We start from the raw sequence: 215191 nt of genomic DNA, 5'->3' as shown, positions 1-215191 counted from the left end.
TTCGCCGAGGGGGGGTATTGCGGGCTGCGTTTTTGGTTCGACGGATACCGGCCCCTGCGTCAAAGCGAGGAAGAGGCTCGGGAATGGTGGTCGATGTTCCAGGCCCTGGCCCGGGCCACCCACCCGCCCGAGGCGGCGCTTTCGGCCTGGGGCATGGCGGCGGACCAGTGGCGTCGGATTGACTTTTTGAAGCTGGTGCCGACCGATTTCGGGGCGAGTGCATTGGTACGGGGCTACGAACGGGACGGCGCGGGCGTGGTGCTCCACCACTTCGCCCCCGAGGACGCCGAGCCCTCGAACCTCAAGGCCTGGGGTCTGGTTTTGGCTTACGACTTTCTGCAACGCCAGGGTAAATCTCCCCGCGCGCTGCTCTGGGCTTTCGGCAAGCCCCCCCTCGAGATCGGCGCCTGGCTTTCCGACTCCGTGGCATCGGTGCGCCGGGAGCTCTCGACCGCCCGCAGGCGGTTTCGCGCGACCCAGGTGGTTCCCAGGCCCGGCTGGCACTGCCGGAAATGCCCTTACCTGGATCTGTGCGGGGAGGGGGCTTCATGAAGGTCCGGATCGCCTCGGCGGGTACGGGCAAGACCACAGCCCTCGCCCATCGCTACCTCCACGCCCTCGAGGACCTTCCCCCGTACCGCCTGGTGGCGGTGACGTTTACCCGTACAGCGGCGGCGGACCTGCGCTCGCGAATTCTGGAGACGCTCATGCCCCAGCCAGAGCTCTGGGTCCAGGCGCTCTCGGCGCCGATCCTCACCATTCACGGGTTTTTCGCCGAGCTCTTGCGGCTGGCGGCGCCCCGGCTCGGCCTCTCGATCGACTTCCAGCAGGTGGACGCCTCGTTCGCCGAAGGGTGGTTCACCGAGGAGGCGCGTTCCCTGCTTTACCTCGAGGAACTGCCGGAAACCCCGTGGCTTTCGCGGCTCTTGGCGCTCTTTAAAAAGCGATCGCTGGCGCCATCGCTGGCGCCGCTGGGGCCCGAGTCGGCGCGGCTCCACGAGCTCTTTGAGCGGGCCCTCCGGGCGTACCATCGCCGGGTTCTGTCGACGACCCCGGGGCCATCCGACGTTGAGCGCCTCGCCTACCGCCTGCTGGTCCAGGCCGAGCGCGAGGCCGGCCTGCGCGATCGGCTCGTGGCCCGATTCAAGCGGGTTTTCATCGACGAATTCCAGGACACGAGCCCGCTCCAGGGTGAGGTGTTTTCCCGCCTCGAGGCCCTCGGCGTCGTCGTGGAAGTGGTCGGTGACCCCAAGCAATCGATCTACGCCTTCCGCAACGCCGACGTCGAGGTTTTTCGTCGGGCGCGGGCGCGGGGGGATGCCCTGCCACCGCTTCAGACCAGCTACCGCCACGCCCGATCGATCGTCGCTTTTCTGAACCGGCTGACCCGGGCGCTCGGCGAGGCGTCGCTCGGCTTCACCCTGGACGAGGCCGAGCCGGTGGAAAGCCATCGGGAAGCCGACGGTGAGGTCCGGCTCTGGACGGTGCGGGGCGAGGGGTCGCTCGACGACCTTCGTCGCTACGAGGCGGACCTGCTGGCGGCAGAGCTCAAAAAGGCCCGGTCAGAGGGCCTCGCCTGGCGCGAGATGGCGATCCTGGTCCGCAGTTATGCTTCGATCGGCTTCCTCGAGCGTGCGCTCTCGGCCTATGGTATTCCCTACGTTGTCTTCGGGGCGCGGGGTTTTTTCGAGCTTCCCGAAATCAAGGCGCTTTATTACGCCATCGTGGGGCCCTGGGATCCGAGCGACCGCTACGCGCTGGCGACGTTTTTGCAGGGACCTTTCGTGGGGCTTTCCCTTGAGGCCGCGGTTCGAATCGCCAGCGATTCGGATCCCGAGCGAGCGCTCGCCGAGTTCCCGAAAGCCGAGGCGCGTTTTTCCCAGCTGGCCCAGGCGGTCCGCACCCGAAAGCCGCTGGCTTATCTCGAGTGGCTGGTGAGGACGCGCTTTGACGGGGCCAATTACCTCGAGCGTCTTCCGCCGAAACACCGGGCCAACGTGGATGCCTTGTTGATGAAGATCGCCGAGGATCCGCCGGCCCGGATAGAGCTTTTGGTTCAGAAGCTCGACCGGTTCCGCCGGTTTACCGACGAGGGCGCGCTGGTCGAGGGGGGCGAAGACGCGATCCGGGTGCTGACCATTCACAAGGCCAAGGGGTTGGAGTGGCCCCTGGTGGCGGTCTTCGACCTCAACCGGGGCTCAAGGCCCGATACCGACGAGCTCCACGTTCGCCCCCACGCCGGCGAGTTTGCGCTCAAAGGGGAGCCGGCGTTCGATGAGATTCGCAAGGCGGTGAAGGCACGCGAGATCGACGAGGTCCACCGGCTCCTCTACGTGGCGCTTTCACGGGCGCGCGACCGGCTTTGGATGACCATGAGCCTGCCCGATCGCGCGTTCCGCCAAAAGGCGGGAAACCCGGCGTGGGTCCTTGCCGAGCGTTTGGGGATCGGGCGCTGGGAAGAAGTCGAGGTTCGGGAGGTCAGGGCGGGGTGGAAGCTGCCCGGGCTCAAGGAAACCCCGGAGCCGGAAAGCCCCGAAGGCAGGGAGGAGCTTTTGATGCCGATCCGTCCGGCGCCGTTTTTCCCGGTGGACTCCCCCACCGGTCTGAAGTCGAGGGATGCCGGAGCGTTTGACCTCGAGGACCCCCTGCCGAAGGCGGGGGCGGGGGAGGCGGCCCGGGCCATCGGGGTGCTCGTTCACCAGGCCATCGCCATGAACTGGCGACCTGACGATCCCCGGGACCGGGAGCGGCTTTTTTCCCAGGAAGTTTTCTTGCGGCTCGACCCCGGGGTGCGCCCCCGGGTGGCCTCGGAAACCGAGGCGCTCCTCCGCAAGTACCACGCGATGCTCGGCACCTCGCTGCCCGACCTTTCGGTCCGTGAGGTCGATCGGGCCGAAGTCGGGCTCGTCCTGCCATACCGGGGCGTGGTGTGGGAAGGGGTGATTGACCGGATCTACCGGGTGGGATCGCGCTGGTACCTCGACGACTACAAGACCGACCGGGTGGATGGTGCATCCGATGCGCTCCTCGGGCACGCCCGGGCGGCGGGCTACCTCTTCCAGCTGGCGCTTTACCGCAAGGCGGTGATGGAGGCCTGGTCGGTCGAACCCGAGGTGCGCCTGATCTATTTGCGGCCGGGGCGCGTGCTAATCCTCGATCCCGATCTGCTGACGCAGGCGCTCGAGCTCAGGCTCCGTGAGACCCTCGGCGGTTAGGACGTTGAGGGCGCGTTCGATGGCGAAGGTCCCTTCGACCTCCTTGCCGGCTTGGATGAGGAGATGGCCGAGGAGGTATTCGAGCCGGGCCCGGCGCCGGGGGTCGGCCTCGAGGACCACCCGGGCCCGGAGCGCCCCGATGACTTCGATTTCCTGCCCCCTTTTCAGGCGCTCGCGCAAGGCCTTGAGAAGGTCGGACCAGTCGTGGGCCTGGTTCACTGCGCTTCGGGTTCCACCTCGACCTCGACCTCGATCTCGGCGTTCAGCGTGGCGCTCACCGAGCAGAACTTCTCGTGGGAGAGCCGGGCCGCCCGCATGAGGGCTTTCTCCGTCACCCCGGGTCCGCTGGCGACGTGTCGGAGCCGGATATGGGTGTAGCGCTTGGGGTGGGTTTCGGCGCGGGTCCCTTCGACCTCGACACGGTAGCGCTTGAGCGGGGTCCTTCGCTTTTCCATAATCGCCACCACGTCGTAGGCGGTGCAGGCGGCGAGGGCGACGAGGAGGAGTTCCATCGGGCGCATCCCCGCCGGGGGCGTTTCCCCGTCGACGACCACCCGAACCTGGTTTTCGTTTTCGGCGAGGAATCGCTGTCCGCACAGGTGGTGGAGCACGATCTTCTTCTTCACCGCATCCTCCCCGCAATCAAAGCAGCGAGCGCACGTACCCGCCGTCCACGATGATCGTTTGGCCGGTGAGGTAGCTGGCGGCCTCCGACAGCAGGAAGACGGCGACGCTGGCCACCTCATCCGGCTCCCCGAGCCGCCCGGCCGGGATCTGGCCTTCCAGTTCGCGGTAGATTTCTTCCACAGGCACCCCGGCTTCCCTGGCCTTGTGGGCGAACAGCTGCTCGACCCGCTCGGTCCGGGTGTACCCCGGGCCGACGGCGTTCACCGTGATCCCGAATTTCGCGACCTCGCGGGAAAGGGTCTTGAGGTAACCGGTCACCCCGGCGCGGATGGCGTTGGAAAGGGCGAGGTTTTCGACCGGCTCCTTGACCGCGAGCGAGGTGATGAAAACGATGCGGCCGTAACCCCGGCGCTTCATCGCTGGGAGAAGCCCGTTCGTGAGCTCGACCATGGGGAGGAAGAGCTGCTTGAACGCGCCCTGCCAGGCTTCGGGTCCGAGGCCCTCGGCCTGTCCGGGCGGGGGACCGCCGGTGTTGGCCAAAAAGAGCTCGATCTCACCGAATGCCCTGGCGGCCTCGAGGACCTTCCCGGGGCCGTCTTCGCGGCTGAGGTCGGTGGCCAGGGCGGCGGCGTCGCCACCCAACTGCCGGATCTCCTCGACCAGGGACGAGAGCTTCTCGGCGTTCCTGGCCACGGCCAGGATACGGGCCCCTTCCCGCGCGAGCCCCAGCGCGATCGCCCGGCCGATGCCCTGCGAGGCGCCGGTGACCAGCGCCGTTTTTCCATGAATCCCGAGCTCCATGGCCCGATTATATGGGGCGGTCTGCCGGGAGGGGCCTCAGGTCCTTGACGTACCACTTGATGGCCGGGCCGCCATCTTTGAAGTAACGGTAGCCGAGGGTGGTAAAGAATTTCGTGGCCTGTGCGTTGTCGCCGTAGACCACGGCGTAGAGGCGGGTGATGCGCTCGCGCAGCTCTGACTCCAGGGCCGAAACGACGGCCTGGCCGATGCCCCGGCCGCGGTAAGGTTCGGCGACCAGGACCAGGCTGATCACCGCTTCACCGTTTTGAGGATGATCCAGCTTGTAGTCCAGGTATCCAACCGGCGTGGGGCCGGCGTAAATGAGCTCGATGCGCCGGCGGGGATCTTGCAGGGCGGCCTCGAGTTCGCGAACCACGTCGGCAGGTTCGGGAATTGGCGCACCAATGAGCTCGAAGTAGCCGGGGCTTTGCCGGTAGACGCGATAGACGGCTTCGATGTCGTTGTGCCTGACAGCCCGGCGTTCGAGCGGGATTTCGGCGAGTGTGGACATCGCTTCCATGCTACCCGAGTCCAAATGAGAAAGGCGCGGCCTCGGCCGCGCCATGGGTTTTCGCTGGGATTAACGCCCTGCGGATTCGACGACGGTCACGTTGACCGCTTGCGGACCCTTGCCCGCGCGGCCCTCCTCGACCTCGAATTCGACCACGTCCCCTTCGTTCAGGGTGCGGAAACCATCGGAGTTGATTGCGGTGTAGTGTACGAACACGTCGCTCTCACCATCACGCTCGATGAACCCATAGCCTTTTTCCGCGTTGAACCACTTCACTCGACCCTTCGGCATTGCTACTTCCTTTCCAACCGGGCACCTTGCCCGCTCCGGTACCAGGGGTTGGGATTGCGCTTGGCCCCCCGGATTTGCCCGGACATCTAAGCCTAGCACGAAGCGGGGGGATTTGTCTACTTTCGCTTGAGCACGCGCTTGACCTTGTCCCAAAACCCTTCCAGGCCCGCGGTTTCCCCGACTTCTTGAGCGTAGGCGAGGAGGTGTTCCCGCGCTTTGGGCGAGAGTTTTTTGGGGACGTCGATGTCGGTGATCACCAACAGGCTCCCCCGGGGGCCGCCGGTGGGGTCGGGGAGGCCGGCGCCCTCGAGCTCGAACACCTGGCCCGCGCCCGTGCCCGGGGGAATTTCGAGGACCACCGGGCCCTCAAGGCCCGGGATTTCCAGCTTGGCGCCGAGGGCGGCCTGGGCCAGGCCCAGCCGCAAGCGGTAGATGAGGTTCTTCCCCTCGCGCTCAAGCGAGGGGTGGGGTCTGAGGCGCACCCGCACGAAGAGATCGCCCGGTCCCGCCGGGCCGTCGTTGCCCATTCCCGGGACCCTCAGGTGCTGGTGCTCGTCGATGCCAGGGGGGAGGGTGACCTTGATCTTCGTCGCCTCTTCGGTGCGGCCCCGGCCCTGGCAACGCTCACAGCGTCGGGTGAGGATCCGGCCCGCGCCCTTGCAGTGGGGGCACGGTGTTTCCTGGATCATGGTGCCGAAGATGGTCTGCTGGTAGTGCTGGATGCGGCCGCGCCCGCCACAGGTGGGGCAGGTCTGAGTCGTGCCTCCCTGGCCGCCGCACTCGCTGCAGGTGACGAGCCGGGTGTAGCCGACCTCGACCTCGCCGCCGCTGGCGATGGTCTCGAGGTCTACCTCGACGCTGACCTCGAGGTTCTCCCCCCGGCTCTGGCGCCGGGTGCGGGTGCGGCCGAAGTGCATTCCGAAGATCTCCCCGAAGAGGTCGAAGAGGTCTTCGGGGTAGACCTCACGGAAACGCTCGGCCCCGGGGACGGCGCCCGTGCGATCGTACTGGGCGCGTTTTTCTGGGTCTGAGAGAACGCCGTAGGCTTCGTTGATCTCCTTGAAGCGCTCTTCGGCTTCCGGATCGCCGGGGTTGCGATCGGGATGGTATTTCTTGGCCAGGGCGCGGTAAGCCCGTTTGATTTCCTCCTGGCTCGCCTCCCGGGAAACGCCGAGAATGGCGTAGTAGTCCTTCATCACCAGTTCCACTATAGGGCGATGTCGCCGGTGAATCGAGCCTGGCGTAACCTGAGGGTGATGGCACGCCGTCCTCCTTTGGCGGAGCGCGTCCGCCCCACCCGGCTCGACGAGATCGTCGGGCAGCGCCACCTCCTCGGCCCCGGGGGCCCGATTCGCCGCATGGTGGAATCCGGGCGCCTGGCGTCGATGATCCTTTGGGGGCCGCCGGGGGTGGGCAAGACCACGCTGGCCCGGGTCCTGGCCCGGGAGGTCGATCTTCCCTTCGCCGCGCTCTCCGCGGTCACTGCGGGGGTGAGGGAGATCAAAGCCCTGGTGGAGCGGGCTGAGGCCGAGGGCGGTCTGCTCCTCTTTTTTGACGAGATTCACCGTTTGAACAAGGCCCAGCAGGACTACCTCCTGCCCCACGTGGAGACGGGCCGGTTTTTGCTCGTCGGCGCGACCACCGAGAATCCAAGCTTCGAGATCATTCCCGCCCTCCGTTCCCGGGCCCGGGTCTACGTGCTTCACCCATTGAGCGAGGACGAGGTCCTCGAGGTTCTGCGCCGGGCCCTGGCACACCCCGAGGGGTTGGCGGAAGTTGAGGTGGAAGAAGAGGCATTGCGGCTTTTGGCCCAGAGCGCGGCCGGGGATGCCCGCCGGGCGCTCTCGGCCCTCGAGCTCGCGGCGGATTTGGGTCAGGGGCGGGTTGACCGCTCGGTGGTTCGCGAGGCACTCGGGCGCGAGGCTATTGCCTTCGACAAGGGGGGCGAGGATTTTTACAACCTCATCAGCGCCTTGCACAAGGCGGTGCGCGGCTGCCACGTGGATGCCGCCCTTTACTATCTGGCCCGGCTCCTCGAGGGCGGCGCCGATCCCCTTTACGTGGCCCGGCGTTTGGTCCGCATCGCCAGCGAGGACGTGGGCCTCGCCGATCCCCTGGCTCTGCGCCTGGCGCTGGCGGCAAAGGAGGCCTACGACTTCCTCGGCTCACCGGAGGGGGAGCTCGCCCTGGCCGAGGCCGTGATCTACCTGGCGCTGGCCCCGAAGTCGAACCGCGTCGACGTTGCCTTCCAAAAGGCGCGTCAGGCGGTTCGTGCGCATCCGGCGGCCGAGGTACCGCTCCACCTGCGAAACGCGCCCACCGGTTTGATGCGTTCCCTCGGGTACGGGCGGGGCTACGCTTATATCCACGAGGATCCCGAAGGGAGCTTCGCCCAGAGCTACTGGCCAAAGGGCCTCGAGGCGTCGGCGTTCTACGAACCGAGCGAGGCGGGTTGGGAGGCCAAAGCGAAGTCGCGCTGGGAAGCGCTCAAAGCGCGGTTTCGGCGGGCCGGGGAGCGGGGTAAGGAGGGCAAGGAATAGCGCCTGGGGACATTTGTCCTTAACGTCTCTTTTCAAGATGTCATGCAGGGGGTACGAGGCAGATGAAAGAAGAAAAACCGATAGGTGCCCTTTTGCTGGTGGCTGTAGTAACGGTCACTATTATCGCCATGTGGGTCGGTGTGTTCTCGCTCTTTTTGTCTCGGGGGTAGGCGATGGACCAACATCTGATCGAGAAATACGAACGTTGGTGGATGATCTTCTCGGTGGCGATGATCGTCGTGTTCCTCGTCTTTATCGGCTACACGGTCTCGGGCTATGCCTTTTACGTCCCCGACTCCTCCAGTCGCGTCGACCCGGTCAAGGTGCAGGCCGGGGCCTTCCGCCCGCGGGTGGAAAAGGTCGCTCCGGGCAAGTACCAGGCCTTCGTGGTGGCGCGCGCGTTCTCGTTCAGCCCGGGCGAGATGCGCTTTAAGGTCGGCGACGAGGTCACCTTTTACGTGACCAGCGCCGACGTCCAGCACGGCTTTTACATCCAGGGCACCAACATCAACGTTCAGGTCATCCCCGGTGAGGTCGGCAAAGTGAAAACGGTCTTTAAGCGCCCCGGTGAATATCTCATTATCTGCAACGAGTACTGCGGCATTGGGCACCAAAACATGATCGGAAAGATCGTGGTGGAGGAGTGAGATGGCTACGGCATCCATGCGTCAAGACGCCTATGCACATGCTCCGGTGAAGAAGGTTTCACTGTATTTCATCGTCCTGAGCTTCTTGGCCCTGCTCGTCGGAACGCTCTTTGGGCCCTTCCAGGCCCTCAATTACGCCAACATCAACCTCTATCCCATCCTGGAGCGGCTTTTGCCCTTCGTAAAGTCCTATTACCAGGGCTTGACCCTGCACGGGGTTTTGAACGCGATCGTCTTCACCCAGCTCTTCGCCCAGGGCTCGCTGCTCTATTTGATGTCAAAAAACCTGGAGCTTCAGCCCCGGATGGGCGTGGCCTGGTTCGCCTGGTGGCTGGCGCTCATCGGGCTGGTGATGGCCGCGATTCCCCTTCTCACGAACGACGCCACCGTGCTCTACACCTTCTACCCGCCGCTCAAAGGCCATCCGCTCTTTTACATCGGCGCCTCGCTGATCATCGTCAGCTCGCTCTTTTCGATCTATCTGGCGGTGGAGATGTGGCTGCGGTGGAAGCGGGCCCACCCGGGCCAGCCCACCCCGCTGGTGGCGTACATGAGCCTCGTGACCTGGCTCATGTGGGGTCTGGCCGCCATCGGCCTGGTGGTGGAGGCGGTCTTCTTCCTCATCCCCTGGTCGCTCGGCTGGGTCAAGGGCGTTGACCCCCTGGTGGCCAGGACGCTCTTTTGGTGGACCGGTCACCCCATCGTTTACTTCTGGCTGCTGCCGGCCTATGTGGTGTGGTACGGCCTCATCCCCAAACAGGCGGGCGGCAAGCTGGTCTCCGACCCGCTGGCCCGGCTGGCCTTTTTGGCCTTTTTGGTCTTCAGCACCCCCGTCGGCTTCCACCACCAGTTCGCCGACCCCGGGATCTCGAAGCTCTGGAAGCTGGTGCACACCGTCTTGACCATGACGGTGGCTATTCCCAGCCTGATTACGGTCTTCACCGTCGGTGCCTCTCTCGAGTACGCCGGCCGCATGCGGGGCGGGAAGGGGCTTTTGGGCTGGATCCGAGCCCTGCCCTGGCACGATCCCTCGGTGACCGCGGCCCTGCTCGGCATGATCCTCTTCATCCCCGGCGGCGCCGGTGGCATCGTGAACGCCAGCTTCACCCTTGACTACGTGGTGCATAACACCACCTGGATCCCCGGACACTTCCACCTCCCGGTGGCGGGCGCGGTGACCCTCACCCACATGGGCCTGGCCTTCTGGTTGATCCCGCACCTGACCGGAAAGCCGTTAATCAGCCGCGGGCTTGCCCGGGCCTCGGTATGGCTGTGGTTTTTAGGGATGGCGGTGATGACCTTCGGGCTGCACGCCATGGGGCTTTTGGGGGTGCCTCGGCGGGCCTGGATTTCCAACATGTCGCCCAACCTCCAGGGCATCTACAGCGACGCCTCGGTGTACATGGTCTTTAACGCCGTGGGCGGGGTCATCCTCTTTATCGCCGCGGTGCTCTTCTTCTACGTTCTCTTTGCCACCTTGCTTCAGCGGCGCCGTCTGCCGCTCGAAGAGCGCCCCGAGGTCCCCTTCGCCGAGGCCATCTCCGGTCCCGAGCACAGCCGGGGCGTGTTGGTGATGGACCGGCTCGGGTTTTGGACCCTGGTGGGGTTCGTGCTCATCCTCGCGGTCTACATGCCGACTTTGATCCGCCTGCTCTCGCAGATGATCCTGGCCCCCGGCTACCGCCTCTGGTAGCGATTTCCAGCTTGACGCCCCTTTCCCCGGAAGGTAGGATGCCTCTTTGAGGGGGAAGGGGCGTCAAGCGCCTTCCTGCCTGACGGAGGAAGAGATGCCGATCACCACTGAGGAAAAACAACGCATCATCGAAGAATTTGCTCGCTTTCCGGGAGACACGGGTTCGGTTGAGGTTCAGGTGGCGCTCTTGACGGAGCGGATCAACCGCCTCTCCGACCACCTTAAGGTCCACAAACACGACTTCCACTCCCACCGCGGCCTTTTGAAGCTGGTGGGCCAGCGTAAGCGTTTGCTTCGCTACCTCGAGCGCGAGGACGAAGGGCGTTACCGGGCCTTGATTGAGAAGTTGGGCCTGAGGAAGTAAGCTGTCATTGACGAAGCAATCGAGGGGCGGGACCGGGGCGCCGGTCCCGCTTTCCCACATGACATGAAAGGTGAGAGCATGAAAGAACAAACCCCCAATACGCCTCAGGCAAAGGTCTACGAAGTCGAGGTCGGCGGGCGAACGTTACGGATCGAGACGGGCAAGTACGCGCGCCAGGCCTCCGGGTCGGTTCTGGTCCGGTACGGCGACACCGTGATCCTGGCCACGGCGGGCATGAGCAAGGAGCCGATCGAGGCCGGGTTTTTGCCCTTGACGGTCGAGTTTGAGGAACGCCACTACGCGGTGGGCAAGATCCCCGGATCCTTTATGCGCCGGGAAGGGCGACCGGGCGAGAAGGCGATCCTCTCCGCCAGGATGACCGACCGGCCGATTCGCCCCCTGTTCCCCAAGGGCTTCCGGCACGAAGTCCAGGTGATCATGACCGTCATGAGCGCGGACCAGCAAAATCCGCCCGATGTGCTCGGCCCGACGGCGGCGAGCGCGGCGCTCATGCTCTCGGAGATTCCCTGGGATGGCCCGATCGCCGCGGTGCGGGTGGGGCGCATCGGCGGCGAATTCGTCCTCAACCCGACGCTACAGCAGGCTGAGGAGAGCGACCTCGATCTGGTGGTCGCGGGGAGCAAGGAGGCCATCATCATGGTCGAGGCTGGGGCCAAGGAGGTCCCGGAGGACGTGCTCGTCGAGGCGCTCGCCTTCGCGCATCGCGAGATGCAGCCCATCATCGCTTTGCAGGAGCGCATGCGGGCGGAGTTGGGAAAGCCCAAGTTCCCCTGGACCCCGCCCGAAACGCTGGACGAGGCCACCTTCGCCGCTTTCTACCGGCGCGCCGTTGAGAAGGGCCTGACCAAGGTTTTGACCGTTGCCAGCAAGCACGAGCGGAGCGAGGCCCTGGATTCTTTCTCGGCTGAACTGATCGCCGAGTTCGTCCCCGAGGACTCGGAAGACGCCGAGAGCCGGCGGAAGCTCTTTGAAGAGGCCTTCGGCGAGGTGGTGAAGCGCGAGCTGAGGCGACTGATCCTCGAGGAGAACCGCCGCGCCGATGGCCGGCGGCCCGACCAGATCCGCGACATCTGGATCGAGGTCGACGTGCTTCCCCGGGCCCATGGCTCGGCCATCTTCACCCGCGGCGAGACCCAGGTGCTTGGCACCGTGACCCTGGGGACCGGTCGCGATGAGCAGATCATCGACGACCTGGGCATCGACGACAGCGAGAACTTCCTCGTCCACTACAACTTTCCTCCGTTTTCCACCGGCGAGGTGAAGCGCCTTCGGGGGGTGTCGCGGCGGGAGGTGGGGCACGGCAATCTGGCCAAGCGGGCCCTGCGGCCGGTGCTCCCCAGCGAGTCCGACTTCCCCTACACCATCCGGATCGTCGGCGACGTGCTGGAGTCGAACGGCTCCTCCTCCATGGCCACCACCTGTGCCGGTTGCCTGGCGCTCATGGATGCCGGCGTGCCCATCAAGAAGACCGTGGCCGGGATCGCGATGGGGCTCGTGAAGGAAGGGGATCGCCACGTTATTCTCACCGATATCCTCGGCCTTGAAGACGCCCTTGGCGACATGGATTTTAAGGTGACGGGCACCCGCGATGGCGTCACCGCGTTGCAGATGGACATCAAGGTCGGGGGCATCACCTCCGCGATCATGCGCGAGGCCCTCGAGGCCGCTCGCAAAGCGCGCCTGGCCATCATCGACAAGATGGAGTCGGTCCTTGCGGGTCCGCGTCCGAGCCTTAAGGACCACGCGCCGCGCATTTTGAGCCTCAAGGTCCCGGTGGACAAGATCGGCGCGGTCATCGGCCCCGGCGGCAAGAACGTACGCAGCCTGGAGGAGCTCGGGGTCGAGGTCGACATCGAGCCCGACGGGACGGTTCGCATCTACTCGGCCGACGCCAAGGCCGCCGAGGCGGCCCGGAAGCGGGTCGAGGACCTGACCCGCGAGGCTAAGGTCGGCGATGTTTTTGAGGGGGTGGTGACCCGCGTGGTGCCTTTCGGGGCTTTCGTGGCGCTCTTCCCCGGGACCGAGGGGTTGTTGCATATCAGCCAGATCGCTGAAGGGCGCGTGGAGCGGGTCGAAGACCACCTCAAGGTCGGCGACAAGGTGCGGGTGAAGGTTTCCGAGATCGATGCCATGGGGCGCATCAACCTGATTCGCCCCGAGCTCGAGGGCAAGATCCCACCGCCACGACGGGGCGGTTCCTCCGGCGGAGGGTCGCGCCGGGGCGGCCAGCGTAGGAGGGCGTAGCCATGGCCGGTGAGGCGAAGAAAACCCGAACCCGGCGGCCCCGGCGCCGGACGTCCCGCAAGGCTCAGGGGCCGGGGTACGTGGAGATCATTCCCCTGGGCGGCATGGGGGAGATCGGTAAGAACATCACCGTCTTCCGCTACGAGGACGAGATTTTGGTCGTCGACGGGGGGCTGGCCTTTCCTTCGGAGGAGATGCTCGGCGTCGACCTCCTGATCCCCCGGATCGACTACCTCATCCAGCACAAGTCGTTGATCAAGGGCTGGGTGCTCACCCACGGCCACGAGGACCACATCGGCGGCCTGCCCTTCCTCTTTCCCCAGCTGCCCAAGGTGCCGGTGTACGGGGCCAAGCTCACCCTGGGCCTGTTACGGGGCAAGCTGGAAGAGTTCGGGCTCGCTCCCGGGTCCTTTGACCTCCACGAGGTCGGGACCGACGACCGGATCCAGATCGGCCAGCACTTTACCGTGGACCTCTTCCGCATGACCCACTCCATCCCCGACAACTCGGGGCTGGTGATTCACACCCCCATCGGGCGCATCGTGCACACCGGGGACTTCAAGCTCGACCCCACCCCGATCGACGGCAAGACCAGTCACTTGGCCAAGGTGGCCGAGGCGGGGAAGGAAGGCGTCTTGCTCCTCATCGCCGACTCCACCAACGCCGAGCGTCCCGGCCTGACCCCGAGCGAGGCCGAGGTGGCCGAGGCTCTCGATATGGCCATCGGTCGGGCCCGGGGTCGGGTGTTCGTGACCACCTTCGCCTCCCACATTCACCGGGTGCAGTCGGTGATCCGCATCGCCGAGAAGTACGGCCGCAAGGTAGCGGTGGATGGGCGGAGCATGGTGAAGTTTGCCCGCATCGCCTCCGAGCTCGGCTACCTCGAACTCAAAGACCGGCTCTACAGCATCGACGAGCTGGTGGATCTGCCTGACGAGGAGGTGCTCATCCTGGCCACCGGGAGCCAGGGGCAGCCCATGGCGGTCCTCTCGCGCCTGGCCTTTGGCGGGCACGCCAAGCTCGGCATCAAGCCTGGCGACACGGTGATCCTCTCCTCGAGCCCGATTCCGGGGAACGAGTCGGCGGTCAACCGGGTGATCAACCGCCTCTACGAGCTCGGGGCCTTCGTGCTCTACCCGCCGGCCTACCGGGTGCACGCCTCGGGGCACGCCTCGAGGGAAGAGCTGAAGCTCATCCTGAACCTGACCCAACCCAAGTTCTTCATCCCCTGGCACGGGGAGATGCGTCACCAGACCAACTTCGCCTGGCTGGCACAGAACATGCCGAGGCCGCCGGAAAAGATCCTGATTCCGAAGAACGGGGACGTTTTGCGGCTGACGCCGGACTCGCTCTCGCGGGTCGGCGAGGTGACGGCGGGGGCCTACTACGTGGACGGCCTGGGGGTGGGCGACATCACCGACGAGATCCTCGAGGAACGCCAGCGCATGGCTGCGGACGGCATCGTGATCATCACCGCCGTGGCCGGTCAGGATCCGGTGGTCGAGGTGGTCAGCCGCGGGTTCATCGAGGCCGGGCAGCGCCTGCTCGGCGAGATCCGCCGCATGTCGGAGTCGGCGGTCATCCAGGGCGTGAAGCGGAAAAAGAGCCTCGAGGCCATCCGCGACGACATCTACTACCCGGTGAAGAAGTTCATCAAGAAGGCGACCGGTCGGGATCCGGTCCTCCTGCCAGTCGTGATCGAGGGGTAGCGGGTGGCGGTGCTCTTTTCCGCCACCCTCCCCGTGTTCTTCATCGCCCTGCTCGGCTACCTGGCCCAGCGCCTGTTAAGGCCCGATGTTCCCGGACTCGTTCGCCTGGTGCTCTACTTCTTCGTCCCCTTCCTGGTGCTGGAGCAGATCACCAGGGCCGCGAGCGGGGGCGCCTGGATCGGTCGCTTCGCGCTGGCCTATGCCCTCACTTACCTGAGCCTTTTCCTCGTTGCCAGCGCCCTGGGGTGGGTGCTGGGCCTGGCGCAGCCCTTGCGCAAGACCCTGGTGGCCTCGGCGGTGTTTCCCAACTCGGGCAACATGGGGCTCAGCGTGGCGCTCTTCGCCCTGGGGCAGGCGGGGCTTGAGCGGGCGGTGGTCTACTTCCTGCTCTCGACGGTGGTGCTCTTTGGTTTCGGCCCCGCGCTCTTTCGGGGCGGGGGCGTGCTTCGCGGGCTGGGGCTTGCCCTGAGGCTCCCCTTTGTGTGGGCCCTCTTCTTTGGGTTTGGCCTCATCGCCTTCGGGCTCTCCCTTCCGGTGTTCCTCGAGCGGGCCGTGGGGCTGCTCGGCAGCGCCGCCATCCCGCTGCTTTTGATGACGCTCGGCATGCAGATCGCCCAGACCTCGCTCCGTTTTGGAGGTTTTGAGCTCGTAGCCAGCGCGCTGCGCCTTTTGCTGGCGCCGGTCATCGCCTTCCTCGTGGGTTCGCTGGTCGGCCTTCGGGGGCTTGAACTCGCGGTGCTGACCATGATCTCGGGGATGCCGGTGGCGGTGAACAGCTACATGCTGGCGGTCGAGTTCGGGGGAGACGGACCGAGGGCCGCCCGCACCGTCGCGGTCTCCACCTTATTGAGTTTTTTCACGGTTCCGGGGGTGATCTGGGTTCTGGGACGGCAGGGGTTCCTAGGTTGACGACCGTGACCGGCTCGCCGGCCCAGAGCAGGACCAGCCGGTGGTACGCCCCCTGACGGTAGGGGAGGGTTGCGGTGAGCACCGTGGGCTTCTCGACGAAAAACGAGCGTTCGCTGAGGCGGTCGGTGTCCCGGTACCAGCGAAGCTCGAGGTAGCCCGCCCGGGGCACCTGGTGCACGGTGATCACCGCCTTCACCTCGTTCCCGGCTGCCTCGAGCCGCGCCGAGACCAGAATCTGCTCGGGCGGCGGGGCCGCCGCCGGCACGATCGGCCAGAAGGTGTAACGGCAGCCCGCGAGAAAAACCAGGAGGAGGAGAGGCCATCTCATGAGACGTATGCGAATTGTACCCTTCACTGGCCGTAGCCGGCGCTGACCACGGCCACGAGCGCCAGCGCCGCCGTTTCGGCGCGGAGGATGCGGCGGCCCAGGGTGACGGGGGTAAAGCCCCGGCCCACCAGGTGCTCGACTTCTTCATCGGAAAAGCCACCCTCGGGACCGACGGCGAGGGCCACCGGCTGTTTCGGGTCGTACACTTCGCTGACCCGGGTGGCTGTGCGCGGGTGAGCCACGAGGCCCTGGCTGACCTGAGGGATGGCCTTAAGGGCCATGGGTCCGCTGACCTCGGGCAGATGGTTCCGCCCCGATTGTTTTGCCGCTTCCACAGTGATGCGGCGCAGCCGCGCGAGCTTTCCCGGACTGATCGTTTTCGGGACCGAGTGCCGGGTGGCGATCAGAACGAAGCGGTGGACACCGAGCTCCGTCCCGGCCCGGATCACCTCGGCGAGCTTGTCGCCCTTGAGGAGCGCCAGGTAGAGCGTCAGTGGCTGGTCGGTTTCCCGCTCGACGGCGAGGCGCTCTTTCAGGCGCAGCACGACCGTCGTCGGCCCGACTTCGACGACCGTGGTCCGGGCTTCGTGGCCCTGCCCGTCGAACACCGTTACCTCATCCCCGGGGCCGGCCCTGAGGACGCGTATCAGGTGGCGGGCCTCGCGACCGCTGAGCCGGATGGTCTCGGCGATCTCGCTGACGTAGGCGCGGTGGCGTCTCATCGGCGTTCTGCCAACAGCAGGGTCCACTCGCCGCGCTCCCGACGCCCGAGGACCCCGAGCCCTGCCGCCTCCAGCGCCCGTTCGACCAGGGTCCGGCGTTCGTTCAGGATGCCGGTGGCGATGAGGCGGCCGCCCACGGCCAGGTGCCCGGCGTAGGCGGGGGCGAACTCGGCGTGGAGTTCGGCGTAGAGGTTGGCGACGATGAGGTCGAAGGGGCCCTCGAGGTCCCCCAGGCTTCCCTGCCGGATTTCCACCGCCACCCGGTTGGCCCGTGCGTTCTTTTGCGCCGCCTCGACCGCGACCGGGTCGATGTCCACGGCCACGACCCGGGCTTCCAGCATGGCGGCGGCGATCGCCAGCACCCCCGATCCGGTGCCGAGGTCGAGGACCCGCCAGCCGGGACGGACCGCTTCGACCAAGGCCTCGAGCGCGAGCTGGGTGGTTTCGTGGTGGCCGGTGCCGAAGGCCATGCCCGGTTCGATCACGATGTCCCGCTCGCCGGCTTCGTGCCAGGGGGCTCGGATGGTGAAGGGTCCGGCGCGGACGGGTTTGAGGTCACGTTTCCATGCCGAAAGCCAGTCTTCGTCGGGCAACCAGGCCCACTCGCCCTCGAGGTCGAGCGCCACCTTTTCCGGAAAGTAGGCCCAGACCTCGCCTTCCCTTTCTTCCAGACCCCGAGCCCCGCGCTCGAAGAGGCGGGGGAGGATCGGATCGAGTTCGGCAAAACTACCCTTGATCTGAAAAACCCACATCGTCGATTCTACGGCCAAAGGGGCGGAAAGTCGTCAAAGAGCCGCGCCGCGCGCGGGAGTTTCTCCTCCAGCGCCGAGGCGAAGGCGCGTTCGGCCTTGGTTTTGAACCAGTGAAGGTCGTGGAGGTAGGTGAGGGGGATCCAAAACGAAAGCCGGCGCCACACGCCCCCGGGGTCGGGGTAGCGCCGGACGAGGATGCGGAGGGTATCGATGGCCTTCGCTTCCCCCAGCAGGTCGAGGCTGCCGGTTTTCAAGATGGCCAGGTCCCGCGCCGGATCGTCGCCGGTGGCCCTGGCCCAGTCGACCACGAAGACCCGGCCGTCCGCGCTCAAAAGGAGGTTTCCGGCCCAGAGGTCGGTGTGGGCGAAGCGGTGTGGCGTGCCGACGACCACGCCGACCCTCGAGCGCAGGCCCTCGAGGATCCGGCGGGCTTCCCCGATGCTGGCCAGGGAGCGTTCGAACTCTGCTATGCGCCGAAGAAGCGGCGCGGCTTCGACCCGCCCCGGTTCCGGGAGCCGGTGCAGGCGGAGCAGGAACCCGCCGAGGCTGGCCAGGGCCCGCGCGTCGAAGCGGGCTTTTGAAAACGGGGTTCCGGGGAAGTACCTGAGCGTGAGGACGCCGTGTCCGCTTGACAGGGTCACGACCTCGAGCACGCGCTCACCGAGCCCCGCCCGGGCCATGTTCTTGGCTTCCAGGTGGGCCAGCGCCGCTTCACCGGGCGGGTAGACCTTGAACACCCTGTCGCCGCCGCGGTAGACGCGGGCCTGGAGGCCGTTGCCGAGGGGTTCCAGCCGAACCCCGTAACGTGAGCCGAGCGCCTTGTAGACCGTCTCGACCACCTGGGCGCTCATGCGCCTAGGGTAGCATGGCGGGGGATGCGGGTGCTCCTTCGTGACGAAGCGACGACGATCAGCGACGGGGTGCGGGTGGCTTCGTTTGACCTCGAGGGCCGCTGGATGACCTACTTCGACGGCAGGGCCCTCTACAAGCGGGCGCTGGCGGGCGAGGTCCATTTCCGGGGTCGGGCCGGTGGTCGCCGCATCCGCCGACGGCTCGCCCGCCCAGAGGCGCTCGAGGTGCACGGCGCGGTCCTGGCCTTCGCCGCCGAGGCGCAAAAGGGGGCCGGGGCTGAGGCCGGCTCGCGTCTGGCCCAGATCCTCTCCTGGAGTCCGGAATCGCTCGACGCCGAACGCGAGCGGTTTTTGCGGATCTACGCCCCGATCAGCATCCTCCCGCCCGACCGCTACCTTTCGGTGGTGTTGCAGGCGACGCTGGGGTGCACCTGGAACCGCTGTACTTTTTGCTCCTTTTATTCCGGCCGCCCGTTTCAGGCCAGAGACGCCGAAGATTTCAGAGCCCACGCCCTGGCGGTCCGCGGGTTTTTGGGCCGGGCCCTGGCTCTGCGAAGGGGGGTCTTTCTGGCCGACGGCAACGCGCTCGCGCTCAGCCTCTCCCGGCTGATCGGGCTTTTTGACGTGGTGACGGAGGTGTTTCCCGGCCAGCCCGTCTACAGTTTCATCGATCTCTACACCGGCGAGCGCCACGAGGTGACGTTCTGGCAGGCGCTCAGCCAAAGGGGTCTGGCGGCGGTCTACGTGGGCATGGAGACCGGGCACGATCCCCTGCTCGCCTGGCTCAACAAGCCCGGCAGTGCTTCTGAGCTTGTCGACTTCGTATCGATGTTGAAGGCGGTCGGCCTCGGCGTGGGGCTGATCGTGATGGTCGGGGTCGGTGGGCGGGCTTTCCAGAGCGCCCACCGAAAGGACACGCTTTCCGTCCTCTCGCGCATGCCGCTGACCCGCGAGGACGTCATCTTTCTCTCGCCGTTCGTCGAAGACCCGGCCTCGGTGTATGCCCGGCGTCGCGCGGAGGAGGGGATCGAACCGATCGCGGGGGACGCCCTGGAGGCCGAGCTCGCCTGGTTCGCCAAGGCCGTGCGGGCGATGGGGCTCCGCGCCGCGCGTTACGACATCCGAGAGTTCCTCTACTAAGGCCCTGCCGGGGCAAATGCGGCGGCGGGGACCCCAGGGGCGTGAACGGCCATCATGCTCCCCCCTGACATGCCCTATCGATCGTGGGCTCGTTCAGCCCCAACAGACTGACCGGTCGTTCAGGTAAACTGGGAAGGTATGGAAGCGGAAAAAGCCTACCAGTGGTTGGTGGAGCGCGGCAAGGAGGTCGCCTATCTGGGCGCGGCCGCCAGTCTTTTGGGCTGGGACCAGCGCACCTACATCCCGGCGAAGGGTCACCCGCACCGGGCCCGGCAGTTCGCGGTGATCTCCCGCCTTTTGCACCAGCTCACCACCGATCCCAGGATCGGGGAGATGCTCTCGGTGGTCGAGGATTCTTCCCTCATGGACCAGGCCGACGTCGCGGCCAACGTCAGGAACTGGCGGCGCGACTACGAGCGCCGGATTCGCGTTCCCGAGCGTCTGGCGGTCGAGTTGGCCCAGGCCGAGAGCGAAGGCGAGAGTGCCTGGGCCGAGCTGCGGGAGAAAGAGGACTGGGCGGGGTTCGTTCCTTACCTGGAAAAGATCCTCTCGCTCAAGAAGGAATACGCCGAGGCGGTGGGGTACGAGGCCGAGGCTTACGATGCGCTGCTTGAGGACTATGAGCCGGGCGAACGCGCCGAGCGTTTGGAGGCTCTTTTCGCCGAGCTCCGGCCGGCGTTGGTCGAGCTCTTGCAGAAGATCCAGGGGGCGCCCCGCCAGCCCGATACCGGCATCGTCCACCGCGACTTCCCGGTTGAGGCGCAAAAGGCCTTGATCCTCGAGGTCCTGCCCCAGCTCGGCTACGATCTCGAGGCCGGGCGGCTTGATCCCACGGTGCACCCCTTCGCCACCCGCATCACGCCGGGCGATGTGCGCATCACCACCCGCTATTACGACGACTACTTCAACGCCGCCTTTTTTGGCTCGGTGCACGAAGCCGGGCACGCCATGTACGAGCAGGGGTTGCCCGAGACCCACTGGGGCACGCCTTTGGGCGAGGCGGTGAGCCTCGGTGTGCACGAGAGCCAATCCCGGATGTGGGAGAACATGGTGGGGCGCAGCCGGGGGTTCTGGGAATACTTTTTCCCCAAGGCCCAGGCCCACTTCCCGGTCCTGGCCGACGTGGGGCTCGACGACTTCGTCTTCGCGATCAACGAAGTTCGCCCCAGCCTGATCCGGGTCGAGGCCGACGAGGTGACCTACAATCTGCACATCCTCCTCCGTTTTGAGATCGAGCTGGCGCTCTTTAGGGGCGAGATCGGGATCCGCGACCTGCCCGAGATCTGGAACCAGAAGATGGAGGCCTACCTCGGCATCCGACCGACCGCTTACAAGGATGGGGTCATGCAGGACGTCCATTGGAGCGGGGGGCTCTTTGGCTATTTCCCCACCTACACCCTGGGCAACGTCTACGCGGCACAGCTTTTCGCCAAGGCCGAGGCCGAGCTGGGAGCCCTCGAGCCCAGCTTCGCCCGCGGTGAGTTCGCGCCGCTCCTCAGCTGGCTCCGGGATCACGTGCACGCCCACGGTCGCCGTTACACGCCGCGGGAGCTCATCGCCCGGGCTACGGGAGAGGAACCCAAGGCGACCTACCTGCTTTCGTATCTGGAAAAGAAGTTCTCGGGGCTCTACGGCTTTTGAGGAGAAAGGTCGGTGCCGGTGCCCTCCCTGCGGGGAGGGCGCTTACTTTCGCCTGCCGCCCGAGATGATGAGGAGCAGCGCACCGATCACCACTGCGGCGTCGGCCAGATTGAACACCGGCCAAAGCCCGGGGCCGATGTCGAGGTAGTCGATCACGTAGCCGCGTCCGATGCGGTCGATGGCGTTGCCCAGGGCCCCGGCGGCGAGCAAGCTGAGCGCGACCAAGGCCAGCGTCGAGAGCCGGCTTTTGGAGGTGGCGGCGAGGTAGGCCAGGATGAACACGCCGACGACCAGGCTGATCCAGCCCAGGGGGGTCGTTTGGCCGAAGAAGAGCCCGAACGCGGCACCGGTGTTTTTCACGTAGGTGAGGTAAAGCCCGGGAAGGAAAGGGTCGGGGATCGGGTCGAGGGTGCGCTGGGCCCAGAGCTTGAAGATCTGATCCAGCACGATAACCAGCGGTACGATGACGACCGGCACGAACGAAGTCTAGCATAAAGGTCGGCCCTGAGGTATACTCTTAGCTTGAGCCGCGCCCTCGGGGCGCCACCGGAAGGAGCCGAAGATGTCGAGGATTTGTGAAGTGAGCGGAAAGCGTCCCGTCGTCGCCAACCGTATCACCCGGCGCGGTAAGGCCAAGCGGGAAGGCGGCGTAGGTAAGAAGACCACCGGCATCTCTAAGCGCCGGCAACTGCCGAACCTGCGCAAGGTGCGGCTGAAGATCGCCGGCAAGACCGTGACCTTGAAGGTGGCCATGAGCCATCTCGACAAGGTCTACGAGGCCATCTCTCGGATGCAGGGGATGAAGCTTGAGGGCCTCTCCGAGCGGGAAATTAAGGCCCGGCTCTTAAAGCTCATTCGCTAGGTCAAAATCCCTGGGCAAAAAGGGCGCCACAGAGCGCCCCTTTTGCATTTGGTGCCGGTGTGTCAGAGCGTCCAGTGGGGCCTGCCTATTCGGGGCGCACCTTTTCTCCGGGGATGAAGATCGGCTTAGGATCGGGCTCAAAGCGCCGGTCTTCGGGCAGGAGGTGCTTTTTCTTCGCCCACTTAAACGCGTGGTCCCAGGTTTTGCAAAACGCGCAGACCGCGCCGGTCGTGGGGTAGCCGCAGCGCTCGCACTCGGCCAGCGCGACCTCCTCGGCGGCAAAGCCCTGCTTGAGGATCGGCTGAATTCGCTTCAGGTACTGCTCGAGGAAGCTCTGTTTGGTGCCCGGCATGGCGTGCTCGAGTTTGTTGAGGGCTTCTTTGTAGAGCAGGCTTTTCGCGCCTTCGGCAAAGGGGCACTCCTCGTGTTGGTAGGGAAGGCGGCGAAGGAGGGTATAGGCGAGAATCTCCCGCTCGGTGAGGAGGTAGAAGGGCTTGATCCGCCGCGCGAGCCCCTCTTTTTGGGGGAGAACAGGCCCCTGGCGCACCAGGGCCTCGGCCTGCCAGTGCAGGGTGTTGCCGAGGAGGACGCTCGCCTCGTCGTCGAGGTTGTGGCCGGTGGCGATGACGTCAAAGCCCTCCTCCACCGCCACCCGGTTCATGACGTAGCGTTTGGAGAGCCCGCACACCGAACAGGTCTGGCGGCGGGTGAGCTCGGAGAGCTCGGGGATGGCCAGGCCGTAACTTTCTTTCAGGTCCACGACGATCAGGGGAAGGTTTTTTAGCTTCGCGAAGTCGGTGCTGGCTTGAAGCGCCCTTTGCGAGTAAGCGTCGATGCCGAGCTGGATGTGCAGTCCGGTGGTCTCGTAGCCGAGCCGGGTCAGGACCTCCCAAAGCGCGATGGAGTCCTTGCCTCCCGAGACCGCGACCAAAACCCGGTCGCCGGGGGTAAGCATCCGGTGCCGGCGAATGGCCCGCTGCACCTGGTGCTCGAACCAGGTCAGGTAGTGGTCGGCGCAAAAGGCCCGGCCGTGCCGGCGGACCTCGACCGCGGCCTTTTCGCCGCACTGCGCGCACTTCACCGCGCGCCCCCCGAGACGGCCGAGATCACCTCGATGGTCTCGTCGTCGCTCACCGTATCGTCGAGGGTCAAAAGCTCGCTGCCCCGGGCCACGATCACCCCTTCCGGGTTGACGTCGAGGGCCTCGAGCACCTCCTTGAGCTTGCGGTCGCCCCTGACCTCGATCTCCCTGCGTTCGGGCGTACGCAAAATCACCTTCATCCCAATCACCCTAGCACGCGGAGGATCTGGCCTTTGGGGGCCAGGCTACGCGGCGGCGTCGGGCTTTGCGGTTTTGAGTTGACCGCGTCCGGGGATGGGCGTTAGACTGAGCCGACCTTTAAACCGGTCCAGCGAGGCCGGAAAGGGGGTTAAAAAAATGGTTAAAGCACGGCCCAAAGGTCAAAGGTGTGCGCCCGGACGGGCGGCGTTTTTTTATGGGGGGCGCGTATGCGATTCAAAGCGCGCGTGATGGAACCGCCCGACATCGACCGGGCGCTCAAACGCCTGGCCCACGAGGTCCTCGAGGCCACCAAAGGCGGCCGCGACCTCGCCTTCGTCGGTATCCATACCCGGGGCATCCCGCTCGCGAAACGGCTCGCATCCCTGGTCGAACGCTTTGAGGGGTGGACGCCCGGTATCGGCGAGCTCGATATCACCCTCTACCGGGACGACCTCAGTGAGGTGAAGCGGGCGCCGGTGGTGCGCTCCACGCGCGTGCCCTTCGATGTTCGGGGCAAGCGCGTGGTCTTGGTGGACGACGTCATCTTCACCGGCCGGACGGTGCGGGCGGCCCTCGACGCCCTGGCCGATCTGGGCCGGCCCTCCCGGGTCTACCTCGCGGTTTTGGTGGACCGGGGTCACCGGGAGTTGCCCATCAGTCCGGATTTCGTTGGCAAAAACCTGCCGACCTCCAAGCGCGAGGTGGTCAAGGTCAAGCTGCAGGAGGTCGACGGCGAAGACGCGGTCGAGCTTTGGGAGCGAGTGTCATGAGGGCCGAGGGTCAAAGGCTTTCCCACCTTTTGGATTTTTCCGGTTGGGACGAAGCTGGGGTTCGCCGGATTTTTGAGACCGCCGATGCCATGGCTGAGGTGCTCAAACGGCCGATCAAGAAGGTTCCCACGCTGCAAGGGCGCACGGTCGCGACCGTGTTTTTTGAGCCCTCGACCCGAACCCGCACCTCCTTTGAGCTCGCCGCCAGGCGGCTTTCGGCCGATGTGGTCTCGTTTAGTCCCGGGACCTCGAGCCTCAAAAAGGGCGAATCCTACAAGGACACCCTGCTGACGCTTGCCGCCTACGGCGTCGATCTCTTCGTCATCCGCGCCGATGCGGCGGGGGTGCCGGTCCAGGCGACGCGATGGGTGCGGGCCTCGGTGGTGAACGCCGGGGACGGTCGCCGGGCTCACCCCACCCAGGCCCTGCTCGATGCCTACACCCTCGAGCAGACGATCGGGCCCTTGCGGGGAAAGAAAATCGCCATCGTCGGTGACATCCTTCACTCCCGGGTGGCCCGCTCGGATGCCGAGCTCTTTTCGCTCTTGGGGGCGGAGGTCTGGCTCTCGGGTCCGCCGAGCCTGCTTCCGAAGACGCCCTTCTTTGGCGCCCGCATGACCTCTGACCTCAAGGAGGCGCTGGCAGAGGCGGACGCGGTGATCGCGCTCCGAATCCAAAAGGAGCGCATGGAGGGCGGGCTTTTGCCCTCGGAAGAGGAATACCGGGCTTCCTACCAGATCAACGCGGCCACCCTGGCCCTGGCCAAGCCCACAGCGCCGCTGTTGCACCCGGGGCCGATGAATCGGGACCTCGAGGTCGACGGTCGGCTCGCCGACGGACCGAGGAGCCTCGTTCTCCGTCAGGTGGAGAATGGCCTCGCGATCCGGATGGCGGTTTTGTACCACTGCCTGGTGGGGGGTGGTGAGGCGTGAGACTCTTGATCAAGAACGCCCGGCTGGTGGACGATCGGGGTGAGCTCGGCCGGGGCGATGTGCTCATCGAAGGGGGACGAATCGTTTCCCTCGAGGGCGGCGAGGCCGAGCGCGTGGTTGACGCCGAGGACCGCTTGCTCCTCCCCGCCTTTTTCGACCTGCACACCCACCTCCGGGTCCCGGGTCAGGAGGTCAAAGAAGACCTCACTTCCGGGCTCAAGGCCGCGGCGGCGGGGGGGTTCGCCGAGGTGGTGGCCATGCCCAACACCGACCCGGTGATCGATCGCCCGGAGGTGATCCGGGCGCTCTTAGGCCAGGCCGGGCAGGTGGATGGGGCCCGGCTTTCGGTGGCCGCTGCGCTCAGCGCCGGCCAGGCGGGGCGGCGGCTCGCCGAACTCGGCCGTCTGAAGGAAGCCGGGGCGGTCCTCTTTACCGACGACGGGCACACCAACGAGGATGCCCGGCTGCTGGCCGTGGGGCTCCGTTACGCGGCGGCGCTCGGCGTTCCCGTCGCCGTGCACGCCGAGGACGCCACCTTACGGGCGGACGGCGTCGTTCACGAGGGCAAGGTCTCCGAGGCGCTGGGGCTCCCGGGGAACCCGGCCGAGGCCGAATCGGCACGCATCGCCCGCGATCTCGAGATTCAACGTCTTGGCCAGGGCCACCTCCACATCCAACACCTCTCCACCTACACCGGGGCGAGGTTCGTCCGCCAGGCCAAGGCCAGGGGGCAACGGGTGACGGCCGAGGTCACGCCGCACCACCTGACCCTCACCGACGAAGCGCTGTATGGCCTTGACCCCATTTTCAAGGTCGCGCCCCCCCTCCGGGAACGAGCCGACGTCGAGGCGTTGATCGCCGCCCTGGAGGACGGGACGGTGGACGTGGTGGCCACCGATCACGCGCCGCACACGCTGGCCGAAAAGGAAGCCGATTTCCTCCGGGCACCCTTTGGCATACCGAACCTCGAGGTCGCCTTCGCGCTCCTCTTCACCGAGCTGGTGGAAAAACGGGGGTTTCCCCTCGGGCGGCTGGTCGAGGCCATGGCCAGCGCCCCCCGGCGGTTGCTCGGACGCGAGGCGGTGCGGCTCGAGGTAGGCGCCAGGGCGGATCTGGTGCTCGTGGACCCCAAGCGCGTCCGGCCGGTGAACGCCGAGGACTTCATCTCCAAGGCCAAATACAGCCCCTGGGCGGGCTGGGAGCTCGTGGGCTGGCCGGTGCTGACCTTGGTCGACGGGAGGGTGGCCTATGCAGCCCTGGGATGACCACCGCCTGGTGCTGATCGAGCGTGAGGTCAGGGGGGATCGCGGCGTGCTGGTGTTCGATGCGCCCACGATCGCCCCCCTGCTCTGGCCGGGACAGTTCATCAACCTCGAGGTCCCGGGTTTGCTGCTTCGCCGCCCCATGGCCCCGGCGGTGCTCAGCGGCCGTTTGCTGATCTTCGTGCGGGGGAGGGGCGAGGGGACGCGGCACCTGCTCGAGCTCCCGCCTGGCACGGTGCAGAGGGCGCTGGCGCCCCTGGGAAACGGCTTTCCCCTTCCCGAAGGCCGGGCGGTCTTGGTGAGCGGTGGGACCGGCGCCGGGCCCCTTTTGCACCTGGCGCGGTTTTTGGTCAAACGCGGTCACGAGGTGGTCTTGCTCCACGGGGCCAAGGACCAAAGCGAGGCCTTTTTCGCCCCCTACCTCCGGGCCAGCGGGGCAGAGGTTCGGTTCTTTTCGGAAGACGGGAGCTGGGGCGAGCGCGGCTACCCCACCGATGCCCTGCCCTTTGTGCTGCGTCCGGGGGATACGCTGTTTGCGGTCGGGCCCGAGGCCATGATGCAAAAGGCGGCGGGCGTTGCCCGGACCATGGCCCTGCCCGCCTATGTGAGCCTTGAAGCCCACATGGCGTGCGGGGTCGGGAGCTGTCTTTCCTGCGCGGTCCCGACCGCCAAGGGCCAGCGCCACGTCTGCACAGACGGGCCGGTGTTCCCTGCCGAGGAGGTGCGCTTCCACCTTGAACCCGCTTGAAGTCGAGTTCCTCGGGGTGCGTTTTCCAAACCCCATCGTCACCGCGAGCGGCACCTTCAACTACGGTCGCGAGTATGCCCACCTCTACCCGCTTTCCCGCCTCGGGGCCATAACCACCAAGGGAACCTCGCCCCGGCCCATCGCCGGGGCGCCTCCGCCCCGCATCACCGAAACCCCTGGGGGGATGCTCAACGCGATTGGCCTTGAGAACAAGGGGGTCGAGGCTTACCTCCAGGATGAACTCCCCTGGCTGAAAGCGCTCGGGGCCCGGGTCATCGTGAACGTCTTCGGCGAGCGTCCTCGGGATTTTGCGTATGTGGCGGCAAAGGTCAGCCCCTACGCCGACCTTATCGAGCTCAACCTTTCCTGCCCCAACGTGCACGGCGGCGGCCTGCCCTACGCCCACGACCCCAAGGCCGCTGCCGAGGTGGTGCGGGCGGTCAAGGGGGCGACCGATCGCCCGGTCGTTGCCAAGCTCTCGCCGGAGGGGCCGACGCTTGAAGTCGCCGAGGCCCTGGAGGGGGCGGGGGTGGACGGGTTTTCGCTGATCAACACCCTGCGGGGCATGCGCATCGATCTGGAAACCAAGCGGCCCGTCCTCGGTCACCGCACCGGGGGGCTTTCGGGCCCGGCGATCCGCCCGCTCGCGGTTCGGCTGATCTACGAGCTCTACCAAAGTACCGACCGGCCGATCATCGGGATGGGCGGGGTCCGCACGGTGGAGGATGCCCTCGAGCTCGCCCTCGCCGGGGCCCGCTTGGTCGCGGTGGGCACCGCCACCTTCGCCGATCCCTACGCCCCCGTCAAGCTGATCGAAGGCCTTGAGCGTTTCTTCGCGGATCGCGAGGATACCTGGCTCGACTGGGTGGGCGGGGCCCACGCGGGGTAGCGGGATCGCCTCGCTCTGCTTTGGCGTGGAAAGCGCCCCGGCTTTGGGCCGGGGCGCTTTTGGAGTTTGGCCTACCACCAGAAGAGGTCGAAGCGATCCAGGTTCATTACCTTGGTCCAGGCCCTGACGAAGTCGTGGACGAACTTTTCCCGGCTGTCGTCCTGGGCGTAGAACTCGGCCTGGGCCCTGAGCTCGCTGTTGGCGCCGAACACGAGGTCGACCCGGGTTGCCTGCCAGCGGATCTCGCCGGTTTCACGGTCCAACCCCACGAAGTGCCGCCCCTCTTCGTCCGCTGGTTGCCACTCGGTGCCCATGTCGAGGAGGTTGACGAAGAAGTCGTTGGTGAGTGCGCCGACGCGGTCGGTGAATACGCCGTAAGGGCTGCCCCCGAAATTCGCCCCCAGGACGCGAAGGCCTCCGATGAGGACGGTCATTTCGGGCACGGTGAGGGAAAGGAGCTGGGCCCGGTCGATCAGGGCGAGCTCGGCGGGAAACTGGCATTCGGGTTTGAGGTAGTTGCGGAAACCATCGGCGACCGGCTCGAGGTAGGAAAAGGATTCGATGTCGGTCTGTTCCTGGCTGGCGTCCACCCGGCCGGGGGCGAAGGGGACCTCGATCTCGTGGCCCGCCTTCTTCGCCGCCGCTTCCACTGCGGCCGTCCCCCCGAGCACGATCAGGTCGGCGAGAGAGACCTTCTTCCCGTTGCCCTGCGTCGCGTTGAACTCGCTTTGGATGCCTTCGAGGACCCCGAGCACCCGTTCAAGCAGCGCCGGCTGGTTCACTTCCCAGTTCTTCTGGGGCAAAAGGCGGATCCGGGCCCCGTTCGCCCCGCCCCGCTTGTCCGAGGCGCGGAAGGTCGAAGCCGAGGACCAGGCGACGTAGACGAGCTCGGGAATCGCGAGGCCCGAGGCGAGGATCTTCGCCTTGAGCTCGCGCACGTCGGCTTCGTCGATGAGCTCATGATCGCGCGGGGGCAGGGGGTCTTGCCAGATCAGATCCTCGTCCGGCACCTCTGGCCCCAGGTAGCGCGATTTCGGGCCCATGTCGCGGTGGGTGAGCTTGAACCAGGCCCGGGCGAAGGCATCGGCGAATTCATCCGGGTTTTCCAAAAAGCGCCGGGCGATCCGCGCGTAGATCGGGTCGTAGCGGAGCGCGAGGTCGGTGGTGAGCATGATGGGCTTGGTTTTTTTGCCGGGAACGTGAGCGTCCTCGACCAGGTCCTCGGGGTCGGGGTTGACCGGTTCCCACTGCCAGGCGCCGCCCGGGCTTTTGGTCAGGTTCCAGTCGTACTTGAAGAGGAGCCGCAAAAAGCTCATGTCCCACTGGGTGGGGTTGGGGGTCCAGGCGCCCTCGAGGCCGCTGGTAATGGTGTCCGGGCCCTTGCCGCTTCCGAAGCTGTTTTTCCAGCCGAGCCCCTGTTCCTCGAGCGGCGCGGCCTCGGGCTCGGGGCCGAGGTGGTCGGGGCTGGCGGCGCCGTGGGCTTTGCCGAAGGTGTGACCGCCCGCGATGAGAGCCACCGTTTCCTCGTCGTTCATGCCCATGCGCCGGAAGCTCTCGCGAATGTGCTTGGCCGACTCGAGGGCGTTGGGCTCGCCGCCGGGTCCTTCGGGGTTGACGTAGATCAGGCCCATATGGTCGGCGGCCAGCGGTTTTTCGAGCTCGCCCCCCGGGTGGCGCTCGTCGCCGAGCCATTCGGACTCGGGGCCCCAGTTGATGTCCTCTTCGGGGGCCCAGATGTCGACCCGACCGGCTCCGAAGCCAAACGTCTTCAATCCCATGGACTCCAGCGCCACGTTCCCGGCCAGGATCATGAGGTCGGCCCAGGAGATCTTGTTGCCGTACTTCTTCTTGATCGGCCAGAGCAGCCGCCGGGCGCGGTCGAGGTTGACGTTGTCGGGCCAGCTGTTGATTGGGGCGAAGCGTTGGTTTCCGGTCGCGCCTCCGCCTCGACCATCAAAGACCCGGTAGGTCCCTGCCGAGTGCCAGGCCATGCGGATGAAGAGGGGCCCGTAGTGACCCCAATCGGCCGGCCACCAGGGCTGGGAAGAGGTCATGAGCGCCTTGAGGTCCGCCTTAAGCGCCTGGTAATCGAGCTCGGCGAAGGCCTTTTTGTAGTCGAAGTCGGGAGCGTGGGGTCGGAGTTCGCTCGGGTTTTGGTAGAGGATCTTCAGGTTCAGCTTGTTCGGCCACCAGTCACGCAGTTTGTTGCCCTCGAGGACGGTGTGCTTGAGGGCGTCCTCGGAGTACGGGCACTTCCCTTCCGCCATACTTACCTCCAAAACATATCCATTATGGATATGTATCCCTAGCATAGGGGGCCCGGGCGGGAAGGGAAAGGGTCCGGATTACATTTTCCCGGGCCGGAGGCGGAGGAGCAGGCCGGTGCCGAGGAGAGCGGCAGCGACCGAGGCCAGGAGTACGCCTACCTTGGCCTCATCGAGAAGGGTGGGGTCGAAGGCCAGACCGGCGATGAAAAGGGCCATGGTGAAGCCGATCCCCGCCACCATGCCCACGCCCAGGATGGCCGACCAGCCCACCCCCGAGGGCAGCTGGGCCAGCCCGGCGCGGACGGCGAGGTAGGAAAAGGCCAGGATGCCGAGCGGTTTGCCGATCACCAGGCCCAGGAAGGCACCCAGGGCCACCGGGCCGAAGGCCATGCCGGAGAGGGCCACCCCGGCGTTCATGAAGGCGAAGATGGGAAGGATCGCGTAGGCGACCCAGGGGTGGAGCCGGTGCTCGAGCCGGTGGAGGGGCGATTGGGCCTCGGCGGCGGCGGATTCCAGGCTTTCGAGCTCGGCCTCGAGCGCTTCAGGATCGCTCGAGGCAGCTGCCCGGATCCGGTTTTGAAAGGCCGGCAGCGGCATACCGCGACCGAGGGGAATGGCGAGGGCCAGCAAAACGCCGGCCACGGTGGCGTGGACGCCGGATTGGAGCACGAAGTACCAAAGGACGAGGCCGAGCACCAGGTAGGGGAGGAGGTTTTTGACCCCCAGACGGCCGATCCCGAGCAGCACGGCGTAAACGGCCAGGGCCGCGGCCAGGGCAGTGAGGTTCAGCTTGGCGGTGTAAAAAAGGGCGATCACCAGGACCGCCCCCAGGTCGTCCACGATGGCCAGGGCGGTGAGGAAGACTTTAAGGCCGAGGGGCACCCGCCGGCCGAGCAACGCCAGCACCCCCAGGGCGAAGGCGATGTCGGTGGCCATCGGCACGCCCCAACCGGCGGCACCCGGGCCACCGGCGTTGAGGACGACGTAGATCAGGGCCGGGGTGATCATGCCGCCGAGGGCCGCGGCGATGGCGAGGGCGGCCCGGCGGGGTTCTTTGAGTTCACCGGAGAGCAGCTCGCGCTTGAGTTCCAGCCCCACCAGCAGGAAGAAGATGGCCATCAAAAAGTCGTTGACGAAATGCAAAAGGTCTTTTTCCAGCCGCCAGCTGCCGATCTGGAGCGAGAGGGGGACTTCGCGGAGCGCGAAATAGGCGCTGGCAAAGGGCGAGTTGCTCAAGGCAAAGGCCAAAAGGGCGGCCAGAAAGAGGAGGACACCACCCTTGGCCTCGCTCTCAAGGAACTGGTCGAGGAGCACTCGAGGCCGGATCATGGCTCAGGCGGAACGGGCGAGACGGGCCTGGCAGGCGGGGCAGATGCCGGTGAACTCCACCTTGCGTCCTTTGATCTTCCAGCCCGCGAGGTCGCTTTTGTCTTCGGGAAAGACCGCCTCGGGAACCACGGCCTCAAGCGGCCCCTTCGCCTTGACGTCCACCATCCGTCCGCAGACCTCGCAAAAGAGGTGGTGGTGGGGTTCGGTGACCGCGTCGTAGCGATTGACACCGTCCGGCCCCACGAAGCGGCGGATCACCCCGGCCTCGCTGAGCTTGGCCAGGTTCTGGTAGAGCGTGGCGATGCTGATCGGCGTGCCCTCGGCTCTCAGGGCGTCGTACATGGCCTCGGGGGTAAAGTGTTCCCGTCGGGCCGATAGGAGCGCCAGGATGCGGCAACGCGCCCGGGTGGGCCGGAGCCCGTGGGCGACGAGGCGCTCGCGGATTCGATCATCGTTGCAAGACATATCCGTTTTCATTATGTCTCAGCTGGCCGGGGAGATTGGGGTGGGGGATGCAATTGGACCCCGGTCAAACCAGCCCGGCTTTGAAGTATCCCCAGCCCTGAAACGCCGCCCGCCCCAGGTTGATCACCAGCATGCCGGACCAGATGCCCAAAAGTCCCCAGCCGAGGGTGGGGCTCAGGATGAAGACGAGGGCGCCCAGGCTGGAGGCCAAAAGCATCGAGATCGCGAGGAAGCGGAAGCGCTCGTCGGCCATGAAGATCCCGTCCCAAACGAAGACCAGCGCGTTGAGGGGTGTGCTGAGGTAGACCAGGGGCCACACCGCCGCCACCGCGGCGAGCACCTCGGCGTCGGGGGTGAAGATCCGGGGAAGCAGCCCCCGGAGCAGATAGAGGAACACCGCCAGGATCACGCCTGAGACCAGTCCCCAGCCCAGGATGCGGTCGGCGGCCTGGCGCGCGGCTTCACGGTCTTGCCCCCGGAGCTTGGCCACCAGCGCCTGGGCGGCGATGGCCAGAGCGTCGAGGATCATGGCCAAGAAGAGCCAGATCTGCCACACCACCTGGTGGGCGGCGACCGCGGTGACGCTGACCCGGGCGGCCATGGCCGCGGCCAGGGTGATGGCCCCCACCAGGCTGAAGGTGCGGACGAACATCTCGCCCCCAACCTTGAGGTAGGGGATGAGCGAGCGAAGCTCGGGGAAAGGCCCAAAGGCGCCTTGCCTTCTCAGGTTGAGAAAAAACCAGAGCGCCCCGGCGCTTTGGGCAATGACGCTCGCGATCGCTGCCCCTTTGAGGCCGAAACCGAGCCAAAAGATGAAGAGCGGGTCGAGCACGGCGTTTGCCAGGTTGGTCCAGAAGGCGACCCAAAAGGGGGTGCGCGTGTCCTGCAAACCGCGGTAGATGCCCTGGGCGGCGGTCATGACCAGGATGGCGAGCCCGGAGAGCGCCCGTAGGCGGAGGTAGCCGAGGGCGGGGGCGTACACCTCGCCGCTCGCTCCCATGAGCCGCACCAAGACCGGGGCCAGGGCCTCGAGGGCCAGGGTGGCCAGCGTTCCCAGGATGAGGGCGAGCCACAGCGACTCCGAGGTACGGGCGCGGAGCGCACTGCGGTCGTTCCTGCCGAGGGCATAGGCGACGCGGGGGGTGGTGGCGTAGGCCAAGAAGTTAAAGACCACGAAGAAAAGCCCGAGCAGCGCGGTGGTGATGCCCAGCGCTGCCAGCTCGGTCGAGCCGAGGCGGCCAACGAAGGCGGTATCCACCATCGAGACCAGGGGTTCAACGGCCAGCGCTCCCAGGGCGGGAATGGCCAACCGGAAGATCTCCCGGTCCAGGGCGCCGAGCCTCATCTCTCCCCATCTCCCAGGGCTGAGATGCGGCGCACTTCAGCGATTTCCGGCGCCCGGACGAGGGATTCTTGCAGGCGGCTCAGCAGGCGGGCCCGTCGTTGTGCCTTGCCAAAGAGGAGGTCGAGCAGCGAGGGCGGCTTGGTGAACGCGCGGTAGCGCTCGGTCTCGCCCTCCACCTGCCCCAGGCCGAGGAGTAGGGTTTTCCCCTCGAAGCGGACGGCGAACTCGACACCCCAGTCCCAACGGCGCTGCCCGAGGACCCGGATGCCTCCGCGTTCGAGGGCCTCGATGACGATGGCGACGGTTTGATCTTCTGGGGCTTTGCTGGTGAATTCAAGCGCAGGAATCATCAGCCTTTCTCCAGGTGTACGGGTTGGATCCAGAAACCCGGGAATCGTTCCCGGAGCCGATCGGCCAGGCCGGTCTCGGTTTGGGGAACGATGAAGGTGGGACCGGAGCCGGAGAGCAGCGGACAGAGACCCTGGGCCTCGAGGGCCCGCCGGACGCGAAGGAGCTCGGGTTTCAGGCGGAAGGCGGCCTTTTCCAGGTCGTTGCGCCAGGGCGGGCAGCGCCCCTGGGCGAGGGCCTCGAGAATGGCCGCGACCGGAAGCGGCGGGCCGTGGTCGTCGGGAACGAGCGCCGCGTAGACGGCCCGGGTTTCCAGGGCGAAGGGTGGTTTGAGCAGCACGAACCGGCCCTCGATTGGGGTCAGGCCCCTGGTGCGCTCACCGACGCCCTCGGCCTCGGCCAGACCCCCCTCGAGCAGGAAGGGGACGTCGGCGCCGAGGCCGAGGGCCAGCGTCCGGAGGTCAACCGGGGCGGGGTAGATGCGGCGGAGGCCCCTGAGAACGGCGGCGGCGTCGGCGGAGCCGCCGCCGAGCCCCGCGGCCACCGGGATGCGTTTTTCGAGCTCGATGGCGACGCCGCCCGGCCAGCCGGCGGCCTCGAGATAGCGCTCGGCCGCTCGCCAGGCCAGGTTGGCGGCGCCGTTTGGCACCCGGGCCCCCTTGACGGTGAGCTGGATCCCCCGCGGCCTGGCCCTGAGACAGAGCGCGTCGGCGAGGTTCACGGTGGCGAAGACGGTGTGAAGTTCGTGATAGCCGTCGGGGCGGCGGCGACGCACCGCCAGACCGAGGTTGATTTTGGCCAGGGCCTTTTCGCGCGCCTCCATGCTAGCTAAGAGCATAATCGGAGATAACATGGAAAAGTCGTTCGTTCCCCTTGTCTACCGAGCTCCCTCGGAAGAGGCGTTGCTTGAACGGGCGCGCGGGTTTTACCGGCAGATCCGGACCCGTCGCTCGGTGCGGCAGTTCAGCGACCGGCCCGTGCCTCGCGAGGTGATCGAGCTGGCGATCCAGAGCGCGGCCCGGGCGCCGAGCGGGGCCAACCAGCAGCCCTGGCATTTCGTCGCGGTGTCGGATCCGGCGACAAAGCGGGCCATCCGCCTCCGCGCCGAGGCGGTGGAGCGCGAGTTCTACGCCAGGCGAGCGCCAAAGGCCTGGAAGGGTGCCCTCAAACCGCTTGGCACCGGACCCTCGAAGCCCTTTCTGGAGGAAGCGCCCTGGTTGATCGCGGTCTTCGCCCAAACCTACGGCTTCGATGCCGGGGGGCGGCGCGTGAAGCACTACTTCGTGACCGAGTCGGTGGGGCTTGCCACCGGGTTTCTCATCGCCGCGCTTCACTTCGCCGGGCTGGCGACGCTGACCTACACCCCCAGCCCGATGGGGTTTTTGCGCGATCTCCTCGGCCGACCGGAAAACGAGCGCCCCTTCATGCTGGTGGTGACCGGCTATCCGTCGCCCGAAGCCCGGGTGCCGGTGATTGGCAAAAAACCGCTCGAGGCGGTGGCCACCTTCGTCGAGCCCGGCGACTGAGCGATCGCCCCGGCCGCTCTACATCATCTAGGAAGACCGCTTGAGGAGGGCTTCCACCAGCGCCAGGTCTTCGGGGTAGGTCACCTTGAGCATCCGCCGGTCGCCGGGGACCAGGGTCACGGGATAGCCCAGCCGGCGGACCAGCGTGGCCTCGTCGGTGCCCAAAAAGCCGTCGCGGCGGGCCTTTTGGTGGGCCTCGAGCAGCAGGTTGCGAAAGAACCCCTGCGGGGTCTGCACCAGGCGATAGCGCTCCCGGGGCAGCTGCTCGCCGTAGGTGCCGTTTTGATCCCGGATCAGGGTGTCGGGAACCGGGATCACCGGAACGGCGGCGCCGGTGTGCTTTGCGGCTTCGAAGACCGACTGCACCACCCGCGCCACCACGTAGGGCCGGGCGGCGTCGTGGACCAGGACGATATCGCCCTGGGCCACCTCGAGCAGGCGGGCCACGCTGTCCTGGCGGTGCTCGCCGCCCTCGAGGACGTGGGCTTTAAGCCCCTTGGGCGGACGGTGACCGGGGGGGAGGGCGACGAGGATCTCGTCGGCGAAGGCGAAGGCTTCCACCGCCCAGGCCAGGAGGGGTTTGCCCGCGGCTTCGACGAACGCCTTGGGACCAAGGCCAAGACGCTGACCGGCGCCCGCGGCTGGGATGAGGACGGAAACGCTCGGCGTCGTCATCCTAGAGCAGCCCCAGATTCCGCGCGTTGGCCAGGGCCTCGATCCGGCTCCCGGCCTCGAGCTTTTGGTAGAGGCGCTTGATGTGGTCGCGAACGGTCTCCGGGCTGAGCGAGAGCTCCTTTGCGATCTGCTTGGCGGAAAGCCCCTGGGCCAGGTGTGAAAGGACCTGGCGTTCGCGGGTGGTGAGCTCGGGGACCTCCGGTGGGGTGAAGCTCTTGAGTCGACCGCTCGCCAGCCCTCGCAGGGTCTGGGCGACCTCGAGGGGACTCGCTTCCTTCGAGAGGTAGGCGTTGGCACCGGATCGCGCCGCGGCGACCTGCAGCGCCGGCTCGGTAAAGGTGGTCAGCATCACGATAAAACCCTTGTAACCGGCCTCCCGGAGCCGCTCGGCCGCCTCAAGCCCGTCCATGACCGGCATCTTGACGTCGAGCAGCGCGGCCTCGGGGTTCTTTTTCAGGGTGAGGGCCACGGCCTCCTCGCCGTTTTCGGCCTCGGCCACCACCTGAAACCCCTCGCGCTCGAGCATGGCCCGAAGGCCAACGCGAAAAAGGGGATGGTCATCGGCGATGAGTATGCGCACCGTTCCTCCTCACCAGATGGTTTCCATGGTCTCGTAGACGGTTTTCGGGTCGTAGTTGACCTCGAGCCTCAATCGGGCGCCTCCGTTGCCGGTGGCGGTGAGCCGGCCATGGTGGATCTCGGCGATGCGGCGGGCGATGTAGAGGCCGAGCCCGGCGCTTCCCGAGCGTACCTCGTAGCGCCTTTGGCTGCGGAAGGGCCGGGCCAGCTCCTCCAGTGGCGCCGGCAGGCCGGGGCCGTCGTCAGCCACCTCGATCCAGCCGTCGCCGACGTGAATGGTGATGCTTTTGCGCGCGTGCCGGATGGCGTTGTCGAGCAGATTGTCGATGGCGCGTTCGATCATATCCCGGTCGATCTTGGCAAAGCCATGCCCCTGCACCCGGATGGCGACCCCGCGGTCGCTGGCCTGGGGCAGGTGGCGCAGGCGGAGGCGCTCGGCCAGTTCGCGAAGGTTTTCAACCCGGGCTTTGGGGCGGACGTTTTCGATCCGGCTCGCGGTGAGCAGGTTTTCGAGCAGGCGGTAGACGCGCTCGAGCTCGCCCTCGAGCTGTCGCAGCAGCATCAAGCGGTTTTCCCGGCCGATGTCGTGGGCCTCGCGCAGGTACTGGGTGGCGCGGCCGGCGGCCAGGATGGGCGTTTTCAGGTCGTGGGCCAGCATGGCGTAAAAGGCCTCGCGTTCTTCGGCGGCCTGGCGCAGGTGCTCGAGGACCTCCTCGAAGCGCCGGCGCACGGTGGCGACCTCGAGCGGCTCGGCCCGGTCGGCCGGGGGGAGGTAGAGGTCGCCGATCGAGCGCCGGCTCACCCGGAGGTAACGCATATCGCGTTCCAGCCGCTCAAGCGGCAGGAGAATGCGGCGGGCCACCCAGTAGCCGATGCCCGCCGAGACGAAAAGTGCCACCGACATCCAGCCCAAAACCGGCCACCCCAGCTTGCCCCACACCTCGGGGGCGATGTAGCCCACCGCAAACAGAACGGTGAGCGAGGGCAGGAAGGCCAGGGCGCCGATGGTGATGGCCAGCGACAGCCTGAGGCTGCCGCTGGCCTCAAGCGCTGACTTCTTCTTTCTCCTGGGCGTGGGAGATGACCCGTTCACTTTCCATATCAAAGGTGTGGAGGCGTTCGCGGTGGACCAGCAGCTCGACCACCTGCCCCGGCTGGACCGGAACGTAACCGTCGAGCCGGGCGGTGATCAGCGTGCCGTTGCTGTTGACGTGAATTTCGGTGTCCGCGCCCAGGGGTTCCACCACCTCGACCTCACCCTTGATGGCGTTTTCGTCCTCCTCGACCTGGGCGTGACCTTTGAGTTCCAGGTGCTCGGGGCGGATGCCGAGCCAGACCTGCTTGCCGATGTAGCCACCTTCCCGGAGCTCCTTGGCCATTTTGTCGTTGGTGCGGATCTTCATGGCCTCGCTGACGAGGTAGACCTTGCCCCCCTCGTCGGCGACGCTGGCGGTGAGGAAGTTCATCGCCGGGCTGCCGATGAAGCCGGCGACGAACTTGTTGACGGGGAACGCGTAGAGGTGCATGGGCGAGTCAACCTGCTGGATTTCGCCGTCCTTCATGACCACGATCCGCTCGCCCATGGTCATGGCCTCGACTTGGTCGTGGGTGACGTAGATGGTGGTCACGCCCAGCCGGCGGTGGAGTTTCGAAATCTCGGCCCGCATCTCGACGCGGAGCTTGGCATCGAGGTTGGAGAGGGGCTCGTCCATAAGGAAAACATGGGGTTCGCGGACGATGGCGCGCCCCAGGGCCACCCGCTGCCGCTGCCCGCCGGAGAGCTCGCGGGGCTTGCGTTTCAGGAGGTGTTCGATCTTGAGGATCTTCGCCGCTTCCTTAACCCGGCGTTCGATTTCCTGGCGAGGGACTTTCCGCAGGCGCAAACCAAAGGCCATGTTGTCGTAGACGCTCATGTGGGGGTAAAGGGCGTAGTTCTGGAAGACCATGGCGATGTCGCGGTCTTTGGGCGGGACGTCGTTGACCAGGCGATCGCCGATGTAGACGTTGCCTTCGCTAACTTCCTCAAGACCGGCGATCATTCTGAGGGTGGTGGTCTTGCCGCACCCCGAAGGGCCGACGAAGACCACGAACTCGCCGTCCTCGGTGTCGAGGGTGAAGTCCTTGACCGCGACCACTTTTCCAAAGCGTTTCCAAACGTTTTCCAACCTGACTTTGGCCATGTCGTTCGCCTCCTTTTGGCTTCCCGCGCTTTGGGCCTGGTGCCCATCGGGGAAGGTGGGTGGGGACTCTCGTCTCCAACAATTTAACACGTGACCGGAGCGGGGCGCACTTTTTGGCTTCGTGACACAATACGGGGCGTGGGTTACCTCTACATTGCCATGGCGGCGGCGCTGTGGGCCCTGATTGGGCCGGTCGCCCGCGCGCTCTTTGCCACGGGAATGACCCCGGTCGAAGTCGCTTTTTTTCGCGCCCTGATCGGGGGTGGTTTTTTTCTTTTTCATGCCACGGCGAGGCAGCGGCTTTTTCTGCCGCGCACGGTGATTTTGCCGGTGGTGGCCTTTGGCGCGGTCGGGGTGGCGTTTTTCTACCTGAGCTACCAGCTGGCGGTGGAATACGGTGGGGCGGCTCTGGCTTCGGTATTGCTCTACACCGCCCCGGCCTGGGTGGCGGTCCTCGGGGCGCTCATTCTTAAAGAGCCGATGCACCGCCCGAAGGTCATAGCCGTCGGCCTCACCGTTTCCGGGGTGATGGTGCTGGTTCTTGGTTCAGGCGGCGAGATCGAGCTCGGCCTGCGCGGGGTGCTTTGGGGCATGGCTTCCGGCCTTGGTTACGCCCTTTACTACATCTTTGGCAAGCTGTATTTCGCCCGCCATCCGGCGGAGGCCATTTATGCCCTGGCCCTTCTGGTCGGCGCCGCTTTGCTCTTGCCTTTCGTTCGGATGTGGCCCGGTGAGCCACTTCAGTGGGCCTGGCTCGCCGTGATCGGATTCGCCTCGACCTACCTCGCCTATGCCTTCTACGCCCGGGGGCTGGCCCGGCTCGAGGCCACCCGGGCCAGCGTCGTGGCCACCCTCGAGCCGGTTCTGGCGTCGCTCTTTGCGTACCTGTGGTGGGGCGAGCAATTCACCTGGCTCGGTTACGTTGGCGCCGCCATGGTGCTGGGCGCGGTGCTTTTGGTGGTGGTGAGCGAGGCCAAATGACCGCGACCGACGTGCCGTGGCTCGGGGTGCTTAACCCACCAGGTAGGTACGCCAGGGCTCGGGGGGTTCGGGGACCTCGAGGAGGATCGCCTCGTGATAGCGGGGGACGCGGGGTGGCCTCAGAAGCCGCATCCCCGCCTCTTCCGGGGTTCGATTCCCCTTTTTCGCGTTGCAGCGGAGGCAGGCGGCGACCAGGTTGTCCCAGCTCGTCCGGCCGCCCCGGCTCTTGGGGATGACGTGGTCGAGGGTGAGCTCGACGTTGCTCCTGCCGCAATACTGGCAGGTGTAGCGGTCGCGGCGCAGGACGTTTTTTCGGGAAAGCGAAAGCCGCCCCTGGGGGCGGCGGACGAAGCGCTTGAGCCGGACGATGCTCGGCACCGGGTACGGCGCCGATGGGGTGTGGAGGGTCAGCGGGGAGGTGACCACCGTCTCAGCGCGGCCGCTGATGACCAGCGCCACGCCCCTGCGAATGCTGGTCAGGCCGAGGGGTTCGTAGCCCTGGTTGAGCACGAGCACAAAAGGCGCGCTTAGGTTCACCTTGGCCCTTACTATACCGTGGCGGGTCTTGCGATTTTCAAGGCTCGTGGTAGCATCCCAGGCAAGATGGCGCTGATCGTCCAGAAGTACGGCGGGACCAGTGTGGCCGACCTCGACAAGATCAAAAAGGTCGCGCTTCGGGTGCAGCACTACCGGGAGCAGGGCTTCGGTGTCATCGTGGTGGTGAGTGCCATGGGCAGCACCACCGACGAGCTCGTGGCCCTGGCCCGGCGCGTCCACCCGCGCCCGACGCCGAGGGAACTCGATATGCTCATGGCCACCGGCGAGCAGCATTCGGCCGCCCTGCTCGCTCTGCAGCTCTCGGCCCTGGGGATCCCGGCGCAGAGCTTCGTCCAGCACCAGATCGGGATCGTGACCGACGGCCGCTACACCAACGCCCGCATCGTCGAGGTCCGGCCCGAGCGCATCCTCAAGGTGGTGCGCGAGGGGAAGGTCGCCGTGGTCGGCGGGTTCATGGGGACGACGCCGGAGGGCGAGCTGACCACGCTGGGCCGGGGCGGGTCGGACACCACCGCCGTGGCCATCGCGGCGGCCGTCGGGGCCCACGAGGCCGAGATCTTCACCGACACCGAAGGGGTCTACACCACCGACCCCCACCTGATCCCAGAGGCGCAAAAGCTTCCGGCGATCGGATACGATCAGATGATCGAGCTCGCCGCCCTGGGCGCCAAGGTGCTCCACCCCCGGGCGGTGTGGTACGCCAAGCGATACAAGGTGCGCTTGCACGTTCGCAGCAGCTTCAGTTACAACCCGGGCACGATCGTTGGGGAGGCAAAGGATATGAAACTCACAAGGCCGGTGACAGGCGTGGCGCTGGATCTGGAACAGGCGGAGATCGGTCTGGTGGGCATTCCCGACCGTCCCGGCGTGGCGGCACGGGTGTTCAATGCCCTGGGGAAGGCCGGGATCAGCGTCGACATGATCATCCAAGGGGTGCCGAGGCACGAAGCCAGCCGGACCCAGATGGCGTTCACCGTCCACAGGGACTACGTGGAGGATGCTCTGGACGTAATCCGGCCGGTCCTCGAGACGCTGGGTGGCGAGGTGGTGGTCAAGCGAGACATCGCCAAGCTCTCCATCGTCGGGGTCGCACTCGCGAGCACCCCGGGGATTCCCTCGAGGATGTTCGAGGCCGTGGCCAGCGTGGGCGCGAACATCCACATGATCGCCACCAGCGAGGTGCGCATCAGCGTGATCATCGACGCCGATCGGGCCGAGGAAGCGCTTCGTGCGGTCCACAGCGCCTTTGAGCTGGATAAGCCGCTTCCGGCTGGAGGTGCGGCGTGAAGAAGGTGGTCTACAGCTGGGAGGATATCCTCGATCACGCGCGGATTTTGCTCGGGAAACTCGCTGGCAGGAACTACGATGCGCTGTTGGCGATTACCCGCGGGGGGATGATTCCCGGCGCGCTGCTCGCCGAGGCCCTGGGAATTCGGAACGTGCTCACGGCCGCGGTGATGCTCTACGACGACACGGTCCGCGCTCACGACGAGCCCCACTTCCTCCAGTTCCCGGTCGACGCCCTGGTCCTCGATAAGAAGGTTCTGGTGGTCGACGATGTCTGGGATTCGGGCCGAACCGCGGTGGCGGTTCGCGAGCGCGTCAAGCAGGCGGGCGGCGAGCCTGAGGTGGCGGTGTTGCATTTTAAGCCGACCAACAATGCGTTTCCCGGTGACGGGCCCGACCATTACGCCCTTCAAACCTCGGACTGGATCGTCTACCCCTGGGATCCCGAGAGCTGGGTGGGGGTGTGAGGCCGGGCCGGGGCTTCGTTTTTGACAAATTCCCTGGCCTTCGCTAATATAGCCAGTGCGGCTGGGGCCGTGGCGCAGCTGGGAGCGCGCCTCAATGGCATTGAGGAGGTCGTGGGTTCAAGTCCCACCGGCTCCACCAAGAAACCCCCGGGGATGCCCCCGGGGGTTCCCTTTTCGCCTTGGGGCCTAGCGGGGACCACGGAAGGTCGCCGCCGACTTGGGCCTGGTCCAAAGGACCTCGAGCATCAGCGCGACGAAGGTAAAGATGGCGAGGAGCTCCAGCCCGGAAAAAAGCCCCCACACATATCCCGGCCAGTCAAGACCCCAGCCGAGCGCCATCCCCAAAAGGCCAGCGTTGGCCACGGCGACCTGTGCCAGGGCCACGCCGGGCCGCCGGAAGGGGACGCCGCGAAAGCGGGGCAGGGCGTGGTAGGCGACCCCGTAGACCATCATGCTGAGAAAGCCGAGGAGCTGCATGTGGGCGTGGGCGGTGCGCCAGGCGTGGGGGATGAGGTCGAGGCCCATCAGCAGGCCGAGCACGCTGGCCAGCGCGAACCAGATGAGCGAGGCCGAAAGGGCGAGTCGGCTGGCGAGGATCATGGTCTGGGCGTGATGATGCCGAGCACCAAAAAGCGCTCGCCGGTCGCCTTGGCTCCGTGCGGTTTTCCCGGCTCGCAGGCCAGGAGTTCGCCGGGGCCGACCTTTCGCCGCTCATTCCCGGCCCAGAGCTCGCCCTCGCCCTCCAGGCATAGCAGAAAAACCCGGGGTTCGCCGCTCCCGGAGACTTCCTGGCCCTGGCTCAGGCTGAAGAGAACCAGCCGCGCCTCGGGGTGATCGGCGATGAGCTGGACGTGGCGCCGCGGGCCGTAGCTGGCCAGATCGAGGAGGTTCATCTCGCCTCCTTAAGGGCCTCGAGGGCGGCGACGACCTCTTCCAGGGAAACGCCGGCCTCCTGGGCGGCCTTGGCCAGTGGCTCGCTGCCACCGCAGCAGGTGTCGATGCCGAGCTGGGCCAGAACCGTCATGGCCTCGGGGTTTTGCGCGATGATCTCGTTCACCGTGATCTTGGGATCGATGGCCTCCATGGTCCCGGATTGTACCCCTGCGTTTACCCGTGAGCCATGACTTGCGTCAAGCCCTTGAGGCCAGGCGACCCGCTGCAGGGCCTCGGCCTTGGGGATCTGGCCCCGCGCCAGGCAACCGACGAGGAACGCGCTCATGCGCTCGAGGGCGTCCCGGACCTCTCGCCAGACGGCGAGGCTTTTCCCGGTCGGGTCGGGGAAGCTGACGTGGCGGCGGTGGGTTCCCGCCGGTAGGGTGGGGCAGGCGGTGGCCGCCTGGTCGCACACGGTGATGACCAGGTCGAAGTTTTCCCAATGGGTGAAGGCCTCGAGCGTTTTCGAGCGGTGGCCGCCGAGGTTAATGCCCCGTTCGCCCATGACCCGGATGGCCTCGGGCTTGACGTGAGTTTTTTGGATTCCGGCCGAGCCGACCTCGATCTTGAGCCCGGCCAGCCGGGCGTAATGTCGCACCCACCCCTCGGCCATCTGGCTCCGGGCCGAGTTGTGGGTGCAGAGGATCAGGATCCGTCGCACCTTCACCCGGCCATGATTGCCGAGGGGTGTCAGGGGAGGGTCATTGGCAGGGGGCGACTTCCGCCAGTTCGTATTCGCCCTTGTTGTCGGTGTCGGTGACCAGATCCTTGGGTTTGCCGCCGCTGAGCTCGGCCGCGCGCCGGCCCAGGGTATTGAGCGCCAGGCGGTGGAAACCGGTGAAGGCGATCTCGACCTTCCCTTCGTGGAAGAGGTAGGTGGCGGGGACGAAGCGTCCCCCGAAGGCCTTGAGGGCCTGGCATCCGTTTTGCACGATGGGGAAGTTTTCCAGGTAGTCCTGGGTGTAGATTTTGGTTTCCTCGGGCGTGGCGGTGGAGATCAGCCATACCGGGACGTTGGGGGCGATCTGGGGCAACCGCCTCAGGTAGCCGACCACGTGCCGGCTCGCGAACACCACCGGGTGAAAAAAGACGATGACCACCGGCGTTTTGTGTTCGCCGAGGTTCAGGGTTTCGCCGTTTTCAGCCTGCAGCGTGATCGCGGGGGCAGGCGCACCTTTTTCCAAGACGTCCATGGATCCTCCTAGCGTATCCGTGCCCGGTAAGCGCCGAGCGCGGTCATGCCGAGCCGTTCGAAAAACCCTGGTTCGAGGGGGAGGTCGGTATCGGTGAGGACTTCAAAGTCTCCGGCGCCAACGCTCCGGGCCAGCGCCGCGGCTTGCTCGAGCAGCATGAGCGCAGCCGCCTCGGTGTTGTGGGTGGGTGAAAGCAGCAGCCGGTCGACCCGGGCCGTGGGCAGGTCGTCGAAGAGGCCCTGGCGGATCCAGACCGTCACCGCCCCGACCAGGTCGTCGCCGTCCTCGAGGACCAGCAGAGCGTTGCCCTCCGAGGCCAGGAAATAAAGCAGGTGACGCGCGAACTGGGCGGACTCTTCGGCGTCCAGTCCCTTGCCGAGCACCGATTCGAGAAGCGCTTCGAGTTTTTTGGCGTCGTGGATTTCCCCCGCGCGTACCCGCATCCCGGCGGCGATTATACCTTGACCCAGAGCCCGCGTGACTTGGGTATACACTGGCCTCGATGCGACTCGTGTTGCTCTCCGGGCTTTCCGGGGCCGGGAAGACCACGGCGCGGTTTGCCCTCGAGGACGCCGGGTTTTTCACCGTCGATAACCTCCCGCCGCCGATCTGGGCTTTATTGCTCGAGCATTTGCAAGGCCAGGCCATCGAGCGGGCGGCGGTGGTCTTCGATGTTCGCGGCGCCGCCTGGATCTCGGAGCTTCCGGCCCAGCTTGAGACTCTGCGCGAGGCGGGCCACCGGGTCGAGGTGGTGTTCCTCGAGGCCCGCCCCGAGGTTTTGCTCCGGCGGTATAACCTCACACGACGGCTTCACCCGCTCGGAACCGGTTCTCTGATGAGCGAGCTCGCCAGGGAGCGCCGGGTTCTGGCGCCGCTCCGGGAAATTGCGGATTTTGTCCTCGACACCTCCGAGACCGCGCCCAGGGCGCTCAAATCCCGCCTGCTCGATCTCCTGGGCGAGGCACGTGGCTTTTTGCTGCGGCTGGTTTCGTTCGGCTTCAAGTGGGGGCCGCCCCAGGATGCGGATTTGGTCCTCGACGCCCGGGGATTCCCCAATCCCTACTACGAACCCGAGCTGCGGGAAAAGCCCGGGACCCTGCCCGAGGTTCAGGCCTACGTCTTCGCGCCGGGAACCGACGATCGCTACCAGGCCATGCTGCGCCTGGTGGGCCTCAGCGCCGAGGCCGCTCAGCGCGAGGGGCGGGGGGGCTACACCGTGGCCGTGGGGTGTACCGGCGGCTACCACCGAAGCGCGGCCCTCGTTCTCCGGTTGGCCGAGGACCTCGCGAGCCGCTACGAGGTGGAGGTGATGCACCGTGACCTGGGGAAAAACTAGCCTCCGCTGGCTCTTTCCCGGGATGCGGGTCAAGCGCTTTGCCGCCCTGGCGGCTTTGGGGCTGGTGCTGTTGCTCGTCGGGGTCGGGGTGTGGTTTTCCGGGCGCGGGGTGGCCCCGATCCACGATCTGGCAAGGCTTTTTGAAGCCTACGGGGCTTCGCCGTCGGTGGCCGGTGGGGTCATCTTCGTGGCCGGGCTCTTGCTGCTTTTGGGCGGTATCCGGGCCATGAATCGCAGCGTTCTCTCGGCGATCACCGACCCCGACCGGGTGGCCGAGCTGGTGTATCAGCGGCGGCGCCTCGAGGCCGGGCCGAGGATCGTGGCGCTCGGGGGTGGCACCGGGCTTTCCCGGGTGCTCTCAGGCCTCAGGCGCCATACCGCCCACACCACGGCGGTGGTGGCGGCGACCGACGATGGGGGTTCGACCGGCCGCTTGCGGATGGATTTTGGGCTGCCTGCCGTCGGCGATCTCGTCGATTGTATGGCAGCGCTGGCCGAGGCCGAGCGCATGCCCGAGTTGATGCAGTACCGTTTCCAAAAAGGGAGCGGGCTCAAGGGCCACACCTTTGGCAACCTCTTCCTGGTGGCCCTGCACGAGTTGACGGGCGATTTCGCGGAAGCGACCCGGCAGGCGAACCGGATCCTGAACCTCATGGGTTCGGTGTGGCCGAGCACGCCCGATGCCGCGACGCTGGTCGCCGATCTCTCGGGGGGGCGGGTGGTCTGGGGTGAGTGCGCCCTCCGCGCCTCGGCGGGCCGCATCGATCGGGTGCGGCTCGATCCCGCCGAGGTCTCGGTGATGCCCGAGGTCGCTGAAGCCATCCGTTCAGCCGATCTTCTTGTGCTCGGGCCCGGCAGTCTTTACACCAGCGTCATCGCCAGCTTTCTTCCCCCCGCGGTCCAGGCGGCGATTCGTGAAAGCCCGGTTCCTCTGGTCTACGTGGCCAACATCATGACCGAGCCCGGGGAGACCGACGGCTACGATGCCTTTGATCACCTGACTGCGGTCGAGCGTCACCTGGGGCGGAGGCCCGACGTGGTTTTGGTACACACCGAGCCCATCCCCGAGCCGGTCCGGGCCAGGTATGCGGCGGAGGGCCGCTTCCCGGTTGCCTTCGATCCCGGCCCGTTTCAGGCCAAGGGCGTGCGGGTCATCACCGGGGATTTTCGAGAGGCGGGGCCACTGGCCCAGCACGACCCTGAAAAGGTGGTCGGGGCCCTGGTAGGATTGCTCAAGTGATCGCGCTCGCACTCGCCGCCGCTCTGCTCGTGTCCGACCCCTCGGGCGATGTTCCGCCGCCGGGGTACGCCTTTCCCCGGGTCGAGGTCGCGCAGCAGCCCGGCGCCGTGGACCTGCTGGGGTTTTTCGCCCGGGACGAGGGCGGCAAACTGGTGCTGGGCTTCCGGCTCGCGCAAACCCCTAACCCCGCTGGCGCTCCCCTCGGATTTTCGCTCGCCGTCCTCGCCGCCTACGTGGACGACCGTCCGGGTGGGGTCGAGGTCTTGCCCGGTGCTGGTTTCCGCACCCCTGAGGGCGAGGGGGTGGACGAGGTGATCCTTGTGACCGGCTGGGGGGCGGAGCTGCGAACGCCCGATGGGAAGAGCGTCGCCGCCCTAAAGGCCCGCCGCGAGGGAGAGTGGATCGTCGTCCGCACGCCGCTTGAAGCGAAACGGGCCCGTTACTTCGTGGTCAGCGGGCTCTACGATCCCTTTGCCCCCTGGGGCTTCCGCAAGGCGACGCCCCAGGGGGGGATCTGGTCGCCCCGCGGGGTCACCGATGGCCCCAGCGCCCTCGATGCCATAACGCTCCAGGGGGCGGAGGCCTTTACCAGTGGGGTTTTGGACCCGGCGAGGCCGCCGCCCTGGCTCACGCCCAAACGGGTGCTGACGCTGGCCCTGGCGATCGTGGGCGGGGCGTTGTTGGCCTTTGGGGTGTGGGAGGGCTGGCGCTATGCGGGCCGGGGCTTTGAAATGGATCTTTAGGGTTTTCGGGCTCTTCCTCCTCCTGGCCTCGCCGGGCTGGGCGGCGGTGCCGGCGAGCTGGCTGGGCCTCACCGTCCGCCAGACCGGCGAGGCCATCACCTTCGCCGGTCGTGGGGTACGGCTCACCTTCATTCCGGGGTTTGGCTGGGCGCCCCCGCTCCCGGCCAGCCTGCCCCCGCCAAAGGGTGGGGCCCTGGCCCTCGAGCCCTCACTTCTCCGGGCCGCCGGTCTTTGGGACCCCTCGGTGCCGGTGGTGCGGTTGCGGCTTGGCCGTTACCCGGAGAAGTGGCGGGTGGTCTTCGACCTGCCGGCGCCGGTTGCACTTCCGACCGTGGCCCGGCGGGATGGCCCTTTCGAGCTCGAACTGCCGTTTTACGTTGAGAACCCCATTCGGGATCCCAGACTGCGTTTCGTTTACGGACCTTTGGGGACCCGTCTGATCTACAGTCCGCCCCCGGGGCGCGTCGCCTTCCTCTATGCCTTTGGCCTTGGCGATCCTCCAAGGTATGTGGTCGACCTCTACGCCCGTGAGCCCGAGCGGCGTGAGGTCGTGCGCCCGGGGTTTGTGTACTGGGAGCGTTACGCCTACGTGCCCTACCCCCTCAAGCTCTACGGGCTGAGTGCGGCGCCCGGCGCCTACGAGCTCCGGGCGGTCGGCGTGGCGGGGAAGCGGCAGGATCTTTCCGCCCTGGCCAGCGGGGCGGTTGGCCTCATCAACGGGGGGTATTTCGATCCGGCGACGGGAACGCCCATCGGTCTTTGGGTCTCCGATGGGGTGACCATCGCTTATCCCTACGGGCGGGCGACCCTGGTGAGCGATGGTTACGGCGTCGACGCCGTGTTTCCCAGGGTAAGAGCCTGGGTGCGTTTCGGTGGCCGCCAGGTGGCGGTGGGGATGAACGCCACCCCGGCCCGGCTGACGGCCTACACCGTCCCCGGGGTGATCGGGCGTCGTGGCGAGGCGCTCCTGGTGGTTCGCGGTGGGCGGGTGGTGGCCCGGCGGAAGGCCCCGTACCGGCTTGCCGCCGGCTACTGGGCGCTGGCTTACCCCGAGGGCGAGGCGCCTTATGCCCACCTCCCGCTGGGAACGGCGATTCACTTGCGCGTCCGGCTCGACCCGCCGGTGCGCTGGGCCCTCGAGGCCGGTCCGTTGCTGGTCCAGGGCGGGCGGTACGCCTATACGCCGTCCAGGGAGCGTTTTGAGCCGGGTTCCCCCGTGATCCAGAAGGTTACCTACCAGGCGGCGGTGGCCTGGACCCGGGAAGGGGCGGTGTGGTTCGTGGTCAGCGAGAAGACCACGCCTGGTGTGCTGGCCCGGGCTCTGGCTCGGCTCGGCGCCTGGGGCGCGCTGCGCATGGATTCCGGGGGCTCGGCCCAGCTTTGGGTCGATGGAACGTTGAGATTCCCTGACCGTGCCCGTGCCGTGGTCAACGGCTGGGCGCTCTACCCTCGCTTGACCTCGCCCGCCCCTGGCCCATAGGGTTGGGGTGAGGTGAAAACGTGGAAGTGTTGCGGTATGTGGACGAGGGAGGGAAGCCTGTTGCCGAGCTTGCACTCTCCGAAGACGAGCTCGTTCAGGGGTACCGGGCGCTTTTGCGCGCCCGGCGTTTCGACGAACGCGCGCTGACCCTGCAGCGCCAGGGCCGGCTCGGCGTGTATCCCCCCTACCGGGGTCAGGAGGCGGCGCAGGTGGGCATGGCGCTGGCTTTAAGGGATGGAGACTGGATGGTGCCGACCTACCGTGAAACCGGCGCCGCGATCACCTTCGGCTTGCCCCTGGTCACCACCCTCCTCTTTTGGCGTGCCTACCCCCAGGGCTGGCGTTTCCCGGAAGAGCTTCGGATCCTTCCCTTTTACATCGCCATCGCCACTCAGATTCCTCAGGCAGCAGGGCTCGCCGCGGCCGGGCGGTATCACGGCGAGGACTGGGTGGTGGCCACCTTCATCGGGGACGGCGGCACCTCCGAGGGCGATTTTCACGAGGGGCTCAACATGGCCTCGGTCATGGGGGCGCCGATGGTCCTCATGGTGCAAAACAACGGCTGGGCCATCAGCGTGCCCACTCGGCGCCAGATGAACGTTCCCTACGTTGCCCTGCGGGCAGAAGGCTATGGCATTCCCGCCAGGGTGGTTGACGGGAACGATCTCGTCGCTGTGTGGGCCGTGGCCAGGGAAGCGGTCGCCACCGCCCGAAAGGCGCGCACCCCTTTCCTCATCGAGGCGCGGACCTACCGCCTCGGGCCCCACACCACCTCCGACGATCCCCGTCGCTATCGTGATGAGGCAGAGGTGCGCGAGCACGAGGCGGCCGAGCCGGTCAGGCGATTGCGGTCGCTGCTGGAAAACCTCGGGCTTTGGGATCAGGCGCGGGAGGACGCTTACCTCCAGGAAGTTGACGCCGAGATCGACGCCGCGGTGGCCGAGGCGGATTCGGTAACCGAACCCGCCCCGGAGACCATCGTCGAGGAGGTGTTCGCCGTGATGCCGCCCGAGCTCCGCCGCGCCTGGAATGCGCTCCGGGAGGGTCGCCATGCCTGAGCTCAATCTGGTCGAGGCGCTTCGCGACGCCCTCGACGTCGCCCTGGCTCACGACGATCGGATGCTGCTCTTCGGTGAGGACGTGGGGGCCATGGGCGGCGTCTTCCGGGTGACCGAGGGACTCCAGGAAAAACACGGTGAGTCGCGCGTTTTCGACGCCCCGATCTCGGAGTCGGGCATCGTGGGGTTCGCCATCGGTCTCGCGCTTTCTGGATTGCATCCGGTGGCCGAGATTCAGTTCGCCGGTTTCATCTACCCGGCGCTGGATCAGATCCTCTCTCACCTCGGGCGCTACCGGCACCGCACTCGAGGCCGCTTCACGCTGCCGCTCGTGATCCGGGCCCCCTTTGGCGGCGGGATTCCTTCCCCCGAGCAGCACACCGACAGCCCGGAGGCGATCCTGGTGCACGCGCCCGGCATCAAGGTGGTGGTGCCCTCAAGCCCCGAACGCGCCAAGGGGTTGTTGCTCGCTGCCATTGAAGATCCCGATCCGGTGGTTTTCCTCGAGCCGATCAAGCTCTACCGGTCGCTGCGCGAAGCGGTGCCGGAGGGCTATTACACCCACCCCCTCGGGCGGGCCCGGGTGGTGCGCGAAGGGAAGGAAGCCTCGGTTTTCGCCTACGGGGGCATGGTCCCGGTGGCGCTTTCCGCCGCGGAGCAGCTGGCCAAAGAAGGGGTGGCCCTCGAGGTCATCGATCTCGAGACCCTCTACCCCCTCGATACCGAGGCCATTCTGAACTCGGTGGCCAAAACCGGCCGCGCGCTCGTGCTCTACGAGGCGCCGAAGACCGGCGGCGTGGGAGCGGAGGTTGCGGCGCGGATCGCCGAGGAAGCGGTGGAATACCTCGAGGCCCCGGTGCTGCGTCTGGCAGGATTCGATGCCCCGAGCCCCCCTTATTACCGCCTCGAGCCCCACTACCGGCCTACGCCGGAGCGGGTCGCCAGTGCCGTTCGTCATTTGCTCGCCTACTGAGTGCCCTGCCGTGGCTTTGGCCACGGCAGGGCCCGAAAACGGGCGCCGATCTCGCATCGGCATCCAAAAGCTGGCGAAGCCCTGAGACAAAGCTCGCTGGTGGCCTATTGGCGGGTTAGGGTAGGGGCATGCGAGCCTTTCGTGTGATGGTGGTGGTGGTTCCCCAGTCGGGCAAGCCATGGCAAAGCCCCGGCTCCCACCACTACTTCCAGCTGCTTTCGGTCGTGGCCGAGCCCGAGCGTTTGCGGGAGGTCGTCGAGGCTTACGTGACCGACGGTCAGGTTTTTTGGGACGAGTCCGAGGTCGAGGAGGTGGGGCCAGCGGAGGGCGAAGCCCGGGTGGAGCCGGTTTCGGCCAAGGTGTTCACCAACGAGTGGTAGCTCGGGCAGTGAGGCGCGAGCGGGCACCGCGCGCACTTGGGTTTGCGCGCGGTGCAGACGTAACGCCCGTGGAGGACCAGGGCGTGGTGGACGAAAATCCAGCGTTCCTTGGGGAAAAGCGTCTCCAGATCCCGACCGATCTTGGGGGGTGATGTGGCCTCGCTGAGGCAGAGCCGCCGCGCCACCCGGCTTACGTGGGTGTCGACCGCGATCCCCGGTATCCCGAACGCAGCCCCGGCCACCACCGTGGCCGTCTTCCAACCTACGCCCGGGAGCTTTTGCAGCTCGCGGGGGTCCGGGGGCACCTCGCCTCCGTAGGTCTCGACGAGCGCCTGGGCCAGGGCGACCAGATTCCTGGCCTTGGTGCGGAAAAGCCCCAGGGTCTTGATGACCTCCTCCACCGCCTGGGGTCGAGCGTTGGCCAAGGCCTCGGGCGTGGGCCAGCGACGGAAGAGCTCGGGTGTCACCCGGTTGACGCCCTTGTCGGTGGACTGGGCCGAGAGTACGGTGGCCACCAGGAGCTGGAACGGGTTTTCGTGGTAAAGCTCGGTTTTGGCGTCCTGGTAGGTGGCGACAAGGGCAGCCAGGATATGCCTGGCGCGCCGGCGCCTCGCCTGGCGGCTTTCTTGGGGACAGGGGGCCGCGGCGGGCATGGCTTTAAGTGCCCCGCCGCGGCCCTTGCCAGGGCGGGGGCCCGGAAAAACGTGAACGGCCGCCATGCGTTCTTGAGAAGTTCATGGGCGTTCGCTTAGTAGGCGCGGGCAAAGACCACCCGTTTGCCGTAGGCCGCCGGCTTCCCGCAGCGGACACAGCTTCCGCTTTCCTCCGGGGCGTCGAAGGGGATGACCCGGGTAGTGGCCTTGGTCTCTTCCTGGATCGCCTTTTCGCAGCCCACGTCCCCGCAGTGGAACGCGAGAGCAAAGCCCTCGGCCACGGCTTTCTTGAAGCTTTCGTAGTCATCGACGACGCGCGTGCGCTGGTCGCGGAAGAGGCGGGCGCGCTCGAAGAGGGCTTGGTGGAAGTCCTCGAGCTTTTGCGGGATCTGGGCCGCGAGTTCGCCGAGGGGCAGGGGTTCCTTGCCACCCAGACGGCTGGCCAGAACCGCGGTCTTGGCCGCCACGTCCCGGGGGCCGAGCTCGATGCGGAAGGGAACGCCTTTGAGCTCCCAGTCGTTGAACTTGAAGCCCGGGGTGTACTGGTCGCGGTCATCGACGTGGACGCGAACGCCCTGGGCCTTGAGCTCGGCCTGGAGCGTTGCGGCGGCCTCGAGGACCTCCTGGCGAGTCTCCGACTTATAAATGGGGACGATGACCACTTGGATCGGCGCGAGTTTGGGGGGGAAGATGAGACCCCGGTCGTCGCCGTGGGTCATGATGATGCCGCCGATGATGCGCCAGGAAAGGCCCCAGGAGGTGGTCCAGACGTACTTCTCCTCGAGGTCCTTGTCCTGGAAGGTGATGTCGAAGGCCTTCGCGAAGTTCTGGCCCAAGAAGTGTGAAGTGCCCGACTGGAGGGCCCGGCCGTCCCGCATCATCGCTTCCATGGTGGTGGTGTAGACCGCCCCGGCGAACTTTTCCTTTTCGGTCTTGAGCCCGGCGATCACCGGCAGCGCGGCGTACTCGGTGGCGAACTTCACGTAGACGCCGAGCATGCGCCGGGTCTCTTCCTCGGCCTCTTCCTTGGTGGCGTGGGCGGTGTGGCCTTCCTGCCAGAGGAACTCGCTGGTGCGGAGGAAGGGACGGGTGCGCATCTCCCAGCGCACCACGTTGTTCCACTGGTTGAGCAACTGGGGAAGGTCGCGCCAGGAGCGGATCCAGCGAGACCACATGTACCCGATGATGGTCTCCGAGGTGGGGCGGACGGCGAGCGGCTCTTCGAGCTCTTCGCCCCCGGCGTGGGTGACCACCGCCAGTTCGGGAGAAAAGCCCTCCACGTGCTGGGCTTCCTTTTGCAAAAACCCCATGGGGATGAAGAGGGGAAAGTAGGCGTTTTGGTGGCCGGTGGCCTTGAACATCTCGTCGAGTGTGGCCCGGATGTTTTCCCAAAGCGCGTAGCCGTAAGGCCGGACCACGATGGTGCCCCGGACCGGGCCGTAGTCGGCGAGCTCCGCCATCTGGATGACGTCGAGGTACCAGGCTGAGAAATCCTGGGATTGGGGGGTTGGACCCTTCGCCTTCGCCATAGCCTACCCGTTATACCAAAGCTGCAAAGACCCCGCCGCAAAGAGGCCGCGAGTGCCCGCTTAGCGACGGGGGAGGAGCAGGACGTAACCCACTGTGGTGAGCAGGGCGCCGAGCGCCGCCAGCGGGAAAATGGCGCTCACGCCGGTGAGGCCGATGACCATGCCGGCGAGCGGCGGCCCGAGCAGGCCCCCGGCGTCCCAGCTGGCGGTGAAGAGGCTGAAGGCCGATCCCCGGAGGCGAAAGGGGACGGCCTTGGTGACCACCACGATGTTGGCGGGGAGGTAAAACCCGGCGCCGAGGCCCATGAGGGTGCCGCCGGCGAACGCTGCCAGCGGCAGGGGGAACGCCCAGAGCAGGAAGAACCCCAGCGTGGCCACCACGAAGCCAAAGAGCGCCACCCGCGCCGGGTCCTTTTTGTCGGCGAGCATTCCCGCGGGCAGCCGGGCCAGCACCGAGACCAGGCTGTAGTAGCCGAGGAAGCCGCCGACCCAGCTCGCGGGGTAGCCGTTGCGGAGGAGGAAGAGGGGGTAGAAGGCTTGCAGGATAGAGAAAACTGCGGCGAACCCGGCGTTGGCCCAGGTCGAGGCCCTGAGCGGTGCCAGGGCGAAGACCTCGACGAAGCCCTCCCACCAACGTCTGGGCTTGGGGTCGATGAGGGTCTCCGGCGTTTTGGCCATGGGGATGAGCCAGGGGAGCTGCACCAGGAACACGAGGAGGAAGACCGCTTTGGGCCCGCCCAGGTCAAGCAGCGTTCCCCCGAGCGCGGTCCCCAGCATGACCCCGAGGCCGATCAGGAGGTTCCGGGTGCCCATGACCCGGCCAACCACCTCTTCCTCGGCGAGGTCGGAGGTGAGGGCCAGGGTGCTGGGGGCAAAGAGCGCGATGCCCACCCCCTGCAGGAACCGTCCGATCAGCACGGCGGCGAGGGGGCCCAGGTAAAAAAGGCCGGCCGCGGCGCTGGCCACAAGGCCGAGGAGGGCCGGTTGGCGGCGGCTCCAGGCGTCGGTGGCCCAGCCGCCGAACGGGCGGAGCAAAAGCCCCGCCAGCGGCATGAGCGAAACCGCCCACCCGATCCAGGCGGGCTTGAGTCCGAGGGATTCGAGGTAGAGCGGGAGCGAAGGGATGGTTAGGCCGTAGGCGAGGAAGAAAAAGAAGGTGACGAGGTGAAGAAAGGCCACCGGGCTCACGCCGATGAGTCTACTGCATTTTCTGACCCGCGGGTCAGTTTCCCGGGCCTTCTCAGCGCTCGCGTCGCCTTGCTAGGCTTGGGGTATGTACAAGACAATTCTTTTGGCTTACGACGGATCGGAGCACGCCCGGAAGGCCGCCCGCTTGGCCGGCGACGAAGCCCGCGCCCACGGCGCCACCGTGGTGGTGGTCTACGCCTATGACGCGGTTCCCGAGTGGCTCGGCGAGCCTTTGTTCGAAGAGGCGCTCTCCCGCCGCCTCGTCCACGCCGAGTCCGTCGTGGACGAGGCCCGGGCTTTGGTCGGCGAGGTGGCGTCGCTGGAGATCGAGGTCCTCGAGGGCCCGCCGGCGGAGACCATCTTGCGGGTGGCCGAGGTGCGACAGGCCGACCTCATCGTGATGGGCACCCGGGGGCTCAGCGGCCTGGCGGGCATGTTGCTCGGCAGCCAGAGCCAGAAGGTGGTGGCGCTTTCCAAGTGCCCGGTGTTGCTGGTCAAGTGAAGGCGGTTTCGGTCGTGGCCCAGGTGCCGCGCCAGCCCCTTTGCACCGCGAGGACGCTGCCGTCGTCGAACTCGACCACCAGCCGCCGGCCCTCGAGGCGAAAGGCCAGGATCGCCCGTCCGGCGGCTTCGACCTCGGGGGTGCCCCGGGCCTTGGCCCAGTGCGCGTGACCGTCGGCGCGAAAGTGGATCACGCCCTCGAGCAGGACCAGCTGGGCTTCGGTCCGAGCCCGGTTGATTCTCAGGGTCCTTAGCCGCTTTTTGATCCTGGTCGCGTGGGTCATCGAAACTTCAGGCGAACGGTTTCCTCGTCCGGCGATCCGTAGCGGAAGCGACCGAAGTAGAGGAGCGGCCGGACGCGCTCAGGCAGGGGAATGCCTTCTTCGTTGAAGGCGGCCCCGTCTTCCCACACGGCGCGCACCCGCCCGATGAAAAGGTCGTGGTCGCCGGTCTTGACCCGGCCGGCGGGCTCGAGTTCGTAGGCGGCGAAGGCGTTTTTGAGGATCGGCACCTCGAGCGCCTTCCCCCAGAGGACCTCGAGGTCAAAGGCTTTGACCTTGTTGAGGTCCCGCCCGCTGGTGCTGCCGAGGCGGGCCGCCAGCTCGGCGTGCTCGAAGGAGAGAAACGAAACGCTCCAGGGGGCCTCGTTTTCCAGCAGCCGGTAGGTGTGGCGCTTGGGACTGATGGCGACGCCGAAGAGCGGGGGGTCAAAGGAGAGCCCGGTGTTCCAGACTGCGGGCATGAAGTTGGCCCCGTGGCTGGGATCTTTCGCTCCCACGATGGCCACCACGCCGGGGTAGAAGTGGAAAAATCGGTCCAGGGCTCGCTCGATCACCGAGACCCGCATCATGCTTTGTCCTCCTGCCAGGGTTCGATCTCGTGCGATTTGGCCCGGACGAGGCTGCCCGAGGTGGTCCTGATCTCGACCTCCAGGCTGAGCGGGTGGAGCTTGGCGACCTTGCCGCACACGCCGGACTTGGTGCAGACCCGGGCGTTCTTTTTGGGGAGCTGCTCGAGGAGTTCCTTGTAGATCGGGTGCTCGTATGCGATGCAGCAAAGGAGCCGGCCACAGGGCCCGGAGATTTTTTCCGGTGAGAGAGGGAGTTGTTGGTCCCGGGCCATGCGGATGGTGGTCGGGCCGAAATCCTGCATCCAGGTGCTGCAGCAGGTCTCCATGCCGCAGGCCCCGATCGCCCCCAGCTCCGCCACTTCATCGCGTGCGCCGAGGGCGACGAGCTCGATCCGCGCACCCGATTCCCGGGCCAGGCGCTTGAGTTCAGCGCCGAGCCGCACCTTTCGTTCGGCGTGGTAGCGGACGAAGAGGACCGCCCCGTCGAGGGTGTACTCGACGCCCACGATCTTGACCCCCGGGTATTTGCTCCGAAACAGGCTTTTGATCCGCCAGCGAAGCGCCTCTGCCCGTTGCTTGAGCGTGGCGTGGCGGGAAAGGTCTTCGGGCGTGGCCAGGCGTAGGATTTCCATCTCCGCCTGCCCGTTTTGGGGCTTGCCTCGGACCACGGCCAGCCTCGGGCCTTCCCGGGTAACCACCACCACCTGTGCGTTGGGTGCGGGGGGCTGGCCGCGGAAGGTGGCCAGGTGGTGCTTGGGTTTGGCTTCAAAGCGTACGGGTACGCACGTTTCCATAGATCCTCCTCAGTTTCAGGACCAGGTAGGCGGCGAGAAGATCGGTGTGAACGTAAGCGCGCCGGGCTCGCTCGATCTCGCGCAACAGGCTGAGGGCGGCAAGTCGCTCGCGTGCTTCGAGGCGGGCAAAGGCCCGTTCGAGGAAGGGGCGTGGCGAGGGTTCCCGGAGGAACTGGTTGAATAGGGCCTTGGCCAGCTCGAGGGCCCGGGGTCCCTCGTCAAGGTGCAGCAAAAGGCCATCCACCAGCTTGACCACGTCGCGCACCTCGGCCGGGTGCTCGAGCGCCCAGAGGAGCCGGCCGGGGGCGCCTTGGGCAAAGGCGAGCATGTCGGGATCGTCGCTCAGGGTCTTCAGGCGTTCGAGGGGGAGCGGTGCCAGGCGGATCTCGAAGCAGCGGGAAGCGAGCGTTTTGAGGACGGCATCTTTGCTCGGGGCGATGAGCACCAGGTGGGCATACGCGGGCGGTTCTTCAAGCAGCTTGAGCAGGGCGTTGGCTGCGGCCTCGGTCATCTGGTGGGCGCCGTCGATGACCGCCACCTTGCGCCGGAACTGGGGCGCGGACTCGATCCATTCGAGCAGGCTTTGCGCTTCGGCTCCCGAGCGGGGAACGATCTGGTCGATGTGGATCTGGGGGTTTTGGGCGGTCTCGCCCGAACGGCTGGTGGTTTTAGGGGCGAGTTCGAGGTGATCGGGGTGCGGGGATTGGCGGCAGCTCGCGCACTGGCCGCACGGGGGAAAGCCCTGTTCACAGTTGAGGCCGTAGGCGAACCAGGCGGCCAGATGCCGGCGCCCCACGCCCTCAGGCCCGCTGAGCAGAAGGCTCTGGGGCCGCGACTGGGCGAGGAGGTCTCGAGCGTTCTCGTGACCTATGACCTCGATCATCGTCCCACCTTGAGTCGCTCGTAGAGCTGCAGGGGAAACCCGGCATCGGCCAGGCGCCGCCGCACGGCCTCCAGGTCGTAAGCAACCCGGTAGGCCTCGATACGGGCACTCGCCTCATCCCAGATCGCGTAGGCGGCAAGCGGAAGGCCATCCCGGGGCTGCCCCACCGAGCCCGGGTTGACGAGGATCCGGCCCCGGGGCGGTAGGGCGAGCACGGTTTTCTCCTTGGTGAACGGACGGTAGCGAATCCAGGGGCCGTTCGGCCCTTCCAGGGCCAAAAACGCGCCGGCCAGATGGGTGTGGCCGTGGAAGATCCAGGTTTTGGCGGTGCAGGTGAAGGCCTGACGGGCGACCTCGAGCTCGTCGATGTAGGTCATGGGGTCGCAAGGGCTGCCGTGGACCATGTGGTGGCGCTCGCCTTCGTGGTGCCAGGGCAGGCGGAGCAAGTAGTCGGTGTTTTCCGGGCGCATGTGTGCCCGCTGCCAGTTGAGAATGTCGAAGATGTAGCCCGAGGACGTCTGCCACTCTGGGGCCAGCATCCAGGCATCGTGATTGCCGAGGACCCCCTGGGCGTTGAGTTTTCGCAAAGCGCCGACCACCGCGTCGCCGTCGGGGTAGTACCCCACGGCGTCGCCGAGGAAGAAAACGCGATCGAACCCCTGTTTCGAGGCGTGCGACATCACGGCCTTGAAGGCGGGGAGGTTGCCGTGGATATCGGAGAGCAGGAGGGTCCGCACGATGTGAGGATATCAGAACAGGCCGAGCAACTTTAGTGCAGGGAGTACCAATAGACCGCCCAGCGCCCGGGCGAAGGCTCGTTGGGAGAGGGTGCTGGCCAGGGCGTTGCCAAGGCCCAGCCCCAGGAGGACGCCGGGGAGGGTGAAGAAAGCCAGTTTGACCTGCTCGAGGCGCAAAAGTCCGGTGGCGGCGTAAGAGAGCGTCCAGGCCAGGGTTCCCAGGGCGAAGACCGCAGTGAACAGCGCCCGGGCCTCGTTTTTTGGATAACGCAGGGGAACGTAAATTAAAAAGGGCAGAGCACCGGCCCCGACCATGCCGACCAGAAAGCCACCGCCAAAGCTCGCGAGCCCGAGCCGGAGGGTTTCCCCGAGGGTCTCTTCCGGCGGAGCGGACGGTTCGCTGGGCCGGAAGAAGATCCAAAGGGCGAAGCCGAGGAGGACGAGCCCCAACGCTTTTTTCAGCAGCGTTTCCGGAAGCGCGATCAGGGCGTGGGTGCCGAGGGCGATGCCGAGGGCATACGCCAGCGCCGCTGGCAGATCGCGTCGCACGTTGAGGTGGCGGCGAACCAGGTAGAGCATGGGGAGGTTGGCCAGAAAGAGGAGGAAGGCGGTGTAGGGGACGACGGTCTTGAGAGGGCTGACCAGGCTCAGGGTGGGGACGATGAAGAGCGCGGGGCCGAATCCGGCCAGGCCTTTGACCACGAAGGCAAAGAGGGCCACGGCGTTGGCGAGGACGGTCATGCCAAAGCCATCCTAAGGCGTAAGCTGAGGCGAGATGGCAACGATCCCCCTGGCCCGGCTCCTTTACGCCCTGCTGCTGGCCTTGATCGTGGCCTACCTCTATGCCGTCTGGAGCGAGGACTCGAAAACCCCTTGGATTGCCTTAGGCAGGATGCTCGCCCAGCTCCTGCTCGTGGGCTACGCTCTGGCTTACGTGTTCCTCACCCGCCATCCCCTGGTGGTGTTCGCCGTGCTCACCGCCATGGCAATGGTCGCGGGATGGATCGCCCTTCGCACCGTGCTCGAGCGGCGGCGGCGGCTTTTCCCCTACGCCCTCGCCGGCGTCTTGGGCGGGGGCGGGTTGGCGCTTTTGGTGGCGACCGAGCTCGTCCTTCGACCCCACCCCTGGTACGCGCCCTCGGTGCTCATTCCTCTGGGAGGGATGGCCTTTTCGAATGCGATGAACGCCGTGAGCCTGGCGGCCGAGCGCTACTTCGCCGAGCGCGCCTTGGGCCTCGACTTCGCTCGGGCCAGGGCCAGGGCCTACCGGGCGGGGCTGATCCCGGCGACCAACGCTCTCTATGCCGTGGGGCTGGTCTCAATTCCTGGGTTGATGACGGGGCAGATCCTGGCCGGTGTTGATCCCTTGGTGGCGGCGCGGTATCAGATCCTGGTCATGTTGATGGTCTTCGCCGCCGCCGGATTGTCGGCGGCGGCGTTTCTGGTGGGACTGAGGCGCCTCGAGGCCCGGGAAACGACCCAGCGGTGAGGCGAGAACCGCCCCCTTCGGAGTCTCAGTTCGATTCGCGGCGCATTTCGGCTTCCAGCCGCGCGACGTGCTCGCCGATGAGCTCGAAGCCCGAGAGCCAAAACCCGGGGTCCTCGATGTCGAAGCCTTCCTTTTGCAGGAGCTCGGCGGGGTTTTGGGACCCCCCGGCGGCCAGGATGCGTTTCAGCTTGGGAACGAACGCCTGGCCCTCGGTCTGGTAGCGCCGGTAGAGCGAAAGCACCAGCAGCTGGCCGAAGGCGTAGGCATAGACGTAGAAGGGCGTGTGGTAGAAGTGGGGCACCATCAGCCACTCGTATTGGAAGTGCTCGGGGACCTCGACCGCGTCACCGAACTGGTCCTTGAGCGTTTTGAGGTAGGCCGAGTGGACCGCCTCGAGGGGCGCGCCGCCGGTGAGCAGGTCGTGGGCCTCGATCTCGAAGCGAGCGAAGTAGGCCTGGCGGAGGATGGTGCCGTAGAAGCCATCGAGCTGGTGAAAGAGGATGCTCTTTCGCAGCCTGGGATCCTGCTCGGTCGCCAGCAGCCGGTCGACGAGCAGCATTTCGCCGAAGGTTGAGGCCGACTCCGCCAGGGGGAGGGGGGGGTGGAAGGTGAAGACCGGATGGGAGGCCGCGAGCAGGCTGTGGACCGAGTGCCCGAGTTCGTGGGCCAGCGTGGCCACGTCACGGGCTTGGCCCTGGAAGTTGAGGAGCACGTAGGGGGTCATACCGGGCACGGGGCCGTAGGAAAAGGCGCCCGAGCGTTTCCCGTCGCGGGGGAAGACATCGATGTGCCGGGCCTCGATGACCTGGCGCATCAGCGCTTCGAACTCGGGGTCGAACTGCCTGAAAGCCTCGCTGACCAGCGCCACCGCTTCGTCGAAGGTGTACTGGCGCTCGTTTTCCCCGACCGGGGCGTAGAGGTCGTAGCGGGAAAGCCGCTTCATGCCGAGCGCCCGGGCCTTGAGGCGGAAATAGGCCTGGAAGGTTTGGCTCCCCTCTTCCGTGGCTTTCAGCAAAGCCTCGACCACGGCATCGGGAAGATCGTTCATCTTGTTCCTGGCCGAGATCGGGGTTGGGAAGCCCCGGAGTTTGACGTATTCGTTCTTCCAGTCCTCGGCCACCAACCGGTAGAGCTCCCCAAGGATCATCGCCTCTTCGCGGTAGCGCTCGAGCATGGCGTCGTAGGCGGCCTTGCGGACGGCGGGGTTTTGATGGCGGGTGTAGCGTGAGAGCTCACTCTTTTTGGCCTCGACGCGCGTGCCCTCGGCTTCGAAAGCGAAGGTGTAGCGGTCGTTAATCGTTTCGTAGATCTTGCCCTGAGCCCGGGCCACCGTGTTCTTGAGGGTGATGGCCCGCTCGGCCTCCTCGCCGAGGGTGAAAGGGCGCCACGAGCGCATTTCCGAGAGCCAGTAGGCATAGCGGGGCCCCGCGGCCTCGATCAAGGCCTTGGCCTTGGCGTCCTCGAGGTGCTTCCACCACACCTCGAAAAAGAGGGTCTTGGCCGAGAGTTCGCCGAGCTGGCTTTGGGCGTGGGCGAAGCGGGCCTGGGCCGCTTCGGAGCGGCTGTCGGCATAGAACTCGAGCGCGGCGTAGGCGACGAGCCTGTGGGCCAGGAGGGAGAGTTCTTCAAACTCCCGGAGCAGCTCCATGAAGCCGTCGCGATCGAGGTCGTTCAGCTTTTCCCGCCAGCGTCCGAAGTGCTCGGCTTTCGCCGTTAGGGCTTTGAGCTCGGTTTCGTACGCGGCCACGTCTGGGAAGAGGTCGGTGAGGTCCCAGCGCCATGATTGAACGTCGTTTGCCATGCGTCCAATATACGGGGTGGGCGAGGTTATACCTCTTGGGGGTATAAAAGAGGTATGAGCGAGCGTCTTGTGATCATCGGTGGCGTGGCTGCGGGAATGAGCGCCGCGGCCAAGGCAAAGAGGAGCCGTCCTGATCTCGAGGTCATCGCCTTTGAAAAAACGCATTACGTGTCTTACGGGGCCTGCGGGTTGCCCTATTTCATCGCGGGCGAGATCGAGCGGGTCGAGGATCTGGTCGCCCGGACCCCCGAACAGTTCAAAAAGCAGGGCATTGCCGCGCTCACCCGCCACGAAGTGGTCGGTGTGGACTACGAAAATCGCGAAGTTTTGGTGCGCGACCTCGAGGGGGGAGAAACGCGAAAGGAGCGCTTTGACTACCTGGTGATCAGCACCGGCGCCAGCCCGGTGCGGCTGGCCCTTCCCGGTGCCGATCTGCCGGGGGTTTTTACCCTGCGCACGCCGGAGGACGGGCTTGCGATTCGCGAGTGGTTGAATCGCGCCCGTCGAGCGGTGGTTGTTGGCGGTGGGTACGTGGGCCTCGAGATGGCCGAGGCCTTCCGCAAGCGGGGCCTTGCGGTGACCGTGGTTGAGGCCAGGGACCGGGTCATGCCCCAGCTCGATCCGGAGATCAGCGAGATCGTCGGCGAGGCGTTGGTTCGGAGCGGGGTCGAGGTCGTTACCGGGGCTCGGGTTGAGGGATTCACCGGTGAGGGCGCGCTCGGCGCGGTGGTGACCAGCCAGGGGACGATCGACGCCGATCTGGCCCTGGTTTCGGTCGGCATCCGGCCGAACGTGGCGTTGGCGGAGCAAATGGGCGTCCGGCTCGGCCCCACCGGTGCCATCGCCGTCGACGAGAAGCTTCGCACCAACCTCCCCGGCGTTTGGGCGGCCGGGGACGTGGCCGAGAGCGTGCACCTGGTGACCGGCGAGCCTTACTGGCTGCCCCTTGGCGATGTGGCGAATAAGCACGGCCGCACCGCGGGCGCGGTGATCGCCGGTGAGGACGTGACGTTCAAGGGGGTGGTGGGCAGCGCGATCAGCAAGGTCTTCGATCTCGCGGTTGCGGTGACCGGCCTCACCGAGGAAAGGGCGCGTCAGGCGGGTTTTGACGTTCGATCGGTGATGATCAAGTCCCGAGACCGGGCGCACTACATGCCCGGTGGCCATCCGCTTTTCGTCAAGCTCGTTTACGAGGGGAATTCGGGCCGGTTGCTCGGGGCCCAGATCGTGGGCGGGGGCAGCGACGCGCTGCGGGTCGATGTGGTGGCAACGCTCATCCACCAGGGGGCGACGGTTGAGGATCTGCGCCGGCTCGACCTGGCCTACGCCCCGCCCTTCAGCCCGGTGTGGGACCCGCTCTTGATCGCCGCCAACCAGGCCAAATAGGCCGCCTGTATGAACGTTTGTTAAGAGGCCCCTAAGCCGCCCCGGGCCCGGCCTTCTTAGGCTGGCCTCGAGGTGATGGCAATGAAAAGCAGACGGTGGTTGGTTGGGGTTTTGGGTGTCCTCGGTGTGGTCGTGCTCTCGGCCTGCAGCTCGCTGGCCACGCCCGAGGCGGACAGCAGCGACGCCCAGGCGGTGGTGGCCGATGAGCTGGCGCTGGATGGGGCGCTTTTAGAGGATTTGGCGGCGGGGACGCTGAGCGCTGGCGCTCAGGGAGTGGATACCCAGGCCCTCCTTCCCGGCTTTCCCCGTCCGGTGGCCCGCTTGCTCCGGCATTGGCGGATTAGGCTCGCGAGCTTGGACTTTGGAACTGGCACCGGGCAGTGCCAGGCGGAGATCAAATCGGGTACGGACGCTGATGGTGACGGGATCGTCAGCGGATTCTCGATGACCTTTACCAATTGTTCCGCTACGACTGATGATGGCCACACCGCCACGTTTGCCGGAACGCTCACCTACAGTGACACCAATGATAATGACAGCAACGTCAAGGGCCGGACCATGACCTTCACCAACTTCCAGGCCACCATCAGCGGCACCAACGCCCGTGGCGAGGCCTTCAGCCGCAGCCGGACCTGGGACGGCAGCGTGACCGTGGACGAGGGCGCTGGGGGAGCCGTGACCATTACCAAGAACATGACCGTGAACATCACGGTGTCCCGCGACGGCCAGGTGGTGCACGAGACCGCGACCACCATCGATCGCACCACCACCTACACGCCCGACGACCCGGCCAGCCCCCGAGACGCGGGTACGCTCGAGGTCACCGGCACCGTCGACATGACCCGCGACGGGACCAATTTCGTGTTCAACGTGGCCACCGACCCGGGCGACCCCTTGCACTGGTCGAAGAGCTGCGCCCAGCAGCAGGACTACTTCCCCGGTTTCGACAGCGGTACGGTGGTCTACACCTACACCACGAACGGCCAGGTGACCAAGACCATCACCGTCACCTACCAGGGTTGCGGCCAGGCCAACATCAACGTGAGTTTCTAAGGGGAAAGCTTTCCAAAGCCCGGCCCGCGTGGGCCGGGCTTTACCCGTAGATGCGCAAGACCCTTTGGATGCCCGAGAGGTAGGCGGGGCCGAAGAAATGGACGTGAACCAGGAGGAAATAGAGCTGGTAATAGGGCAGGGCGTCACGCACTTCGTCGGGAACGGGGTAGATCGCTTCGTAATGGTCCCAAAAGGTCGGCGGGAAGCCGCCAAAGAGGCGCATCATCGCCAGATCGACGCCCCGTTCCCCGACCCAGACCGAGGGATCGATGAGGGCCGGTCCTTGCTGGCTCATCAGCAGGTTGCCGTGCCAGAGGTCGCCGTGAATCAGGGTCGGGCCTTCGGCCGGGGGCGTGTAGCGGGCGAGGAGGCGTTCGACGTCCTTTCCGGTGGGCCCGAGCTGGTTCCAGGTGGCCTCGAGCAGGGGGGCAAGGCGAAAGTTTACGAAGAACTCGTCCCACGCCCCGTGCTCGCCCTGGGAAAGCGGGAAGGTGCCCAGATACACCGGTTTGGACCACCCGTAACGTTCTCTTCGGGTTTTGTGAAGGCGGGCCAGCATTTTTGCAAGCCCCGGCCAGTCCGCCTTGCCGGGTGGCAGGTAGGTGAGGACGAGCCCCGCCTCGCCGGCCCAGAGGACGTCCGGGGTGAGGATACCCGCCTCACGAAGGGCCTGGAGGCCTTCGGCTTCCGCCGGGAACATGCCGGGTGGGGGCGCGGGATGGGTCTTGATCACGTAGGGACCGGCGCGCCAAAGACGCGCCACATCGCCGCCCCCCATCGGTTCGGGGGGTGGAGCGTTTATGCCCGCGGCCTTAAGGAGCCTTTCCGGCCTCATCGTCTCCCGGCCAAAGCCGTTCCAGCCACTTTTCCACCAGGTCGGCGATCTCCAGATACGTTTGTTCGAACAGCCAAAGGTCGCCTTCCCAGGGGTCGTTGATCTCTCCCTGACCCCAGGGTTCGGTGATCAGGTGCACCTTGTCCCGAAAAGGGCCCGCCAGGCGCACCAGGTCGCGCTCGATCTCACGGTCGGCGGCCAGGATGAGGTCGTAGTGCTGAAAATCTTCCGGTGTGATCTGGCGTGCTCGGTGTTCAAAATAGGCGCCGTGCCTTTTGAGCACGGTCTCGGTTCGCGGGTCCATGGGTTCGCCGACGTGCCAGGGGCCGGTCCCGGCCGAGTCCACCTCGAAGGCGTTCTGAAGGCCACGTTCTTTGATGAGCTTCCGGAAGATTCCTTCCGCCATCGGGCTGCGACAGATGTTGCCGAGGCATACAAAGAGCACTCGGGTTCGCTCCATGGCTGTCAGTCTACGCCGAACGCCTTTTCGAAGGCGGTCTGGAGCCCGGCCTCGGCAGCGCCGAGGAAGGCCTGGTAGCGCTCGACGAAGTTTTCCCCTTCTTCGGTGAGGCGGGTGGCGCCGCCGCCCTCGCCGCCGCTTTTGCTTTCGACCAGGCGAAAGCCAAGCGCTGCTTCGACCTCCCGGATGCGGGCCCAGGCCGCGCGGTAGGAAAATCCGGCTTTGGCGGAGGCGGCCTTGAGGCTCCCCGTTTCCTTGATCGCGAGCAAAAGCCTGAGTGTCCGCGGGCCCATGAGGTAGGTTCCGTCTTCGCTTTCCAGCCAGAACTTTGCGCGCGGGCGCATGCTTTATTTTCGCATAATGGAGGCATGGACATCCTGCCCTATCTCAAAGAGATCAGCAAAAAAACACCCTCGAAGATCCTCCTCGTCGTGCTCGACGGCGTCGGAGGTTTGCCGCGTGAGCCCGGTGGTCCTACCGAACTCGCCGCGGCCAGCACCCCGAACCTGGACCGGCTGGCCCAAGAGAGCGCCCTTGGTCTGTATACGCCGGTCTTTCCGGGCCTCGCACCGGGGTCGGGGCCCGGCCATCTGGCGCTTTTCGGGTACGACCCTCTGAAATACCAGGTGGGCCGGGGCGTCCTCTCGGCGCTCGGCCTCGGTATTCCGCTCGGACCCCAAGACGTCGCCGCTCGGGGCAACTTCGCCACCTTCGACCCGGAGGGAAGGGTACTGGACCGCCGGGCCGGGCGTCCGAGTACCGAGGAGAACCGTCGGGTGGTGGCGAGGCTCCGCGAGGCGATTCGCGAGATCGACGGGGTCGAGGTCGAGATCCACACCGAGAGCGAGCATCGTTTCGTCGTCGTGCTCCGCGGAGAGGGTCTGGGGGATGCGGTCTCCGACACCGATCCCCAGGTTACCGGAGTGCCGGCCAAAGAGGCCGAGGCGATCAGCGGTGACGAGCCCTCGAGGCGGACCGCCGCCATCCTCAACGCGTTCGTGCGCCAGGCTCGGCAGATCCTCGCCGATGAGCCGGTCATCAACGGCGTGCTTTTGCGTGGCATCTCGAAGCGGCCCAACTTTCCCGCCCTGGGTGAGGTCGCCTCGGTCACCCCGGCCGCGATCGCCAGCTACCCCATGTACCGTGGCGTGGCGGAGCTCGTCGGCATGCGCGCCCTTGACCTCGATGTTTCGGAGGATGACCCCGACCGGCCCAGGGCCAAGCTCGAGGCGATCCGGTCCAACTGGCAGGCCTTCGACTTCTTCTACCTCCACTTCAAAAAGACCGATTCCAAGGGCGAGGACGGTGACTTCGAGGGTAAGGTGGCGCGCATCGAGATGTTCGACCGCCTCTTGCCCGAGCTCCTCGATCTCGGCCCCGACGTGGTGGCCATTACCGGGGATCACTCGACGCCGGCGGTACTCAAGGCCCACTCGTGGCACCCGGTCCCCCTGCTCATCTTCGGCCCCCATCTCCGCAACGACGCGGCCCGTCGCTTCACCGAGGATGAGGCGCAAAAGGGCGTTTTAGGCCAGCTCCGGGGCACCGAGCTCCTGCCCTTGCTGCTCGCGCATGCCGGCAAGCTGCAAAAATTCGGTGCCTAAGTGGGCACCACGGGCTTTTTCAGCGTCTGCAGTCGTTTGCCGGGAGCCCCGCCGTGGCGAAAGCCACGGCGGGGGTCGTTTAGATGCCGAGTGATGACTTCTTGCGGGCCCTTTTTCGCCGGCCGCCCCGGGGCGTTTCCTGGGTCCAGAGGTCGAGGACCAGATGGATCCACTGCGAGAGCAGATAGCCGAGGGTGAAAAGGCTGGCCTCGAGGGGATGCTCGAGGATGAGCGTCCGGAGATCAAACCTGGCCAGGAGACCAGCGCTCGCGGCCAGGATCGCCAAGTAGGCGATGCGACTCAAAGGCCCCAAAACCCAGGAATGGGAGAGGCCTCGATGTTTGAAGATCATTCCGTAGGGCCACCACAGCACCTTGAGCGGCCCCCACCATTTGAGCGGTCTCGGCTCCTGGCGCTCCGCGAGGTCGAGGTCGGGGGTGATCAAATAGGTACCGAGTGCGAATCCAGCCAAATAGCTCCAAACCCCCTGGGCAGGAAGGGCGAGGGCGCCCCCCAGCCAGGCGGCGGCCTGGGCGACGAGGAATCCGGTGTTGATGGTTTCGTGCACCTTACCCGAGGGCATGGCCCTCCTACGTTAAAACGAAAGTCATTCCAAGAAAAGGCACCTGGGGAACCGTCCTGTTCAGTTACCCCGGTATCCTACCTCATGTTTACGATATCTTTACGGTGAGGGCCGAAAGTAATGGTCGGAGGTGATGGTGGTGATGTGGGGTTGTCCCTGGTGTGGATGGGGTTACGGAATGGGAGGTTGGGGACTCTTGTTCGGAATTTTGTGGTTCGTCCTGATCGCCTGGCTGGTCTACGCCGTGGTCCGCGCCATGACCCGAGGTGATGGCGGGGGCGGTGGCGGAGGCCGGGGCGGCAGCGATCGCGCCCTCGAGGTCCTGCGCGAGCGTTATGCCCGGGGCGAGATCGATAAAGAGACTTACGAGCGCATGAAGCGCGATTTGGAGTCTTGAGTTTCCCCCGGCACCCCCCTCGGGGGGCGCCGGGGCATTTTGCAAAGGGGGCGAAATGGCGAAAGTCCTGGTCGTTGACGACGATCCCGCGATCCGCGAGATTCTCCGGGCCTACTTGAGTCGGGAGGGCTACGAGCTCCTCGAGGCCGACGACGGTGAAGCGGCGCTCGAACTCGCGCCCCAGGCCGACCTGGTGGTCCTGGACTTGATGCTGCCAAAGCTCGACGGCTGGGCGGTGGCCGAGCGCTTGCGCGAGCTGCGCCCCGAGCTTCCGGTGCTGATGCTGACCGCCCGAGGCGAGGAAGAGGAGCGGGTTCGGGGCCTCGAGCTCGGCGCCGATGACTACGTGACCAAGCCGTTTTCGCCCCGAGAACTCGTGGCCCGGGTGAAGGCCCTTTTGCGACGGGTCGGTCTCAAGGAAGAACTGCGCTACGGCGAGCTGGTGATTCGGCCCCACACGCGGGAGGTCTTTTTGCACGGTGAACCCCTGCACCTCTCGCGCCTTGAGTTCGACCTCCTCCTCTTGCTCGCCCGTCACCCGGGCATGGTCTTTTCCCGGGACCGGCTGCTTGAGCGGGTGTGGGGGGAGGATTTCTTCGGCGTCGATCGAGTGGTGGACGTCCACGTGGCCGCGCTCAGGAAAAAGCTCGGCGACGATCCTGAGCATCCGCGCTATATCGAAACCGTCCGGGGCGTCGGGTATCGTTTTAAAGAGACCTGATGCGACTCTTCGTCAAACTCCTTTTGAGCTACCTGCTGGTGGTGGTCCTGGCCGAGCTGGCGCTCGCCTTTTTGGTGGAGGTCTTCGCGCCGGAGTTTTTTCGCGGGCACGTGGCCCACATGCTCGGGGCATCGGCGATGATGGGCATGGGGCCGATGGCCGAGGCGTTGAGGAAGGACTTGGAGTGGGCGCTTAGGAGTACGCTCAACTCGGCGTTTTTGGCATCGCTCCCCGTGGCCACGCTGGTCGCCGGAGGCATCGCGTTCTTCGTCAGCCGCAAGCTGACCCAGACCGCGGTGATGCTGGCCACGGCCAGTCGAAAGGTGGCGGAGGGGGACTACAGCGTCCGGCTGCCGGTGCTCGGCAACGACGAGCTCTCAGAACTCGCCCTCCACTTCAACCGCTTGGCCGAGGCGCTGGAGAAGATCGAACGGACCCGGGTAGAGCTCATCGGGAACGTGGCCCACGAGTTGCGCACGCCGCTCGCGGCCCTGCAAGGGTATGCCGAGGCGATGGCCGACGGGGTGATGCCGGCGGATGCGGCGGCGCGGGCGATCACCCGGGAGGTGCAGGCCATGCGCCGGTTGGTCGAGGACCTCTCCATGGTTTCCCGGGTCGAGGCGGGGGCGGTGCCGATGGAGCTCCGGGCTTACGAGGCCGACGCTTTGCTTCGCGCGGCCTACGAACGCTTCCTGCCCGCCTTCGAGGCCAAGGGGGTCGAACTCGACCTCCAGATGCCCGAAAAGCCGCTACCGCCGGTTCGGGCCGACCCCGAGCGGGTGGGGCAGGTGCTCGCCAATTTGATCCGGAATGCCCTGCGTCACACCCCTGCTGGGGGGCGGGTCATCCTTTCGCTCGGCGCCGACGAAGCCGGGGCCCGCTTTTGCGTTTCCGACACCGGCCCCGGCATCCCCCGCGAGTTCCAGGAGCGCGTTTTTGAGCGCTTTTTTCGCCTCGACCCCGCGCGCAGCCGGGCCCAGGGAGGCACCGGCGTGGGCTTGACCGTTGCCAAAGGACTGGTCGAGGCGATGGGGGGTCGGATCTGGCTCACTTCCGAAGTGGGAAAGGGCACCACCTTTTGTTTCACGCTGCCCTTTGCCGAGGGCGAGTCCGGTTTTTACAGGGGCTTTACAGGGTGGGGTTAGCTTTTAGGTATGCGACGGTTCTCATGGATCGTTCTCGGTGTTTTGGCGGTTGGCGCGGGCCTTTGGCTCGGGCTCGGCGGGTTCGGACGTGATCAGGGAGGCGAGCTCGAGGGCCTTTCCCCGAAAGAGGCACTGGCGCTCGCCAACCAGTGGGCCGAAGAGGCGAAGGGGGTCCAGAGCTACCTCACCGCGAAGGAGATAGTGTTCGTCTTCTCGGATAAGAAAACGAAGCGCGTGCCTTTGCCGAAGGATGAGATGGCCCTCGCCGTCGCGCCCTACGTTCGCTACACCCACCCATGCGAAGTGCATTTCATGTCCAGCTGCCGGGGCGAGCTCGCGGAACAAACCTTTGCCGTGAAGGTGATCGACGAAAACGGCAATGTATTCTGGGAAGGAAAGGTCAAGACAATGGCGAATGGATTTTTTGAACTGTGGTTGCCGAGGGGGAAGAATTACCGCCTCGAGGTCAAGCAGGGCGATTACATAGGAACGGTCCCCATTACCACCGAGGGGAACGCGCCGACCTGCATTACCAACCTGAGACTTGAAAAGCGGGGGAACGATGCCTGAGGAACAGAGTGAACGTAAGGGTATGAGCGGCGGGAAGCTCTCCCGCCGCGCGGTGATCGGCGCGGCGGCGGCATTGGCCGGCGCCGGTTTTTGGGGACGGGGCGCCCGGGCCCAGGGTCTGGGCACGCTTTCCGGGGTGGTCAAAAGCCAGGCGGGATTGCTCTCGGTTGAGCTCGACGCCAGCCTCCGCCCGGTCACGGTCGCGGGACAGAGGGTTGAGCTCTTCGCTTACGGAGGGCGGGTCCCCGGGCCCCGGCTGGAGCTCAAAGCCGGGGACACACTCCGGTTGAGGTTCGTAAACCGTCTGAAGGAACCGACGAACCTCCATTTCCACGGCCTGCACGTGTCGCCGAGCGGTAACGCCGACAACATCTTCCTCGAGGTCCCTCCCGGGGAAATCCAGGATTACGAGTTCGAGATTCCGGCCGATCACCCGGCGGGAACCTTCTGGTATCACCCGCACCTCCACGGTCTGGTGGCCAAGCAGGTGTTCCTCGGGCTTTCGGGCCTTTTGATCGTGCGGGGGGCGCTCGACGAGATTCCTGAAATCGCCGCCGCCAGCGAGGCCTTCGCGGTGCTGAAGGACTTTGCGATTCAGGGCGGTCGGGTCCCGCCGCCCGCGCCCATGGACACGGTCCAGGGTCGGGAAGGTCCGGTGGTGACGGTGAACGGCAAGGCGAAGGAGCGCTTCGTGGTGCCCCGGGGTGGCCTCCTGCGTCTGCGATTGCTCAACGCCTCGAGCAGCCGGTTTTATCACCTCCGTTTGGAAAACCACCCCCTTTACCTCATCGCCACCGACGGGGGGGCGCTCTCGGAGCCGGTGGAGCTCGACACCCTCCTCCTGGCCCCGGGCGAGCGGGCCGAGGTCCTCATACGCGGCGACCGCAATCCCGGGAGCTATCGTCTGCTCGATCTGGGCTATGACCGGGGTGTCGCCGGTATGGGGGCGTTCGGCAGTGCCCGTGGCACGGGAACGCGGGTTTTGGCCGAGGTGGTCTACGGGGAAGCACGGCGGCCGGCTCTGCCACTCCCCGAGCGCCTTTTGCCCGTCGTACCCCTGGAAAACCCGGTCCGCACCCGCCGCTTCGTGCTCGGCCACGGCATGCAGATGGGACGGGGGATGGTGTTCATGATCAACGGCCGGATCTTTAACCCCCGGCGCGTGGACACCAGTGTCAGGCTGGGTGAGGTCGAGGAGTGGGAGATCGTCAACGCCGGGGTCATGGACCATCCCTTCCACCTGCACACCAATCCCTTCCAGATCGTCAGCCGAAACGGGTATCCGGAGAAGGTGCGGGCCTGGAAGGATGTGGTCCTGGTGCGGCGCGGTGAGCGGGTGCGCATCCGGGTCGCCTTCAAGGACTTCCCGGGGAAGACCGTTTACCACTGCCACATCCTTGACCATGAAGATCTGGGCATGATGGGCATCATCGAGTTCGGTGAGGGAGGCGTGTAATGGCGCGCCGCGGCATCAGCCCCAGGCAGCGCCCGAAGCCGAAAGGGCGGGGGGCGGTGCTCTGGGGCGTTTTACTTTTGGCCGCGGCCGGGATTGTAGGCTACGTTTTGCTCCAGCCCAAGACCGACGATTTCGACGCCCTGGTCGCCGAGGGGCAGAGCGCCTTGGCCCAGGTGGTGAAAGAGCCGGATCTGGGGAGCCGGCACCTGCCGCCGGGAAAGGAGATCCGCTACGCGACCCCAACCCCCACCTCCGGAACCCACAGTCCCTTTGACGTGAATCCGGGGTTTTACACCAAACCCCAACCCGCCGTCCGTCTGGTGCACAGCCTCGAGCACGGCGAGGTCGTGATCTATTACGATCAGCCTGGTAAGGCGGCGCTCGCTTACCTCCGGCGTTGGGGGGCTGAATTCCAGGAGCCATTCCAGGGCGTGATCGTCGTTCCCTTGCCGGGGCTGGGACCGAAAGTCGTGCTTACTGCCTGGCGAAGGCGGCTCGACCTCGACCCCTTCGACCCCGCAGCGGCGGCGGCGTTCATCGATCGCTACCGGGGTCGGGGTCCGGAACGGCAGGTGAGGTGAGGCGATGGCGGCAGGGGGGAGAGGCAGGCCAACTGGCCTGCCTCTCGATGTTTGCACGCGATCTAGGGCCGTGCTATCCTATCCATAGCCCACCCCCCCCGGGGGGGGTTAAAAGGGGAAGCAGGACATTCGGCTGCCGCCTTGAACGAAATGATCTGTATGTGTGTCGTAGAGTGATGATAGGGGTAGTGAGGAGGCAGTGGAAGCGCGTTCCTGCGAGAACGTTTTTCGATAGGTGCGTGTTTCGGAGGTGATCGCAGGTGGATGAGAAGGAAAAGGGTATGAATCACGGTTCGCACAAGCACGACCATCAATCCCACGCTCACGAAAGTCACGGGGCTCACGACCACAAAGGGCATGACCATGGCGGCGCCGGGGCCCACGACAGCCACGGCGGCCACGGTGGCGGGGCCCACCACGACCACGGCGGAGCCGGAGGTCACGAGGGCCACGACAAACACGCGGGGCACGACCCCAAAGATTTCCTGCGCCGTTTCTGGCTCAGCGCGATCCTGACCCTGCCGATTCTCTATTTCTCCTCCCAGATGCAGGAATGGCTGGGCTACACCGCCTACTCGGCGCCATGGACCCCCTGGGTGGGGCCGGTTTTGGGGACGTTCCTTTACTTCTACGGCGGGAGCCCCTTCCTCAAGGGCGCGATCGCCGAGTTCCGCCACCGGCAGCCGGGGATGATGAGCCTGATCGCGCTGGCGATCAGCGTGGCCTACATTTACAGCCTGCTGGTGTCCCTCGGCTTCCCGGGCAAGCCCTTCTACTGGGAGCTCTCGACGCTGATCGACATCATGCTCCTCGGGCACTGGGTGGAGATGACGAGCGTGCAGCAGGCCAGCCGGGCCCTCGAGGCCCTGGCCGAGCTGGTGCCCACCAAGGCCCACCGGGTCGAGGACGGCGAGGTCCGCGACGTGTCGGTGGAGGAGCTCCGCGAGGGCGATCTGATCATGGTCCTCCCCGGCGAGCAGATCCCGGTGGACGGCGTGGTCGTCGAGGGAACGAGCAGCGTCAACGAGGCCTTCCTGACCGGTGAGTCGAAGCCGGTGACCAAGGCCGAGGGCGACGAGGTGGTGGCCGGCGCCATCAACAACGAGGGCGTGCTCAAGGTGCGGGTTTTGCGGACCGGTGAAGCCACCACCCTCTCCCAGATCGTGCGCCTGGTGCGCGAGGCCCAGAGCGCCCGCAGTCGCTTCCAGGCGCTCGCCGACCGGGCGGCGTCCTGGCTCTTCTACATCGCGCTGGTGGTCGGCACGGTGGCCTTCGTGACCTGGATTCTGCTTGGGGAGAACTTCAACTTCGCGCTCGCCATCGCCGTGACCACCCTGGTCATCGCCTGCCCCCACGCCCTCGGCCTGGCGATTCCCCTGGTGACCTCGAACGCCACCGCGATGGCCGCCCAAAACGGGATCCTGGTGAAGAACAGGGAGGCCTTCGAGCGGGCCTGGAACGTCAAGGCGGTGGCCTTCGACAAGACCGGCACCCTGACCGAGGGGCGCTTCGCGGTGCGTCGCGTGGCCGGGCAGGGGCTCTCGGAGGAAGCGCTGTTGCGCCTGACCGCGGCGCTTGAGGCGACCAGCAGTCACCCGCTGGCCGAGGCCATCGTCGAGGCGGCCAAGGAGCGGGGCCTCGAGCTGCCGCAGGTGGCCGACGCCCAGGCGGTCCCGGGGCAGGGGATCGTGGGCAATGTCGACGGGCAGAAGGTCTACGTCGGCCGGCCCGAGTGGCTGCGCGAGTTCTCGCTGGACCTCGGCGAGCTCAAGAAGGTGCTCGATGAGGCCGAATCCCGTGGTGAGAGCGCGATCGTGACCTTCACCGAGTCGAAGGTCCTGGGCGTGCTTTCGCTCGCCGACCAGGTCCGCGAGAGCGCCCGCGAGGCGGTCCGCCAGCTCCAGGCGATGGGCGTGGAGCCGGTGATGGTCACCGGCGACGCCGAGGCCGTGGCCAAGACCGTGGCCTCCGACCTGGGGATCAAACGCTACTTCGCCCGGGTCTTGCCTCAGGATAAGGCTCGCATCGTTCGCGAGCTGAAGCAGCAGTTCGCCGGCCAGGGCCGGGTCGCCTTCGTCGGGGACGGTATCAACGACGCGCCGGCGCTGGTCGAGGCCGATCTCGGCATCGCCATTGGCGCCGGCACCAACGTGGCCATCGAATCGGCCGATCTGGTGCTGGTACAAAATGACCCCCTTGACGTAGTCCGTGGCCTGCGGCTTGCCAAAGCCACCTACGGGAAGATGGTGCAAAACCTCGCCTGGGCGACCGGCTACAACGTGGTGGCGATACCCCTGGCGGCGGGCGTGGCCATGCCCTGGGGCATTCTCCTTTCCCCGGCGATTGCGGCGGTCTTTATGAGCCTCTCCACGATCATCGTGGCCGTGAACGCGATGCTGCTCCGGCGGGTCCGCCTCGCCTGAGCCCGGGTACCTCGGAGGGGTACCTTAACACGGCCTTAACAAAAGCCCCTTGTAATACCCCTAGGAGGTTGGAGATGGAAAAGACAATTCGCAAGATCCAGATTCAAGGAAACATCGAGGCCGTCGAGGCGCGGTTGACCGAGCTGTTGAAGAACGAAGGCTTCGGGATCCTGAGCCGCAACGCCTTCCACGAAGTGCTCAAGGAGAAGATCGGCGTCGAGATCGAGCCCTACATCCGGCTTGGCGTGTGCAATCCCGGCTTCGCCCACCAGGCTCTCGAGATCAACCGGGCGGTGGGCATCCTGCTTCCCTGCGCGGTCTACCTGAGGCAGGTCGGGGACGCGGTGGAGGTTGGCTTTTTGCGTCCGGAACCGGCCTTCGGCCTCGTTTCGGAAGAGGTGCCTGAGGCGCTGGCCACGATCGGACGCGAGGTTGAGGCGCGCCTTGAACGGGTGCTGCAGGCGATCGAGGTGCCGGCATGATGGGATTCGGTTTCGGCGGGCTGTGGATGCTCCTGCTCTTCTTCCTGGGCCTCTTTTTGCTCTTCGCGCTCTTGCGCGGGCCCGAGCGGGCCCCGGCCCAGGCCGGGGGAGAGCGTCCCAAGGACGTACTCCGGGAGCGCTACGCCCGCGGCGAGCTGAGCCGCGAGGCCTACCTGCAGCAACTTAAGGATCTGGAGGGTTAGCCATGGGATGCGGATCGAGCCGTAGCCGAAGGCACCACACGCGCATCATCGACCTGGTCGAGATCCGGGAAGAAGCGCCGGCGCGCCGGGCGGAACCGGATCCCCTCGAGGAGCTGGCCACGCTCTACGCCAAGGGAAGGATCGACCGCGATACCTTCCTGCGCTATCGCGAGCTCGGCGAGGATGGCCGCTTGAGTATGGAGGACATCCGTGCCCTCCGCGAGGGCAAGCTGCCCGCGACCACCTCCGGGGATCCCGGGCTCGAGGCCGAGCTCAAGGCCCTTTCCGAGGAGATCATCGGGGTGCGGAACCGCGTTTCCGCCCTGCGTGAGGAGCGGGCCCGGCTTCTGGCCGAGCTCGAGCGGGCGTCCTCACGGGCCGAGGGTGCGTTGGAGGATTCGGGCCTTGAGGCCCACGACCTCTTCAAGGACAAGGTGGCCAAGGAGGAGCGCCTGCGGCGGTTGGAAACCGAGATTGCGCGACTGGGCGCTTCGCTCGAAAAACTCGAGGCGCTCTTTCAGGAGCTCGAGGCCGAGCGCCTCGAGGCCAAGGTGGACGCCTGGGCCGAGCGGGTGGCCCGGCTGAAAGGGGGAATGCGATGAACCTGTTCGATCGTGTGGGTCGGCTGATCCGCGCCAATTTAAACGACCTTCTGCGCCGTGCCGAGGATCCGGAGAAGGTCTTGCGCCAGGCGCTTTTGGACATGAAGGCGGCCTATCGTTCGGCCAAGAGCGAGGTGGCCTCGGCGATCGCCGAATTGCGGCAGCTCGAGCGCGAGGAGCAGGCTTACCTGGAGATGGCCGAGTCATGGCGTAACCGGGCCAAGGACGCGCTCAAAGCCGGGCGAGAGGACCTGGCCCGCGAGGCGCTCAAAGAAGCCAAGCAGGCCGAAGCCCTCGCCCGTGGTTTCGCCGATCAGATCGGCCAGCAGCGCGAGGCCGTCGAGCGGCTGAAGGTTCGCCTCAAGGCCCTCGAGGCCAAGATCTCCGAGGCCGAGGGTAAGATGAAGACCCTTGTCGCCAAAAAGAAGAGCGTGCAGGCGGCGGAGGCCGTCCGCCGGCTCGATGCGCACCTCGAAGCCGACAGCGCCCTCGAGGCCTTCCGCGAGATGGAATCCCGGATCAACGCCATGGAGGACCGTCACCAGGCGCTGGTTGAGCTCGACGAGGCGGCCGATCTGGAAAAGGCCTTTGAGGAGCTCCAGGGGGATGACCTTGAGGCCGAGCTCGACGCCCTGAAAAAGGAGCTGGGGCAGGCATGAAGCGGGGCTGGACCTACTTCTTCTTGATCGCCGCGGTGGGGGTTTTGGCTGTGTGGGCCCTGGCCGGGCGCTCCTCGAGCAAGGCGAGCGCGAGCTTGCCGGAGGTTCCCGCCGGGAGCTACGCCGATATCTCGGTCGAGACGCTGAGCGCCCTGCTCAAGGCCGAGGATCGGCCCTTCGTCTTGATCAACGTCCACATTCCCTACGCCGGCGAGATCCCCGGCACCGACCTCAAGATTCCCTATAACCAGATCGCCGCTTTCCAAGACAAGCTGCCCCAGGATAAGAACGCGCCGATCGTGGTCTATTGCCGCAGCGGGGCCATGAGCGAGTACGCGGCGCGAACCCTGGTCGAGCTCGGTTACACCCGGGTGTACAACGTCTCCGGGGGCATGAACGCCTGGCAGCGCGCGGGCTACCCGTTGAGCTTCTCAGGCCGCTAAGGCGCCAAGACGACCTTCTCCCAAAGCGGGCCGCGCCCGGGTGAGCATCACCCGGGCGCAGGCGCGTGGGGTCAGCCGTTTCCGATCTGCTCTGGGGCGAGCAGGATGGCCTCGACCAGGTCGCCGGCCGACACCTGGGTGTTCGGCGGAACCACCACCAGCGCGTTCCCGATGGCCATGGACCTGAGCACCCCCGAGGACTGGCTGCCCGTGCTGCGGGCACGAAACCCCCCGGGGGATTCGGGGTCATAGCTCAAAATCGCCCGGCGGAAGGCCACCTTGTGCCCCGCGCCCTTAAAGCGTTCCTCGGCCAGAGCCCTGACCTTTCGGTAGGGGGGGTCGGTGCGGCCGAGCATCTTGTAGAGTGCCGGCCGCCCGAAGAGGAAGAAGGTGACCATGGCGCTCACCGGGTTTCCGGGTAGGCCGAGGAGCGGGAGGCGTTGCCAATGGGCGAAGAGGAGCGGACCCCCGGGGCGCAGTCGCACCTTCCAGAAGTGGATTTCCCCCTCGCGCTCGAGGAGCTTGCGTACCAGGTCGTATTCGCCCATGCTCACCCCGCCCGAGGTGAGCAGCAGGTCGAGCCTGCCGGCGGCACCGATGCGTTTTTTGAGGTCCTCGAGGCGGTCGTCGACCCGCCCGAGCAAAACGGGTTCGCCACCGGCTTCCGCGACCATGGCCGCCAGGGCGTAGCTGTTGGAGTTGTAGACGCCTCCGGGGGGCAGCGGCTCACCTGGCTCCGCCACCTCGTCTCCGGTCGAGAGAATGCCCACCCTCGGTTTCCGGACCACCGGGAGCCGGGCATGCCCCATCCCCGCGGCGAGGCCGACCCGTCCGGGGGAGAGCACGGTTCCTTTTTTGAGCAGCACTTCGCCCTTTTTGTAGTCGTCGCCCTTGGGCCGAATGTCTTTCGGCGAGGCGGGGGCAAAGAGCACGACCTGGTCGCCCTCGCGCCGGGTGTCCTCCACCGCCACCACGGCATCGGCGCCTGGGGGAAGCGGGGCGCCGGTGTAGATCGCCACCGCCTGGCCGGGCCCGACCCGGCCCTCGAAAGGGCGTCCGGCCGGGGCTTCGCCGATCACCTTGAGCCGGACCGGGGACTCTGGGCTGGCCCCCAGCGTATCCGCCGCCCGGGCGGCGTAGCCGTCTACCGCGGTGTTGTCGACGTCGGGGTGGTCGACGAGCGCCGCCAGGTCTTTGGCCAGGGTTCGGCCCAGCGCGGCCTCGAGGGCCACATCTTCGATCTCTTGAATTTCAAAAACGCGCTCGGTGATCGCATTGAGTGCTTCCTCGACGGTGAGGTCGGTCCGCATAGCGCTTAGTTTAATCCCCCGCTTTTGAGGCGGTGCGGGCGTAGAGGAACCCGTCGCCGAAGCTGCCAAGGTTGGGGAAGTAGAAATAGCGCTCTAAGCGGCCCTCCCGCACGAATCCCGTCTTTTCCAGAACCCGCTGTGAGCGGTGGTTGTCGACGTGGGCGGTGGCCATGACCCGGACCCCGCCCAGCGCCAGGAGCGTTTCGGTGAGGGTGGCGACGGCCTCGGGCATGAACCCCTTTCCCCAAACCTCGCGACTGAGCGCGTAGCCGATCTCGAGGCCGAGGCGCCCGGCGTGGACCGAGATGCTGCCGATCGGTATCCCCCGGTATTCGATGAGGTAGGTCAGATCCCGGCAGTGGGCGACAAGGCCCTGGCTTTGGGCCCAGGCCTTGATCCAGCGGCGGAGGACCGCCAGGCTGTCGTCGGTGCTGCGGTGCGGTCGAAAACCCAGGAAGCGGGTCACCTCGGGGTCCGAGGCCCAGGAAAAGAGGGCGTTTGCGTCATGGAGCTGTGGCGTTCGAATGCGCAGACGTGAGGTCTCAAACGCCGGCGGTAGCCTGATCATCCCGCGCCCACCTCCTGAGGGCAAAATTGACGGCAGCCAGGGCGGCCAGGCCGGAAAGCCCCGTAAAGCCCACCAGCAGGCTCGAGGCATGGACGAACAAGAGCGGAAGCAAGCCGCTGAGCGCGGTGACGCTCCCCTGGAAAAGCGCCGGGACGATGACCGCACCGCCTTGCAACCGCAGCCAGAGCAGGCTCGGGGTGAGGAGCACCGAGAAGGCGACGGCCAGGGCGATCGAGGCCCACACCGGGGTCTCTGGGTTGGGGGTGAGCAGGATCAGCGGCGCATACCACAGGCCCCAGGCCAGGCCGATCCGAAGCGAAGCCGGCCAGAAGCCGAGTCCCCGGTAGGCCGCCCACAGGTAGCCGCGCCAAAAGAGTTCCCCACCCAGGGCGAAGACGAGGTTGGCGGTGGCGGCGGCGATGAGGCTTTGGGTGATGAAGAGCGCGACGAGCGAAAGGGCGCTGGCGTCGGCCACGGTGGGCGGCAGCTTGGCCCGAAGCTCGGTGAGTCCGGAAAACTCGGCGAGCGGAAGCGAGAGAACGACGGTCGCGGCCAGGAGCACGAGCGGGCTGAACCAGGCGATGAGCCACCAGAGGTTGGGCCGTCCCAAGACGGGGATGGAAAGGCCGGCCCGCCGGGCGGCGATGACCGCCACCAGCCCCGGGAGCCAGGCGTAGCCGACGAAGAATAGGGGGATTTGCAGCACAGAACCCCCGCTGGCGAACCAGATTATCAGGAACCAGCCGCTCAGGATCACGACGGCGGCCAGACGGTCGCCGCTTTGGGGCGTGGGCCTCTGGTCGTTCATCGCATCAGCATACCGTGGGGCCAGATAAAATGAGGCGTGCGCCTGGGCTTGCTGGTACTTTTGATCGTGCTCACGGCTTGCGGATCCCAGCTGCCGGAGAGCCCCGGTGAGCCCTTACGCTTTGCGGTCGATCGTCTGCCCGACGCCTATGTCGGCGAGCCTTACCAGGGGTCGCTGGTCGCGGCCGGCGGCGTGCGGCCTTACACCTATGAACTCAAGGGCGAACTGCCCCCGGGCTTGCACTTTGAGGGCGGTCGCCTCATCGGGGTCCCGAAGAAGAAAGGGCGTTTCCGTTTCGCGGTGACCTTGCGCGATGCCGCGCTCAACGTTCGCGAGGCGAGCTACGAGCTTTTGGTCGGCGACCCCCCGCCGCCCCGGTTGCGGATGCTCCTCCCCGAAAGCCCGACCAGCGCCCCGTTCATCTGGGTGGTGCGTGAGGAGGGTCGGCGTGCGCTTGGGTTCCAGGCCCGCTTTTCCCTCAAGGGCCTTCGCCCCGAGCTGAAAACACTCCAGATCAGCAACAAGGCGGTGGCCGTCGTTCGGTGGGTGGAAAAGGACGAGGCGCTCGATATTGATCTGGCCTGGCTTGCCCCGGTCTCGGACCAGGAGGTGCTGCGCCTGACCCTGGTGCCCTCGCGCGAGCTGCGGCCCAGGGTGGTCTACAGTGCGCGTTTTTACGATCCCTCGGGTGAGCTGTTTCTGGCCTCGAGGTCCGTCAACCTCAAGCGGGAAGGCAAAGGGCGCTATCGCTACCCGGATTTGCTGGCCCTGGCCCGCGAGTGGAAGAAGAAGGCCACCAAGGCAGCCCCGCTCAGCCACGATTTGAACGGCGACGGAATCGTCGACGAGAAAGACCTCCAGCGTCTTCGTGAAGATTACGCCTGGTCGAGTGCCCCGAATGCTGCGGGGGATGGATCGAGCCAGGCGCGTTGATCAAAACACCGGAACGCCGCGGAACAGCTCGATCGTACCCCGCTCGAGCGCTGACTTATCGAAATCGACGAGCGCCATCACCTGGGGCGGACAGCTTTCGACGCAGGCGTTGCAGCCGGTGCAGCGTGTCAACTCCAGCTCGAGAACCGTCTCTTCGTTTTCCTGCCGGCGGTGAATGGCCCCCGTGGGACACACGTTGGTGCAGACGGGGCACAGCGTGCAGTCTTCATCGACGGTCACCCCTGGCCAGCGCACTGAATCGCTTCGCCGGGCGGCGAGTGACCTGAGGCGGAGCTCGTCGGACAGGCTCTCGTCGTCGCCGGGGAGGAGTTCGGGGGGCGGTTCGGGTAAGGCCTCCGCGACCACCCGGCGCGCCGTTCCCAGCCAGCTGGTAAAGATCTCCCGGCGGCCGAGGGGCGGACCGGGCAGGGGATCGGTGGTGACGGTGACCTCGAGGCCCGGGAAATACCGCCGCGCTTCCTCGATCATTCGCTCTAGGTGGGGAATGACCGTCTCGCCCCCGATGGGGCAGGTGGGGCAGTCCCCGCGGGCCAGCGTGAGCCGGCCCAAGCGGCTGCCCGATTCGGCGAGGACCCCCGGGGTGAGGCGTCCGAGGCAGAGGGTCTCCTCGCCGTGACCTTCGGCCCGGCTGCACTTGATCTGCCCTCGGCCCTTGGTGAGGGCTTCCTGCAGCGGCCCGAGGGGGTAGCCGAGGGCCGTGCCCGGACAGACCCCCACGCAGATCCCGCAGCCGGTGCAGTCGGTTTCCTCGATCCGGACCGTGAAGTGGTTGAGGTCGATGGCCTGGTGGGGGCAGGCGTCGGCACAGGCCGAGCACCCGCCTACGGTGTAGCGCTCAAGCAGGCAGCGTTCGGCGACGAAACTCGGGGTCGGATCGGTGAGCTTGAGGAAGACCTCGAGGAAGTTGTCGAAAAGCCCCATCCCTCACAGCATAACCCAGGCTTGTATAAGTGAGTGCTTACTTATACAATGGACGGTGGGAGGGGAGAGCGATGAAAAACCGGCTGGAGTGGGCGAACTTGGTGTTGGGCGCGTGGTTGTTCCTGTCGCCGTGGATCCTGGGGTTTTCCGGCACCTCAGCGGCGGCATGGAGCGCCTGGGTTTTGGGCGCGCTGGTGGTCATCCTTTCCGGGCTCTCGATCTCCGACCAGCAGCGCTGGGAGGACTGGGGGAACGCAGCCGTCGGGGTCATCGGTTTCCTGGCCCCCTGGCTGTTCGGTTTCCTCGGAACTTCGGTCGCGGCGTGGAACTTCTGGATTATTTCGCTGGCAGTGGTTATCATCGCCATCTGGGCGGCGACGTCTCCTGCGACGCCCAAGGCGACGTCGTGAAGGCATTTGGCCTTTCGGCGGGGGCGGGCGTTGCCCGCCCCCGCGGGTTATGGCTGGGAGGGCGATGACCACCGCATTGGGACCTCAAAAACGGCGCCGGAAGGGCAGCGAGCGCAGGGAAGAGATTTTAAATGCCGCGCTCGAGGTGTGCCTCGAGGAAGGCGTTGCGGCGCTTCGCACCGAGAAGATCGCCCGGCGGGTGGGGCTGAGCTCGGGCGGGATCTTCCGTCATTTCTCCAGCAAAAAGGTCATTCTCTCGGCGCTCGCCGAGCGTCTTTGCGCCCGCCTCGAGGCCACGCTGCCCTCCTTCCCGGCCGAGGCGGATCCCCTCTCGTGGTTGCATCAGTTCGTCGAGGCCAGGAGCCGCGCCCTCCTAGAGGACGCGGGGCTCGGATTGCTCTTTTCCCGGGAGTTCGAAAAAGCCCTGCCCGAAGAGGCCAAAAGGGCGCTCCGCGCCCAGTTTTCCAAGAGCTGGGAAGCCCTTTTGGGCGCGGTGCGCGCGGCGCAATCGCAAGGAAGCGCCCGTCAGGATCTCCAGGCCGAGGAGCTGGCGATGGCCCTCACCGCTTTGGTGCAGTGCGTGCTGTGGCCCGCGCTCACGCGGGACTACAACCACGATCCGGAAAAGGTCTGGCGGGCCGCCTTTGACCTACTCACTCGCCCCTGTCCCGAGGAAGGCTGAGATCTCTTCGAGAAAGCGTTCGAAGGCGGGGAAGTCGAGCTGCTGCTGGTTATCCGAAAGCGCCACCAGCGGGTTGGGGTGGACCTCGACGTGGACCGCGTCGGCCCCGGCGGCGAGCGCGGCCTTGGCCAGCGGGGCCAGGAGGTCGGTGCGCCCGGCAGCGTGGGTCACATCGACCACCACCGGCAGGTGCGTTTCCTGCTTGGCGAGCACCGCTCCCGAAAGATCGAGGGTGTTCCTCGTCCACCGTTCGTAGGTGCGGATGCCGCGTTCGACCAGGACGACCTGGTCGTTCCCCTGGCTCAAAATGTACTCGGCGGCGTAGAACCATTCCTCGATGGTGGCGCTCATGCCCCGCTTGAGGAAGACCGGCTTTTTGGCCTGGCCCACTTCCTTTAAAAGGGCGAAGTTTTGCATGTTGCGGGCGCCGATCTGGAGAATGTCGGCGTAGGTGGCCACCGTTTCCACGTCGCGCGTGTCCATGACCTCGGTCACGAAGGCCATGCCGTACTTATCGGCCACTTCCCGGCCGATCTCGAGGCCCGCCTTGCCGAGTCCCTGGAAGGCGTAGGGGCTGGTGCGCGGCTTGTAAGCGCCTCCGCGGAGCACCTTGACCCCCTTGCTGGCGAGGAACGCCGCCGCTTCCTCCATCTGCGCCGGCGATTCGATGGCGCAGGGTCCGGCGACGACGAGCTTCTCGCCGCCGCCGAACACCGCCGGGCCGGCGCGAACCATCGTGGGTTCGGGGTGGCTTCGGCGCGAGTAAAGGAAGGTCTTTTGGTCCTCGGCTTCCTCCAGGGCCAGGCTGGCTTTGAAGATTTCTTTGAAGAGCTTCTTGATCGTTTCCGCGGGGAAGGGCCCCGGGTTTTCCCGGGTCAGGGCGTCGAGCATCTCGGATTCCCGGAGTGGGTCGTAGTGGGGGAGTCCGAGGGCGGTTTGGATCCGGCCGATTTCGGCCGCGATGCGCCCCCGTTCCGAGAGGAGGGCCAGAAGTTCCCGGTTAATGCGGTCGATCTCGCGCCTCAGTTCTTTAATCCGCGTTTCCACGACGCTCCTCCGAGCGCTTACGCGTGCGCTCGCCGACGCCGGCCACCACCACCGACAGCCAGTAGAGTGCCAGCAAGGGAATGCTGACCAGCGAGAGGTTGATCACGTCAACCGTTGGGGTGATGATTGCCGCCAGCGTGATCACCGCCACCACGGCGATGCGCCAGTTCCTGGCCAAAAAGCCGGCCGAGAGAATGCCCAGGCGTGAGAGGAAGTACGAAAGGACGGGCATCTCGAAGAGGATGCCCATAACTGTCATGTAGGTCAGGATCTGTCCGATGTAGCGCCCGATCGAGATCTGGGGCGTGACCACGTTGCCCAAAAAGCCCAGCAGGAAGGGAACGGCGAAGGGCAGCAGGACGTAGTAGGCAAAGGCGGCGCCCACGGCGAAAGAGAACCCGGCGGCGACGATGAAGGGAGCGGCGAGGCGACGTTCGTGGGGGTAGAGCCCGGGGGCGACGAAGGCCCAGAGCTGGTAGATGATGAAGGGCAAGGCCAGCACCAGACCGCCAAAAGCGGCCACCCGGAGCGCGGTGATGAACGGCTCGGTGATGTCGAGGACGATGAGGTTGACCGGGGTACCGTTTTGAGCCGCGGCGCGGTCGAGCGGCACCTTGAGCCAAGCCAGGAGGGGAACGCGGTACACATAGGCCACGCCCGCAGCGACCACCCAGGCCAGAAGTGCCCTCAGGATGCGGGCCCGCAGTTCCTCCAAATGTTCGACCAGAGGGGCTTCTTTGAGCCCCCCACTTGATGGATTTTCGGCCATCGCCTAGCTCTCTTTGGCCCCGACCTGAATGTCTTCTTGGGCTTTTGGCTTCGCCTTTGGCTGGGCGGGCTCATCATTCATGGCCGATTCCAGCTCTTCCTTGATCTCGGAAGCGCCCTTTTTGAATTCGCGGATCGACTGTCCCAGGCTTCTCCCGAGCTCAGGGAGCTTCTTCGGACCAAAGAGCAGGAGCGCGATTACCAGGATGACGAGAATTTCCGGCATGCCAAGGTTCATCCCCAAACCTCCCTGTCCCCTAGGATACTCCTTTCCGCTTTCGCCACACCCAGCCCTCGATGATGCGTTGCTGGCCCCGACCGATGGCCAGGGCGCCTTCGGGAACGTCCTTGGTGATGGCGCTGCCGCCGGCTACGAAGGCGTGATCGCCGATGTTGACGGGAGCGATGAGAACCGAGTTCGAGCCGACGAAGGCCTGCTGGCCGATGCGCGTCGGGTGCTTCTTCTTACCGTCGTAGTTGGCGGTGATGACCCCGGCCCCGATGTTTGAACCGGCTCCCACGGTGGCGTCGCCCAGGTAGGCCAGGTGGCCGGCCTTGGTTCCCGGGCCGAGCACGCTGTTTTTGACCTCCACGAAGTTGCCGACGAAGGCGCCTTCCTCAAGCACCGCCCCCGGGCGCAAACGGGCCAAGGGACCGACGACGGCCCCGGCCTCGAGGCGGGCGCCCTCGAGGACCGAATGCGGTCGGACCTCGGCCCCGGCGCCGACCACGCTGTTTTCGACCACGCTGTAAGCGCCGATGCGCGCGCCTTCGGCGATCTTGGTCGTGCCTTTGAGCATGACCCCCGGCTCGAGGACCACGTCGGCGGCGAGCTCGACCTCGGGTTCGAGGTAGATGGTCTCCGGCAGAATCATGCGCACCCCGCGCTCCATCCAGCCGGCGCGCAGGCGGTCGAGCAGGACGCGTTCGACCTCGGCCAGCTGGGCGCGGGTGTTCACCCCGATGAGCTCCTCTTGGTCCTCGGCCATGAGCGCGCCGACGGGGAGGCCGGCCTCGAGGTAGCGCGCCACCAGGTCGGTGAGGTAATACTCCCCGGCCCGGTTATCGTTCTTGACCTTGGCCAAGAGATCCCACACCCTGGCGTCGAAAGCGTAGACGCCGGTGTTCACTTCGGTGATCGCCCGTTCCTCGGGCGAGGCATCCTTTTCCTCGACGATTCTGGCCACCCGGCCATCGGCACCTCGGACGATGCGCCCGTAGCCATAAGGATCGTCCTTCTTCATGGTGAGGACGATCATGCCCCGGCCTTGGGCCCCAAGCGCTTCTTTGAGGCGGTGGAGGGTGCGCTTGGAAATGAGCGGCGTATCACCGCTGGTCACCAGCAGGGCGCCGGTGAAGTTTTGGAGGGCAGGTTTGGCCGCAGCAAGCGCGTGCGCCGTGCCCAGAGGCTCTTTTTGGTGGGCAAAGCGTACGCCCTGGTCCGCCAGGGCTTCCATGACCCGTTCGGCGCCGTGCCCCACGACCACCACCGTCTCCCTGGCGCCGCTTTGGCGCGCAGCCTCCACGGGGTAGCGGAGCATCGGACGCCCCAGGAGCGGGTGCAAAACCTTCGGCACCTTCGACCGCATTCGGGTTCCAAGACCGGCCGCCAGAATGACCACGCTATGTTCCATGCCTTTGCTCCCCCATACGCCGAAGCATGTACCAAGCCACTAGGATAAGCGGAATCGAGACCAGCTGGGTGGCGGTGAATAGACCGATGCCCAGTTGATCGTTTTGATAGACCGGCCACCAAAGGGGGTTCAGCCGGAAGGGCTCTTCGATCAGCGAGCGGAGCAGGCTGTAGGCCAAAACGAAGTTCCAAAAGGCATAGCCCGGCGTGCCTCGTTTGAGCCAGCGCCACACCAGGACCAAAAGGATAAGCCCCACCAGCGCCCCGTAGATCTGGGTGAGGTGCACGGGGCCGCGGACGATTTCGCCGGCGCAATAGCCCCAAGCCAAATCGCCGGTCGATGTGCAGATGCCGGGGAAGCCCACCGCCCAGTCCGGCCAGGTGAAGCCGAGGGGGAGGGTGGTCAGGCGACCCACGGTGTCCGATCCGTTCATGAGGTTGCCGATCCGCCCGGCGATAATCCCCAGCGCGACCCCGGGGAGTGCCGCGTCGAGGTAGTCGTAGACCGGTGCGCCGTGGCGTTTGGCGAAGAAGTAAAACACGGCGATGCCGCCGAGAATGCCGCCGTGAAAGCTGAGCCCGCCCTGCCAGATGTAGAGCGCGCGCACGGGATCGCCGGCGAAGTCCTGCCAGCTCGTGAGCACGTACACCACGCGAGCGCCCACGACCCCGGCGATGACCGCCCAAAACGCTGCCTGGGAAAAGAGTTCCACGTCGTGGCCCCGGGCTTTGACGATGCGTTCGGCGATGGTGTAACCGATGAAGATAGCGGCGGTGATCAAAAGGCCGTACCAGCGGATCGTCAGGGGGCCGATTTCGATAAAGATAGGGTCCATAGATCCTCCGTAAGCTCTCTTTGGGCAACGTCCCCAGCATACCGGGAACGCCGTCGGGTCTGTCGTCCGTTAGGGTAGGCGGCACCGGGGTGAGAATGCAAAGAAGCGCCCCCGGTGCCCCGACGGCACCCGACCCTGACCGCTTAGGGCTGCTCCCTTCCGGGCCTGACCCGGTTCACGGCGGGTCGCCGCGTCGGACCGGGGGCAGCGACAGTGTAGCAAAAAGCTTGGGCTTTTCCTAGACTCAAAGACGTGTCCGCCCTGGAGGCTATTGAGCTTGGCAAGCGCTACGGTCGGCGATGGGTCTTACAGCAGGTGAGTTTCAGCGTCCAGCCGGGTGAGGTCTACGCCCTCGCCGGCCCCAACGGGTCGGGGAAGACCACGGTGATCCGCCTGGTCACCGGTTTGGCCTTCCCTTCCGCCGGCGAAGTGCGCCTCATGGGTCAAAAGGTGCACGAGGGGGGCTGGGCCCTTCGGCGGCACCTCGGGGCGGTGGTCGAGGCGCCAGCAGCCTTTTATCCCCAGCTCACGGGCCGGGAAAACCTCGAGCGCCTGGCCTGGATGGCAGGCTTAAGAAGGGCGGCCTCGAGGATCCGGGAGGTTTTGGCCCAGCTCGAGCTCATGGCGGTCGCCGATCAGAGGGTCGCCACCTACTCGCTGGGGCAGCGGCAACGCCTGGGGTTGGCCGCGGCCATTCTCGCCCGGCCCGAGGTGTTGGTGCTCGACGAGCCAACCAGCGGCCTGGACCCGGTCGGGATCGGGAAGGTGCACCAGATCCTCGCCGAGGAGGCCTCGAGGGGGGCCGCGGTGCTCATCTCCACGCATCATCTGCGCGAGGTCAGCGCCTACGTCCACAAGGTAGGCATCCTCGGCGGCGGCCGGCTGGTCGACGAGGTCAGCGTGGCCGCTGAGAAAACGCGCCACCGCATCCGGGTGGACGACCCGCCCCGGGCGACGGCCCTTTTGCGAACCCTGCCCTCCCTCCAGAACGTTCGTTTGCGTGGCGAGTGGGTCATCGTGGAGGGCGCCGTCGAGGGGGCGGTTGACGCGCTCGTTGCCGGGGGCTTCAAGGTTTTCGAGGTAACGCGCGATTACTTCGATCTCTACGAATACTATCGGGAGCGGGTGGCGCATGGCTAGGTTGTTTTTGTGGGAGATTGAGAAACTCCGGCACCTGCGCTCGGTCAGGCTCGGGTTGCTCGCCGCGGTGGTGTTGCCCCTCATCTGGTCGGTCGCGCCCGGTCTCAAGGCGGTCTACGGACTGCAGCTGGTCTCGGGATGGCAGGTCCCGGCGCTGGCGTTGCTGGCGGGAATGGAGTTTTTGTACCCCTTCCTGGTCGCCATGGCGGCTTCCGAGGTGCTCGGGAGCGAAGTGAGCATGGGCACGCTCAAGGCGTTGCTCTTGCGACCGATGTCCAGAACACGAATCGTGCTGGCAAAGCTCCTCGCGGTGCTGTTCATTCCCTTTCTCTTCCTCGGCGCCAGCCTGGGTGCCGGGATCGTGGCCGGGCTTCCCCATGGTTTCGGTGGATTTTTCGGGGGAACCGGCCTTGGGGAGGGTGGGTTTGCCGGCATGGGGTATCTTGGGGCCGGCGAGGCGCTGGGTGAGATTCTTCGCGCCTATGCCCTGGCCGCGCTGACCCTGCTCCCGATCGCCGTGCTCGCGCTCCTCTACGCGGTGGTCTTCCTCTCCACGACCGCGAGCGCCCTGGCCACCCTGGCCACCGTGTTGCTGATGCGCCTGTTGGTGGTTTTCCCGGCGATCACGCCGCTGTTGCTGACCCGTTACCTCGATCTCTACCTGCGGCCGGAGGCAGCGGGGCCGGGCTTATTGCTGCTGGTGATCTATACGCTGGGTTTTGCGGTCCTGGCGGTGTTGCTCTTTGAGCACAAGGATGTGTGAGGAGGTTGTTCATGGGCAAACTGACCCACTTCGAAGACGGCGAGCCGCGGATGGTCGATGTCACCCAGAAAGTGCCCACAGTTCGGGTGGCCCGGGCCGAGGCGGTGGTCAGCCTCCCCGAACCGGCCTGGCGCGCCCTCGAGGAGGGGGGCGTGGGGAAGGGGGATCCTCTGATGGTGGCGCAGATCGCCGGGATCGCCGCTGCAAAGCGCACGAGCGACCTCATTCCCCTGTGCCACCCCCTCCCGATCGGCCGGGTCAAGGTCGACGTGGCGCTCGTGGCCGAGACCCGTCAGGTGCGGATCACCACCGAGGTCAAGACCAAGGCCGAAACCGGCGTTGAGATGGAGGCCCTCACCGCGGCCAGCGTGGCGGCGCTCGCGGTCTACGACATGTTGAAGGCGGCGGCGAAGGGGATCGAGATCGGCCCGATCCGTCTTTTGTACAAAGAGGGCGGCAAATCGGGAACCTGGGTCGCGGATGAGGCTGGCTCTTGAAGCTGGGCCTCACTAAAATGGAGCGCATGGGTATCCGCGGGGTGCTGTTTGATTGGGGCGGTGTCTTTACCGTCGGGACCTTTGACGGTCGGGTCATCCGCAATTTGGCGCGGCGCTTTGCCCTGCCCGAGGATCGGGTGTCGCGAGCCTACTTCGAGCACGTGGAGCGCCTGGAGCTCGGGGAGTGGACGCTGCGGCGGTTTTGGGACGTCCTGTCGCAGGCGCTGGGGGTTGAAGCCCCCTACGCCACCTTCCAGCGGCTCTTTTTGGGCAGCGTGGCGCCCAGGCCCGAAATGTACGAACTGCTCGCCGCCATGCCCGAGGGCGTCGCCGTCGGTCTTCTCTCCAACAACTATCCGGTGATCTCGCGGTTTCTGCGGGCCGAGGAGTATTTCGATCGCTTCGATGCTGCGGTGTTTTCGAACGAAGAAGGCCTCAAAAAACCTCAACCCGAGGCCTTTCAGCTGGCGCTCGAACGCCTGGGGCTGCCGGCACCTGAGGTGCTCTTCGTTGACGACAACGAGGTCAATACCGAGGCGGCCCGGGCCCTCGGGTTTAAGGTCCACCGCTTCACCGACCCCCCGCGTTTCCTAAAGGCCCTCAAGGCCGAAGGCATCCGTCTCCCCGCCGCGCCTGCGCGGCCCTAAATCCGGCTCGGTATGCGCGCCGTTCGCTTGCTGCAAGGCTATCTCTGGCACCCCCGGACCCTCGAGGTCGACCCCGGCTCGTGGTTCCCGGCCCAGGTCGAGCTCGAGGGTGAGACGGTGCACCTGGCAACCGACCCAATCCGCCCTCCCTTTGCTTTCTTCGATGACGGCACCCCGACCGAGAGCCAACGCTTTTACCAGCTGACCGCCCTGGTGGTGAGCGCGTCGCCGGACGATGCGTTGGTGCGGCTGGCGGAGCGGATGGCGGCCTGGCTGAAGGTCCGGCTCGAGGCGACGCCGGAAGGCGTGGGCTGGTTGATCTTCGGAGACCTGAGGGCGCTCTGATCCTATACCCCCAACAGCGTGACTGAAGTCTTTGGGAGGACGGGCCGCCTCCCGGCTCACGTGTTCCGATGCCGAAGGGGCGATCGCTCTATGATTGGGCTAAGCCGGGACATTTCTCGTTGTGAAAGGATCTACATTAAAAACGGGTATTGGGTATGGCAAAGGAGGTTTCGAGATGGCGGTAAAGGTACTGGTACTGGGCGGAGGTTCAGGCGGCTTGGTGGCGGCCAATAAGGTCAAGGGCTTGCTGGGCCGGGAGGTCGAGGTTACGCTCATCGACCGCTCGGACTACCACTACTTCCTTCCCGGCCTGCCCTGGGTCGCGTTCGGGATGCGGGAAGTGGACGATATCCGTCGCCCGCTGGCCAACGTGGAAAAGCGCGGCATCCGTTACGTCAAGGCCGAGGTGGAGGCGATCGAGCCCGAGGCGAACCGGGTTGTCACCGATCAGGGAACGTTCGGCTACGACTACCTCGTGGTCTCCCTGGGGGCTGAACCCCAGCCCCAGCCGACGGCCGACGCGGTCGCGCCCTGGTCGCCGGATGGCGCCATGGCGCTGAGGGAACGCATGAAGGCCTTCCCCGGTGGGCGGGTGGTCATCGGCGTGTCGAGCCCCTACTACCCTTGTCCACCCGCGCCATACGAGGTGGCGGGCATGGCCGAGTTCGCCCTCAAGGTCAAGGGCGTGCGCGACCGCTCGAGCGTGGACGTGTTCCACATGAACCCGGCGCCGCTCGCGGGCATGGGGCCGGTGATCTCCGAGCGGGTGATGCGGATCCTCGAGGAGAAGGGCATTGGATTCCACGGCGGCTTTGAGCTGGCCGAAGCAGGCAGTGGCGAGGTCCGGGCGAAGGACGGGCGGACGCTGGCCTACGACCTCCTCATCCTGGTCCCGCCGTTCGCCCCCAACCGCGTGGTCCGGAGCTCGCCTTTGGCCGGTGAAAACGGTTTCCCCCCGGTAGATCGCCGCACGTTCCGTCACGTCAAGTACACCAACGTCTTCGTGATCGGCGACACGGTGAACCCTTCGCTGATGTTGCCCCCGGCAGGGGTCGTCGCCCACTTCCAGGCCGAGTACATCGCCGGCGTGATCACCTCCGACCTCAAAGGGGCTTACATCGGCCAGCCCTTCGACCCGGTGGCGATGTGCATTATGGACTTCGGCGACAACGCGCTTTTGCCCCAGTGCAGCTTCGAAAAGGTACTCGAGGGCACCGGGATGCCATCGTGTGGCGTGATGGCGGTTGGGCGCTGGGTCCGGGTGACCAAGATGCTCTTCGAGAGCTATTGGTTCGCCACCTTGATCGGTTAGGAGGAGAGGATGCCAACGGTTGAAGAACGCCTCGAGCGAATCGAAAAGATCCTGGAGGGGTCTGGACTGGGACTGCTCGGGGAGATGGAGCTTGGGGCCACGCTCTCGGAAAACCTCGGCATGATCATGGAGCCGGGCAACCTGCGCCTCATTTCGGTGCTCGCCCGTTTCCTCGAGCAGGCCGAGGCGCTTGAGAAGCTCGCGGACACGCTGGAAAAGCTCAACAAGAGCGGGGCGTTGGAGATCCTGGGGAGCCTCTCCGAGTCGCTTGCGGAAAACCTCGGCATGCTCGCCGATCCCAAGGTGTTGCGCCTGCTTTCCCATGCCGGCAACGCGCTCGACTTCCTCAGCCGGATCGATCCCACCGCCGCCGGGATGATGCTCGACCTCGGCGTCGACGCCGCGCGAGAGGTGTTCACCCCGGAAAAGCTCAAAAACCCCCCCAAGGTGACGGTCATCGGTCTGCTCAGGGCCCTTTCGGACCCCGAGATCGAAAAGGGGCTCGGACTCTTGCTCGAGCTGTTGCGCGTGGTTTCCCGAACCTTCGACAAGGCCAAGGCCAAGGAGGCCGAGCTCCAGACGATGATGGAAAAGATGATGAAGAAGGGCAAAAGCTGAGCCCGGGCTTTGCATAAGCGCCACCGGAGGCAAAACAAAGCGCCAAAGGCCCCGCGCGGGGCCTTTGGCGTAGACTGAGGGTGAAGGACTTTTTATGGACCAGGGAGCGGTAATCACCGAGAGCGATCGACGGCGGCAGCGATCCCGGCGATATGAGTGGTTGGCCGCGGTGTTTTCGGGCCCGCTCGGCATGGCGCTCGCCGGGCACCCGGAACTCGGAACCCGCTACCCCAGCGTCTACGCCACCTGCCCGGGGCATCCCGATCTCACCTGTCGCGACGTGGGCGGGGTGCCCCGGGTGTGCCTGGTGCGTCGCTTTGAGAACCTGGCGGAGAGCGCCCGCAAGGGCGGCCTCAAACGGCGCCGGACCGAGGCCCAGCGTGTGCGCGAGCTCCTGCTCTGCCTCGATGCCCTCGAGACCGGCTGGTCGGCCCAGTTCAAGCCCGTGCTGGCAATCACCCGCCAGGCTTTGAAAGACGACCTCCGTTACCTGAACCGCTTTTCACCCGCCCAGGACACCGCCCCCAGCGAGGGGTGAGTCCCTGCCGTCGCTTTTGGCTTCGGCCGGGGTTTAACCGCCGAGCTCGAGGGGAAGATATAGCCGTCCCAAGAGGAACATCGAGCTCACCGCGGCGGCGGTGAAGACGATCATGGCCACGAGACCCAAGGTCAGGGTGAGATCGAACCCCTCGCCCTCGGTGGTGAGCGTTTTGGGATTAAAAAGGCGGTAGAAGATGAACGAGACGATGGCCGCGCCGAGCGTAAAACCCGCCAGCAAGAGGATCCAAGTCATGGCTCTCCCTCCCTCAAAAGCCCGAAAGCAAAAAGCCACGCCTTCAGGCTCGCTTCTAGATTAACCCGCCCGAGACCGTAAGGCGTGGCCCCGGCCTCGAGGGCGGAGGCGCCCTGGTGCGGTGAGGGGGCACCGTTCATGAGCGGTGCCTGGCTCGGCAGGGGGCTTTTCCAGGGGGCGTAGGCCCGGACCTCGAGGTAGTGGACCCCGGTCGGCGTTTTCCTGACGAGCGTCCTGGCCGGTTTGGGATCGTCGAAGGCGACCCGGGAAACTTCTCCCTCGGCCTCGACTTCCTTGAATCCCTGGAAGCTGGTCCCGATGCCCGAGCCTTCGGCGACGATCAGGACCCGTTTGGGCTGGAGGCGCTCGACCGCGCGCCCGAGCGGCCAGGCATCGCCGGGGGAGACGTCGATGCCGACGATGACCCGCCCCCGAAAGCGCAGCGACCCCAGGGCGCCGAGCGCCTGGGGGGCGTCGGCCCAGGGGACCCAGAGCAGGATGGTTTCGCCACCGTACCCCCCTTCCAGGTGGGCGAGGAGGGTCCCGTAGGGGTCGATCTCCGCCCGCATCAAGGGGTCGAAGGCCTCGAGTTCTTCGATCAAGGCGTTGAGGGGCAAGACGTCCATGGCTCTTAGCTTAAGGAGCCTCTGCGGCCCGAGGCGAGCGGTCGGCGAAGACCACCGCCCGGCCCCGGCTGAGCCCGAGGCGGAGCGGGCCCAGGGCAACGTTGCGCAGGGTGCGGGTGCTGCCCAGCCCGAGCGAGAGTGAACTCGCCTCCCAGCGGGCGCCCGCGATGGTGAGCCCCTCGAGGTCGGTCATGGGAACGATGCTGAAGGGGGTGTCCGCTTCCAGGGCCAGCTCGCGCCCCGGCGGGACCAGGGGCCAGGCCCAGCGCAGACCGTCGGTCACCGAGGCGCTCACCCCGGCCTCGGCGAGCTTGAGCGAGAGGGTGAGGTGGGCCAGGGTGTGGTCCAGCTCGCCCCCCAAACCCCCCAGGAGCAAGAGTTCGTTCGCCCCGCAAGCGAGCGCCGCCTGGGTCGCAAGCTCGGCGTCGGTCGCGTCCTTGGCCCGGGGGTAGGTCCGGCGGGGAACGCCGGAGAAGTCGGCGAGGTCTTGCGGCGTGCTGGAGTCAAAGTCGCCAACCCAGAGTCCGACGTCGAGGCCGAGGGTTTTGGCGTGCCGGATCCCGCCGTCGGCGGCGATGACCCAGCGCGCCCCCTCGACCGCGTTTCGCGCCGCGGGGGTGGCAAAGAGCGGTCCGGCGAGAAGGATGACGGCCTTCATGGTTCTAAGGGTACGGCGCGCTCGAGATCGATCCGTAAGCCCAGGCTTTTGCCTTCTTCGGGGAGGGGATCGAGGGGTCCTTCCCAGTAAAGGCGCACCCCGCGCACGTTGAGCCAGAGTCCGATGCGCGGGCCGAGGAAGAGCGCCTCCAGGACCTCCGCCTTTTCCGACCCGCCGAGGGCAATGGCGGTGGGCGGGAGCAGCCAGTGGCGCTCCCTGAGCCCGAGGCGACGCGCCTCATCCGGCGCGAGCACGTTCTTGTGGCCCAAGAAGCGCGCGCACCAGACGTTGCTGGGTTTTTGGAAGACCTGGCCTGGCGTGCCGAGCTGGACGATGCGGCCGTTTCTCATGATCGCAACCCGATCGGCCAGGACGAAGGCCTCGGACTGGTCGTGGGTCACGTAGAGCGCCGTGGTTTGCTCTTCTTTCAAGATCCGTTTGAGCGTTAGGAGCAGGTGTTCACGAAGTCGGAGGTCGAGCGCCCCCAGCGGCTCATCCAGCAGGAGGATCGGCGGCCTTGGGGCCAGCGCCCGGGCCAGGGCCACCCGTTGTTGCTCCCCGCCCGAGAGCTGGGCAGGCTTTTTATTGCGGTGAGCGGTGAGACCGGTTTTTTCAAGCAGCGCCGTGACCCGGGCCTCGATCTCAGCCCTGGCCCAGTGCCGCTCGACCAGGCCGAAGGCCACGTTGTCGTACACCGAGAGGTGAGGAAAGAGGGCGTAGTCCTGGAAGAGGAAGCCGATGCCGCGCCGTTCGCTGGGCAGCCGGGTGACGTCGCGTTCGCCGATCCAGACCCGTCCCGCGTCCGGAGCGGCGAGCCCGGCGATCACTCGGAGCACCGTGGTCTTACCGCTTCCCGAGGGCCCGAGCAGGGCCAGGGTCTCGCCTGAATTCACCTCGAGGTCGATGGAAAGCTCGAAGCCGGCGTTTGCCACTCGAATGCGTTCAAGACGAAGCATGACCCACCACGCTGCTTTAGTCTGACACGGCGCGCCTCGGCAGGCACCCACGGGCGTTTGGACAGCCCGGCATAAGCCCCATGGAGCCTGGAGGGCCCGAGCGTTTTTTCAGGTGACTGCGCTCCTTCTGGCTCTTGCGAGGTACTTAGCCGAGTTTCCCCTCGCGCCCGACCAGGGCGAAAAGGAACACCGAAAGCCCCATGAGGATCACCGAGAGTGCCAGCGCTTCGCCGAAGTTGGCCATGCCCGGTTTCCCCAATCGGTCGTAGATGGCCACCGTGAGCGTGGCCCACTCCGGCCGGACCAGAATCATGGTGGCGCCGAACTCGCCGATGGCGCTGGCCAGCGCCAGGGCCATGCCCCCGGCCAGCGCCGGGCGGATGAGGGGCAGTTCGACGCGCCAAAAGCGCCGCCAGGCGCCGGCGCCGAGGGTGGCGGCCGCCTCGAGGAACTCGGGTTTCAGGCCCCGGAGTGCGGGAATGAGCGTCCGCCCGAGAAGGGGGTAGGCGAGGGTGGCATAGGCCAGCACCAGGATCCAGGCGCTGGCCCGGAGGTGGGGGTAGGCCAGGAGGTAGCCGATCCCCAGGCTTACCGGGCTGACGAGAAGGGGGAAGAAGCCCAGCAGGTCGAGCCCGGGGCTCTTTCGGGCCACGCCGAGGGCGTAGAGGAGCCCGACCGGCAGGGTGAGGGCCAAAGAAGCCAGGCCGAAACGCAGGGTGTTGCCGGTGGCCTCGAGGAGTCCGGGGGAGAAGTAGCTGCTCTGGGGCCTGAGCAGGCGGAGGTAGTTGTCGAGTCCCAGGCCTTCTGGCCCGTAAAAGCTCCTTGCGATCAGGGCCAAGAGGGGGGAGAAGAGGACCAGCATACCGCCCCACACCAGCGCGGCGAGGAGCCAGGCGGCCCGGGGCGGAAGCGTGCGCACGGGGGGCTCGCCGAGGCTCGGGGCCAGTTTCGACTGGGCACGGAGATAGGCGAAGCTCACCAAGGCGAGCACCGCACTTTGCCAGACCACCAGGGCGCTGGCGCGGGGGAAGTCGAGCTCGTAGGCGAGGCGCCGGTACACCTCGACTTCGAGGGTTGCGTACCTGTAGCCCCCGAGCAAAAGGGGAACCCCGAAGCTGGCGAAGGTATAGACGAAGGTGAGACCGCCGCTCGCCCAGAGGCCGCTTTTGAGGAGGGGAAGCGTGACCCGAAAAAAGGCGCGAAGGGGGCTTGCCCCGAGGGTTCGCGCCGCGGCCTCGAGGGCCTCGCCCTGGCGGGCCAGCAGGCCGTGGAGGATCCTGGTGGCGAGGCCGAGGTTATAAAAGACCGCGGCCCAAAGCAGCACGAAGACCGTTCCCGAGAGATCCCTGCCAACGATCCCCCGAGGTCCGAGCAGGGTGAGGAATCCGGTGGCGACCACGATGGTCGGCATCACGAAGGGAACGCCGGCGACCGCGAGAAAGGCCTCCCGCCCGGGAAAGCGGTAGCGAAGGCTGTAAGCGAGGGGCACCCCGAGCAGGATCACCAGGGCGCTGGCCGCGAGCCCGTACTCCAGGCTCCAAAGGAGGCGTTCCCACAAGTATCGGTCGGAAAAGACCGAGAGCGCCTCGGGGGACACCCCGCGCGCGAGGACCTTGGCCAGGGGGTAGACCACGGCGATGGCGAGAAAAAGGTAGACCGGCAGGGCGTAGGCGCTGCCGGTCGTCCATCCGCGCTTGGTCATGGTTGGGTTCGCGCCTCTTCCGGGCTGAGGCCCTGGAGCACCACCTTGGTCCACTCGCGAATCCAGCGGCTGCGCTTTTCGCGGATGGTGTCGGGGTCCAGTTTCGCGGGATACGCTGGGATTTGGGCGTACTTAAACACCGGAGGCAGCGCGGCGTCCCGACGGGCCGGGTAGACCCACATGTTGAGCGGAATGTCCTCCTGGACCTTTTTCGAAAGCAGCCAGTCGACGAATTTCTGGGCGGCCTTCAGGTTTTTGGTGCCTTTGAGGATGCCGACGAATTCGACCTGGAAGAAGGCGGTCTTGGGGATGTCGAGGTTGCCGGTGGGGGGCGTTTGGTACTTGCCCTCCGAGAAGTAGACCTCGGCCGCGGGGCTGGTGGTGTAGCTCACCACCAGGGAACGGTCGCCCCCGTAACGGGTGAAGTCGGAGAAATAGGCCTCGCTCCATCCCTTGGCCACCTTCACGCCGCCATCGCGGAGCTTGGCCCAGAAATCCAGGTAGCCCGGATCGCCGAAGTTGGCCACGGTGGTGAGCAGGAAGGCGAGGCCGGGAGAGCTGGTGGCGGGGTTTTCGACCACCAGGCGCTTGGCCCACTCGGGCTTGGTCAGCTCCTCGAGGGTCTTGGGGAGGGCGCTGCCCTGGAGGGCTTCTTTGTCGTAGTTGATGGTGACGTAGCCGTAGTCCACCGGGATAACCCGGAGTTTGGGGTCGAGGATGAGTTCGGAACGAAGCATTCTCACCTGCGGCGAGGCGTAGGCGATGAAGAGGTCTTCCTCGAGGGCCCGGGAAAGGAAGGTGTTGTCAACCCCGTAGAGCACGTCGGCGATGGGCGCGTCCTTGGTGAGGATGGCTTTGTTTAAGGTTTCTCCGGCATCGCCCCCCTTGATGAAGCGGAGCTTGATGCCGCTTTCCTTTTCGAAGGCCTGGATGAGCGATTTGGAGAGCGCGAAGCTGTTGTGGGTGAGGACCCGGAGCTCCTGCGCGTAGGCGAGTCCGAGGACCAAGAGCAAAATGGTGGACAGTTTCTTCCACATAAAAACCCCTCCTTGCGTCACCAGGAGGGGAAGGTGGGCTTTGGGCCGTCACCTTCCCTACGCCGGCATTACCCGGATCAGGTTCCAAGGGTAGGCGTCCGCCTTCTCAGCTCCCCGCAGGGAGCACCCCCGGTGACGCCTCCATTCTACCCTTTGGCCGAGGACGGTTCGTGAGGGGCGTCGCCAAGCGGGGTTGGCTCGATCTGGACCGTGACGTGCTCGATGCCGTGGGATCGGGCCACCTCGCGCGCGCTCTCGATGAGCTCGGGATACTGGCGGCACGGCAGCTGGCTGACGAGGTGCACGGTCAGGATGGGGTAGCGGTCGCTGAGGGCCCACACGTGCAGATCGTGGACCGCCTCGACGCCGGGGATCGACAGGAGTTCGGACCGCAGTTTCGCCGTGTCGACGCCCTTCGGCGCCCGCTCGAGGAGAATCTCCAGCGCCTCGCGGAGCAAGGTAATCGTGCGCGGCAGGATCCAAGCCCCGATCCCAAAGGCCACCAGCGCGTCGGCGTACACCCAGCCGGTGAGGGCGATGATCGTGGCCGCGGCGAGTACGCCGATCGATCCGAGTGCGTCGGCGAAGACCTCGAGGTAGGCCCCCCGGAAGTTGAGGTTGTTCGTGGCCTCCGATTGAAGGATCCAAAGCCCCACCAGGTTCACGAGCAGACCCAGCGTGCCCACGACGAACAGGGCTTCGGGGGCAATCGCTTCCGGTTGAAAGAGCCGCCGCACGCCATCGATGGCGATGTAGGCCAAAAGCCCGAGCAGCAGCAGGGCGTTGGCGAAGCCGCCCAGGATTTCGTAGCGGGCGTGGCCGTAGGTCGCGCTCTCGTCCGCCGGGCGCTGGGCCAGTTTCGACGCCACCCAGGCCGTGAACAGCCCCACGACGTCACGGAGCATGTGGCCGGCGTCGGCCAGGAGGGCGAGACTGCCGGTGTAGAGGCCGATGGTGAACTCGACGGTCATGAAGCCGCCGGTCAGGACCAGAACCCAAAGCAGCTTTCGACGGGCGAGCGAGCCATGATCGTGCATCGCTTTTCAGGTTAATCGATGCCATCCACCAACACCCCAGGGGGTATAAGCTCGACTCGGGAGTCGATCCTTTATTGAAGCTTTACCAAGACCCCCCAATCTGGATGCTGGAGGTGATGGTGAATGCGTAAGTCCAACGCGATACTGCTCGGTTTGCTCGGCGTAGCGGCTCTTGGGTTCGTGCTCGCACAGGGGATGTTCGGGGCTCCGCCCGATCGGGGCTATGGCTACGGTTATGGGTACGGTGGATACGGGTATGGGATGATGGGCGGTTACGATGGCTGGTACGGCGGCATGATGGGCCCGGGGATGATGGGTGCCGGCATGATGGGTGGCGGCATGATGGGGGGCGTTTACCTCCCCGACGCGCGACCCATTGACCAGGCCGAGGCTGTGCGCCGCATCCAGGACTTCGTGGCTCGGGTGACGCCGGGGGCGAAGGTCAAGGACGTCATGGCCTTCAGCCAGAACTATTACGCCCAGATCGTCGACGACAAGGGTCGGGGGCTCGGCGAGGTGATCGTGGACCGTTACACCGGCGTGGTCTACCCCGAGCCCGGGCCCAACATGATGTGGAATGGCGCTTCGCGTTACTTCCGCACCAACCCGCGCTATGACCTCGAGGCGGCGAAGGATCTCGCCAAGCGCTTCCTCGCCGGCTACCTGCCGGGCGCGGAGATCCTCGAGGCCCAGGCCTTCGACGGTTACTACACCTTCGACTTCGGTCGGGGCAAGATCGAAGGCATGCTCTCGGTGAACGCCTACAGCGGCGAGGTCTGGGTACACACCTGGCACGGCGTCTTCCTCGGCGAGTGAGTCCTTCCCCTCCCAAAGGCGAGCCCCCTGGCATGGCCAGGGGGCGTGTTTGGGCAACAAGGGGTCCGGTCGCTTGCCAATCGAAATGCCCGGTGGTCTCTGCGACCACCGGGCTTCCTGGTGGAGCCGAGGGGACTTGAACCCCTGACCTCCTGAGTGCGATTCAGGCGCTCTCCCAGCTGAGCTACGGCCCCACGCGCCCGCGATTATGCTAGCGCCAATTCGTCCGTTTGTCCAGCGTTCCAGGAGTGGGCCGCCCCCTTATCCGGGCGGGGCCACGGTCGTGAGGATGTGCTCCAGGAGGATGACCCCCAGGGCGGAAACCACGGCTGTGAACGCGGTGGCTTTGGGTTCGGCTCCCGAGAAGATGGCATAGAGCCCGAGCAAGGCCAAAACAGCCACCAGGCCGCAGCCCAGGCGCACGATGTTGGTTTTGAGGCCGGGCGCGGTGGATTGGGCCAGGGTCACCACTTGTGGGCCCGGCGGGTTTGGGTTCAGGCCAGCGGTGTTCAAAAACCAAAGGCCAGAGCCGGCAAAGATCAACACCAAACTGAGAAGCCATGTCGCCCAGATTCTTTCCCAGGTATCGCCCGGCATAGGTCTCCCTTCTGCACCCGGCTCAAATTGGATATCCAATGCCTATTCTAGGCCGCACCTGGGGCGCGGGGAGGTGACGGGTGCCCCGGGGGAGGGCATAGGCTGGCCCTGGCCGTGATATTGTAGGTTGCGCACACACCGGCAGGCACTAGATATAGTAGACTAAGCAGCGAGCACAACTATATGTTGTGCCTAAGCTGACGCCCGTCAGCAAGAGGAGGCTGAGAGGCATGCGCGACACCCCATTCGACGAACACGCCCAGGCCATCGCCAAACGTCAGTACATGCAGCCAGGTGATGGCGACATCTACGGAATGTTCCACCGCGTGGCGGCGTGGGTGGCCACGCCAGAACGTGAGGACGAGCGCGAGCGTTGGACCCGCGCCTTTGAAGCGCTGATGCGTTCGAAGCGTTTTTGTCCGGGCGGGCGTGTGCTGGCGGGGGCGGCGACGCCGCACGGCAACGTGCTCAACTGTTTCGTCCAAGGCGCGACCGATCACCCTCCGGAGAGCCTGGAAGGCATCATGGAGGTCGCCAAGAAGCTGGCTTTGGTGACCAAAGTGGGCGGGGGAAACGGGGTCAACCTCGACCCGCACCGCTCGGCATCGGAAGACAAGCGCTGGGGGATGGTCCGCGGGTTTGCCTACATGCGGGCCGATCATCGCGATGTCGAGGACTTCATCAAGGGGCTCATGCGCCCGAGCAGTAACCCCGACGGCGAGAAGATGCCGCACGCCGTGCGCAACTGGACGCGGGTGATCTACGGGCAGGTCTCCCCCGAGCTCGCGGCCATGGCCCGGGAATATGGGGTCCGGACCGTGCGGGAACGCCCGGAAGCGGTGATCGAGATCGACGACGACATGGGGAGCATCATGGACGTGGCAGCGGAGGCCGCGCGCCTGGCGTTGCGCGGTGAGGAGCCCCATGTGGACTTTTCTCGGCTCCGGCACGAGGGGGCGCCCGTGAAAAGCTCGGGCGGCACCGCCAGCGGCCCCACCAGCTACCTGGTCGAGATCTACGACAACTTCCTCGAGTGGGCGAACCGGGGCGGGCCCGAGGCCGGGCCGGTGGCGACGCTGCGCTACGTTTACGCGCCGGTGCTACGGGTGGTTCGCCAGGGGGGGACGCGCCGGGGTGCGGGGATGGCCACGCTGGACGTTGGGCACCCCGACCTCTTCGATTTCCTGACCGCCAAAGACCTCGACCGCGAGGCGGCCGAGGGCGACATCTCGACCTTCAACATTTCGGTATTGGTCAGCAACGCCTTTGTGAAGGTCCTTGAGGAGGACGGGCTGTGGCCGATCGAGCCCCGCGAGGTGCCGGGGAAGTACTACCCGGTCCGCCTCGAGGGCCCCTACCAAGGCCGGGTGCCCGAGCTTGGCGAGCGCGAGGACGGGGCCAGGCCGATTCCCGTGTATGAGGGTGGCGTTCCCGCCCGCTGGATCTGGCACGAGATCGCCTGGCATGCCTGGGCAACCGGTGAGCCCGGCCTCATCTTCATCGACCGGGTCAACGAGAAGTCGGCGCTCAAAGGGCTGGGTCAGCGCTGGCAGATTCGGGCCACCAACCCTTGCGGTGAGATTCCCCTCACCGTTGGCGAGCCCTGCGACCTCGGGGCCATGAACCTGGCCGCCTACGTGGACGAGGAAGGGCGTTTCGATATGGCCAGCTTCCGGCGGGACGTCCACACCGCGGTGCGGTTTTTGGACAACGTCCTCGAGGTCAACAGGTTCGCCCTCGAGGATAACCGCCAGGCATCCCAGCGCTTGCGCCGGCTCGGCCTTGGGGTCATGGGCCTTGCCGACGCCCTCATCAAGATGGGGCTGGCCTACGATACCCAGGCGGCTCGCGACCGGGTGTACGAGATCATGAGCGCGATGCGGGAGGAGGCGGTGAAGGCCTCGGAGGCTCTGGCCGAGGAGCGGGGCGTCTTCCCCCTCTACCAGGAACACGAGCCGTATTTTCAAAAGCTCGGGGTCCGGCCCCGGCGCAACGTCGCGCTGCTGACCGTGGCGCCCACCGGGACCACCAGCATGTTGATGGGGGTTTCTTCGGGCATCGAGCCGGTGTTCGCGCCTTTTGTGTGGCGGCGGATCGGTGGGGAGTACAAAGCCCTTATCCACCCGCTGTTCAAAGAGCTCCTCGAAAAGCACCCGCCTCACCCCGACTTGAGCGACGGGGAGGGGGGATGGGACTGGGACAAGGTGACCGAGGCCATCCAGGAAAATCACGGCTCGGTACAGGGGCTCTTTTTCGTTCCCGAAGAACTGCAGAAGGTCTTCAAATGCGCCCACGACGTTCACCCGCTCGACCACGTGCGTATGCAGGGCGTGGTGCAGCGCGCGTTTGATGAGGCCGACTACGCCGGCAACTCGCTTTCCAAGACCATCAACCTCCCGCGCGAGGCGAGCGTTGAGGACGTGGAAGCGGCTTACACCGAGGCCTGGCGGACCGGGTGCAAAGGGATCACCGTGTACCGCGACGGCAGCCGCGAACACCAGGTGATCAGCACCAGCAAGAAGGACGAGGGCAAAGAAGCCGACGTAGCGAAGACGAGCGGTGGCGTTCCCACCCGGGCGTTTGGCAAACCCGTTTTCGAGCGGACGGGTCGGCTTTTCGGTTTTACCGACATGGTCAAGCTCACGGCCTCCGATGGGACGCGCTATTCCTATTTGGTGACGGTCAATATGGAGGGGTCGCATCCCATCGAGGTCATTCTGACCACCGGCAAGGCCGGCGACGAGCAGAACGCCGACGCCGAGGCGCTCGGCCGGGTGGTCTCAATCGCCCTGCAGTACGGGGTTCCACCCGAGGCCATCATCCATACCTTGCGGGGCATCAACGGCGGGCTCTACGGGAGCTATTACAAGAAGTTCGTGGCCTCGAAAGGCGATCTCATCGCTTTGGCCCTCGAGCAGAGCCTCAAGATCATGAACGGCGACCGCCATCCCCTGAAGCAGGCGGTGGCCAGGGTCGTTCAAAAGCCCCTCAAGGTCGAGGTGGGCGTGGTTCAGGATCAGGTTCACCACGGGCGTGCCTGCCCCGAGTGCGGGGGGCCGGTCAAGGTCGAGGATGGCTGCCTCACCTGCGAGGTCTGCGGTTGGAGCAAGTGCGGGTAAAGCTTCCACCGCGGTCAAAGCGGTGATTCAGCGAAGGGCCGGGCGCGCGCCCGGCCCTTCGCTTAACATAGTCCCATGCCGCGTTCGGGGATTCCAAGTGACGAGGCGCGACTGGTTCCGCCTAACTTCATCACCGAGATCATCGACGAGGACCTTAAAAGCGGGAGGTACGACCTCATCGTCACCCGTTTTCCACCCGAGCCCAATGGGTATCCCCACATCGGGCATGCCATTGCCAGCTTCATCGATTTCGGCATCGCCGCCGACTACCAGGGGCGCTGCCACCTTCGCCTGGACGACACCAACCCGTTGACCGAGCGGGCCCAGTACGTGGAAGCGATCGTCAGCGATATGCGCTGGTTAGGTTGGGATTGGGGCACGCACCTCTATTACGCCTCCGATCACTTCGACCGGCTCTATGAGATGGCCGAGGCGTTGATCAAGATGGGGAAGGCCTACGTGGACTCGCTTCCCGAGGAAAAGATCCGCGAATACAGGGGGACGCCCGACCGCCCGGGCATCCCCAGCCCCTACCGCGACCGCAGCGTGGAGGAGAACCTCGACCTCTTCCGGCGGATGAGGGACGGGGAATTCGAGGAGGGGGCCCACGTCCTCAGGGCCAAGATCGACATGGCCTCACCCAACATGAAGCTCCGGGACCCCATCCTCTACCGCATCATTCACGCCGAACACTACCGCACCGGTGCGAAGTGGTGCATCTACCCCATGTACGACTTTGCCCACCCCCTTTCCGACTACATCGAGGGCGTGACCCACTCGCTTTGTTCGTCGGAGTTCATCGAGAACCGAGCCGTCTACGACTGGCTGGTCGAAACTCTGGCCGGTTGCTGCGGTTTGCCCGAGTGGCCCCGCCCCAAGCAGATCGAGTTCGGCCGCCGCAGTCTTGAGTACACCGTGGTCTCCAAGCGCAAGCTGGCGAAGCTCGTCGAGGGCGGGTTGGTTTCGGGCTGGGACGATCCCCGCATGCCCACCCTTTCCGGGTTGCGGCGGCGCGGCGTTCGCCCCCAGGCCATCCGGCGTTTCGTCCAGAAGGTGGGCATCAGCCGCACTGACCGGACCGTCGACATCGCGCTCCTGGAGTGGGCGATCCGCGACGACCTGAACGCGGTGGCACCCCGGGTTATGGCCGTGCTCGAGCCGCTTAAACTCGTTCTGACCAACGTCGAAGGCGAGGAGTGGATCGAGGCACCTTACTTTCCCCCGGATGTGGGGAAGGAAGGTTCGCGGAGGATCCCCCTGACCCGGGAGATCTACGTTGAACGGGGCGATTTTGCCCTCGAGCCGCCCAAGGGGTGGAAGCGTTTGGCCCTGGGCTGGGCCACCCGGCTCCGCCACGCCTACGTGGTGGTGGTGGACGAGGCGGTGCGGGATGATCGCGGCGAGGTCGTCGCCCTGAAAGGCCGCGTGCTCAAAGACACGCTCGGGAAAAACCCCGCGGGGATCAAGGTGCGGGGGGCCATTCACTGGGTGAGCGCGCGTTATGGCTTGCCGGCCGAGTTTCGCCTCGTGGACCGCCTCTTCCGGGTGCCCCATCCCGACGAGCTGCCCGACTTCCTCGCCGCCTACAACCCCGAATCCCTCGAGGTCAAACAGGGCTTTATTGAACCGAGCGTGAAGGACGATCCACCCGACACCCGCTATCAGTTTGAGCGCCTGGGGTATTTCTGGCGGGATCCGGTGGACTCGACCGACGCCCGGCTGGTCTTTAACCGTATCGTGACCCTCAAGGATACCTGGGCCCGGCGCGAAAGGGCAGAAAGGCCCAGGAAAACCACGGTCAAAAAAGCGGGTCCGGAGGCGAAGCACCCGCCCGAACTCACCCCGGAGGCACGGGTTCGATTCGAGCGCTACCTGGCCCAGGGGGTCGGCGAGCAGGAGGCGCTGATCCTGGCCCGGGAGACGGAATTGGGCCGGTACCTCGAGGCCGTCTTTGACCTTCCGCGAAAGACCGTCGCTCCCTGGGTGGTCCACGAGATCGGCCCCTTCTTGCGCCGGGGCGAAAACCGGGTCCGGCCGGAGGATCTGGCGGAGATTCTGCGCTTGCTGGCCGAGGGCCAAGTGAGCGCCCGTATCGTGAAAGAGGCCTTGCAAAAGGCCCAGGAAAGCGGCCGGAAGCCGGCGGCCATCGTCGCCGAAGAGGGGCTGACCGTGATCACCGACGAGGCGACGCTTTCGCCCCTGGTGGATGATGTGCTGCGTGCTTTTCCCGAAAAGGTGGCCGCTTACAAAGCGGGCAAGACCGGATTGCTCGGATTCTTCGTGGGCCAGGTGATGCAAAGGACGAAGGGGCGGGCGGATCCCCAAAAGGTCCAGTCGCTCATCAAGGCGCGCCTGGAGGGATAGACTTTTCCGCCAACTCGAGGTCGAGCTCGGGCAGCTGGGCGATGCTTTCGATGACGTGGTCGGGGCGGGGTTCGGCCGTTGAGAGCGCCTCGGGGGTGGTGACGCCGCTGAGCGTGAGAATGCCCAGCATCCCCGCCTTTTTGGCCAGGGCGATGTCGGTGGCGAGCCGGTCGCCGACCATGGCGGTTTCGTCGGCGGTGAGACCGAGGCGCTCCAGCGCGACCTGTGCGGTGTGGATCGAAGGCTTCCCGACCACGGCTTCGACGCGCTTGCCCGTGGTGGCCTCGAGGGCCGCGATCACCGCGGCGGCATCGGGGATTTCGCCCCCTTCCACCGGGCAGGTGGGGTCGGGGTTGGTTGCGACGAAGTGGGCACCGCGGCGGATCGCCTGGAAAGCGATGTTGAGCTTTTCATAATTGAAGGTCCGGTCGAAGGCGGCGATCACGTACTCGATCGCCTCCGGGTCGTTGCAGGGGTAGAGCCCCGCCTCGCAAAGTTCCCGAATAAGTGGTGGTTCACCGATGGCGAAGACCTTGGCGCCAGGGGCGCGTTTTGCCAGGTAGCGCGCCATGACGTAGGAAGAGTGGATGATGTCGGATGCCTGCGCCTCGATCCCCAGCCGCTCGAGCTTTTCCGCGTAGGCGGCGCGTGACGCCAGGGGTTTATTGGAGAGAAAAACCAAACGCCTTCCCCGCATGCGCAGCTGAGCGAGCGCTTCCCTCGCCCCGGGAATCAGCCGGTCGCCCAGGTAAACGGTGCCATCGAGATCGATCAGATAGCCGCGTATGCCCATAACCACCTACTTCTCCGATTGCATGGCGATGCCCTGGGCAAAACTCTTGCGAAGCGCGAGCAGGACGACGAGCGGCGGCAGCATGGCGATCACGGTACCGGCCATGATCACGTTCCACTCTGGGGCAATCTGCTCGCTGGCGATGAGCATCTTGAGGCCGATCTGAACCACGCGCATCTCCTTGGTGGTGGTGACGATGAGCGGCCAGAGGTACTGACTCCACATGAAAACAAACTCGATGACGAAGAGCGCGGCGATGTTGGTGCGGGAGATCGGCACCAGGATCTGCCAAAAATAGCGCATCGGCGTGGCCCCGTCCACGCGAGCGGCGTCGCTGAGTTCGCGAGGGACGGTGAGGAAGAACTGCCGGAAGAGGAGGATGCCGGTGGTGCTGGCGAAAAAGGGCACCGTCAGCGCCCAGTAGGTGTTGATCCAGCGGAAGTCCGCCATCAGCTCGTAGGTGGGCAGGATTCGCACCGGCAGGGGCAGCATCTGGGTGATCATGCTCATGCCAAAGAGCAACCCCCTGCCCCGGAAGCGAAAGTGGGTGTAGGCAAAGGCGGCGAGGAGCGAGAGGATGATCTTGACCACCGAGACCACGAGGGAAATGAACACGCTGTTGAAAAAGAGCCGTCCGAAGCTGGCCCTGACCCAGGCCTCACGCACGTTTTCCAGGAACTGGGTCCCGGGTACGAGGCGCGGCGGATACTGGTAGGCTTCCCGAAAGCTGAGGGTGCTGGTCACGATGGCGTAGAAAACCGGGAAGGCCAGCACCGCCACCAGCAGGATGAGGGCGGCGTGGGTCAGCATGGTGAGGGTGCGTTTCCGTGTCACGCTGCCTCCTTAGCGGGCGTAGGCCGCCTTCTTGGTCGCCGCTCGGAGCTGGAGGGTGGCGGCCACGGCGATGACCACGAAGATGATGACCGACTGGGCATCGGCTCTTCCCGACTGGAGGTGGATGAAGGCGTCGCGGTAGAGGTTATAGACCAGCAGGTTGGTGGCGTCACCCGGCCCGCCCTGGGTCATGATGTCGATGAGCCCGAAGACCTGGAAAAACGCGTAGAGCATGTTCATGAAGAGCAGAAAGGTGGTGGTCGGGCTCAAAAGGGGGAAGGTGATGTGGCGGAAGGTCAGCCACGGTCCGGCCCCGTCAACCCGCGCCGCGTCGAGCAATTCTTCGGGGATGTTCTGCAATCCTGCCAGGAAAAAGACGATGTTGTAGCCGAGCATCTTCCAGGTCGCGGCGGCGGAGACCACGAGAAGGGCTAAGGTACCGTTTGTCATCCAGTTGAGGGTGTAGCCGGGTATGATCCGGCCTACGAGGTAGGGCACGAGCCCGGTGGCGGGGGCAAAGAGCAGCGCCCAGATGGTTCCGGCAACGGCAGGGGAGAGCGCGTAGGTCCAGATCAGTGCGATCTGGTAAAACCCCACCCCCTGGATTTTCTGGTTGAGGAGGAGGGCGATGGCCAACGACGCGCCCAGTCCGACCACGACCACGAAGGCGGAAAAGTAGAGGGTGACGACCACGCTTTTCATGTAGTCGCTGGATTGAAAGAGCTCGAGGTAGTTGCGCAGGCCCACGTAGATGGTCTTGGTTCCAAAGGGAGAGGTGACAAAAAACGAACCCCATACGCTTTGGGCGAAGGGGACGATGAGAAAGACCACGATCACTGCCACCGAGGGCAGGATGAGGAGGTAGGGCAAAAGCGGATGACCCGGGAATCGCTCGTCCTGCATGACGTTCCTTTCTTTGCCTGGCGCCGCTCGCGGCGCCAGGCAAAGGGGCTAGTGGAGCTCGTTGTACTGCTTGAGTAGCTGATTGGCCTTCTGGGCGGCTTCGTCGAGGGCGGCTTTGGGTGAGAGGACGCCCGAGACCGCTTTCTCGATGGCGGCCCGTTCGATTTCGCGGATTTGCACGAAGGGGCCGAGGCGGACCCCGGTGGCGGCTGGGGTGTCGCGGCGGCCGGAGAGGATTTGCAAGAAGGCGGTGAGGTAGTTTTGATCCTTGCTGAACCACCCTTCGTTGAGGAGCTCCTGGACCGCGGCGTTGATCGTGGGGAAATAACCGGTGCCCTTATGCCATTTGACGGCGATCTCCTTTTTGGCCAGGAACTTGAGGAAGGCCCAGACCGCGGCGAGCTCCTCTTTGCTCTGCCCCTTGGTCACCCAAAGACTGCCGCCGCCGATGACCGAGTTGCCTCGAGGATACCCCTCGAATCGCGGCAGGAAGGTGGTGCCGACTTCGAAACTCGCGCCCTTTTCGATGCCGGCGAGCGACGACGTCGACTGGATCAGCATCGCGATCTGCCCCGAGACGAAGGCGGTGTTGGCCGAGTATTCGGGGCCGCCGTAGAGGAAGACCTTTTCCCTCGCCAGGCGGGCCCAGGTCTCGAGGACCATCTGGCCGAAGGGGCCGTTGAAGAGCACCTTTTCCGCCCGGCCATTGCGGCCGTTTTCGTGGTCGGCGAAGAGCTGGTTATGGTAGGCGAACATCTGCTCGAAGATCCACCCCGGCCAGCCGAAGGAAAGCGCGTGGTCGACCACCCCACTCTCGACCAGCTTCTTGCCGTATTCCTCGACTTCTTTCCAGGTGGTGGGTGGTTTTTCCGGGTCGAGCCCCGCCTTTTTGAAGAGGTCTTTGTTGTAGTAGAGCATCGCGGTCGAGGAGTTGAAGGGCATTGACCAGAGCTTTCCGTTGGTTGAGTAGTAGTTGGTAATGGGGATCACGTACTGGGCCCAGTCCCAGGTTTCCCCCAGCATGCCTGGAATTTCGTAGACGGGGATGATCGCCCCGCTGTCGAGCATGGTCTGGGTCCCGACCTCGTAGACCTGGACCAGGTTGGGGGCGTTGCCGGTGCGAAAGGCGGCGACGTATTTGGTGAGGGTCTCGGCGTACTTGCCGGTGTAGAGGGCGTTGAGTTGGATATTGGGGTGGGTGGCGTTGAACTCATCGACGATGGCCTCGACGACTTTGAGGCGGGACCCCGACATGGCATGCCACCAGGTAATCTCGACTTTTTGGGCCAGCGCCAGACCGAATCCGAGGCTCAGGCTGGCGAGCGCGAGCGCGAACGCGCGCGAGGGTCGTTGCATCACTTGCTCCTTTCCTCAAATGAGGCGAGTTCCTGAGTCCTTTCTGGCCGACCGTGTTTTTTCGCTCTCACCCCCCTACGATCTCCAGCTCGATCTCGAGCTCGTTCAGGGCGCGTTTCAGCGGCGGCGGCGGGGCGCGGTCGGTGATGATCCGCTCAACATCCTCAAGGCCCGCCAGCCGGCCGTGGGTGACGACCCCGAACTTGCTATGGTCGGCGAGGACGATCGTCGACTGGGCGCGGTGAACGACCTCGGCCATGATCTCGGCCTCTTCGAGCGAGGGCAGGGTGAACCCGTGCTCGAGCGAGATCCCGTTCACCCCGATCAGGGCCAGGTCGAAATAGATGCCCTCGAGGGCCCGACGGGCCAGTCCGCCCACCATTCCGAGGGAGACGCTCCGCAGGTAACCGCCCACAACGTACACCTCGACGCCGTCTTTCTCCAGCAGCGCTCCCGCGTGGTTGATCGCGTTGGTAAAGACCCGTAGTCGGCGCGGCCCCAGGGCGCGAATGAGCTGCATGGTGGTGGTGCCGTTGCCGATGAACACCACCATGCCGTCCTCGAGATGGCGGGCGGCGGCACGGCCGATTCGTGCTTTTTCTGCGCTGTGACGCGCCTCTTTATCTTTGTACGATGGCTCGTTGGCGAGCGGCATATTCGTGACCGCGCCCCCGTGGGTGCGCACCAGGGCGCCGGCAGCGCTCAGCGCGTTGAGATCGTTGCGGATTGTCATCGAGGATACCCCGAAGAGCTCCGAGAGTTCCGAGGTCTTCACCTGTCCGGCTTCCCGCAGCCGTTCGAGAATCATCCGCCGCCGCTGTGCCGTGAGCGGCACTTTGTGCTTCTTTTCTTTCATGTTGCTCGCTTTCGATTTCTTGCATTCTAAACCCCCGGTGACCTTATGTGCAAGGGTATGGATGTTTGCTCGGAGACCCCAGAGGCTTGTTGTGCCTTGAATGGGCCTTTGTTAGGATGGTTCCGCTTGGAGGTAGGGTGGCCAAGGGCACGTTGTTCGTCATGACTGGGGCTTCTGGGGTTGGCAAGGGTACGCTACGCGAGCGTTTGATGGAGCGCGTCAAGCTCTATTACTCCATCTCCATGACCACCCGACCGCCCCGATCCGGTGAACGCCACGGGGTCGATTACTGGTTCGTCGATCGATCGACGTTCCTCGACATGCGCGCCAAGGGTGCGTTCTTGGAGAGCGCGGAGTACGTGGGGAATTACTACGGGACCCCTCGGGCACCGGTTGAGCGGCACCTGGCGCAAGGCGAGGACGTGTTGCTCGAGATCGAGGTTGAGGGAGCGAAGCAGGTCAAGGCCATGGCCCCCAAGCTGGGGATTCCCGCGGTGTTCATTTTCATCATCCCCCCTTCCTTGAGCGAACTGCGCCGAAGGTTGATCGTTCGCAGCAAGGCCTTGAACGAGGAAAAGCTCCGGGAGATCGAGCGCCGATTGGCGCGTGCCGAGCGGGAGATTACGACCGCCCTCGAGGTCGGCTTCGACTATGTGGTGGTCAACGACGTCCTCGAGGAGGCGGTGGAACGGCTGGTTGAAATCATTCGTGCCGAGCGGCTCCGACCCTGGCGAATGGAAAACGCGCTTGAAAAAGCCGCCGAGCGAAGCCCCGAACTGGAGGCCGAGCTGGCGGAGATGGAAAGGTGGATGATCCAAGATGGCGGAAGCGGGCATTGATCAATTGCTGGGCCTGGTTGATTCGAAGTACCGGCTCACGGTCGTGGTGGCGAAAAGGGCACGGCAGCTTTTGCAATACAGCTTTAAGAACACCGTGCTCGAGCCGAAGGCATGGCCGAAGATGCGCACCTACGAGGGCGAGGTCCCCGATCCCAACCCCGTGACCTGGGCGCTTAAAGAGCTGGCGACCGGCGAGCTCACCATTGGCGAGAACCTGGTGCCGGAGGATAAGCTCAGCCGGCTCCTCGATCAGCTCTATCCCGAGGTCACAGAGGAGGGGTAACCTTGGCTCATCGGGTCCTGGTGGCGGTCGGGGGCGGCGCCGCGGCGATGAAGTCGCCGTTCGTCGTCCGCCGTTTGCTGGAGGCGGGCTACGCGGTCAGGGTGCTCGCCAGCCCCAGGGCCCTGGCTTTTACCACCGAGGCGGCGCTGGCCCTGGCCAGCGGGAACGAGGTGGCGACCGAGACCCGCTGGTTTGAACCCCACGGCCGGGCGTTGCACCTCGATCTCGCCGCCTGGGCCGACTTGGTCCTGGTCGCTCCGGCGACGGCGGCGGCTCTGGCGCGCGCCGCCACTGGACTGGCCGAGGATTTGCTCACCGCGACCATCGTGGGCGGTGCCCGACGGGTGCTCTGGGCCCCGGCGATGAACCCCGAGATGTGGCACCACCCCACCACCCAGGCCAACGTCCGCAAGTTGGAGGCGATGGGCCATGGCTTTGCCGGCCCCGTCCACGGGGCCATGGCGTCGGTGGGCGAGGCGGAGGGCCTTGGGCGGATGGTCGAGCCCGAGGACCTCGTGGCCCACGTGCGCCGGGCGCTGGCGCCGAAGGACCTCGAGGGCCTGCGCGTCCTCGTCACCGCTGGGCCGACACGCGAACACCTCGACCCGGTGCGTTTTCTTTCCAACCCCTCCTCGGGAAAGATGGGGTTCGCGTTGGCGGAGGCGGCCCGGGATCGGGGGGCGAAGGTGGTTTTGGTGAGCGGGCCCACGGCCCTTCCGGCGCCTTTCGATGTGAACCTGGTGCGGGTGGAGAGCGCGCTCCAGATGCGCCAGGCCGTGCTGGACCACTTCGAACAGAGCGACGCGGTGATCATGGCGGCGGCGGTGGCCGACTGGCGTCCGGCCGAGAAACTTCCGGAGAAAGAGGCCAAGTCGGGGCGTGAAAAGACCCTTCACCTGGTGGCGAACCCGGATATCCTCGCCGAGCTCGGAGCTCGCAAAGGGGGCCGGGTGCTGGTCGGCTTCGCCATGGAAACCGGCCAAGGGTTGGACCGTGCCTTTGCCAAGGTGAGGCGGAAGAACCTCGACTTCATCTGCCTCAATCACCCGACCCGGCCCGAGACCGCCTTCGGCGCCGATACCAACCGGATCGTCGTCGTCTACCCCGATGGCCGCACCGAGTCGCTGGGGCTGGCATCGAAGCGAGAACTCGCGGACCGGATCCTCGACCGGGTTCGCGGATCTATACAGCAGCACGTATAATCTTCGGAAAGAAAGCCTGTCAGGCTTACGTCGAACTGTCGTGAGGAGGTATGTCTGATGCCCAATAAAGAAATGCGTCACAAGAAGATTCAGGAGATCGTTGCCCGAGAAGAGATATCGACCCAGGCTGAACTCGTGGAGCGGTTGCGCCAGGAGGGGTTCAACGTGACCCAGGCGACGGTGAGCCGGGACATCAGCGAGCTGCGCCTGGTCCGGGTGCCGCTCGGCAAAGGGAAGCATAAATACGCGCTGGCGCCGATCGAGCTCGAGGAGGACGTCGAGGCCGAGCTCCGGCGTCAGTTCAAGGAATTCGTCCAGGACATTGATCGAGGCGAGAACATCATCGTGGTTCGGACCTCGACCGGTCACGCGGCCGGGATCGCGCTCTTGATCGACAAACTCAAAAACGACGACATCGTGGGCACGCTCGCTGGCGACGACACCATCTTGGTCGTGGCCCGGGGGGCGTCCGAGGCCCGGAGCCTCCTCAGCTACTTCGAGGGACTCCTCGTTTAGCGCTCTGGGTGATAGGGAGGCGGTTCTGGACACTCTAACCCTGGCGGTCAAGGCCTTCATGACCCTCCTCGTGGTCATGGACCCCGTCGGACTGGCTCCGGTCTTCGTGGCCCTGGCCGGGGACCGGCCGGAACGGGAGCAGGCCCGCATCGCGGTGAAGGCGGTTGGCATCGGCGCCTTGCTCCTGGTCTTCTTCGGCCTTTTCGGTGAGTCGCTCCTGCGCTACCTGGGGATTAGCCTGGGGGCGTTCCGGATCGCGGGCGGGCTGTTGCTCTTTAAGATCGCCGTGGAGATGGTCTTCGCGAGCCGAATCCGCGAGACACCGGAGGAGGAGGAAGAGGCCCGGCAACGCGAGGACATCAGCGTTTTTCCCCTTGCGATCCCCCTCCTGGTTGGCCCGGGGGCGATGGCCAGCATTTTGATTCTCATCGGCGAGGGGCGTCACGTTGCCGCCGGCCTCTGGGTGGTTGTGGCGGCGGCCTTCGTGGTGCTGATCCTCGCCTACGTGGCGCTCATCTTCGCCAGCCGGATCAGCCGGCTTTTGGGGCACACCGGCGTGAACGTGATCACCCGGGTGATGGGCGTGCTGCTGGCCGCGCTCGCGGTCCAGTTCGTGATCGACGGGACGTTGAGCGCCCTGGCGGGCCGTTTGTAGGCGGGACCTGGGGAACGCGGCCGCCGACGGAGGAGAAGCTTCGCGTTCGTTTTCGAAAGCGGCGGGCCCTGCCATGGCAGGGCCCGCCTGAGGGTTCCCGATGAACGCCGCTTACATCTCGCCGAACATCATGGCCCGCTTGACCTCACCGATGAGCTGGGTGACGGGAATTTCCCTGGGGCAGGCTTCGGTGCAGTTGTAGGCGGTGCGGCAGCGCCAAACCCCGCCGGTCGAACCCAAGGTGGCGAAGCGTTCCGCGGCGCCCTGGTCGCGGGAGTCGAAGATGAAGCGGTGGGCCTGGACCACCGCCGCCGGGCCGATGTAGGTGCCGTTGACCCAAAAGACCGGGCAGCTGGTGGTGCAGGCGGCACAGAGGATACACTTGGTGCCCTCGTCGAAACGCATCCGCTCCTCGGGGCTTTGCAAGCGTTCGCGCTCGGGAGGCGGCTCGTCGTTGATGAGCCAGGGCTTGACCGCGCGGTAGGCGGCAAAGAAGGGCCGCATGTCAACGATGAGGTCTTTTTCGACCGGGAGTCCGCGGATGGGCTCGACGGTGATGGTGTCGGTGCCCAGATCCTGGACCAGGGTCTTACAGGCCAGGCGGTTGCGCCCGTTGATCAACATGGCGTCGGAGCCGCAGATGCCGTGGCCGCAACTCTTCCGGAACGCCAGGGTGCCGTCGGTCTCCCACTTCACCTTGTGCAGGAGGTCGAGCACGCGGTCCATGGGCTCGACCTCGAGGCGATAGCTTTCCCAGTGGGGACGGCTGTCCTTCTCGGGATTGTAGCGGAGAATCTTCAGCGTGACCTGCATGCCCCCTCCTCAGTAGGTTCTCGGCTTGGGCTGGAACTTGGTGATCGTCACCGGCTTGTAGCGGAACTCCACCTCGCCCTTGCCTCGCTTGTAGATCAGGGTGTGCTTGAGCCAGTTCTCGTCGTCGCGTTCGGGGTAGTCCTCCCGGGCATGGGCCCCACGCGACTCTTTTCGGTTCTTGGCCGCGTGGACCACGGCTTCGGCGTCGTCAAGGAGGAATCCGAGCTCGATGGCGTCGATGAGGTCGGCGTTGTAGCGATCGCCCTTGTCCTGCACCACCACCCGCTCGTAGCGATCCATCAATTCCTTCAGGATGCCGATCTGTTTTTCCAGGAGTTCCTCGGTCCGGAACACCGAGGCGTTTTCCATCATGGTTTCCTGGAGATCGCGGCGGATGGCAGCCGCGGGTTCGCCCTTGGCGTTGGCCTTGAGGCGGCTGATGAGCTCCCGGGCGGCTTCGGTGGCGTTCGGCGGCAGGTCGACGAAGGTTTCACGCTGGGCGAAGCGAGCGGCGGCGATGCCGGCCCGGCGGCCGAAGACCACGAGCTCGCCAAGGGAGTTGGTGCCGAGGCGGTTCGCTCCGTGGAGGCTGACGCAGGCCGATTCGCCGGCGGCGAAGAGCCCCGGGATCGGGGTGTTGTTCTCGTCCTTGATGACCTCGCCGTTAATGGTGGTGGGGATGCCGCCCATGGCGTAGTGGGCGGTGGGCACGACGGGAATCGGCTCCTTGACCGGGTCCACCCCCAGGTAGGTCCGCGAGAACTCGGCGATATCGGGGAGCTTTTTCTCGATGATCTCGGGGTCGAGGTGGGTGAGGTCGAGGCAGATGTAGTCCTTGTTGGGGCCGCAGCCACGCCCCTCGCGGATCTCCAGGTACATGGCCCGGCTCACCATATCGCGGGGCGCCAGGTCCTTGATCGTGGGGGCGTAGCGCTCCATGAAGCGCTCCCCGTTGGCGTTCCTGAGAATGCCACCCTCCCCGCGGGCGCCCTCGGTGACCAAAATCCCCAGCCGGTAGAGGCCGGTGGGGTGGAACTGGTAGAACTCCATGTCCTCGAGGGGGATCCACCCCTTGCGGTAGAGGATGGCCTGCATGTCGCCGGTCAGGGTGAAGGCGTTCGAGGTGACTTTGAACATCCGGCCAAAGCCGCCGCTGGCGATCACGATCGACTTGGCCTGGAAGGTGTGGATCTCGCCGGTGGCAAACTCCAGCGCCACCACCCCGATGGCCCGACCGTCCTCGGTGAAGATGACGTCGAGGACGTGGAATTCGTTGTAGAAGGTAATGCCGTGTTTAACCGACTGCTGATAGAGGGTTTGCAGGATCATGTGCCCGGTGCGGTCCGCGGCGTGGGCGGCGCGGTGCACCGGCGCCTTGCCGTACTCACGGGTGTGGCCGCCGAACCTCCGCTGGGCGATCTTGCCGCTGGGCAGACGGTCGAAGGGGAGGCCCATGTGCTCGAGATCGATCACCGCCTCGATGACTTCACGGGCGAAGACTTCGGCCACGTCCTGGTCGGTCAGGTAGTCACCGCCCTTGACGGTGTCGAACATGTGCCATTCCCAGTGGTCTTCCTCGACGTTGCCGAGCGCGGCGCCGATCCCCCCTTGGGCCGCGCCGGTGTGGGATCGGGTGGGGTAAAGCTTGGAGATCACGCCCACGTTCGCGCCTCTGCGCGCGGCATAGAGCGCCGCCGTGAGTCCCGAGCCGCCAGCACCGATGACCAGTACGTCGTGTTGATGCGCCATGCCTGACCTCCTAGCGAGGAAGCTGGTAGTCCCAGCCCCACAGCGAAATCGTTCCCAACACCACCAGGAAAAAGACCAGGGTGTAAAGGATCGTCTTGGTCCAGATGCGGAGTCGTGCTGAGGCTACGTGGTCGTCGATCACGTAGCGGAGTCCGTTGGTTCCGTGGAGGAACGCGAGGAAGAGCAACAGCCAGTTATAGAACTTCCAGGTCACCGACGAGAGGTTTTGAGCCACGACGTCATAGGTCAGATCGCGATGGAAGTTGAAGGCCACGGCCCGGAAGTACAGGTGCCCGAGGACGAGAAAAACGAGGAGAACCCCCGAAACCCGCATGAACACCCACCAGGCGAGTTCGAGGTTGTTGCTTGAGAGTCGCTTGGCTTCTTCGAAACGGCGCGCGCGCAGGGCCATCACTCACCTCCTCCAAAGACGTGGCTCAGCATGGTATAGAACAGGGGTGCCCCGAGGAGCACATAGAGCGTCCAGACGGCGTACCAGAGCTGACGCTGGCTGCGCACACCCCAGCTCGTAAAGTCCATGAGGATAATCCGCAGCCCGTTCAAAGCGTGATAGAGCACCAGCGCGGCCACGATCACCAGGCCGACACCGAAAAACGGGTTTTCCTCAAAGGCGAGCAGGGCGTTGAACCATTTGGGTCCGAACATCGCGCTGGAGATCTCGGTGACGTGCAAGAGCAAGAAGAGCAGAATGGCGATCCCCGAGATCCTGTGTAGATAAAAAGCCCACTGACCTTCTCTCCCGCGGTACATATCCCCTCCTTTTACCGGACCCAGTTTATACCCGAGGTCCCGGCGTTGTCCCGGGAGGTAGCGTACTGTTTTGAGGCCTGGAGCGGCAGCCCGAGCTCCTGCGCCGTCTTGGAATGACCCGCCGGGTCATTTATACCCCTGGGGGGCATAGCCGATCGGGCGTCGGCCCTCGCGGGAGAAATTTTGACTGGTGGAGGCCCAAAACTCCCTCTTGATTAAAACCTCTGAGAATGTCGAATCCGAAGGGGTTTCCTGGCCCCTGCCCTCTTCTTTGCTATTCAGATTTGGACAGAAGCGGGCCCCAATCTTGACATCGAAACCCCACCCCCCCATAATGCCCTAGAGAAGCGGGGGGTACCCGCCTTGGCGAAAGGAGGTAGGGAGTTGGAAATCTTCGGTTTTGGACCCCACCTGATGATCGACGGCTACCAGGCCAACCCCCAAAAGCTGGCGGATAAGGAACTGATTCACAAGATTCTCGACGAGCTTCCGGAAGAAATGGGTATGACCAAGGTCCTTCCGCCGGCGGTTTTTGATTACCGTGGCAGCCGTCCTGAGGACGTTGGTCTGACCGGGGTGGTGATCATCGCCGAATCGCATATCGCGATCCACACCTTTCCCGAGCGGCGCTTCATCAGCGTTGACATCTTCTCCTGCAAGGACTTCGACATTAAAAAGGCGGTGGACCGGCTGGCGGAAGCCTTTGAAATCGGCCGTTACGAAACCTACCTCATCAACCGAGGTAAGGAGTACCCCAAGGATCCCGAAGAAGCCAGGATGATCATCGAGGGCGAGCGCGAATACCTCGAGGCCCGCATCGCCTGAAGCAAACGCGAAAAACGGCGGGGCCCCCTGCGGCGCCCCGCCGTCGCTTGCTCAGCGCGACAGCGCGGCTTGCAGCGCCCGGGCCCGATCTTCCAGTTCGGCGAGCTTGGCCCGTAGGCGTTGGGAGCGTTCCGCCTCGGCCTGGGCCTTTGCGCAGGCGGGGCTGTAGATCCCTTGGAAGCGTTCGCTGGCTTCCCGGATCGCAGATTCCAGTGCTTGCTCCAGGGCCTCGGTCACGCTCTGCTCGAGGTCGGCGAGGCGGGCTTTGAATTTTTGGAAAGCCGCCTCGCGCCGCCGCGGCAACACCGAGAGCCCCAAAATGGCTGCCGCCACCCCTGCGGTGAGGCCGGTGATGTCGGCGGCCAGCCCGTGGAGGGCGAGGGCGATGGTGGCGCCGAGGCCCACGGCACCGACTTCGGCGAGCGCTGTGGCCCTGAGCGCCGCCTCGACCTGCGATTGCACCCGCGCCGACTCGGCCTCGGGCGAGAAAGCGTCCAAGGCGTCTTTGAGCGTGGCCTCGAGGTCCAAAAGGTCTTCTTCCGCCTTGGGCGAGGTCCCCTGCAGGAGATCGAGCGCGGCGGCCAGGAGGTCGCGCTCCCGGCGGGCGATCCAGGTCTGGCTCTCGGCAAAAGCGGTGCCGAGCGTGCGTTCGAGATCGCCGAGGACATCGCGCTCGAAGCTCTTTTGCACCTTGGTGGCGTTGAGGAGGTCGAAGATGCGCCCGAGGCGGACGGTCTCGCGAAACCACCGCTCACCTCGAGCCTCCACTTCGCGGAAGGCTTGGGAAAGCTCGGCGATCTTCCCCCTGATGTCCTCGCGGGTCTGCCGCTCGTGGCGTTCCAGGAGCGCCTTGAGGGCCTGGCAGCGCTTCAGGGCCTCCTGGACCTCTTCCGCCTGGGATGTGAGGTCGGCCCGGGCCGCATCGAGCAGCTTGATGAGCACCCCCAGGGGGGATCCGAGTTTGATCCTCGCCGCCTCGTGCCGGAGCACGTGCTGGATGTGGGCCTCGAGGTCGGCGAGGCCCTGGCCGGTCTTCGCGCTGACCAGGAAGACGGGGGGACGGTGGTCGAGGGTCCTTTCCGCCTGCGTCTCGACGAAGCGGTGGACCTCCTCCTGCTCGGTCTCATTCAAAAGGTCGGCCTTATTCACCACCAACACGACCTTCTTTCCCCACGAACGGATGAGCTTGAGGAAGTTGCGCTCGCTGTCGGTGTAGGGGCGGTCGGCGCTGGTAACGAAGAGGATGAGGTCGGCCCGGGGGAGGAAACGTTCGGTGAGGATCTGGTGCCGCTCGATGACGGCGTTGGTCCCCGGGGTATCGACCAGCCGGAGCATCTTGAGCAGGGGATGGGGGTGCGTGACGACGGCGAGGTCGGGTTCGGGTGAGGTGGATTCGCTGGGCCCGTAAGCGAGGAGCAGGATGCGATCGGTGGTCGGGGTGACCCCTTCCTTAAGGATATCCTCCCCCAAAAGGGCGTTCAGCAGGCTGGATTTTCCCGAGTTGAACTCGCCCGCGGCCACGATTAGAAAAGGGCCCTCGAGGTCGAGGAGGGCCTGGCGAATCGGGCCGGCATCGCTCCCGAGTCCGGCCAGGACCTCGAGGGCTTCGGCCAGCAAGCCGCGTACGGCGTCGGCTTGGGACTTGAGTGCAGGGTCAAACTCCACGGCCATAGCCTAACCGAAGGGGACGTCCCCCGACGGCCGCGCCCCCGCCAAGGGGCGGGGGCGGCGGGAACATGCCCCGTTAGTCCTGCGCCGGTCTTGCGGCCCGGATCGCGTCCAGCGCTTCCGGGTTCTCCAGCGCCGAGGTGTCGCCGGTGTCCTCGCCCAGGTAGGCGGCTTTGATCAATCGCCGCATAACCTTGGCGTTCCGGGTCTTCGGGAGATCGGGGACGAAGACCACCTTCTCCGGCTTCAGCGGTTTCCCCAGCACATCGGCCACGCGGGCCCGAATTTCCTGGGCCAGGGTGTCGCTCGGCTCAAACCCCGGGTTGAGGACGGCGAAGACGACCACGGCCTCGCCTTTGACCGGGTGGGGCACGCCGATGGCTCCGGCTTCCTTCACCGCCGGGTGCTCGACCGCCGCCGACTCAACCTCGGCCGGCCCAACGCGCTTGCCGGCGATTTTCAGCGTGTCGTCGGACCGCCCGAGGATGAACCAGTGACCCTCGTCGTCGACGAGCGCCCAGTCGCCGTGGACCCAAACGCCCTCGAAGCGGTGCCAATAGGTTTTTTGGTAGCGGTCTGGGTCCTTCCAAAAACCCTTGGTCATGCCCGGCCAGGGGGCGAGGACCGCCAGCTCGCCGACCCGATTCGTGACCGGCTGGCCTTCTTCGTCCAAGACAGCGGCGTGGATGCCGGGAACGGCGGTATTGAAGCCGGTGGGCTTGATGGGGCGGAAGACAGTGCACCCGAGCAGCCCGCCCGAGACCTCGGTACCGCCGGAATAGTTGATGATCGGCTTTTGTCTACCACCGACGTTTTCGAAAAACCAAAGGTAGGGCTCGGGGTTCCACGGTTCGCCCGTGGAACCCATGATGCGCAGGCTCCCAAGGTCGTGGCGCTCGATGGGTTCGGTCCCGAAGGGCATCAGGGCCCGGACCAGGGTGGGGGAGATGCCGAGGTGGGTGATGCCATGACGCTCGATCAGGGCCCACAGGCGGTCGGGGCCCGGGTAGTCGGGGGCGCCCTCGTAGAGGAAAACGGTGGCGCCCAGGATGAGGCTGCCGAAGATGGCCCAGGGCCCCATCATCCAGCCGATGTCGGTGAACCAGAACATGACCTCACCGCGCCTGAGGTCGAAGAGGTGGGCCATGTCCTGGGCCGCCTTGAGCGGGAAGCCCGCGTGGTAATGGACGGTGCCCTTTGGTCGGCCGGTGGTCCCCGAGGTGTAGATGAGCATGAAGGGATCCATGCTCTCCATGGCCTCGGTCGGCGCCTGGGCGGGCTGGGACCCGACCGCCTCGTGCCACCACACGTCCCGGCCGCTCTCGAAGGGCACCTCCATCCCCAGCCGCTGGACGACCAGGATCTTCGGAGTGCCGGCGATACGGGCCGCCTGATCAGCGATCGGTTTCATGGCCACAACCCGGCCGCGGCGGAAGAAACCGTCGGCGGTGATGAGCAGCTTGGCCCCGGCATCGGCGAGGCGGGTGGCCGCGGCTTCCGGGCCGTAGCCGGAGAAGATCGGCACCAGGATGGCCCCGATCCTGGCCAGCGCGAGCGCCGCTACCGCGGTTTCAGGGATCATGGGCAGAAAGAGCCCGACCCGATCCCCTTTCGTGATCCCGAGGCTTAAAAGGCCGTTGGCCGCCTGGGCCACCTGCTGTTCGAGCTCCCGGTAGGTGAGCCGGGAAATGCGGCCATCCTCGCCTTCCCAGACCACCGCGAGCTGCTGGGCCAGAGGGCCCCGCGCGTGCTGGGTGACGGCGATGTGGGAAAGGTTGAGCTTGCCGCCGACGAACCAGCTCGGCCACGCCGGTCCCCGGCTCATATCGACGAAGGCCTGGTAGGGCTCGAACCACTCGATGCCGAGCTCGGAGAGCGTTTCTGCCCAGAATCGGTCGGGCTGTTCGATGGAGAGCCGGTAGAGCGCGTCGTAGTCGCCCACTCCGAGTCTTCGCATCAGGGCTTCGAGATGACTGCCTCGGGTGTAGGCCTCGCTGGGATACCAAACGGGTTCCATGATGGGCTCCTTGCAACTTCCGGTTGGACGCGCTGACTTATAGATGAACCGACTCGCCGGGTTTCAGCGCGACGCCGTCAAACCCCAGCGCCGAGGCCCTGGCGACGAAGGCATCCCCGTCTTGGCGGATCGGGGGGAAGGTGTTGTAGTGGATGGGGACCACTCTTTGGGGCTTGATGAGTTCGAGCGCTTTAAGCGCGTCTTCCGGGCCCATGGTGAAGGTGTCGCCGATGGGGAGCAAGGCCAGGTCGATGCCGGCTTCGCCGATCAGCGCCATGTCGGAAAAGAGCGCGGTGTCACCGGCATGGTAGATCTTTTTGCCGTCGAGTTCGATGACCACGCCCATCGGCATGCCACCGTAGCTGCCGTCGGGGAACGAACTGGAGTGCCAGGCGGGGTAGAACTTGAGCCAGCCGCCGTCAAAGTCGTAACGTCCGCCGATGTTCATGGCCCACGAGTTCGCCCCTTCCTGGCTCGCGCGACTGGCGATTTCAAAGGTCGAGACCACGAGCGCACCGGTGCGCTTCGCAATTGGCACCGTGTCACCCCAGTGATCGCCGTGGGCGTGGGTGACGACGATGAGATCGGCGGAGACCTCATCCGCGCTCGCCGCCGCCAGCGGGTTTCCGCTCAGGAACGGATCGATGAGGATCGTGGTCTTTCCACCAGTGATCAGCGTGGTCGCGTGCCCGAGGAAACGTACTTCTACCATGACCTCCACCTCCAGATGCGTCCTGCGGCTTTACTTTATCAAAGCGCAACCTCCCCCTTTTCAGCCATGGCGGCCAGGGCGCGCCTCAGCGTTCGCTGCATCGCGGCCTCGGCCATGCGGCGGAAGGCCTGCCCGCCCCATTTCTCGCCTTGGGGGAGTTCGAGGTGGAGGGTGAGCTTGACCTGGTAGATGACGCCGTCGGGCCGGGCCCGACCTGTCCCCGCGAGTTCGGCCCAGAAGCTTTCCTCCAGGGGCAGCGCGAGGAGCTTCGTCTCCTCCCCCAGGACGAGACGGCTGGCGAAGGGAAAGCAGATCCGCCCGAAGATGGCGGCGTGCCCGCAAAGCTTCCCTTTGAGGATCTGGCCGTCGCGACGAAGGGCTTCCAGGCCGGGGAGGTGGGCGAAGGTTGCCTCGGGGGTGGCGAGGAGTTTCTGAGCTTCATCGAGGTCCGAGGCGCCGATCTTGAATTGAAGCGTTTCCTCGATACGCATGGCGTTCCTTTACGATCAGTCGACCCATTCCACGCGGATTTTTCCCGCCTTGGAAAGGGTTTCGATTTCGCGGTCGGTCAACGCGAGGAGCCTCGGCATCTGGGCGAACTTGGTGACCTTCGAGGCAAATCCCACCCGCACGACGAGCACCTCCTCGCGCTCGTCCTTGCCGATGCGCCACACCAGGTGCTGGCCGAGCTCGATGAGGCGGCTTAAGGTCTCTTCCTCCATCGCCTTCATGTTAAGGCCTCGAGGGCTGCGAACTTAAGGTAGTGGGTTTCGGGCACGTTGAGGAGAACGGGGTGGTCCCAACTCTGCGATCGTTTGGCGAGGAGCTGGAAGCTTCGGCCCACGTCGGCGGCGGCTTCCCTGAGCATCGCTTCGAAGTGGGCTTCGCTGAGATGGTGGCTGCAGGAGGCGCTCAAGAGCAGCCCGCCGGGCCGGAGGAGCTTCATGGCCCGCAGATTGATCTCCTTGTAGGCGCGGAAGGCCTTCGGAAGGTCATGTTTTTTCCGGGCGAACGAAGGGGGATCGAGCACGATCAGGTCGAAGCGTTCGCGCGCCTTTTCAAGGCTTCTCAGGAGGTCAAAGGCGTTGGCCTCCAGAAAGCGGATATTCGAGATCCCGCTTTGGCGGGCGTTCTCTTTGGCTTGATCGAGGGCGCGCCTCGAGCTGTCGACGGCGATGACCTCGTCGGCGTGCTGGCTGATGTGCAGGGCGAAGAGGCCGTGATACGAGAAGACATCGAGGGCGCGCTGGGGTTTTTTCCGGGCCGCGAGGCTTTCGGCGTAGAGACGGTTGTCTCGCTGGTCGAGGAAGGCCCCGGTCTTTTGCCCTTCGTAGGGGAGCGAGGCGTATTGGACCGCCCCTTCGTGTAGCCAGATTTTTTCCGGGACCGACCCCGCGGCGACGCGTACGTAGGTGGGGAGGCCTTCGAGGATGCGACCCCGGGCGTCGTTCCGCAAAAGGATACCTTTGGGTGAGAGTCGCTCGTTGAGGGCCTGCACCAGGTCAGGGATGAGGGCCTCCAGCGCCAGCGCGTTCACCTGCATCACCACGTAGTCGCCGTAGAGGTCGACGACGAGCCCGGGCAGCTGGTCGCCCTCGGCGTGGACCAGGCGGACGCCGCTGTCCCGATGCGCCTTAAGGGGCTCGCGCCTTTGGATGGCGGCCTCGAGGTTTTCCAGCAGGCGCGCTTTGGCCTCGCCGGCTTTTCGGCTGAAAGCGCGCAAGGTGAGTTCCGAGTTGGGGTTGTAGAGGCCATGGGCGAGGAAGCGACCCCGGTGGGTTATGGCAACGAGGCCCGCTTTTTGGGGGCCTCGAATCACGTCGCTTCGGTAGATCCAGGGATGTCCGGAAAAAAGCCGCGCGGCGCCACGTTTGCTGACTTCCACCGTCACGGCCTCAGTCTACGGGAGGACACGGGCGAAAGCCCCTACGCCGGGCGCGGCGCTGTTGTAAAGTGGCCAATTGGGCAGCGGTCTCATGTGTGGGGGCGACCAATGACCAAGACCGGCGCGCTCGGCGCGTTGACACTTCGCGTTCGCTGCCGGTATTATGCCCGGGGCGCGTCGCAGACGCGCGTTTTTCGAGTGAGTGAGGAGCCCTGTGGGGGTTTTTGAGGAAGGAGAGCCTATGCATGGCCTAGGACTTATCAAGAGCCTTGCCGAGCGGGAGCGCGAGCTCGCGCAGAAGCTCGAGGAGGCTCGCCGTACGGCACAGGCCAAGGTGAAGCAAGCCGAGGAGGAGGCGGCCAAGCTGGTCGCGAGCCGGGAGGCTGAGGCGGAGAAGCTCCTGGTTCAGGCGCGCGCAGAGTTGGAGAAGGAGGTGGAGCGGATTCAACTCGAGGCCGAGGCCCGCGCCGACACGGAGGCGAAGAAGATCCGTGAGCGGGCGGAGGCGAAGCTTGCCGACGCGGTGGCCGTCGCCCTCGAGGAGGTCCTGCCGTGATCGCGACCATGGAGAAGCTCGTTGTGGCCGGGCCGAAGCGTCTGGCGAAAGAGCTTCTCGCCGAGCTGCAGCGGGCCGGGGTGGTCCACCTCGACACGTTGCGCATTGGGGAACTCGCGTCGTACGCGCTCTCCGACGAGGAAAAAGCGCTCCTGCGCGGCTGGGACAAGGTGGTCGTGGGCGCTGAGCAGACGCTGCGGCTTTTGGGGCTTTCACCCAAGCCCACCAAGCCGGCGAGTGGCAGCCTCGACGAGGTGGCTTCGCAGCTCGAGCCCATCGAGCAAAAGGCGAGCGTTCTCGTGGCCGAGCGCGATCGTCTGCGCGAAGAGTTGCAGTTGCTCCGACTCTACCACCGCCCCGTGGAGGTGCTCGCGGACCTCGTGCAGGGGCTCGATGAGAGCCGGTGGCTGCGGGTTATCCCTTTGGTGGCTGAGAAGGAGGAAGAGCTCCAAGAGCTCGAGGCCCAGCTTACTGAGGCGCTTCCCGAACGTTACGTCCTGGTCTGGCAGGCGGTGGACCGTTTGTTCGTCGCCGCCGTCGTCGTGCTGGCCAGCGATGCCGACGTTGCCCTGAGCGCGCTGGGGCGGCTGGGCTTGGCCGAGCTCAAGCTCACCGGGGCGTATGCCGGGCTGAGCCTCCGTCAGGCCAAGCTCAAGATGAGCGAACGTGCCCGCGTGGTGCCCAGCGAGCTCGAGTCGATCGAGGAGACCCTGGTAAAGCTGGGGCGGGAATCCGGCGAGCGACTCCGGGGGATCTGGACGCGGGCCAAAGACGAGCTGGCACGACTGAGAGCGCTTTCTGAGCTGGCGAGCGGCCGCTTCTCGTTCGGGCTCTTCGGCTGGGTGCCGGTGAAGGCTAAGCCCAAGGTCGAAGAGGCGCTCGATCGCTTGCGCGAGCGGGTGGTGTACGCCTTCGAGCCGGTGGATGAGCATCACGAGGCGGACCGGGTTCCGGTGACGCTGGACAATCCGCCGGTGGTGCGCCCCTTCGAACTGCTGGTTTCGTTCCTCAATACCCCGAAATACGGGACCTGGGACCCCACCTGGGTCGTCTTCGCGTTCTTCCCGCTCTGGTTCGGGATGATCGTCGGCGACGTGGGCTATGCCATGCTTTTTTGGCTGCTCGCGCGCTTTTTCGACGGTTACGCCAAGCGCAAGGAACCGTTGGTCATCGATCTCTTCGACATGACCCTCTCGCCGACCATCTTGGCCGACGTGGTCAAGATCATGAAGCCCATGGTCTTTTGGACCATCGTCTTCGGCCTGGCCTACGGCGAATTCTTCGGAAACTTCCTCGAACACCTCGGGGTCTTCTATATCCCGGGCGAGGGCGAGGCCGGGCTCTTTAAGATCCTCATCCCGAGGACGTTGGTCGCCACTGCCAGCATGCTGATCATCGTCAGCGTGACGTTTGGATTGCTGCTGGTGGTCTACGGGCTTGGCATCAAGGCCTGGCTGGGGTACAAGCACCGTCACATGCGGCATTTCTGGGAGGCCATCGGCTACATTGGCGGTCTGGTGGGCCTGACGGTGCTCGCCGTGGTCTACTTCACCGGCGCCAACGTGTTCTTGCTCAATGCCCTGATGTGGGCAGGCTTTGGGATCTTCCTCCTGGCGGCGGTTGTGTCCAGGATGCCGCTCATGCTGGCGGAGCTTCCCACGCAGGGCGGCCACATCCTGAGCTACATCCGTATTTACGCGGTGGGGGTGACGGGGGCGATCCTCGCCAACCTCTCCACCGACCTTGGTTTTGCTATCGCCGATAAGCTCGGGCTCATCGGCATACTCTTGGGGCTCGTCGTGGGCCTGGCCGTACACGGGCTGGTGCTCGCGTTAACCACCATCGGGCACATGCTCCAGCCAATCCGTTTGATTTGGGTGGAGTTCTTCACCAAGTTCGGCTTCTACGACGAGTCGGGACGGCCTTACCGGCCATTTGGATCGGTCCGCAACGACGCGGGTGCGTGATGAGGAGGTTGTTGAGATGAAAAAGATCGGTACGCTGTTGGCGGTTTTCGTTCTAGGGGCACTGGCTTTTGCGGCTGAGAATGCTGGGGGTAGCGGTACCGGGAGCGGTCTGGTCGCGATCGGCGTGGGCTTGGCCATCGGTCTTTCCGCGCTGGGTACGGGGTTTGCGCAGTCGAGGATCGGCGCCGCTGCCGTGGGGGCCGTGGCTGAGAAGCCCTCGATGTTCGGTACCGCGATCATCTTCCTGCTGCTGCCCGAGACCCTGGTCATCTTCGGTTTCTTGTTCGCGTTCTTGCTCCTAGGCCGGATGTAATCGGGGCGCCGCCACCGGCGGCACTCGAGAGGAGTGTATGGTGTCTAAGCTGGAGAACATCCTCCAGGAAGAGGTCCTCCGCGAGATCAACAAGATCCTCGCGGAGGCCGACCAAAAGGTTGAGGCGATTCGGAAAGGGGCCGAGGAGCGTGCCGAACGTATCGTCGCGCAGGCCAAACGCCGGGCCGCCGCCGAGCGCCAGGCCGAGCTGGCCAGGGCCGAGAGCGCAGCCGAGCTTCGGGTGGCGACCGCGCGGATGCAGGCTAAGGGTGAGATGATCGAGCGCGTTCGCGTGGAGGTGGAGCGCGCGCTCTTGGACATGCCCAAAAAGCCCGAATACCCAGAGGTTTTGCGGCGGTTGGCCGAGGAAGCCCTGGCCGCGCTTCCGGGCGCCAAGACGGTCGCTCTCTCGCCCGACGACCTGCCCCACCTCGAGGCCTGGGCTTCGGAAAAGGGCGTCACGCTCAAGCCCGAAGAGGCGGTTCGCCTTGGTGTTCGGGTGTATTCCGAAAAGGGAACCAGCTACGTCGAAAACACGCTCCCTGGCCGACTGGAGCGGACCTGGGATACCCTTTCCTCGCGGGTGTCTGAGATCCTTTGGGGGTAGCGGTGGCCGACGACTTTGGCTACCTCAATGCGCGGATCCGAGCGCGACGCGGTGAGTTCCTCCCCGAATCCTTTTTCAAGGAGGGCCTCCGGGTCGATTTCTCGGACTTCCTGCGCCTTTTGGCCGAGAGCCCGTACGGGGCGCACCTCGCCGGGGAAAATCTCCCCGACGTTGACCGTGCGGTCGCCGGCCATTTCGCCGAGCGGGTCGCCGACCTGCGGACCCTGGCTTCGGGTGAGGCCCGGGAGGCCATGACCCTTCTTTTCATGCGGGCCGACCTGGCCAACATTAAATCGATCCTCAGGGCCAAGGCCACCGGCCGCAGCTCCGAGGAGGTCCAAGCCCAGCTGGTTGGCGGGAGCCTGCCTGAAAGCCTGCTCCAGCCCCTGATCGAGGCCCCGGATGCGGCGGCGATGGCCCAGGTCCTGGTTCTGCCCGGGCATCCGGTGGCCAAGGCGTTGAGGGAGGCGGCGCGAACGAGCTCGGATGCGATCGAGGTGGAAATGCTGCTCGATCGCCTCTTCCTCGCGGATCTGGTCCGGCGGGCGCGGGCCTTTGAGGGCGCGTTCGCCGCTTACTTCCAAACCGAGCTCGAGGTCACCAACCTGGCCACCGCCTTCAAGCTCGCGAGCCTCGGCGAGGCCGATTCGCCCGAGCGCTATTTCATTCCCGGCGGGCAGTACGTCACGGCCACGCTCTTTGGCCGGATCGCTGCCGGCGAGGTCGAGGCCGTCGATGAACTGGGCTCGACGCCGCTCGCCGCGCTCGCCGGGGCGCGGGCGCTGAGCGACCTGGAGCGTGCGGCGCGCTGCCTTCTCTTGGAAAGGGCGGGGCGCGGCGCGCTCGATGTCATGGGGCCGGGCCTGGCCCTTGAGTACGTGCGGCGAAAGGAGTGGGAGGGTGCCCGGATTCGCCTTCTCGCCCGCCGGGCCTACTACGCGCTTCCCGCCGAGCCTTTTGAGAAGGAGGTGACCTGCGCGTGAAGATCGCGGTGCTCACGGACTCGGAGAGCGCTTCGGGCTTTCGCTTGGCCGGGCTTGAGGTCTATGTGGCCAACGGGCGCGAGGAGGCGGAGACACTCCTTAAGCAACTGGTCGCCGACGATTCGCTGGCACTGCTCGCGGTCGACGAGGGCTTGATCCCGGATCCCGCCGTGCACGTGGCGCGTGAGATGCGCGGGCGCGATCTGCCCGTCGTACTGCCCTTTCCATCGCTCGCCTTTGCTTTCGGGGAAGAGGGCGAGGACGTGAAGGGCTACATGCGGCGTTTGGTGAAGTCGACCATCGGGTACGAGGTCAAGCTCTAGGATGGGAGGAACGATGCTGGAAGGTGTGATTCAAAAAATCGCCGGTCCGGCGGTGATCGCGGGGGGCATGCACGGGGCCCGCATGTTCGACATCGTCAAGGTGGGCAAGGAAGGGCTCCTCGGTGAGATCATCCGCCTCGATGGGGACACGGCGTTCGTTCAGGTTTACGAGGATACCTCCGGCTTGCAGGTTGGCGAGCCGGTGGTGAGCATGGGGATTCCACTCTCGGTCGAGCTCGGACCCGGCATGCTCAACTCGATCTACGACGGTATTCAGCGCCCCCTGGACAAGATCCAGGGCATGGCCGGGGAGTTCATCGCCCGCGGGATCTTCGTTCCGGCGCTTGACCGGGAGAAAAAGTGGGCCTGGACGCCAACGGTGAAGCCCGGGGACGAGATCAGCGGCGGCGACGTGATCGGTACCGTGCCCGAGTTCCAGTTCACCCACAAGATCCTGGTGCCGCCGGGCGTTGAGGGGCGCGTCAAAGAGGTGAAACCCGAGGGCGAGTACACCGTTGAGGAAACGGTGGTGGTCCTCGAGGACGGCACCGAGCTCAAGATGTACCACACCTGGCCGGTGCGTAAGGCGAGGCCGGTGAAGCAGGTTCTGGATCCGGACGAGCCCTTCCTTACCGGCATGCGGATTTTGGACGTGCTCTTCCCCCTGGCCATGGGGGGCACGGCGGCGATCCCGGGACCGTTCGGGTCGGGCAAGACCGTGACCCAGCAATCGCTGGCCAAGTGGTCGAACGCCGACATCGTGGTCTACGTGGGGTGCGGCGAGCGGGGGAACGAGATGACCGACGTGCTGGTCGAGTTCCCCGAGCTCGAGGACCCCAAGACCGGCGGCCCCCTGATGCACCGGACCATCCTCATCGCCAACACCTCCAACATGCCGGTGGCGGCGCGCGAGGCCAGCATCTACGTGGGGGTGACCATCGCCGAGTACTTCCGCGACCAGGGCTACGCGGTGGCGTTGATGGCCGACTCCACCTCGCGTTGGGCCGAGGCGCTGCGTGAAATCAGCTCCCGCCTTGAGGAAATGCCCGCCGAAGAGGGGTACCCGCCGTACCTCGCCGCCCGCCTCGCCGCCTTCTACGAACGCGCCGGACGCGCCATTAGCCTTTCTGGCGAGCAGGGCGCGGTGAGCATCGTCGGCGCGGTGAGCCCCCCGGGTGGCGACATGTCGGAGCCGGTCACCCAGTCCACGCTGCGGATCGTGGGCGCGTTCTGGCGTCTCGACGCCTCGCTCGCGTACCGCCGTCACTTCCCGGCCATCAATTGGAACGGCTCCTACTCGCTCTTTGCCGGCGCTCTCGATCGCTGGTACCGCACCCAGGTGGCCGAGGACTACCCGGAAAAGCGGAGCGCCATCTCTGAGCTGCTGCAAAAGGAAGCCAGCTTACAAGAGGTGGTGCAGCTCGTCGGCCCCGATGCGCTCCAGGATGCCGAGCGTCTGGTGATCGAAGTGGGCCGCCTCATCCGCGAAGGCTTCTTGCAGCAGAACGCCTTCGACGAGGTCGACGCCTACTGCTCTTTGAAGAAGGCCTACGGCATGATGCGCATGATCCTGGAGCTCTACAAGGCGGCTGGCGCGGCCATCGAGGCCGGCGTGCCGGTTGAAGAGGTCATCGCCCACCCGGTCATGGAAAAGATTTCCCGGGCGCGCTACGTTCCCGAAGGCGAGTTCGAGGGGTATCTGGAGAGCGTCCTCGAGGAGATCGCCACCGCCTTCAAGCAGCCGGCATAAGGAGGGAAAATGGACCTTCTCAAAAAGGAATACACCTCGGTCACGTACATCTCCGGCCCCTTGCTCTTCGTGCAGAACGCCCGTGACCTGGCGTACGGGGCCATCGTCGAGATCGTCGACGGCGAGGGCAACCGGCGCGGGGGCCAGGTCATCGAAGTGAGCGAGGAGTTCGCGGTGATTCAGGTGTTCGAGGAGACCACGGGTCTCGACCTGGCCACCAGCCGCGTGAGCCTGGTCGAGGACGTGGCCCGCCTCGGGGTTTCAAAGGATATGCTCGGGCGCCGCTTCAACGGCATCGGCAAGCCCATCGACGGGCTCCCGCCGGTGACGCCGGAAAAGCGCCTGCCCATCATTGGTCAACCGATCAACCCCGTGGCCCGGCGCAAGCCCGAGGAGTTCATCCAGACCGGCATCTCGGCCATCGACGTGATGAACACCCTGGTGCGCGGACAGAAGCTGCCCATCTTCACCGGCTCCGGTCTGCCCGCCAACGAGCTCGCGGCCCAGGTGGCCCGGCAGGCCACGGTGCCGGGTGAGGACGTGCAGTTCGCGGTGGTCTTCGCCGCCATGGGTATTACCCAGCGCGAGCTCTCGTTCTTCGTCAGTGAGTTCGAGCGCACCGGGGCGCTTTCGCGCAGCGTCATCTTCCTCAACAAGGCCGACGACCCGACCATCGAGCGAATCCTGACCCCGCGTATGGCGCTCACCGTGGCCGAGTACCTGGCCTTCGAGCATGGCTACCACGTGCTGGTCATCCTCACCGACATGACCAACTACTGCGAGGCGTTGCGCGAGATCTCGGCCGCACGCGAGGAGGTGCCGGGGCGCCGGGGGTACCCGGGCTACATGTACACCGACCTGGCCACGATCTACGAACGCGCCGGGGTGGTGGTTGGCAAGGAGGGTTCGGTGACCCAGTTCCCCATCCTCACCATGCCCGACGACGACCGGACCCACCCCATCCCCGACCTCACCGGCTACATCACCGAGGGTCAGATCCAGCTCTCGCGTGAGCTGCACCGTAAGGGCATCTACCCACCGATCGACCCGCTTCCTTCGCTCTCCCGGTTGATGAACAACGGTATCGGTGAGGGCAAGACCCGGGAGGACCACAAACAGGTCGCCGACCAGCTCTACGCCGCCTACGCCAATGGCGTCGACATCCGTCAGCTGGTGGCCATCATCGGTGAGGATGCCTTGACCGAGACCGACCGGCGTTACCTTGAGTTCGCCGACGCCTTCGAGAAGTACTTCCTCAACCAGGGCGACGCCAACCGCAGCATCGACGAGTCGTTGAACCTGGCCTGGGCCTTGCTCTCGATCCTGCCCCAGTCGGCGCTCAGCCGTATTTCCAAGAACCTCATCGAGAAGTACTACGGAAAGTTCAGCCTCGAGGAGTTCGCGGTTGCCGCCGGCGAGGCCTAAGGGTCGGCACGCTGAGGAGGGGAGCGTCTAACCATGGAACAGATCAGCCCCACCCGGATGACCCTGCTCCAAAAGCGGAATCAGAAAAAGCTGGCGGAGAAGGGTGCCGACCTCCTGAAGAAAAAGCGCGATGCGCTGATCGCCGAGTTCTTCCAGCTCGTGGGCGACACCTTGAAGGCGCGCGAGCGGCTCTCTGAGGCGGCCAAGGAGGCCTACTTCTCGCTGTTTTTGGCCAAGGCCTTCGATGGCCCGGGTGAGGTCGAGGCACTGTCCCTCGGCGTGCCCGTGGTTCGCGATGTCGAGGCCGCGGTCGAGAACGTTTGGGGGACCAAGGTCCCCAAATTCCAGGTCGGCTGGCCGGAAAAGGTGGCAGCCAGCCCCATCGGGACCGGCGGGCAGACGCTTGCCGCTCAGCGCGCGTTCCGCGACTTCGCCGAGGCCCTGGTCGACGTCGCCAACACCGAGACCCGCCTGCGACGGATCGGCGAGGAGATCAAAAAGACCACGCGCCGGGTGAACGCGCTCGAGCAGGTGGTCATTCCCCGCCTCGACGACCAGGTGCGTTATATCCGTCAGGTCCTCGAGCAGCGGGAGCGGGAGGACAACTTCCGCCTCAAAAAGATCAAGAGCAAGATGGAGAGCAAGGAACGGGGCTGACTCCGTCGCGTTTGGCTGGTGGGGGGCTGGCGATGCCGGACCCCCCACCGGCTTTAAAGCCAGCTTCCAAGCCAGCGGAGCCAGTTGGACCCGAGGACGCCCGCGGCGTGTTCTTCGGGCAAGAGGGCGCTGAGTTTCCGCAGGTCGAGCGGGCTTTCGATCCCCTCGGGGGTGGCGTCGGCGCCGAATCCCCCGTCGAAGTCCGATCCAATGCCCACCGATCCCCAGCCCAGCTGCTCGGCGATGAAGTGGGCGTGGCGGACGACGCGTGCGAGTGAAGGGCGGGGTTTTTCCGGCGTCCAGGTGGACTCGAGGAAACGGTTATAGAGGACCACGCCGACGACGCCTTGGCGTCCTTTGAGGGCGCGGAGCTCGGCGTCGCTCAGGAAGCGGTTGGCTGGTACGGGGGATTCCGGCGACCAGGCCAGGGCCCGGGGGTTGGCGTGACTGACCGCCACCGGGCCGGGGAAATGTTCGAGGGCTTCGAAAAAGGCGGCTTCCGAGAGGTGGGAAAGATCGAGGGCCACGCCCTCGCTGGCCATGGCGGCGAGGAGATCCCGGCCGAGAGGCAAGAGCCCTTCCTCGCCGCCGGTCCCCCCGGCGTAGCGGGTGGTTCGCCAGGCGAGGCCGACGATGCGGACCCCGCGGCGCTTCCACTCCGGGAGCTCATCGGGGGACCCGATGGGTTCGGCGCCTTCCATGAGCAAGACCAGCCCCGGGGTTTTGTCGCGGGACCAGGCCTCGAGGTGGGCCCGGAGCATGGCAGCGTTTTCGATGATGCGGACATGGCCGGCAGCCTCCCAGCGGCGGTAACGTTCGATCTGGGCCAGGGCAGCCTGCTTGGCTTCCTCGTGGCCCGGGTAGCGCTCGGGATCCACGAAGATGGTGGCGAAGGCCACCGCCACACCGGCATCCCGGAGCGCCGGGAGGGTCACGGTGGGCCGGTAGGGGCCCTGGACCCGCTGGCGGAGGGTCTCAAGGGGAAGGGTCAAATCCCAGCCGTGCGCCAGGGCGCCGTAGGCCAGGTCGAGGTGGGCATCGACGATGGGGTCAAGCGCCGGCAAAGTGCACCTCCTCGACCGCGACGAGCGGGACGCCGATGCCAAATCCCATCTTGCTCAACCAGAGCTGGTCGCCAATGGCGGAGATGTTCTGGAGAAGGTCCAGGAAGTTGCCGGCGAGCACGAAGTTTTCCACTGGCGTGGGTTCACCGTCTTTGACCAGCAGCCCGAGGCCCTGCACCGCGAAGTCTCCGGTGATGGGGTTGGCCCCCGCGTGCACGCCCATGAGCTCGGTAACCACGACCCCGGACTCGATCGCCACCCCCTGCCCCGGGACGATGACGAGGTTGAAGGGCATCACGCCCACCACGCTCTTATACGAACGGCGTCCGTTGGCCGTGTTTTCGTGGCCGAGTTTTCGGGCCGTCTTGCTGTTGTGCAGGAACGACCGCAGCACGCCGGCTTCGACGAGGGTGGTTTTCTCGGCGGGAACGCCCTCGTCGTCGAAGGGCGCGTTGTCGAGGCCCTGGGGGTGGGCCGGGTCGTCGAGGAGGGTCAAAAGGGGCGAGGCGATGCGCTGGCCGAGCTTGTTTTTGAGGGGGCTCTTGCCCTCGAGGACCGCTTTTGCGCTCCACATTGACCAGAAAAAGCTCAGCAGTTGCGCCAGGGCGCGTGGCTCGAGGTAGGCGCGGTAGGTTCCCGTGGGCAAGGGTTTGGCGCCGAGCAGGCGCCCGGTTTTTTCCAGGAAGCTTTGCGCCGTGCTCGCCGGGTCCAGGGCGAACGCGTCCTGGGCGAAGACGACCTCGATCCCTTGCTTGAGGCTTTCGCCGTCTCGCATCACCGCGCTGACGCCGAGGCTGGCGGTCCCGCTTCGGTAGTCGCCCCTGGCTCCGGCTGAGGAGACCAGACGGTGCTCCACCTCCGCCTCGCTGTAACTGGCCCCGCCAACGCGATCGACCCGCGGGTCCTTCCGTATGCCGTCCTCGAGCGCCAGGGCCAGGGCCCGCTTTTCCTCGACCGGAGCCGAGAGGCCTTCGCCGAGCAGGTCGTGGGATCCGAGCGGCCGGCCCCGGGGCAGCGAGCCCGAGTCGTCCCTGGCCAGCCGGGCGTTCTCGATGGCTTCGTCGAGGACCCACTCGAGGGCGGCTTCGTCGAGGGCCTCGGTGTAGGCGTAGCCCACCCGCCCCGCGACCACAACCCGGACGCCAAGACCCCCCTGGAGCGAGATGGTGGCCTCCTCGATCTGGTGTTGTCGGGCCTTAAAGGCGAGCGTTTTGCGCCGCTCGGCGAGGATCTCGATCTCGACCCCGAGCGACTTGGCCTTTTCCTGGAGGTACGTTTGAGCGGCTTCAAAGGTCATCCCTGGCCTCCGACCACGATCTCTTCGACCAGCACGTGGGGCTGCCCGACCTCGACCGGGACCATACCCGAGAGAGAACCGCACATCCCGGGGGCGTTTTCCCAGTCGTTGGCCACCGCCACCACGCGACGGATCGTCTCCGGTCCTTTGCCAACCAGCATCGCGTTCCTCACCGGCGCCTCGATTCGACCGTTTTTGATCAGGTACCCTTCCCGGACCGAGAAGTTGTACTCGCCGGAGCCGGGCTTGACCTGCCCACCCCCCATGGCTTTGGCGTAGAGCCCGTAGTCGACCTGGCGGATCAGCGCTTCGGGCGGTTCGTCCCCCGGGGCGATGAAGGTGTTGCGCATGCGGCTGGTGGGGGCGAAGGTGTAATCCTGGCGTCTGGCCGAGCCGGTGCGGCGGTACCCGGTGACGCGCTCGCCCCAGCGGTCCACCATGTAGCTCTTCAGCACGCCTCGCTCGATGAGGACGGTGCGCTCGGTGGGGTGACCTTCGTCGTCGTACTCAGAAGATCCCCAGCCGTGGGGGAGGGTGCCGTCGTCGATGTAGGTGACCACGGGACTGGCGATGACCTCGCCGAGCTTGTCGGCCAGCACGCTCGTTTTACGGGCCACCGAAGTGGTTTCCAGCAGATGCCCGAGGGCCTCGTGGAAGATGACCCCGCCGAACCGATTGCCGATGACCACCGGCATCGGTCCGCTGGGGGCTGGCCGGGCTTTGAGAAGGGTGAGGGCTTGTTCGGCCGCCTCCCGCCCGGCTTGGCTCGGTGGGTAGAGGTCGAAGAGTTCGAGCCCCACGCTCTTCCCGGGGGCAGAGACCCCGCTTTGCACCTCGTCGCCATCCTGGGCGATGGCGAGCACGAAATAGCGAGACCGGACCCGCGCATCGTTCACCCAAAGCCCCTCGCTGTTTGCGATCCAGACCTCTTGCGTTGACTCGGCCCAGCGTGTTTCCACGCTCCGGATGGCCGGATCGATCCTGGCCGCCGCGTCGGCCTCGAGCAGGCGCTCGATGCGTTGTCGTTTGTCCTGGGTCTCGAGGGGGCGCTGGGGTCGGTGTACGCCCTGGGAGCGCGTTTTTCTGAAGTCGAGTCCGCCGGCCCCTTCCGCGTCGACCTTTCCCTTTTCCCCTTTGAGCCGGGCCAGGGTCTCGGTGACCTCGAGCAGGCTGGTTTCCTCGAGGTCGTTGGTGTAGGCGTAGACGACCTGGGTTCCGAAAAAGAGCCGGACCCCGGCACCGAGGTCGAGCCCGCTGCTCGCTTCCTTGAGGTCCCCGTTCAAGAGCCGGAGGTTACGTTTTCTGACCCGCTCCACGTAGATCTCGGCGAAGTCGGCGCCGAGGGCGCGGGCACGTTGAAGGACTTTCGCTGCGACGTCTTCTTTGAGCATCGTCCGATTATACCGGTGCCGACGGCCGTTTATGGCGCAGGGGTGCTCGATTTTCTCCCAAGCTTCACCAGCGCCGCCTCGAGGGCGAGCCTGGGATCGCTTCCGGTTTTGGCCCGAAGCTCGGCGGTGAGCAGGGCGGCGAGCGCTTCTTCGAGTGCTTCGGGCGGCGTGCGGCGGAGGCTTTTCACGAGCTTTCGAGCAGAAAAAGGCGCGACGCCGAGGGCGCGCGCCGCCTCTTCCACGGAGAGTCTCGGGTTTTCCTCGTGCAAGAGAGCGAGCTCGGTGAGTTTGGCGTAGTGCCAGGCCAGCGCCCCCAGGATGCGTAAGGGGTTTTCGCCCTGCCGCATGAGCTCGTCGGCCAGCGCCAGGGCCTCGCCGAGCTCACCACGTTCGAGCTTTTCCATCAGGTCAAAGGCGCTCGATGCTGGCGGTGCACCGAGGAGGGCCTTGACCCGTTCCGGCGTCAGGGGGCCCTCGAGGAGGGCGAGCTTTTCCACCTCCCGGACCAGGCCCTCGGTGTCGGCGTTGCTTTCCGCGAGGAGGTGGGCCAGGGCGGCTGGGGCTTTGATGCCATGGGCCTTGAAGAGGTTTTGAACGAAGATCACCCGTTCGCGGAAGCGCGGGGTGGGGAACTGGCGGACTTCGGCGCGGCGTTTGTACCAGCGGGTGCGCCCTGACGTCGGCTTGGGGTCGTAGATTAAAACGTTCCGATCCTCGGGGACGGCCTCGAGGTAGGCCTTGGCCCTTTGCCAGTCTTCGTCGCTCAAGGCCGAAAAATCGAGGATGCCCTGGGATGTCTCGAAGAGCCCGGGCGAAAGCAGTCCCCGGAGGTTTTCCTCGCTGGGGGGCAGCAGGCGTGGAGGCAGGTTTTGGAAACGGGCCTCCTTGCTCGCCTCGATTCGGGCCAGATAGGGATCCCCGGAGAACACCAGCAGCATACCTACAGACTAAGCGAGCCGCCACGGGCTTTTCGACACGGCTTTTGGGCCGGGGCGTGGTAGGGTGGTCTATGCCAAACCACGCCTTTAGGGTGCCCATCGGTCATTTCCTGGCCGAGGTGACGGATTCGGGCGTGGATTTTCTTTCGGTGAACGACGTTTTCCGCGACTGGATGGAAACGGAGCGCCTTTCGGCTTCTCCCCTTGAAACCTTGCTCCTTGAAGCGCTGGGGGCGGGGTGGCAGGCGTCGCTAGAAACGTCTTTTGGCTGGAGGGGCCGGGCGTACACGCTCACCGCGTTCGTGATCGACCGCGACCCGTTGCGCGTCTTTGGCGTGGTGATGGCAGTACCCGTCGCCGGTGCCGAGGCGTGGGCGTTTCCCGCGGGGTTGGGCCCCGGCCCGGGGTACGGCGACTTTTGGAGCCGGGCCTTCGACCGGGGCCGGGCCTACCGTCAACTCCTCGAGTTTGGCGATTCGATCGAAACCGAAACCAGCCCCGAACGGGTGATCACGGCGACCCTCGAGTTCCTGCTCACGGTGACTCGCATGGATGCCGCGGTTTTCACCCGCCTCGAGGACGGACACCTCACCCCGGTGCTCTCCGCCGGGCGGCTAACCGAGGCCATGCTCGAGGCCTACGACCGCAACCACCCGGCGCTGGGGGAGGGGGCGGTGGGACTGGCCGCGGCGCGCGGGAAGCCGCTGGGCCTTTTCGACTACCCGGGGTGGCCCGCGGCGCTGCCGGCGTTCGTGTCGCTGGGGATCGTCCAGGTCGCCGCAGTGCCCCTCCGCTTGCAGGGTGTGACCTACGGGGTGCTCGAACTCGTCTCCCGGCGGAGGGGGCGCCTGACTCCCCGCTCTTTGGAGGTCTTCGGAATCGCTTCGCGTCGGCTGGAAAAGGTCCTCGAGCGGCTTTCTTCTCTTGCCGAGCTGAACCGGACCCGAGAGTCCATGCTCAGGGCGTTCGGAAGCTTTTTGGTCTACCGCGACCTGGAAACCCAGGGCCACTCGGAGCGGGTGGTGGCCATGGTTGAAGCCCTGGGACGGTGTTTTGGTTTTCGCGGCGATCGCCTCCAGGCCTTGCGCTGGGGGGCCTACCTGCACGACATCGGCAAGCTGGCGGTGGGCGATGCCATCTTGCTCAAGCCCGGCGCCTTGGAGGATGGGGAGCGAACGGTGATGCGGGATCACCCGACGCTGGCGGCGAATATGCTCCGCTCGCTCGATTTTCTCCCCGAGATTGCGATCAACGTGGTCCGGTTGCATCACGAGCGCTGGGACGGCGGGGGCTATCCGGAAGGACTCGCCGGGCGGGCCATTCCCCTCGAGGCCCGCCTTTTCGCCGTGGTCGACGTGTTTGATGCCCTGGTGAGCGACCGGCCGTACAAGGCGGCCTGGCCGCTTGAGCGTGCGATCCGTGAACTTCAGCGCGAGTCCGGCCGCGCGCTGGATCCCGAGGCGGTGCGCGTCTTTTTAGATTCGCTGGAACGTCCGCCGCTTGGGAGGTTTGTCCGGGACGCCAGGTGAGCGCGGGCGGACTCGATGCACGATTGGCGATCGTTCGCGTTTTCCTGGGCACCTGCGGTGGCGAACTTAGACCAGAGCGTTGTGGCCGGTGAGCGTCCGCCCCAGGATCAGGGTGTGGATATCGTGGGTGCCCTCGTAGGTGTAGACCGTTTCCAGGTTGAGCATGTGGCGGATGGCATGGTATTCGAGGGTGATGCCGCTCGCGCCGAGGATGTCGCGGGCCATGCGCGCAGCCTGGAGCGCTGCGTAGGTGTTGTCGCGTTTGGCTAAAGACACCTGGGCATGGTGCAGCTGGCCGGCGTCCTTCAGGCGGCCAAGCCGCCAGGCGAGCAGGAGGCCTTTGGTGTGCTCGGCCACCATCCAGACCAGTTTTTCCTGGACCAGCTGGCGCGCGGCCAGGGGTTTGCCAAAGGTGGTGCGGCTTTCGGCGAAGGTCCGGGCTTCCTCGTAGACGGCTTCAAGGGCCCCGAGCACCCCCCAGGCGATGCCGTAACGGGCCTGGGTGAGGCAGGCGAGGGGGGCTTTGAGCCCCTTGGCCTTGGGCAGCATGAGCTCGGCGGGAACTCGGACGTCCTCGAGGACCAGCTCGCTGGTCACGCTCGCCCGGAGGCTCATCTTGTGCTTCACTTCAGGGGCAGAAAATCCCGGCGTGTCCGTGGGCACGATGAACCCCCGCACCTCGCCGTCCTCGTCCTTGGCCCACACGATGGCAATGTCGGCGATGGTACCGTTGGTGATCCACATCTTGGTGCCATTCAGGATGTAGTGGTCGCCCTTCTTGACCGCGCGGGTCTTCATGTTGCCCGAGGGGTCCGAGCCCCCGTCCGGCTCGGTCAGTCCGAAGGCGCCGATCATGTTTCCTGCCGCCAGTTCCGGCAGGAAGCGCTTTTTTTGCTCTTCTGAGCCGTAGGCGAAGATCGGGTACATGACCAGCGCCCCCTGGACGCTGGCAAAGCTCCTGAGGCCGGAGTCGATGCGTTCGAGTTCGTACATGATCAGACCGTAGGCCACGTTGGAGACGCCGGCCGCGCCGTAGTCCTCCGGGAGGTTGGCGCCCAAAAACCCCATGGCGCCGAAGGCTTTGACCAAGTGCTGGGGGAAGGTCCCCGCTTCCCACCATTCTCGGATGTGGGGAAGGGCCTCGGCCTCGAGGAAACGCCTGGCGGCGGCCTGAATCTGCCGCTCCTCCTCGGTCAGGAGCTCGCTGAGGTGGTAAAAATCCAGCATGCTCCCAGCATAAGCGCTGTGTTACGGATTTTCATCCAAGGGCTTTGACAAAGTTGCATTCGACACCCTACGATGGAGCCTGAGGCACAGAGGGAGGTGTGTGGATTATGAAGAGACGGTCGTATGCCTTCATCGCCTTTATGCTCCTGCTCGGGCTTTCGATGGCGCAGGTGAACCGCATCTCGATCGCCACCGGGGGTACGGGCGGTGTTTATTACCCCCTCGGCGGCGGCATGGCCGAGGTGTGGAGCAAGTACGTCCCTGGGGTGGAAGCCAGCGCCGAGGTCACCGGCGCTTCGGTGGAGAACGTCCGGCTCGTGGTCTCCGGCGAGGCTCAGGTGGCGCTCGGAACCAGCGGGGTCGTGGTCCAGGCTTTTGAGGGGTCGGGGAAGTTCAAGGGCCGGCCGCAGCCGATCCTCGCCATCGGGGCCATGTACCCGAACGCTTGGCAGTTCGTGACCGTGGCCGAGACCGGCATCCGCCGCATCGCCGACATCCGGGGCAAGCGGGTCTCCACCGGCTCGCCGGGCTCGGGCACCGCGGTGATGACCCGGGCCATTCTCAAGACGCTTGGCTACGAACCGGGCAAGGCCTTCAAGGAGTTCCGGCTCTCGTTCGCCGAGCAGGTCTCGGCGCTCAAAGACGGCACCATCGACGTGGGCGCCTGGTCGGTGGGGCTCGGGCCGGGCTCCCTGATTGATCTCGCCACCACCCGGAAGATGGTCCTGGTCTGCATGACGCCCGAGGAACAGAAGAAGGTTTCCGCGGCCCACGCCTACTACAAGCCCTTCACCATTCCCGCCGGCACCTATAACGGCCAGACCGAGGACTGCCTGACGGTGGGCACGCCAAACGTCCTCTTTGTGAAGGCGGACGCCGATCCCGAACTCGTCTACCAGCTGACGAAAGCCCTCTTCGAGCACACCGAGGACCTGGCGAAGATTCATCCGGCGGCCAAGACCATCAGCCCCGATTACGTGCTCCAGGCGACGCTCATCCCCTTGCATCCGGGGGCGATTCGCTACTTCGAGGAAGCGGGCTACCAGATTCCGGACAGTCTGCGCCCCAAGAAGTGAGCGCCCGATGGCTCGAGGTTGGTTTGGCTTTGGGCAAACTCGCCGGCCGGCAGTGATCGTTCGATAAGTCACGATGCGGTGGCCCGTTCTCATCCTCGTGCTTTTGGGAACGGGCCTCCTTCTCTGGCCGCGCGAGGGGGTTTCGGTCCGGGTCGACGGGCGCCCGGTGCTTTGGTTTCCGGCGGGCGAAGGCCAGCGTTTCGAGCTGAGCTGGCGCCATTCGGTCTCCGGGATCGTGGTTCGCGACGTGTTCGCGGTTGAAGACGGGGGCATTGACCTCGAGGAGACCCACAACCCCTGGTTCGCCGCCGGGCTGGGGGAGGTCGAGGGGCGCGGGCGCATCGTCGCCGAAGCCAACCATGCCGTGGCCATCGTCGATATTCACGAGCCGGCGGACGATTTGAAGCTGCGGATTGGCCGTCCGGAGATTCACCACACCCTTTGGGTTCGGGGGCGGGGCTATGATCTCTCGGCCTGTTTTCCCCACCGTCGCCTGACCTGGTCGCTCGAGGCCCGCCCCTGGCTTCTCACCCTTTTCCCCGCGAAGGATCCGTGCCTATGAAGCGATCGGCCGTGATTTCCACCCTCACCGCTGCCCTGGCGCTGGGGCTGGTGGCCTTTCAGGTGTATACGGCGGGCTATGCCCCGATGACCGCGATCTTTCAGCGGTCGATTCACCTCGGCTTCGTCCTCGCCATCCTTTTCCTGACCGTGCCCGTTTCCAAGCGGGCCTCGCCGGGCCTTCGCTGGCTCGTCGATGGCCTTTTGCTCCTCGCCACCTTCGCCTTCGTCGCCTACATCTACACCCAGTACGACCAGATCATGGATCGCTTTGGCTGGTGGGAGCCGAGCGACGTGTGGATGGGCGTGGTGACCACGTTGCTGGTGCTCGAGGCCACGCGCCGCACCATCGGCTGGCCGATGACCATCATCGCCGCCTTTTTCATCGCCTACGCGTTTTTGGGGCCGTACATGCCGGGCGTTTTCGCCCATAAGGGCTACGGGCTTGAGCGTCTCGCCACCCAGCTCTACCTCACCACCGAGGGGATCTTCGGGCTTCCGCTGGGGGTGGCCTCGACCTTCGTGTTCATCTTCATCCTCTTTGGGGCATTGCTCGAGGCCACCGGCGCCGGCAAGTTTTTCATCGATCTGGCCTATGCCCTCGCTGGGCGCAGCCGGGGTGGCCCGGCCAAGGCCAGCGTGGTGAGCTCGGCGTTTATGGGCAGCCTCTCCGGCTCGGCCATCGCCAACGTGGTGACCACCGGCGCCTTCACCATTCCCCTGATGCGGCGCCTCGGCTACCGGCCGGAAGAGGCGGCGGGCGTTGAAGCGGCGGCCAGCACCGGGGGCCAGATCATGCCCCCCATCATGGGCGCCGGGGCGTTCCTGATCGCCGAGTACACCGGAGTGCCCTACCTCGAGATCGTCAAGCTCTCGATCATCCCCGCCATCCTGTACTTCCTCACCGTTTACCTCTTCGTCGACGGCATCGCGGCCAAGCGGGGCATGAAGGGCCTGCCCCGGGACCAGCTCCCGCGCCTCGGTACGGTGCTCCTTGAGGGGTGGCACTATTTGCTCCCGCTGGCGATTCTGGTCTATTACCTGGTCAAGGGCGTCTCGGCGATGAAGGTGGGGTTCATCGGCGTGCTTTCCGTGGTCATCGCCGCGAACCTGCGGGCCAAGCCGGGCCCCTTTTGGCCCCGGGCCCTCCACTACGCCTACCACCTCCTGATGCTCGGCTTCCTCCTCTACGTGGGCGTGCAAAGCCGGCAGGGAATCAGCTTGATTCAGTTTTACGCCCTGATCGGTGGCATTTTCGTGAGCACGCTCTCGCCCTATTCACCGCTCGGGCTTTCGGCGCTGATCGAGGCGCTCATTCACGGCGCCAAATCGGCGCTGCCGGTCTCGGTGGCCACGGCGGCCGCCGGCATCGTGGTGGGGGTGGTCGGGCTCACCGGGGTGGGGCTCAAGTTCTCCGGACTCGTCATCTCGGCTTCGGGAGGCTACATCTTCCTGGCCCTGGTTCTGGTCGCTCTGGCCAGCCTGGTGCTGGGCATGGGGTTACCCGTCACCGCCTCCTACATCGTCCTGGTCATCCTTGCTGGTCCCGCGCTCCAGGACCTGGGCATTCCCCTGATCGTGGCGCACCTGGTCGTGTTTTGGCTCAGTCAGGACTCCAACGTCACCCCTCCGGTGGCGCTCGCTGCCTACGCAGCCTCGGGGATGGCCGGGGCCGATCCCATGAAGACCGGCTTCATGGCCTGGAAGTTCGCCAAGGGACTGTATTTGATCCCCTTGCTGATGGTCTACCGCAGCGGGGTGATGCTCGAGGGCGGCGCGGCTTTGGTGGGCAAGGATGTGGTGCTCTCGCTGCTCGCGCTGGCGGCCTTCGTGGGGGCTTTGGAGGGCTTTTTGGTCGTTCCCCTCAAGGCCTGGGCAAGGCTCGGCCTCGCGCTGGGCGGGGTGCTGATCTTCTTCCCCTCGTTGGGCCTCGAGGCCATCGGTGCTCTGCTCGTCATCCTGCTCGTGCTCCAGGGGTTGCGGGGGCAAAAAGGCACTGGCTGACCGGTCGGTCATTCGTGTAGACTCGGGGTCGTGGCTTGGGAGCTGCTCAAAGACCCGGCGTACCGCCGTTACTGGATTTTCCTCTTCCTGAGCCAGCTTGGCACCTGGATGCAGGCTACGGCGCTCGGCTGGGTGGTCCTGGAGCTCACCGGCCAGGCCGAGCGGTTGGGGCTCGTACTGGCCTTGCTGTTCGCCCCCTCGCTGCTCTTTACCATGCCTGCGGGCGCGCTGGCCGACCGGCTGCCCCGGGCCCGGCTGCTTCTGGTCTTCCAGGGGGGAATGGCGATCCTGGCCCTTTGGATGGGCGTATTGATCGCCCAAGGCGCGGCCGGGTTCGGTCACCTGGTGGTGTTTGCTCTTTTGTACGGCACCATGGGGGCCTTCGAGGTTCCTACGCGCCAGGCGTTCAACGTCGAGCTGGCGGGAAAGTCGCGAATTGCCGGCGCCATTGGCCTGAACTCGTTCTCCTTCAACGTCTCCCGCCTGGCGGCGCCCGCGGTCGCGGGCTTGATCATCGCCAAGTGGGGCACCGCGGTGGCGTTTCTCATCAATGGCCTTTCGTTCTTTCCCATGCTGCTCTTCTTGGTACGCTACCCCTCGCAGCCGCCGACGGTGCAAAAGGAAAGCTTTCTCTTCGCGCTTCGCCAAGGTCTCGCCTACGTTAAGCGGACGCCGGTGATGCGCTGGACGCTCCTGCTGGTGTTTTTGGTGGCGACCTTCGCCATGAACTTCCAAGCCCTCATCCCCGCCTATGCTCGCATGGTCCTGGGCCTCGGCGCCGAGGGGTACGGCCTGCTGATGAGTGCGATGGGGGTGGGCGCCCTTTTCGGCGCCCTGCTCACGGTGATTTCCTCCCGGGTTCGGCCCCGGTGGATTCTTTTCGGCTCCTTCGTCCTTGCCATCGCCCAGATTCTCCTGGCTTTGCCGGTGGGGACGCTTGGGGCCGCGATCCTCTTCGCCTTTTCCGGCTTCGCCATGGTGGTTACGTTGATCAGCGCCAACTCGACGGTCCAGGCGCTGGTTCCCGATCTGCTCCGTGGGCGGGTGGTCGCGCTTTACTCGCTGGTTCTGATGGGGTCGGGGCCGCCCGGGATGTACCTTACCGGCCTTGCCTTTGATGCCTTTGGCCGTTACGCCACCCTGGCGATGGGTCTGGTCGCGCTGCTGGCGGCGCTGGGGCACGCGCTCTTGCCCTGGCCTAAACGGGTGACCCCGGTGTGAAGTGCCAGTCCGTGGGGCGCGTTCCAAGGCCGAGCCGCCAGGCGACGGCTTCCGCGATGCGCTGTCCCGCCCGGCCGTCGCCATAGGGGTTCGGCGTCTTTGCGAGTTTGTTTTTCAGAGCCGGGTCTTTGAGCAGTGCGCTCGAGACGCGAGCGACGCGGACGGGGTCGGTGCCGGCCAGGTGGAGGAACCCGAGAGCCAGCCCTTCCGGGCGCTCGGTGACCTCGCGCACCACGACCACCGGTACCCCGAGGGCAGCGCCTTCCTCCTGGATGCCACCGGAGTCGGTGATGATGAGGTCGCTCCTGGCCAGGAGCGCCGCCATCGAGCCGTAGCCCAGTGGTTCGGTCAGAACGAAGTTCTCGATCTTTTCGAGCACCGGCGTGATCGCCTCCCGGACCAGGGGATTTTTGTGGAGTGGGAAGACGAAGGTGTGCCCGGAGAATTCCCCGGCCAGCGCCGCGAGCCCCTCGGCCAGCGCCCGGAGGTGGGGCCAGTTTTCGCGGCGGTGGAGGGTGACCGTCACGTATGGGCCCGGGGGCAGGGAAGGGGGAAGCGTTCCATGCTCGGCGGCGAAGCGGATGGCGTCGATTCCGGTTTGCCCGGTGACCACGATACGTTCCGGCGTTTTTCCTTCCCTGAGCAGGTTGGCCTTTGCCGCTTCGGTTGGAGCCAGGTCGAGGTCGCTGAGGGTCGCGGTGAGCCGCCGGTTGGCTTCCTCGGGGAAGGGCTGGTCGAGGTCGTGGCTGCGAAGCCCGGCTTCCACGTGCCCGAAGGGGAGGCCTTCCAAAAAGGCTGTCCAGGCCAGGGCAAAGGTGCTCAAGGTATCGCCGTGGACCAGCAAATAATCGGGCTCAAGGCGTCGCAGGGCCTTGGCGGCTGCGGGGATGATCCTTCCCGCCAGAAGGGGGAGGTCGGGGAGGTCGGTCATGACCTCGAGGTCATCCGCCGCCTGCAGCCCGAAAAAGGCCATGGCCTGGTCGAGCTGCTCACGGTGCTGGCCGGTGAGGAGAATCGTTGGTGAAAGATGGGGGTGTTGGCACATGGCGAGGTAGACCGGGGCCATTTTGATCGCCTCGGGTCGGGTACCGAAGGCCAGCACGATGCGTTTCTTCTCCCGATTCACCTTTTTTCCCCCAACTTCCGCCGCCACAGTACGAAGCCGAGCGCCAGCACGCTCGCGAGTAGCGTGGCCGCGATCGCCGCCGACGGGATTTTTTGCAGCCAAAGGGCCAGCAGGCTGGCCGCCAGGGTAACACTCCAAAGAACGATGACCACCGCCAGATTCGAAAGGCCGTGATCGAGGAGCCAGTGGTGAATGTGGTCGCGGCCGGGGGTGGCGAGGGGGTTTTGCCCCCGCCGCACCCTGCGGATCACGACCCAGGTGGTGTCGGCGATGGGGACGAGGAGGAAGAGGGCGACCGGCACCAGGGCGAAGGCGGTGGTGATCTTGACGTTGCCCATGATGCTCGCTGCCGCGAGCGTGTAGCCGAAGAAATAGGCCCCGGCGTCGCCCATGATGATCTTCGAGGGCGGGAGGTTGTGGCGCAAAAAGCCGAGCGCGGCCCCCGCCAGGCCGGCGAGGATCAGCGTTGCCGCTGCCCGGGACTCGAACTGGGCGCTCGCGGCCAAAAGCCCCATCGCGGCGATGAACGCGACCCCGCCCGCGAGCCCATCCACGCCGTCGATCAGGTTCATGGCGTTGGTGATGCCCACCACCCAAAAAAGGGTCAGCAAAAGCGAGAGCACGGGGTCGATGGGGTAGCTGAACGCGGCCTCGATGCGTACCCCGGCGGCGTAGAGAACGAGGGCGGCGACCGTTTGGGCCACGAGCCGGAACCGCGGGGTGAGTTCGAACTGGTCATCGATGAAGCCGACCAAGACCAGGAGCGAACCGCCCAGGAGGATGCTGAGGATCTTCACCAGGACGTCGTCGAGCAGGGTGGGCCGGAGCAAAAAGGCGGCGATGAGGGCCAGCACCACCCCGGCATACACCGCAAGACCCCCGGCGTTGGGGAGCGGTCCCTGATGGCGGCGCCGGCCGCCGGGGGCATCGGCCCAACCGGCTTTGAGGGCAAACCTGCGGACGGTCGGCGTGAAGCGCCAGGTCACCGTGGCCGCGATGAGAAAGGTCAGGACCACGCTGCGCCACCCCCAGCCCTGGGGGTCGGCGATGCCGATTGCGTGCAGTAACTCGGCCAGGGCCTGGGGCATGGCACGGTCACTTGGTTCCGTAAATGCGGTCGCCGGCGTCACCCAGACCGGGGACGATGTAACCCTTTTCGTTCAGCCGTTCGTCGATGGCGCCCACCACGATCTCGACGTCGGGATGGGCCTTTTGCACGCGTTCGATGCCCTCAGGGGCGGCGATGATGTTCATGAGTTTGATCTGGCCCGCGCCGTGCGCTTTGAGGATTTCGATGGCCTTGACCGCCGAACCGCCGGTGGCCAGCATCGGGTCGGTGAGGAAGGTTCTCCGGAAGCCGATGTCTTCGGGGAGCTTGGCGTAGTACTCCACCGGGTTCAGGCTCTTCGGATCGCGGTAAAGGCCGATGTGCCCCACCTTGGCCGCCGGGATCAGGCGCAAAATGCCATCGACCATGACCAACCCGGCCCGGAGGATCGCGACCAGCGCGAGCTTCTTGCCCGCCAGGATCCGGACCCGGGCCGGGGAGACGGGGGTTTCGACGGTGACCTCCTGGAGTTCGAGATCGCGGGTGGCCTCGTAGGCCATGAGCATGCTGACCTCGGCCATGAGTTCTCGGAAATCCTTGCTCCCCGTGCGCTTGTCCCGCAGCAGGGCGAGCTTGTGCTGGACCAGCGGGTGATCGACCACGGTGACAGACTCGCTCATCGCCCTTGAGGCTATCACGTCGGAGCCAGACGGCGCGCCATCCGTATAGTGATGGCATGTTCCGGGTGGCGAGTTGGAACGTCAACGGCATACGGGCGGCCGAAAGGAAGGGGTTTTGGCAGGCGGTGCGCCAGCTCGACCCCGACGCCCTCGGACTTCAGGAGATCAAGGCCAGCGAGCCCCTGCCGCTGCCCGAGGATTTCTCTGGCTATCGCTGGTTTTGGAACGCGGCCTCGAGGAAAGGCTATGCAGGGACCGCTGTTCTCGCCCGCCGTAAGCCCGAACGCGCTTGGACCGGACTCGGCCGCGAGGACTTCGACGCCGAGGGGCGGGTACAGACGCTCGATTACGGCGAGTTTTACCTGGTCAACGCCTATTTCCCAAACGCTGGCCGCGAACTCGCCCGCCTCGAGTTCAAGCTGGCCTTTGACGAGGCCATCGCCGATTACCTCGAGGGCCTCCGGCGGTCGAAGGGGGTCATCCTGGTCGGCGACCTCAACGTGGCGCACCGGGAGATCGACCTCGCCCGCCCCAAGGCCAACGTGAAAAACGCTGGCTTTACACCCCAGGAGCGCGCTTGGATGGATGACTTTTTGAGCCGGGGCTGGGTGGATGCCTTTCGCCACCTCCACCCTGACTTGCAAGGAGCTTATACCTGGTGGAGCTATCGTTTTCGGGCGCGGGAGAAGAACATCGGGTGGCGGGTGGATTATGTGGTCCTCTCCGAGGATCTCTTGCCCCGGCTCAAAAAAGCGTATATTTTCTACGAAACCCAAGCCTCGGACCACGTGCCGGTGGTCGCGGAGCTGGACCTTTAAAGGAGGGCGGGATGGACTATCCTTTTGCTGAGAGAAGAAAGCGTATGCAGAGCTCCTTGATCCGCGAGCTGCTCAAGCTCGCTTCCCGGCCGGGGGTGCTCAGCCTCGGCGGCGGGGTTCCCGCCGCCGAGCTCTTCCCCATGGAGGAGATTCAGCGAGCCACGGCTGAGGTTCTCCAGCGCTACGGGGCCAAAGCCCTGCAGTACAGCCCCACGGAGGGGTTTCGCCCGCTCCGTGAGTGGATCGCCGCCCGGCTGGGGGTCGAGGCGGATTGGGTCCTCATCACCTCGGGCAGCCAGCAGGCCATTGACCTGGTCGGTCGGGTCTTCATCGACGAGGGCGACCCGGTGGTGGTTGAGTCGCCCACTTACATGGGCGGTTTGCTGGCCCTCAACCCCTACGCCCCCCGGTATCTCACCGTGGAGACCGACGCCCAAGGGGCAAAGCCGGAAGCGCTCCCGGAAAAGGCCAAGCTGGCCTACATCTTGCCTAGCTTCCAAAACCCCACCGGCGCGCTGATGGACGCGCCACGTCGCCGGGCGGTGGCCCAATGGGCCGAACGCGCGGGCGTGGTCGTCCTGGAGGATGATCCCTACGGTCATATCTACTTCGACGCCCCGCCACCGCCCCCGATCTTTACCCACGCCAAGGCCCGGGTGATCTACGCCGGGACCTTTTCCAAGCTGATCGCCCCGGGGTTGCGTCTTGGCTATGTGGTGGCGGATCCAGGGATCCTGGCCGCAATCATCCAGGCCAAGCAGGCCACCGATCTCCACAGCAACATCCTCGGTCAGGTAATCCTCGCCGAGCTCATCGATATGGGGTTGATGGAGGCGCAGGCGGAGCGGGTCCGGGTGCTTTATCGGCGGCGGCGGGACCGTATGGCCGAGGCGTTGAGGGCCCATTTGGATCCGGAGGTCGCCTTCGACGTGCCCCAGGGTGGCATGTTTTTCTGGCTGCGTTTTCCGGAAGGGACCGACACCAGGGCACTGCTGGATTTGGCCCTGGAGGCCGGCGTTGCGTTCGTCCCCGGCGAACCTTTCTTCGCTCACACGCCCTATCCCGCGGCGCGTTTGACCTTTGCCAGCGTTGCCGAAGACCAGATCGAAGAGGGCATCCGCCGGCTGGCTCGCGCCTACGAGCGCTACAAAACGCGCACGCTGGCTTGAGGATTTGTCTCTGGTTATACTCGGAGGCCATGGATGCGTCGGTGAAGGATTTCGTCCGGGCGCAGCGGGAGGAACCGCCGCCCCGGGCGATCGCGCGGATCTCACGGATGATTGCCCAGCTCGAGGGCGAACCCCCGAGCCGGGCCCGCGAATCGGGATTCGCCTGGCTCTTTTTGGCCCTGGCCGAGGCGGCGCTCAAGGCGGGGAAGGTTCGCGAGGCCGAGCGGGCGTGGTTGACCGGTTACAGTTACGCCCGAACGGCCAGGGACAGCGAGGCCTTTGCCTGGGCGCTGTCGCTTAGGGAGGTGCGTTCGCTTGCCAGAAATACTCGCGTTGCTCAGCGTCGTAAGCATCGGCGCTAGCGCCGTGGTGCTGGTGCTTGGCTACCGTGCGATTCGGGGCGGCGAGAGGGAGATCCACCACCGCCGCATGCTCATCGCGGCCTTGCTCGCGGCTTTATTTTTGGTGTTTTACCTCGCCCGCGTCGCGCTCTTTGGGGGGCGGAGCTACGCCGGTCCCGAGGGTTTCCGCTCAGCCTACCTGGCGCTCCTCTTTTTCCATAGTGTCATCGCCGCACTCAACCTGCCCCTGGCTTTGGTCACCCTGTATTTCGCCTTTACGTCCCGGTTTGATCGCCATAAGCCATGGGCACGGGTGACATTTTGGAACTGGATTTTGGTCGCGATCACCGGTTGGGCGGTCTATCTCATTCTGGGCGTTTGGGGCGCGTGACGTTCTTTGGGATCGGTGCAAAAGAAGGAGCGCGGGCCTTTCGGCCCGCGCGGCTTTGGTTGCGGGGGCGGGATTTGAACCCGCGACCTCCGGGTTATGAGCCCGGCGAGCTACCAGGCTGCTCCACCCCGCGTCGCAACGATAAGTTTATGATCTCGTGCCCTTTTTGTCAAGGAACCGTGGGTGGCTTACAATGCCCTTAAGGGTGCGGGAGGAGGAGTTATGAAAAGGGTCTTCGTGGGGTTGCTGCTGACGCTTTGGGTCCTCGCCTGGGCTCAGGGGGGGCAAAGCGCCGGTACGCAACCCACCGATCTTTCAGCACGCATTCAGTCGGCCTATGACGCTCTCAACGCCGGACGCTACGACCTGGCGATCCAGCTCTTTGAAGACGTCGTCGCCCTCGATTATGAGAACTTCGAGGCCCACTTCGGGCTGGGGCTTGCGGACTACCGCCTCGGCAACCTCCGAGATGCGCTCTTTGAGTTCCGCCAGCTGACCAAACTCTTTCCCGAACGCTACGAGGGTTGGTACAACCTGGCGGTGGTCCACACCCGGATGGGCGACTGGCAGGAGGCGGCGAAGGCCTTCGCCCAGGCGTTGGCCGTGGGGTTGAAGCTCAAGCTGGCCCCGGAGGATCTCAAACCGGCCTACTTGGGGCTCGCTGCCGCCTATGAAGCCCTGGGGAACGAGAAAAAAGCGGCCGAGGTTCTTCGCCAGGCCGCCAAGCTGCTGCCGGAGGACCTCGAGGTCGCCCTGCGCCTGGCCCGGGCGCTGGTTCGGTCCGGTCAGGGGGATGAAGCCATCCCCTATCTGTACAAAGTCTTGGCCAGGGAACGCCAGGATCCTACTGCGACCGGGCTTTTGGCCGATGTCTACCTCTCGCAGGGCCTCCCCGACCGGGCGATTCGAGAGCTCGACCGCTCGTTGGCCGCGGCCAAGGACGCTCGGGTAAAGGCGCGTTTGCTCCACAAAAAGGCCTTGGTCCTCGAGGCCAGCGGGTCACCGGCGGAGGCGGTCTTGAAGCTGCTTGAGGAAAGCGCTCGGCTCGACCCCATGCGCTGGTCGGTCTTTTACGACCTGGGCCGGGTGCGCTTTGGCCTCGGCGCCTATGGCAACGCCCTCGCGGCCTTCCAAAAGGCCTACGCTTTGAATCCCGAGGCGTCGCGGGTTCTGCTCGGTTTGGCCGCGAGCTACGACGCGCTCGGACGGCACGATAAGGCCTATGAAATGGCCCGCCAGGCGGTTCAGCTCGCGGGGGGGGATGTCGGAGAGGAGGCCCTTTTCCTGCTCGGCAAGAGCGCCTACTTCACCGGGCGCTATAGCGAGGCCGTCGACGCCCTTGGCCGCGTGGTCAAGGCGCGCCCCAAGGATGCCCGGGCCTGGTTGTGGCTGGGCCTTGCCCGCTACGCGCTCGAAGACTATGGCCAGGCGGTGACGGCCCTCGAGAACGCCTACCGCCTTTCTCCCGACCCGTCCACGCGGTTGAACCTCGGCGCCGCCTATCTCGCCGCCCGGCGCTTCGCCGAGGCCGAACAGATTTTCCAGGCGGTGGTCTCGCAGGATCCCAAGAACGCCGAGGCTTGGTACAACCTGGGGTGGGCCCTCAAAGCGCTCGGTCGCCAGGCCGAGGCGCGACGGGCATGGAAAAAAGCCTTGGAGCTTGGCTATGAGCCCGCGAGGGCGCTGGTGAGGTGACCATGGGATGGCTCCGTGAAAACTGGTTCGATCTGCTTCTCCTCGTCGTTTTGGCCGCGGTGGTCGTGGCCATCGTGCTGTTCTTGACCGGGATCAACCCCTTTGCCCGCCAGCCCGCGGTGGTGTCGGGGACGCCCCAGAGCGAGGTGCAAGCCCCCGTCGAGGCGCCCGTGCCGCCGGCCGGTGAGACACCGCCCGAGACCCAGGGTCCTCCAGGGACGGCCCAGCCGGCCGAGGCGGAAAAGCCGGGGGTGTCGGTGCTGCCCTTGCCCCCGGCGGTGGAAACCCCGAGCGCCGAGCCGGCCCAGCCCACCAAGGTGCAGGTGCCGGCGGCCGCAAAACCCACTCAGCCAGCGGCGCCCGAAAAGCCGGCGGTGGAAAGCGCGCCAAAGGCCCTTTACCGGGTCTCGATCGGTGCCTTTGCCAAGCCCGAATTCGCTGTGGATTTGGCGGCCAAGGCCCGGGCCCAGGGCTACCCGGTTCGCATCGAGGTCATCGGGCGGATCAGTCGGGTCGTGGTGGGGCCCTACTCGAGCCGGGCCGAGGCGGAGAGCGTGGCCAAGGCGTTTTCGAGCTACCAGCCCCAGATCTATCGGGGGGATACGCCCCTTCCCAAGGGGATCTACCTCCAGGTGGGGGCGTTCCGGAAGCTCGAGGGCGCGCGCGATCTGGCCAAGTCCCTGAAGGATAAGGGTTTTGACGTGGTGGTCTACTACCGGGACGCCTGGGCCCGGGTTTGGGTCGGGCCGCTGGCCCCCGAGCAGGTTCGTGAGGTGAAGACGGAACTCCAGGCACTCGACCTGACCCCCATGGAGGTCAAAGGTGGCGAAGACCAAGGTTCCTAGCGCGACGGTGTCACGACTGGTCACCTACCTGCGCGTGCTCGAGGACCTCGAGCGGCGTGGCGTGCTGAAGACCTCGAGCGAACAGCTCGCCGAGGAGGCCCAGGTGACTGCGTTTCAGGTGCGGAAGGACCTGGCGTATTTCGGGAGTTACGGCACGCGGGGGGTGGGGTACTCCGTGCCCCTGCTCAAGCGCGAGCTACGCCGGCTCCTGGGGCTGTCGCGCAAGTGGCGGCTGGCGATTGTCGGTATGGGGCGGCTCGGCCAAGCCCTTGCGGACTACCCGGGACTCGATGAGAACTTTGAGCCGGTGGGCTTTTTCGATGTTGATCCTGGGAAGATCGGTCAGCCCCTGACCAAGGGAACCATCGAGCCTTTTGCGAAGATGCCGCAGGTGGTCCGGGAGCGGGGCATCGAGATCGGAATGATCACCGTGCCGGCTGAAGCGGCGCAGGAGGTGGCGGATCGGCTGGTGCAGGCCGGTGTCAAGGGCATTTTGAACTTTGCCCCGGTGGTCCTCGAGGCCCCCAAGGATGTGCCGGTTGAGAACGTCGACTTTCTGGCCGGGCTTTCCCGGCTCAGTTTCTTCGTTTCCCGTCACATGAATGAGAGGTGGACAGAATGAGGCGATGGCTCCTTTTCATTTTGGCCGGCGCGCCTTTGGTGCTCGCGGCGTGTTCGAACTTCAGCTTCAACAACCCCATCGGCGTTCCAACCCTCGAGCTGGGCGTTGAGGGGGGAGGCGTGACCCTCGACCCGAACACCGGGAAATACATCCTCACCTTCTCCATCAACGCCTATACGCTCCAGGGGTCTCCGGGAGGTTCGATCAATAAGTTCAGATTGCAAGGCGGGAAGACCCTTTCAGCGGGGATCCGTGTCGATGCCTGCCCGGTGACCGCGTCGTCCCCGTGCGGTCCGTTCACGACCAGCTACAGCTTCGTATTTGACCTTCCACCTCCCGAGGGGACGTACACCGTGGTGGCCTACGACGTCGTCGGCGACAACGGCGCTTTCATGACCATCACACTTCCGCTTCCTTTGCAGGTGTATTGAGGCGGGTTGGGGGTCCGAAGCCACGCATGTGCGCCAAGCCCCTATACTGACACCGTGGACGTGGACGCCGGGACGGTGTTGGCGAAGGATTCGCTCGAGGAGTTCGAGCGCAGGTTGCGATCGGTCCTCCACTCGCAGGTGGAGTTCATCCAGCTGATCGAGGATGACCTGGTTTACGCCGGGGGAAAGCGCGTTCGGCCCAGGTTGGCGCTCCTCGCCAGCCGCGCTTTGCGCGAGGAGGGCGTGCCCTACGAAATGAACCTGGCGATGGCGGTGGAGCTTTTGCACTCGGCGACCCTCTTGCACGACGACCTGGTCGATGATGCCGAGACCCGCCGGGGCAAGGAGGCAGCCTTCCGGAAATACGGCAATGCGGTCAGCGTTTTGGCCGGCGATTTCCTGCTTTCGAGGCTGCTTTTCCTGCTGGCCGAAACCGGACAGGTTTCGCTCGTTTCCATGTTTGCCGAGGTGGCGCGGCGGCTGGCTGAGGCCGAGGTGCTGCAGTTCCAGGTCGCGGCCTACGAAGATCACTCGCTTGAGAACTACCGGACGATCATCGAAGGCAAGACGGCGGCACTGATGCGGGCGGCGACCGAAGGCGCGGCCCTGTTGGCGGGTCTCGACGAGGCTCACCCCCGACGCCGGGGGCTTGCCGAATTCGGCGAGGCCTACGGCCGGGCGTTCCAGATGCGCGACGATTACCTCGACCTCATGGGCGACCCACAACGGCTCGGTAAGCCCGTGGGCGGAGACGTTCGTGAGGGCAAACTCACGCTCATCACCATCTTGCTGCTCAAGCGGCAGCCGGATACGGTGCGGCCGATTTTCCTCCGCCGTGGTCAGGGCGACGGCGACATCGAGCGCTTGCGCGAGCTCGCCGTTTCGACCGGGGTGGCCGAAGAAGTGGTCGAGGCCATCCGCGAAGAGGTCCGCAGGGCCAAGTCGGCGCTTTCCATCCTCCCCGACTCGCCCGCCCGGTCGGCGCTGGCGGCTTTGGCCGAGGCCGAGATCGAGCGACTTGCCTAGTCGGGAATCAGGGGTTTGGGCTCCGTGAAAGCGCTATAATCCCCGGGTGGATGAGAACGGGGGGATCGAATGGCAAACCAAGCTTGGAAGCCGCCGGACGGGGAGGGGCTTTGGGGTGATTTTCTTGATTACCTGGGCGCTGCTCTCAAGTGCAACCGACTGCACCCCACGACCTACGAATATCTCACGCACCCCCGGAGGGTAGTCAGGGTCGCCCTCCCGGTCCGCATGGACGATGGGCAGATACGAACATTCCACGGTGTCCGCGCCGTGCACAACATCGCACTGGGGCCGTCCATCGGCGGGGTTCGTTACGACCCCGCCTTAAGCGTTGGCGATGCCGTGGGCCTGGCGGCGTGGGGAACCTTGAAGGCCGCGGTCTTGGGGCTGCCCTTTGGCGGTGCCGCCGGTGGGGTCGCGGTGGATCCATCCCAGGTCTCGAGGGCCGAACTCGAGCGCATCAGCCGACGCTACATGGCGGAGCTGGTCACGCTGGTCGGGCCGGAGATGGACGTGCTGGCCCCGGATCTCGGGACCAGCGATCAGGTGATGGCCTGGTACATGGACACCTACTCTCAGGCGAGAGGGTTTATCGAGCCCGCGGTGGTGGTGGGCAAACCTGAGCGCCTCGGAGGAACGCGGGGCCGCGATGACGCGGTGGCCGTGGGTTTGGTCCACGTGACCGTGCGATTCGCCAGCCGTTTCGGCCTCTCGCTTTCGGGGGCCACGGTCGCCGTCCAAGGCTACGGCCAGGTCGGCCGGGCGGTGGCCCGGGTGCTTGCTCAGCGCGGGGCCAAGGTGGTCGCGGTCTCGATGGACGTCGGTGGGCTTTACGACCCCGAGGGGCTCGATCTCCGGGCCCTCGAGGCCCACTTCCAAAAGGAGGGAACGTTCGACGGTTTTCCCGCCGAGCCGATCGATAACGAGGCGCTTTTGACCCTTCCGGTGGACTATCTGGTCCTGGCGGCGTACCAGCACGTGATTACCGAGGCCAACGCCGAAGCGGTCCGGGCCAAGGTGGTGGTGGAAGGCGCCAATGTGCCGGTGACCGCCGAGGCTGATCGCATTTTGGATGAGCGGGGGATCAAGGTGGTGCCGCACACGCTCGCCGCGGCCGGCGGTTTGGTGGTTGGGTATTTCGAGTGGGTTCAAGACCTGAACAACTATTTCTGGGACGAGTCGCGGGTCAAGAGCCAGCTCAAGTCCGCGATGGAACGGGCGCTCGATGTGGTATGGGCGAAGGCGGAGGCGGACGGTGTCGACCTGCGCAGCGCGGCCCATGGGCTGGCCATCGCCCGCATTGACGAGGCCACCCGGATGAGGGGAGTGTATCCATGAAGCACGAGTCACTGTCCTACCTTCCGAAGGAGAATCAGGGGCCCTGGAAGACGTATCTCGAGCAGGTGGAGCGAGTGACGCCGCACCTCGGCAAGCTTGCCTACTGGGTCGAGACCTTAAAGCGCCCCAAACGCATCCTCATCGTGGACGTCCCGATTCGGTTGGACGATGGAACGGTGGCCCACTTCGAGGGATACCGCGTGCACCACAACACTTCACGCGGTCCGGCCAAGGGCGGGATTCGCTACCACCCGGCGGTCACCCTTTCCGAGGTGATGGCGCTTGCGGCCTGGATGACGATCAAGAACGCGGCCGTGGGCTTGCCTTATGGGGGCGGAAAGGGCGGGATCCGCGTCGATCCCGCCAAGCTCTCCGTCGCCGAGCTCGAGCGCCTGACCCGCCGCTACACCTCTGAGATTGGGGTTTTGATCGGGCCGCAGCGGGACGTGCCCGCCCCCGACGTCGGCACCAACCAGCAGGTCATGGCCTGGATGATGGACACCTTTTCCATGAACGTGGGTTCGACGGTGCCCGGCGTGGTGACCGGCAAGCCGATTCCGCTCGGCGGTTCGCTCGGCCGCCGGGACGCGACCGGCAACGGCGTGTTCTTCGTGACCGCGGCGGCGGCGAAGAAGATCGGGCTCGATCTCGAGGGCAGCCGGGTCATCATTCAGGGCTTCGGTAACGTGGGGAACGCGGCGGCGCGCGCCTTCCACGAGCACGGTTCGCTGGTGGTGGGGATCGCCGACGTGACCGGCGCCATCTACAACGAGAAGGGGATCGACCCTTACGATTTGACGGCCTACGTGGCCGAGGCCGGCGGTGTGCGGGGCTACCCGAAGGCTGAGCCGGTGCCGGCCCAGGAGTTTTTCTCGCTCCCGGCCGATATCGCCATCCCCGCCGCCCTCGAGGGCGTCATCACCGAGCAAAACGCCTGGAAGATCAAGGCCAAGATGGTGGTCGAGGCGGCGAACGGCCCCACCACCCCCGCCGCCGACGACATCCTGTCCGAGCGGGGCATTTTGGTGGTCCCCGACGTGATCGCCAACGCCGGGGGCGTGATCGTCTCCTACTTCGAGTGGGTGCAGGACTTCAACTCCTACTTCTGGACCGAGGAGGAGGTCAACGACAACCTGCGCCGGGTCATTACCGAGGCCTTCGAGGCCGCCTGGCAAAAGGCCGCCGAGCGGAAAGTGACCCTGCGTACCGGCGCCTACGTGGTGGCGGCCACCCGGGTGCTCGAGGCCCGGGCGCTTCGCGGGCTCTACCCCTGAGTTCGCTCTCGATCGAGCCGGCCCGCCGAACTTCGGCGGGCCTTTTTCGCCCTTTGGCGGGTGACCGTATGCTAGGAACGATGCCGGTGGTCCGACTCAAGGATTTTCGCCAGGGTCTGAGCGACGAGGAGTGGCGCGCCTTCTACCAGGCCTTCAAGGACCCGGAGATCGCGCATTACAACGGACACCGTCCCTTGAAGATGCCATTTTGGCTCTTTCGGCGGGTGGTGATGGCCGAGCTCTCGCGGGGCGACCGGGTGGCGTTCGCCATACTGGATGAAGAGGGGAAGTGGTTGGGCGCGGTCGAGCTCTACGAGATCGAAGCCAGCCGCGCCACCCTCGGCGTCATCCTGACCGACAAGCGGCGCTGGGGGATGGGCTACGGGAGCGAGGCGGTCCGACAGGCGGTGCGGTACGCCTTTCAGGAGCTGGGGCTGGAAAAGGTCGAGCTGCGCACCTTCAAGTGGAACACCCGGGCCCGGCGGGCCTTTGAGAAGGCCGGCTTCCGCTTGGTGGGGTTCGTCCCGGCCTCGGGCGGGGAGGAGGATGCGTTGATGGTGATGACGAAAGAGGTGTGGCGTGAAGGTCTGGGTGCCTGAGACGATTCCGGCGGAGCTCCTTGCCGATCTTCCCGAAGGCGTTGCCTGGGATTACCTGCCGCGGCGCGGGCCCCTGCCTCCGGGCGGGGATGAAGTGGTGTTCCTGGTCCCCAACTACGGTCTCCGTCAGCGCCTGGCCGAGGTGCTCCCGGCGCTGCCGCGCCTCAAGGTGGTGCAAACCCTCTCGGCAGGGGTGGACTGGATCGTGGACCTGATTCCCCCCGGCGTGGTCCTGGCCGATGCCCGCGGCGTGCACGACGTTTCGGTCGCCGAATGGGTGATCTCAGCCATGCTCGCCCTGGCCAAGGAGGCCCCGCGTTTTGCCAAAGCCCAGCAGGAGGCGCGCTGGATCCGCTGGGGCGAGGTGGCGCTCGACGAACTCGCCGCGAAGACGGTTCTGATCGTTGGCTACGGCTCGATCGGGCGGGCGCTGGAGGCCAGGCTGCGCCCGTTCGGAGTGCGCGTCGTGCGCCTTGCCCGGCGGGCCAGGGCAGGCGTTTTCGGCGTTGGGTCGCTTTTGGAGTTGTTGCCCGAGGCCGACGTGGTGGTGTTGCTCCTTCCGCTCACCCCCGAGACCAGGGGGCTCGTGGATGAACGCTTCCTCTCGCGAATGCGCCCGGGGGCCTGGCTGATCAACGCCGGCCGGGGGGCGCTCGTGGACACCGAAGCGCTGGCGACGGCGCTCCAGCGGGGGCACATTCGCGCTGCCCTCGACGTCACCGACCCGGAACCGCTGCCGGCGGACCACCCCCTTTGGCGCGCGCCGGGGCTTTTGCTCACGCCTCACGTGGCCGGGGCGACGTCCCGCTTCCTGCCCCGGGCGCTGGCACTGGTCCGGGCCCAGATCCGGCGGTTCCTCGAGGGCCGTCCGCTTTGGAACGTGGTGAAGGAAGGCTACTAGGGCCCCCGCCGCGGCAAAAGCCGCGGCGGGGGCCCGGAAAAGCGAGCCGAAGGCCAATGCCGTATCGGTATGCCGATAGGCTGGCGGCCGCCCCTTGAAGTCGGCCTTTAAGATAGAGCCATGACCGAGATCGAGAGACTCGCGGTGAACGCGATCCGTTTCCTCGCCATCGACGCCGTGGAAAATGCCAAGTCGGGGCACCCGGGCATGCCCATGGGGGCCGCGCCCATGGCCTACGTCCTTTGGCACGATTTTCTGAAGGTGAGTCCCGACGATCCCCGCTGGCCCGACCGCGATCGCTTCGTGCTCTCGGCCGGGCACGGCTCGATGCTGCTCTACGCCCTACTCCACCTGAGCGGCTTCGAGCTGCCGCTCGATGAGATCAAGCGCTTTCGCCGCCTGGGCTCGAAGACTCCCGGTCATCCCGAGTACGGTCTTACCCCGGGGGTGGAGATGACCACCGGCCCTTTGGGGCAGGGGATCAGCACCGCGGTGGGGATGGCGCTGGCCGAACGCAAGCTGGCGGCGGAGTTCAACCGCGAGGGTTATCCCCTCGTCGACCACTACACCTACGTGATCGCTTCCGACGGCGACCTCATGGAGGGAGTTTCCGGCGAGGCCTCGAGCCTGGCCGGGACCTGGAAGCTCGGCAAGCTGGTGGTCCTTTGGGACAACAACCACATCAGCATCGACGGTCCCACTGATCTCGCCTTCACCGAAGATGTGATGGGCCGCTACGAGGCCTACGGCTGGCAGGTGCTGGAGGTCGAAGACGGCGAGGACCTCGAGGCCATCCGCCGTGCGATCCATGCGGCCCGGGAAGATCTCGACCGGCCTTCCTTGATCGCGGTGCGGACCCATTTGGGGAAGGGGAGCCCGCTGGAAGACGATCCCGCGGCCCACGGCGCGCCCCTGGGGCCGGCGGCGGTGGCCAAAACCCGGGAAAACCTCGGCTGGCCATATCCGCCTTTCGTGATCCCCGATGAGGTCTACGAGCACTTCAAGGTCATCGCTGAGCGGGGGCAAACAGCCCAGGAAGCCTGGGAGCGCCGGCTTGAAGCCTACCTCGAGGCTTTCCCTGAAGAGGGGGGCGAGTTCGTTCGCCGGGTGGTGGAGGGCCGCTTGCCCGAGGAAGGGATCCGCACCTTTGGCGTCGAGTTCGCTGCCGGCGAAAAGGTGGCCACCCGGAGCGCGAGCGGCCAGGTGCTCGCGGGGTTGGTGGAGAAGCTGCCCGAGCTCGTCGGCGGGAGCGCCGATCTGACGCCCTCCAACAACACCCGCGCCGGGGCGATGGTGGACTTCTCGCCCGAGCGACCCGAGGGGCGCTATCTCCACTTCGGCGTCCGCGAGCACGCCATGGGGACGGTGCTCAACGGTCTTGCGTTGCACGGCGGGTACGTCCCCTACGGGGGCACCTTCCTGGTGTTTTCCGACTACATGCGGCCCGCCATCCGCCTCGCGGCCCTCATGGGCGTGGGTCCCATCTACGTCTTTACCCACGACTCGATCGCCCTGGGCGAAGATGGCCCCACCCACCAGCCGGTCGAACACCTCATGAGCCTTCGGGCCATCCCCGGCCTCACCGTGATCCGCCCCGCCGACGCGGCCGAGGTGGTCGAGGCCTGGAAGGTCGCGCTCTTGCGGCGGAAGGGCCCGGTGGCCCTGGTGCTTACCCGGCAAAAGCTCCCAGTGCTCGATCGCGAGGCGCTGGCCTCGGCTGAGGGTTTGTGGAAGGGCGCCTACGTGCTCAGCGACGTGCCCGACCCCCGGGCGGTGATCGTGGCCAGCGGCTCCGAGGTTCACCTGGCGCTTCAGGCCCAGGCGGCCCTTCGCGAAGAGGGGATCGGCGTCCGGGTGGTAAGCATGCCTTCCTTCGAGCTCTTTGAAGCTCAGCCCCCCGACTACCAGGCGGCGGTGCTCCCGGATCTGCCCACGCTGGCCGTCGAGGCCGGGGTGTCCCTCGGCTGGGAGCGTTACGCCGACGCCTGCGTGTGCCTGGACCGGTTCGGGGAGAGCGCACCCGGCGAAACGGTCTACCGGCACCTCGGCTTTCGTGCGGAGCGGGTTTCCGAAGAGCTCAAGGCCCTGCTCGGCTGGAGCGAGTGATCTGGGGCGGGGCCGGCGGAATCCGGCCCCGTTGGTATAAAATTCCCTCGTGTCTAAGCGAGTCGTAAGCGTCTCCCTAGGTTCTTCCCGGCGTGACCACCGGGCCGAGATCGAGGTTCTTGGTGAGCGGATTGTCCTTGAGCGTATCGGAACCGATGGCAGTTTCGAGCGAGCCATCGATCTGATCCGTGAGCTCGACGGCGAGGTTGACGCCATCGGGCTCGGGGGCATCGATCTCTACCTCATTGCGGCGGGGAGGCGCTACGTGATCCGCGATGCGCTGCGCCTGGCCCGGGCTGCGAAGAAGACGCCGGTCGTCGACGGCTCAGGGCTTAAGGCCACGCTTGAGCGCCGGGCCATCTTCGAGCTCGACAAGGCGCTGGGCTTTGCGGGCAAAAAGGTCCTGATTCCATCCGCGGTCGACCGCTTTGGCATGGCGGAGGCGTTTTACCAGGTTGGTGCGAATCCCCTTTACGGCGACATCATCTTCGCCTTGGGGCTGCCGGTGGCGCTGAGGTCGCCCCGGCAGCTTGCCATCTTGGCCCGGCTTTTTTTGCCGATCTTCACCAAGCTGCCTTTCCAGTGGCTCTACCCCACCGGTAAGAAGCAGGAGGAACGCAAGGTCGACTGGCGCGCCCGCTACTTCCGCTGGGCCGATGTGATCGCCGGGGACTTCCTCTATATCAAGCGTCACCTTCCCGACGGGATGGAGGGGAAGATCGTGGTCGCCAACACCACGACCCCGGAGGACCTCGAGTTTCTTCGCCAGCGCGGCGTGGCCCGACTGGCGACCACCACCCCAAGGCTTGGCGGGCGCAGCTTCGGCACCAACGTGATGGAAGCCTTTATGGTGGCCCTGGCCGGCAAGCACCCATTGAGCGAAGCGGAGTATGACGAGTGGATCGATCGGCTGGGGTTACACCCGGAGTGGGTTGACCTCTAAGCGTAGAATCTAGGATTGGAGGAGAGGAATGATCGGTGTAACGGATCTACGCCCTGGCACCAAGGTGAAAATGGACGGCGCGCTATGGGAGTGCGTGAGCTACCAGCACCAGAAGATCGGTCGCGGTGGGGCCAAGGTCGTGGCGAAGTTCAAAAACCTCGAGACCGGCGCCACCGTCGAGCGCACCTTTAACTCGGGTGAGAAGCTGGAGGATATCTACGTCGAGAGTCGTGAGATGCAATACCTTTACCCCGAGGGCGAGGATTACGTCTTCATGGATCTCGAGACCTACGACCAGTACTCGGTGCCGGCGGCGGTCGTGGGGGATGCGGCAAAGTACATCAAGGAGGGCACCGGCGTCATCGCCGATGTCTATGAGGGGCGGATCATCAAGGTGTCGCCGCCGACCACGGTCGAGCTGACGGTGGTGGAAACACCCCCGGGTGTGAAAGGTGACACCGTCAGTGGCGGTTCGAAGCCGGCGACGCTGGAAACCGGCGCTGTGATCCAGGTGCCCCTCTTCGTGAACCAAGGCGATGTGGTGCGCGTGGACACCAGGACCGGCGAATACGTCGGGCGCGCGTAGGGGAGGGGCGTCATGAACATTCGCGAGTTGAAGCAGATCCTGCAAGCGATGGAGGCCACCGGCGCCACCGAGCTGAGCCTGGAGACCGCGGATTACAAGCTCAGCGTCCGGCGCGGGGCGACCGAGCTGGTGGTGACCCCGGCTTCGCCGGCGCCCCAGCCCCAGCCGGCGGCGGTGAGCATGCCCCAGCCCTCCGAGGCGCCTGAAGCACGGGAAGAGGCGTCGCAGCCGGCCCCGGAAGCGACGCAAGAGGCCGCCGAGGCGGCCTGTGCTGGCTGCGTCGAGGTGAAGGCGCCGATCGTCGGCACCTTCTACCGCCGTCCGGCCCCGGATGCGGAGCCCTACGTGAAGGAGGGCGACAGGGTCGAGAAGGGTCAGGTGCTCTGCATCATCGAGGCCATGAAGCTCTTCAACGAGATTGAGTCCGAGGTCTCCGGGATCGTACGGCGAATCCTGGTTGAAGACGGCGAGCCCGTCGAGTACGGGCAGCCGCTTTTCCTGATTGAACCGGTATGAAAAAGGTTTTGATCGCCAACCGGGGCGAGATCGCCCTCCGTATCCTGCGCGCGGCGCGCGAGCTCGGTATTCGCACCGTGGTCGCGCATTCCGAGGCCGATGCCGAGAGTTTGCCGGTGTTGCTCGCGGACGAGGCGATCTGCGTGGGGCCCGCGAGTCCAACGCAGTCCTATCTCAATATCCCCAACATCCTCTCCGCGGCCATCGTTTCCGGGGCCGACGCGATCCACCCCGGCTACGGTTTTCTGGCCGAGAACCCGACCTTCGCCGAGATGGTCCGCGAGCACGGCATCACCTTCATCGGGCCCACGGCCGAGAACATGCGTGCGCTGGGGGATAAGGCCTCGGCCCGGAAGATCGCGCGTGAAGCCGGGGTGCCGGTGGTTCCCGGGACCGATGAGCTGCAAGACCCCGAGGAGGCCAAGCGCGCGGCCGCCGAGATCGGTTATCCGGTGATTTTGAAGGCCTCGGCCGGGGGCGGCGGGCGGGGTATGCGCCTGGTGCACACCGAGGAGGAACTCGAGCGTGCGGTTTTGCAGGCCCAGGAGGAGGCTCGGGCGGCGTTTGGTAACCCGGCGATCTACCTGGAGAAGTACATCGAGGAACCCAAGCACGTCGAGGTCCAGGTTCTGGGCGACGGTGAGCGGGTGATTCACCTTTTCGAGCGTGACTGCTCGATCCAGCGCCGTCACCAAAAGCTCCTCGAGGAAGCCCCCTCGACCCTGCCGCCGGAGGTGCGGGACGGGCTTTTAAAAAGCGCGGTGCGCCTGGCCGAGCACATCGGCTACGTTTCGGCGGGGACGCTCGAGTTCCTGGTTGATCGCGAGGGCAATTTCTATTTCATCGAGATGAACACCCGCATCCAGGTGGAGCACCCGGTGACCGAGATGGTGACCGGGGTGGATCTGGTCCGCGAGCAATTCCTGATCGCGGCCGGAGAGCCGCTCCGGCTCAAGCAGGAGGAGATTCGGGCCAGCGGCCACGCCATCGAGGTTCGCGTCAACGCCGAGGATCCGGATAAGAATTTCCGCCCCTCGATTGGCAAGGTGGAGACCCTCTTGTGGCCGGGCGGAGCCGGCGTGCGGGTCGACAGCCATCTCTACGCCGGTTACCGTATTCCCTCCCACTACGACTCGCTCCTCGGCAAGATCATCGTGTGGGACTTAACCCGCGATGCGGCCATCGCCAGGATGCGCCGGGCGTTGGAGGAGACGGCGCTTGAGGGTCCGGGTCTCAAGACCACGATTCCCTTCCACAAAAAGGTGCTCGATAACGCCTTTTTCCGGCGCGGGGCGGTGTACACGAACTTCGTGGCCCGCCGCATGAGCGAGTAAACTGGGGCGATGATAGACTTCGATTTGAGCGAAGCGGCGCTTTTGCACCTCATCACCTACGCCCTCGAGGGGGTGGAGGGGGTGCGGTTGGCTTCGGGAAGGAGCGTTGGCGACGTTTTCTCAGGACGCCGTGCCCGGGCGGTCAAGGTCACGCGGGATGAGGGCGGTGTTCGCGTCGAGCTGGCGCTGGTGGCGGTCTATGGCAAGCCCCTGCCCGCGCTGGGGGAGGAAGTCCAGCGAGCGGTGAGCGAATCCCTGCGGGCCACCGCCGGCCTCAGGGTGAAGGCGGTGGACGTTACCTTCTCGGAGGTGGAGCCCCGAGATGCGTCGTAGAGCCAGGGAAATCGCCTTTAAGGCGCTCTTTGAACACATGGGCGGGGGCGTGACGCTCGAGGAGGCCTGGCGGCATGCGCTGGAACTTGAGGAGCAGGCGCTCGACGAGGAAACCCGGGATTTCGCCAAGCGGCTCATCGAAGGCTACCTGGCTGAGCGAGACCAGGTGGACCGGGCCCTTAAAGAGACCATCCGCGGTTGGACGTTTTCACAGATGAATCAGACCGACCTGACGGTGCTCCGCCTGGCCACCTATGAAGCGCTCTACCTCGATACGCCCTTCGAGCCGCTGATCGAGGTGGCGGTTCGGATCGCCAAGCGGTATGGGGGGGAGGATTCGGGGCGCTTCGTCAACGGCGTGCTTGCCCGGCTCTTGGAGCGCATACGCTCCGGGGAGCTCCAGGCCGTTCCGCGTTTGGGGTGAACCGTGGCCGAGATCATGAAAGGAAAGCCGGTCGCCGAATCGGTCTATGCCGAGCTCCGCGGCCGGCTCGCAGGCCTGGGATTCGTGCCCAGCCTCCACGTCATTCGTTTGGGGGAGGATCCGGCCTCGGTGGCCTACGTTCGCCTCAAGGCCAAAAGGGCAAAGGCCCTGGGCCTCAGGAGCACGGTTCATGTCCTCGATAAGGGGACCCCGGAGCGGGAACTGATGGAGCTGATCGCGGCCCTGAACCGGGACGACGATGTCGACGGGATCCTGGTGCAGCTCCCCCTGCCGGCGCACATCGACGTGCGCCGGGTACTGGAGGCGATCGACCCCGCCAAGGACGTCGACGGCTTTCACCCGGTGAACGTGGGGCGCCTCTGGTCGCAGGGGCCGGGCGCCGGGATCGTGCCCTGTACCCCGGCCGGCGTGATTCGCCTGCTCAAGCACTACGGCGTGGCCATCGCCGGCAAACGCGCTGTGGTGGTCGGGCGGAGCAACATCGTCGGCAAACCCATGGCCGCGTTGCTTTTGCACGAAAACGCCACGGTAACGGTGGCCCACTCGCGGACGCGCGACCTGGCCGCCCATCTGCGCCAGGCCGAACTGGTGGTGAGCGCCGTCGGGCGAGCGCACTACCTCAAACCCGAGATGCTGTCCCCGGGGGTGGTGGTGGTCGATGTGGCGGTCGTGCGGACCGAAGAGGGATTGGTGGGGGACGCCGATCCCGCCGTGGCGAGCGTGGCCTCGAAGCTGACGCCCGTCCCCGGCGGCGTGGGGCCGATGACGGTGGCCATGTTACTGAAGAACACCGTGGATGCGGCTTTGCGGAGGCGTGGATGAAGATCCCTCCCGAGGTCATCGCGAGATGGGATACCGGCCTGGCCCAAAACCAGGTCTTTTGGACGGCGGTGATCGCCAACGTTACCGCCCAGTCGCTGAAGCTGGTGCTCGACTACCTCTTCAACGGACGCTGGGACTGGCGCCGGCTGCTCGATACCGGGGGTATGCCCTCGTCGCACTCGGCGACGGTTACCGCCCTGGCCGTGGGCGTGGCCATGAGTTCGGGCTGGGACAGTCCGCTCTTTGCCGTGGCTGCGATCCTGGCCCTGATCGTGATGTACGACGCCACCGGCATCCGCCGGCAGGCCGGGCGCCAGGCCGAGCTCCTCAACGACCTGGTCGAAGAGCTGCAGCAAGTATTCGAAGAAGGGTTCGCTCGCGAGCCGGTCAAAGAGCTTTTGGGCCATAGCTATATCGAGGTCTTCGTGGGCGCGCTCCTGGGTTCGCTCGTGGCCTGGGTGAGCTTCGCCCTCGTGTAAGATCGGCAAAAGCGTCGGTGAGGCTGGTCAGAGGTGTGGCGGTCGGCTAATATTGTACCGAGTACAGTGTTTGGGGGTGTCTATGCTCACGCCGGTTGAAAAGGTGCTCTTCTTGATCGCGGCAGCGGCCAGCGCGTACTTCGGTGGTCTCGGCTTTTACCGTATTTACTTACTCTGGCGTCGGGGCAAGCGCGGGAGGCCGATCGATCGCCTACCCGAACGCCTGGGCCGGGCCATTTGGCAGGTCATCACCCAGCAGACGGTATTTAAGAAAAGGCCGCTCATTTCCTTTTTCCACGCCTTCGTCTTTTACGGCTTTGTCTATTACGTTCTGGTGAACCTGGTCGACGTCCTCGAGGGCTACTTCCCCATCGAGACCCGGGGCGGTTACTGGAACGGCTATAACCTCCTGGCCGACCTCTTTACCGCCCTGGTCCTGGTCGGCATCGTCGTCTTAATGGTCCGCCGTTACCTCCTCCGCCCCCAGGATTTTTTCTTTTCCCCTGAAGTTCCCCTGCACGAAAAAGTGCGCGCCGGGATTCCCCGGGACTCGGCCATCGTCGGGGCCTTCATCATCTTCCACGTCGGCAACCGCTTGCTCTCCAAGGCCGCAGAGCTGGCCCTCGAGGGCCCAGACCCCTACCAGCCCGTCGCCAGCTGGGTGGGCGCCGCGCTCGCACCGCTTTCTGCTTCGACGCTGGTGGTGCTGGAGCACGTCTTTTGGTGGGGCGCTTTGGGCTCGATCCTGGCCTTCATCCCCTATTTCCCGCGCACCAAACACATTCACCTCATGATCGCGCCGCTGAAGCTGGCGCTCAGGAAGGACAAACCCGGCGTCCTCGACCCCATCGACTTCGAGGACGAGAGCCTCGAAAGCTTTGGCGTGGCCAAGCTGGAAGATTTCGACTGGACCCGGCTCGTCGATCCCTACGCCTGCATCATGTGCAACCGCTGCCAGGAGGTGTGCCCCGCCTACACCACCGGCAAGGCCCTGTCTCCCTCGGCGCTCATCATCAACGAGCGCTACGAGCTCAACGGCATCCTCGGCGATCTGGCCGAGGGGAAGGAAAGCCCGAGGCCGCTCATGGCCTTCGCCATCAACGACGAGGCGCTTTGGGCTTGCACCACCTGCATGGCCTGCATTGAGGTCTGCCCCGTTGGCAACGAGCAGATGGTGCACATCGTGGACATCCGGCGGGAGCGGGTGATGATGGCGGGGAGCTTTCCTGCGGAGCTGCAAAACGCCTTCCGCGGCATGGAGCGTTCGGGGAACCCCTGGGGGCTCTCGCCCGAAAAGCGCATGGACTGGGCCAAGGAACTGCCCTTCGAGGTACCGACCACCGCCACCAACCCCCATCCCGAGGTGCTCTACTGGGTGGGGTGTGCGGCGAGCTATGACCCCCGCTCGCAGAAGATCGCCCGGGCCATGGCCACCATCTTGCACGAGGCCGGGGTGGATTGGGCCGTCCTCGGCACCGAGGAGAAGTGCACCGGCGACGTGGCCCGTCGGGCGGGCAACGAGTACCTCTTCTTCCAGCTGGCCACTGAAAACGTGGAGAAACTGAACACGGTGGCCCCCAAGATGATCGTGACCACCTGCCCCCACTGCTTCCACACCATCGGGAATGAGTACAAGGACTTCGGCGGCGACTACGTGGTCAAGCACCACACCGAGTTCATCGAAGAGCTCATGGCCCAGGGCCGCATCGATACACCCCCGTTGTTCGACGAAACGGTCACCTACCACGACCCCTGCTACCTGGGTCGCCATAACGGCGTTTACGAACAGCCTCGCGAGGTCATCGAAACCCTTGGCTTTAAGATCGAGGAGCCCGAACGTACCCGTGAGGGTAGCTTCTGCTGCGGTGCTGGCGGGGCGCAGTTTTGGAAGGAGGAGGAACCCGGGGCCGAGCGCGTCTCTGAGAACCGCTACCGCGAGCTTGAGGGCACCGGAGCGGAGATGGTGGCCACCTCCTGTCCTTTTTGCATGCGCATGCTGACCGACGAGGCGGCGAGGGAGGAAGCAAAGGCGCTGGAGGTGAAGGACGTGGCCGAGCTCGTCGCCGAGGCCATCGTGGCCAAGCGGCAGGTGGTGGGGGCCGAGTCGCGTGGCGGTTGATTTCCGAGTGAATTGCTCGGGTATACTGAGGCCATGAGCGAGGAGACGCGGTCCGAAGTGGCAGAGGAGAAATCGCCGGAGACGGAGACCCGGGCGTTGCCCAAGGAGGAGGAGATCCTCGAGGCCCTTAAAGTGGTCCGGGACCCCGAGATTCCGGTCAACGTGGTCGATCTGGGTCTGATCTACCACGTCCACGTCAACCCCGACGGGGTGGTGGACATCGAGATGACCCTCACCGCGATCGGTTGCCCGGTGCAGGACATGATCAAGGCCGACGCCGAGCTCGCGGTGATGCGAGTTCCGGGTGTCCGGGGCGTCAACATCGACTTCGTTTGGAGCCCGCCCTGGACCCCGGCGCGCATGACCGAAGACGGCAAGCGGCAGATGCGCATGCTGGGCTTTAACGTCTGAATACCCCGCCGTGGCTTTCGCCACGGCGGGAGCTTCGCGGAAAAAGGCCAACGAGCGCCAACGAAAAGCTCGTGAGCGTGTGCTCAGCCTTCGCGAGTGACGGTGAACGAGGCCAGACCGTCGCCAGTGGGGGCGGGCGTGATGGCCAGCGTTTCGCCGGCGGCGGCGACGTTGGCCCGGCCTTCGAAGACGGTTTCGTAGAACTGGCCGGTGAGCATCGGGTTGAGCCCGTAGCGGAGGTTTTCGCGGTCTGCTAGCTTTTTCCGGAGCCCTTCCGCGAGCCAAACTTCCCCTTCACGCCTCTTGGGGTCGGGCTTCCAGGGCCCTTCCCACCGCGCGGGATTGGCCGAGGGTTGCACGAGCAACCAGGCGCCGCTGGCGTCCACCCGTTCGACCAGGGCTTCGTGGAAAGCATCCAGGCAGATGAGCACGCCCAGGACGCCGATGCGGGTATGGACCACCTGACCGCCCCACGCTCCCGGGGCGACGAGCGCCCGGCGCTCCTCGGGCATAAGGCGAATCTTTTCCGGCCGCGCAAGGATGCGACCCTCCGGGTTGATCCAAAGGGCCTGGTTATACACCTTCGAAGAGACCGCGTACATACCTCTCGCCGGCTCCTCGTCCATGCGAGGTGCGATCAGCGACCCGGCCAGCACGTAGGCCCGGTATTTTCGGGCCGCCTCGCGGAAGGCCCTGACGTAAAGGGGCCAAAGCCGATTGGCCCGCCAGTGATGGAAGAACCAGGGGCCGTGGTGTATGGACCTGAGGGCGGCCGCCTTTTCCGATTTCAACCAGATCCAGCTGGCCTCGAGGGCGCTTTGGGCCTTCAAGGCTGCCTCCGGGGCCCGGTGCCAAAAGAGGAGGGGCAGGGCAAAGAGCTCGGGGAAGGCGATGACGGGCGTGGCGTCGTCGGGGGCGCTGGCGGCCGCCAGATGCGCGAGCCGGTCGACCCGGGCCAAAAACGCCTCGTCCGTTTGGTACCACTGGGGCTCGATCGCCGCCTGCACGGCTGCCAGGTGAACGTTCACGTCTCGAGTTTACCCCCGCGTTGTGTAGGATTGACTACGAAACCCAAGCGAAATTATCACGTATACTAAGCACCGGTACCGGGATACCCCGGAGGGGGTATCCCGCCGATCCAGGAGGGAAGAGATGCCGCTTTTGGGAGAACAGGAACAGCAGATTGTGAGAGAGCGTCTCGGGAACCTTGAGCGGGACGTGGAGGTCGTCCTTTTTACCGATACCTCGACCGTCATCGCCCCGGGCAAAGAACCGTGCCTCTACTGCAAAGAGACCGAGCAACTCCTTCGCGAGATCGAGCCGCTTTCGGACCGGGTAAACCTCGTGGTCTACGATCTTTCCAGCGAGGAAGGCAAGGAGAAAGCCCAGGCGATGCGGGTGGAAGCCGCACCCACCATCATCCTGCGCGAGAAGGGGTCCTCGGCGGTGAACATCCGCTACCGCGGGATCCCGGCCGGTTACGAATTCGCAAGCCTCCTCGAGGACATCGAGATGATCGGCCGCGACGGCCACGGGCTGCCCGAGGATGTGGTCAAGACCCTGAACGAGCTTCCCCAGGAGGTGGTGCTCCAGGTCTTCGTCACTCCGACCTGCCCATACTGCCCGCAGGCGGTCCGCACCAGCCACCGCTTCGCATACGCCTCGCCCAAGGTCTTCGGTGAGATGATTGAGGCCCAGGAGTTCCCCTCGCTGGCCGACAAGTACCACATCTCGGGGGTGCCCGACACGGTGATCAATCACGGCGCCCAGCGGATTTTGGGCGCGCAGCCGGTTTCGGCGTTCCTCGACGCCATCAAGAAGGTCGTGGCCGCGACCGCGTAGGGACGGCCGGTTCGGGATGCCATGTGGGGGTATGACCCGCATGGCATCTTTATATTGTGTGCGAGAGGGATAAAAGTCGAGGGGTTTTTGGGCATACAATGGGGGTATGCGTAGGGTCACCTGGTCGCGCCTCGGTTTCCTTGCCCTGGTTTTAACGGTCGCGCTCGCTTCGTGCGCCGGTGGGGGCCGTTATCAAAACGTGAGCCCCGACGATCTCAAGGTGCACCTCGACGATGCCACCGCCATCGTGGTCGATGTGCGAACCCCGATCGAGTATGCCGCCGGTCACGTGCCCGGAGCGATCAACCTCCCTCTCGATGAGATCCAGGACTGGTGGCGAAGCCTGCCCAAAGATAAGACCGTCTACCTCATCTGCCGCACCGGTCACCGTTCAACCCAGGCCGCCGAATACTTGAAAGAACGGGGGCTCCGAAACCTCAAGAACGTCACGGGCGGGCTGCAAGCCTGGGTGGCCCGAGGCTATCCTCTTTCCACCAAGGAAGTTCCGCCGAGCTCGCGCCTGGGGCGGAAACCGGCGGCGCCAGAGCTCACGGTTCCGGCGCTGGTTTTGCCCAGGCTCGGCGGTGGGCAGGTGGCGCTGGCCGATCTGGTAGGTCGGCCACTGGTCATCAACCTCTGGGCCAGCTGGTGCCCACCTTGCCGGCGGGAGATGCCGCTTTTGGCCCGAGCCGCCCTCGAGCATCGTCAGGCCGTTTTCCTCTTCGTCAACCAGGGGGAGGATGCCGAGACCGTGCGCCGCTTCCTCGACGAGCAGGGGCTGGTCCTTGAGTGGGTTTTGCTCGACCAGAAGAGCGAGCTGGGGCGGGCGTTTCGCACCAGCGGTATTCCCTTCACCTTTTTCTTCGATGCTGAGGGGCACCTCGTGGCACGCCACCCGGGCGAGCTTTTTCCGCAGGCGCTCGATCGCTACCTGTCGCAGGCGCTGGGAAGGCGGTCGGAAGGCCCACGCAGTGCGGCCGGGTGGTGATCTGAACGGGTCTTTGTGCTATAGTGTCGCTTGGCCGCGTGCCGGGATGGCGGAATTGGTAGACGCGGCAGACTCAAAATCTGCTGGGTGAATAGCCCGTGCGGGTTCGAGTCCCGCTCCCGGCACCAGAAGAGGAGGCGAGCGTGGGTATCGTTCAAGTAATCCTACTTTTGATCTACCTGGCGGCAGCCGCGGGCCTGGTGTGGCTGGTGATCTTGCAGGAACCGAAGACCGCCGGTGGTGACGTGTTCGGAGGTGGGGCCACCGATCTCTTCTCAGCGCGCGGCCTCACCGGCGGGCTGTACCGGGTCACCATTTATCTCGGGATCGCCTTCCTCGCGCTCGCGTTGCTCATCGGTACCTGGCAACTGTAATTTTTTCCAGGAAGAAATTCCGGGGGTGGCTTTGCCACCCCCGGCTTTCCTTGACAGGGTCCAACGAAAGTCGTTAGCCTTAGGGCAAGGCCCAAGCGGAACAAAAGTCCCAAGAAAGCGCTTGGGTTTTCGGGAGGTTCGATATGAAGAAGACCCGTTGGATTATAGGCATTCTGGCCATCGCCGCGCTCGGTTTTGCCGCGGCCCAGCCCTTTACCTGGCCGTCCAAGTGGACGACCGCCAAACCCGGTGAGGCCAAACGGGGTGGCACCTTCGTCGAGGCCACCATCAGCGACTTCCGGACCATGAACCCCTTCCTGAGCGCCGAGGCGACCAACATTCCCGACATGATGAACCTCAACCTCGGCCTGGTCATGCGCGATCCGACCACCGGCGAATGGATCCCCTACATGGCCACTGGTTGGGAGATTAGCAAGGACCAGACCGAGATCACCTTCAAGATTCGCAAGGGCATGAAATGGTCGGACGGCGAGCCGATCACCGCCGACGACTGGATCTGGACCTACAAGATCCACATGGATCCGGACGTGGGTTCCAACAGCCGCGACTCATTCTTCATCGGCGATAGCCCGGTGCTCGTTGAAAAGATCGACGATTACACCATCAAGTTCATCTACCCCAAGCCCGACGCCGAAGCCTTCGCCATCGCTAGCTTTACCCCCTGGCCCGCGCACGTCTTCGCCCCGGTCTATAAAGCCAAAGGGGCCGACGGCATTAAGGCCATGTGGGGTCTCAACGAGGATCCCAAGAACATCGTCGCCTTCGGGCCCTTCGTCCTCGAGTCCTACCGACCGGGCGAGCGCGCGATCTTCAAGCGCAACCCCTACTTCGGCGAGTGGAACAAGGACGAGGCGGGGAACCCCTTGCCTTACCTCGACCGCTACCAGGTCAACATCGTGAAGGACACCAACGCCGAGCTCGCGGCCTTCCTGACCGGCGAGATCGACTACATGAACCCCTCGACCGTCGAGCACATCTCTCAGATCAAAAAGGCGATGAACGCCGGCAAGCTTGACGCTACCCTCAAGGTGAATGCTTCGCCGGTGGCCAGCAGCCAGTTCGTGGTCTTCAACTGGAACAAGAAGGACGAGCCCTTCAAGGAAGCGCTTTTCCGCTCCGACAAGTTCCGCAAGGCCATCAGCCACATCATCAACCGTCAGGCGGTGGTCGAGGTCGTCTACGGTGGTCTCGGCACCCCGATGTACGGCTCGGTCTACCCGGTCTTGAAGCAGTGGATCAACAACGACGCGCCCAAGTACACCTACGACCTCAAGAAGGCGGCGCAGCTTTTGGCCGAACTCGGCTTCACCAAGAAGGATAAAGAGGGTTACCTCGTCGATTCCCAGGGCCGGCGTATCGAGTTCAACCTCGCCACCAACGCCGGTAACGCTCAGCGTGAGCAGATTGCCAAGCTGATCGTTGACGCCGGTAAGAAGGTGGGCATCAAGATCAACTTCCGCCCCATCGACTTCAACACCCTGGTTGGTCAGCTGCTTTCCAAGGGCGATCAGCGCCCCTTTGACGCCATCATCATTGGCTTGACCGGTGGCGGGCTCGACTGGCCCTTCGGCTCGAACGTGGTGCCCTGTAAGGGTAACCTCCACATGTACAACCGCTCCGGGACCTGCATCGATCCGCGCGAAACCCTTATGGAGAAGCTCTACTACAAGGGCCGCACCACCCTCGACTTCAAGGAGCGGGTGAAGATCGGCTACCGCCTGCAGGAGGTCGAGGCCGACCTGCAACCCATCATCTACATTGCGGGCCCCAACTACCACGCGGCGTGGAATAACCGGATGGCCGGGTTCCACCCCGACGCGATCATCTCCTCGATCTGGGGTTCGTTCGAGCTTCCGCTTCTGTACCGGGCCAAGTAGACTGGTCGAGTGGATCCTCCCCGGGGTCCACCCCGGGGAGTTTCTTCGGAGAGAGCCGTGGGTACATATCTGCTACGTCGGTTCATACACGTGATCCCCACCTTCCTTGGCGCGACTTTCTTCGCTTTCGTGGTCCTCCAGCTCACGCCAGGGGATTTTCTGACGCAATGGGAGCTTGATCCCAAGATCCGGCCCGAGACCATCGAACTGCTCCGCCATAATCTGGGTCTCGACAAGCCGATCTTGGTCCAGTACCTCATCTGGCTTAAGAACCTTTTCCAGGGGGATCTGGGTTACTCCTTCATGTACCAGCAGCCGGTCATGCAGGTGATCTGGCCCCGGATCATGAACTCCCTCATCCTGGTGGGGCTCTCGATCGTCTTTCTCTACCTGATCGGTATTCCGGTTGGCGTGTATCAGGCGCTGCGCCCCTACACCCTGCTTGATTACATCATTAGTTTTTGGCCTACTTTGGGATTGCCATCCCCAACTTCTTTTTCATGCTCATCCTGATCTACATCCTGGTGCAGTTCAAGTTCGCCTACGGTTGGATTCCGTTCCCTATTGGCGGCATGACCAGCCAGGGGTTTGAGCAGATGGGGTACTGGCAGCAGGTGAAGGACATCCTCTGGCACGCGATCCTACCGGCGTTCGTGGTGGTGACCGCCGACATGTCGAGCCTGACCCGGGTGATGCGTGGTCTGATGATGGAAGTGTTGGGCCAGGACTACATCCGCACCGCGCGGGCGAAGGGGCTGTGGGAGCGCAGCGTGCTCTATAAGCACGCCCTCCGCAATGCCATCATCCCGGTCATCGCCACCATCGGCGGGCTTCTGCCGGCGCTCATCGGCGGCGCCGGGCTGGTGGAAGTCGTCGCCAACTGGCCGGGCATTACCCCCTTGCTGCTCGACGCCATTAACCAGCAAGACCTCTATGTCAATACCGGTCTCATCGCCCTTTCGACGCTTTTGCTCATTATCGGAAACATCCTCGGGGACATCTTGCTCGCGCTCGTTGACCCCAGGATACGCTACGGGTGAACCATGGCCGAACGAGAAGCGACCCCCATGATGAAATCCCGAACCAGGCTGGCCTGGGAGCAGTTTCGTAAGCACCGGCTGGCCTTGATCGGCGGTGGGATCCTCCTGGTGCTCTACTTCATGGCGGCCTTCGCCGGGTTTTTCAGCACCTACGACCCCAACTTCTATACCCTTACCCCGGCCTTCCGCTACGCTCCGCCGACCCCGATTCACTTCCGCGATCCCGAGACGGGCCGCCTGACCCGGCCGTTTGTCTACCGGCTCAAAAAAGAGCTCGACCTCGACACCTTTACCGAGAAATACACAGAGGATAAAAGCAAGCGCTACCCCATTTACTTCTTCGTCCGGACCCCCGAGCAGCCATACACCATCTTTAAGCTCTTCAAGAGCGACTGGCGCCTGATTGGCCTCGGCGAAGAGGCGACCCGGGAAGGGGCCCGGCTGTACCTGCTGGGTGCGGATAACTTCGGCCGTGATCTCTGGAGCCGCATGGTCTACGGGGGCCAGGTCTCGCTGACCATCGGGATCTTTTCGGTGCTCGTCGCCATGATCATCGGCCTTTTAATGGGCGGGCTCTCGGGGTACTACCAGGGCCGCCGCATTCATCTCTCGCTGCCCTTGCTGCGCTTGCAGACCTGGCAGTATTTGCTGGCGCCGCCGTTGTGGTTGGTGCCATTCCGTCTGCCCCTACTCCTTTTGAGCCTGGCGGTGTGGCTCGGGCTGGCTGGAGGATTGCTTTATTCCCTCAACCTCCTCATGGCGTTGAGCACGCCCTGGGAACAGGCGTTCGAGGTGATTTTCCTGGGCGCGGCCGCGCTCTGGATGGTCCTCAATGCCTTGGTGTTGCCTTTCAACTTTGACCCCGATGACATGGTGATGCGGCTGATCGAGATTCTTTCCGCCATTCCCGGCCTTTTCCTCCTCATTACCCTGCGGAGTGTGTTTCCCAGCGATATTTCGCCGCTCATGACCTTCTACATCGTGGTGGTGATTTTGAGCTTCATCGGCTGGGGAGGGCTTGCACGGGTGGTCCGCGGCATGGTTTTGTCTTTGCGTGAGACCGACTACGTGACCGCGGCCAAGGCGCTGGGCGTGCCCGAGTTCTGGATCATTCTGCGCCACATCCTGCCCGCCACCGCGAGCTACACCATCGTCTACGCCTCGATCGCCATTCCCAGCTTTATCCTCGCCGAATCCGGGCTGTCCTTTTTGGGCTTTGGCATCACCGAGCCTTATACCAGCTGGGGTTTGCTCTTGAAGGCGGCGCAGGACGGTGGCTTTGCCTCCTTTGCTGACCGACCGTGGGTTTTAGCCCCGGGATTTGCTATCTTTGTCGCCGTGCTGACGTGGAACTTCGTGGGTGATGGCCTTAGGGACGCGCTCGACCCCCGCCGGCGGCGGTAGGTCGGGTATAACCTGGAGACGTGTGAGAGGGAGAGCAGATGGGACCGACGAGGATACTTGAGGTACGGGATTTACGGGTTGAGTTTCGGACGGACGAGGGGGTTGTCCGTGCGGTTGACGGGGTAACGTTTCACATTGAGAAGGGCGAGACGCTGGCGGTTGTTGGGGAGTCGGGGTCTGGGAAGTCGGTGACGTCGCTGGCGATCATGCGGTTAATACCGAGTCCTCCGGGGCGGATTGTTGGTGGGGAGATACTGTTTCGGGGGAAGGACGGGAAGGAGAGGGACCTAGTTCGGCTCTCTGAGGCGGAGATGCGGCGGATTCGGGGCAACGACATTGCGATGATATTTCAGGAGCCGATGACGAGTTTAAACCCGGTGTACACGGTGGGGGATCAGATTGCCGAGGCGATCATGCTGCACCAGGGGAAGGGGAAGGCGGAGGCGCTGGACTTAGCGGCGGAGATGCTGGAGCTGGTGGGGATACCGGAGCCACGGAAGCGTTTGTCGAACTACCCGCACCAGATGTCTGGGGGGATGCGACAGCGGGTAATGATTGCGATGGCGCTATCGTGCAACCCGAGTCTTCTCATTGCCGACGAGCCGACCACGGCGCTTGACGTAACGATTCAGGCGCAGATATTGGAATTGATCAAGCAATTACAAGAGGAGATTGGGATGAGTGTTTTATTCATCACCCACAACTTAGGGGTAGTAGCGGAGATTGCGGACCGAGTGGTGGTGATGTACGCGGGGAGGGCGGTAGAGGAGGCCGAGGTTACGGAGACGTTTAAGCGGCCTTTGCACCCTTATACGATGGGGCTTTTGAACTCGGTGCCGCGGGTTGACGTTGGCGGGGGTCGGAGGCGGCGGTTGGAGGCGATTCCTGGGAACGTACCGAACCCTTTGTTTTTACCGAGCGGATGCACTTTTCACCCGAGGTGCCGGTGGGCGAAGGGGGGACTTTGCGACGGGGAGGTTCCCGGGCTTGAGGACGCTGGCGGGGGGCACATGGTGCGATGCTATCGCTGGCGGGAGATCCAGGGGGAGGTTGAGGGATGAAGGGGGAGGCCCTCCTGGAGGTACGGGACCTACGGACCTGGTTTCCGATCCGCGGTGGGATTTTGTCGCGGACGGTGGGGTACGTGAAGGCGGTGAACGGGGTCAGTTTTACGGTTCGCCGCGGTGAAGTTTTAGGTTTAGTGGGGGAGTCTGGTTCTGGGAAGACGACGGTTGGGCGAACGATTTTGCGGCTTATTGACCCCATGGGGGGTGTGATCAACTACCGTGGGACGGATCTCGCGAAGCTGCCCCGGGGGAAACTGCGGCCGTACCGCCGGAAGATGCAGATCATCTTCCAGGACCCCTTTGCCTCCCTGAACCCCCGGATGACGGTAGGGGACATTATCGGGGAGCCTTTGATCATCCACCGATTGGTGAGGAGCGCCAAGGAGCGGGTGGAGCGGGTGGCGGAGCTTTTGCGGATGGTGGGGCTTTCGCCGGACCATATGCGGCGGTATCCGCACGAGTTTTCCGGGGGCCAACGGCAGCGGATTGGGATTGCGCGGGCGCTGGCGGTGGACCCGGAGTTTATTGTGGCTGACGAGCCGGTATCGGCGCTTGACGTATCGATTCAGGCGCAGGTGGTGAACCTTTTGCAGGATTTAAAGGAGGAGTTAGGGCTGACGCTTCTCTTCATTGCCCACGATCTGGCGGTGGTGGAGCACATTTCGGACCGAGTGGCGGTGATGTATTTGGGGCGGGTGATGGAGCTAGCGCCGGCTGGGGAGCTATACCGGGCGCCGAAGCACCCTTATACGGAGGCGCTGCTTTCGGCGGTACCGATTCCGGACCCGACGGTGAAGCGGGAGCGGATTGTACTGGAGGGGGATATTCCGAGTCCGATCAACCCGCCGTCGGGGTGCGTGTTTCGGACGCGGTGCCGGTATGCGATTCCGGAGTGTGCGACGGCGGTGCCCGAGCTGCGGGAGGTATCTCCTGGGCACTACAAGGCCTGCATTCGTGACGATATCCTTTGAGCCATGGTGTTTTCGCCTGGTTCCCGTCTCGCCCCCTCGACCGCTTGTGGGATCGAGGGGGCGTCGGCTCTTTCCCTTTGGGGATCGGCCCCGGCCGGCCGTTGGGGTGCGCGATGAATGCGGTCTCTGAGCGACGTCGCGACCTCAAGCTTGCGCTGGCGGCGTTGGGGGTGGTTTTTGGGGACATCGGCACCAGCCCCCTCTATGCCCTCCGCGAGTCGCTGGCGCCACGGCACGGGATCGTGCCGAGCCCCGAGGCTGTGCTGGGCGTTCTCTCGCTCATCTTCTGGTCGCTGATCATCGTTATCTCGGTGAAATATCTCCTCTTCGTTGTGCGGGCCGACAACCAGGGCGAGGGGGGCATCATGGCGCTGACCGCGTTGGTCATGCCCGGCGAGGGGCGTGACGAGCGCTGGCGTGCCCTGGCCGTGGTCGTGGGGATTTTTGGCGCCGCTCTGCTCTATGGCGATGGGATGATCACCCCGGCGATCTCGGTGCTCAGCGCCGTCGAGGGGCTCGAGGTCGTCTCCCCGGGCCTCTCGCCCTGGGTGATTCCCATTACCGGAGCGATTTTGGTGTGGCTTTTTGCCCTGCAGGCTCGGGGCACCGAAGGGGTGGCGCGCCTTTTCGGCCCGGTGATGCTGGTGTGGTTCGCGGTGCTCGCGGTGATGGGATTGCGCCAGCTGGAGATGGACCCCGAGGTTCTGGCGGCGATCTGGCCCCAGCACGCGGTCGGGTTTCTTTTTCATCACGCGCTTATGGGCTTTTTGGTTTTGGGCTCGGTGTTCCTCGTTGTGACCGGGGGTGAAGCGCTCTATGCCGACCTGGGACACTTTGGGCGTCGGCCGATCAGGCTCGCCTGGTTTTTCTACGTGCTCCCGGCGCTCTTGCTCAACTACTTCGGTCAGGGGGCGCTGATCTTGCGCGACCCCGCTGCCAGGGAGAGCCCCTTCTTTCTCATGGCCCCCGCCTGGGCGGGCTACCCCCTCGTGTTCCTGGCCGCACTGGCGACGGTGATCGCTTCGCAGGCGGTGATCTCGGGTTCGTTCTCGCTCACCCGCCAGGCGGTCCACCTCGGCTATTTGCCCCGGATGAGGATCGTGCAGACCTCGAGCGCGGAGCGGGGGCAGGTCTACGTGCCGGTCGTTAATTGGACGCTGATGGTGCTTACGCTTGCCCTGGTGGTGGGGTTCCGTTCCTCTTCAAACCTCGCCGGCGCCTATGGGGTTGGCGTCTCTACCGATATGGTTTTCACCACCGTTTTGTTCTCCCTGATCGCGTGGCACCTCTGGCGATGGCCGGCCTGGATCGTGGGCGCGATGTTCGCGGTTTTTATGACCATTGACCTCGCTTTTTGGCTTGCGAATCTGGTCAAGGTCCCGCTCGGTGGCTGGGTCCCGCTCGTGGTGGCGGTGGCGGTCTACCTCACGATGAGCACCTGGAAACTCGGCAAGGCCGCCGTGGCCCGGGCGCAGGCGCAAAACGGCGATGTGACCCTCGAGGCCCTGGTTGAGGAACTCAAAAGCGGCGACTATCGCCGTGTTCCCGGCACCGCCGTATACTTGACCGCGAACCCTCGTATGGCGCCCGAAACGCTGCTCGCTCACCTCCGGCATCACCGAACCTTGCATGAACGTGTGGTCATCTGCACCGTGCGCACCTCGGCCCAGCCGCGGGTGCGTTACGAGCGGCGGATCTTCTCGCAATCGGTCGGTGCCGGCGTGGAACGCTTGATCGTGCGCTACGGCTTTATGGAAACCCCGAACCTCACGATCGACCTTCACGAGCGGCCGGCGCTGGGCATCGAGCCGTATGAATCGGTCTTTTTCCTGGGGCGGGAGCTCGTGGTGCCGGCGGGGCGCTACATGCCGCGGTGGCGTGAACAGCTCTACGCCTTCATGCGGCGAAACGCGGAAAGCCCGGTGAGCTATTTCCGCCTGCCACCGGAACGGTCGTTTGAAATCGGCATCTTCGCCCGAATATAACCTCCGGGGATGACCGAGCGGTCAGGTAAGATGGCCTTGTGCGTGTGCTGATCTATCCCATCACGGCGGTTTCGCTGTGGGGCTTGAACTTCGTACTCCTCAAGGCGCTGGTGGGGGTCGTTCCCCCGCACGTCATGAACGCCCTGCGCACCATGATGGCGGCGCTGGCGTTCATGATTCTGGCCCGGGGGGTGGGGTTTGGTCGCCTTGCCCCGAGGGATGCCCTTTATGTTCTGCTCTTCGGCATCGTGGGGAATGGCGTGTTCCAGTGGTTTTTGATGGAGGGCGTACTGCGCACCCCGGCTTCGGTGGCGGCGGTGACCAACGCCACCAACCCGGCCTGGCTTGCCCTCGTGGCCTACCTGTGGCTCGGCGAGCGGCTTTCCCTGCCGGGCTATCTGGGCATCGCCCTGGCGGCTTTTGGCGTTGCCATGCTGGGAATCGGCGGCGGGAGCCTCGAGGTCGGCGTGGGGGTGCTGATGCTGGTTGCCGCCTCGCTGGCTTGGGCGATTTACTCGGTGTCGGCGCGTACGGTGGGGGAGCGCTACCCCCTGTTGGTCTGGGTGACCTTCGGCTACGTGGGGGGGATGCTTCCGTACTGGCTCTTGAACGCACCCACCCTGCTCACTTTTGATTACGGCACCATTCCAGCGTGGGCCTGGGTCGGGATTTTGGTCAGCGGGCTCGGTGCCAATGTGCTCGCCTATCTGGCTTGGATGCGGGCCATTCAGCTGCTCGGCGCGTCGAAGGCCGGCGTGTGGCAAAATCTCGCCCCCGTCCTGGGGGCGCTGGGGGGGTATTTAGTGCTCGGCGAGCGCTTGCCCCCGCTCGCCTTGCTCGGTGGCGGACTGGTGCTGGCCGGTGTGGCCCTTACGCAGCGCGCCAGATCCACGGATCGGCGGGGTTCCGGATCGCGGTGAGGGTGGCCACGGCTTCCGGGTCGGTGGAGGTGAGCTCGGTAAAGCGGCCCGGCTCGAGGACGGCTTCGTAGAAGTGGCGGACGCCCTGGGCGCTCAGCCAGCGGACGAGCTCGGCCAGGGCGGTGCGGCCTTCGTCGCCAAAGGCGCCGCCAAAGGCGGGCTGGGTGAGGATGGGGGTTTTGTACCCCTCGATGAAGATCGCGTAGGGAAGCGCTTTGCGCTCACCTTGCCAGGTGGTGACCAGCGTGACCTGCAACTTGGGCCAGTGCGCGCCCTTGAGCGCGTCCCGGAGTGCGGCAAGGGTGTGTTTGGGTCGTCCGTAGCTGCCGATCAACTCCATGGCTCCATCATGACACGAAACCCCCGCGCCCGCGGGGGTTTCGGTCGATTGATCCTCCCGATCTACGGCGTTTGGAGGACCTCGAGGGCCCTTTGCAAGATGGCGTCGTTTTGGAGGTTGAGCACCGCCTTGCCCGGGATGTTGGACATGGGCCTCGGCGGAACCTCTTCACTGAAGGAGAACTTGCCCTCCTCATCGACGCTGGCCTTCAACCGCTTGATTACCTTGCCCGCTTTGTCCCGAACCACGAGCTCGACCTGGCCCCCGGCCGGCGCGCCCAGACCCTCAAAGGCCAGCGGTTCCTGGAAGCGGGTGTCCTTAACGGCAATGTCGGGCTGGATACCTTTGCCGTGGATGGCCCGCTTTTTGGGGGTGAGCCATTCGAACGTCACCAGGGTGAGTTCGCCTCCATTGGCCAGGGTGAAGACGTTCTGCCCCACCCCCTTGCCGAAGGTCTTCTCGCCGATAATCTTACCCCGGCCGTCGTCCTGGATAGCACCGGCGACGATCTCGGAAGCCGAGGCCGAGTTGCGGTTCACGAGGACCACCAGCGGGCCGCTCCAGCTCGTGGTGGGGCTGGCTTCACAGAATGGGCGGGTGACATCCCGGGAACGGGTGTAGACGATCACCCCCTGGTTCAGGAAAGCGTCCGCAACCTGGCAGCCCTGGTCGAGCAGGCCCCCGCCGTTGTCCCGGAGGTCGAGGATGAGCTTTTTCGCTCCCTGGGCCTTGAGTTCCTGGATGGCCTTGTTGAGCTGGTCAATGACCTTGACGTTCAGAAAGGTTTCGATGGCCACATAGCCGACGTCGCCCCCGATCATGGTTTTGGAGACCGAGACGATCTCGATCTTTTCCCGGGTGATGTTGAAGCGGAGCACGGCCCGGGAGCCCTTTCGCCGAACGCCGAGCTCCACCACGCTCCCCTTGGGCCCCCGGATCTTGCTGACGATGTCGAAGAGATCCATGTTGGTCACGTCTTCGCGGTCGACCTCGACGATCTCGTCGCCGGCCTGGAGCCCTGCCCGGAAGGCGGGGCCGCCCCGGAACACGTTGAGGATCCGGGCCCCGGTGCCATCGGGGCGCGCGGCCTGGATGACCACCCCGATACCGAAGAACTCGCCCCGCACGTCCTGGTTTCGGATTTCGGTGCGTCTGGGCGGGCTGTAACTGGTGAAGGGGTCGTCGAGCGCGTCAATCTGACCGCGAATCGAGCCCTCGAGGACTTTCTTCAGTTCCTCCGGGGGCAGTTTTTTGAGGTAGCGGTCCTTGATCAGCTGGTAGGTTTCGACCGCCGCCTGCCCGTTCGGGTCCTGGGTGAAGGCGGAGGCGCTGGGGCGACCGAACTGGGCGATGCCGATCGCCGCCAGCATGGCAAGGGCCGCGACGAAAATGCGATTTCCTCTCATAGCCGCCATTGTAAGGCCTCGGCATGAGAAAGGCCCAGCTCGGCGTTCCTGGCCTGGGGGTCCGTGCGTATACTCATGGGTGTGATCCATCTTCACCGGGTCTCCCTCGAGTACCCTCGGACCAAGACCATGGCCCTTTACAACATCAACCTCGAGGTTCGTCGCGGCGAGTTCGTTTTCCTGGTCGGACACTCGGGGGCGGGAAAGTCGAGTTTGCTCGGGCTTTTGCTGCGCCGGTATCACCCCACCTCGGGCGCCGTTTACGTCAACGGGATGGACCTGCGAAAGCTGCGCGGCAACCGCCTGGCCCTCTACCGCCGCAAGGTCGGGGTGGTCTTCCAGGACCACCGACTTTTGGCGGACCGCACCGTGCAGGAAAACCTGGCCTTCGTGCTCAGGGTCCAGGGGGTCCCCCGGCGCGAGTGGGAGGCGCGGATCACGCGGATCCTACGGACCGTGGGGCTGGTGCACAAAAAGCGGGCCTTTCCTTACCAGCTCTCGGTCGGGGAGGCGCAGCGGGTGGCGGTGGCGAGGGCCCTGATCGGGGAGCCCGAGGTCTTGCTCGCCGATGAGCCCACCGGCAACCTCGACCTGGAAAATGCGCTCGGGGTTTTGCAGCTTTTCAAGCTGGCCCACGCCAAAGGCACCACCGTGATCGTGGCCACCCATGCTCCGGAGCTCGTCCGGGCCTATCCCCAGCGGGTCGTTCGCCTCAAAAGCGGCCAGCTGGTGGCCGACGAGCACGGCGGTCGCTCGTTCAGATAGGTAGGGTAGGATCGGGGTGAAAGGAGGGTGCTATGCACATCTATAAGCTCGTAGGTCGAAACGTCGAGGTCACCGAAGCCCTCAAGAATTATCTGGAAAAAAAGCTCGATCGCCTCGAGCGCTACTTCGATCACATTCAGGACGCCAAGGTGGTCCTTTCCCTGGCCGGAAGCCCGCATGTGGAGCAAAGGGCCAAGGTGGAGATCCAGCTCAACGTTCCCGGGGGATTGATCCGGGTCGAGGAAACTGACCCGGATATGTACGCCGCCATCGACCGCTCGGTAGAGGTCCTCGAGAAGCAGGTCAAGCGCTTCAAGGGGCGCCTGATGGGCAAGCGCCACAGCGGTCGTGTGCCGCCCCCTGCGGTCGAGGAAGCTCCCGAGGAGCCCTTTGAGCCGGAGATCGTACGGGTCAAGCGCTTCGAGATGAAGCCGATGACTCCGGAGGATGCCGCCATCCAGATGGAGGCCCTCGGGCACAGCTTTTTCGTGTTCAAAAACTCCGATACCGACAAGATCAACGTGATCTACCGCCGCAAGGACGGCAACTACGGCTTGATCGAGCCGCGTTAAAACCCCGCTGTGGCTTTCGCCACGGCGGGAGCCGCGGAAACATGCAAACCACCGCCAATCTCGCATCGTCGGGTTGAAATCGGCGGGGCCAAAAGCCCCGCCACGGTGGTTTTGCCGGTCAGTAATAGGGTTCGGGGTCGACGTAGTTGAAGGTGTCGTTCTTCCAGACCGCCACTCGGAACCACAACACGTTGGGGGGGATCAATGCCCCGCCGCCAAGGTAGCCGATGATTTCACCCTGCTCGACGCGATCCCCGGTTTTTACCAGCGGCTCCTGAAGGTTGACGTACTGGGTGAAGAGGGTCTCCGAGTGCTGGATCATTACCGTCCATCCCACGTTGCCATAGTAGAGGGTGGCGAAGACCTGCCCCCCCGCCGCGGCCCTGACCGCGGCGGCGGCTTTGGGGGCCTCGATCCACTCGAAATCCTGGGCGTTTTCGCCGTACTTTTGGGCGATTCGCCCGCCATCGACCGGAAAGAGGAGCTCTCCGACCAGCACGCGAGGAACCCGCGTTTTTTTCTGGGCCGCTTGGCGACGCTGCGCCTCGATCCGCGACTTGAGGCTCGCGATCTCTTTTTCCAGGGCCGCCTGGGTGCGCACGAGCTCGCTCAGCTTGAGGCGTTTGGCCTTTTTGTTCTTTTCCAGGACCTTGATCTTTTGCTGGACCTCGGCCTTCTTCTTGGCCACGGCCGCGCGTTTTTGACGCAGGACGGCCTCGTCGTGGGCGAGCCGGTCAAGGAGCGCCTGGCGCTTTTTTGCTTCCTGATGGAGGGCTTCGGTCAGCGCGACGACCTCGCGCGCCAGTTCGAGATCGGCCTGACCGAGGGTGGCGAGCCAGCGGCTGCGCACCGCGAGCTCGGTAAAGGAGCGGGCCTTGAGGAGTGGCAGGTAGCGGCCGGCCCGCTTTTCCCAAAGCGAGACCATGAGGCGGGAGAGCTGCCTTTTCAGGGTTTCCAGGCGGGCGGTCTCCCGGTCGATTTTGGCCTCGAGGGCCGAAAGTGCCCGGCGGTTCTCTTCGATGCGTACCAGGGTGGCGTGGCGCGCCCTTTCCAGCTCGCCCAGCTCGCGTGAGAGGCGTTCGAGGTCCGAGAGCAAGGCCTTGCTTTGCTGGTCGAGGTTCGCGAGTTCGCGCCTTAAGGCTTCGGCCTGGGCGGCCCGCTGGGCGCGGAGGGCCTCGGCGCGGCGGAGCTGGGTTTCGAGGTCGGCGGTGCCGAGCGCGGGCAGCAGGAAGAGGAGGAGCACCAGCAGCCAGCGTATCGGCGTGGTGGGGGAAAGGCGGGGTTGGCGATTCATCTTCACCCCTCGACTTCCTTGAGGTGGGCCCGGCTCGAAAGCCAGCCGCCGACGACGCCCAGGAATGCCGCCAGGGCCAGGAGGGCCTCGGCGGCGATGAGCAGGTCGCTCGGTCCCAGGATGGGCAGGAAGGGAAAGAGCGCCTGAAGGTTTTGGCTCAGGTAGCGGTAGGCCAAAATCCCGACCGCCAGCGAGACCAGCGCCGCGACCAGGGTGAGCAGGAGCCCTTCCAGGACGAAGGGCGCGAGGACCATGCCCCGGGTGGCGCCGACCAGCTGCATGACCTCGAGCTCTTCCCTTCGGTTTTCGATCGAGAGGCGGATGGTCCCCATGACGCTGAAGAAGGTGTTCAGGATGAGCAGCAGGATGAGGGCGATGGCACCGCTTCGGACCGTCCGCGAAATCTGAAGCAGCTTGAGGGTGAACGCCCCGCCGTATTCGACGTCATCAACGCCGGCCAGGTCGGCGAGACGGCGGGCGACCTCGCCGACCGCCTGTGGGTTTTTGAGCCGCAGGATGAGGGTGTCGGGGAGGGGGTTGGCCACCAGCTCGCTGGCCTCGCGAAGGTAGGGGTAAGCCTCCTTGAGGGTTTTGAGAGCCTGGGCTTTGTCGATGAGCCTGACCTCGGCCACCTCGGGCCAGCCGCGGACCTCATCGAGGAGGACGCTGGCACTGGTCCCCGGCGAGAGGAAGGCCGCGACCTCGAGCTCGCCTTCGGCGGCGCCGATGGCGCGGTCGAGGTTCCAAAGCGCCATGCCGGCGATGAAGAGCAGCGTGAAGGAGACGGTGGCGGTGGTGAGGGTGGCGAGCGAACTCACCGGGTGACGAAAGAGGGCGAGCACAGCTTCGCGGAAGGCGTACACGTTGAAAGTCTACCCAACGCGGGGCACCCAGACCCTGCTTTGCCCCGGGGATATGCTGGTTGTGTGCAGGTGCGGCAGGTCATTCTCCTCACCGCCCTGGTGACCTATCTGGTGCCTTTGGTGGTGGGGCTGTGGTTGGTGGCGTTTCGCGAAGTGGGGAGTCTCGCCCGAATCTACTACCGCCACCACTATCTCTTCGACCTCGGATTCACCGCTCTGGCCTCGGTGGGAACGGGGCTTGCTGCGTATTTCTTGCTTCGCAGCATGCTCGCCCCCTGGCTTCGGCTGGAGGCGCAGCTCGGGGCCCTCATTGAAGGCCGGGGCCGGCTGGAGCCGGTGGGCGATGCGCACGCCGACCGAATCGTCAATAAGATCAACGAACTCCTCAGTCTGCAGCGCGATGTGCAGGCCCTCGAGGAGCTCACCAAGAACACCGTGGCCCAGGCCTTGCATGACGGTGCGGTCCAGAGCCTGATCGCCGCCCGCTGGGCGTTGCGGCAGGGGCGGATCGAGGCGGTCGAGGCAGCGATTCAGGAGGCCGAACGCGCCATTCGCTCCGGGATCGCCCAGCTCTCGCCGCCCGAGCTCACCCACCTCCCCCTGAGCGAGGCGATCGTGACGCTGGCCCGCCGAATGGGGCTTGAGGTCGAGGTCTTGGAAGACGGCGTTTTCTCTGAAGCCGAGCGGGCTGAGATCTACCGAATCGTCCGCCACGCCATGGAAAACGCCCGACGCCACGGCGGGGCGAGCCGGGTGTGGGTGCAGCTCTCGGTGGCCGACGAGGTGACGGTGGTGGTCGCGGACGACGGCCGCGGGCTCCCCGAGCCCTTCGAGGAGGGGCAGGGGCTTGGTATTCTGAGGGCGCGCATGCGAATGCGTGGAGGCCGGCTCACGCTTTCAGCCTCGGAGCAGGGCGGAGCCCGTCTCGAGGCCCGGTGGCCGGCGGAAGGGAAGACGGATGCGGGTGCTGATCGTTGAAGACCATGCCCTGGTCAGGGAGGGCATTTCGCGACTGCTCCAAGAATCGTTCCCCGGCGTGGTGGTGCGGGCAGTGGCACGCGCGGAGGAAGCCAAACCGCACCTGGCCTGGGCCGAACGCGTTCTCCTCGATCTCTCGCTGCCTGGGAAGCCCGGGCTGGCCTTCTTGGCCGAGATTGCGGAGACCTATCCCGATCTGCCGGTGATCGTGCTCACCGCCTACGATGAACCCGCCTTCCGTAGCCGGGCCGAGGAGCTCGGCGCCTCCGCCTTTCTTTCCAAGAACGAGCCGCCCGAGCGCCTCATTCAGGCTTTAAACGGCCTTTTGCCTTTCGAGGGGCCCCGGGTCGACCGGCTCTCGCCGACCGAGCGCGAGGTGCTCTTGCTCTTGGGGCAGGGGCTTTCCAACCTCGAGGTCGCCAGGCGGCTCGGCGTTGAGGAAAAGACCGTCTACACCCACCGCCGTCACCTGATGTACAAGCTCGGACTCAAAAACGCCAGCGAACTCATTCGCTTCGCCGCTTTGTACCACGCCGGAATGGTCGGAAACGGCTAAGTGAGCGCCTACGAGCTTTTCAACATACCGGTGCAAGGCTGAAAGTCGAACCCGTTCTTCGAGCCCCTGCCGTGGTGAAAGCGACGCCAGGGTGCTTCAAAGAGCAGCCCGAGTGTGGCATCGGGGCGAGGGCCGCGACCTTGGCGCCGCCAGCGCAGCGTGATGAGCGCCACGGCGGGGGCCTTTTAGGGCAGCGCAAACAACGGTGAATCGGTGCCAGTTTGCCAAAAGGTTCACACTTCGCCGACAGACGATGACTCGGCCTCGGCCAGCAGCTGCGCCGCGTGCCGCAGGGCTTCCTGACTGTAATTCCCGGAGAGCATGCGTGCGAGTTCGCGGACTCTGGCCTCGCCCTCCAGCCTTTCCACCACGGCCTTGCCGTCCTTTTTCGTGACCCGAAAGTGGGTGTGGGCGAGGGCCGCGATCTGGGGAAGGTGGGTAACCACGATCACCTGGTGCCGCCGGGCCAGACGCGCCAGCCGCTCGGCCACGGCCCGTGCCGCCTCACCGCCGATTCCGGCGTCAACCTCGTCGAAGACCACGGTTTCGGCCTCCAGGCCGGTGACCAGCAGCAGGGCCAGCATGGTGCGGGAGAGCTCGCCTCCGGAGGCGGCTTTCTCCAGCGGCGCCGGTGGCAGCTTGGGGTTGGCTTTGAGGGCAAAGTGTACCTGTTCAAGGCCAAAGGGACCGGGGGCATCGAGTGGCGAAAGCTCGACCACGAGGCGGGCCTCGGGCATGCCGAGCTCGGTCAGCTCCCTGCCGACTTCGGCCTCGAGGCGCGCTTTGGCCTCTTGCCGGGCCCGTGTGAGCGCCGCGGCAGCCGCTTCGAGTCGGGCTTGGGCCCGTTTCAATTCGGTCTCGGTCGCCTCGAGGCGAACCTCCGCCTCCTCGAGCGAGTCGAGGGTTTTCTTAGCGTTCTCGAGGTAAGCGAGAACCTCCTCGACGGTATCACCGTATTTTCGCTTGAGCCTTTCGTAGAGGGCGAGGCGGCTCTCGATCGCTTCCAGACGCCCGGGTTCGGCCTCAAGCCCGAGCAGGCGGTCCTCGATCTCGCGGGCCAGCGCCCCAAGGACGTCTTCGCTCTGGGCGAGCTCTTCCGCCAGCGGGGCGAGGGCTTCGTCGTAGCGAGCGGCGGCGGCGAGCTCGGCTGCGGCCCGCCCCACGGCGCCCAGGGCATCGACCTCCCCGGTCAGGTATCGAAGGGCGCTGCCGAGGCGCAGGCGAAGGGTTTCGAGGTGAGCCAGGCGCTGGCGCTCGGCTTTGAGCTCGGCCTCTTCCTCGACCGAAAGTGCCGCTTCGGAAAGCTCGGCGATCTGGAAGCGCAAGAGGTCGAGCTTTTGCGCCCGTTCCCGGGCCGCTTCCTTGAGCCGCCTGGCTTCCTCCAGAAGCGTCCGGTAATGGCCATAGGCTGCCCGGTACTCCGAGAGAACGCCCCCTGGCAACAGGGCGTCGAGGCGCTGGCGGTGGACCTGGGGCCGGGTGAGCGACTGGGCAGCGTGCTGGGCGTGGAGGGCCATGTGCTCGCCCACGGCCTGGGCCAGCTCGTCCAGGGTCACCACTTCGCCGTCGATCCTGGGCGTGCTCCGCTTGCCGATGCGCCGCCCGTAGGGCCGGCCATTGAACCAGGCCACGACCGTGGCCGCCTCGGCGCCGGGCCGGATCATCGCGGTTTCGGCCCTGGCTCCGAGGAGCAGGGAGAGCGCGTCCACCAGCAGCGATTTGCCGGCCCCGGTTTCGCCGGTGAGCACGTTGAGCCCCGGCGAGGGCTCGATCTCGGCCGATTCGATGACGGCGAGGTTCCTCACCTCGAGGCGTTCGAGCATCTTCGGCCCGAGTATACAGCGCTTATTCTGGGGGCGAATCCCCAAGCAGGTCCTGGCGGAAGAGAACGACCACCGCTATGGCCATGGCCCGTTCGTGACTGATCGAGACTTGGGCCTTGAGGCCGCTTTCGGACCAGGTTTTCGCGAGCGGACCGCGGAAGACGAGCCTCGGCTTGCCTTCCCGGATCACCAGGCCCACTTCGGTGATCCGCGCCGGCAAGGGAAACGCCTTCACGAAGGCCTCTTTGGCCGCAAATCGCGCCGCTAAACCGGGAGAGGGATCCCGCTGCGCGAGGGGCCGGGCCAGCTCCTCGGGAAAGAAAATCCGTTTGAGAAAGCGCGTCCCGTAGCGCGCGTAGAGGTGGCGGATCCGGTCCACCTCGACCAGGTCAACGCCCACCCCTGCGATCATGGCAGTTTGTCCGGTGGCGAGGTCTCTACTTCGTAGCCGGCTTCTTCGAGCGTGCGGATGGCGAGTGGGAGATAACTCTCGCGCACGAGGATGTAGTCGGTCTCAAAAGCGGAGTAGGCGAAGATGCTCACCCCGACCTCAGCCAGGATGCTTCCCACTCGCCCCAAGACGCCGATCATCTCGATCGGGAGCGGACCGACGAAAGCCAGGGCGCGAAACGGCCCCTCGGCGTTCACCCCTTCGGGGACGAGGGATTCGGGAACGACGACGGAGCGATGGCCATCCACCTGCACCAACGCAAAGAACGGCGCTTCGAGGGCCCCTTGGGGGAGGGTCTCGACCTCGGCGAGGAGCAGGCGATGGGGCAGGAGAACGAGCTTCATGAACGCATGATATAGGATGCTTGGCGTGGAGTTTCCCGGGGCCTTCCTCAAGCGTATGGCCGGACTTTTGGGCCCGGCGGAGTTCGACGCTTTCCTAAAAAGCCTGACCGAGGGGGAGGCGGCGCGCGGGTTGCGCTTGAATCTGGCCAAGCTCTCCCCCCACGAGTGGGCCAAGCGTTCGCCCTGGCCGCTTGAGCCTGTGCCCTGGTGTCCTTTTGGTTATTATTACCCGCACGAAGCGCGCCCCGGTCCACACCCCTATTTCTTCGCCGGCCTCTATTACATCCAGGAGCCCTCGGCCATGGCGGTGGGCGAGGTGTTGGCGCCGACCCCCGGGGAACGCGTGATCGATCTGGCGGCGGCGCCGGGGGGAAAGACCACCCATCTCGCGACGCGGATGGAAGGCCAGGGGCTTTTGGTCGCCAACGAGGTGGACGGCAAGCGCATTCGGGGGCTTTTGGACAACGTCGAGCGCTGGGGGGCGAGGCTTGCCGTGGTATCGGCGCCGGTCGCGCGTTTGGCCTCGGCCTGGGGGGCTTTTTTCGACCGGGTCTTGCTCGACGCCCCGTGTTCCGGGGAAGGGATGATGCGGCGGGATCCACAAGTTCGCGCCCACTGGGGACCCGGGGCTCCGGGCCGGATGCGGCGCGTCCAGGAGGGGCTGCTCGAGGCCGCAGCCCGGCTGGTCCGCCCAGGCGGGGTGCTGGTCTACGCCACCTGCACCTTTGCCCCGGAAGAAAACGAGGGGGTGATCGCCGGGTTTTTGCGTCGAAATCCGGAGTTCGACGTCCAGGAGGCCAAAGTCCACCCGAGCTTCGCGCCGGGGGTACCGGAATGGGGTGGGGGCGATCGGCGCCTGGCCCAGACCGCCCGGCTCTGGCCGCACCGTTTGCGGGGCGAGGGGCACTACATCGCCAGGCTGGTCCGCCTCGAGGGCAGCCCGGGGACCCCTTCCCACCACCTGCCCCCGCCGCCCAAAAAGGTGGCCCTGCGGGAGCTTGAACGCTTCTGGTCCAACCACGTGGGCCGGCCCCTGCCTGAGATCCTGTGGGAACGCGACGGTCATTTCTATCAGCTTCCGGATGGGCTGCCGGAGCTCAAAGGGATCCGGGCTCCGGCGCCGGGGCTCTACCTGGGCGTTGCCAAAAAGGGGCGCTTCGTGCCGTCTCGCGCCCTTGCCCTGGCGCTCGACGCGGCAGATGCCGGACCGCGGATTGAGCTTTCGTCCCATGACCCCCGATCGCTCAAGTTCGCCCTCGGCGAGCCGGTCGAGGTCAGGGGCGATGCCGGCTGGCACCTCGTCACCACCGACGGCTTTCCCCTTGGCTGGGGCTACTTGAAGGGTGGCGTTCTTCGGGCCAAGCATGCCCGCCTATAGGGTCTCGGTTGCCACGATGCCCTCTTCGGTCACCAGAACCTTCACCGGAACGTCCCAAGGGTCCCGGGGCAGCTCAGGGAGCAGGAGGCGGCTGGGAACGAGCCCCACGGTGAGCACGCCTTCAGGCAGGCGCATCAGAAAGCGGTCATAAAACCCTTTCCCATGACCGAGGCGGTGGCCTGTTCTGTCGTAGGCCAGGGCGGGGACGATCACCGCCTCGAGGTCTTGGGGTGCAACCGGCGTCTGGCGGGCTGGGGGCTCGAGGACGCCAAACGGACCGCGTTCGAGCGGTTCGCGGTAGGGGAGGGCCACGATCTCGTCGCCCGTGATTCGGGGCAGGAAAAACGCCGCCGCCAGCGTGCGTCGGAGCGGGGTGGGGTCGAGCTCGCCCGGCAGGGGGTGATAGATGAGGATGCGATGCTTTCCCGACAAAAGACGGGTGAGGTGGGGGAGGGCCTGCCGGGAAAGACGGGCCGTGTCGAGCTCCTTGCGCAGCCGTTTGGCCCAGAGGCGCAGTTCGCGCTTGGTCATCGCCACGCTGATCACTATAGCGGCGCAACGCCTCCAGCGCCCTGCCCGGTGGGGGCAGGGGGGTTTCTTGACGCTTTTAGCGCGAGAGTGTCAAAATGCTTACTGCTATGCCGGTGTACGTGTACAAGGGGCTGGAAACGGGAGAGTATTACGAGTTCGAGCAAAGCTTCCATGACGAGCCGCTCAGCGCGCACCCCGAGACCGGCGAACCCCTCAAACGCGTGATTCAGCCGCCGGCCATCATTTTCAAGGGCTCCGGCTGGCACACGACCGATTACCGGAAGTCGGGGGAGAAGAAGTCAGAGGATTCGTCCGCGAGCAAAGACAAAGACTGAGCCCGCGTAGGCGTACCTTACCGCGGGTCCGGCGTGCCGGACCCGCGGTTTTTCTCTTGCGGGGTTAGGCTGTGGGTATGAGACTCATCGTCCTGGCCAACCGCGAGCCGGTTCGAAGGGTCGCCGGTGGCTGGCAGGTCTCGGTTGGCGGGTTGGCCGCGGCGCTCTACCCGGCGCTCCGCGTCCGGGGAGGCACCTGGGTGGCCTGGGACCCGGGAGGCGAGGGCGGCACCGTGGTGGTGGACGGACTCCGCGTCGTTCGGGTGCCCCTTTTTCCCCGTGAAGTGGCCATGTATTACGGGGGGATGGCCAACCGCTCGCTGTGGCCGCTGGCCCACGGTTTTCTGGAGAAGTTCGAGTGGAAGCGGGCCTGGTGGTCGGCTTACGAAGCGGTCAACCGGCGTTTTTCCGAGGCCGCCCTGGATGAGGGCGACGGGGTGTTCTGGGTCCACGACTACCACCTTTCCCTCGTGCCCCGGATGATTCGCGAGCGGCGAGCCGGCGTCAGGATTGGCTTTTTCTGGCACATACCCTGGTCCTCCCTCGATATCTTCTCGGCCCTGCCCGCCGCGGCGGCGGTGATTGAAGGCATTCTCGGCTCGGACCTGGTCGGTTTTCACACCCCCGACGACGTGCGTCACTTCCAGGAAGCGGCGGCGGCGCTCCTTGGCGCTGAGGTGGGTGACGGTTTTGTCCGGCACCAGGGACGGACGGTTCGGGTGATGGCGCACCCGATCGGGATCGACACCGAGGAGGCCAGGAGGCTTCGCCAGGCGGCGGCGCCGAAGGCCCGCGCCATCCGAGAGGCCGCGGGAGGCCGGCTGATCCTGGTCGGCGCCGACCGGCTCGACTACACCAAGGGCATTGTTGAGCGGCTGGAAGGCTTCTCGCGCTTTCTCGCCCGCTATCCCCGTTTTCGGGAGCGGGTGCGACTTTTTCAGCTCACCACCCCGAGCCGGACTTCGCTCCCCGCGTATCGCGAGCTCAAAAAGGCGATCTTTGCCCAGGTGAAGGCGATCTCGCGGCGATTTCCGGGGGCGCTGGTACATCGCTATGAGACCCTCGGGCGCGATGACCTTTTCGCCTATTACCGCGCGGCCGACGCCGCCCTGGTGACGCCGCTCCGCGACGGCATGAACCTGGTGGTGCAGGAATACGTTGTGGGCGGGGCGGGCTTGCCCCTTTTGAGTCGGTTCGCGGGGGCAGCCCGCTACTTTCCAGAAGCGGTCATGGTGAACCCTTACGACACCGAGGGACTCGCCGAGGCCATCTTCGAGGCACTCTCGCTCGCTCCCGAGGATCGGGACGATCGCCGCTCGGCCCTGGTGGCCCGGGCCCAGGCCCTCGACGTCAACCGCTGGCGCGACGCCTTCGTCGGTGCCCTGGTCGGGGAGGGGCGATGACGCCGCCCCGGGTGGAAAGTCCGGTGTTTCTCCTCGACTACGATGGGACGCTGGTGCCGATTGCGCCGCGGCCCGAGCTGGCCAGACCCCCGCGGGCGGTGCTTGACCTCCTGGATCGCTTGAACCGACGCCACCCGCTCTATATCGTGAGCGGCCGCCGGGTCAAGGACCTCGAGGCCCTCCTCGGTCGCTGCGGGCTGCGGGTCTTCGGCGTGCACGGGATGGAAGAGGGGGAGATCTGCGGCGGGGTGCGCCCTTTGGTGGATGAAAAGGTGCTCGCCGCCCTCGAGGCCCTCCGGCAGGCTTTGCCCCGGGTGCCGGGGGTTCGGGTCGAGGACAAGGCGTCGGCGATCGCGTTCCATTACCGCGGCGCTCCCGACGAGGCCGCCGCCCTCGAGGCGCTTCGTGCCTGGGCGCGGGGGCTGCCCGATTCACTCGAGGTGCTGGAAGGGAAGAAGGTGCTCGAGGTTCGGCCAAAGGGCTTCGGTAAGGGCCGGGCGGCGCGCCTGATCGCCTCACGGCACCCCCAGCACACGCCGGTGATCATCGGTGACGACGCGACCGACGAGGAGATGTTTGCTGCCCTTTCCCGGGCGGTGACGGTGAAGGTTGGTCCGGGGGCGAGCCGGGCTCGCTACCGCCTGCCGGATCCCGAGTCGGTATGGCGGTATTTACGCCAGCACCTCGAGAACCACGAAGACCAGCATGCCGAGGCTGATGAGGACGTTGGCCTGGAAAAAGGCGACGTCGACCTTTGAGAGGTCGTTGGGCTTGACCAGCCGGTGCTCGAAGAGGAGGACGACCCCGGTGTAGAGCACCCCAGCGAGGTAAAACGGGCCCAGCTTGGCCAGCAGGCCGGTGAGCAGGAAGAAGAGCCAGGCCAGGAGGTGCGTGGCCCGGGCGATCTGGAGCGCGCGGGGAATGCCAAAGCGGGCGGGGATGGCATGGATGCCGTGTGCTCGGTCGAAGGCTTCGTCCTGGGTGGCGTAGAGGATATCGAACCCGGCGATCCAAAGGCCGACGGCGGCCCAAAGGGTGTAGGTCGGGGCGCTGAACTCACCGGTCACCGCGATCCATCCGCCGGCCGCCGCCGCCCCGATCACCAGGCCGAGCCAGTAGTGGCAGGTCCAGGTGAAACGCTTGGTGTAGGAGTAGAAGGTGAGGAAAAAGACAGCGACCGGTAAGAGGCGCGCAGTGAGGGGGTTGAGGTTGAACGCCGCCAGGGTCAAGAGCAAAAGCCCCACCGCCGATAAGGCCAGGACTTCGCCGGGTTTCACCAGCCCCCGGGGAAGGTGGCGGTTCCGGGTGCGGGGGTTTAAGGCGTCGATGCGCCAGTCGATGAGCCGGTTCAGGGCCATGGCCGCGCTGCGGGCCCCGACCATCGCCAGCGTGATCCAGAAGAAGACCGGCCACCCCGGCCAGCCCTCGGCGGCGATCAGCATGCCCACGTAGGCAAAGGGCAGGGCGAAGATGGTGTGTTCGAAGCGAATCAGTTCGAGGTAGGTCCTGAGTCTGGCCGTCATCGGTCCCGTCAGCCGCGGCGGATCTCGAGGATGCGGTTGTTCTCGTCAACGAGGACGACGGTTGGTTCGATCTGTTTGGCCTCCTCTTCGTCGAAGAGGCCGTAGGCCACGATGATCACCAGGTCCCCGGGCTGGACGAGCCTCGCCGCGGCGCCGTTCATGCCGATGATGCCCGAGTCGCGGGGTCCGGGCAGGGCGTAGGTTGAAAGTCGGGCGCCGTTGGTGATGTCGTAGACCTCGACCTGCTCGTAGGGGAGGATGCCTGCGGCCTCGAGCAGGGTCTGGTCAATCGTGATCGAGCCCACGTAGTTAAGGTCGGCCTGGGTGACCGTGGCCCGGTGGATCTTGGCGAAAAACATCGTTCGCTTCACGGCCCCACATCTTACACCGTCTCCGGAGCTTGGGGGAGGGTGGCGCTGACAAAGAGGGTCTTCGCCTGGGTGTAGGTCACCGTCCCCGGCGGGGCCTTTTTGACCTTGTGGACGTATTTCCGGCGCGTATAGTCCACGGGGGCGTTTTGTTCGCCCCGGGCCCTCGAGTGGTAAGCGGCCAGGCGGGCGGCGAAGATGAGGCTCTCGAGCGGGGGCGACTTGCCTTGGGTGCGGAGGATGACGTGGGCCCCCGGGATGCCCTGGGCGTGGAACCACAGGTCGTCGGGTCTGGCCAGGCGCAGGAGGGCTTCGTTCTCGCGGGCGTTGCGCCCGACCAGGACCTCGAAGCCGCCGGGGGCGCGGTGGCGGGCACCGATCACCGGCGGTTGCTGTCTGAACGCTTTCAGGCGCTTTCGGAGCACGTTCGGCGGCGCTTCGCGGAGGGCTTCGATCTCCGCCTCGATACGCTTGAGGTTTTCTTCGGTGACCTTGAGTAGCGTTTTGGCCCGCTTGGCCGCCGCCACCTTCTTCTTGGCCTTGGCAAAGTAGGCCTGGGCGTTTTCGACCGGGGTTTTCTTGGGGTCGAGCTCGACCTTCACCGTTTTGCCCTCGGCGTAGTCATCCAGCATCACTTCGCGGCTTTTGGGCGGGATTTGGTGGGCGTAGGCCAGGATGAGCTCTCCCAGATGTTTCAGGCGGGCCGCTTCCCTTTCCTGGGCCAGGTTTTCGAGGTGGTCCTGGCGGCGCTTTTCAAGGGTTCGCCGCTCCTTCTCCAGGGCAGCGAGCAGGGGGCGCCTCAGGGCTTCGGCGGCTTCTTCGCTAAAGGCCCGGGTGACGCTTGCTTCTTCGTCGGCATGAAAGGGGTCCAAGACCAGTTCGCCAAGCGCCTCGACGAGTTTTGGCAACGAGGCTTCGTCGACCGTTTGCTCGATCGGGATGCCGGCGAGGTCCGCCAGACGGCGGGTGAGTCGGGGACCGAGGCCATCGACCAGGCCGATGATCTTTTTAAGGGGTTGGCCGACGAGCGGTCGCAAGGCTTCGGCGGTGATTCGACGGGGATCGAGCTTTTCGTAAGGGGGTGGTGGGGTGTAGGCGTGGCCGGGAAGAAGCTCGCGGTAGCGGTTGTGCTTTTTGGTGACCGGGCGGTCGATGGCGATGATCTTTCCCTCCCGGCTGGTGAGGATGAGGTTTGCGTTTCGCCCGGTCAGCTCGACGATCACCCGGACCGGCGGGGCTTCGACGAACCCCTTTTCCCCCTCGAAGTCGAGGAAGACCACGCGATCGAGCTTGTGTTGCTCGATGCGCATGAGACGGCCCCGGGCGTGGCTTTGTAAGGCGCGTTGGATGGGGGTTATGGGGGCGCCCCCCTCGACCTTTCGGCCCAGTGACAGGCTGGGTTCCGGAGGCTGGTAGTGGATCGCGAGATCGCCGGTGGGGAGCCTGAGCACGGCGGTTCCCGGACCCGGGAATGCCCACCCCCGCGTGGGCAGGGGGGTCGGGGGGAGTTTGGCCAAGATCGCGGCGATTTGAAGGCCTTCCATGACTTACCCTGCCTCCTGGTCGGCTCCTCGGGCGAGCTTCCTCAGCTGCACCAGGAAAGCGGTGTGCCCGATCTGGCGGAAGGCGGGATGGGCGACCGGGGGGCGCACGTCCCATTCCCGATGCCCGACCTCGATCACCCGCTGCAAGAGGAAGGGGAGGGCCTTTTCCCGGACCGCCCGGACGAGCTCGACCACCTGGGTGATGTTCGGCAGGTAGAGCACCGCCGAGCGGTCGGGCTTGAGCGATGGGGCCAGGTGGGCGATGACTTTCCACGGCTCCATGAGGTCGAGCGCGATGCCGTCAAAAGCGCCTTCGGGCAGTTCGGCCTCCCCCACGTCGCCGAGGAAAAAACGGACGTTGGAGGCGCCCCAGGCGGCCACGTTTTGCTCGGCGCGTTCCTTAAACGCCGGCCGGGTTTCAAAGGTCCAGACCTCGCCCTGTGGGCCCACCGCGCGGGCGAGGAAAAGGGTCAGGCCGCCGGACCCGGTGCCGGCCTCGAGGACCCGCATCCCCGGACCTAGGTCGAGCATCATGACCAGCGCGGCGGCGTCTTTGGGGTAGGTAACGGTGGCCCCCCGCTTCATGAGGAGGACGTATTCCTCGAGCGTGGGGCGGTGGACCCAGAGCGGTTCGCCCTGGTGGGTGTGCACGATGCCACCGGGCCCGGCGACGACGATGGCCTGATGATCCACCGCACCTTTGTGGTGGAAAAACCGCCCCCCCTCCTGGAGCCGGATCAGGTAACGCCGTCCTTTGGCATCGCGCAAAAGGACGAGGTCTCCGTGTTGAAAGGTCCGCGTTTCGATCGCACCCCCCTCTCTGAGGCACTTTAGAGCTTGACGAACTCGAGCACCTCGAGGACGAAGATCACCGCGCCGCCAATGAGGATCTCCCCGCCCTCCCCGGCGCTCTCGGCGGGGGTGAAGGTTCTGCCGGTGCTCTTTTCGACGATGAGCGACTTCACCTCTTCGATCCGCTCCTTTTCGACGCCGATGAGGAATACGGTCGCGGGCATGGCAAGGAAGCCGCCCTTGGCCTCGATCCGGGTCGATTGGATGGCCCGTTCGGAGAGCGCGCGAGCAATTTCGTTCGCGTCTTCGGTATGGACGATGGCAACGAGAAGCCTCAAGGCGGTGCCTCCCTTAGCCGGCTTGGGCGTCCGCGAGCACCTGGAGCAGGGTGCTGTGAATGTGGCCGTTGGTCGCGACCAGCTCGGGGGTCCCGAGCCGGTAGGGCTGGCCCTGGATGTTGCTCACGCGGCCCCCCGCTTCCTCGACCAGCAGGATGCCCGCCGCCACGTCCCAGGGGTTGAGTTTCATTTCCCAAAAGCCGTCGATGCGCCCCGCCGCGACGTAGGCGAGGTCGAGGGCCGCGGCCCCCGGCCGGCGGACCGGGACGCCGTGGGCGAGAACCCGGCGAAAATACTCGACGGCGAGGGGCACCCGATCGACGTCGTAGGGGAAGCCGGTGGCCAGGAGCGACCGTTTGAATTCGTGGGTTTTTGAAACCCGGAGGCGGGCACCGTTCAAAAAGGCGCCCCGGCCGCGGATGGCGGCAAAGAGCTCGTCGTGCACCGAGTCGAGGACGACGCCGAGCACGATCTCGCCTTGGTATTCGAGCGCTACGCTCACCGCGTAGAAGGGAAAACCGTGGGCGAAGTTGACGGTGCCGTCGAGGGGATCGACGATCCAGCGGAAGGCGCTCTTCCCCTTGGCGCCGTCCTCCTCGCCCAAAAAGGCGTGGTCGGGGTGTTTGCCGAGGAGAAAGTTGCGGATGGTGGCCTCGGCTTCCCGGTCGGCTTCGGTGACCAGATCGCTGATCACGGTTTTGCTCGAGGTGGCAAACCCTTTGGCCTGGTAATAACGGTGGACCCCCTGGCCCAGGCGAGCTGCGTGGATGGCGTCCTCGAGGAGCCCTTCGGTGTCCATGCCCCGAATATACGCTGAATCGAACGGCGGCGGGAGGGCGTCCGGGGCATTATCATGGGTCGCATGAAGTTGAAAGGCGATGGGCATGGACCCTTGCCTCCGTTGCTGGCACAGTACGTCGAACTCAGGGATGCCTATCCCGACTACCTCCTGCTCTTCCAGGTTGGCGATTTCTACGAAGCGTTCGGCGAGGACGCCGAGCGGCTTGCCCGCGCCTTGGGGCTGGTGCTCACCCACAAGAGCTCGAAGGACTTCGTGACCCCGATGGCGGGGATCCCCCTCCGCAGCGCCGACGTGTACCTCGAGCGGTTGCTCGCCCAGGGGTTTCGCGTGGCCATCGCCGACCAGGTGGAGACGCGCCCCGGGCCCGACGGACTGGTCAAGCGCGAGGTGACCCAGCTCGTCACCCCCAGCACGGTGACCGACGAACGGCTGCTCAAAGCCGATGCCAATTACCTGGCGGCGATCGCCACCGGAGACGGTTATGGCCTCGCCCTGATCGATATCTCCACCGGTGAGTTCAAGGGGGCACACCTCTATTCGCGCTCGGTGCTCTTCGATGAGCTCGCCCGGGCGCGCCCGAAGGAGGTCTTGCTCGCTCCGGAGCTCTTTTCCGACCGGCGCTTTGCCGGCGAGCTACGAGATCGCTTTGCCACCATGCTCGGTGAGGGGGTCTTCGAGGCCGAGTCGGCGCGGGAGGTCCTCAAGGCCCACTTCGGGAGGCTGCCGCCGGGGCTCGATTCTACCGCCCTCCTCCGCGCCGCCGGGGCTGCGCTCGCCTATGCCTCCGAGACCCAGCGCGGTCGTCTGGGCCAGGTACGGCGGTTTTTGCGCTACGACCCGGGGGCGTACATGCGCCTGGATCGGGTGGCGCTGGATACGCTTGAGATCTTCGCCCCCACCCTCGGCGACGACGAGCGGAAGACGCTCTTTGGGGTTTTGAACCGTACCCGGAGTGCGCCTGGCCGGCGTTTGCTCCGCGAGTGGTTGGGGCGTCCCTTGCTCGATGTCTCCCTGATCGAAGCCAGGCTGGACGCGGTTGAGGTGCTGGTTCAGGACGCCGAACTGCGCGAGGCGGTGCGCCGGGTGCTCTACCGGGTGCACGACCTCGAGCGCCTGGCGTCGCGACTGGCGACGGGTCGCGCCAACGCGCGGGATCTGGTGGCTTTGTCGCGGAGCCTCGCCCTACTGCCCGAGCTCAAGGCCCGACTGCGTGGCCTGCCCCGGCTCGGGGAGCTGGCAGAGCGGATGCCGGAGCTGACCGAGGTCGCCGAGAAGATCGCCGCCGCCATCGTTCCCGATCCCCCTTTGAAGATCACCGAGGGCGGGTTGATCCAGGATGGTTTTGATGCCGAGGTCGATGCGTTCCGGGCCCAGGCCGAGGCCGGCCGGGCCTGGATCGCCTCGCTCGAGTCGCGGTTGCGCGAGGCGGTGGGGATTCCCACCTTGAAAATCGGTTACAACGGCGTCTTCGGGTATTACCTCGAGGTCACGCGCCCCTACTACGCCCGCGTGCCCAAGGACTGGCGGCCTGTCCAAACCCTTAAAGACCGCCAGCGCTACACCCGCCCCGACCTTAAGGAAAAAGAGCGGGAGATCCTCCGGGCAGAGGAGGCGGCACAAGCCAGGGAGCACGAGGTGTTCGCGTCGCTGCGCCAGGAACTCGCGGCCTACGTGGACGAGATCCGCGCCCTGGCCGGGGCCCTGGCCGAGCTCGACGTTTATGCCGCTTTCGCCGAGGTCGCCGTCGCCCATGACTACGTGCGTCCGAAGTTCTCCGAGGCGAGTCTCGAGATCATCGAGGGGCGGCACCCGGTGGTCGAGCGGAGCCGGCCCTTCGTGGCCAACGACCTTTCCCTGGGCGAGGATGTTCGGATCATCGTGCTCACCGGGCCCAACATGAGCGGCAAGTCCACCTACCTGCGCCAGGTGGCCTTGATCGCGCTTTTGGCGCAGGTAGGGTCGTTCGTTCCTGCGAGCAGGGCCACCCTTCCCGTCTTCGACCGCATCTACACCCGAATCGGTGCCGCCGACGACATCGCCCGGGGGCGCAGCACCTTTACGGTGGAGATGGAGGAGCTGGCCGAGATCCTCATGACCGCCGGGCCGAAGAGCCTGGTCTTGCTCGACGAGGTGGGGCGGGGCACCTCGACCTTCGACGGGTTGGCGATCGCCTGGGCCACGCTGGAAAAACTGCATGAGATCGGGGCGTTTGCCCTTTTCGCGACCCATTACTTCGAGCTCACCGAGCTGGCCCAGAGGCTTCCCCTGGCAAGGAATTTCCACGTGGCGGCTCGCGAGGAGGCCAGCGGGCTCGTCTTTTATCACCAGGTGCTCCCCGGGGCGGCCTCCCGTTCCTACGGGATCGAGGTGGCGCGCCTTGCGGGCGTGCCCCCGGACGTGGTTGCCCGCGCCCGGGAGGTTCTCGCCGGGCTGGAAGCGCGGGGCAGCGGCGTCGAGCGGGCGGTCCTCGATGAGCTCCTCGCCCTCGACCTCACCCGCTTGAGCCCGATCGACGCCCTCCTCACCCTGAAGCGCCTGAAGGAGCGGCTCGGTGTGGCCGATCCCGCCTAGACCGGGGAGCGTATGATTCGACGGCTTCCCGAAGCGCTCGTCCGCGAAATCGCCGCCGGGGAGGTGATCGCCGATCCTTCCGACGTGCTCCGGGAGCTGGTCGAGAACGCGATCGATGCCCGGGCCCGGCGCATCGAGGTGTTTTTGGACGGGGGTGGGATTCGGCGAATCCTGGTCCGGGATGACGGCCAGGGGATCCCCCGCGACGCTTTGGCGCTGGCCCTCGAGGCCCACGCTACCTCGAAGCTCAATCGCCTCGATCGGATCGAGACCCTGGGCTTTCGAGGCGAGGGGCTCTTCGCGATCAGGATGGCCGCGCGCATTCGCCTCACCAGCCGCCCAAAGGACCAGCTCGGCGGCGCGACGGTCGTGGCCGAGGGCGAGGAGATCCGTACCCTCCCGCCCCACCCCGCGCCGCACGGTACCGAGGTCGAGGTGACGCACCTTTTCCAGCGTCTGCCGGCGCGTCGGCGTGCCCTCGAGGCCCCCGAGATCGAGGGCAAACGTGCCCAGGCCTTGCTGGTGCGCTACATCTTGCATCATCCCGGGCTTCGCTTCCGACTGGTGACGGACGGCGAGGAACGTTTTGCATACGCCGGTCAGAAGGTCGGGGACGCGGTGCAGATGTTTTGGGGGACCGTGGTGGCCAACCGGATGATCGAGGTCGAGGCCGGCGAGGGGGGCTTTTTGCTCAAGGGTTTGATCTCAAGGCCCGAGCTCACCCGTGCCCGCCGTGACCGCCTGCTGCTCTCGGTCAACGGCCGGCCAGTCGCCTGGCCCGAGCCCCTGCTGCGCGCGGTGCTTCGGGCCTACGCTGAGCTCCTCCCGGAGGGGCATTATCCGCTCGGCGTGTTGAGTCTTACCCTTCCGCCGGAGACGGTGGTCGTCAACACCGATCCCAGGAAGTCGAGGGTGCGCTTGCTTGAGCTTGGGCGCGTTGCCGAGTTCGTGGAAAGGATGGTCGCTGACGCCCTCCACCGCCATAGCCTTGGGCCGACGCTTTCCGGGCTGACCCCGGTCGAACGGGCGCCGGAGGTCGCGCCGGGGGCATGGCCCAGGATGCGTTATCTGGGGAGCTTTCGCGATCTCTACCTCCTGGCTGAAGCCGGGGATGAACTGTGGATCGTGGATCAACACGCCGCCCACGAGCGGGTCATTTACGAGGAGCTGAAGGCGCGGATACGATCCGAGCCCCCGGTCACGCTCGAGGCGCCGGAACTCGTTCGCCTGAGCGCTGATGAAGAGACGCGATTGGCTCAACGCCAGGACTTCTTGCGCGAACTCGGCGTGTCGCTGGAGCCGTTCGGTCCCCAGCGTTACCGCTTGCGCACGGTCCCGCGTTTCCTACTCGGTCTTTCCGAGGAACATGGCGCGTTCGTTCGGAACCTGCTCGCGCCTGGGGATCCAGCGCGGTTGGTGCGGCGCGTTTTGGGGCGCCTGGCCTGCCTCCCCGCGGTCAAGGCCGGTCATGCCCTTTCCCGGGCCGGGGCCCAGGCCCTACTCGACGCTTTAGCGAAGTGCGAACTGCCCTGGGTCTGCCCCCACGGTCGTCCCACCGCGCTAAGGCTGACCGAGTTCGAGCTGGCCCGCCGGTTCGGACGGCGCGGACCCAGGGCGACGGCCGAGCAGGTAACGCTGCCTTCCCGCCAGGTCGGGAAGGATCTGGACCCGGTCGAACCCGAGGGCAGTTAAGTCGTTGGCCAGGGCGCCGATATTGCTCGGGTCGAGCTCCAGCACGAGCCAGCCCCCGGGCCTCAGTGCGGTGAAGGCTTGCCGTGCCAGGGGGCGGGCCACCGACAGCCCGTCCCTGCCGGCAAAGAGCGCCTCAGCGGGTTCGAAGGCCAGCTCCGGCGGCGCCGACTGGGCGAATGTTTCGGGAAGGTAGGGTGGGTTTGAGACGATGAGGTCGAGGTCTTTGAGATCGGCGGTCAGGGGGGCGCGAATGAAGGTGATCGAAAGGCCGAGCCGGTCGGCGTTCTCCTTTGCCTGGGCCAGCGCCTGAGCGCTGGTGTCGGTGGCAAAGACGGCGGCATCGGGAAAGAGCGTTTTGAGCGCCAGGGCGATGGCGCCGCTGCCGGTCCCCACATCGAGGACCTTTGGCGCGCCGTCCATGGCGATCAGAGTGTCCCGTGCCAGCGCCACCAGCCCCTCGGTCTCCGGCCGGGGGATGAGGACCCCGGGACGGACCCTAAGCGGGAGACCGAAGAACTCGGTCTCCCCGAGGATGTACTGCAGGGGTTCGCGCCGGGCTCGCCGTCGAAGGGCGGATCGAAGTCTGGGGGCGAAGCCCTCGGGGAGCGGCTGGGAAAACCGGGCGAAGAATGCCTCTGGGCTTTCCCCGAGCAGGCCGGCGACGAGGATTCGCGCCTCGGCCCCGGCGGCGTCGATGCCCGATTGTTCCAGGACCTGACGGGCGTAGGCGAGGGCTTCGCCGCGGCTTTGGATCCTGGCCAGGCGCATCACCCACCGAGGGCTTCGGTTTCCTTGGGGAAGATCACCACGTGGCGGGCATCACCCTCCCCCTGCGACTCGGTGTAGACCTGAGGGTGATCCTTGAGCGCGATGTGCACCGCCCGGCGCTCGGCGGGCGACATGGGCGGGAGGGCGACCGGCTTGCCCTCGGCAAGGACGAGTTCCAGCGACTCCATGGCCAGGCGTACCGCCCGATCTTCCCGGCGTTTCCGGTAACCAGCGGCGTCGAGGCTTGCCCGGTATTCCCGGCCGAAGTGCTTGCTGAGCACCGCGTTCACCAGCTGCTCAAGCGCCTTGAGCGTCCGTCCGTCGCGGCCGATGAGCCGCCCCAGATCACCGCCGAGGACCTCGACGTAGATCCGGTTGCCCTCGGTTTTGACCTCGATGGTGTAGGCGGGGTCGAGGTAGAGGAGAAGGCCCACCAGGAAGTGCTCGACCACCGTTTCCGGCGTCTTCGGGATTTCCGAGGGGGGCGCGGACTCGATCGGCGGCGCGTGCGGGGCGTCTTCTTCGCCGATGCCCAGGCCCTCGAGGAGATCGTCGAGGTTTTTCTTCTTTTCGCTCATAAGACCATTATCCCCTAGCCGCCTGGGCCTGGATTTGCTGGTTGATGAGCCATTGCTGGATCAAGCCGATGAGGGTGGAGAAGACCCAGTAGATGGTGACGCCCGAAGGGAACTGCAGCACCAGGTAAACGAAGAGGAGGTTCATGAAGAGGCTCTGGCGGATGGCGTCTTTGTTCCCTTGGGACATGAGGAGGGTCTGCGCGATCATGACCCCCACGTAGAGCACGGGCAGGATGTAGTAGGGATCGGGCAGCGAGAGATCAGGAAGCCACAAAAAGCCCTGGCCGAACTCGTAGTAGGCGATGACCCGCCAGAGGATGAAGAGGATGGGCAGCTGGATGAACATCGGCAAGCACCCGGCGGCGGGATTGACCTTGTGCTCGGCGTAGAGCTTCATCATGGCTTCGTTCTTTTTTTCCGGGTTGTCCTTGTACTTCTTGTTGATCTCGTCGACGAAGGGCTTGAGGCGCTGCATCTCGGCCATCGACTTGAACTGCTGGTGCATGAGGGGCCAGAGCAAGAGGCGCACGAGCACGGTCAGCAGCAGGATGGCCAGTCCCCAGTTTCCGCTGATGCGGTAGAGCGCCTCCATGAGGTAGAGGAGCCCCAGCGAGAGCTTGCCCCAGATGTTGGGGGCAAAGAGACCGGGCAGGTTGAGCAGTCCCTCGGCGTGGTAACGCACCAGCTCGTTCTGGCCGCCGTAGACCCGGAAGACCGTTTTTCCGGCGGGGAGCGCGAGCTTTGCCACCGCGCCGCCGGACACGGCTTCGAGCGAGGCGTTGACCGGCGAGGTGGGCCAGAGAACGAAGGCGTAGCCCCGGGTGGGGGCCGTTTGCATGGCGACGTAGACGGCGTCGCCCTTGCCCGAAGGGAGGGGAGTTTGCTGGCCTTTGGGCAGGAGCTTCGTGACCGGCCGGTCTGACTTGCCAATACCCGACCAAACGAGGGTGGCTGGTGATGCGAGCTCGACTTCGACCTCGGCGGTGTAGTGCCGGGGGCTGATGCGCCAGGTCAGCTTCGCGCCCGGGCCCTCGAAAATCGCGACCAGGCGGTCGCCCTCCTGCCCGAAGCGCTTGGCCTTCAGGGTGAGGCCCTCGAGGGTTCCAGGTTTCGGCAGGCCGGGGGGGATGAGGTTGAAGGCGCGGCCGTAGTCTTTGATTTCGCGACCCTTGACCGGCTTCACGTACCAGCCAGCGATCTCGCCATTTTGGGAAAAGGCGATGTCAACGAGGTTGGTCACCGCCACCATCTCGGGTTGGCCATCACCGTTGGTGTCGACTTCCTTCCAGCTGGCTTTAAGCGCCAGGCCCGGTAAGAGCAACAGAATAAAGAGACCTACGACTCGTTTCATTGGGACTTCCTCTTTCTCGCCACGAACGAAAGTTCGATTCTTTCCGGGACCGGATCAAATCCGCCGGGGTTCAAGGGGTGGCATCGCAGGATGCGCCGGACGGCCAGGTACCCGCCCCGAAGGGCGCCGTGCCGGGCGACCGCCTCGTAGGCGTAGTGGGAGCACGTGGGGTGGAAGCGACACGTGCGGGGCTTCAGGGGGGAGATCGCACGCTGATAAAAGCGTATCAGCGTCAGAAGGATCCAGCGCATACCGACCGCCATTCTTACACTTTTCCAAAGGTAAGGCTACCCCAAATTCCCGCCCGGCCACGAGGGCCGGTTTGGGAATTCGGGGGCCGAGCAGGGGGCGCGTTGCTAGCCGCCGTAGAACCAGCCGGTATCCCACATGACCAGCGGCCTGGCCTCGTAGCGCACTCCGGCGTTGATGACCTCGGCCACGAAGACGGTGTGGTCACCGCCGCCCACCTTGCCCGTAACCCTGGCCTCGAGCCAGTAGGGCAGTTCGGTGAGGAGCGGGGCCCCGGTCTCCTGGCCCGGCTCGTAGGGGTGGCCGTTGAGGGTGCCCGCCTCGAGGCGGGTGGGGCCGAAAAAGTCCTGGGCGATTGGTTTTTGATCGAAGGCCAGCACGTTGAGGGCGAAGGCGCCGCCGGCTTCGACCAGCTGGTGGAGCTGGCTGTCGGCTTTGATGGCCACCATGATTCGAGGGGGTTTGAAAGAGGCTTGCGAGACCCAGTTCACCGTTCCCGCGGCCACTGCGTCATCCTGAGCCGCGGTCAGCACGTAGAGGCCATAGGTTAGACTGCGCAATACCGTTTTCTTACTTTTCTCGTCCATCTCACGCTTGGTATAACCCCCGAGGGGTTGGCTCAACGTGGCCGGTGGCACGATAGCGGCGCTTGCGACTTCAGTCGCGAATTGTTATCATTCCGTTTTGGAGAGAGGGGTGTTGTGAATGGAACGAGAGAACGAAGTCAAGGTGCTGCGTATCGGTGATCGGTTTCCCGAGATCACCCTCCCGGCTTACTTTCCCGATCGGGGTGAAGAGGGCACGATCGATTTCGCCCAGCTCTCGGCCGAGGGTAAGTGGGTGGTGCTGGTCTTCTACCCGGCCGATTTCACCTTCGTTTGCCCCACCGAGCTCGCCGATTTCGCCCGCTTCCAAGATGAGCTGAAAGCGCGTGACGTGGTTCTGGTCGGGGTGAGCACCGACACGGTCTACACCCACAAGGCCTGGCTGGAGTCGGAAAAGCTCCTTAAAGATGTCCGCTTCCCGCTGGCTGCCGACCACACCGGCCGCTTGGCCAGGTTGCTCGGCATTTATAACGACGAGGACGGCACGGCCCTGCGGGGCACCTTCATTGTGGACCCCGAGGGCTACCTCCGCGCCTTTGAGGTCACCTGGTACAACGTGGGTCGGAACGCGGAGGAGACGGTGCGTTTGATCGACGCGTTTAAGTTCGTGCGCGAAAACCCCGACGCCGCTTGCCCGGCCGGCTGGCGCCCCGGTCAAAAGACCCTGCGCCCCGGTCTCGATCTGGTGGGCCATGTTTATGAGGCCCTGACCGAGAAGGATCGTTGAGCAAGCCCGGTGCTTTGGCCGGCCGCCGCAAGGCGGCCGGCCAAAGTTTGGCAGCAGCCTATCCGGAGATGAGGCCGGCTTTGACCATGACCTGGGTGAGATCCCGGGCCAGTTCCTGAAAGCTCGCTCCGGCCGCTTCGGGCTGGGCGATGATCATGATCTCGGCGGGGGGGAGGTGGCTGCGGCGGACGAGTTCCCTCAGGCGGCGTTTGACCTTGTTGCGCACGACCGCCTTGCCTACTTTTTTGGAAACGACAATACCCACCCGCACCTCTTGGGTGCGGAGCGGGCGCCAGCGCAAACTCAAGTAGCGTCCGCGGGCCGAGCGGCCCCGGCGAACGCGGCGGAACGCCGTTTCCCCTTTGAGCGAGCGTAAGCGAGGGCGGGCTCGTTCCAAATCCAGCTACACTGCCAGACGCTTGCGCCCTTTGCGGCGCCGCCGGGCGAGCACCTTCCGGCCACCGGGGGTTCTCATACGCACGCGGAACCCGTGGGTTTTATGGCGCTTACGTCGGTTGGGTTGCCAAGTACGCTTCATCTTTTCCCTCCCGTTGCGGGTACGGACCCGCCAGCCCCGTGAGTTTAGCACGACGGGGGTCGTCTTGACAAACTCAGGCGTTCGCCCTAGCCTAAAACCTGGCGTCTGCCGGGATGGCGGAATTGGTAGACGCGCATGATTCAGGGTCATGTGCCCGCAAGGGCGTGTGGGTTCGAGTCCCACTCCCGGCACCACGAAGCGCCTCCAAATAAGGAGGCGCTCGTTTTATGATGGCGGCCATGAAGCGGGTCTTCTCTGGCATTCAACCGTCGGGTGAAATTCATATCGGCAACTACCTGGGGGCGATCAAAAACTGGATCGCTCTCGGCGAGCGCCTCGGCAAGGAGGCCTTTTTCTCCATCGTCGATTACCACGCGATCACCCAAACCTACGACCCCTCGAGCCTCAAAAAGCGGACCTTTGAAGCGGCGCTGGCCAACATCGCCGCCGGACTCGACCCGGAAAAGGTGACCCTCTTTGTGCAGTCTCAGGTGCCGGAGCACACCGAGCTCGCCTGGGTTTTTACCACCCAGACCCCCGTAGGCGATCTCACCAGAATGACCCAGTACAAGGACAAGGCCAGGCGCCAAGCCTTCGTCGGCGCGGGGCTTTTGATGTACCCGGTGCTGCAGGCCGCGGACATCTTGCTCTACAAAGCGGACACGGTGCCGGTGGGTGAGGACCAGCTCCAGCACATCGAGCTCACCCGCGAGATCGCCCGCCGGTTCAATGCGCGATTCGGCGAGACCTTTCCCGAACCCCAGGCCTACATCAACAAGGATGCGCCCCGGGTTCCCGGCATCGATGGGGCCGCGAAGATGTCAAAGTCGGTGGGGAACACCATCGGCACGCTCGAGGCCCCCGATTCGATCTGGGAAAAGCTGCGCACCGCCCCCACCGACCCGGCGAGGGTCCGCCGCAGCGACCCCGGTGAGCCCACCCGCTGCTTGATCTGGCGCTACCACACCTATTTCTCGGATCCGGATCTGGTCCAGAACGTGGTCGAACCGGAGTGTCGGCGGGCGGGGATCGGTTGCGTGGAGTGCAAGCGGCTGCTCTTTGATGCCATGATGCGCGAACTGGGGCCCATTCAGGCCCGGGCCGATCATTTGCGGCGGCACCCCGAGGTGGTGATGGATGCCCTCGAGGACGGCCGCAAGCGCGCCTCGGAGGTGGCGAGACCGGTGATGGAAGAGGTGCGGGAGAAAGTGGGACTCTTGCGTCCGGGCGATGCGACTCTTTCTTCGCGTTGACGGTTTCGAGGGGTCGGCGGAAGAACTCCTGGTCGCGGTCAAGGCGGGCCGGGTGGCGCTGACCTCGATTTCGCTTGCCCGTTTGATCGATGAGGCGCTGGCGCAAGTCGAGGGATGGTCGCTTGAGGCCAGGGCCAAGGCGGCGGTCCTGCTCGCCAATTTGATCGTGATTCGCCTGGGGCTTCATGAGCAAAAGGAAGAGGCGCTGGCGCCTGAGGCGGGCGAAGCGGCTCTGCAAAAGTTCGCCGATCTCGAGCGGATCGCCACCGCCCTTTCCAGCCGGGCCGAGTCGCGTCGTTCGGTCATCCCCGTACCCGCAGCGCCGCTGCCGCGGGACCTGCGGATGCCGCGTCTTTCGCCGAAAATCCTCCGCCGTTTCGTTCCCAGGAGTAGCGAGCCCCTGAGCTGGCCCAGGCTGGTTGGCTTCGGGCTCAGAGAGGCCTGGCGCCGCCTTCGCGAGCGGCTTTTAGGGGTCAAAAGGGCCCGGTTCGATCAGCTTGCGCCCAAGTCCTGGGGCACGCGCGCGGTGTACTTTGCGGCCTTGCTCGAGGCGGTAAAGCGGGGCTGGGTGACGATGGTCCAGCCGCGCTCCTACGCCCCGATCGACGTTCATCTTGCGGATCGCGAAGCGGGCCTTTTCGAGGAGTCGGTATAGTGAGCCTATGATGAGGGAGGGAGCGCTCGCGCCGGATTTTGCCCTGCCCGACCAGGATGGGCGCGTTTGGCGACTCAGCGAACTGCGCGGCCGGTGGGTCGTGCTCTACGTTTACCCCAAGGACTTTACGCCAGGGTGTACCCGAGAAGCCGAGGCTTTCCTGAAGGCCCAGGCGGCGCTTTCCCACGAGGGGGCTCAGGTGCTCGGCCTGAGCGCCGATCCGCCGGAACGTCATCGGCGCTTTGCTGAGAAGCTGGGACTTACATTTCCCCTCCTCTCGGATCCCGAGGCGAGGGTTATCCGTGAACTCGGTGCCTGGGGGACGAAGAATCTCTACGGCAAAAAGTCTGAGGGCATCCTCCGTCAGACTTACGTGATTGACCCCGAAGGCCGGGTGGTCAAAGTGATCCGGCGGGCCAAGGTCGAGGCCCACCCGGAAAAAGCGCTCGCGGCGTTGCGGGAGGCCAAGAATGAAGCTTGAGGCGTTGAAGCGGCAGGCGGCGCTCGCCGCTTTAAAGCACGTGGAAGATGGAATGTTGCTCGGGCTGGGCACGGGCAGCACCGTCCGCCACTTCCTCGTTGCCCTGGGTGAAAAGATCCAGGCGGGTGAGCTGCGGGACGTGCGCGGGGTGGCCACTTCGAACGTGACCGCGGCCCTGGCCGAGGAGTTTGGGATTCCCCTCGTTCCCCTGGAGGGGCCAGGCGTTGATCTGGCCGTCGACGGCGCCGATGAGATCGGTCCCGGCCTTTCGCTGATCAAGGGCGGCGGCGGGGCGCTTCTTGGTGAAAAGATCGTCGAGAATGCGGCTAAACACTTCATCGTGATCGCCGATCACACCAAGGTGGTCTCGGTTTTGGGCGAGCGTTTCCCCTTGCCCATCGAGGTCGTGCCCTTTGGCTACCGGCGGACGCTGGCCGAGATTCAGGCCCTGGGGGGACGCCCGAAGTTGCGGGGCTCCGGCGGGGCGCCGTTTAAGACCGATCACGGCCACTACATCCTCGACACCGACTTCGGCCCCATCGGCGATCCCTCGGGGCTCGAGGCCCTGCTCAAGTCGATCCCCGGCGTGGTCGAGGTGGGCCTTTTCGTCAACATGGCCGACCTCGCTTACGTGGCCGGTCCCGGTGGGGTGGAGGAACTTCGCCCTTGAAGCGGATCAAAGTCGATCTCTTTGGAACCAGGCCCGTGGGCCTGACCGTGGCCGTATGGGAAGCGGTTCGCTCGTGGATGCAGGAGGAAGGCGTCGGTGAGGTATGGTTCGAGGCCATGGGTCCGGTCTACACGATCCGCTTTAACGCCGCCGAAGGTCCGGTGCCTGGCGTTTATCTGCATGCAAGCGATCTCGGCGACCCCCGAAACCTCTTGGAGGGCCTCCAGGAAGCGATTATGATTTACTACGAGGAGCTCAATCTTCGGGATTAGGGGGGTGTGCCATGGGTGGCTATCGTGTCAGTGCGGAGGGTGTGGCCGGGTTTGCCGACGAGGTTGGCAACCGTCTTTTGGCCTGGCTGCGTGCACAAAACCTGCAAGAGGTACGTCTGGTGCCCAGGGGCTCGTATTTCGAGATCCACGTGAACGGTGCCCCGGAGGCGGTTCCGGGGGTTGTGGTTCCAGCCGAATTGCTCTCGGATGCCGAGGCGCTGCTCGAGGTGCTTGAGGCGGCGCGGCTGGTCTTTGATCACGAAACGGCCAAGGCGGATTGAGCCCCGGGCGTTGGCAAGCGGAAGGCCGGCCGACGGGGTGACCGGGGCGCTTCGTGTGCGGGTTTTGAGGAGGGACGATGGAACCACTCGCGTTTTATTGCAAGAAGGGGTGTATAACCTGTCAGAAAGCCGCCAACTGGCTTCAAGAAAAGGGCGTTCCTTTCGAGTTCATCGATTACACCAAGCGCTTGCCCCCCGAGGACGTCGTGCGGCGGATCTTCGAGGAATACGGAGCCAACGCGCTCCGGCGGCGGCATCCGCGTTTTAAGGAACTGAAGTCGGCCTCGATGGAGGCATGGCTTCGGGCCGTTCGCGAAGATGCCGGGGTCCTCATCCGCCCCATTGTGGTTTTGGACGCCGGGCATTACCTCGCGGGCTTCGACCCCGAGTTCTGGCAGGAGGCGCTTTCCCAGCGCGGATTCATCCCCCGCCAAGAGGGGTAAGGCCCGGGAGGTGAGTCCGTGGAAACCGGGATCGAGGTCCGGGGCCTGACCAAGCGCTACCGGAAAACGCTGGCCCTTTCGGGCATTGACTTTTCGGTGGCCCCGGGGGAGGTGTTCGCGTTGCTCGGGCCGAACGGCGCCGGCAAGACGACCACCCTCCGGATCCTGGCCGGGCTCATCAAACCGAGCCAGGGACACGTTCGGGTGGCCGGCGCCGACCCGGTCCGCGAACCGATGGTGGCCCGGCGGCGTTTGGGTTACGTGAGCGGCGGCATGGGGCTTTACGAGCGACTGACGGGTGAAGAGGTCCTTTCGTATTTCGGTCGGCTCTACGGCCTTTCTGGTGCGGCGCTTCGCCGGAGGATCGATGAGCTCGATAGGATCTTTGCCCTGGGAAAGGCGTTGGTGACCCGGGTGGAGGCGATGTCGAGCGGAATGAAGCAAAAGGTGCTCGTGGCCCGCGTGTTCCTGCACCGGCCCCGCGTTCTTTTGCTCGACGAACCCACGCAGGCGCTCGACGTCTTTGCCCGCCGGGCTCTGCTCGATCACCTGGAGACGTTAAAGCGCGATGGCCGGGCGGTGCTCTATTCGACCCACGTTTTACCCGAAGCCGAGGAGGTCGCCGATCGGGTGGGGTTTTTGCATCGGGGTCGGTTGGTTTATGTGGGAGGCGTCGATGAGGCCAAAACGAGGTTTTCTGCCCCCACCCTCGAGCACGCCTTCATCCGTGCGGTTGGGGGGGTGGAGGCGTGAGCGCCTGGTGGGTGATTGCCAAAAAGGAGCTCGCCACCTTCTTCCGGGACCGCCGGGCGCTTTTCAACCAGGTCCTTTTGCCGGTGCTGCTGATGCCGCTCTTCATGTTCGCCCCCACCCTCCTGGTCGAGCAGCTGAGTCAGGGCGCGGTCCAAAAAGTCCAGAAGATCGCGGTGGTGGGTCTGCCCGAGGCGGTGACGCGCGCGCTCGCTGCCGCCCGACTTCAGCTGGTCACCGAGCCCGACCCCGCCGCCGCGGTTCGCGAGGGGCGGGCGGATGCCGGGCTGGCTTTCGTCTCCGGATCGTACCGGGTGTACGCGAGGGTGAGTCAGGATGGGTTGAAGGCCCAGGTCGTGGTG

The 215191-nt window shown here is 65.5% G+C and carries 237 protein-coding genes, 5 tRNA genes, 1 other RNA gene, 3 pseudogenes and 1 riboswitch (2 of these 247 cut by a window edge); of the genes and pseudogenes, 137 read left to right on the top strand and 109 right to left on the bottom strand.

Annotated elements, in window-relative coordinates:
• A protein-coding gene (locus ACZ5BT_RS02925; protein ID WP_464885133.1) for a PD-(D/E)XK nuclease family protein crosses the window boundary here: on the top strand, window positions 1-552 show its 3' end. The gene continues 1710 nt to the left of window position 1, outside the view; the window shows 552 of its 2262 coding nt (coding positions 1711-2262); the start codon falls outside the window, past its left edge; the stop codon is at window positions 550-552.
• A complete protein-coding gene (locus tag ACZ5BT_RS02920; RefSeq protein WP_464885132.1) occupies window positions 549-3215 on the top strand; it encodes a UvrD-helicase domain-containing protein in 2667 nt (888 codons plus the stop codon). Before ACZ5BT_RS02925 ends, ACZ5BT_RS02920 begins: the two co-directional genes overlap by 4 nt.
• Here ACZ5BT_RS02920 and ACZ5BT_RS02915 read toward each other — a convergent pair.
• The 6 genes from ACZ5BT_RS02915 to ACZ5BT_RS02890 form a co-directional block, all read right to left on the bottom strand.
• Window positions 3147-3434 carry a hypothetical protein gene (locus ACZ5BT_RS02915; protein WP_464885131.1) on the bottom strand — a complete coding sequence of 96 codons (288 nt, stop codon included), beginning with the start codon at window positions 3432-3434 and terminating at the stop codon, window positions 3147-3149. The genes ACZ5BT_RS02920 and ACZ5BT_RS02915 overlap by 69 nt on opposite strands.
• Complete coding sequence (locus ACZ5BT_RS02910) at window positions 3431-3841, bottom strand: OsmC family protein (protein ID WP_464885130.1); 411 nt, start codon at window positions 3839-3841, stop codon at window positions 3431-3433. Before ACZ5BT_RS02910 ends, ACZ5BT_RS02915 begins: the two co-directional genes overlap by 4 nt.
• A gap of 16 nt (window positions 3842-3857) precedes the next feature.
• Window positions 3858-4643, bottom strand: a complete 786-nt coding sequence (locus ACZ5BT_RS02905) for an SDR family oxidoreductase (protein ID WP_464885129.1) — start codon at window positions 4641-4643, stop codon at window positions 3858-3860.
• Window positions 4644-4650: 7 nt separating this feature from the next.
• On the bottom strand, window positions 4651-5154 hold the full coding sequence (locus ACZ5BT_RS02900; RefSeq protein ID WP_464885128.1) for a GNAT family N-acetyltransferase: 504 nt from the start codon (window positions 5152-5154) through the stop codon (window positions 4651-4653).
• A 69-nt stretch (window positions 5155-5223) separates the two neighbouring features.
• Complete coding sequence (locus ACZ5BT_RS02895) at window positions 5224-5445, bottom strand: cold-shock protein (protein ID WP_464885127.1); 222 nt, start codon at window positions 5443-5445, stop codon at window positions 5224-5226.
• A gap of 116 nt (window positions 5446-5561) precedes the next feature.
• Complete coding sequence (locus ACZ5BT_RS02890; protein ID WP_464885753.1) at window positions 5562-6641, bottom strand: DnaJ C-terminal domain-containing protein; 1080 nt, start codon at window positions 6639-6641, stop codon at window positions 5562-5564.
• Window positions 6642-6701: 60 nt separating this feature from the next.
• Between ACZ5BT_RS02890 and ACZ5BT_RS02885 the strand changes: the two genes are divergently transcribed.
• From ACZ5BT_RS02885 to ACZ5BT_RS02850, 8 genes are all read left to right on the top strand, one after another.
• On the top strand, window positions 6702-7985 hold the full coding sequence (locus ACZ5BT_RS02885; RefSeq protein ID WP_464885126.1) for a replication-associated recombination protein A: 1284 nt from the start codon (window positions 6702-6704) through the stop codon (window positions 7983-7985).
• Window positions 7986-8047: 62 nt separating this feature from the next.
• Entirely contained in the window at window positions 8048-8155 is a 108-nt protein-coding gene (locus ACZ5BT_RS02880) for a cytochrome c oxidase subunit 2A (RefSeq protein WP_464885125.1), read from the top strand.
• A 3-nt stretch (window positions 8156-8158) separates the two neighbouring features.
• Complete coding sequence (locus ACZ5BT_RS02875) at window positions 8159-8632, top strand: cytochrome c oxidase subunit II (protein WP_464885124.1); 474 nt, start codon at window positions 8159-8161, stop codon at window positions 8630-8632.
• Window position 8633: 1 nt separating this feature from the next.
• Entirely contained in the window at window positions 8634-10325 is a 1692-nt protein-coding gene (locus ACZ5BT_RS02870) for a b(o/a)3-type cytochrome-c oxidase subunit 1 (RefSeq protein ID WP_464885123.1), read from the top strand.
• Window positions 10326-10419: 94 nt separating this feature from the next.
• On the top strand, window positions 10420-10689 hold the full coding sequence (gene rpsO, locus ACZ5BT_RS02865; RefSeq protein ID WP_464885122.1) for a 30S ribosomal protein S15: 270 nt from the start codon (window positions 10420-10422) through the stop codon (window positions 10687-10689).
• A gap of 78 nt (window positions 10690-10767) precedes the next feature.
• Entirely contained in the window at window positions 10768-12954 is a 2187-nt protein-coding gene (pnp, locus tag ACZ5BT_RS02860; protein ID WP_464885121.1) for a polyribonucleotide nucleotidyltransferase, read from the top strand.
• A gap of 2 nt (window positions 12955-12956) precedes the next feature.
• Window positions 12957-14663: a ribonuclease J gene (locus ACZ5BT_RS02855; protein WP_464885120.1), complete on the top strand. Its 1707-nt coding sequence runs from the start codon at window positions 12957-12959 to the stop codon at window positions 14661-14663.
• Between the two features lie 3 nt (window positions 14664-14666).
• Window positions 14667-15572 carry an AEC family transporter gene (locus ACZ5BT_RS02850; protein ID WP_464885119.1) on the top strand — a complete coding sequence of 302 codons (906 nt, stop codon included), beginning with the start codon at window positions 14667-14669 and terminating at the stop codon, window positions 15570-15572.
• Here ACZ5BT_RS02850 and ACZ5BT_RS02845 read toward each other — a convergent pair.
• From ACZ5BT_RS02845 to ACZ5BT_RS02830, 4 genes are read right to left on the bottom strand one after another with little or no spacing between them, the layout of a single operon-like run.
• Window positions 15520-15900: a hypothetical protein gene (locus tag ACZ5BT_RS02845; protein WP_464885118.1), complete on the bottom strand. Its 381-nt coding sequence runs from the start codon at window positions 15898-15900 to the stop codon at window positions 15520-15522. The two genes, ACZ5BT_RS02850 and ACZ5BT_RS02845, sit on opposite strands and share 53 nt — an antisense overlap.
• A 23-nt stretch (window positions 15901-15923) precedes the next feature.
• The gene (locus ACZ5BT_RS02840; RefSeq protein WP_464885117.1) at window positions 15924-16622 is read right to left on the bottom strand and encodes a 16S rRNA (uracil(1498)-N(3))-methyltransferase; all 699 of its coding nucleotides are present in this window, start codon (window positions 16620-16622) and stop codon (window positions 15924-15926) included.
• On the bottom strand, window positions 16619-17374 hold the full coding sequence (locus ACZ5BT_RS02835; protein ID WP_464885116.1) for a 50S ribosomal protein L11 methyltransferase: 756 nt from the start codon (window positions 17372-17374) through the stop codon (window positions 16619-16621). Before ACZ5BT_RS02835 ends, ACZ5BT_RS02840 begins: the two co-directional genes overlap by 4 nt.
• An 8-nt stretch (window positions 17375-17382) precedes the next feature.
• Window positions 17383-18225, bottom strand: a complete 843-nt coding sequence (locus tag ACZ5BT_RS02830; protein WP_464885115.1) for a phosphotransferase — start codon at window positions 18223-18225, stop codon at window positions 17383-17385.
• 24 nt (window positions 18226-18249) lie between these two features.
• Between ACZ5BT_RS02830 and ACZ5BT_RS02825 the strand changes: the two genes are divergently transcribed.
• Window positions 18250-19365 (top strand): radical SAM protein, encoded by a 1116-nt coding sequence (locus ACZ5BT_RS02825; protein ID WP_464885114.1) that lies wholly within the window; start codon window positions 18250-18252, stop codon window positions 19363-19365.
• 138 nt (window positions 19366-19503) lie between these two features.
• Window positions 19504-21006 carry a carboxypeptidase M32 gene (locus ACZ5BT_RS02820; RefSeq protein ID WP_464885113.1) on the top strand — a complete coding sequence of 501 codons (1503 nt, stop codon included), beginning with the start codon at window positions 19504-19506 and terminating at the stop codon, window positions 21004-21006.
• A 42-nt stretch (window positions 21007-21048) separates the two neighbouring features.
• Here ACZ5BT_RS02820 and lspA read toward each other — a convergent pair whose 3' ends face one another.
• Window positions 21049-21483: a signal peptidase II gene (gene lspA / locus ACZ5BT_RS02815; RefSeq protein ID WP_464885112.1), complete on the bottom strand. Its 435-nt coding sequence runs from the start codon at window positions 21481-21483 to the stop codon at window positions 21049-21051.
• Window positions 21484-21568: 85 nt separating this feature from the next.
• Between lspA and rpmB the strand changes: the two genes are divergently transcribed.
• Window positions 21569-21868: a 50S ribosomal protein L28 gene (gene rpmB, locus ACZ5BT_RS02810; RefSeq protein ID WP_464885111.1), complete on the top strand. Its 300-nt coding sequence runs from the start codon at window positions 21569-21571 to the stop codon at window positions 21866-21868.
• A gap of 85 nt (window positions 21869-21953) precedes the next feature.
• Here rpmB and ACZ5BT_RS02805 read toward each other — a convergent pair whose 3' ends face one another.
• Complete coding sequence (locus tag ACZ5BT_RS02805) at window positions 21954-22949, bottom strand: TIGR00269 family protein (protein ID WP_464885110.1); 996 nt, start codon at window positions 22947-22949, stop codon at window positions 21954-21956.
• Window positions 22946-23149, bottom strand: a complete 204-nt coding sequence (locus tag ACZ5BT_RS02800) for a MoaD/ThiS family protein (protein WP_464885109.1) — start codon at window positions 23147-23149, stop codon at window positions 22946-22948. Before ACZ5BT_RS02800 ends, ACZ5BT_RS02805 begins: the two co-directional genes overlap by 4 nt.
• A 228-nt stretch (window positions 23150-23377) precedes the next feature.
• Between ACZ5BT_RS02800 and pyrR the strand changes: the two genes are divergently transcribed.
• Genes pyrR through ACZ5BT_RS02775 form a run of 5 tightly spaced genes read left to right on the top strand, consistent with a single transcriptional unit; the run spans window position 23378 to window position 27751 of the window.
• The gene (gene pyrR, locus ACZ5BT_RS02795; RefSeq protein ID WP_464885108.1) at window positions 23378-23920 is read left to right on the top strand and encodes a bifunctional pyr operon transcriptional regulator/uracil phosphoribosyltransferase PyrR; all 543 of its coding nucleotides are present in this window, start codon (window positions 23378-23380) and stop codon (window positions 23918-23920) included.
• Entirely contained in the window at window positions 23917-24852 is a 936-nt protein-coding gene (locus tag ACZ5BT_RS02790) for an aspartate carbamoyltransferase catalytic subunit (RefSeq protein ID WP_464885107.1), read from the top strand. Before pyrR ends, ACZ5BT_RS02790 begins: the two co-directional genes overlap by 4 nt.
• Complete coding sequence (locus ACZ5BT_RS02785) at window positions 24849-26117, top strand: dihydroorotase (protein ID WP_464885106.1); 1269 nt, start codon at window positions 24849-24851, stop codon at window positions 26115-26117. The genes ACZ5BT_RS02790 and ACZ5BT_RS02785 overlap by 4 nt, the downstream gene beginning before the upstream one ends.
• Window positions 26101-26862 (top strand): iron-sulfur cluster-binding protein, encoded by a 762-nt coding sequence (locus tag ACZ5BT_RS02780; protein ID WP_464885105.1) that lies wholly within the window; start codon window positions 26101-26103, stop codon window positions 26860-26862. The genes ACZ5BT_RS02785 and ACZ5BT_RS02780 overlap by 17 nt, the downstream gene beginning before the upstream one ends.
• Window positions 26849-27751: a dihydroorotate dehydrogenase gene (locus ACZ5BT_RS02775; protein ID WP_464885104.1), complete on the top strand. Its 903-nt coding sequence runs from the start codon at window positions 26849-26851 to the stop codon at window positions 27749-27751. Before ACZ5BT_RS02780 ends, ACZ5BT_RS02775 begins: the two co-directional genes overlap by 14 nt.
• Before the next feature lie 71 nt (window positions 27752-27822).
• Here the strand turns inward: ACZ5BT_RS02775 and katG are convergent, their stop codons facing one another.
• The 6 genes from katG to ispE all read right to left on the bottom strand — a co-directional run bounded on the left by katG (window position 27823) and on the right by ispE (window position 34328).
• The gene (gene katG / locus ACZ5BT_RS02770) at window positions 27823-30018 is read right to left on the bottom strand and encodes a catalase/peroxidase HPI (RefSeq protein WP_464885103.1); all 2196 of its coding nucleotides are present in this window, start codon (window positions 30016-30018) and stop codon (window positions 27823-27825) included.
• Between the two features lie 78 nt (window positions 30019-30096).
• The gene (gene nhaA / locus ACZ5BT_RS02765; protein WP_464885102.1) at window positions 30097-31347 is read right to left on the bottom strand and encodes a Na+/H+ antiporter NhaA; all 1251 of its coding nucleotides are present in this window, start codon (window positions 31345-31347) and stop codon (window positions 30097-30099) included.
• Between the two features lie 3 nt (window positions 31348-31350).
• On the bottom strand, window positions 31351-31812 hold the full coding sequence (locus ACZ5BT_RS02760) for a Fur family transcriptional regulator (RefSeq protein ID WP_464885101.1): 462 nt from the start codon (window positions 31810-31812) through the stop codon (window positions 31351-31353).
• Between the two features lie 64 nt (window positions 31813-31876).
• Entirely contained in the window at window positions 31877-33157 is a 1281-nt protein-coding gene (locus tag ACZ5BT_RS02755; protein ID WP_464885100.1) for an MATE family efflux transporter, read from the bottom strand.
• A complete protein-coding gene (locus ACZ5BT_RS02750) occupies window positions 33154-33507 on the bottom strand; it encodes a hypothetical protein (protein ID WP_464885099.1) in 354 nt (117 codons plus the stop codon). Before ACZ5BT_RS02750 ends, ACZ5BT_RS02755 begins: the two co-directional genes overlap by 4 nt.
• On the bottom strand, window positions 33507-34328 hold the full coding sequence (ispE, locus tag ACZ5BT_RS02745) for a 4-(cytidine 5'-diphospho)-2-C-methyl-D-erythritol kinase (protein WP_464885098.1): 822 nt from the start codon (window positions 34326-34328) through the stop codon (window positions 33507-33509). Before ispE ends, ACZ5BT_RS02750 begins: the two co-directional genes overlap by 1 nt.
• Before the next feature lie 28 nt (window positions 34329-34356).
• Between ispE and ACZ5BT_RS02740 the strand changes: the two genes are divergently transcribed.
• Complete coding sequence (locus tag ACZ5BT_RS02740; protein WP_464885097.1) at window positions 34357-35031, top strand: nitroreductase family protein; 675 nt, start codon at window positions 34357-34359, stop codon at window positions 35029-35031.
• A gap of 27 nt (window positions 35032-35058) precedes the next feature.
• On the opposite strand, the gene ispD is transcribed toward ACZ5BT_RS02740, so the two are convergent.
• From ispD to ACZ5BT_RS02720, 4 genes are read right to left on the bottom strand one after another with little or no spacing between them, the layout of a single operon-like run.
• A complete protein-coding gene (ispD, locus tag ACZ5BT_RS02735) occupies window positions 35059-35706 on the bottom strand; it encodes a 2-C-methyl-D-erythritol 4-phosphate cytidylyltransferase (RefSeq protein ID WP_464885096.1) in 648 nt (215 codons plus the stop codon).
• Window position 35707: 1 nt separating this feature from the next.
• Window positions 35708-36286 carry a response regulator gene (locus ACZ5BT_RS02730; RefSeq protein ID WP_464885095.1) on the bottom strand — a complete coding sequence of 193 codons (579 nt, stop codon included), beginning with the start codon at window positions 36284-36286 and terminating at the stop codon, window positions 35708-35710.
• Between the two features lie 9 nt (window positions 36287-36295).
• Window positions 36296-37378: a sensor histidine kinase gene (locus ACZ5BT_RS02725; RefSeq protein ID WP_464885094.1), complete on the bottom strand. Its 1083-nt coding sequence runs from the start codon at window positions 37376-37378 to the stop codon at window positions 36296-36298.
• Window positions 37329-38465, bottom strand: a complete 1137-nt coding sequence (locus tag ACZ5BT_RS02720) for an ABC transporter ATP-binding protein (RefSeq protein WP_464885093.1) — start codon at window positions 38463-38465, stop codon at window positions 37329-37331. Before ACZ5BT_RS02720 ends, ACZ5BT_RS02725 begins: the two co-directional genes overlap by 50 nt.
• Window positions 38466-38603: 138 nt before the next feature.
• On the opposite strand from ACZ5BT_RS02720, the gene ACZ5BT_RS02715 reads away from it, so the two are divergent.
• Window positions 38604-39446 carry a DMT family transporter gene (locus ACZ5BT_RS02715; protein WP_464885092.1) on the top strand — a complete coding sequence of 281 codons (843 nt, stop codon included), beginning with the start codon at window positions 38604-38606 and terminating at the stop codon, window positions 39444-39446.
• A gap of 30 nt (window positions 39447-39476) precedes the next feature.
• On the opposite strand, the gene ACZ5BT_RS02710 is transcribed toward ACZ5BT_RS02715, so the two are convergent.
• A complete protein-coding gene (locus tag ACZ5BT_RS02710; RefSeq protein WP_464885091.1) occupies window positions 39477-39983 on the bottom strand; it encodes an HNH endonuclease in 507 nt (168 codons plus the stop codon).
• 66 nt (window positions 39984-40049) lie between these two features.
• Here ACZ5BT_RS02710 and ACZ5BT_RS02705 point away from each other — a divergent pair, with 66 nt between their 5' ends.
• The 3 genes from ACZ5BT_RS02705 to ACZ5BT_RS02695 all read left to right on the top strand — a co-directional run bounded on the left by ACZ5BT_RS02705 (window position 40050) and on the right by ACZ5BT_RS02695 (window position 41897).
• The gene (locus ACZ5BT_RS02705; RefSeq protein WP_464885090.1) at window positions 40050-41291 is read left to right on the top strand and encodes an aspartate kinase; all 1242 of its coding nucleotides are present in this window, start codon (window positions 40050-40052) and stop codon (window positions 41289-41291) included.
• Window positions 41288-41758 (top strand): phosphoribosyltransferase, encoded by a 471-nt coding sequence (locus ACZ5BT_RS02700; RefSeq protein ID WP_464885089.1) that lies wholly within the window; start codon window positions 41288-41290, stop codon window positions 41756-41758. Before ACZ5BT_RS02705 ends, ACZ5BT_RS02700 begins: the two co-directional genes overlap by 4 nt.
• Before the next feature lie 63 nt (window positions 41759-41821).
• A tRNA-Ala gene (locus tag ACZ5BT_RS02695) sits at window positions 41822-41897 on the top strand.
• 47 nt (window positions 41898-41944) lie between these two features.
• Here the strand turns inward: ACZ5BT_RS02695 and ACZ5BT_RS02690 are convergent.
• The 6 genes and pseudogenes from ACZ5BT_RS02690 to ACZ5BT_RS02665 form a co-directional block, all read right to left on the bottom strand.
• A complete protein-coding gene (locus tag ACZ5BT_RS02690; protein WP_464885088.1) occupies window positions 41945-42358 on the bottom strand; it encodes a hypothetical protein in 414 nt (137 codons plus the stop codon).
• The gene (locus tag ACZ5BT_RS02685) at window positions 42355-42651 is read right to left on the bottom strand and encodes a cupin domain-containing protein (RefSeq protein ID WP_464885087.1); all 297 of its coding nucleotides are present in this window, start codon (window positions 42649-42651) and stop codon (window positions 42355-42357) included. The genes ACZ5BT_RS02690 and ACZ5BT_RS02685 overlap by 4 nt, the downstream gene beginning before the upstream one ends.
• Window positions 42648-42842: a DUF542 domain-containing protein gene (locus ACZ5BT_RS02680; protein WP_464885752.1), complete on the bottom strand. Its 195-nt coding sequence runs from the start codon at window positions 42840-42842 to the stop codon at window positions 42648-42650. The genes ACZ5BT_RS02685 and ACZ5BT_RS02680 overlap by 4 nt, the downstream gene beginning before the upstream one ends.
• 63 nt (window positions 42843-42905) lie before the next feature.
• A pseudogene (locus tag ACZ5BT_RS02675) lies at window positions 42906-43352 on the bottom strand (arsenate reductase ArsC); the annotation flags it as partial.
• A 40-nt stretch (window positions 43353-43392) separates the two neighbouring features.
• Window positions 43393-43884, bottom strand: coding sequence for a TlpA family protein disulfide reductase (locus ACZ5BT_RS02670; protein ID WP_464885086.1), 492 nt, complete (start codon window positions 43882-43884; stop codon window positions 43393-43395).
• An 8-nt stretch (window positions 43885-43892) separates the two neighbouring features.
• A complete protein-coding gene (locus ACZ5BT_RS02665; RefSeq protein WP_464885085.1) occupies window positions 43893-44327 on the bottom strand; it encodes a GNAT family N-acetyltransferase in 435 nt (144 codons plus the stop codon).
• Window positions 44328-44386: 59 nt separating this feature from the next.
• Between ACZ5BT_RS02665 and rapZ the strand changes: the two genes are divergently transcribed.
• The 7 genes from rapZ (at window position 44387) to ACZ5BT_RS02630 (ending at window position 51094) form a co-directional block, all read left to right on the top strand.
• A complete protein-coding gene (rapZ, locus tag ACZ5BT_RS02660) occupies window positions 44387-45220 on the top strand; it encodes an RNase adapter RapZ (protein WP_464885084.1) in 834 nt (277 codons plus the stop codon).
• Between the two features lie 22 nt (window positions 45221-45242).
• Window positions 45243-46460 carry a gluconeogenesis factor YvcK family protein gene (locus tag ACZ5BT_RS02655; protein ID WP_464885751.1) on the top strand — a complete coding sequence of 406 codons (1218 nt, stop codon included), beginning with the start codon at window positions 45243-45245 and terminating at the stop codon, window positions 46458-46460.
• A complete protein-coding gene (locus ACZ5BT_RS02650; protein WP_464885083.1) occupies window positions 46457-47203 on the top strand; it encodes a glucodextranase DOMON-like domain-containing protein in 747 nt (248 codons plus the stop codon). The genes ACZ5BT_RS02655 and ACZ5BT_RS02650 overlap by 4 nt, the downstream gene beginning before the upstream one ends.
• Window positions 47187-48683, top strand: coding sequence for a phosphodiester glycosidase family protein (locus tag ACZ5BT_RS02645; RefSeq protein ID WP_464885082.1), 1497 nt, complete (start codon window positions 47187-47189; stop codon window positions 48681-48683). Before ACZ5BT_RS02650 ends, ACZ5BT_RS02645 begins: the two co-directional genes overlap by 17 nt.
• Before the next feature lie 20 nt (window positions 48684-48703).
• The gene (pdhA, locus tag ACZ5BT_RS02640; protein ID WP_464885081.1) at window positions 48704-49741 is read left to right on the top strand and encodes a pyruvate dehydrogenase (acetyl-transferring) E1 component subunit alpha; all 1038 of its coding nucleotides are present in this window, start codon (window positions 48704-48706) and stop codon (window positions 49739-49741) included.
• Window positions 49734-50714, top strand: coding sequence for an alpha-ketoacid dehydrogenase subunit beta (locus ACZ5BT_RS02635; RefSeq protein ID WP_464885080.1), 981 nt, complete (start codon window positions 49734-49736; stop codon window positions 50712-50714). The genes pdhA and ACZ5BT_RS02635 overlap by 8 nt, the downstream gene beginning before the upstream one ends.
• 128 nt (window positions 50715-50842) lie before the next feature.
• The gene (locus ACZ5BT_RS02630) at window positions 50843-51094 is read left to right on the top strand and encodes a hypothetical protein (RefSeq protein WP_464885079.1); all 252 of its coding nucleotides are present in this window, start codon (window positions 50843-50845) and stop codon (window positions 51092-51094) included.
• On the opposite strand, the gene nth is transcribed toward ACZ5BT_RS02630, so the two are convergent.
• The 3 genes from nth to ACZ5BT_RS02615 form a co-directional block, all read right to left on the bottom strand.
• Complete coding sequence (gene nth, locus ACZ5BT_RS02625; protein ID WP_464885750.1) at window positions 50992-51747, bottom strand: endonuclease III; 756 nt, start codon at window positions 51745-51747, stop codon at window positions 50992-50994. The two genes, ACZ5BT_RS02630 and nth, sit on opposite strands and share 103 nt — an antisense overlap.
• 95 nt (window positions 51748-51842) lie before the next feature.
• Entirely contained in the window at window positions 51843-53276 is a 1434-nt protein-coding gene (proS, locus tag ACZ5BT_RS02620; RefSeq protein ID WP_464885078.1) for a proline--tRNA ligase, read from the bottom strand.
• A 60-nt stretch (window positions 53277-53336) separates the two neighbouring features.
• Window positions 53337-54464: an MFS transporter gene (locus tag ACZ5BT_RS02615; RefSeq protein ID WP_464885077.1), complete on the bottom strand. Its 1128-nt coding sequence runs from the start codon at window positions 54462-54464 to the stop codon at window positions 53337-53339.
• An 85-nt stretch (window positions 54465-54549) separates the two neighbouring features.
• Between ACZ5BT_RS02615 and ACZ5BT_RS02610 the strand changes: the two genes are divergently transcribed.
• A complete protein-coding gene (locus ACZ5BT_RS02610; protein WP_464885076.1) occupies window positions 54550-54966 on the top strand; it encodes a universal stress protein in 417 nt (138 codons plus the stop codon).
• Here the strand turns inward: ACZ5BT_RS02610 and ACZ5BT_RS02605 are convergent.
• From ACZ5BT_RS02605 to ACZ5BT_RS02580, 6 genes are read right to left on the bottom strand one after another with little or no spacing between them, the layout of a single operon-like run.
• Window positions 54959-55249, bottom strand: coding sequence for a hypothetical protein (locus ACZ5BT_RS02605; RefSeq protein WP_464885075.1), 291 nt, complete (start codon window positions 55247-55249; stop codon window positions 54959-54961). The genes ACZ5BT_RS02610 and ACZ5BT_RS02605 overlap by 8 nt on opposite strands.
• A complete protein-coding gene (locus ACZ5BT_RS02600) occupies window positions 55246-55815 on the bottom strand; it encodes a flavin reductase family protein (RefSeq protein ID WP_464885074.1) in 570 nt (189 codons plus the stop codon). Before ACZ5BT_RS02600 ends, ACZ5BT_RS02605 begins: the two co-directional genes overlap by 4 nt.
• Window positions 55812-56609 carry a PSP1 domain-containing protein gene (locus ACZ5BT_RS02595; protein WP_464885073.1) on the bottom strand — a complete coding sequence of 266 codons (798 nt, stop codon included), beginning with the start codon at window positions 56607-56609 and terminating at the stop codon, window positions 55812-55814. Before ACZ5BT_RS02595 ends, ACZ5BT_RS02600 begins: the two co-directional genes overlap by 4 nt.
• Window positions 56581-57492: a hypothetical protein gene (locus ACZ5BT_RS02590; RefSeq protein WP_464885072.1), complete on the bottom strand. Its 912-nt coding sequence runs from the start codon at window positions 57490-57492 to the stop codon at window positions 56581-56583. The genes ACZ5BT_RS02595 and ACZ5BT_RS02590 overlap by 29 nt, the downstream gene beginning before the upstream one ends.
• Window positions 57489-58229 carry a metallophosphoesterase family protein gene (locus tag ACZ5BT_RS02585; protein WP_464885071.1) on the bottom strand — a complete coding sequence of 247 codons (741 nt, stop codon included), beginning with the start codon at window positions 58227-58229 and terminating at the stop codon, window positions 57489-57491. The genes ACZ5BT_RS02590 and ACZ5BT_RS02585 overlap by 4 nt, the downstream gene beginning before the upstream one ends.
• Before the next feature lie 12 nt (window positions 58230-58241).
• Entirely contained in the window at window positions 58242-58970 is a 729-nt protein-coding gene (locus ACZ5BT_RS02580) for a sulfite exporter TauE/SafE family protein (protein ID WP_464885070.1), read from the bottom strand.
• 34 nt (window positions 58971-59004) lie between these two features.
• On the opposite strand from ACZ5BT_RS02580, the gene ACZ5BT_RS02575 reads away from it, so the two are divergent.
• A complete protein-coding gene (locus tag ACZ5BT_RS02575; protein WP_464885069.1) occupies window positions 59005-59718 on the top strand; it encodes an ABC transporter permease in 714 nt (237 codons plus the stop codon).
• A 25-nt stretch (window positions 59719-59743) separates the two neighbouring features.
• Here the strand turns inward: ACZ5BT_RS02575 and ACZ5BT_RS02570 are convergent, their stop codons facing one another.
• The gene (locus tag ACZ5BT_RS02570; protein ID WP_464885068.1) at window positions 59744-61519 is read right to left on the bottom strand and encodes a M3 family oligoendopeptidase; all 1776 of its coding nucleotides are present in this window, start codon (window positions 61517-61519) and stop codon (window positions 59744-59746) included.
• A 54-nt stretch (window positions 61520-61573) separates the two neighbouring features.
• Here ACZ5BT_RS02570 and ACZ5BT_RS02565 point away from each other — a divergent pair, with 54 nt between their 5' ends.
• Both ACZ5BT_RS02565 and ACZ5BT_RS02560 read left to right on the top strand, forming a co-directional pair.
• Entirely contained in the window at window positions 61574-62905 is a 1332-nt protein-coding gene (locus ACZ5BT_RS02565; RefSeq protein WP_464885067.1) for an FAD-dependent oxidoreductase, read from the top strand.
• A gap of 81 nt (window positions 62906-62986) precedes the next feature.
• Complete coding sequence (locus ACZ5BT_RS02560) at window positions 62987-63958, top strand: hypothetical protein (RefSeq protein ID WP_464885066.1); 972 nt, start codon at window positions 62987-62989, stop codon at window positions 63956-63958.
• 40 nt (window positions 63959-63998) lie between these two features.
• Here the strand turns inward: ACZ5BT_RS02560 and ACZ5BT_RS02555 are convergent, their stop codons facing one another.
• The 3 genes from ACZ5BT_RS02555 to ACZ5BT_RS02545 are packed head-to-tail and all read right to left on the bottom strand — an operon-like array spanning window position 63999 to window position 65597.
• Window positions 63999-64793: a fructosamine kinase family protein gene (locus ACZ5BT_RS02555; RefSeq protein ID WP_464885065.1), complete on the bottom strand. Its 795-nt coding sequence runs from the start codon at window positions 64791-64793 to the stop codon at window positions 63999-64001.
• Window positions 64771-65253 carry a low molecular weight protein-tyrosine-phosphatase gene (locus ACZ5BT_RS02550; protein WP_464885064.1) on the bottom strand — a complete coding sequence of 161 codons (483 nt, stop codon included), beginning with the start codon at window positions 65251-65253 and terminating at the stop codon, window positions 64771-64773. Before ACZ5BT_RS02550 ends, ACZ5BT_RS02555 begins: the two co-directional genes overlap by 23 nt.
• Before the next feature lie 5 nt (window positions 65254-65258).
• Entirely contained in the window at window positions 65259-65597 is a 339-nt protein-coding gene (locus ACZ5BT_RS02545; protein ID WP_464885063.1) for a winged helix-turn-helix domain-containing protein, read from the bottom strand.
• Between the two features lie 24 nt (window positions 65598-65621).
• Between ACZ5BT_RS02545 and ACZ5BT_RS02540 the strand changes: the two genes are divergently transcribed.
• Entirely contained in the window at window positions 65622-66857 is a 1236-nt protein-coding gene (locus ACZ5BT_RS02540) for a 2,3-bisphosphoglycerate-independent phosphoglycerate mutase (RefSeq protein ID WP_464885062.1), read from the top strand.
• A 79-nt stretch (window positions 66858-66936) separates the two neighbouring features.
• Here ACZ5BT_RS02540 and ACZ5BT_RS02535 read toward each other — a convergent pair whose 3' ends face one another.
• On the bottom strand, window positions 66937-67440 hold the full coding sequence (locus tag ACZ5BT_RS02535) for a DUF2227 family putative metal-binding protein (RefSeq protein ID WP_464885061.1): 504 nt from the start codon (window positions 67438-67440) through the stop codon (window positions 66937-66939).
• Between the two features lie 142 nt (window positions 67441-67582).
• Here ACZ5BT_RS02535 and ACZ5BT_RS02530 point away from each other — a divergent pair, with 142 nt between their 5' ends.
• The 12 genes from ACZ5BT_RS02530 (at window position 67583) to ACZ5BT_RS02475 (ending at window position 77122) form a co-directional block, all read left to right on the top strand.
• A complete protein-coding gene (locus ACZ5BT_RS02530; protein ID WP_464885749.1) occupies window positions 67583-67837 on the top strand; it encodes an SHOCT domain-containing protein in 255 nt (84 codons plus the stop codon).
• A 55-nt stretch (window positions 67838-67892) separates the two neighbouring features.
• On the top strand, window positions 67893-68558 hold the full coding sequence (locus ACZ5BT_RS02525) for a response regulator transcription factor (RefSeq protein ID WP_464885060.1): 666 nt from the start codon (window positions 67893-67895) through the stop codon (window positions 68556-68558).
• Window positions 68558-69703: a sensor histidine kinase gene (locus tag ACZ5BT_RS02520; protein WP_464885059.1), complete on the top strand. Its 1146-nt coding sequence runs from the start codon at window positions 68558-68560 to the stop codon at window positions 69701-69703. Before ACZ5BT_RS02525 ends, ACZ5BT_RS02520 begins: the two co-directional genes overlap by 1 nt.
• A 9-nt stretch (window positions 69704-69712) precedes the next feature.
• Complete coding sequence (locus ACZ5BT_RS02515; RefSeq protein WP_464885058.1) at window positions 69713-70273, top strand: CueP family metal-binding protein; 561 nt, start codon at window positions 69713-69715, stop codon at window positions 70271-70273.
• A gap of 22 nt (window positions 70274-70295) precedes the next feature.
• Entirely contained in the window at window positions 70296-71729 is a 1434-nt protein-coding gene (locus ACZ5BT_RS02510; protein WP_464885057.1) for a multicopper oxidase family protein, read from the top strand.
• Entirely contained in the window at window positions 71729-72310 is a 582-nt protein-coding gene (locus ACZ5BT_RS02505) for a DUF3105 domain-containing protein (protein WP_464885056.1), read from the top strand. Before ACZ5BT_RS02510 ends, ACZ5BT_RS02505 begins: the two co-directional genes overlap by 1 nt.
• 281 nt (window positions 72311-72591) lie before the next feature.
• Window positions 72592-74733, top strand: a complete 2142-nt coding sequence (locus ACZ5BT_RS02500) for a heavy metal translocating P-type ATPase (RefSeq protein ID WP_464885055.1) — start codon at window positions 72592-72594, stop codon at window positions 74731-74733.
• A gap of 74 nt (window positions 74734-74807) precedes the next feature.
• Entirely contained in the window at window positions 74808-75215 is a 408-nt protein-coding gene (locus ACZ5BT_RS02495) for a DUF302 domain-containing protein (RefSeq protein ID WP_464885054.1), read from the top strand.
• Complete coding sequence (locus ACZ5BT_RS02490) at window positions 75212-75418, top strand: SHOCT domain-containing protein (RefSeq protein WP_464885053.1); 207 nt, start codon at window positions 75212-75214, stop codon at window positions 75416-75418. The genes ACZ5BT_RS02495 and ACZ5BT_RS02490 overlap by 4 nt, the downstream gene beginning before the upstream one ends.
• Window positions 75419-75420: 2 nt before the next feature.
• Window positions 75421-76020 (top strand): hypothetical protein, encoded by a 600-nt coding sequence (locus ACZ5BT_RS02485; protein ID WP_464885052.1) that lies wholly within the window; start codon window positions 75421-75423, stop codon window positions 76018-76020.
• A complete protein-coding gene (locus tag ACZ5BT_RS02480; protein ID WP_464885051.1) occupies window positions 76017-76679 on the top strand; it encodes a PspA/IM30 family protein in 663 nt (220 codons plus the stop codon). Before ACZ5BT_RS02485 ends, ACZ5BT_RS02480 begins: the two co-directional genes overlap by 4 nt.
• On the top strand, window positions 76676-77122 hold the full coding sequence (locus tag ACZ5BT_RS02475; RefSeq protein ID WP_464885050.1) for a rhodanese-like domain-containing protein: 447 nt from the start codon (window positions 76676-76678) through the stop codon (window positions 77120-77122). The genes ACZ5BT_RS02480 and ACZ5BT_RS02475 overlap by 4 nt, the downstream gene beginning before the upstream one ends.
• A 71-nt stretch (window positions 77123-77193) precedes the next feature.
• Here the strand turns inward: ACZ5BT_RS02475 and ACZ5BT_RS02470 are convergent, their stop codons facing one another.
• The 3 genes from ACZ5BT_RS02470 to ACZ5BT_RS02460 are packed head-to-tail and all read right to left on the bottom strand — an operon-like array spanning window position 77194 to window position 79808.
• Window positions 77194-78432 carry a molybdopterin molybdotransferase MoeA gene (locus ACZ5BT_RS02470; RefSeq protein WP_464885049.1) on the bottom strand — a complete coding sequence of 413 codons (1239 nt, stop codon included), beginning with the start codon at window positions 78430-78432 and terminating at the stop codon, window positions 77194-77196.
• A gap of 10 nt (window positions 78433-78442) precedes the next feature.
• Window positions 78443-79000: a GNAT family N-acetyltransferase gene (locus tag ACZ5BT_RS02465; RefSeq protein ID WP_464885048.1), complete on the bottom strand. Its 558-nt coding sequence runs from the start codon at window positions 78998-79000 to the stop codon at window positions 78443-78445.
• Window positions 78975-79808 (bottom strand): CPBP family intramembrane glutamate endopeptidase, encoded by an 834-nt coding sequence (locus ACZ5BT_RS02460; RefSeq protein ID WP_464885047.1) that lies wholly within the window; start codon window positions 79806-79808, stop codon window positions 78975-78977. Before ACZ5BT_RS02460 ends, ACZ5BT_RS02465 begins: the two co-directional genes overlap by 26 nt.
• Before the next feature lie 36 nt (window positions 79809-79844).
• On the opposite strand from ACZ5BT_RS02460, the gene ACZ5BT_RS02455 reads away from it, so the two are divergent.
• On the top strand, window positions 79845-80741 hold the full coding sequence (locus ACZ5BT_RS02455) for a putative Ig domain-containing protein (protein ID WP_464885046.1): 897 nt from the start codon (window positions 79845-79847) through the stop codon (window positions 80739-80741).
• Here ACZ5BT_RS02455 and ACZ5BT_RS02450 read toward each other — a convergent pair whose 3' ends face one another.
• Window positions 80742-81683: a 4Fe-4S dicluster domain-containing protein gene (locus ACZ5BT_RS02450; protein ID WP_464885045.1), complete on the bottom strand. Its 942-nt coding sequence runs from the start codon at window positions 81681-81683 to the stop codon at window positions 80742-80744.
• Between the two features lie 71 nt (window positions 81684-81754).
• On the opposite strand from ACZ5BT_RS02450, the gene ACZ5BT_RS02445 reads away from it, so the two are divergent.
• Window positions 81755-82093: an SPW repeat protein gene (locus ACZ5BT_RS02445; protein ID WP_464885044.1), complete on the top strand. Its 339-nt coding sequence runs from the start codon at window positions 81755-81757 to the stop codon at window positions 82091-82093.
• Between the two features lie 64 nt (window positions 82094-82157).
• A complete protein-coding gene (locus tag ACZ5BT_RS02440; protein WP_464885043.1) occupies window positions 82158-82775 on the top strand; it encodes a TetR/AcrR family transcriptional regulator in 618 nt (205 codons plus the stop codon).
• Here the strand turns inward: ACZ5BT_RS02440 and ACZ5BT_RS02435 are convergent.
• The 6 genes from ACZ5BT_RS02435 to ffs form a co-directional block, all read right to left on the bottom strand.
• Window positions 82743-83822: a bifunctional 3-deoxy-7-phosphoheptulonate synthase/chorismate mutase gene (locus tag ACZ5BT_RS02435; RefSeq protein ID WP_464885042.1), complete on the bottom strand. Its 1080-nt coding sequence runs from the start codon at window positions 83820-83822 to the stop codon at window positions 82743-82745. The two genes, ACZ5BT_RS02440 and ACZ5BT_RS02435, sit on opposite strands and share 33 nt — an antisense overlap.
• A complete protein-coding gene (gene tatC, locus ACZ5BT_RS02430) occupies window positions 83806-84591 on the bottom strand; it encodes a twin-arginine translocase subunit TatC (RefSeq protein WP_464885041.1) in 786 nt (261 codons plus the stop codon). The genes ACZ5BT_RS02435 and tatC overlap by 17 nt, the downstream gene beginning before the upstream one ends.
• A 3-nt stretch (window positions 84592-84594) precedes the next feature.
• Window positions 84595-84828, bottom strand: coding sequence for a TatA/E family twin arginine-targeting protein translocase (locus tag ACZ5BT_RS02425; RefSeq protein WP_464885040.1), 234 nt, complete (start codon window positions 84826-84828; stop codon window positions 84595-84597).
• A gap of 19 nt (window positions 84829-84847) precedes the next feature.
• Window positions 84848-86224 carry a bifunctional UDP-N-acetylglucosamine diphosphorylase/glucosamine-1-phosphate N-acetyltransferase GlmU gene (gene glmU / locus ACZ5BT_RS02420; RefSeq protein WP_464885039.1) on the bottom strand — a complete coding sequence of 459 codons (1377 nt, stop codon included), beginning with the start codon at window positions 86222-86224 and terminating at the stop codon, window positions 84848-84850.
• Window positions 86214-87059 carry a prolipoprotein diacylglyceryl transferase gene (lgt, locus tag ACZ5BT_RS02415; protein ID WP_464885038.1) on the bottom strand — a complete coding sequence of 282 codons (846 nt, stop codon included), beginning with the start codon at window positions 87057-87059 and terminating at the stop codon, window positions 86214-86216. Before lgt ends, glmU begins: the two co-directional genes overlap by 11 nt.
• 111 nt (window positions 87060-87170) lie before the next feature.
• Window positions 87171-87264: signal recognition particle sRNA small type (gene ffs / locus ACZ5BT_RS02410), an RNA gene on the bottom strand.
• A 47-nt stretch (window positions 87265-87311) separates the two neighbouring features.
• Between ffs and ACZ5BT_RS02405 the strand changes: the two genes are divergently transcribed.
• The 8 genes from ACZ5BT_RS02405 (at window position 87312) to ACZ5BT_RS02370 (ending at window position 92919) form a co-directional block, all read left to right on the top strand.
• Complete coding sequence (locus tag ACZ5BT_RS02405; RefSeq protein ID WP_464885037.1) at window positions 87312-88199, top strand: ABC transporter ATP-binding protein; 888 nt, start codon at window positions 87312-87314, stop codon at window positions 88197-88199.
• Window positions 88192-88962, top strand: a complete 771-nt coding sequence (locus tag ACZ5BT_RS02400; protein ID WP_464885036.1) for an ABC transporter permease — start codon at window positions 88192-88194, stop codon at window positions 88960-88962. The genes ACZ5BT_RS02405 and ACZ5BT_RS02400 overlap by 8 nt, the downstream gene beginning before the upstream one ends.
• An 11-nt stretch (window positions 88963-88973) precedes the next feature.
• The gene (gene moaC / locus ACZ5BT_RS02395) at window positions 88974-89459 is read left to right on the top strand and encodes a cyclic pyranopterin monophosphate synthase MoaC (RefSeq protein ID WP_464885035.1); all 486 of its coding nucleotides are present in this window, start codon (window positions 88974-88976) and stop codon (window positions 89457-89459) included.
• A gap of 26 nt (window positions 89460-89485) precedes the next feature.
• The gene (locus tag ACZ5BT_RS02390; protein WP_464885034.1) at window positions 89486-90106 is read left to right on the top strand and encodes an HAD family hydrolase; all 621 of its coding nucleotides are present in this window, start codon (window positions 89486-89488) and stop codon (window positions 90104-90106) included.
• A gap of 12 nt (window positions 90107-90118) precedes the next feature.
• Window positions 90119-90451, top strand: a complete 333-nt coding sequence (locus tag ACZ5BT_RS02385; RefSeq protein WP_464885033.1) for a DUF3208 family protein — start codon at window positions 90119-90121, stop codon at window positions 90449-90451.
• A 175-nt stretch (window positions 90452-90626) separates the two neighbouring features.
• A complete protein-coding gene (locus tag ACZ5BT_RS02380) occupies window positions 90627-91763 on the top strand; it encodes an NAD(P)/FAD-dependent oxidoreductase (protein ID WP_464885032.1) in 1137 nt (378 codons plus the stop codon).
• 9 nt (window positions 91764-91772) lie between these two features.
• Window positions 91773-92381, top strand: a complete 609-nt coding sequence (locus tag ACZ5BT_RS02375; protein ID WP_464885031.1) for a helical membrane plugin domain-containing protein — start codon at window positions 91773-91775, stop codon at window positions 92379-92381.
• 94 nt (window positions 92382-92475) lie between these two features.
• Window positions 92476-92919 carry a hypothetical protein gene (locus tag ACZ5BT_RS02370; protein ID WP_464885030.1) on the top strand — a complete coding sequence of 148 codons (444 nt, stop codon included), beginning with the start codon at window positions 92476-92478 and terminating at the stop codon, window positions 92917-92919.
• Window positions 92920-92952: 33 nt separating this feature from the next.
• Here the strand turns inward: ACZ5BT_RS02370 and ACZ5BT_RS02365 are convergent, their stop codons facing one another.
• The 7 genes from ACZ5BT_RS02365 to ACZ5BT_RS02335 form a co-directional block, all read right to left on the bottom strand.
• Window positions 92953-93174: a hypothetical protein gene (locus ACZ5BT_RS02365; RefSeq protein WP_464885029.1), complete on the bottom strand. Its 222-nt coding sequence runs from the start codon at window positions 93172-93174 to the stop codon at window positions 92953-92955.
• A complete protein-coding gene (locus ACZ5BT_RS02360) occupies window positions 93171-93800 on the bottom strand; it encodes a hypothetical protein (RefSeq protein WP_464885028.1) in 630 nt (209 codons plus the stop codon). Before ACZ5BT_RS02360 ends, ACZ5BT_RS02365 begins: the two co-directional genes overlap by 4 nt.
• Before the next feature lie 10 nt (window positions 93801-93810).
• Window positions 93811-94458: a thiamine diphosphokinase gene (locus ACZ5BT_RS02355; protein ID WP_464885027.1), complete on the bottom strand. Its 648-nt coding sequence runs from the start codon at window positions 94456-94458 to the stop codon at window positions 93811-93813.
• Window positions 94455-95414, bottom strand: coding sequence for an ABC transporter ATP-binding protein (locus tag ACZ5BT_RS02350; protein ID WP_464885026.1), 960 nt, complete (start codon window positions 95412-95414; stop codon window positions 94455-94457). Before ACZ5BT_RS02350 ends, ACZ5BT_RS02355 begins: the two co-directional genes overlap by 4 nt.
• A 145-nt stretch (window positions 95415-95559) precedes the next feature.
• Window positions 95560-97116, bottom strand: coding sequence for an ABC transporter permease (locus ACZ5BT_RS02345; protein WP_464885025.1), 1557 nt, complete (start codon window positions 97114-97116; stop codon window positions 95560-95562).
• The gene (locus ACZ5BT_RS02340; protein WP_464885024.1) at window positions 97113-98153 is read right to left on the bottom strand and encodes a thiamine ABC transporter substrate-binding protein; all 1041 of its coding nucleotides are present in this window, start codon (window positions 98151-98153) and stop codon (window positions 97113-97115) included. Before ACZ5BT_RS02340 ends, ACZ5BT_RS02345 begins: the two co-directional genes overlap by 4 nt.
• 36 nt (window positions 98154-98189) lie before the next feature.
• Window positions 98190-98294, bottom strand: a riboswitch (TPP riboswitch).
• A gap of 5 nt (window positions 98295-98299) precedes the next feature.
• Complete coding sequence (locus ACZ5BT_RS02335; RefSeq protein ID WP_464885023.1) at window positions 98300-99190, bottom strand: cation diffusion facilitator family transporter; 891 nt, start codon at window positions 99188-99190, stop codon at window positions 98300-98302.
• Window positions 99191-99313: 123 nt separating this feature from the next.
• Between ACZ5BT_RS02335 and ACZ5BT_RS02330 the strand changes: the two genes are divergently transcribed.
• Entirely contained in the window at window positions 99314-100006 is a 693-nt protein-coding gene (locus ACZ5BT_RS02330; protein WP_464885022.1) for a peptidase M4, read from the top strand.
• Between the two features lie 118 nt (window positions 100007-100124).
• Here ACZ5BT_RS02330 and ACZ5BT_RS02325 read toward each other — a convergent pair.
• Window positions 100125-100200: transfer RNA gene (locus ACZ5BT_RS02325), tRNA-Ala, on the bottom strand.
• 67 nt (window positions 100201-100267) lie between these two features.
• Window positions 100268-100603, bottom strand: coding sequence for a hypothetical protein (locus tag ACZ5BT_RS02320; protein WP_464885021.1), 336 nt, complete (start codon window positions 100601-100603; stop codon window positions 100268-100270).
• 230 nt (window positions 100604-100833) lie between these two features.
• Here ACZ5BT_RS02320 and ACZ5BT_RS02315 point away from each other — a divergent pair, with 230 nt between their 5' ends.
• Together ACZ5BT_RS02315 and ACZ5BT_RS02310 are read left to right on the top strand one after the other, a co-directional pair.
• A complete protein-coding gene (locus ACZ5BT_RS02315) occupies window positions 100834-103722 on the top strand; it encodes an adenosylcobalamin-dependent ribonucleoside-diphosphate reductase (protein WP_464885020.1) in 2889 nt (962 codons plus the stop codon).
• Between the two features lie 75 nt (window positions 103723-103797).
• Window positions 103798-106086 (top strand): glutamine--tRNA ligase/YqeY domain fusion protein, encoded by a 2289-nt coding sequence (locus ACZ5BT_RS02310; protein ID WP_464885019.1) that lies wholly within the window; start codon window positions 103798-103800, stop codon window positions 106084-106086.
• Here the strand turns inward: ACZ5BT_RS02310 and ACZ5BT_RS02305 are convergent.
• The 5 genes from ACZ5BT_RS02305 to ACZ5BT_RS02285 form a co-directional block, all read right to left on the bottom strand.
• Complete coding sequence (locus ACZ5BT_RS02305; RefSeq protein ID WP_464885018.1) at window positions 106064-106879, bottom strand: HAD-IIA family hydrolase; 816 nt, start codon at window positions 106877-106879, stop codon at window positions 106064-106066. The two genes, ACZ5BT_RS02310 and ACZ5BT_RS02305, sit on opposite strands and share 23 nt — an antisense overlap.
• Before the next feature lie 6 nt (window positions 106880-106885).
• The gene (locus ACZ5BT_RS02300; protein ID WP_464885017.1) at window positions 106886-107713 is read right to left on the bottom strand and encodes a carbohydrate ABC transporter permease; all 828 of its coding nucleotides are present in this window, start codon (window positions 107711-107713) and stop codon (window positions 106886-106888) included.
• Between the two features lie 9 nt (window positions 107714-107722).
• On the bottom strand, window positions 107723-108616 hold the full coding sequence (locus tag ACZ5BT_RS02295; RefSeq protein WP_464885016.1) for a carbohydrate ABC transporter permease: 894 nt from the start codon (window positions 108614-108616) through the stop codon (window positions 107723-107725).
• A gap of 48 nt (window positions 108617-108664) precedes the next feature.
• A complete protein-coding gene (locus tag ACZ5BT_RS02290; RefSeq protein WP_464885015.1) occupies window positions 108665-109972 on the bottom strand; it encodes an ABC transporter substrate-binding protein in 1308 nt (435 codons plus the stop codon).
• Between the two features lie 67 nt (window positions 109973-110039).
• A complete protein-coding gene (locus ACZ5BT_RS02285; protein WP_464885014.1) occupies window positions 110040-110828 on the bottom strand; it encodes a DeoR/GlpR family DNA-binding transcription regulator in 789 nt (262 codons plus the stop codon).
• A gap of 137 nt (window positions 110829-110965) precedes the next feature.
• Here ACZ5BT_RS02285 and gmk point away from each other — a divergent pair, with 137 nt between their 5' ends.
• Genes gmk through ACZ5BT_RS02260 form a run of 5 tightly spaced genes read left to right on the top strand, consistent with a single transcriptional unit; the run spans window position 110966 to window position 114323 of the window.
• Window positions 110966-111667 carry a guanylate kinase gene (gene gmk, locus ACZ5BT_RS02280; protein ID WP_464885013.1) on the top strand — a complete coding sequence of 234 codons (702 nt, stop codon included), beginning with the start codon at window positions 110966-110968 and terminating at the stop codon, window positions 111665-111667.
• The gene (gene rpoZ / locus ACZ5BT_RS02275; protein WP_464885012.1) at window positions 111648-111950 is read left to right on the top strand and encodes a DNA-directed RNA polymerase subunit omega; all 303 of its coding nucleotides are present in this window, start codon (window positions 111648-111650) and stop codon (window positions 111948-111950) included. Before gmk ends, rpoZ begins: the two co-directional genes overlap by 20 nt.
• Window positions 111951-111952: 2 nt before the next feature.
• Complete coding sequence (coaBC, locus tag ACZ5BT_RS02270) at window positions 111953-113152, top strand: bifunctional phosphopantothenoylcysteine decarboxylase/phosphopantothenate--cysteine ligase CoaBC (RefSeq protein WP_464885011.1); 1200 nt, start codon at window positions 111953-111955, stop codon at window positions 113150-113152.
• A 57-nt stretch (window positions 113153-113209) separates the two neighbouring features.
• Window positions 113210-113668, top strand: coding sequence for an arginine repressor (gene argR / locus ACZ5BT_RS02265; protein ID WP_464885010.1), 459 nt, complete (start codon window positions 113210-113212; stop codon window positions 113666-113668).
• A 25-nt stretch (window positions 113669-113693) separates the two neighbouring features.
• Window positions 113694-114323: a MarC family protein gene (locus ACZ5BT_RS02260; RefSeq protein WP_464885748.1), complete on the top strand. Its 630-nt coding sequence runs from the start codon at window positions 113694-113696 to the stop codon at window positions 114321-114323.
• A 111-nt stretch (window positions 114324-114434) separates the two neighbouring features.
• On the opposite strand, the gene ACZ5BT_RS02255 is transcribed toward ACZ5BT_RS02260, so the two are convergent.
• The 4 genes from ACZ5BT_RS02255 to sdhC are packed head-to-tail and all read right to left on the bottom strand — an operon-like array spanning window position 114435 to window position 117656.
• Window positions 114435-115136, bottom strand: coding sequence for a succinate dehydrogenase iron-sulfur subunit (locus ACZ5BT_RS02255; protein ID WP_464885009.1), 702 nt, complete (start codon window positions 115134-115136; stop codon window positions 114435-114437).
• 9 nt (window positions 115137-115145) lie between these two features.
• The gene (gene sdhA / locus ACZ5BT_RS02250; RefSeq protein WP_464885008.1) at window positions 115146-116885 is read right to left on the bottom strand and encodes a succinate dehydrogenase flavoprotein subunit; all 1740 of its coding nucleotides are present in this window, start codon (window positions 116883-116885) and stop codon (window positions 115146-115148) included.
• A gap of 10 nt (window positions 116886-116895) precedes the next feature.
• Complete coding sequence (locus tag ACZ5BT_RS02245; RefSeq protein WP_464885007.1) at window positions 116896-117297, bottom strand: succinate dehydrogenase hydrophobic membrane anchor subunit; 402 nt, start codon at window positions 117295-117297, stop codon at window positions 116896-116898.
• On the bottom strand, window positions 117297-117656 hold the full coding sequence (sdhC, locus tag ACZ5BT_RS02240) for a succinate dehydrogenase, cytochrome b556 subunit (protein WP_464885006.1): 360 nt from the start codon (window positions 117654-117656) through the stop codon (window positions 117297-117299). The genes ACZ5BT_RS02245 and sdhC overlap by 1 nt, the downstream gene beginning before the upstream one ends.
• 384 nt (window positions 117657-118040) lie before the next feature.
• On the opposite strand from sdhC, the gene speD reads away from it, so the two are divergent.
• Complete coding sequence (gene speD, locus ACZ5BT_RS02235) at window positions 118041-118481, top strand: adenosylmethionine decarboxylase (protein ID WP_464885005.1); 441 nt, start codon at window positions 118041-118043, stop codon at window positions 118479-118481.
• 51 nt (window positions 118482-118532) lie between these two features.
• On the opposite strand, the gene ACZ5BT_RS02230 is transcribed toward speD, so the two are convergent.
• From ACZ5BT_RS02230 to ACZ5BT_RS02205, 6 genes are all read right to left on the bottom strand, one after another.
• Entirely contained in the window at window positions 118533-120146 is a 1614-nt protein-coding gene (locus tag ACZ5BT_RS02230; RefSeq protein ID WP_464885004.1) for a dynamin family protein, read from the bottom strand.
• A 79-nt stretch (window positions 120147-120225) separates the two neighbouring features.
• The gene (locus tag ACZ5BT_RS02225; protein WP_464885003.1) at window positions 120226-122166 is read right to left on the bottom strand and encodes an AMP-binding protein; all 1941 of its coding nucleotides are present in this window, start codon (window positions 122164-122166) and stop codon (window positions 120226-120228) included.
• Window positions 122167-122203: 37 nt separating this feature from the next.
• Window positions 122204-122878: a metal-dependent hydrolase gene (locus ACZ5BT_RS02220; RefSeq protein WP_464885002.1), complete on the bottom strand. Its 675-nt coding sequence runs from the start codon at window positions 122876-122878 to the stop codon at window positions 122204-122206.
• A 38-nt stretch (window positions 122879-122916) separates the two neighbouring features.
• Window positions 122917-123369: a DUF3809 family protein gene (locus tag ACZ5BT_RS02215; RefSeq protein ID WP_464885001.1), complete on the bottom strand. Its 453-nt coding sequence runs from the start codon at window positions 123367-123369 to the stop codon at window positions 122917-122919.
• Between the two features lie 15 nt (window positions 123370-123384).
• Window positions 123385-123609 carry a DUF3248 domain-containing protein gene (locus ACZ5BT_RS02210; RefSeq protein ID WP_464885000.1) on the bottom strand — a complete coding sequence of 75 codons (225 nt, stop codon included), beginning with the start codon at window positions 123607-123609 and terminating at the stop codon, window positions 123385-123387.
• Complete coding sequence (locus ACZ5BT_RS02205) at window positions 123606-124769, bottom strand: class I SAM-dependent rRNA methyltransferase (RefSeq protein WP_464884999.1); 1164 nt, start codon at window positions 124767-124769, stop codon at window positions 123606-123608. The genes ACZ5BT_RS02210 and ACZ5BT_RS02205 overlap by 4 nt, the downstream gene beginning before the upstream one ends.
• Window positions 124770-125004: 235 nt before the next feature.
• Between ACZ5BT_RS02205 and ACZ5BT_RS02200 the strand changes: the two genes are divergently transcribed.
• Genes ACZ5BT_RS02200 through ACZ5BT_RS02160 form a run of 9 tightly spaced genes read left to right on the top strand, consistent with a single transcriptional unit; the run spans window position 125005 to window position 133344 of the window.
• Window positions 125005-125319 (top strand): V-type ATPase subunit subunit G family protein, encoded by a 315-nt coding sequence (locus ACZ5BT_RS02200; RefSeq protein ID WP_464884998.1) that lies wholly within the window; start codon window positions 125005-125007, stop codon window positions 125317-125319.
• Window positions 125316-127286, top strand: coding sequence for a V-type ATP synthase subunit I (locus ACZ5BT_RS02195; RefSeq protein ID WP_464884997.1), 1971 nt, complete (start codon window positions 125316-125318; stop codon window positions 127284-127286). Before ACZ5BT_RS02200 ends, ACZ5BT_RS02195 begins: the two co-directional genes overlap by 4 nt.
• Before the next feature lie 16 nt (window positions 127287-127302).
• Entirely contained in the window at window positions 127303-127599 is a 297-nt protein-coding gene (locus ACZ5BT_RS02190; protein ID WP_464884996.1) for a F0F1 ATP synthase subunit C, read from the top strand.
• 40 nt (window positions 127600-127639) lie between these two features.
• The gene (locus ACZ5BT_RS02185; protein WP_464885747.1) at window positions 127640-128206 is read left to right on the top strand and encodes a V-type ATP synthase subunit E; all 567 of its coding nucleotides are present in this window, start codon (window positions 127640-127642) and stop codon (window positions 128204-128206) included.
• Window positions 128207-128208: 2 nt separating this feature from the next.
• Entirely contained in the window at window positions 128209-129189 is a 981-nt protein-coding gene (locus ACZ5BT_RS02180; RefSeq protein WP_464884995.1) for a V-type ATPase subunit, read from the top strand.
• Entirely contained in the window at window positions 129186-129512 is a 327-nt protein-coding gene (locus ACZ5BT_RS02175) for a V-type ATP synthase subunit F (protein ID WP_464884994.1), read from the top strand. Before ACZ5BT_RS02180 ends, ACZ5BT_RS02175 begins: the two co-directional genes overlap by 4 nt.
• Window positions 129513-129525: 13 nt before the next feature.
• The gene (locus ACZ5BT_RS02170) at window positions 129526-131262 is read left to right on the top strand and encodes a V-type ATP synthase subunit A (protein ID WP_464884993.1); all 1737 of its coding nucleotides are present in this window, start codon (window positions 129526-129528) and stop codon (window positions 131260-131262) included.
• 9 nt (window positions 131263-131271) lie between these two features.
• Window positions 131272-132687, top strand: coding sequence for a V-type ATP synthase subunit B (locus ACZ5BT_RS02165; RefSeq protein WP_464884992.1), 1416 nt, complete (start codon window positions 131272-131274; stop codon window positions 132685-132687).
• Between the two features lie 33 nt (window positions 132688-132720).
• A complete protein-coding gene (locus ACZ5BT_RS02160) occupies window positions 132721-133344 on the top strand; it encodes a V-type ATP synthase subunit D (RefSeq protein WP_464884991.1) in 624 nt (207 codons plus the stop codon).
• Between the two features lie 53 nt (window positions 133345-133397).
• Here the strand turns inward: ACZ5BT_RS02160 and ACZ5BT_RS02155 are convergent, their stop codons facing one another.
• Genes ACZ5BT_RS02155 through holA form a run of 4 tightly spaced genes read right to left on the bottom strand, consistent with a single transcriptional unit; the run spans window position 133398 to window position 138034 of the window.
• Window positions 133398-134408, bottom strand: a complete 1011-nt coding sequence (locus ACZ5BT_RS02155; protein WP_464884990.1) for a dipeptidase — start codon at window positions 134406-134408, stop codon at window positions 133398-133400.
• Complete coding sequence (locus ACZ5BT_RS02150; RefSeq protein ID WP_464884989.1) at window positions 134395-135705, bottom strand: TldD/PmbA family protein; 1311 nt, start codon at window positions 135703-135705, stop codon at window positions 134395-134397. The genes ACZ5BT_RS02155 and ACZ5BT_RS02150 overlap by 14 nt, the downstream gene beginning before the upstream one ends.
• Window positions 135702-137096 carry a TldD/PmbA family protein gene (locus tag ACZ5BT_RS02145; RefSeq protein WP_464884988.1) on the bottom strand — a complete coding sequence of 465 codons (1395 nt, stop codon included), beginning with the start codon at window positions 137094-137096 and terminating at the stop codon, window positions 135702-135704. Before ACZ5BT_RS02145 ends, ACZ5BT_RS02150 begins: the two co-directional genes overlap by 4 nt.
• Window positions 137097-137125: 29 nt before the next feature.
• On the bottom strand, window positions 137126-138034 hold the full coding sequence (gene holA, locus ACZ5BT_RS02140) for a DNA polymerase III subunit delta (protein ID WP_464884987.1): 909 nt from the start codon (window positions 138032-138034) through the stop codon (window positions 137126-137128).
• Window positions 138035-138105: 71 nt separating this feature from the next.
• Between holA and ACZ5BT_RS02135 the strand changes: the two genes are divergently transcribed.
• Window positions 138106-139563, top strand: coding sequence for an HD domain-containing phosphohydrolase (locus ACZ5BT_RS02135; RefSeq protein WP_464884986.1), 1458 nt, complete (start codon window positions 138106-138108; stop codon window positions 139561-139563).
• Window positions 139564-139629: 66 nt separating this feature from the next.
• Here the strand turns inward: ACZ5BT_RS02135 and ACZ5BT_RS02130 are convergent, their stop codons facing one another.
• Window positions 139630-140790 carry an acyl-CoA dehydrogenase family protein gene (locus ACZ5BT_RS02130; protein WP_464884985.1) on the bottom strand — a complete coding sequence of 387 codons (1161 nt, stop codon included), beginning with the start codon at window positions 140788-140790 and terminating at the stop codon, window positions 139630-139632.
• 107 nt (window positions 140791-140897) lie between these two features.
• Here ACZ5BT_RS02130 and ACZ5BT_RS02125 point away from each other — a divergent pair, with 107 nt between their 5' ends.
• The 4 genes from ACZ5BT_RS02125 (at window position 140898) to ACZ5BT_RS02110 (ending at window position 145652) form a co-directional block, all read left to right on the top strand.
• Entirely contained in the window at window positions 140898-141866 is a 969-nt protein-coding gene (locus tag ACZ5BT_RS02125; protein WP_464884984.1) for a TAXI family TRAP transporter solute-binding subunit, read from the top strand.
• A gap of 73 nt (window positions 141867-141939) precedes the next feature.
• On the top strand, window positions 141940-142428 hold the full coding sequence (locus ACZ5BT_RS02120) for a DUF1850 domain-containing protein (protein WP_464884983.1): 489 nt from the start codon (window positions 141940-141942) through the stop codon (window positions 142426-142428).
• A complete protein-coding gene (locus tag ACZ5BT_RS02115; RefSeq protein WP_464884982.1) occupies window positions 142425-144431 on the top strand; it encodes a TRAP transporter permease in 2007 nt (668 codons plus the stop codon). Before ACZ5BT_RS02120 ends, ACZ5BT_RS02115 begins: the two co-directional genes overlap by 4 nt.
• 30 nt (window positions 144432-144461) lie before the next feature.
• Window positions 144462-145652, top strand: coding sequence for an MFS transporter (locus ACZ5BT_RS02110; protein ID WP_464884981.1), 1191 nt, complete (start codon window positions 144462-144464; stop codon window positions 145650-145652).
• On the opposite strand, the gene wecB is transcribed toward ACZ5BT_RS02110, so the two are convergent.
• The 3 genes from wecB to upp are packed head-to-tail and all read right to left on the bottom strand — an operon-like array spanning window position 145630 to window position 148506.
• Entirely contained in the window at window positions 145630-146778 is a 1149-nt protein-coding gene (gene wecB / locus ACZ5BT_RS02105) for a non-hydrolyzing UDP-N-acetylglucosamine 2-epimerase (protein WP_464884980.1), read from the bottom strand. The two genes, ACZ5BT_RS02110 and wecB, sit on opposite strands and share 23 nt — an antisense overlap.
• Window positions 146775-147866, bottom strand: coding sequence for an MraY family glycosyltransferase (locus ACZ5BT_RS02100; protein ID WP_464884979.1), 1092 nt, complete (start codon window positions 147864-147866; stop codon window positions 146775-146777). The genes wecB and ACZ5BT_RS02100 overlap by 4 nt, the downstream gene beginning before the upstream one ends.
• 7 nt (window positions 147867-147873) lie before the next feature.
• A complete protein-coding gene (gene upp / locus ACZ5BT_RS02095) occupies window positions 147874-148506 on the bottom strand; it encodes a uracil phosphoribosyltransferase (RefSeq protein ID WP_464884978.1) in 633 nt (210 codons plus the stop codon).
• Between the two features lie 56 nt (window positions 148507-148562).
• Here upp and ACZ5BT_RS02090 point away from each other — a divergent pair, with 56 nt between their 5' ends.
• Genes ACZ5BT_RS02090 through ACZ5BT_RS02075 form a run of 4 tightly spaced genes read left to right on the top strand, consistent with a single transcriptional unit; the run spans window position 148563 to window position 151225 of the window.
• Window positions 148563-149324 carry an exodeoxyribonuclease III gene (locus tag ACZ5BT_RS02090; RefSeq protein ID WP_464884977.1) on the top strand — a complete coding sequence of 254 codons (762 nt, stop codon included), beginning with the start codon at window positions 148563-148565 and terminating at the stop codon, window positions 149322-149324.
• Between the two features lie 44 nt (window positions 149325-149368).
• On the top strand, window positions 149369-150493 hold the full coding sequence (locus ACZ5BT_RS02085; protein ID WP_464884976.1) for an aminotransferase-like domain-containing protein: 1125 nt from the start codon (window positions 149369-149371) through the stop codon (window positions 150491-150493).
• A gap of 29 nt (window positions 150494-150522) precedes the next feature.
• Complete coding sequence (locus ACZ5BT_RS02080; protein WP_464884975.1) at window positions 150523-150855, top strand: hypothetical protein; 333 nt, start codon at window positions 150523-150525, stop codon at window positions 150853-150855.
• A complete protein-coding gene (locus tag ACZ5BT_RS02075; protein ID WP_464884974.1) occupies window positions 150809-151225 on the top strand; it encodes a DUF420 domain-containing protein in 417 nt (138 codons plus the stop codon). The genes ACZ5BT_RS02080 and ACZ5BT_RS02075 overlap by 47 nt, the downstream gene beginning before the upstream one ends.
• Window positions 151226-151281: 56 nt before the next feature.
• On the opposite strand, the gene ACZ5BT_RS02070 is transcribed toward ACZ5BT_RS02075, so the two are convergent.
• Window positions 151282-151358, bottom strand: a tRNA-Met gene (locus ACZ5BT_RS02070).
• 89 nt (window positions 151359-151447) lie between these two features.
• Between ACZ5BT_RS02070 and ACZ5BT_RS02065 the strand changes: the two genes are divergently transcribed.
• The 20 genes from ACZ5BT_RS02065 to ACZ5BT_RS01970 all read left to right on the top strand — a co-directional run bounded on the left by ACZ5BT_RS02065 (window position 151448) and on the right by ACZ5BT_RS01970 (window position 170050).
• Window positions 151448-152920 carry a tetratricopeptide repeat protein gene (locus ACZ5BT_RS02065; RefSeq protein ID WP_464884973.1) on the top strand — a complete coding sequence of 491 codons (1473 nt, stop codon included), beginning with the start codon at window positions 151448-151450 and terminating at the stop codon, window positions 152918-152920.
• Window positions 152921-152922: 2 nt separating this feature from the next.
• Window positions 152923-153765: an SPOR domain-containing protein gene (locus ACZ5BT_RS02060; RefSeq protein ID WP_464884972.1), complete on the top strand. Its 843-nt coding sequence runs from the start codon at window positions 152923-152925 to the stop codon at window positions 153763-153765.
• On the top strand, window positions 153743-154387 hold the full coding sequence (locus ACZ5BT_RS02055) for a redox-sensing transcriptional repressor Rex (protein WP_464884971.1): 645 nt from the start codon (window positions 153743-153745) through the stop codon (window positions 154385-154387). The genes ACZ5BT_RS02060 and ACZ5BT_RS02055 overlap by 23 nt, the downstream gene beginning before the upstream one ends.
• Window positions 154384-154818 (top strand): hypothetical protein, encoded by a 435-nt coding sequence (locus ACZ5BT_RS02050; protein WP_464884970.1) that lies wholly within the window; start codon window positions 154384-154386, stop codon window positions 154816-154818. Before ACZ5BT_RS02055 ends, ACZ5BT_RS02050 begins: the two co-directional genes overlap by 4 nt.
• A 54-nt stretch (window positions 154819-154872) precedes the next feature.
• On the top strand, window positions 154873-155844 hold the full coding sequence (locus ACZ5BT_RS02045; RefSeq protein WP_464884969.1) for a polyprenyl synthetase family protein: 972 nt from the start codon (window positions 154873-154875) through the stop codon (window positions 155842-155844).
• 69 nt (window positions 155845-155913) lie between these two features.
• Entirely contained in the window at window positions 155914-157182 is a 1269-nt protein-coding gene (locus ACZ5BT_RS02040; protein ID WP_464884968.1) for a Glu/Leu/Phe/Val family dehydrogenase, read from the top strand.
• The gene (locus tag ACZ5BT_RS02035; RefSeq protein ID WP_464884967.1) at window positions 157179-158456 is read left to right on the top strand and encodes a Glu/Leu/Phe/Val family dehydrogenase; all 1278 of its coding nucleotides are present in this window, start codon (window positions 157179-157181) and stop codon (window positions 158454-158456) included. Before ACZ5BT_RS02040 ends, ACZ5BT_RS02035 begins: the two co-directional genes overlap by 4 nt.
• Before the next feature lie 80 nt (window positions 158457-158536).
• Entirely contained in the window at window positions 158537-159055 is a 519-nt protein-coding gene (locus ACZ5BT_RS02030) for a GNAT family N-acetyltransferase (RefSeq protein ID WP_464884966.1), read from the top strand.
• Window positions 159036-159956, top strand: a complete 921-nt coding sequence (locus ACZ5BT_RS02025) for a 2-hydroxyacid dehydrogenase (RefSeq protein ID WP_464884965.1) — start codon at window positions 159036-159038, stop codon at window positions 159954-159956. Before ACZ5BT_RS02030 ends, ACZ5BT_RS02025 begins: the two co-directional genes overlap by 20 nt.
• A gap of 120 nt (window positions 159957-160076) precedes the next feature.
• Window positions 160077-162062 carry a transketolase gene (tkt, locus tag ACZ5BT_RS02020; protein WP_464884964.1) on the top strand — a complete coding sequence of 662 codons (1986 nt, stop codon included), beginning with the start codon at window positions 160077-160079 and terminating at the stop codon, window positions 162060-162062.
• Between the two features lie 49 nt (window positions 162063-162111).
• Window positions 162112-163005 carry a quinate 5-dehydrogenase gene (locus ACZ5BT_RS02015; RefSeq protein WP_464884963.1) on the top strand — a complete coding sequence of 298 codons (894 nt, stop codon included), beginning with the start codon at window positions 162112-162114 and terminating at the stop codon, window positions 163003-163005.
• 28 nt (window positions 163006-163033) lie between these two features.
• Window positions 163034-163591 carry an elongation factor P gene (gene efp / locus ACZ5BT_RS02010; RefSeq protein WP_464884962.1) on the top strand — a complete coding sequence of 186 codons (558 nt, stop codon included), beginning with the start codon at window positions 163034-163036 and terminating at the stop codon, window positions 163589-163591.
• Window positions 163592-163603: 12 nt separating this feature from the next.
• Complete coding sequence (accB, locus tag ACZ5BT_RS02005; RefSeq protein WP_464884961.1) at window positions 163604-164107, top strand: acetyl-CoA carboxylase biotin carboxyl carrier protein; 504 nt, start codon at window positions 163604-163606, stop codon at window positions 164105-164107.
• Window positions 164104-165441 carry an acetyl-CoA carboxylase biotin carboxylase subunit gene (accC, locus tag ACZ5BT_RS02000; RefSeq protein WP_464884960.1) on the top strand — a complete coding sequence of 446 codons (1338 nt, stop codon included), beginning with the start codon at window positions 164104-164106 and terminating at the stop codon, window positions 165439-165441. Before accB ends, accC begins: the two co-directional genes overlap by 4 nt.
• Window positions 165442-165450: 9 nt before the next feature.
• Window positions 165451-165774 carry an Asp23/Gls24 family envelope stress response protein gene (locus ACZ5BT_RS01995; RefSeq protein WP_464884959.1) on the top strand — a complete coding sequence of 108 codons (324 nt, stop codon included), beginning with the start codon at window positions 165451-165453 and terminating at the stop codon, window positions 165772-165774.
• On the top strand, window positions 165764-166198 hold the full coding sequence (nusB, locus tag ACZ5BT_RS01990) for a transcription antitermination factor NusB (protein ID WP_464884958.1): 435 nt from the start codon (window positions 165764-165766) through the stop codon (window positions 166196-166198). Before ACZ5BT_RS01995 ends, nusB begins: the two co-directional genes overlap by 11 nt.
• 15 nt (window positions 166199-166213) lie before the next feature.
• Window positions 166214-167041, top strand: coding sequence for a bifunctional 5,10-methylenetetrahydrofolate dehydrogenase/5,10-methenyltetrahydrofolate cyclohydrolase (locus ACZ5BT_RS01985; protein WP_464885746.1), 828 nt, complete (start codon window positions 166214-166216; stop codon window positions 167039-167041).
• Entirely contained in the window at window positions 167038-167520 is a 483-nt protein-coding gene (locus ACZ5BT_RS01980) for a divergent PAP2 family protein (RefSeq protein WP_464884957.1), read from the top strand. Before ACZ5BT_RS01985 ends, ACZ5BT_RS01980 begins: the two co-directional genes overlap by 4 nt.
• An 82-nt stretch (window positions 167521-167602) precedes the next feature.
• On the top strand, window positions 167603-169639 hold the full coding sequence (locus ACZ5BT_RS01975; protein WP_464884956.1) for a (Fe-S)-binding protein: 2037 nt from the start codon (window positions 167603-167605) through the stop codon (window positions 169637-169639).
• A gap of 33 nt (window positions 169640-169672) precedes the next feature.
• Window positions 169673-170050 carry a metal-sulfur cluster assembly factor gene (locus tag ACZ5BT_RS01970; protein WP_464884955.1) on the top strand — a complete coding sequence of 126 codons (378 nt, stop codon included), beginning with the start codon at window positions 169673-169675 and terminating at the stop codon, window positions 170048-170050.
• A gap of 83 nt (window positions 170051-170133) precedes the next feature.
• Here ACZ5BT_RS01970 and ACZ5BT_RS01965 read toward each other — a convergent pair whose 3' ends face one another.
• Window positions 170134-171078: a nitrilase-related carbon-nitrogen hydrolase gene (locus ACZ5BT_RS01965; protein WP_464884954.1), complete on the bottom strand. Its 945-nt coding sequence runs from the start codon at window positions 171076-171078 to the stop codon at window positions 170134-170136.
• Window positions 171079-171202: 124 nt separating this feature from the next.
• On the opposite strand from ACZ5BT_RS01965, the gene pdo reads away from it, so the two are divergent.
• From pdo to ACZ5BT_RS01910, 11 genes and pseudogenes are all read left to right on the top strand, one after another.
• Entirely contained in the window at window positions 171203-171892 is a 690-nt protein-coding gene (gene pdo, locus ACZ5BT_RS01960; protein WP_464884953.1) for a protein disulfide oxidoreductase, read from the top strand.
• 106 nt (window positions 171893-171998) lie between these two features.
• Window positions 171999-172880, top strand: coding sequence for a rhodanese-like domain-containing protein (locus ACZ5BT_RS01955; protein WP_464884952.1), 882 nt, complete (start codon window positions 171999-172001; stop codon window positions 172878-172880).
• A 40-nt stretch (window positions 172881-172920) separates the two neighbouring features.
• Window positions 172921-173008, top strand: a tRNA-Leu gene (locus ACZ5BT_RS01950).
• A 15-nt stretch (window positions 173009-173023) separates the two neighbouring features.
• Window positions 173024-173254 (top strand): preprotein translocase subunit SecG, encoded by a 231-nt coding sequence (gene secG, locus ACZ5BT_RS01945; RefSeq protein ID WP_464884951.1) that lies wholly within the window; start codon window positions 173024-173026, stop codon window positions 173252-173254.
• A 143-nt stretch (window positions 173255-173397) separates the two neighbouring features.
• Window positions 173398-175152 (top strand): ABC transporter substrate-binding protein, encoded by a 1755-nt coding sequence (locus ACZ5BT_RS01940; protein ID WP_464884950.1) that lies wholly within the window; start codon window positions 173398-173400, stop codon window positions 175150-175152.
• 57 nt (window positions 175153-175209) lie between these two features.
• Window positions 175210-176192, top strand: a pseudogene (locus ACZ5BT_RS01935) (ABC transporter permease).
• 3 nt (window positions 176193-176195) lie between these two features.
• A complete protein-coding gene (locus tag ACZ5BT_RS01930) occupies window positions 176196-177596 on the top strand; it encodes an ABC transporter permease (RefSeq protein ID WP_464884949.1) in 1401 nt (466 codons plus the stop codon).
• 38 nt (window positions 177597-177634) lie between these two features.
• The gene (locus ACZ5BT_RS01925) at window positions 177635-178657 is read left to right on the top strand and encodes an ABC transporter ATP-binding protein (RefSeq protein ID WP_464884583.1); all 1023 of its coding nucleotides are present in this window, start codon (window positions 177635-177637) and stop codon (window positions 178655-178657) included.
• On the top strand, window positions 178654-179634 hold the full coding sequence (locus ACZ5BT_RS01920) for an ABC transporter ATP-binding protein (protein WP_464884584.1): 981 nt from the start codon (window positions 178654-178656) through the stop codon (window positions 179632-179634). The genes ACZ5BT_RS01925 and ACZ5BT_RS01920 overlap by 4 nt, the downstream gene beginning before the upstream one ends.
• A 113-nt stretch (window positions 179635-179747) precedes the next feature.
• Complete coding sequence (locus ACZ5BT_RS01915; protein WP_464884948.1) at window positions 179748-181619, top strand: potassium transporter Kup; 1872 nt, start codon at window positions 179748-179750, stop codon at window positions 181617-181619.
• A 38-nt stretch (window positions 181620-181657) separates the two neighbouring features.
• Window positions 181658-182539 carry a DMT family transporter gene (locus ACZ5BT_RS01910; RefSeq protein WP_464884947.1) on the top strand — a complete coding sequence of 294 codons (882 nt, stop codon included), beginning with the start codon at window positions 181658-181660 and terminating at the stop codon, window positions 182537-182539.
• On the opposite strand, the gene ACZ5BT_RS01905 is transcribed toward ACZ5BT_RS01910, so the two are convergent.
• Entirely contained in the window at window positions 182490-182879 is a 390-nt protein-coding gene (locus tag ACZ5BT_RS01905) for a DUF3197 domain-containing protein (RefSeq protein ID WP_464884946.1), read from the bottom strand. The genes ACZ5BT_RS01910 and ACZ5BT_RS01905 overlap by 50 nt on opposite strands.
• Window positions 182880-182941: 62 nt before the next feature.
• A complete protein-coding gene (locus ACZ5BT_RS01900) occupies window positions 182942-184285 on the bottom strand; it encodes a S41 family peptidase (protein ID WP_464884945.1) in 1344 nt (447 codons plus the stop codon).
• A gap of 81 nt (window positions 184286-184366) precedes the next feature.
• Between ACZ5BT_RS01900 and ftsE the strand changes: the two genes are divergently transcribed.
• Together ftsE and hpf are read left to right on the top strand one after the other, a co-directional pair.
• A complete protein-coding gene (gene ftsE, locus ACZ5BT_RS01895) occupies window positions 184367-185050 on the top strand; it encodes a cell division ATP-binding protein FtsE (RefSeq protein ID WP_464884944.1) in 684 nt (227 codons plus the stop codon).
• A 32-nt stretch (window positions 185051-185082) separates the two neighbouring features.
• Window positions 185083-185622 carry a ribosome hibernation-promoting factor, HPF/YfiA family gene (gene hpf / locus ACZ5BT_RS01890; protein ID WP_464884943.1) on the top strand — a complete coding sequence of 180 codons (540 nt, stop codon included), beginning with the start codon at window positions 185083-185085 and terminating at the stop codon, window positions 185620-185622.
• A gap of 118 nt (window positions 185623-185740) precedes the next feature.
• Here the strand turns inward: hpf and ACZ5BT_RS01885 are convergent, their stop codons facing one another.
• Both ACZ5BT_RS01885 and ACZ5BT_RS01880 read right to left on the bottom strand, forming a co-directional pair.
• Window positions 185741-186916 carry a murein hydrolase activator EnvC family protein gene (locus ACZ5BT_RS01885; RefSeq protein ID WP_464884942.1) on the bottom strand — a complete coding sequence of 392 codons (1176 nt, stop codon included), beginning with the start codon at window positions 186914-186916 and terminating at the stop codon, window positions 185741-185743.
• Window positions 186917-186918: 2 nt separating this feature from the next.
• A complete protein-coding gene (locus ACZ5BT_RS01880) occupies window positions 186919-187779 on the bottom strand; it encodes a cell division protein FtsX (RefSeq protein ID WP_464884941.1) in 861 nt (286 codons plus the stop codon).
• 63 nt (window positions 187780-187842) lie between these two features.
• On the opposite strand from ACZ5BT_RS01880, the gene ACZ5BT_RS01875 reads away from it, so the two are divergent.
• Together ACZ5BT_RS01875 and ACZ5BT_RS01870 are read left to right on the top strand one after the other, a co-directional pair.
• Entirely contained in the window at window positions 187843-188757 is a 915-nt protein-coding gene (locus ACZ5BT_RS01875) for a sensor histidine kinase (protein ID WP_464884940.1), read from the top strand.
• Window positions 188738-189313: a response regulator transcription factor gene (locus ACZ5BT_RS01870; RefSeq protein ID WP_464884939.1), complete on the top strand. Its 576-nt coding sequence runs from the start codon at window positions 188738-188740 to the stop codon at window positions 189311-189313. Before ACZ5BT_RS01875 ends, ACZ5BT_RS01870 begins: the two co-directional genes overlap by 20 nt.
• Before the next feature lie 233 nt (window positions 189314-189546).
• On the opposite strand, the gene ACZ5BT_RS01865 is transcribed toward ACZ5BT_RS01870, so the two are convergent.
• Genes ACZ5BT_RS01865 through ACZ5BT_RS01855 form a run of 3 tightly spaced genes read right to left on the bottom strand, consistent with a single transcriptional unit; the run spans window position 189547 to window position 191931 of the window.
• Window positions 189547-191136, bottom strand: coding sequence for a DNA repair protein RecN (locus ACZ5BT_RS01865; protein WP_464884938.1), 1590 nt, complete (start codon window positions 191134-191136; stop codon window positions 189547-189549).
• Between the two features lie 22 nt (window positions 191137-191158).
• Window positions 191159-191536, bottom strand: a complete 378-nt coding sequence (locus tag ACZ5BT_RS01860) for a holo-ACP synthase (RefSeq protein WP_464884937.1) — start codon at window positions 191534-191536, stop codon at window positions 191159-191161.
• 8 nt (window positions 191537-191544) lie between these two features.
• Window positions 191545-191931 carry an ACT domain-containing protein gene (locus tag ACZ5BT_RS01855; RefSeq protein ID WP_464884936.1) on the bottom strand — a complete coding sequence of 129 codons (387 nt, stop codon included), beginning with the start codon at window positions 191929-191931 and terminating at the stop codon, window positions 191545-191547.
• 16 nt (window positions 191932-191947) lie between these two features.
• On the opposite strand from ACZ5BT_RS01855, the gene rsmF reads away from it, so the two are divergent.
• Window positions 191948-193309 carry a 16S rRNA (cytosine(1407)-C(5))-methyltransferase RsmF gene (gene rsmF, locus ACZ5BT_RS01850; protein WP_464884935.1) on the top strand — a complete coding sequence of 454 codons (1362 nt, stop codon included), beginning with the start codon at window positions 191948-191950 and terminating at the stop codon, window positions 193307-193309.
• Here the strand turns inward: rsmF and ACZ5BT_RS01845 are convergent.
• Entirely contained in the window at window positions 193304-193840 is a 537-nt protein-coding gene (locus ACZ5BT_RS01845; RefSeq protein WP_464885745.1) for a 5-formyltetrahydrofolate cyclo-ligase, read from the bottom strand. The two genes, rsmF and ACZ5BT_RS01845, sit on opposite strands and share 6 nt — an antisense overlap.
• 107 nt (window positions 193841-193947) lie before the next feature.
• Here ACZ5BT_RS01845 and ACZ5BT_RS01840 point away from each other — a divergent pair, with 107 nt between their 5' ends.
• The 3 genes from ACZ5BT_RS01840 (at window position 193948) to otsB (ending at window position 196336) form a co-directional block, all read left to right on the top strand.
• Window positions 193948-194175, top strand: a complete 228-nt coding sequence (locus tag ACZ5BT_RS01840; RefSeq protein ID WP_464884934.1) for an FmdB family zinc ribbon protein — start codon at window positions 193948-193950, stop codon at window positions 194173-194175.
• Window positions 194176-194252: 77 nt separating this feature from the next.
• Complete coding sequence (locus ACZ5BT_RS01835; RefSeq protein WP_464884933.1) at window positions 194253-195578, top strand: alpha,alpha-trehalose-phosphate synthase (UDP-forming); 1326 nt, start codon at window positions 194253-194255, stop codon at window positions 195576-195578.
• Window positions 195575-196336, top strand: coding sequence for a trehalose-phosphatase (gene otsB, locus ACZ5BT_RS01830; RefSeq protein ID WP_464884932.1), 762 nt, complete (start codon window positions 195575-195577; stop codon window positions 196334-196336). The genes ACZ5BT_RS01835 and otsB overlap by 4 nt, the downstream gene beginning before the upstream one ends.
• Here otsB and mqnP read toward each other — a convergent pair.
• From mqnP to ACZ5BT_RS01800, 6 genes are read right to left on the bottom strand one after another with little or no spacing between them, the layout of a single operon-like run.
• Window positions 196250-197101, bottom strand: coding sequence for a menaquinone biosynthesis prenyltransferase MqnP (gene mqnP / locus ACZ5BT_RS01825; protein ID WP_464884931.1), 852 nt, complete (start codon window positions 197099-197101; stop codon window positions 196250-196252). The two genes, otsB and mqnP, sit on opposite strands and share 87 nt — an antisense overlap.
• An 8-nt stretch (window positions 197102-197109) precedes the next feature.
• A complete protein-coding gene (gene panD, locus ACZ5BT_RS01820) occupies window positions 197110-197460 on the bottom strand; it encodes an aspartate 1-decarboxylase (RefSeq protein ID WP_464885744.1) in 351 nt (116 codons plus the stop codon).
• Window positions 197461-197483: 23 nt separating this feature from the next.
• Window positions 197484-199013 (bottom strand): Rqc2 family fibronectin-binding protein, encoded by a 1530-nt coding sequence (locus ACZ5BT_RS01815; protein ID WP_464884930.1) that lies wholly within the window; start codon window positions 199011-199013, stop codon window positions 197484-197486.
• Between the two features lie 3 nt (window positions 199014-199016).
• A complete protein-coding gene (locus ACZ5BT_RS01810; protein ID WP_464885743.1) occupies window positions 199017-199820 on the bottom strand; it encodes a tRNA (adenine-N1)-methyltransferase in 804 nt (267 codons plus the stop codon).
• A gap of 23 nt (window positions 199821-199843) precedes the next feature.
• Window positions 199844-200143, bottom strand: a complete 300-nt coding sequence (locus ACZ5BT_RS01805; RefSeq protein WP_464884929.1) for a cyclic-di-AMP receptor — start codon at window positions 200141-200143, stop codon at window positions 199844-199846.
• Between the two features lie 13 nt (window positions 200144-200156).
• Window positions 200157-200942 carry an inositol monophosphatase family protein gene (locus ACZ5BT_RS01800; protein WP_464884928.1) on the bottom strand — a complete coding sequence of 262 codons (786 nt, stop codon included), beginning with the start codon at window positions 200940-200942 and terminating at the stop codon, window positions 200157-200159.
• A gap of 54 nt (window positions 200943-200996) precedes the next feature.
• On the opposite strand from ACZ5BT_RS01800, the gene mutS reads away from it, so the two are divergent.
• Window positions 200997-203516: a DNA mismatch repair protein MutS gene (gene mutS, locus ACZ5BT_RS01795; protein ID WP_464884927.1), complete on the top strand. Its 2520-nt coding sequence runs from the start codon at window positions 200997-200999 to the stop codon at window positions 203514-203516.
• 12 nt (window positions 203517-203528) lie between these two features.
• The gene (mutL, locus tag ACZ5BT_RS01790; RefSeq protein WP_464884926.1) at window positions 203529-205208 is read left to right on the top strand and encodes a DNA mismatch repair endonuclease MutL; all 1680 of its coding nucleotides are present in this window, start codon (window positions 203529-203531) and stop codon (window positions 205206-205208) included.
• On the opposite strand, the pseudogene prmC reads toward mutL, so the two are convergent.
• The 5 genes and pseudogenes from prmC to ACZ5BT_RS01765 form a co-directional block, all read right to left on the bottom strand.
• Window positions 205194-205976, bottom strand: a pseudogene (prmC, locus tag ACZ5BT_RS01785) (peptide chain release factor N(5)-glutamine methyltransferase); the annotation flags it as partial. The gene mutL and the pseudogene prmC sit on opposite strands and share 15 nt — an antisense overlap.
• Window positions 205976-206554 (bottom strand): Jag family protein, encoded by a 579-nt coding sequence (locus ACZ5BT_RS01780; RefSeq protein ID WP_464884925.1) that lies wholly within the window; start codon window positions 206552-206554, stop codon window positions 205976-205978. The gene ACZ5BT_RS01780 and the pseudogene prmC, both read right to left, overlap by 1 nt.
• A gap of 7 nt (window positions 206555-206561) precedes the next feature.
• A complete protein-coding gene (locus tag ACZ5BT_RS01775) occupies window positions 206562-207905 on the bottom strand; it encodes a YidC/Oxa1 family membrane protein insertase (RefSeq protein ID WP_464884924.1) in 1344 nt (447 codons plus the stop codon).
• A complete protein-coding gene (yidD, locus tag ACZ5BT_RS01770; RefSeq protein ID WP_464884923.1) occupies window positions 207902-208156 on the bottom strand; it encodes a membrane protein insertion efficiency factor YidD in 255 nt (84 codons plus the stop codon). Before yidD ends, ACZ5BT_RS01775 begins: the two co-directional genes overlap by 4 nt.
• A gap of 105 nt (window positions 208157-208261) precedes the next feature.
• Window positions 208262-208741 carry a flavin reductase family protein gene (locus ACZ5BT_RS01765; RefSeq protein ID WP_464884922.1) on the bottom strand — a complete coding sequence of 160 codons (480 nt, stop codon included), beginning with the start codon at window positions 208739-208741 and terminating at the stop codon, window positions 208262-208264.
• 118 nt (window positions 208742-208859) lie between these two features.
• Between ACZ5BT_RS01765 and ACZ5BT_RS01760 the strand changes: the two genes are divergently transcribed.
• Complete coding sequence (locus ACZ5BT_RS01760) at window positions 208860-209486, top strand: peroxiredoxin (RefSeq protein ID WP_464884921.1); 627 nt, start codon at window positions 208860-208862, stop codon at window positions 209484-209486.
• Between the two features lie 58 nt (window positions 209487-209544).
• Here the strand turns inward: ACZ5BT_RS01760 and rnpA are convergent, their stop codons facing one another.
• Both rnpA and rpmH read right to left on the bottom strand, forming a co-directional pair.
• On the bottom strand, window positions 209545-209883 hold the full coding sequence (gene rnpA, locus ACZ5BT_RS01755) for a ribonuclease P protein component (protein ID WP_464884920.1): 339 nt from the start codon (window positions 209881-209883) through the stop codon (window positions 209545-209547).
• A gap of 6 nt (window positions 209884-209889) precedes the next feature.
• On the bottom strand, window positions 209890-210024 hold the full coding sequence (gene rpmH / locus ACZ5BT_RS01750) for a 50S ribosomal protein L34 (protein WP_464884919.1): 135 nt from the start codon (window positions 210022-210024) through the stop codon (window positions 209890-209892).
• Between the two features lie 107 nt (window positions 210025-210131).
• Here rpmH and ACZ5BT_RS01745 point away from each other — a divergent pair.
• From ACZ5BT_RS01745 to ACZ5BT_RS01700, 10 genes are all read left to right on the top strand, one after another.
• Window positions 210132-210218 (top strand) — tRNA-Leu (locus tag ACZ5BT_RS01745).
• A 45-nt stretch (window positions 210219-210263) separates the two neighbouring features.
• Window positions 210264-211277 carry a tryptophan--tRNA ligase gene (gene trpS / locus ACZ5BT_RS01740; protein WP_464884918.1) on the top strand — a complete coding sequence of 338 codons (1014 nt, stop codon included), beginning with the start codon at window positions 210264-210266 and terminating at the stop codon, window positions 211275-211277.
• Window positions 211255-211932 (top strand): hypothetical protein, encoded by a 678-nt coding sequence (locus ACZ5BT_RS01735; protein WP_464884917.1) that lies wholly within the window; start codon window positions 211255-211257, stop codon window positions 211930-211932. Before trpS ends, ACZ5BT_RS01735 begins: the two co-directional genes overlap by 23 nt.
• Before the next feature lie 10 nt (window positions 211933-211942).
• Window positions 211943-212413: a peroxiredoxin gene (locus ACZ5BT_RS01730; RefSeq protein WP_464885742.1), complete on the top strand. Its 471-nt coding sequence runs from the start codon at window positions 211943-211945 to the stop codon at window positions 212411-212413.
• Window positions 212403-213083 carry a ribose-5-phosphate isomerase RpiA gene (gene rpiA, locus ACZ5BT_RS01725; protein ID WP_464884916.1) on the top strand — a complete coding sequence of 227 codons (681 nt, stop codon included), beginning with the start codon at window positions 212403-212405 and terminating at the stop codon, window positions 213081-213083. Before ACZ5BT_RS01730 ends, rpiA begins: the two co-directional genes overlap by 11 nt.
• The gene (locus ACZ5BT_RS01720) at window positions 213080-213355 is read left to right on the top strand and encodes a hypothetical protein (protein WP_464884915.1); all 276 of its coding nucleotides are present in this window, start codon (window positions 213080-213082) and stop codon (window positions 213353-213355) included. Before rpiA ends, ACZ5BT_RS01720 begins: the two co-directional genes overlap by 4 nt.
• A gap of 11 nt (window positions 213356-213366) precedes the next feature.
• The gene (locus ACZ5BT_RS01715; protein WP_464884914.1) at window positions 213367-213636 is read left to right on the top strand and encodes a hypothetical protein; all 270 of its coding nucleotides are present in this window, start codon (window positions 213367-213369) and stop codon (window positions 213634-213636) included.
• A gap of 77 nt (window positions 213637-213713) precedes the next feature.
• Window positions 213714-214079, top strand: coding sequence for an arsenate reductase family protein (locus tag ACZ5BT_RS01710; RefSeq protein WP_464884913.1), 366 nt, complete (start codon window positions 213714-213716; stop codon window positions 214077-214079).
• An 18-nt stretch (window positions 214080-214097) separates the two neighbouring features.
• Window positions 214098-214832 (top strand): ABC transporter ATP-binding protein, encoded by a 735-nt coding sequence (locus ACZ5BT_RS01705; protein ID WP_464884912.1) that lies wholly within the window; start codon window positions 214098-214100, stop codon window positions 214830-214832.
• A protein-coding gene (locus ACZ5BT_RS01700; protein ID WP_464884911.1) for an ABC transporter permease crosses the window boundary here: on the top strand, window positions 214829-215191 show its beginning. The gene runs 801 nt beyond the window's last position; 363 of the gene's 1164 nt are visible here — the first part of the coding sequence; the start codon lies at window positions 214829-214831; its stop codon lies off the right edge, out of view. Before ACZ5BT_RS01705 ends, ACZ5BT_RS01700 begins: the two co-directional genes overlap by 4 nt.

The organism is Vulcanithermus mediatlanticus (assembly GCF_055385885.1).
This window is presented reverse-complemented; position numbering and strand designations above follow the sequence as displayed.

Coding starts and splice junctions, on each gene's coding strand:
- moaC (WP_464885035.1), top strand. CDS start 88,974: ATGGGCAAACTGACCCACTTCGAAGACGGCGAGCCGCGGATGGTCGAT.
- mutS (WP_464884927.1), top strand. CDS start 200,997: ATGGGTCGCATGAAGTTGAAAGGCGATGGGCATGGACCCTTGCCTCCG.
- ACZ5BT_RS01840 (WP_464884934.1), top strand. CDS start 193,948: ATGCCGGTGTACGTGTACAAGGGGCTGGAAACGGGAGAGTATTACGAG.
- ACZ5BT_RS02340 (WP_464885024.1), bottom strand. CDS start 98,153: ATGTGGAAGAAACTGTCCACCATTTTGCTCTTGGTCCTCGGACTCGCC.
- ACZ5BT_RS02575 (WP_464885069.1), top strand. CDS start 59,005: ATGGCAACGATCCCCCTGGCCCGGCTCCTTTACGCCCTGCTGCTGGCC.
- ACZ5BT_RS02460 (WP_464885047.1), bottom strand. CDS start 79,808: ATGAACGACCAGAGGCCCACGCCCCAAAGCGGCGACCGTCTGGCCGCC.
- hpf (WP_464884943.1), top strand. CDS start 185,083: ATGCACATCTATAAGCTCGTAGGTCGAAACGTCGAGGTCACCGAAGCC.
- ACZ5BT_RS01915 (WP_464884948.1), top strand. CDS start 179,748: ATGAATGCGGTCTCTGAGCGACGTCGCGACCTCAAGCTTGCGCTGGCG.
- accB (WP_464884961.1), top strand. CDS start 163,604: ATGAACATTCGCGAGTTGAAGCAGATCCTGCAAGCGATGGAGGCCACC.
- ACZ5BT_RS02905 (WP_464885129.1), bottom strand. CDS start 4,643: ATGGAGCTCGGGATTCATGGAAAAACGGCGCTGGTCACCGGCGCCTCG.
- ACZ5BT_RS02400 (WP_464885036.1), top strand. CDS start 88,192: ATGGCTAGGTTGTTTTTGTGGGAGATTGAGAAACTCCGGCACCTGCGC.
- ACZ5BT_RS02030 (WP_464884966.1), top strand. CDS start 158,537: ATGCCGGTGGTCCGACTCAAGGATTTTCGCCAGGGTCTGAGCGACGAG.
- ACZ5BT_RS02490 (WP_464885053.1), top strand. CDS start 75,212: ATGATGGGATTCGGTTTCGGCGGGCTGTGGATGCTCCTGCTCTTCTTC.
- ACZ5BT_RS02565 (WP_464885067.1), top strand. CDS start 61,574: ATGAGCGAGCGTCTTGTGATCATCGGTGGCGTGGCTGCGGGAATGAGC.
- ACZ5BT_RS02835 (WP_464885116.1), bottom strand. CDS start 17,374: ATGTGGGTTTTTCAGATCAAGGGTAGTTTTGCCGAACTCGATCCGATC.
- tatC (WP_464885041.1), bottom strand. CDS start 84,591: ATGGCCGAAAATCCATCAAGTGGGGGGCTCAAAGAAGCCCCTCTGGTC.
- ACZ5BT_RS02590 (WP_464885072.1), bottom strand. CDS start 57,492: ATGATCGAGGTCATAGGTCACGAGAACGCTCGAGACCTCCTCGCCCAG.
- ACZ5BT_RS02570 (WP_464885068.1), bottom strand. CDS start 61,519: ATGGCAAACGACGTTCAATCATGGCGCTGGGACCTCACCGACCTCTTC.
- ACZ5BT_RS02880 (WP_464885125.1), top strand. CDS start 8,048: ATGAAAGAAGAAAAACCGATAGGTGCCCTTTTGCTGGTGGCTGTAGTA.
- ACZ5BT_RS02920 (WP_464885132.1), top strand. CDS start 549: ATGAAGGTCCGGATCGCCTCGGCGGGTACGGGCAAGACCACAGCCCTC.
- ACZ5BT_RS02635 (WP_464885080.1), top strand. CDS start 49,734: ATGCCTGAGCTCAATCTGGTCGAGGCGCTTCGCGACGCCCTCGACGTC.
- ACZ5BT_RS02475 (WP_464885050.1), top strand. CDS start 76,676: ATGAAGCGGGGCTGGACCTACTTCTTCTTGATCGCCGCGGTGGGGGTT.
- ACZ5BT_RS01815 (WP_464884930.1), bottom strand. CDS start 199,013: ATGGAAGGCCTTCAAATCGCCGCGATCTTGGCCAAACTCCCCCCGACC.
- glmU (WP_464885039.1), bottom strand. CDS start 86,224: ATGGAACATAGCGTGGTCATTCTGGCGGCCGGTCTTGGAACCCGAATG.
- sdhC (WP_464885006.1), bottom strand. CDS start 117,656: ATGTACCGCGGGAGAGAAGGTCAGTGGGCTTTTTATCTACACAGGATC.
- ACZ5BT_RS02580 (WP_464885070.1), bottom strand. CDS start 58,970: ATGACCGTCCTCGCCAACGCCGTGGCCCTCTTTGCCTTCGTGGTCAAA.
- ACZ5BT_RS02285 (WP_464885014.1), bottom strand. CDS start 110,828: ATGAAAGAAAAGAAGCACAAAGTGCCGCTCACGGCACAGCGGCGGCGG.
- ACZ5BT_RS02825 (WP_464885114.1), top strand. CDS start 18,250: ATGCGGGTGCTCCTTCGTGACGAAGCGACGACGATCAGCGACGGGGTG.
- ACZ5BT_RS02610 (WP_464885076.1), top strand. CDS start 54,550: ATGTACAAGACAATTCTTTTGGCTTACGACGGATCGGAGCACGCCCGG.
- ACZ5BT_RS02290 (WP_464885015.1), bottom strand. CDS start 109,972: ATGCAACGACCCTCGCGCGCGTTCGCGCTCGCGCTCGCCAGCCTGAGC.
- accC (WP_464884960.1), top strand. CDS start 164,104: ATGAAAAAGGTTTTGATCGCCAACCGGGGCGAGATCGCCCTCCGTATC.
- ACZ5BT_RS02685 (WP_464885087.1), bottom strand. CDS start 42,651: ATGAACCTCCTCGATCTGGCCAGCTACGGCCCGCGGCGCCACGTCCAG.
- ispE (WP_464885098.1), bottom strand. CDS start 34,328: ATGGAGGCGCGCGAAAAGGCCCTGGCCAAAATCAACCTCGGTCTGGCG.
- ACZ5BT_RS02885 (WP_464885126.1), top strand. CDS start 6,702: ATGGCACGCCGTCCTCCTTTGGCGGAGCGCGTCCGCCCCACCCGGCTC.
- ACZ5BT_RS01735 (WP_464884917.1), top strand. CDS start 211,255: ATGCGACTCTTTCTTCGCGTTGACGGTTTCGAGGGGTCGGCGGAAGAA.
- ACZ5BT_RS02145 (WP_464884988.1), bottom strand. CDS start 137,096: ATGCTCAAAGAAGACGTCGCAGCGAAAGTCCTTCAACGTGCCCGCGCC.
- ACZ5BT_RS02125 (WP_464884984.1), top strand. CDS start 140,898: ATGAAGAGACGGTCGTATGCCTTCATCGCCTTTATGCTCCTGCTCGGG.
- ACZ5BT_RS01835 (WP_464884933.1), top strand. CDS start 194,253: ATGAGACTCATCGTCCTGGCCAACCGCGAGCCGGTTCGAAGGGTCGCC.
- ACZ5BT_RS02440 (WP_464885043.1), top strand. CDS start 82,158: ATGACCACCGCATTGGGACCTCAAAAACGGCGCCGGAAGGGCAGCGAG.
- ACZ5BT_RS02310 (WP_464885019.1), top strand. CDS start 103,798: ATGCCGCGTTCGGGGATTCCAAGTGACGAGGCGCGACTGGTTCCGCCT.
- ACZ5BT_RS02295 (WP_464885016.1), bottom strand. CDS start 108,616: ATGCAGGACGAGCGATTCCCGGGTCATCCGCTTTTGCCCTACCTCCTC.
- pnp (WP_464885121.1), top strand. CDS start 10,768: ATGAAAGAACAAACCCCCAATACGCCTCAGGCAAAGGTCTACGAAGTC.
- ACZ5BT_RS02755 (WP_464885100.1), bottom strand. CDS start 33,157: ATGAGGCTCGGCGCCCTGGACCGGGAGATCTTCCGGTTGGCCATTCCC.
- ACZ5BT_RS02130 (WP_464884985.1), bottom strand. CDS start 140,790: ATGCTGGATTTTTACCACCTCAGCGAGCTCCTGACCGAGGAGGAGCGG.
- ACZ5BT_RS02255 (WP_464885009.1), bottom strand. CDS start 115,136: ATGCAGGTCACGCTGAAGATTCTCCGCTACAATCCCGAGAAGGACAGC.
- ACZ5BT_RS02035 (WP_464884967.1), top strand. CDS start 157,179: ATGAAGCACGAGTCACTGTCCTACCTTCCGAAGGAGAATCAGGGGCCC.
- ACZ5BT_RS02080 (WP_464884975.1), top strand. CDS start 150,523: ATGGATGCGTCGGTGAAGGATTTCGTCCGGGCGCAGCGGGAGGAACCG.
- ACZ5BT_RS01775 (WP_464884924.1), bottom strand. CDS start 207,905: ATGAAACGAGTCGTAGGTCTCTTTATTCTGTTGCTCTTACCGGGCCTG.
- ACZ5BT_RS02720 (WP_464885093.1), bottom strand. CDS start 38,465: ATGGCCAAAGTCAGGTTGGAAAACGTTTGGAAACGCTTTGGAAAAGTG.
- ACZ5BT_RS02800 (WP_464885109.1), bottom strand. CDS start 23,149: ATGAAGGTGATTTTGCGTACGCCCGAACGCAGGGAGATCGAGGTCAGG.
- ACZ5BT_RS02365 (WP_464885029.1), bottom strand. CDS start 93,174: ATGACTTGGATCCTCTTGCTGGCGGGTTTTACGCTCGGCGCGGCCATC.
- nth (WP_464885750.1), bottom strand. CDS start 51,747: ATGCCCGCCGCGGCCCCCTGTCCCCAAGAAAGCCGCCAGGCGAGGCGC.
- mutL (WP_464884926.1), top strand. CDS start 203,529: ATGATTCGACGGCTTCCCGAAGCGCTCGTCCGCGAAATCGCCGCCGGG.
- ACZ5BT_RS02670 (WP_464885086.1), bottom strand. CDS start 43,884: ATGGACGTCTTGGAAAAAGGTGCGCCTGCCCCCGCGATCACGCTGCAG.
- ACZ5BT_RS02840 (WP_464885117.1), bottom strand. CDS start 16,622: ATGAGACGCCACCGCGCCTACGTCAGCGAGATCGCCGAGACCATCCGG.
- ACZ5BT_RS01780 (WP_464884925.1), bottom strand. CDS start 206,554: ATGAGCGAAAAGAAGAAAAACCTCGACGATCTCCTCGAGGGCCTGGGC.
- ACZ5BT_RS02245 (WP_464885007.1), bottom strand. CDS start 117,297: ATGGCCCTGCGCGCGCGCCGTTTCGAAGAAGCCAAGCGACTCTCAAGC.
- ACZ5BT_RS02495 (WP_464885054.1), top strand. CDS start 74,808: ATGGAAAAGACAATTCGCAAGATCCAGATTCAAGGAAACATCGAGGCC.
- ACZ5BT_RS02065 (WP_464884973.1), top strand. CDS start 151,448: ATGAAAAGGGTCTTCGTGGGGTTGCTGCTGACGCTTTGGGTCCTCGCC.
- ACZ5BT_RS02895 (WP_464885127.1), bottom strand. CDS start 5,445: ATGCCGAAGGGTCGAGTGAAGTGGTTCAACGCGGAAAAAGGCTATGGG.
- ACZ5BT_RS02485 (WP_464885052.1), top strand. CDS start 75,421: ATGGGATGCGGATCGAGCCGTAGCCGAAGGCACCACACGCGCATCATC.
- ACZ5BT_RS02540 (WP_464885062.1), top strand. CDS start 65,622: ATGGACATCCTGCCCTATCTCAAAGAGATCAGCAAAAAAACACCCTCG.
- ACZ5BT_RS02525 (WP_464885060.1), top strand. CDS start 67,893: ATGGCGAAAGTCCTGGTCGTTGACGACGATCCCGCGATCCGCGAGATT.
- ACZ5BT_RS02465 (WP_464885048.1), bottom strand. CDS start 79,000: ATGATCAGGCTACCGCCGGCGTTTGAGACCTCACGTCTGCGCATTCGA.
- ACZ5BT_RS01845 (WP_464885745.1), bottom strand. CDS start 193,840: ATGACCAAGCGCGAACTGCGCCTCTGGGCCAAACGGCTGCGCAAGGAG.
- ACZ5BT_RS01905 (WP_464884946.1), bottom strand. CDS start 182,879: ATGGAGTTGATCGGCAGCTACGGACGACCCAAACACACCCTTGCCGCA.
- ACZ5BT_RS02550 (WP_464885064.1), bottom strand. CDS start 65,253: ATGGAGCGAACCCGAGTGCTCTTTGTATGCCTCGGCAACATCTGTCGC.
- ACZ5BT_RS02875 (WP_464885124.1), top strand. CDS start 8,159: ATGGACCAACATCTGATCGAGAAATACGAACGTTGGTGGATGATCTTC.
- lgt (WP_464885038.1), bottom strand. CDS start 87,059: ATGGACCCTATCTTTATCGAAATCGGCCCCCTGACGATCCGCTGGTAC.
- mqnP (WP_464884931.1), bottom strand. CDS start 197,101: ATGACGGCCAGACTCAGGACCTACCTCGAACTGATTCGCTTCGAACAC.
- ACZ5BT_RS02855 (WP_464885120.1), top strand. CDS start 12,957: ATGGCCGGTGAGGCGAAGAAAACCCGAACCCGGCGGCCCCGGCGCCGG.
- efp (WP_464884962.1), top strand. CDS start 163,034: ATGATCGGTGTAACGGATCTACGCCCTGGCACCAAGGTGAAAATGGAC.
- argR (WP_464885010.1), top strand. CDS start 113,210: ATGCCCAATAAAGAAATGCGTCACAAGAAGATTCAGGAGATCGTTGCC.
- ACZ5BT_RS02170 (WP_464884993.1), top strand. CDS start 129,526: ATGCTGGAAGGTGTGATTCAAAAAATCGCCGGTCCGGCGGTGATCGCG.
- ACZ5BT_RS02690 (WP_464885088.1), bottom strand. CDS start 42,358: ATGATCCTCGCCAGCCGACTCGCCCTTTCGGCCTCGCTCATCTGGTTC.
- ACZ5BT_RS02210 (WP_464885000.1), bottom strand. CDS start 123,609: ATGAAGGCGATGGAGGAAGAGACCTTAAGCCGCCTCATCGAGCTCGGC.
- rpsO (WP_464885122.1), top strand. CDS start 10,420: ATGCCGATCACCACTGAGGAAAAACAACGCATCATCGAAGAATTTGCT.
- ACZ5BT_RS02845 (WP_464885118.1), bottom strand. CDS start 15,900: ATGAGATGGCCTCTCCTCCTCCTGGTTTTTCTCGCGGGCTGCCGTTAC.
- ACZ5BT_RS02375 (WP_464885031.1), top strand. CDS start 91,773: ATGCCAACGGTTGAAGAACGCCTCGAGCGAATCGAAAAGATCCTGGAG.
- ACZ5BT_RS01995 (WP_464884959.1), top strand. CDS start 165,451: ATGATAGACTTCGATTTGAGCGAAGCGGCGCTTTTGCACCTCATCACC.
- tkt (WP_464884964.1), top strand. CDS start 160,077: ATGACCGAGATCGAGAGACTCGCGGTGAACGCGATCCGTTTCCTCGCC.
- ACZ5BT_RS02060 (WP_464884972.1), top strand. CDS start 152,923: ATGGGATGGCTCCGTGAAAACTGGTTCGATCTGCTTCTCCTCGTCGTT.
- ACZ5BT_RS02225 (WP_464885003.1), bottom strand. CDS start 122,166: ATGGAACCCGTTTGGTATCCCAGCGAGGCCTACACCCGAGGCAGTCAT.
- ACZ5BT_RS01715 (WP_464884914.1), top strand. CDS start 213,367: ATGGGTGGCTATCGTGTCAGTGCGGAGGGTGTGGCCGGGTTTGCCGAC.
- ACZ5BT_RS01955 (WP_464884952.1), top strand. CDS start 171,999: ATGCGTAGGGTCACCTGGTCGCGCCTCGGTTTCCTTGCCCTGGTTTTA.
- ACZ5BT_RS02595 (WP_464885073.1), bottom strand. CDS start 56,609: ATGGAAACGTGCGTACCCGTACGCTTTGAAGCCAAACCCAAGCACCAC.
- ACZ5BT_RS02515 (WP_464885058.1), top strand. CDS start 69,713: ATGCGACGGTTCTCATGGATCGTTCTCGGTGTTTTGGCGGTTGGCGCG.
- ACZ5BT_RS02790 (WP_464885107.1), top strand. CDS start 23,917: ATGAGGGCCGAGGGTCAAAGGCTTTCCCACCTTTTGGATTTTTCCGGT.
- ACZ5BT_RS02085 (WP_464884976.1), top strand. CDS start 149,369: ATGCAGAGCTCCTTGATCCGCGAGCTGCTCAAGCTCGCTTCCCGGCCG.
- yidD (WP_464884923.1), bottom strand. CDS start 208,156: ATGCGCTGGATCCTTCTGACGCTGATACGCTTTTATCAGCGTGCGATC.
- ACZ5BT_RS02200 (WP_464884998.1), top strand. CDS start 125,005: ATGCATGGCCTAGGACTTATCAAGAGCCTTGCCGAGCGGGAGCGCGAG.
- ACZ5BT_RS01870 (WP_464884939.1), top strand. CDS start 188,738: ATGCGGGTGCTGATCGTTGAAGACCATGCCCTGGTCAGGGAGGGCATT.
- holA (WP_464884987.1), bottom strand. CDS start 138,034: ATGCTGCTGGTGTTCTCCGGGGATCCCTATCTGGCCCGAATCGAGGCG.
- ACZ5BT_RS01920 (WP_464884584.1), top strand. CDS start 178,654: ATGAAGGGGGAGGCCCTCCTGGAGGTACGGGACCTACGGACCTGGTTT.
- ACZ5BT_RS02890 (WP_464885753.1), bottom strand. CDS start 6,641: ATGAAGGACTACTACGCCATTCTCGGCGTTTCCCGGGAGGCGAGCCAG.
- ACZ5BT_RS02445 (WP_464885044.1), top strand. CDS start 81,755: ATGAAAAACCGGCTGGAGTGGGCGAACTTGGTGTTGGGCGCGTGGTTG.
- ACZ5BT_RS01975 (WP_464884956.1), top strand. CDS start 167,603: ATGCTCACGCCGGTTGAAAAGGTGCTCTTCTTGATCGCGGCAGCGGCC.
- panD (WP_464885744.1), bottom strand. CDS start 197,460: ATGTTTTTCGCCAAGATCCACCGGGCCACGGTCACCCAGGCCGACCTT.
- ACZ5BT_RS02385 (WP_464885033.1), top strand. CDS start 90,119: ATGCGCGCCGTTCGCTTGCTGCAAGGCTATCTCTGGCACCCCCGGACC.
- ACZ5BT_RS02535 (WP_464885061.1), bottom strand. CDS start 67,440: ATGCCCTCGGGTAAGGTGCACGAAACCATCAACACCGGATTCCTCGTC.
- ACZ5BT_RS02480 (WP_464885051.1), top strand. CDS start 76,017: ATGAACCTGTTCGATCGTGTGGGTCGGCTGATCCGCGCCAATTTAAAC.
- proS (WP_464885078.1), bottom strand. CDS start 53,276: ATGGCGAAGGCGAAGGGTCCAACCCCCCAATCCCAGGATTTCTCAGCC.
- ACZ5BT_RS02135 (WP_464884986.1), top strand. CDS start 138,106: ATGCCAAACCACGCCTTTAGGGTGCCCATCGGTCATTTCCTGGCCGAG.
- ACZ5BT_RS01980 (WP_464884957.1), top strand. CDS start 167,038: ATGAAGATCCCTCCCGAGGTCATCGCGAGATGGGATACCGGCCTGGCC.
- ACZ5BT_RS02090 (WP_464884977.1), top strand. CDS start 148,563: ATGTTCCGGGTGGCGAGTTGGAACGTCAACGGCATACGGGCGGCCGAA.
- ACZ5BT_RS02500 (WP_464885055.1), top strand. CDS start 72,592: ATGAATCACGGTTCGCACAAGCACGACCATCAATCCCACGCTCACGAA.
- ACZ5BT_RS02470 (WP_464885049.1), bottom strand. CDS start 78,432: ATGCGGACCGACCTCACCGTCGAGGAAGCACTCAATGCGATCACCGAG.
- ACZ5BT_RS01925 (WP_464884583.1), top strand. CDS start 177,635: ATGGGACCGACGAGGATACTTGAGGTACGGGATTTACGGGTTGAGTTT.
- ACZ5BT_RS02320 (WP_464885021.1), bottom strand. CDS start 100,603: ATGCCGGGCGATACCTGGGAAAGAATCTGGGCGACATGGCTTCTCAGT.
- ACZ5BT_RS02190 (WP_464884996.1), top strand. CDS start 127,303: ATGAAAAAGATCGGTACGCTGTTGGCGGTTTTCGTTCTAGGGGCACTG.
- ACZ5BT_RS01730 (WP_464885742.1), top strand. CDS start 211,943: ATGAGGGAGGGAGCGCTCGCGCCGGATTTTGCCCTGCCCGACCAGGAT.
- ACZ5BT_RS01800 (WP_464884928.1), bottom strand. CDS start 200,942: ATGGACACCGAAGGGCTCCTCGAGGACGCCATCCACGCAGCTCGCCTG.
- ACZ5BT_RS02355 (WP_464885027.1), bottom strand. CDS start 94,458: ATGAAGGCCGTCATCCTTCTCGCCGGACCGCTCTTTGCCACCCCCGCG.
- ACZ5BT_RS02680 (WP_464885752.1), bottom strand. CDS start 42,842: ATGGAGGCCATCGATCCCAAGATCACGGTGAACGAGATCATCGCGCAA.
- ACZ5BT_RS02605 (WP_464885075.1), bottom strand. CDS start 55,249: ATGACCCACGCGACCAGGATCAAAAAGCGGCTAAGGACCCTGAGAATC.
- ACZ5BT_RS02530 (WP_464885749.1), top strand. CDS start 67,583: ATGTGGGGTTGTCCCTGGTGTGGATGGGGTTACGGAATGGGAGGTTGG.
- rpoZ (WP_464885012.1), top strand. CDS start 111,648: ATGGCGGAAGCGGGCATTGATCAATTGCTGGGCCTGGTTGATTCGAAG.
- ACZ5BT_RS02165 (WP_464884992.1), top strand. CDS start 131,272: ATGGACCTTCTCAAAAAGGAATACACCTCGGTCACGTACATCTCCGGC.
- ACZ5BT_RS01985 (WP_464885746.1), top strand. CDS start 166,214: ATGAAAGGAAAGCCGGTCGCCGAATCGGTCTATGCCGAGCTCCGCGGC.
- ACZ5BT_RS01765 (WP_464884922.1), bottom strand. CDS start 208,741: ATGGACGAGAAAAGTAAGAAAACGGTATTGCGCAGTCTAACCTATGGC.
- ACZ5BT_RS02335 (WP_464885023.1), bottom strand. CDS start 99,190: ATGCACGATCATGGCTCGCTCGCCCGTCGAAAGCTGCTTTGGGTTCTG.
- ACZ5BT_RS02390 (WP_464885034.1), top strand. CDS start 89,486: ATGGGTATCCGCGGGGTGCTGTTTGATTGGGGCGGTGTCTTTACCGTC.
- rpmH (WP_464884919.1), bottom strand. CDS start 210,024: ATGAAGCGTACTTGGCAACCCAACCGACGTAAGCGCCATAAAACCCAC.
- ACZ5BT_RS02740 (WP_464885097.1), top strand. CDS start 34,357: ATGGAAAAGTCGTTCGTTCCCCTTGTCTACCGAGCTCCCTCGGAAGAG.
- ACZ5BT_RS02115 (WP_464884982.1), top strand. CDS start 142,425: ATGAAGCGATCGGCCGTGATTTCCACCCTCACCGCTGCCCTGGCGCTG.
- ACZ5BT_RS02120 (WP_464884983.1), top strand. CDS start 141,940: ATGCGGTGGCCCGTTCTCATCCTCGTGCTTTTGGGAACGGGCCTCCTT.
- ACZ5BT_RS02040 (WP_464884968.1), top strand. CDS start 155,914: ATGGCAAACCAAGCTTGGAAGCCGCCGGACGGGGAGGGGCTTTGGGGT.
- ACZ5BT_RS02655 (WP_464885751.1), top strand. CDS start 45,243: ATGCGGGTCAAGCGCTTTGCCGCCCTGGCGGCTTTGGGGCTGGTGCTG.
- ACZ5BT_RS02820 (WP_464885113.1), top strand. CDS start 19,504: ATGGAAGCGGAAAAAGCCTACCAGTGGTTGGTGGAGCGCGGCAAGGAG.
- ACZ5BT_RS02330 (WP_464885022.1), top strand. CDS start 99,314: ATGCGTAAGTCCAACGCGATACTGCTCGGTTTGCTCGGCGTAGCGGCT.
- ACZ5BT_RS02100 (WP_464884979.1), bottom strand. CDS start 147,866: ATGCCCCAGGCCCTGGCCGAGTTACTGCACGCAATCGGCATCGCCGAC.
- upp (WP_464884978.1), bottom strand. CDS start 148,506: ATGAGCGAGTCTGTCACCGTGGTCGATCACCCGCTGGTCCAGCACAAG.
- ACZ5BT_RS02160 (WP_464884991.1), top strand. CDS start 132,721: ATGGAACAGATCAGCCCCACCCGGATGACCCTGCTCCAAAAGCGGAAT.
- katG (WP_464885103.1), bottom strand. CDS start 30,018: ATGGCGGAAGGGAAGTGCCCGTACTCCGAGGACGCCCTCAAGCACACC.
- ACZ5BT_RS02380 (WP_464885032.1), top strand. CDS start 90,627: ATGGCGGTAAAGGTACTGGTACTGGGCGGAGGTTCAGGCGGCTTGGTG.
- ACZ5BT_RS01970 (WP_464884955.1), top strand. CDS start 169,673: ATGAGCGAGGAGACGCGGTCCGAAGTGGCAGAGGAGAAATCGCCGGAG.
- ACZ5BT_RS02050 (WP_464884970.1), top strand. CDS start 154,384: ATGAGGCGATGGCTCCTTTTCATTTTGGCCGGCGCGCCTTTGGTGCTC.
- ACZ5BT_RS02665 (WP_464885085.1), bottom strand. CDS start 44,327: ATGCGGGTACGCGCGGGGGAAATCCACGACGCCAAAAAACTCGAAGCG.
- ispD (WP_464885096.1), bottom strand. CDS start 35,706: ATGACGACGCCGAGCGTTTCCGTCCTCATCCCAGCCGCGGGCGCCGGT.
- ACZ5BT_RS02215 (WP_464885001.1), bottom strand. CDS start 123,369: ATGCGTATCGAGGAAACGCTTCAATTCAAGATCGGCGCCTCGGACCTC.
- ACZ5BT_RS02450 (WP_464885045.1), bottom strand. CDS start 81,683: ATGGGGCTTTTCGACAACTTCCTCGAGGTCTTCCTCAAGCTCACCGAT.
- ACZ5BT_RS02150 (WP_464884989.1), bottom strand. CDS start 135,705: ATGACCTTTGAAGCCGCTCAAACGTACCTCCAGGAAAAGGCCAAGTCG.
- ACZ5BT_RS02425 (WP_464885040.1), bottom strand. CDS start 84,828: ATGAACCTTGGCATGCCGGAAATTCTCGTCATCCTGGTAATCGCGCTC.
- ACZ5BT_RS01930 (WP_464884949.1), top strand. CDS start 176,196: ATGGCCGAACGAGAAGCGACCCCCATGATGAAATCCCGAACCAGGCTG.
- ACZ5BT_RS01760 (WP_464884921.1), top strand. CDS start 208,860: ATGGAACGAGAGAACGAAGTCAAGGTGCTGCGTATCGGTGATCGGTTT.
- ACZ5BT_RS02360 (WP_464885028.1), bottom strand. CDS start 93,800: ATGGACGTCTTGCCCCTCAACGCCTTGATCGAAGAACTCGAGGCCTTC.
- ACZ5BT_RS01900 (WP_464884945.1), bottom strand. CDS start 184,285: ATGAGAGGAAATCGCATTTTCGTCGCGGCCCTTGCCATGCTGGCGGCG.
- ACZ5BT_RS02350 (WP_464885026.1), bottom strand. CDS start 95,414: ATGCTTCGTCTTGAACGCATTCGAGTGGCAAACGCCGGCTTCGAGCTT.
- ACZ5BT_RS02630 (WP_464885079.1), top strand. CDS start 50,843: ATGCGAGCCTTTCGTGTGATGGTGGTGGTGGTTCCCCAGTCGGGCAAG.
- ACZ5BT_RS02370 (WP_464885030.1), top strand. CDS start 92,476: ATGGACCAGGGAGCGGTAATCACCGAGAGCGATCGACGGCGGCAGCGA.
- ACZ5BT_RS02345 (WP_464885025.1), bottom strand. CDS start 97,116: ATGACCAAGCGCGGATGGACGACCGGCAGCGCCTACGCCCTGCCGGTC.
- ACZ5BT_RS02555 (WP_464885065.1), bottom strand. CDS start 64,793: ATGAGGCCGGAAAGGCTCCTTAAGGCCGCGGGCATAAACGCTCCACCC.
- ACZ5BT_RS01940 (WP_464884950.1), top strand. CDS start 173,398: ATGAAGAAGACCCGTTGGATTATAGGCATTCTGGCCATCGCCGCGCTC.
- ACZ5BT_RS02760 (WP_464885101.1), bottom strand. CDS start 31,812: ATGTCTTGCAACGATGATCGAATCCGCGAGCGCCTCGTCGCCCACGGG.
- sdhA (WP_464885008.1), bottom strand. CDS start 116,885: ATGGCGCATCAACACGACGTACTGGTCATCGGTGCTGGCGGCTCGGGA.
- otsB (WP_464884932.1), top strand. CDS start 195,575: ATGACGCCGCCCCGGGTGGAAAGTCCGGTGTTTCTCCTCGACTACGAT.
- rsmF (WP_464884935.1), top strand. CDS start 191,948: ATGCTTGGCGTGGAGTTTCCCGGGGCCTTCCTCAAGCGTATGGCCGGA.
- ACZ5BT_RS02545 (WP_464885063.1), bottom strand. CDS start 65,597: ATGCGCCCGCGCGCAAAGTTCTGGCTGGAAAGCGAAGACGGAACCTAC.
- ACZ5BT_RS01710 (WP_464884913.1), top strand. CDS start 213,714: ATGGAACCACTCGCGTTTTATTGCAAGAAGGGGTGTATAACCTGTCAG.
- pyrR (WP_464885108.1), top strand. CDS start 23,378: ATGCGATTCAAAGCGCGCGTGATGGAACCGCCCGACATCGACCGGGCG.
- nusB (WP_464884958.1), top strand. CDS start 165,764: ATGCGTCGTAGAGCCAGGGAAATCGCCTTTAAGGCGCTCTTTGAACAC.
- ACZ5BT_RS01885 (WP_464884942.1), bottom strand. CDS start 186,916: ATGAATCGCCAACCCCGCCTTTCCCCCACCACGCCGATACGCTGGCTG.
- ACZ5BT_RS02830 (WP_464885115.1), bottom strand. CDS start 18,225: ATGAGCGCCCAGGTGGTCGAGACGGTCTACAAGGCGCTCGGCTCACGT.
- ACZ5BT_RS02780 (WP_464885105.1), top strand. CDS start 26,101: ATGCAGCCCTGGGATGACCACCGCCTGGTGCTGATCGAGCGTGAGGTC.
- ACZ5BT_RS01865 (WP_464884938.1), bottom strand. CDS start 191,136: ATGCTCGAACGCCTCGAGGTGAGGAACCTCGCCGTCATCGAATCGGCC.
- trpS (WP_464884918.1), top strand. CDS start 210,264: ATGAAGCGGGTCTTCTCTGGCATTCAACCGTCGGGTGAAATTCATATC.
- nhaA (WP_464885102.1), bottom strand. CDS start 31,347: ATGATCCGGCCTCGAGTGCTCCTCGACCAGTTCCTTGAGAGCGAGGCC.
- ACZ5BT_RS02900 (WP_464885128.1), bottom strand. CDS start 5,154: ATGTCCACACTCGCCGAAATCCCGCTCGAACGCCGGGCTGTCAGGCAC.
- ACZ5BT_RS02315 (WP_464885020.1), top strand. CDS start 100,834: ATGCGCGACACCCCATTCGACGAACACGCCCAGGCCATCGCCAAACGT.
- ACZ5BT_RS02600 (WP_464885074.1), bottom strand. CDS start 55,815: ATGATGCGGGTCTCGGTGATCGAGCGAGCCCTGGACCGATTTTTCCAC.
- ACZ5BT_RS01855 (WP_464884936.1), bottom strand. CDS start 191,931: ATGAAGCTCGTTCTCCTGCCCCATCGCCTGCTCCTCGCCGAGGTCGAG.
- ACZ5BT_RS02220 (WP_464885002.1), bottom strand. CDS start 122,878: ATGGTAGAAGTACGTTTCCTCGGGCACGCGACCACGCTGATCACTGGT.
- pdo (WP_464884953.1), top strand. CDS start 171,203: ATGCCGCTTTTGGGAGAACAGGAACAGCAGATTGTGAGAGAGCGTCTC.
- ACZ5BT_RS02705 (WP_464885090.1), top strand. CDS start 40,050: ATGGCGCTGATCGTCCAGAAGTACGGCGGGACCAGTGTGGCCGACCTC.
- rpmB (WP_464885111.1), top strand. CDS start 21,569: ATGTCGAGGATTTGTGAAGTGAGCGGAAAGCGTCCCGTCGTCGCCAAC.
- ACZ5BT_RS02870 (WP_464885123.1), top strand. CDS start 8,634: ATGGCTACGGCATCCATGCGTCAAGACGCCTATGCACATGCTCCGGTG.
- ACZ5BT_RS02750 (WP_464885099.1), bottom strand. CDS start 33,507: ATGATTCCTGCGCTTGAATTCACCAGCAAAGCCCCAGAAGATCAAACC.
- ACZ5BT_RS02520 (WP_464885059.1), top strand. CDS start 68,558: ATGCGACTCTTCGTCAAACTCCTTTTGAGCTACCTGCTGGTGGTGGTC.
- rapZ (WP_464885084.1), top strand. CDS start 44,387: ATGCGACTCGTGTTGCTCTCCGGGCTTTCCGGGGCCGGGAAGACCACG.
- ACZ5BT_RS02510 (WP_464885057.1), top strand. CDS start 70,296: ATGAGCGGCGGGAAGCTCTCCCGCCGCGCGGTGATCGGCGCGGCGGCG.
- ACZ5BT_RS02505 (WP_464885056.1), top strand. CDS start 71,729: ATGGCGCGCCGCGGCATCAGCCCCAGGCAGCGCCCGAAGCCGAAAGGG.
- ACZ5BT_RS02305 (WP_464885018.1), bottom strand. CDS start 106,879: ATGGGCATACGCGGCTATCTGATCGATCTCGATGGCACCGTTTACCTG.
- rpiA (WP_464884916.1), top strand. CDS start 212,403: ATGAAGCTTGAGGCGTTGAAGCGGCAGGCGGCGCTCGCCGCTTTAAAG.
- ACZ5BT_RS02560 (WP_464885066.1), top strand. CDS start 62,987: ATGAAAAGCAGACGGTGGTTGGTTGGGGTTTTGGGTGTCCTCGGTGTG.